The organism is Frondihabitans sp. OV104 (assembly GCF_057787745.1).
Genome location: NZ_CM173541.1, coordinates 336,472 through 563,286, shown reverse-complemented (window position 1 = coordinate 563,286; position 226,815 = coordinate 336,472). Strand labels below are relative to the sequence as shown.

Below are 226,815 nucleotides of genomic sequence, written 5' to 3'. Positions count from 1 at the left end.
CCGGGGATCCGCACGCGCATCATGTCGAGCCCGCAGCGGCGCACGCCGTACGCGGCCGACAGGTCGGGGAAGAGCTGGTCGACGTCGTAGTTGACGGCGACGACGATCTGGTCGGCACCGATCCTGCCCCGGGTGGTGTGCAGTCGACCCGAGCGGATGGTCCGCACCGCGGTGGCGAACGCGAAGGTCACACCGCGCGACTCGAGGTAGGCGACGATCTGGCCGGCCGCCTCGCGCGGGTTCAGCTGCAGGTCGTCGAGCAGGTGCGCTCCCCCGACGGCGGACGCCGCACCGGTGAGCCGGGCCGTGTCGTCGGCGCCGATCATCTCGACCGACGTGGGGCGCCGGGCGGCGAACTCCGACAGCGCGCGCAACTCGTCGTCGGCGCGGGCCGCCACGTACCCGCCGCCGTCGCGCATCCACAGCCCCGCCTCGTCGCGGAGGCGCAGCCACAGCTGGCGACTGCGGTCGGCGTAGACCTGAGCGGCCCCGGACTGCACGCTGATGCACGCGTGGCCGAAGTTCCTGATCGTCGATCCGTTGGGCCTGCTGGTCCGGTCGACGACGTGCACGCTGAGCCCCCGGTCGACCGCCGCCAGGGCGTGGCCGAGCCCGACGATGCCGGCGCCGACGATCGCCACGTCGACGATCCGGTCGAAATCCTTTGCCATGCGCCGAGGCTAGGTCGGCCCGGTTGACTGCTGGTGAACACATCCGCATGGTTGAGTGGGCGCGTGCCCCTTCGACCTCCGTCTTCGTCGCGAACCCCCAGCATCCTGCCCCCGAGAATCCTGGCTCTCGACCGCAGGATCGGGCGGCGCGTCAACGGGGCCGGCACCGGCCCCGCCCTCGACCGCGTGCTCCTCGGCCTCTCCACCGCGGCCAACAACGGCCTCCTCTGGTACGGGGTCGCCGGCGCCCTCGCGCTGACCGGCCCGACCGGGCGCCGCGCGGCCGTGCGCGGCCTGCTCTCGCTCGGCGGGTCGAGCGCCGTCGCCAACCTCGTCGCCAAGCCGCTGTTCGGCGGGCACCGCCCCGTCGCCGCCGACATCCCCGTGGCGCGGCAGCTGAAGGTCTTCCCGCAGTCGGCGTCGTTCCCGTCGGGCCACACGGCGAGCGCCTTCGCGTTCGCCACCGGCGTCGCCCTCGAGAGCCCCGGCAGGGCGGCGCTGATCGCGCCGATCGCGGTCGGCGTGGCGTACTCGCGACTGCACGTCGGCGCGCACTGGGTGTCGGACGTGGTCGGGGGCGCCGTGATCGGGTCGGGTGTGGCGGTGGCGGGGCAGTTCCTGCGCCCGGAGCGCCTTGTCGCGCGGCTGGCCCGACGGGCGAGGCGGGCAGCGGCGGCAGGGCGGCTGGCACACTAGACGCGTGCCTCACTTCCTCGACGACCTCGAAGCGGGTCAGACGTTCGTCACCCCCGGCCGCACGATCACCGAGGCCGACGTAGTCTCGTTCGCGAGCTGGACCAACGACAACAACCAGGTGCACACCGACGCCGAGTTCGCGAAGTCGACGCGATACGGTCGACGCGTCGTGCACGGGCTGCTCGGCACGTCGCTGTGCCTCGGGCTGATCGCGCGCACCGGCGTCTTCGAGGGGTCGGCGGTCGCGCTGCTCGGCATCGACGGCTGGCGCTTCTCGGCGCCGATCTTCATCGGCGACACCGTGACCTGCACCGTCGAGATCCTGTCGACGCGGCTGACCTCGTCGGGCACGACCGGCATCGTCGAGCGGGCGGTCAGCCTGCGGAACCAGCGCGGCGAGGTCGTGCAGTCGGGGCGCATGGACCTGATGGTGCTGACGCGCGACGCCGCGATCGGCTCGAGCGGACCCAGACCCCGGGCGGCACCCCGGGACTAGCGGGCGACGATCGCCTCCGCGTTGTCGGCGATCCAGTCCATGAGAGGCAACAGGCGCTCGGCGGCCTCGCGCCCGAGCGGCGTCAGTTCGTAGTCGACGCGCGGTGGGATGGTCGCCTGGGCCTCGCGGTGCACGAGCCCGTCGGCCTCGAAGGTGCGGAGCGTCGACGCCAGCATCTTCTCGCTGATGCCCTCGATCTCGCGGTGCAGCTCACCCCAGCGATGACCGCCCTGCTCGAGAGCGAGGAGCACGAGCACACCCCAGCGGCTCGTGATGTGGGTGAGTACGGTGCGAGTGGGGCAGTCGGCCGGGTATTTTCCCGAGGTGATGCCGGGGCGGGGCCGGGAAACCGCAAAACTGACGTCCATGGCGGGTAGCTTACAAAAAAGTGCGTACCTGCGTTCGGGAAGTCAGGTGCGACCTTCACCGTTGTCCCCACCATCGGGCCACTCGCCCGCCGCCCTTCGAAAGGACTCCCCCATGTCGTACATCGTCACCGCCTCCTCCGGCCACCTCGGCGGCCTCATCGTCGACGCGCTCCTCGCCCGCGGCGCCGCCCCCGACAGCGTCGTCGCCACCGCGCGCGACACTGCCAAGATCCAGGCATTCGCCGCCCGCGGCATCACCACCGCGACCCTCGACTACTCGAAGCCCGAGACCATCGCCAGCGCCATCGGGGCCGGCGACACCGTGATCCTCGTGTCGAGCGACGCCGTGGGCCAGCGGCTCGAGCAGCACTCCGCCGTCGTCGACGCCGCGAAGGCCGCCGGCGCCGCGCGCATCATCTACACGAGCGCCCCGAAGGCCGACGACACCGCGCTGATCCTGGCGCCCGACCACAAGGCCACCGAGGAGTACATCGCCGCCTCGGGCGTGCCCTTCACGTTCCTGCGCAACGGCTGGTACACCGAGAACTACGCCGGCGAGGTCGCCAAGGGCCGCGACTCGGGCGAGATCACGGCGAGTGTCGGCGAGGGCCGCGTCGCCAGCGCCAGCCGCAAGGACTACGCCGAGGCCGCCGCCGCGGCCGCGCTCGACGAGTCGACGACGGGCAAGACGTACGAGCTCTCGGGCGACTCCGCCTGGAATTGGAACGAGCTCGCCGAGACCATCTCGGGCATCGTCGGCACGCCCGTCGTGTACCGCGCGCTGACGCCCGAGGAGCACGCCGCGCAGCTGGCGTCGTTCGGCCTCGACGAGGGCACGGTCGGCTTCGTCGTCGCGCTCGACGGCAACATCCGCGACGGCCTGCTCGAGGCCACCTCGGGCGACCTCACGGCGCTCATCGGCCGCCCGACGACTCCGCTCGCCGAGGGCCTCGCCGCCGCGCAGTAGCGGCTGACGCAGCAGGCGCCCACGCAGCAGCCGCTGCGCAGCAGCCGCCGACGCACGAAGACGCCCCCTGCCTCGCGGCAGGGGGCGTCTTCGCGGTGAGCCCTAAGCGGTCAGAGACAGCGGCTGAAGCCGGCGAGTGATCTGCCGGAACTCGATCTCGGCGTCGAGCGCGTCCATGCGCCCGTCGTCGACGGCCGTCGATACCCGCACGAGGTCCAGCCGTCGTTCGGCCCGCTCGCGCGCCGTGAAGATCGTGTCGGAGTCGATCGCCTTCGCCGCCTCGAGCCGGGCAAGAATGGCGTCCTTGGTCCAGCGGTGTGTCGTGCTCATGTCTTACCCCTTTCGTCGTGCTTCGCGAGTGGTTCCGCAGCGCCTCAGAAGCCTGAATCGTTACGGTGCCGTTATCTGATGTGGTCAGAGTAAGCGCCCGAGTCGTCGAAAGGTACGCCCCCGAACGGGTCAGACGGTAAACGTCTCATTACGACGAAGAGTGCGGCGTGTTACGCCGCGGTCAGCGGCAGTCTCCGCTGCTTCTCGTTCGCGCGAGATGGCCGTCCGCGTCGCTGGAGCCGCCCCGAGCTGACGACGAGGGCCATCTCGCCGCCCGGCAGGGCACAGAGCGCGCCGCCGGCCGCAAGGCGCGCGGTCGAGCTCAGCGGCTGGTGAGGCCGCTTCCGGCGGTGGCGGGCAGCCGCCAGGCCGGGACGAGCGAGACGAACAGGATCACGGCGATGACGATGAGGGCGAAGTCGTAGGCGATGACGCTTCCCGCGGGGTCCTGCCCTCCGCCCAGCCAGGCGATCCCGGCCGACACCGCGATCGCCCCGAGCGCGATGCCCGACCCGATCGCGATCTGCGAGATGGTCGAGTCGAGCACGTTCGCGTGCGTCATCTGAGCCTTCTCGACGTCGGCGTAGGTGATCGTGTTGTACGCCGTGAAGCCGACGGAGCGCGCCGCACCCGAGACGACGAGCACGATCACCATGACGACGAACGGCGTATCGGCGCGGAAGAAGGCCATGCCGACGAGGCAGGCCACTCCGACGAGGTGCGCGGCCACGAGCAGTCGGCGGAAGCCGAACGTCTTGAGCATCCACGTCGTCGTGGGCTTCACCGCGAGGTTGCCGGCGAAGAGGAAGAGGATCGCCGAGCCGGCCTGCACCGGCGTCCAGCCGAAGGCGCTCTGGAAGAGCAGCGGCAGCACGAACGGGATGGCGCTGATGACGAACCGGTAGACCGCGCCCCCGCCGAGCGCGACCCCGAACGTGTGGATGCGGAGCAGGCGGAGGTCGACGAACGGCTTCGGCGTCGTGAGCAGGTGGCGTATGGCCAGCCCGATCAGGATCGCGCCGGCCGCTCCGAACACGATCGCCTGCAGCACGTCGACCGGGGTGATGGTGAGCAGGGTCGCCGCCCAGACGAGCGCCCCGATGCCGACGGACGACAGCGAGAGGCCGACCCAGTCGGGCGGCGTGGGCTCGATGCCGGTGTCCGCGGCGGCCCCGGTGGGCAGGATCCGGAGCGCGGCGATGAACCCGATGACGCCCAGGGGCACGTTGATCAAAAAGATCCAGTGCCACGACGCGTACGTGGTGAGCAGACCGCCGACGAACGGCGCGAGGATGGGGGCGACCAGTGCAGGCCAGGTCAGCAGCGCCACGGCCCGGATCAGGTCGGCCTTAGCGGTGACGCGCAGCACGGTCATGCGGCCGACCGGCACCATCATGGCGCCGCCGACGCCCTGGACGATGCGCGCGACGACCAGCGCCGGCAGGGCGGGGCTGAGGGCGCAGGCGATCGAGGCGAGGGTGAACAGCGCGATGGCGACCAGCAGGATCCGCCGGCTCCCGAAGCGGTCGGCGAGCCAGCCGCTCACCGGGATCAGCACGGCGACGGTCAGCACGTAGGCGGTGATCGTCACGCCGACGCTCGTCGCATCGACTCCGAGGTCGCGGGCGATGCTCGGGACGGCCGTCGTGACGATGGTCGAGTCGAGGTTCTCCATGAAGAAGCACCCCGCGACGAGCAGCGCCAGGGGTACCTGGCTCACGGATCGCGTCGTCGTCATCTCCTCCAGTATGGCCTTCCCCGCCGCAGGTACCGAACCCCTCGTCCGCGCGGGTGAGATGCGGCGCCCGCAGGCGCGGGCACCCCGGAACGCTCTTCCCGCTCAGCTAGTCTTCGGGTCCGTCACTGCTTTTGATGATTGGGTTCCCGGATGTCCGATTCGCCTCGAACACGCCTCCGCGTCAGGCCGCGCCACGTGATCCGCTGGATCGCGATCGTCGTGGTCCTGCTCCTCGTCGGCACCGTCGCCTACGCCGTGTACAACTACCAGACCTTCGTCGGCGGCGTCACGCACATCGACGCACTGCCCGCCACGACCTCCGTCGCGAAGTCGAGCGGCCAGAACATCCTCCTCGTCGGCGACGACCACCGCCCCGCGAACGCCTCGGCCGAAGAGCTTGCCGAGCTCGGCACGACCGCCGACGGCGGCGGCACCAACACCGACTCGATGCTCGTGCTCCACATCCCGGACGGCGGCGGCCAGGCATCGCTCGTCTCCTTCCCCCGCGACTCGTGGGTGTCGATCCCCGGCTACGGCATGGGCAAGCTCAACGCCGCGTTCGCCTACGGCAGCGCCAAAGGCGGCGCGGCCGGCGGCGCCCAGCTGCTGATCTCGACGATCGAGAACCTCACAGACATGCACATCGACCACTTCGTGCGCATCTCGATGGTCGGCTTCTACGACGTGGCGAAGGCGCTCGGCCCGATCCAGGTCTGCCTCAACAACGCCGTCGACGACCCCTACTCGACGTTCAAGGCGCCGGCCGGCGTCTCCGAGCTCGACGCCAAGCAGACCCTGGCGTTCGTCCGCCAGCGGCACGGCCTCCCGAACGGCGACATCGACCGCGAGGCCCGCCAGCGCTACTTCCTCAGCGCCGAGGCCCACAACTTCCTCTCGGCGTCGACCCTCCTCAACCCCGGCAGGCTGAAGAAGTCGCTGAAGGCGGTCAGCGGCGCGATCCAGACCGACCCCGACCTCAACTGGATCACCCTCGGGCTGCAGCTGAAGAACCTCGCCGGCGGCAACCTGAAGTCGACGACCATTCCGATCACGGGCACGCCGACGATCTACTACAACGGCACCGCGGTCTCGATCGTGCAGGTCGACACCGACAAGATGGCGTCGTTCGTCGCCTCGCTCGACGAGAAGACCACGGCGACGACGAAGGCTGCGGCCGCCCCCACGACGGTCAAGCCCTCCCAGGTCACCGTCCAGGTGCTCAACGGCGGCGGAGTCGCCGGCGCCGCAGCGACCGCCACGTCGTCGCTCACGTCGGCCGGTTTCACCGTCATGACGCCGGGCACCGTCTCGACGCGCAGCGCCACCACGATCCAGTACCCGGCGTCGATGACCGCGGAGGCGAAGACGCTCGCGAAGTACGTCCCCGGCGCCACTCTCGAGGCGGTGACCGGCGTCTCGAACGTCACCCTCGTGCTCGGCACCGACGGAGCGACCGCCAGCTCGAAGGCGTCGTCCGGCTCGTCGTCGGCGGGGTCGGCGGGCTCGGGTTCGGGCGCAGGAACGAGCGGCTCCTCGACGAAGAAGACCGAGGCGGCCGCGGCCACCACCCTCGCCTGCATCAACTGACGCGGCGGCGCCGACGGGGTGCTCGCCGGGGCGAGGGCCCGCGGGAGCGTGCAGGGTGGCGCGACCGGGTCAGGCCCGCATGCCCTTCGAGGTGCGACGCCGTCGATCGCGCGCCGCGCGGAGAGCCCAGACGACCGCGCCGCCCAGCAGCGCGCCCGCCGTGTTCGTCGCGAGGTCGCCAACCGACGCGAGCCGCGCGGGCAGGAACATCGCCTGGCCGCTCTCGACGACGAGCGACAGGGTGAGCCCGATGACCCCCGAGACCCACCAGAGCGGTCGCATGGCGACGGAGGCGACGAGAGCGCCGAACGGCAGGAACATCACCACGTTCGCGACGCTCTGCAGGAGGTCGTAGTCGACGAAGGCCGGGACCCCGTCGGCGTGCCAGCGGCGGAACAGCGCCGAGAGCGCTCCGTCGGCGCCGGCGTCGACGCGCGTCGGCCAGAACGTGACGGCGAGGATCGCGATCAGGACGACGAGCACAGCGACCCACTCGATCATGCGCAGCCGTCTGTCCATCGCTCGACGGTAGCGGATCGGCGCTGTGCTGAGCTCCGCGCCTGCCCTGGACACCACGATTGGGACTCCACACCGCCACCGCCCCGCGGCTGCCTCCCCCGGCCCACGATCGGGACTCCGCACTAGTTCTTTTCTTGGTGCCGAGTCCCGATCGTGGTGCGGCGCTTGGGCCGGGTCGGCGGAGCTCCGATCGTGGTGCGGACCTCCTCCTGGCGGGGGCGGGTCAGTCGCCGACGACCTCGTCGGCGCGGTGGGCGCCGTAGAACTCGGACTGGCGGAGCATGATGTCGGCCATGTCGGTTCCGCCGCCGTAGACCGTGCCGACGAAGTCGAGGCCCTTCTGGATGGCCCAGATCTCGTCGTGCCGGTCGGGCGGGAGGATCGCCGCCGGGCTCCCGACGGCGACCCAGCCGATCGGCACGACGACGCCGGGCTCGATGGTCGTGTTGACTTGGACGACGCCGTGGATCCTCACCTCGGCGCCGGCCCCGATGCGACTGCCCGGGAAGAGCGCCGCACCCGTCGCGATGAACGCCCCTTCGGCGACATCGCTGCCATTGACGTGGGCGTTCGGCCCCACCATCACGGACGACCCGATGCGCGCCGGATACCCCGCGCGGCCGCGGACGACGGCGTTCTCCATCACGACGGTGTTCTCGCCGATGTCGACTCGGCCGTCTTCGGCGCTGAGCACTGCTCCGGGCAGGATGCGCGCGCCGGCTGCCACGTGGACGGCGCCCACGAGGGTGGCTGCGGGCGACACGACAGCGTCGGCATGGACGGTGGGCTCGGCGTCGCGGTGGCGGATCAGCACGGCCTCACCGTAGCAAGAGCCTCTCGGCTACAGCGAAAATGGCCCCTCCCGAAGGGAGAGGCCATTCTCGTCTGGTGGATCTGAGGGGACTCGAACCCCTGACCCCCTGCATGCCATGCAGGTGCGCTACCAGCTGCGCCACAGACCCAGACAGTGCCGCTCGAGGAGGTTTCCCTGCCGAAGCAACCCTGCAAGATTACTACAGATTTCGACGACTCATGACCACCGTCACTCGAGACCGCCGACTGACGATTCAGCCCTCGTGAGCCGAGGACTCCTGCAGCTCGCGCGACACGTCGAGGGCGATGGCAGGGCAGTCGCTCCAGAGGCGCTCGAGCGAGTAGAACTGGCGGTCTTCCTCATGAAAGACGTGCACGACGATGTCGCCGAAATCGAGGAGGATCCAGCGCCCCTCGGAACGGCCCTCACGGCGAAGCGGCTTGACGCCGGCCTCGATCATCTTGTCTTCGATCTCGCCGGCGATGGCGACGACGTTGCGCTCATTGCGCCCGGAGGCGAGCAGGAAGATGTCGGTGAGGGCGAGCGGCTCGGACACGTCGAGGGCGACGAGGTCTTCGGCCTGCTTCGAGTCGGCGGCGCGGGCGGCGAGCTGGACCAGCTCGATGGCACGGGAAGTGGCGGTCACGGATTCCTTTGGGAACGGAGAAATGGGGTGCGCCCGGATGGGGCAGCGAGAGTGGTGCTACAGAACGCCGGTGACGAAACCGGCGACGACCAGACCCACGATAACAACAACTACGACTCCAACACAGATGGTGGCGATCATTGGGAGTCGGCTGGGCTTCGGCTGAGAAGTCAGAACCACGGCCCGCGTCGACGTGTTCGCGCTCACAGCGCGGCTCGCCCGGACCGGCGTGGCGTCGGACTCCGGCTGCTCCCGGTCGCCCTCCTCGAGCATGCGGTCGATGTCGGCGCCGTCGATCCGCTGCGCGGAGTGCGAGCCGGTGGCTGCCAGACTGCGGGGCAGGTCGATCGAGCCGGTGATGATGACCTCACCGGTCGCGTTGAGCGCGCCCGTGACATCGAGCAGGCGGTCGTCGCCGATGACGACGGCGTTGTGCTGGCCGGTCGCACCGCTGAAGTGGCTGCCGACGCTCGAGTGCTCGTCGTCGTCGCGCTCGGCCTGCGTCGACCAGTGGCCGGTCGGCGGCACGTAGCCGCTCGGCTCGGGCACCGATGCCGGGATGCGGGACGCCGCGGGCTGCTGGGAGGGCTCGGGCGTCGACGAGATCGGCACCTCGACAGCCGCAGGGGGCTGCGCTGCCGATGAAGCCGCGGTCACGGCGGGCGCGGGTGCCGCAGCAGAGGGCGCAGGAACTCGCGCGGCCTCCGCCGGGGCCGGCGCGTCGAGCGACGCCGGCGCAGCGCCGCCCGAGAGCTGGAACGGGAACACGGTCGGCGTCGACGTCGGCGGCGGGGTCGCCGCCGCGAGGGTGCTCTCGGCGTCGGGCTCGGCCGTCGCACCACCGCGTCGGCGGATTCCGCCCGTCGTGGCGAAGTCAGCGTCGTCGACGGGCGCGGCGACGGGAGCGTCGACCGTTCGCCCGGCCGAGCGTGGTGTCGGAGTCGGCTGCGCGCCGGGGTGCGTGACCTCGTCGACGCTGGCCGGGGCGGCGGCGGACGGCACCGGGGGCTGGACCGGCACGCTCTGCACGGGCACCGATCGGACCGGCACCGGCTGAACCGGCACGGACTGCTGCCGAGGGGCCTCGGGGGCCGAGGCGCGGGGCGCCTCGCGCGGCGGGACGATGGGGGCCGGCGTTCCGTCCTCGATGTCGGCCGCGTAGCTGAGGGCATCGGAGAGGTTGCGGCCGGGCTGGGAGGCGGCCGACGACGGCTGGGGCGCGCGGAGCGGCACGGGCGCGGCATCGACGGGCTCGGCCGCCTGGCGCTGGGCGCGGAGCTCGCGGCGGGTGAGCCCGCCGGGTCCGACGATCGACCCGGGTGCCGGCGTCATCGCAGACGAGGGGGCAGGCTGCTGTTGCGGAGCCTGCTGGACGGGTGTCGGCGCCGTGACCGGAACGGAGGACGGCTTGGGCGAGCCGGACTCGGCCGAGATGCTCTCGGTGATCGCGGCGCCGGCCTCTCTCGCCCGTTCGAGGTCTCGCACCTGCCGCCTGGTGAGTGGTGGCTGGCCGTTGGTCGAACTCATTCAGTCTCCGATACGGATTCGGTCGCGACCGGGTCAGTGCTCGGTTCAGGTGATGCGGCTCGGTACAGGTGGTGCTTCGAGATGTACTGAACGACTCCGTCGGGGACCAGGTACCAGACAGGGGAACCACGGCCGACGCGGCTGCGACAGTCGGTGGACGAGATCGCCAGTGCGGGAACTTCGAGCAAGCTTACTTCGCTCTCTGGGAGTCCGCTGACGGAGAGGTCATGACCCGGCCGGGAGACGGCCACGAAGTGGGCGAGTTCCCAGAGTTCGGAGACGTCCTTCCAGTCGAGGATCTGCGCGACGGCGTCGGCACCGGTGATGAAGAACAGGTCGTCGTCGGGGTGGACGGCGCGCATGTCGCGGAGGGTGTCGATCGTGAAGGTCGTGCCCTCGCGGTCGATGTCGACGCGGCTGACCGTGAAGCGAGGGTTGGACGCTGTCGCGATGACCGTCATCAGGTAGCGGTGCTCGCCGGCGGTGACCGTGTGCTTCATCCACGGCTGACCGGTGGGGACGAAGACGACCTCGTCGAGATCGAACTCGGTGGCGACCTCGCTGGCCGCGACCAGGTGGCCGTTGTGGATGGGGTCGAACGTGCCGCCCATCACGCCGATGCGACGCTTACCGCCTCCAGGCGTGGCCACTGATCTGCAGGCCCGGCTCAGTGCTTGTCGGCGTGGCCGAACTCGTCGAGCGGGGTGTACTCGTTGCCGGTGCCGGCGTCGGAGTGAGCGTCGGCGGAAGTGCCCGTCGCGGAGTTCTTGTTGGCGATGTTGCGGTAGCTGAAGACGACGACGCCGAGCACGAAGAAGATGGCGCCGAACGTCAGAGCGATCACGGGCGCGGGGGCGAAGACGGGCGCGAGGGCCTCTTCGGCTGCCACGAGGCTGGTGGTGAGGGCCGTGATCATCATTCACTTCTCCAATTCAGTGCGGTGCAACAGGGCAAGTCTAACCGCGGACCTGACCGGCTCCGCGCACGACCCACTTGCTGCTGGTCAGCTCGGGCAGGCCCATCGGCCCGCGGGCGTGCAGCTTCTGCGTCGAGATGCCGACCTCGGCGCCGAAGCCGAACTCGCCGCCGTCGGTGAAGCGGGTCGACGCGTTGACCATCACCACCGCCGAGTCGACCTCGGCGAGGAACCTCTCGGTGTTGCGGAGGTCGTTGGTGATGATCGACTCGGTGTGGTGCGTCGAGTAGCGCGCGATATGGTCCATGGCCGCGTCGAGGCCGTCGACCACGCGGACGGACAGATCGAGCGACATGTACTCGGTCGCCCAGTCGTCGTCGGTCGCGGGCACTGCGTCGGCGAAGAGAGCGCGCGTGCGCTCGTCGCCGTGGATGGTCACGCCGGCGTCGCGCAGGTCGGAGAGCACCTGCGGCAGCAGCCGCTCGGCCGCGGCTTCGTGCACGAGGAGGGTCTCGAGCGCGTTGCAGACGCTCGGGCGCTGCACCTTGGCGTTGTGGACGATGTCGACGGCCCACTGGGCGTCGGCCGACTCGTCCAGGAAGACGTGGACCACTCCGGCGCCGGTCTCGATGACGGGCACCTTCGACTCGGCGACGACGGTCTCGATGAGCTGGGCGCTGCCACGCGGGATGAGGACGTCGACATAGCCGCGGGCGCGCATCAGCTCGGTCGCGCCGGCCCGGCCGAGCTCGTCGATGGTCTGGACCGATTGGCGGGGCAGTCCCGCCGACTCGAGGGCGTCCTGGATGACGTCGACGAGAACGCGGTTGGTCTGCTCGGCGGCGCTGCCGCCGCGGAGGACGACGGCGTTGCCGCTCTTGAGGGCGAGCGACGCGATGTCGATCGTCACGTTGGGGCGCGCCTCGTAGATGGCGCCGACGACTCCGAAGGGCACACGCACCTGGGTGAGCTGCAGGCCGTTCGGGAGGATCTTGCCCCGCAGGGCCTCGCCGACGGGGTCGACGAGGGTGGCGATCAGCTCGGTGGCCTGGGCCAGCGCCTCGAGGCGCTTCTCGTCGAGCCGGAGCCGGTCTTGCAGCCCCTGGCTCATGCCGGTGTCGCGACCGCGAGCGATGTCGAGGTCGTTCGCAGCGATGATGCGGGGCGCCTGCCCACGGACGGCCGCGGCGATGGCGGCGAGCCCTCGGTTCTTCACGTCGGCCGTGGCTGTCGACAGCGTCCGGGCGGCGCCTCGGGCCGCCTCCAGGGTGGCGACCAGCGCGGGGTTCAGCGTCGACGAGGCGTCAGTGACCGGTGCGGAGGCTTCGGAGAGCGACATGAGCAGATCTTACTGCCGGGGGTCTATCCCCGCAGAGCGGACCGGGCGTCGAACCAGGTGCCGATGGCGGCACCGCGCAGGGCCTCCCGCACGAGCGGAGTGGACGTCACGAGCACGGGGATGCCCGCCTCGGTGGCCAGGCGCGCGGCAGCGACCTTGGTGCCCGCTCCCCCGGTTCCGACCCCGGCCGCTCCGGCCGAGCCGAAGGTGACGCCGGCGAGCTCGTCTCCGTGCGCGACGTCGACGATCCTGATGGCGCCGGCCTCGTGGGGCGGCTTCGTGTAGAGAGCGTCGACGTCCGAGAGCAGCACGAGCAGGTCGGCTTCGACGAGCGTCGACACGAGCGCGGCGAGGCGGTCGTTGTCGCCGAAGCGGATCTCATGCGTCGCGACGGTGTCGTTCTCGTTGACGATCGGGAGGATGCGCAGCTTGAGGAGCCGCTCCATGGCGCGCTGGGCGTTCGAGCGGTGGGTCGGGTTGTCGATGTCGCTCGCGGTCAGGAGCACCTGGCCGGCCACGATCGAGAACCGCCGCAGGCTCTCCTGGTAGCGGTAGATCAGGATGTTCTGGCCGACGGCCGCCGCCGCCTGCTGCGTGGCGAGGTCGGTCGGCCGCGAGTCGAGCCGCAGGTAGGGCATTCCGGTCGCGATCGCACCGGACGACACGAGGATCACCTCGGCGCCGCGGCCGTAGGCCTCGGCCAGGGCGTCGACCAGGGGGCCGATCTGGTCGGCGTTCTCACCGCTGATCGACGACGACCCGACCTTCACGACGACGCGACGGGCCCGCGGGATGTCACCACGCGTCCGGATCGGGCCGTGGCCGATCTCCGCGGATGCGGCGGCAGGCCTTGAGGTCTCGGCGTCGGTGCTGCTGGTCACGCTCGACCGTCGTCCTCTCGACCTGAGGTCGCGTCGACCGTGTCGTCGGCGGCGTCCGTGGACCCGTCGGCCGCGTCGACGGACTCGTCGTCGAACCCCTCCTCGCCGTGGCGGATGGCCGGGTCGACCTCGAAGCCGTCGTCGTCGGTCCAGAGCCCCGCGGCGCGCTCGCGCATCAGCTCCGCGCGGGCGTCGGCCTTCGCGTCCATGCGGGCGAAGTACTCCTCGCGGCGCTCGTTGCGGGTCTGGCGCGACGACTGGTGGAGGCGGGGATCGGTCCCGCGGGCTGCGGTCATCAGCTCGGCGGTCGACGTGAGTGTCGGCTCCCAGTCGAAGACGATGCCGCCGGCGCCGCCGATGACGACGGTCGAACCGGCCACGGCGCCGGCCTTGAACAGACGGTCCTCGACGCCGAGCTTGTTGAGGCGGTCGGCCAGGAAGCCCACGGCCTCCTCGTTGTTGAAGTCGGTCTGCATGACCCAGCGCTCGGGCTTGATGCCGCGGATGCGGTAGATGTTGCCGTACGAGCCGCCCTCGACGATGACCTCGAACTTCGACTCGTTGACCGCCCTGGGGCGGATGACGATGCGGGGGCGAGCCAGCTGCTCGGCGGCGCGTGCGGCGCGGTCGGCTTCGACGACCTCGGCCAGCGCGAACGACAGCTCGCGGAGTCCTTCGCGTGACACCGCGGAGATCTCGAAGACCCGATAGCCCTGGCCCTCGAGATCGGCGCGGACGAAGTCGGCCAGCTCGCGGGCCTCGGGCACGTCGATCTTGTTCAGCACGACCATCTGGGCGCGCTCGAGAAGCGGCAGCTGCCCGGCGGGGACCTCGTAGGCGGCCAGCTCGCGCTTTAGGGTCTCGAGGTCGGTGAGCGGGTCGCGGCCGGGCTCGAGCGTGGCGCAGTCGAGCACGTGCAGCAGCGCCGAGCACCGCTCGACATGGCGCAGGAACTCGAGTCCGAGCCCCTTGCCCTCGCTCGCTCCCTCGATCAGGCCGGGGACGTCGGCGATCGTGTAGCGGGTGGCCGCCGACTCGACGACGCCGAGGTTCGGGTGCAGCGTGGTGAAGGGGTAGTCGGCGATCTTCGGCTTCGCGGCGCTCATGGCCGCCACGAGGCTCGACTTGCCGGCCGACGGGTAGCCGACGAGCGCGACGTCGGCGACGACCTTGAGCTCGAGCTGGACGTCGCCGCCCCAGCCGGGCGTCCCGAGGAGCGCGAAGCCGGGGGCCTTGCGCTTGGTCGACGAGAGGGCCGCGTTGCCGAGACCGCCGATGCCGCCCTCGGCCACGACGTAGCGGAGCCCCGCCTCGTTCATGTCGATGAGCTCGTTGCCGTCTTCGTCGGTGACGACGGTTCCGACCGGCACCTCGAGCTCGAGCTCTTCGCCGTTGTTGCCGGCCCGGTGGTCGCCCATGCCGGGGCCGCCGTTGGCGCTCGACCGGTGCGGGTTGCGGTGGAAGCCGAGCAGCGTGGTGACGTCGTTGGTCGAGACGAGGACGATATCGCCGCCGTGCCCGCCGGTGCCGCCGTCGGGGCCGGCCAGCGGCTTGAACTTCTCGCGCTTGACCGACACGCAGCCGTTCCCGCCGTTGCCCGCCTTGAGGTGGAGCGACACGTGGTCGACGAATGTGGCCATGGGGAGGTTTCTCAGTCTGTTGGAGTGATGCGAAAAGCAGAAGGATGGGCGAGCGAACACGCTGCCCATCCGTCTGCGGGTGCTGGCGCGTAGACCCGGCTTGCGACGCCGGTCGACCGGAGCCTGTCGAAGGTCCGGCGCCGCATGGCGCGTCCGCGCGCTAGAGCGCGGTGATGTTGACGACCTTGCGGCCGCCCTTGGCGCCGAACTCGACGCTGCCTGCGGCGAGGGCGAAGAGGGTGTCGTCGCCGCCGCGGCCGACGTTCACGCCGGGGTGGAAGTGGGTGCCGCGCTGGCGGACGAGGATCTCGCCGGCCGAGACGACCTGGCCGCCGAAGCGCTTGACGCCGAGGCGCTGCGCGTTCGAGTCGCGGCCGTTACGGGTGGATGATGCGCCCTTTTTGTGTGCCATGAGTCAGCTCCTCGACTAGTTGGTGGTGATCTTGGTGATCTTGACGCGGGTCAGGTCGGCACGGAAGCCCATGCGACGCTTGTAGCCGGTCTTGTTCCTGTAGTTCTGGATCACGATCTTCGGGCCGCGGAGGTCGTTCAGGACCTCGCCCTCGACGGTGACCGTGCCGAGCTGGTCGCCCGAGAGGATGGTGTCGCCGTCGACGTGCAGGACGGGGACGAACGAGACGGTGTCGGACTCGGCGGCCTTGAGACGGTCGACGGTCAGAATCGTTCCGACCTCGACCTTCTCCTGACGGCCGCCGGCGCGCACGATTGCGAAAGCCATGGGTACTCCAAAGATGGGGGCGATGCCCGAAAGAGCGGGCTGGGGGCGGCGCCGCGAGCGCACACCAAAGATCTAGGCTACCGGCCCCCGTAAGGGCAGTCAAACGACTGAGGGTACGATGCCCGGGTGACCATCCTGATCGACCAGCCGATGTGGCCTGCCCACGGCACCCTGTGGTCGCACATCGTCAGCGACGCCTCGTACGACGAGCTGCACTCCTTCGCGCTCGCTCACGGCATCCCGCGGCGAGCCTTCGACCACGACCACTACGACGTCCCGGCCGACCGCTACGACGAGCTCGTCACCGCCGGCGCGACCGCGGTCGGCGGCAAGGAGCTCGCGGTGCGCCTGCAGGCGAGCGGCCTCCGCGTGCCGCAGTGGCGCAAACGGCAGCTCGGCCGAGCTCGCTAGACGCCTCGCGAGCCGCGAGCATCCGCGCTCTGCGGTCAGCGGTCAGCGGTCAGCGCCCTTCGGGCGGCGCGAACCTCGACAGGTCGGGGGCGGGGTGCGCCGAGGGCGCGGGCGCGTCGACCGGGGCCGCGTCGAGCGAGGGCGCGGCGAAGAGGGGCACCGCGACGGGCGCGGCCGCGGCCGACGCCGAGCCGGGCACGGGCGCAGGAACTCCGACCCCGGCCGCGGGTGCCCCGACGGTCTGCTCGTCGGGCAGTCCGGCGGCGGGCTCGGCCTCGGCCGCGAGTTCCTGCACCCGCTGCCCTTCGAGGCTCTGCGCGTCGAGGCCTCGCTCGTCGAGGGCCTGCTGGTCGCGGGCCTGCTCGTCGAGGCGCCCGCCCCACAGCCACGCGAGGACCGCTCCCCCGGCGAACACGGCGGTGAGCTCGAGGCCCGACGACAGCGGCACGAACACGGAGTCGAGGACGACGGTCGAGGCGGTCCCCTCCGGCAGCGACGTCGCCAGGCCGACGACGGCGAGGACGACCGTGCCGCACCCTCCGGCTGCGACTGCGCGCACGAGCACGAGCGGGAGGCGGGCGGGGCGCGCGAACGGGTAGACGAAGGTCGCCGCGAGGAAGACGGCGATGTAGAACGGGAGGGGATCCAGGACGACTGCACCGAGGAAGAGCCCGATCGGCGACTCCTCGAAGCCGCTGGCGTAGTACGACGGCTGGTAGTGGACGGCGTTGCCGATGAGGTCGACGAAGGCCACGAGGAACCGCACCACGATCAGGACGCCCACGGCGACAGCCGCGGCCACGATGGTCTCTGCCGTGGCACCCCACTGCCGCACCCCCGGGCCGGACGGTGCACGCCGGCGCGCCCACGACCCGCGCGGACCGGTCGGCGCATGCGGAGCCCTGTGCTCGTCGTCGCTGTTGCTCACGCCTGTACTATCCCACCCCTGAACCGCTGAGGGGTCGCTCCCTGTCGTGCCAGGTGGGCCTGGCAGACAACGAGCGACCCCTCAGCGGCCTGGGTGGGGCCAGCTCAGATCAAGCCGTCGCCGTCGCCGTCGGCAGGAGCCGAGACGGTGCCGGAGCTCGAGGCGCGGCGCGAGCGGCTGCGGCCCTGGCCGGGCTGCTTCGGCTCGGGCAGCGCGCCCAGCACGGAGTCCAGGATCTGCTCGGCGTCGTGCGTCGAGATGCGGCGCGGGGCGCGCTCGACCTTGGCCAGCGGGATGTCGAGGATCGCGACCGTGGCGGCCTCGGGCTGGACGACCGTGGCCTGCGAACGACGCGAACCCGTGCTCGTGGGCTCGGGGGCGACGTCGGCCACCGGGGTCTCGGGCTGAGCGGCCTTTGCCTCGGCGACCTTGTCGACCGGGGCGGACGCCGCGACGGGGAGGTCGATGACGGCAGGGGCCTCGACGGCGGCATCGGACTCGGGGGCCTGACCGCCTGCGGAGGCACGACGACCACGACCACGGCGCGAGCGGCCCGAGCCGGCGGAGGGAGCCTCGTCGGCCTCGGCCGCCGGAGCCTCGTTCCCGGGCGCCTCGGCGACGATCGCGTCGATTGCGGCCTCGACGGCGGCTGCCGCCTCGGACACGCTCGTCGGAGCCTCGTCACCGTGCGGGACGGTCGAGGCGGCGATCTTGGCGAGGGCGTTCTTCACGTCGTCGGTGATGGCGTGGATGGTGCCGGTGGCCGGGTGAGCCTCCGAGCCGCCGCGGTTCTGCGGGCCCTTCGAGCCGGACGTGCTGCCGTTCGAGGCCTTGGCCCGACGACGCTCCTGCGAGCGCTGGCGGTTCTGCTGCTGCTGCTCCTGCGCCTGCTGGCGGTCGACGCCGATCTCCTGGAACGACTCCATGAGGCCGAGGCCGAGCTTCTTGCGCGTCATCTGCACGAGGCCGAGCGAGGTGACCTCGGCGACCTGGTGCTTGGTGCGGTCGCGGCTCAGGCACTCGATGAGGCGGCGGAGCACGAGGTCGCGGTTCGACTCGAGCACCATGTCGATGAAGTCGACGACGATGATGCCGCCGATGTCGCGGAGGCGGAGCTGGCGGACCAGCTCCTCGGCCGCCTCGATGTTGTTCTTGGTGACGGTCTCTTCGAGGTTGCCACCCGACCCGACGAACTTGCCGGTGTTGACGTCGACGACGGTCATGGCCTCGGTGCGGTCGATGACGAGGGATCCGCCCGAGGGCAGCCAGACCTTGCGGTCGAGCGCCTTGTCGATCTGCTCGTTGAGCCGGTACTCGTCGAACGAGTCCTTGTCGCCCTCGTACGCCTTGACGCGGTCGAGGAGGTCGGGCGCGACGGCCGTCAGGTAGGTCTCGATGGTCTCGCGCGCCTCGTCGCCGTCGATGACGAGCTCGTGGAAGTCCTCGTTGAAGACGTCGCGGACGATCTTGATCAGCAGGTCGGGCTCGGAGTGCAGGAGGTTCGGGGCGTTGCCGGCCTCGACCTTCTTCGAGATGTCGGCCCACTGGTTCAGGAGGCGCTTGACGTCGAGCGTCAACTGCTCTTCGGTCGCGCCCTCGGCGGCCGTGCGCACGATGACGCCCGTGTTCTCGGGCAGGGCCTCCTTGAGGATCTTCTTGAGGCGGGCGCGCTCGGTGTCGGGCAGCTTGCGGCTGATGCCGTTCATCGAGCCGTTCGGCACGTAGACGAGGAAGCGCCCCGGCAGCGAGATCTGGCTCGTGAGACGGGCGCCCTTGTGGCCCACCGGGTCTTTGGTCACCTGAACGAGCACTCGGTCGCCGGGCTTGAGCGCGAGCTCGATGCGGCGGGGCTGGTTGCCGTGCTCGACGTTGTCCCAGTCGACCTCGCCCGAGTACAGGACGGCGTTGCGGCCGCGCCCGATGTCGACGAAGGCGGCCTCCATGCTCGGCAGGACGTTCTGCACACGGCCGAGGTAGACGTTGCCGATGAGCGAGACGTTCTGCGACTTGGCGACGTAGTGCTCCGCGAGGATGCCGTCCTCGAGCACGCCGATCTGGATGCTGTCGCCCTGCGAGCGGACGACCATCTTGCGGTCGACGCTCTCGCGGCGGGCGAGGAACTCGGCCTCCGTCACGACCGGACGGCGGCGGCCGGCGTCGCGGCCGTCGCGACGGCGCTGCTTCTTGGCCTCGAGGCGGGTGGAGCCCTTGACACGCTGCGGCTCGGTGATGAGCTCGGGCTCAGGGCGCTCGCGCGGCTCCCGGCCGGCCCGCGAGCGGGTGCGGCTGGAGGTGACCTCGTCGGAGCCGTCGCCGGCCCCGCCGGTGCGGCCCCGCGAGCGACGGCGCGGGCCGCCCTGCTCGTAGTCGTCGTCCGGCTCGGGAAGCGCCGGCAGGGGCGAGATCTCGGGGGCGTGGAAGAAGAGGCTCGTCGTGGTGAGCGGCGCTTCGAAGGGCGACGTCGAGGCCGGCGTCGAGACCGCCGGGACGACGGGCGACGAGTCGGCCTCGTCGCGCTCGATGGTCTCGGTGTCGATGAGGTGCTCGGGCGTCTGCGCGCCCTCGGTGTCGGTAGTCACTGCGGTTGCCTCCTGGGGCACGTGTGGAGCCGCGGCCGGGGCCGTGGCGGCCTCCAGGGCAGCGAATGATTCGGAAGCGGGCTGCGCGGGCGGCTGGGCCTGGCGCGACCGGAAGCCGGCGAACAAGCGGCTTCGCTTCTTGGGTGTGTTCTCTTTTTTGTCCACCATCGGTGGTGCAACTCCTCGCCCCGGGTCGCCTTCTCTAGTGCCGAAGGCGCCTTCGGGAATTCGTGTGCGCAGCGTCTGTGCGATGTCGATCGACCCCTGGTCGATGCGAGTCGCTCCCCTGCGAAATCTCGTCTGTCACGCGAGCCGCTCGGCCCGGTGGAAATCTGTGTGTCACTTCAGTACCGACTGCCACCGTTATCGGCGCCACGGTCGGAAACCTTCCCGGCTCTCACCCTGGGACTGTCCCGATTATCGCACGGAAGGCCTCCGGAGGCAGATTCGGCGCATGTCATAATCCCAGGGTGTCGTCACCAAGCCCTGCCCGCGTCCGTGTTCTGGCCCCGATCCTGCTGATCGTGGCCGGGCTGATCGGCTTCTTCGGCTCGTTCAAGCTGGTGGTCGAGAAGTACGAGCTGCTCGAGCACCCGAACCAGGCCCTCGGCTGCGACATCAACCCCTTCGTGTCGTGCTCGACGGTCATCGACTCGACGGTCTCGCACCTCTTCGGGTTCCCGAATCCGATCATCGGCGTCGCCGGCTTCATGATTCCGATCACCCTCGGCGCCGCGATGCTGGCCGGCGCGACGTTCTCGCGCTGGTTCTGGAACGCTGCGAACGTCGGCTTCTTCCTGGCCTGGGCGTTCATCACGTTCCTGTTCACGCAGACCGTGTTCGTCATCGGCGCTCTGTGCCCCTGGTGCATGCTCGTCTGGTCGGCGACCATCCCGCTGTTCTGGATCTTCACGGTCTGGAACCTGGCGAACGGCCGGATCACGAAGAACCAGCGTGTCCGGACCGCGATGCGCGCGTTCCTGCCGTTCTCCTGGGTGATCCCGCTGGTGAACTACGCGGTCATCGCGGTCATCATCATCACGCACTTCCCGACGCTGCTCACGGTGCTCTTCTCCTAGTCGACATCGGCACTGAGGCTTTTGCCAGCGAATCCATCACCCGTCACCGTAGGGTCCTGCCCGAGCTGGCTCCGGGCTACGCTCGTTGCTGGACAGCCGACGAATTCCGCAGATCTGAGGACCAATGACCCCGCCCCCTGAAAACGGACCCACGAAGCGCGACCGCCGCGAAGACGCCCGCGAGAAGGCCCGCGTCGCCCGCGAGGCGGCCGCCCGCAAGCGCCGACGCAACCGCTTCTTCCTCGGAGGCGGCATCGGCCTGGGCGTGGTCGCCCTCGCGGTCATCGTGACGCTCGTCATCATGAACTCGATCACGCCGGCCGGCCCCGGCCCCAAGAACATGGCCTCCGGCGGCATCCTTCTGCAGGGCGACGCCAAGACCAGCGAGATCTCCGCGGTCACGACGAAGGCGGTCGCCGCCGGCGCATCCACCACGGCGACCGACCAGTCGAAGCTCAAAGACACGGTGAACATCACGGTGTACCTCGACTACCAGTGCCCGTACTGCAACCAGTTCGAGACGGCCAACGAGTCGCAGATCAAGACCTGGCTCCAGAAGGGCGCCATCACCTACGAGGTCCACCCGATCTCGATCCTCGACGCCTCCTCGCTCGGCAACAGGTACGCGACCCGCGCGGCCAACGCCGCCATGTGCGTCGCCAACTTCGAACCCGACAAGTTCCTGGACGTCAACACGGCGCTCTACGCGAACCAGCCTGCGGAGCAGACGAAGGGCATGTCCGATACGAAGCTCAAGAGCATCATCAGCAAGGCCGGGGCGACAGCCTCGGGTATCTCGTCGTGCATCACCGATGAGTCGTTCAAGTCGTTCGTCAGTCAGCAGACTACAGACGCCCTGAGCAAGAAGCTGCCGAACTCGTCGATCGCGAAGCTCACCGGCACCCCGACGGTCATCGTCAACGGCGCCCAGTACTCGGGTTCGCTCACCGACGCCTCGACGTTCTCCTCGTTCGTCGCCAGTCAGGCCTCGACGAACTGAGTCGGGTGACTTACGAGAAGGCCCCGCACCTCCGAGGAGGTGCGGGGCCTTCTGCCGAGCGGGTGGCCTACGTGAACCAGAGGCCGAGCTCGCGCGTGGCCGACTCGACCGAGTCGCTGCCGTGCACGAGGTTCTGCTGCACCTTGAGGCCCCAGTCGCGGCCCAGGTCGCCGCGGATGGTGCCGGGCGCGGCCGTCGTCGGGTCGGTGGCACCGGCGAGCGAGCGGAATCCGGCGATGACGCCGTTGCCCTCGATGCGGAGGGCGACGATCGGACCCGACTCCATGAACTCGACGAGCGGCTCGTAGAACGGCTTGCCGACGTGCTCCTCGTAGTGCGCGGCGAGGAGCTCGCGATCGGCTTCGACGAGCTTGATGTCGACGAGGCCGTAGCCCTTCGCCTCGATGCGGCGGAGGATCTCGCCGGTCAGGTTGCGGGCTACTCCGTCGGGCTTGACGAGGACCAGGGTTTCTTCGAGATCGGACACTGTGGCTCCTTTGTGAGGGGTCGGATTTGCGGTGGGTCGGCCGGAGAGGGTCAGGCCTGGTAGGTGCGCGGGTCGATGCCGGGGTGCTCGGCCATCCACTGACGCAGGGCCGCGTTGCGGCGGTCGATCGTGATGCCCTTGTAGAGGCAGAAGATCCAGATGGCGATGAAGATCGCCGCGACGACCCACATCAGCACGACGAGCAGGCCCGTGAGGGCGAGCAGCACCTGCAGCACGCAGCCGAGCACGACGCCGGCGCGGTAGCGCAAGGTGGCCGCGGTCACGATCATGAGCGCGAAGAATCCCAGACCACCGCCGATGGCGACGGACCAGGGCAGGATCCCGGCACCGCCGACGTTCAGCACGACGAAGAACAGCACGCACGCCTCGAGCACCAGCATGATCGAGAGGAGGCTCTCGGTCAGCGAGCGGTCGCGACGAGCACGGGGAGTCCGGCCGCGCGGGCTGCCCTGCGGAGTGGACTGCGGCTCGCTGGTCACGGTGCTCACTTCTCTCGCTCTTCTGCCGTCAGGGCGATGACCTCGCCCACCAGCGTGATGGAGCCGGTCACGACCACGCCGCCCTTCTCCGACTCGTCGGCGAGATCACGGGCGATCGAGAGCGCCGAGACGACGTTGGTCTCGACCGTGACCCGGTCGGGCCCCACGATACCGACTGCGACCTGGGCGAGGTCGTCGGCATCGATGGCGCGATCGGAGTCGGTCTGCGTGATGACGAACTGCTCGACGACGGGCGCGAGCGCGCGGATGATCCCGGCGGCGTCCTTGTCGGCCAGCACGGCGAGCACGGCGACGACCCGGTCGAAGTCGAAGAACTCCCCCAGTGCCTGCGCCAGCGAGTGCGCCCCGTGCGGGTTGTGGGCCGCGTCGACGAGGATCGTCGGCGACGTGGCGAGGATCTGCAGGCGGCCCGGCGAGGTCGCATCGGCGAGGCCCGCGGCGAGGATCTCGGCATCGAGCGGCTGGCTACCGCTGCCGAGGAACGACTCGACGGCGGCGATGGCGACGGCCGCGTTCTGCGCCTGGTGGCGTCCGAACAGCGGAAGCGGAACGTCGTCGTAGCGGCCGGCGATGCCCTGCACCGAGATGACCTGACCGCCGACGGCTACCGCCGATGACAGCACCTCGAATCCGGCACCCTCCGACGCGAAGGTCGACTCGGTGAGCTCGGCGGCGCGCTGCAGCTCGGCGAGGGCCTCGGGCACCTGGGCCGCCGAGACGACGTTCGCCGCGGGCTTGATGATGCCCGACTTGGTCCGGGCGATCTCGAGCACGGTGGAGCCGAGCCGCTTGGTGTGGTCGAGCGCGATCGGCGTGAACACCGCGACCTGGCCGTCGGCGACGTTGGTGCTGTCCCACTCGCCCCCCATGCCGACCTCGAGCACGACGACGTCGACAGGCGAGTCGGCGAACGACGCGAACGCGAGCACGGTGAGCGCCTCGAAGAAGGTGAGGGGCGCTTCGGCCGCGGCCGTGAGCTCGGTGTCGACCATGAGGAGGTAGGGCTGGATGTCGGCCCAGTTAGCCGCGAGGGCGGCGTCGCTGATCGACTCCCCGTCGATGACGATGCGCTCGTTGACCCGCACGAGGTGAGGCGACGTCATGAGGCCGGTGCGGAGACCGTAGGCGCGGAGGATGCTCTCGATCATGCGGCTGGTCGAGGTCTTGCCGTTCGTCCCGGTGATGTGGATCACCGGGTAGCTGCGCTGAGGGTCGCCGAGCAGCTCGACGGCGCGGCGGGTGGCGCCGAGGCGCGGCTGCGGCGCGTTCTCGCCGACGCGGGCCAGGAGCTCCTCGTAGACGAGGCGCGCGGCCGCGGCGTCCTCGGACTCGTCGACGGGCACCTCGTCGGCACGGTCGTCGTGGTCGCGCTCGTCGTCGTCGCCCATGTCGGCGAAGTCGCCGAAGTCGTCGCGCGTGCCGAAGACGTCGGGCAGCGAGCCCGGGTCGACGGTCTCGTCGTCGTCGTGGTCGAAACGGCCGGGGGTGTCACTCATGGCGGGAGACCTTCACAGTCACTGCAGAATCGGAGCCCACCGGGACGGCATCGGAGGCCGTGCCGGAGGAGGAGATGTCGAGCAGGTCGACCTCGAGGCCGAGCGTCAGCGTCTCGCGCATGATCAGCTCGCGGTGGGCCTCGACGGCCGCCTCGGCCTGGGCGTCGACGCCGAGGGTGAGGCGGATGCGATCGCTCACGTCGAGGCCGGCGCTCTTACGGGCGGCCTGGACGGCGCGGATCACGTCGCGCGCGAGGCCCTCGGCCTCGAGCTCGGGGGTGGTCTGCGTGTCGAGCAGCACGAAGCCGCCGTCGCCGACGAAGGCGATCGCCCGCGTCGGGTCGCCGACGGTGAGCTCGAGCGAGAACTCGCCGGGGAGCAGCTCGATGCCTCCCACGACGACGTTCTCGCCGGCGGCGCTCCAATCGCCCTTCTTGGCGGCCGGGATGACCTGCTGCACCTGCTTGCCGATGCGCGGGCCGGCGGCGCGCGCGTTGACGGTGAGCTTGCGGGTCACGCCATAGGCCCCGAGCGACTCCTCGCTCAGGCGGTCGAGCACGACGGCCTTGACGTTGAGCTCGTCGCGCAGGATCGCCGCGTACGGCTCGAGGGCGTCGGGGTCGTGCGTCACGACGGTGATCGCGCTCAGGGGAAGGCGCACGCGGAGGCCGGTCGCCTTGCGGAGGGCGAGGCCCGACGAGGCGATGGCGCGGACGCCGTCCATGGCGGCGGCGAGTGCGCGTTCCTGCGGGAAGAGCTCGGCGTCGGGCCAGTCGGTCAGGTGCACGCTCCGCCCGCCCGTGAGCCCCTGCCAGACCTCCTCGGTCACGAGCGGAGCCAGAGGCGCGGCGACCCGGGTGACCGTCTCGAGCACCGTGTACAGGGTGTCGAAGGCGTCTCGGTCGTCGCCCGACCAGAAGCGGTCGCGCGAGCGGCGGACGTACCAGTTGGTCAGCACGTCGGCGAAGTCGCGCAGCTTGGCCGTGGCGAGCGGGGAGTCGAGCGCCTCGAGGTCGGCGGCGACGTCGACGATCAGGTCGTGCGTCTTGGCGAGCAGGTAGCGGTCGAGCACGTCGGTCGAATCGGTGCGCCAGGTCGGCTCGTGGCCCTTGGAGTACAGCGTGAAGAAGTAGTACGTCGACCACAGGGGCAGCAGGAACTGCCGCACGCCCTCGCGGATCCCCTCTTCGGTGACGACGAGGTTGCCGCCGCGGATGACGCTCGACGACATCAGGAACCAGCGCATCGCGTCGGCTCCGTCGCGGTCGAACACCTCGTTGACGTTGGGGTAGTTGCGGAGGCTCTTCGACATCTTCTGACCGTCCGAGCCGAGCACGATGCCGTGGCTGATGACGTTCGAGAACGCCGGGCGGTCGAACAGGCCCGTCGAGAGCGCGTGCATGACGTAGAACCAGCCGCGGGTCTGGCCGATGTACTCGACGATGAAGTCGGCGGGGTTGTGGCTGTCGAACCACTCCTGGTTCTCGAACGGGTAGTGCACCTGCGCGAACGGCATGGAGCCGGAGTCGAACCAGACGTCGAAGACGTCGTCGATCCGGCGCATGGTCGAGCGCCCGGTCGGGTCGTCGGGGTTCGGGCGGGTGAGGTCGTCGATGAACGGCCGGTGCAGGTCGGGCTCGCCCTCGGCGTTCAGCGGCAGGCGCCCGAAGTCGCGCGCGAGGTCGGCGAGCGAGCCGTAGACGTCGACGCGCGGGTACTCGGGGTCGTCACTGCGCCAGACCGGGATCGGCGAGCCCCAGTAGCGGTTGCGCGACACCGACCAGTCGCGGGCGTTCTCGACCCACTTGCCGAACTGGCCGTGCTTGACGTTCTCGGGAACCCAGGTGATCTGCTCGCCCAGGTCGACCATGCGGTCGCGGTAGTCGGTGACGCGCACGAACCACGACGAGACGGCCTTGTAGATCAGCGGATTGCGGCAGCGCCAGCAGTGCGGGTAGCTGTGTTCGTAGCTGGCCTGGCGCAGCAGGCGCCCCTCGGCCTTCAGCTGCTGCGTGAGCGGCTTGTTGGCGTCGAACACCTGCAGGCCTGCCACGTCGCCGAACATCGGCAGGAATCGGCCCCCGTCGTCGACCGAGATCAGCACGGGGATGCTCGCGGCCGCGCAGACCAGCTGGTCGTCCTCGCCGTAGGCGGGCGCCTGGTGCACGATTCCGGTGCCCTCGCCGGTGGCGACGTACTCGGCGACGAGGATCTGCCACGCGTTCTCGGTGCCCCACTTCTCGGTGTCGGCGTAGAAGTCCCACAGGCGGTCGTAGCGCACGCCCTCGAGCTCCGCACCCGGCAGCGTCCGCGTCACAGCGGCCAGGGCGTCGTCCGCCGAGTCGTAGCCCAGGTCTCTCGCATACGCGGCGACCGTGTCGGTCGCGAGCAGGAACTGGCTGACCCCGTCCTCCGATCCGTCCGACGCGCCGTTCGGCCCCGACGGCAGCACGGCGTACTCGATGGCGGGGCCCACGGCGAGCGCCAGGTTGGTCGGCAGCGTCCACGGGGTCGTCGTCCAGGCGAGCGCCTTCACGCCGGTGAGACCGAGGGCCTCCGCCTTCGCGCCGTCGAGCGGGAAGGTGACGGTGACCGTCTGGTCTTGGCGCATCTTGTAGACGTCGTCGTCCATGCGCAGCTCGTGGTTCGACAGCGGGGTCTCGTCGTGCCAGCAGTACGGCAGCACTCGGAAGCCCTCATAGGCGAGGCCCTTGTCGTAGAGCGTCTTGAAGGCCCAGAGCACGCTCTCCATGAAGGTGACGTCGAGGGTCTTGTAGTCGTTCTCGAAGTCGACCCAGCGCGCCTGGCGGGTGACGTACTCCTGCCACTCCCCCGTGTACTCGAGCACGCTCCTGCGGGCGGCGGCGTTGAACTCGGCGACGCCCATGTCGTCGATCTCGTGCTTCTCGGTGATGCCGAGCTGGCGCATCGCCTCGAGCTCGGCGGGGAGTCCGTGGGTGTCCCAGCCGAAGCGGCGGTGAACCTGCTTGCCGCGCATGGTCTGGAATCGCGGGAAGACGTCTTTGGCGTAGCCGGTCAGCAGGTGGCCGTAGTGCGGCAGGCCGTTGGCGAAGGGCGGGCCGTCGTAGAAGACCCACTCGTCGGCACCCTGGCGCTGGTCGATGGACGCCTGGAAGGTGTCGTCGCCCTTCCAGAACGCGAGGATGCCCTGCTCGATGGCGGGGAAGCTCGGCGATGCCGGGACGGTTCGCGCGGGGACGTTCTTACGGTCGGCCATGGTCAACTCCAGTGCAGATGCGTGGTTCTTGCTTCTCGCACGAGGACGCCCGCCGGAGACTGCCGGAGGTCGCGGTACCACCCCGCTTGCCCTCCCGCGGTGGCGAGGGCCCCTTCTTCTGCGGCTGTGACGGGCCTGCCCCGCTCGGGTCTAATGGAGCACGCCTGGTGCGGCGTACGCGTTCTTCCGAGTGCTCCCCGGTGATGGCCGGATCGATGCTCGCCCGAGTCTACCTGAGACGAGGTGACCCTCGTGGAGGGGCGTGACTTCAGCTCTCGGCGGTCCGCGGCTACCACCTCGGCGCTACGCCGAGAGCGGAACGGGGGCGGCGGATGTCCCCCGAAGCACGGACATATCGCGCGTCATTGTCCCCGAAAAGTACGACAGACAGCCCGTATCAGTCCCCCAAAGCGGGGATTTGTTCACCTTTCACCCCATGTCTAAGGTTGAGCGATCAACGAGGCGCTCACCACGCTTCGCCTTCACTTGTCGCGCTGGATCAGGCGCGTGACCTCGCGGCGCGTTCGGGCGCGCCCAGCTAGGAGACACTTCCGTGAGCTTTGACAAGAAACAGCCCTTCGAGATGAAGCGGCGCACGAAGCGAAGCGCGCTCGCGCTCGGCCTGGCGATCCTCGTCGCGGCCCCGCTGGCGAGCGGCGTGCAGCTGGCGCTCCCCGCCCCGCGCGCCGAGGCGGCCACCGTCGAGAAGGAGTCTCCGGACTTCGCGTCCGAGGTCTACGGCGATGCCTGGGACTACAGCAACTCCGGCGACGTGAACACCAACGCCGGTCGCACCCGCGGCATGAGCGTGTCGGGCGGCAAGCTGCACGTCAAGGTGGTCGGCGGCGACTACTTCTCGCCCGTCAACACCGTGCCCGGCGCCCTCTCGTACGGCCGCGACGGCAACAAGAGCCCCGTCAGCACGAGCCGCTACAACCACATGTCGTTCGAGATGACCCAGCCCGACAACGGCGTCGGCGCCATCTACTGGTTCACCTGCACCTCGATGCTCGCCACCTGCGCGGGCGGGCAGACCTTCAAGCTCTACCCGGGCACGCACGTCTACGACTTCGACCTCACCGCCAAGTCGACCGTCGGAGCCAAGAAGGCCTGGAAGGGCTCGCGCGTCGTCGGCATGCGCGTCGTCCCCTCCGTGACCGGATCCAAGACCAAGGTCATCTCGACGGCGTTCAACTGGATGCGCATCTATGACGACGTCACCACGCACGGCGCCTACCCGCCCGGCACCTACGACGACTTCTCGGTCAAGCCGCGCCCCCAGCCGGTCGTCGACAGCCCCAACACCACGCAGGGCAAGGACATCACTTCGGCCGAGGGCCTGCAGCAGTGGGTCTTCACCGGCGGCCGCGTCGCCGGCGTCGGCGTGAAGAACGCCACGGTCAAGTCGTACAGCTCGAAGGGCATGACCGCGACGAACTCCGGCTCGAAGCGGAACGATCCCGAGGTGCTCCTGGCGTCGCGCGCCTTCCCCGGCAGCAAGTACCGCTACCTGTCCATCGCCATGAAGTACGACGGCGGCTTCTCGCTCTCGTCGAACTCCGGCGGCGGCAAGATGGCCCGCTGGATCTGGGGCGTCAAGGGCACCTCCGTCTCGCAGGAGAGCAACGACATCGTCACCTACTCGGGCGCGAACGCCGGCACGATCAACGTCGACCTCGCCAAGGGCTCCGTGCTCGACGAGAACTCGAAGGCTCCGCGCCAGGGCTGGGCGGGCAAGACGATCACGTCGCTCCGCTTCGACCCCAATGAAGATCCGGGCGCCGCCACCTGGCACCTGCTCGCGCTGCACCTCCGTGCGGCTCCCGCGGCGAAGGCCAAGACGACGATCCAGTTCCACGATGCGGGCTGGGTCGCCGGAACCACCGCCACGATCAAGGTCGGCAAGAACGCCCCCGGCGGAACGGGCTACAAGACCGTCGCCTCGAAGATCTCGGTGGCGAAGGGCGTCAACTCGTTCGCCTGGAAGCTCGGCTCGCTCTCGGCTGGCGCGTACCACGTGCAGGTCACCCTCAACCACCCGGACGGCACCGCTGCGCTCGCCTACTCGAAGGCCGCGATCACGATGTCCAAGTAGGCACAGCGTCGAAGGAGGAGTCATCCTGCACTGTCTGCACCCGGCCGCTCGCGACCGGGTGCAGACTCGTCTGCATGACGACACCTGATGCCTCGCCCGACACGTCCAAGCCGGAGAGCAACACGACCGTCATCATCGCCTTCCTGGCGAACCTGCTGGTCGCGATCGCGAAGACCGTCGCGTCGTTGATCACCGGCTCCGCGTCGATGATCGCGGAGGCCGCGCACTCGTGGGCCGACACCGGCAACGAGATCTTCCTGTTCGTCGCCGACCGACGTGGCACGCGGGCCCGCGACGACGACCACCCCCTGGGCTACGGCAAAGAGACGTACGTCTGGTCGATGTTCGCGGCGTTCGGCCTCTTCACGGTCGGCGCGGTCGTCTCGATCTACCACGGCATCTCGGAGCTCGGGGCGACCGAGGCCGACGGCGACTTCCTGATCAACTACATCGTCCTCGGCGTCGCGGCCGTGCTCGAGGGCACGTCCTTCCTGCAGGCGCTGCGCCAGGCTCGCGGCGTCGCCGCGAAGCGCCGGATCCCGGTGCTGCGGCACGTGATCGGCTCGTCGAACGCCACGCTGCGCGCCGTGTTCTTCGAAGACGCCGCGGCCCTCATCGGCCTCGTGCTCGCGTTCCTCGGGATCCTGCTGCACCAGCTCACCGGCCTCGCCGTGTTCGACGCCATCGGGTCGATCCTGGTCGGCGTGCTGCTGGGTGTGGTCGCCGTCGTGCTGATCGACCGCAACCGCCGGTTCCTGATCGGCGAGAGCCCCTCCGACGAGGTCGAGTCGACCGTGCTGCGCCGCCTCCTCGAACGCGACGACATCAACCGGGTCACCTACCTGCACACCGAGTTCGTCGGGCCGGGCCGTCTCTACCTGGTGGCAGCCGTCGACATGGTGGGCAACGCCGACGAGGAGCACGTGGCCGTCGCCCTGCGCCGCGTCGAGCGCGCGCTCGAAGAGCACGACATCGTCGAGGAGGCCGTCCTCACCCTCTCCACGCCCGACGAGTCGAGCCTGGTGCCGACGCACGACGAGGCCAGGCCGGGGTCGCTCTCGTAGCGGGTCGCAGGCGCAGGAACTGCGCCCTCCGCCGCCGCACCCCGACCATCAGCGCGACCCCGAGAGCCACGAGGCCCGTGCCCGCGGCGAGCGCTGGAGCGACCGGCGTCCCGGTGCCCGTCATCGCCAGCTCGGCGGGGTCGGCCGCCGCCCCGGCGATCGGTCCCGTCGGGGTCGCCCCTGCCGGGGTCGCCGCCGCGGCCCGACCGCCGATGAGGTCGTACGCGACGAGCGGTCCGGCGACCGAGTACCTCGGCGTCTTCGACGCGGACGGCTCCGTGGCGAAGGCCGTCAGGAGGTAAGGGCCCGCCTTCAGCGTCACCCGGGTCGACCACTCGCCGTTGCGATTCACCGTGATCCGGCCGTGGTCGGTCGGAAGGCGTCTCGAGACCGTTCCGGCGCGCGTGGGGATCTCCCCCGCCTCGATCGACGCGAAGAACGTCGGGTAGATCGTCGCGAGGCGCGCGAACGCGGATTCGGGCCGGCCCTGCAGCAGCACGATGTGGTCCCCCGGTGTGCCGGTGCCCGACACGGTGGTCGAGACATAGCCCGGCCGGCCGGCGACGGGGGCGCCGCGGAGCTGGATCCCGTCGTCGCGGACGAGGTCGACCAGGCCGACGGGGCTCTCGGTCTGCACCCGCTTCACCCGCGCGGCAGCGCCGGTCGGATCGGCTGCGGGGTGCGACCGGCGCTTCGCCCGCACGGCGTCGGCGTGGGCCGTCAGCGTCGGCGCCGCGAGAAGGCGTGCCAGCGACCCGTCAGAGCCCGGGTCGCCGAACGTCACATCGTCGAAGGAGGACGGGCGCGTGATGTCGGGTGCCACGACCGTCCCGGCCGGCGGCACGACGGTGATCGTGTGCGCATTCGACAGGTCGGACGCGTGCGTGACCGGCTCGTAGAAGTCGCCGGGCCAGTACTCGACCTGGGCGGCCGAGATGCTGACCGTCCCGTAGAGCACGGCGGCGTCGGCCCGCCAGGTGCCGTCGTCCCCGACGGTGATGTCGTTCAGCTGGCCGCCGAGGGGCTGGCTGTCGAGCTGGCCGTACTCGTCGTAGGAGGGCGCAGTTCCTGCGTCGGCGAACATCAGCAGGATGTCGTCGCCCGGGGTGCCGGTGCCCGAGACCTGGAGGATCGACGAGTAGGCCGAGTAGCCGAACGGCAGCGGCTTCACTGTGAAGCCCGATCCGTCGGCCGGCGCGCCGAGAGCGGGCGCGGCGCTCGGCTCGGCATCGAAGACGAACTCGAGGTACGTCGGCACGAGGTCGGTCGTGCCGACACTCGCGTTCACGACGGCGAGGGTGTCGTAGGGCCCGTCGGCGGGAAAGGTCACCGTCAGCGAGAAGGTCCTCGCTGTCGTGGTCATGCTCGCGTAGGGGGTGTCGCGCCGCGAGAACGCCTCCCCCACACTGACGGCGGCGCCGACCGGGGCGCGCCCCTCGACGACCACTGTGCGCGTGTCGGGGCTCTGCACGAGGCCGTCCTCGTCGGTCAGCGGGGAGGTGACCGTGAGCTCGGGACGGCGAGTGGCGGGTGCGGCTGCGCTCGAGCGCGCCGTCCGTGCCGATGCGGCGGAGGGCGCCGTCCGCGCGGATGCGGCGGCAGGTGCCGTCGGGCCGCTCGATGCCGCGGCCGTCGGGCTTCGCGTCACGGCAGCCGCCGGATCGCCCGACTCGGCGAAGGCCGAGACGGCGCCGAGCGCGCTCGCGCCGAAGACCAGCAGGAGTACGGCGGGCAGCGCGACGGCGGCCCGGAAGCTCGGGTTCTTCACGGGTGTCGGGTGGCTCTCGGCGTGGGTCGCGGGAACAGCCCCGCGCTCCGGCCCACCGCGAGCGAGGAAGACCGCCCCGTGATCTGAGCGGTGTTGCGAACATAACACTTCCTCAACAGCGTCCGATGTCCTGGCCGCGCGACCGTCTGCGTCGACTCAGCCGAGGCCGAGCGCCACGGCGTGGACGGCCGGCGCGACGTGCGACGCCAGCTCGCCGCGTCCGATGCCCGCGCGTGCCCAGGCCACCGTCGCCGCACCCGCCGCCACCAGCAGCGTCGCAGCCATGAGACGGGGTTGGGGGTCGTCCGGCCGCAGGCCGAGCCGCTCGGCGACGAACGTGCCGATGACGGCCTGGTGGGCGACGAACCGCGCGGCCCCCGATGCCACGAGGTCGTCGCCCAGCCGCATCGTCTCGCCCTGCGTGAGCGCCCAGGGCACGCGGGAGTCGTCATGCGCGCGGGCCACGGCGGTGAGCGCCTCGGCGACCTCGCGCGCAGGAACTCCCCGCGGTACGGCACGCAGGCACCCCGGCAGCGCTTCGAGGCTCCGGTCGAGGTCGACCCAGAGCAGGTCGGCCTTCCCCCCGAAGTAGTTGAAGAACGTCGCCCGGCTGACGCCGGCCCGCTGAGCGATCTGGTCGACCGTCGTCTTCGCATACCCGTTCTCGAGGAACAGCTCGGAGGCGGCGTCGGCCAGGATGTCGGCCGACGAGCGACGAGGCCGCCCGGCTCTACTAGACTCGGTCACGCTGTTTATTGTACTCAGTCTAGAAACTACGTTCGGAGCCCTTGTGCGCACCCCGCTTCTCGCAGTCGTCGGCACGGCAGCCGCGGCCGCCCTCGTCCTCGCCGGCTGCACGGCCACCGGCGGCGACGCCACCGGCACCGCCACGCCCGTCAGCGGCGGCACCCTCACCTACGCGACCGGCGACGCCGAGCCGACCTGCCTCGACCCGCACGTCGGCGGCAACTACCCGCAGGCGCTCGTCTCGACGCAGTACCTCGAGGAGCTCGTCTCGAAGAACTCCGACGGCGACGTCATCCCCTGGCTCGCGACGGCCTGGAAGCAGTCCGACGATGGCCTGAGCTGGACCTTCACTCTCAAGAAGGGCGTCTCCTTCACCGACGGCACCGCCTTCGACGCTGCCGCGGTGGTCGCCAACGTCGAGCACGTGAAAGACCCGAAGACGCTGTCGTCGACCGGCTACCTCGCCCTCGGCAAGGTCGACAAGGCCACGGCCGTCGACGCGCAGACCGTCCGCTTCGACCTGTCGAGCCCCGACAGCTCCCTGCTCGACTCGCTGTCTCAGCCCTGGCTCGCCATCGAATCGCCCACCGCCCTCAAGCGGAGCCAGGCGGTCAACTGCGAGTCGCCCGTCGGCACCGGGCCGTTCGAGGTGCAGAAGTGGGTCAAGCAGGAGTCGATCACCCTCGTCCGCAACTCCGACTACACGTCGCCGCCGAAGGACGCCGCGCACACCGGCGCGGCGTACCTCTCGAAGATCGTCTGGCGCTTCCTGCCCGACTCGGCCTCGCGCTACGCGGCCCTCCAGTCGGGCGAGGTCGACGTCATCGACAACGCGCAGCCCGACTCCCTCGTCGCGGCCGCCAAGAGCAGCCAGCTCAAGGCCATCGATGCCCCGCGCCCCGGCGCGAGCGACCGCCTCGAGCTGAACTCGAGCCAGGCGCCGTTCGACGACGAGAACGTCCGCCGCGCCTTCATCACCGGGGTCGCCGTGAACCCCGGCATCAAGTCGCTCTTCTTCGGCACCGCGAAGCGCTCCTACTCGCTGCTGTCGAGCGTCGAGAAAGACTCCTACTCCGACCCTTCGCTGTTCGCCATCGACACGGCGAACGCGAAGAAGCTGCTCGACCAGGCCGGCTGGACCGGTCGCGACAGCGACGGCTACCGCACTAAGGACGGCAAGCGCCTGACCGTCCGCTTCCCTGTCTCGACCAACCAGTCGATCCCCGCCGAGCGCTCGCTGTTCGAGCAGATCCAGCAGGAGGCCAAGGGCCTCGGCTTCGACGTCGAGATCCAGCAGCTCGACCTGTCGAGCTGGTACGGCGCTCTGGCCGCTCACAAGTACGAGATCGTCAGCGCCCCGTACACGAAGGTCGGCCCCGGAGTGCTCGACATCCTCTACAACTCGTCGAGCATCACCCCGGCGCCGAGCGGCTACTTCGCGAACAACGCGCAGGTCGACTCGAAGCAGGTCGACTCGCTGCTCGCCGAGGCCAGCGCCGAGCCGTCCGAGACGAAGCGCCACGACCTGTACGACCAGGTGCAGAAGATCGTTCTCGAGGGCTACTACGTGCTCCCGCTCTACGACCAGCAGAACCACTACCTGTACCGGACGGCCGTGCACGGCCTGCGCGCGATGCCGACGGTCTCGACGCCCAGCCTCTACGACGCCTGGCTGCAGAAGTAGCGGTGCCGGCCGTCCGCTGGGTCGGCTCCCGCGTGGTGGGAGCCGTGGTCGTCCTCTGGGCGGTCGCGACCCTCATCTTCTTCGCGATCCGCCTGGTGCCCGGCGACCCCGCCGAGGCGATCCTCGGCGGGCCCGGCTCGCAGGCCTCCCAGGCGTCGCTCGACCTGGTCCGGCGCGAGTACGGCCTCGACCGGCCCCTCCTCGTGCAGTACCTCGACCAGCTCGGCCGCCTGGCGACGGGCCACCTCGGCGAGTCGTACTCGCTGAAGCAGCCCGTCGCGGCCGTCCTCGCCGCCCAGGTGCCGCCGACGCTCACGCTCGCCGCCCTGTCGCTCGTCGCGGCGTGGCTGCTCGCGATCGGCGTCGCCTGGTGGAGCTCCGGCTCGGGCCGGGTCGCGAACGCGGTGGCGTCGGGGCTCGAGGTCGTGGCGTCGGCGGTGCCGCACTTCCTGCTGGGGAGCGTGCTGATCGTCGTGCTCTCGACCTCGCTCGGGCTCCTGCCGCCGGTGAGCACCGGAACCGCGTCGGGGATCGTCCTGCCGGTGATCACGCTGGCGATCCCGGTGGCGGGGTTCCTCGGCCAGGTCACGCGCGACTCCCTGCTCGACGCGGCCGCGGCGCCGTTCGCCCTCACCGCTCGCGCCCGCGGCGAGTCGCGCTCCGGCGTCTTCTGGCGGCACCTGCTCCGCCACGCTGCCCTCCCCGGCCTCGCGCTGTCGGGCTGGGCCTTCGGCTCGCTGCTGTCGGGAGCGATCGTGGTCGAGTCGCTGTTCGCGAGGCCCGGTCTCGGCCGCACGCTGCTCGACGCGGTGACCCTGCGCGACATCCCGCTGGTGACCGGCGTGGCCCTCGTGTCGGCCCTGGCGTACGTGCTCGTGGTGGCCCTGGGCGACCTTGCCGAGCGACTCGTCGACCCGCGGGGAGGCCGGGCATGACGATGATCGCCGCGCTTCCGCGGGTGAGGTTCGCGCCCCGAGTTCCTGCGCTCGTGGCGTCTGTGCTGCTGCTCGCCGTGCTCGTCGCCGCCGTCTGGCCGGAGCTGATCGCCCCTGTCGACCCGCTGGCGATCCACCCCGCCGACGCGTTCCAGGCGCCGTCGGCCGCGCACCCCTTCGGCACCGACGACTCGGGCCGCGACCTCTTCGCCCGCGTCGTGCACGGCGCCCGCGCCTCGCTGCTGATCGGCGTCGCGGCCACCGCCATCGGAGTCGCCCTCGGCCTCGTCCTCGGCATCGCCGCCGCCGTCGGCTCGCGCATCACCGACATCGCGGTCAGCCGCCTGCTCGAGGTGCTGTTCGCGCTGCCCGGGCTGCTCCTGGCGCTCGTGATCATCGCGTTCGCCGGGCCGGGGCCGATCCCGGCGACCGTGGCCGTGGGGCTGGCGACGGCGCCCGGATACGCCCGGATCTTCCGCAGCCGCATCCGCGCGGTCGCCTCCTCGGAGATGGTCGAGGCCGCCCGCGTGCTCGGGCGCCGGCCGTCGGTGCTGCTCGTGCGGCACGTGCTCCCGAACGCGCTGGCGCCGGTCGTCGTGCTCGCCACGCTCGGCGTCGGGCAGGCGATCGTCTGGGCCTCGTCGCTGTCGTACCTCGGCCTCGGCTCGCCGCCGCCCGCGCCGGAGTGGGGCGCCATGCTCGAGGCCGGGCGCACCTACCTCGCCGTGGCCCCGTGGATGACGGTGTTCCCGGGGCTCGCCATCGTTGCGACCGCGGCTGCGACCACCGTCCTCGGGCGGGCGCTGACGGCGCGGGGGCGTTCCTGATGGCCGGCTCGCGGCGCCTCACCGTCGACGGCCTTCGGGTCGCGTTCGGCGGCGTCGAGGTGGTCCGCGGCGTCTCGTTCACTCTCGACGCCGGCGAGTGCGTGGCCCTCGTCGGCGAGTCCGGCTCGGGCAAGAGCGTGACGGCGCGCGCCCTCCTCGGCCTGGCCGGCGGCACGGTCACCGCCCACGCCCTCACCCTCGACGACACCGACCTCGCGACCCTCGGCGAGCGCGACTGGCGCCGGATCCGCGGCCCCCGCATCGGCCTCGTGCTCCAGGACGCCCTCGTCTCGCTCGACCCGCTCCGCCCGATCGCCCGCGAGATCGACGACCCGCTGCGGCTGCACTCCCGCCTGACCCGCCAGGAGCGCGCCGCCCGCGTCCTGGAAGTGCTCGACGAGGTCGGCATGCCCTCGCCCGAGACACGGTCACGGCAGCGGTCCGGCGAGCTGTCCGGCGGCCTGCGGCAGCGCGCCCTGATCGCGGCGGCGCTCGCGCTGCGGCCCGGCGTCCTGATCGCCGACGAGCCGACGACCGCGCTCGACGCCGAGGTGCAGCGGCAGGTCGTCGACCGGCTGGCACGGCTCCGCGATGAGGGAACATCGGTGCTCGCCATCAGCCACGACCTCGGTGCGGTGCGCCGCCTGGCCGACCGTGTCGTCGTGCTCCGCGACGGAGAAGCCGTCGAGCAGGGCCCGACCGAGCAGATCCTCGACGCGCCGACCCATCCGTATACGCAGGCCCTCGTCGCGGCTCTCCCGCATGGCAAGCCCCGCGGCACGCGGCTGTCGGTCGTCGCAGCGGGGTGCAGGAACTCCGGAACGCCGACCCCTCCAGCGCCGACGGCCGAATGCTCCCCCGTCGTGCTCTGCGCCCGCCGCCTCACTCGACGCTTCGGCGACTTCACCGCCGTCGACGACGTGTCGCTCGAGCTCCGCGCCGGCGAGACGCTCGGCCTGGTGGGCGCGTCCGGGTCGGGCAAGACGACGACGGCCCGCCTGCTGCTGGGCCTCGACGCTCCCGACGCCGGAGAGGTCGCCCTGCTCGGCGCCCCGTGGAACCCCCTGCCCGAGCGGGAGCGCCGCCCTCGCCGGGCCGCCCTCGGCGCCGTCTACCAGGATGCCCTCTCGTCGTTCGACCCCCGCATGACCGTCGGGCGCATCCTCGTCGACGCGCTCACCGCCGGCCGCGCGACCCGGCCGGGCCGGGCCCGCCTCCCGGACGTCGAGCGCATGCTCCGCGAGGTCGGGCTCGACCCCGCCGTCGCCGCCCGGCTGCCCCGCACCCTGTCGGGAGGCCAGCGCCAGCGGGTCGCCATCGCCCGGGCGCTGGCGCCGTCACCCCGCGTCGTCGTGTGCGACGAGCCGGTGTCGTCGCTCGACGTCACGGTGCAGGCGCAGGTGCTCGACCTGCTCGACGAGCTGCAGCGCGAGCGCGGGCTCGCCTACGTCTTCATCTCGCACGACCTCGATGTCGTGCGGCACCAGAGCGACCGCGTCGCCGTGATGTCGGCCGGCCGCGTCGTGGAGCAGGGCCCGACCGAGCAAGTCTTCACCACGCCCGAGCACCCGTACACGCGCGCGCTCCTCGCCGCGGCCACCTAGCTGCCCGCCCGGCGCCTGGGCCGCCCTGCGCCGCCCCGCCGCACCACGATCCCGACATCCGGGACCGAGATCGCGACATGGCACCACGGTTTCCCGTGGTGCCATGTCGCGATCGTGGGCCTAGCGCCCCGCCGGCACGATGTCGATCGGCCCGGACGCCGCGAACTCCACGGCCCAGTCGGCCTGCGCGACCTCGCTCGACTCGTCGGCGTACGCGGCAATGAGCTCCTCGGCCTCCTCCTCGGTGGCGACCGAGGGGCCCGACCCGAGCAGCGGGATGTTGGCCGTCTCCTTGGTGAACCAGACGGCGACGAGCCCGATCACGGCCGCGATCATCAGGTAGAACGCCGGGATGTCGTTCGCCCACGCGAAGCCGCTCTTCGTGGCCCAGGCGACGAGCGACTCGGTGACCAGCGGCGTGGTGCCGCCGAACAGCGAGACCGACACGTTGAACGCGATGGCCAGGGCGCCGTAGCGGATGATCGTCGGGAACAGCGCCGGGAGCGTGGAGGGCATCGTCGACGTGAAGGTGACGAGCACGAGGCCGAGCAGCAGCAGGCCGACGAAGACGAGCACGGTCGACTCGGTCTGCACCAGCTTGAGCGCGGGCCACGAGAGCACCAGGAAGCCGAGGCAGCCGGCGAACAGAACGGGTCGGCGGCCGAAGCGGTCCGACAGGCGCCCGCCGAGCCCGATGACGGCCATCATCAGCACCATCACGACGATCACGAGGATGAGCCCGTTGGTCGCATCGCGGCCGAGCGTCGACGTGAGGTACGTCGGCATGTACGACAGCAGCATGTAGTCGGTGACGTTGAAGACGAGCACGAGGCCGATGCAGACGAGCAGCGCGCGCCAGTTCTCGGCGAACAGGCGCAAGAACGGCGTCTTGGCCGACTCGCGCGACGCGGCCTCCTCCTGCTGCTTCTGGAAGGCCGGCGTCTCCTCGAGCTTCAGGCGCAGGTAGAGGCCGACGAGGCCGAGGGGCCCGGCGACCAGGAACGGGATCCGCCAGCCCCAGCTCAGCAGCACCTCCTCCGACATGGCGAACTGCAGCACCGTCACGAGCGAGGCGCCGAGCACGTAGCCGCCGAGGGTGCCGAACTCGAGCCACGAGCCCATGAACCCGCGGCGCTTGTCGGGCGAGTACTCCGCGATGAACGTCGCGGCCCCGCCGTACTCCCCGCCGGTCGAGAAGCCCTGCACGAGGCGGGCCACGAGCAGCAGGAGGGGTGCCCAGACGCCGATGGTGTTGAAGTCGGGGAGGAAGCCGATGGCGAAAGTTCCTGCGGCCATCATGATCATCGTCACGGCCAGCACCTTCTGACGGCCGATGCGGTCGCCGAGCGGGCCGAAGACCGCGCCGCCGATGGGCCGGACCACGAACGCCGCCGTGAACGTCGCGAAGGTCAGGATCACGCTGAGCGTCGGGCTGAGCGAGGGGTAGAAGACTCGGGCGAGGGTGGTGGTGAGGTAGGCGAACACCCCGAAGTCGAACCATTCCATGCCGTTCCCGAGGGCGGCGGCGGCGACGGCTCGCTTGAGCAGGGGCTCTTCGACGACGGTCACGTCATCATTCGTCAGTCTTCTTCTCATACGCGGTTCACTCCAGTTATCGACACGCGCCACCGGCACGGCGGCACAAAAAACTCCGAAAGCTTACCAGATGTCAGTATTTCGCTGCAGGGACTGCACTCCCGAGGCCCGTCTCGGGGCGCAGGAACTGCCCTGACGTAGACTGGCCCGCAGCACATTCAGGCACCTCACCACCGACACGGTGCCGCCCATATCGAAGGAGTACGCGATGCCCAGACCCATGCCAGAGAAGCCCGCCCTCGAAGGCCTCGAAGGGGTCTGGGGCCCCGCCTGGGAGACCGCGGGAACGTACAAGTTCGACCGGGCGAGCGCGTCGAAGGCCACCGTCTTCTCGATCGACACTCCCCCGCCGACGGCCTCCGGGTCGCTGCACATCGGCCACGTCTTCAGCTACACGCACACCGACGTCAAGGCGCGCTTCGAGCGCATGCGCGGCAAGAGCGTCTTCTACCCCATGGGCTGGGACGACAACGGCCTGCCCACCGAGCGTCGCGTGCAGAACTTCTACGGCGTGCGCTGCGACCCGACGCTCCCCTACGACGCCGACTTCACGCCGCCGTTCGAGGGCGGCGACAACAAGTCGTCGAAGGCCGCCGACCAGATCCCGATCTCGCGCCGCAACTTCATCGAGCTCTGCGAGCGCCTCACTGTCGAAGACGAGAAGCAGTTCGAAGACGTCTGGCGCAAGCTCGGACTGTCGGTCGACTGGACCCAGTCGTACCGCACCATCGGCGACGACTCGCAGGCCGTCGCGCAGAAGGCGTTCCTCCGCAACCTCGCGCGCGGCGAGGCCTACCAGGCGCAGGCCCCCACGCTGTGGGACGTCACCTTCCGCACCGCGGTCGCCCAGGCCGAGCTCGAAGACAAGGACATGCCGGGCGCGTACCACACGCTCGCGTTCCATGGACCGGCCGGCGACGTGCTCATCAAGACCACCCGCCCCGAGCTGCTCCCCGCCTGCGTCGCGCTGGTCGCGCACCCCGACGACGAGCGCTACCAGGGCCTGTTCGGCACGACGGTGAAGACGCCGCTGTTCGACGTCGAGGTTCCGGTGCTCGCTCACCACCTCGCCCAGAAAGACAAGGGCTCCGGCATCGCCATGGTCTGCACGTTCGGCGACACGACCGACGTCGTGTGGTGGCGCGAGCTCGACCTGCCCAACCGCTCGGTGATCGGCTTCGACGGCCGCTTCGTCTCGGAGGCGCCCGACGTCATCGTGTCGGAGGCCGGCAAGGCCGCCTACGGCGAGCTCGCCGGCAAGACCGTGTTCAGCGCGAAGGCCGCCATCGTGGCCCTCCTGCAGGAGTCCGGCGAGATGCAGGGCGAGATCGAGAAGATCACCCACCCGGTCAAGTTCTTCGAGAAGGGCGACAAGCCGCTCGAGATCGTGTCGACCCGCCAGTGGTACATCGTCAACGGCGCCCGCGACGAGGCTCTCCGCGAGACGCTCCTCACCCGCGGCGAGGAGGTCGCGTTCCACCCCGACTTCATGCGGGTTCGCTACGAGAACTGGGTCAAGGGGCTCTCGGGCGACTGGCTCATCTCACGCCAGCGCTTCTTCGGCGTGCCGATCCCGGTCTGGTACCCGCTCGACGGCGACGGCAACCCCGTCTTCGACAGCGCTATCGTGCCGAGCGAGGCCCAGCTGCCCGTCGACCCGTCGAGCGACACCGCCCCCGGCTACGACGAGTCGCAGCGCGGCGTGCCCGGAGGCTTCCAGGGCGAGGTCGACGTGATGGACACCTGGGCGACCTCCTCGCTGACCCCGCAGCTCGCGGGCAAATGGGAGTCCGACCCCGAGCTGTTCGACCTCGTCTACCCGTACTCGCTGCGCCCGCAGGGCCAGGACATCATCCGCACCTGGCTGTTCTCGACCGTGCTGCGCGCGCAGCTCGAGGGCGACACCGTGCCGTGGAAGAACGCCTCGATCTCGGGCTTCATCGTCGACCCCGACCGCAAGAAGATGTCGAAGTCGAAGGGCAACGTGGTGACGCCCGCGGCCATGCTCGACGATCACGGCTCCGACGCGGTCCGCTACTGGGCCGCCTCGTCGCGCCTGGGCACCGACGCGGCGTTCGACCCGCAGAACCCGAAGCAGATCAAGGTCGGCCGCCGCCTCGCGATCAAGGTGCTCAACGCCGCCAAGTTCGTCTACTCGTTCCCGGAGCCCGTCGAGGGCGCCGCTGTCACCGAGGCCCTCGACGTCGACCTGCTGGCGAACTTCGCCGCCGTCATCCAGGCAGCCACCACGGCTCTCGAGAACTACGACCACGCGAAGGCGCTCGAGACGACCGAGAAGTTCTTCTGGACGTTCTGCGACGACTACCTCGAGCTCGTCAAGGAGCGCGCGTACGGCGCCACCTCGACTCCCGAGGCCCAGTCGTCGGCGGTGCTCGCGCTCCGCTCGACCATCGACGGCCTGCTCCGCCTGCTCGCGCCCTACCTCCCCTTCGCCACCGAAGAGGTCTGGTCGTGGACCCACGACACCTCCGTCCACACGGCCGCCTGGCCCACGGCGCAGGAACTCGGGGCGGTCACCTCCCCGTCCGGGCTCCTCGAGCTCGTCGGCGAGGCGCTGATCTCGATCCGCCGCGCGAAGACCGACGCCAAGGCGTCGCAGAAGACGCCGGTGACGTCGGCCGTCGTCGTGGCCCCCGAGGCGTCGCTCGCGCTGCTGCGGACGGCCGCGGCCGACCTCTCGGCCGTCGGACGCATCGAGACGCTGACCTTCGCGGCCGGCGAGGAGCTCGCCGTGAGCGACATCGTGCTGGCTGAGCAGCCGTCGTCGACGGACTCGGCAGTCTGATGCAGTTGGGAACGCGCTGGTCGGTCGGGGGCCAGACCCCCGACCGGCTCCCGGCCGCGGTCGTCGAGGCCGTCGCCCGCGTCGAGGCCGAGCTCGACGAGCAGGCCGTCGATGCGTCGACCTGGCGCTGGACGCTCACCTGGCTCGAGCGCAAGCCGGTCGTCGAGCTCGACGACGGCACCGTCATCCGGTACGACGCCGCGGCCGACACGGCGTCGGTGCACGAGCCGGTCGACGGCGAGGAGCTCGACTAGCCCTCCGCCGCTCCCCATCGGGCTCGCCCCGCCGAAACGGCTCAGCCCCTCCGTCTGCACGGAGGGGCTGAGCCGTTTCGGCGGGTGGCGCAGCCCCAGTAAGCGGTTCCGCGCGTCCGTCCGTCAGCAGGTGGCCAGAGGGATCTCCTCGCGGGTCACCGTCTTGATCGCCTTCGACGGGCCCTGCGAGATGCCGAAGACCACGAACTGCGACAGCTTGTCGGCGGGGATCTCGAACGAGAAGCCGACGGTGGCGTTCGAGAGTCCGTACTTCTTCTTCACGTCAGCCCGCGAGAGGTTCGCCGTGTGGCGGAACGCCTTGGTCACGCCGGTGGTCGAGACGGTGTAGACGTCGACGGTACCCGGACCAGCGGACTTCTGCGGGTCGAACGACCAGCCGGTCAGCCGGATGCGCGGCGTGGTGGTTCCCGGCGTGGGGCACGCTCCGACGGCCGAGTCGAGGTGGGAGATCGCCGACGACGGCACGCCGATGAGGTACTGGCGGTTCAGGACCTTCGTGGCTCCGGTCGAACTCGTGATGCTCGCTGCGACCGTGACGCGGCCGGCCGAGTCGCGCCCCGGCGGCACGGGCACGACTTCGTCGAAGCAGTAGGCCTTCGACGTGGTCCCGAGTGCCGCGGCTACGTCTGCGCGCGGCCTGTCTGCCTTGATTTTCTCGATGACGGTGCCCTGGATGCTGATCGCGACCGTGGTCGTCTTCGCGTCCACGGCTGCCCAGCCCCGGACACGGACCGCGTTCAGTCCCGACAACGTGACCGAGTCGACGTGACCGTCGGTCGGCGTCGCGGCGTTGGCGGCGAGCGGCGCCGCGAGCAGCGCTCCGGCGGCGAGAGTGCCGGCCACGAGTGCGGCGATGATGCGTGTGGTGCGCATGGTGATCCTTCTCTGTGCGGCTCCCCCCTGGAGCCGATGCGTCCATCGTGCTCCGCGCCCGACCCGGAGGGTATAGGCCGCTCGGCTGAACCTGCGCCGCCCCACTGCATCCATCGGCTACTCCTTTCACCCCGCCGATCACGGTCCCGTAACGGTCTGCCGCTCCCGCCGCCGTTCACCCCGCGTTCCGGCACCCGCGCAACGCGGCGGCCTTGGTCGGGTGCCGCTTCGCAGGGGCTACGCGCGGGCGAGGAGCTCGCCGTGGGGCATCGCGAAGAAGCCGTCGGGGGCGTCGCGCCACGCGAGCCAGGCGTCGGAGATCGCCCGCAGCTCGAGGTCGGTGGCGGCGCCCTTCTCGATCGCGTCGGCGTAGAACGCCGACTCGAGCGCCCGCGCGGCCCACGACTCGCCCCACCAGGTGCGCTCCGCGTCAGACGAGTAGCACCAGATCGACGCCGACGACTCGAAGTCGGTCAGGCCGGCCTCGAGCGCCCACCCCTTGAGGTGGCGCCCGGCGTCCGGCTCGCCGCCGTTGCCGCGGTGGACGAGCTGGTAGACCGTCATCCAGTGGTCGAGGCCGGGGTTCTCGGGGGCCCAGATCGTGCCGCGGTAGTCGACGTCGCGCACGGCGATCAGCCCGCCGGGCTTCGCCACGCGGCGCATCTCGACGAGGGCGGCTACCGGGTCGGCGACGTGCTGCAGCACCTGGTGGGCGTGCACGACGTCGAAGGTGTCGTCGGGGAACGGCAGGGAGTACAGGTCGGCGGTCTGGAAGACGGCGTTGGCGAGTTCCTGCGCCGAGGCGAGCTCGGTGGCCGCGGCGACGATCTGGGCCGACGAGTCGATTCCGACGACGCGACCGGCTGACAGGATGCGGGCGAAGTCGACCGTGATGGTGCCGGGGCCGGCTCCGACGTCGAGGAGCGTCATGTCGGGCGCGAGGTGCGGGAGGAGGTACGCGGCGGAATTCTCGGCGGTGCGCCAGGTGTGGCTGCGCAGGACGCTCTCGTGGTGGCCGTGGGTGTACTTCTCGCCGCTGCTCATGCCCTGACGTTAGCGGACCAGCGGGTGTCGACGAGCGTCAGCGGAACGTCGTGTGCCGGATGCCGTCGCGCACGAGCATGTCGGCGAACGGATCGCCGTCGGAGCGGTTCGGCGCTTCGGCGAGACTCGCGACGCGACTCGACCGGCGACGCGACCAGGCCACGAGTGCGAGGCCGGCCTGCAGAAGGAGGCGGTCGAACGGCGAGCCGGGGCGGGTGGAGTGGAGTGCGGCGGTCATCGGTGTTCTCCTTCGACGTGGGGTGCGTCGGCGATCGGGAAGGCGTTGAAGTGGATCTGGACGCGGCGGGCACCCGGACGGGGCTCGCGCGCACGCAGCGGTGCGATGTGCTGCTCGTAGAAGGCCGTGAAGGCCTGGCCGATCTCGCGCAGCTCGTCGCGGGTGGCCGAGAGGTTCATGGTGTCGAGAGTCGAGGCCTCGTACCAGTCCTTGCCGACGTCTTCGGCGCGGTCCTGGAACTGGGCGAGCAGGCCCGCGCGCACGCGCTCCCACTCGCGGCCCACCATCTGGGCCGCTGCTCGGCCGGCGGCGGTGTCATGGTCGAAGACCGACACCGAGACGCTGCCCGGAGAGCGCTCCCACCAGCGCTCGCGACCCGAGCCTCGGCCCTCGACCTCGCGGACGAGGCCGTGCCGGGCGAGCTGACGCAGGTGGTAGCTCGTCGAGCCGCTCGACTCGCCGAGACGTTCGGCCAGGCCGCTGGCGGTGGCCGGGCCGTAGTTCGAGAGCGCCTCGTAGAGCTCGACCCGCAGGGGGTGCGCCATGGCGCGGAGGGCACCGGCGTCGAGTGCTCTGTCGTTCGGCTTGTCGCTCACGTCTCTATCGTACGACCGCAAAGAAATCTTTGCAAGCATTTCTTTGCAAGCATGTCTTTGCATCTGCGGCCTAGGGTGGAGGAATGACGAATCCGTTCTTCGAACCGAGCCCTCTCCCCTACGCTCTCCCGTCGTTCGAGCGGATCTCGGACGACGACTATCTGCCCGCCTTCGAGGCCGGCTTCGCCGAGCAGCTCGCCGAGATCGAGGCCATCGCCTCCGACCCGGCACCGGCGACGTTCGAGAACACGGTCGTTCCGCTGCAGCGGAGCGGCCAGATCCTGTCGCGAGTCGAGCACGTCTTCTTCAACAAGTCCTCCAGCGACTCGAACGACGCCACCAACGCGCTCGAGCTCGAGCTGGCGCCGAGGCTGGCCGCGCACGCCGACACGATCCGCCTCGACCCGCGGCTCTCCGGTCGCGTCGCCGCCGTCTACGAGCAGCTCGGCACGGCCGCGACCGAGCACCTCACGCCGGAGGAGGTCTACCTCGTCGAGCGCCTGCACGACGAGTTCAGCCGGGCCGGCGCCGGCCTCGGCGACGACGCGAAGCGACGCCTGCGCGAGCTCAACGGCGCACTCTCGACGCTGACCACCCGCTTCGAGAAGAACCTTCTCGCCGACACGAACGCGCTCGCCGTCGTGGTCGACGACGTCGCGGAGCTCGACGGACTGGGCGAGGGCGAGATCGCGGGCCTCGCCCAGGCGGCGGCCGAGCGCGGGCTGGACGGGAAGTTCCTGATCTCGCTCGTGCTCTTCACCGGTCACCCGCTTCTGGCCTCGCTCACGAACCGGCCGCTGCGCGAACGGCTCCTTGCGGCTTCGATGGCGCGCGGCACCCACGGCGGCGAGTTCGACAACCGCGCTGTGCTCCTCGAGATCGTGCGGCTGCGGGCCGAGCGCGCGGCGCTGCTCGGCTTCGAATCGCACGCGGCGTATGTGACGGCAGGCCAGACTGCGGGCTCCCCCGAGGCCGTGCACGATCTGCTCACGCGCCTCGCGGCACCCGCGGCCCGCAACGCCCGGGCCGAGTGGGCCGACCTGCAGCGCCTCGCCGACGCCGACCCGGCCTTCCCCGACGGAGCCGACGTCGCCGCCCACGACTGGGCGTACTACACCGAGAAGGTCCGCGCCGAGAAGTACGACTTCGACGCCGCCGAGATGCGCCCCTACTTCGACGCCGAGCGCGTGCTTCGCGACGGCGTGCTCTACGCCGCATCGACCCTGTACGGCCTGACCTTCACCGAACGCACCGATCTGGTCACCTACCATCCCGATGCCCGCGTGTTCGATGTCGCCGGCGACGAGGGCGAGCCGGTCGGGCTCTTCGTGCTCGATCTCTACACGCGCGACTCCAAGCGCGGCGGTGCCTGGATGAACCCGCTCGTCTCGCAGTCAGGTCTCTTCGGCACCCTGCCCGTCGTCGTCAACAACCTCAACGTCTCGAAGCCGCCGGCCGGCAGCCCCACGCTGCTCACGCTCGACGAGGTGACGACGATGTTCCACGAGTTCGGCCACGCCCTGCACGGCCTGATCGCACGCACCGAGTACCCGTACTTCTCGGGCACCAACGTGTACCGCGACTTCGTGGAGTTCCCGAGCCAGGTCAACGAGATGTGGCTGCTCTGGCCCGAGGTGCTCGAGCACTACGCCCTCCACCACGAGACCGGAGAGCCCATGCCTGCCGACCTCGTCGAGAAGCTCACGGCATCCGAGGGCTTCAACCAGGGATTCGAGACCTCCGAGTACCTCGCAGCCTCCCTCCTCGACCAGTCGTGGCACTCCCTGACGTTCGAGGCCGCTTCGGCCGTCGACGACGTCGCCGCGTTCCAGGCGCAGGAACTCGCCACCGCCGGCCTCGACAACCCCGCGGTCCCTCCCCGCTATGCGAGCACCTACTTCGCGCACACCTTCTCGGGGGGCTACGACGCCGGCTACTACTCCTACATCTGGAGCGAGGTGCTCGACGCCGACACCGTGGAGTGGTTCACGGCGAACGGCGGACTCACCCGGGCGAACGGGGCCCGCTTCGCGGAGCGGCTGCTCGGTGTCGGCGGCGCCAAGGACCCCCTCGAGGCCTACCGCGACTTCCGCGGCCGCGATGCCGAGGTCGCGCCGCTCCTGGTGCGCCGCCGCCTGCAGTAGCGCGGCGTCGGGGTACGCCGCCGTCGGGCCGCGTCGCGCGTGGCCCCGCGAGGTGGCCCTCCGCGTCGCCCCCGCCCCGGCGGCGCGAGGCCCGCGGCCACCTCGGCGTGCGAGCGCAAGGTACGCCTGCCCCGCGGCCCCGCGGCCCCGCGGCCTCGCGAGATGGCCCTCAGCGTCGCCCGCGCCGCACCGGCCCGACGACGACGGCCACCTCGGCGCACCGGGGCAGGGAACGCCGTCCCCCGCGTCCCGCGAGATGGCCCCGCACGTCGGCTCCGCCCGCGCGGCGCGACGCCCGCGGCCACCTCGGCACACGAGCGCAAGGCGCGCCCGCCCCGCGGCCCCCGCGAGATGGCCCTCCGCGTCGCCCCGCCCCCGCCACGCGACGCCGAGGGCCACCTCGGCACACCGGGGCAGGGAACGCCGTCCCCTGCGTCCCGCGAGATGGTCTCGCACGTCGGCTCCGCCCGCGCGGCGCGACACCCGCGGCCACCTCGGCGCACGAACGCAAGGGGCGCCACCCGACGACAAAGGCCACCTCGCCGTGCCGACGGGCCGACCGCCACAGCGGAGCCATGCGCGGCGACCGACAACGCCGCAGATCGGGCCGCCGGGCGTCGCGGCTACGCGCTCTTCTCGGCGCGTTCCGTCTGGCGCGGCACGATGGTCGGCGCCGCGTTCTCGAGCACCGACGCCTTGGTCACGACGACCCGGCCGACCGTCTCGTCGGAGGGCACGTCGAACATGATCGGCCCGAGCACTTCTTCCATGATGGCGCGGAGGCCGCGGGCACCCGTCTGGCGCAGAACGGCGAGGTCGGCGATGGCCTCGAGGGCGGCCTGCTCGAACTCCAGCTCGACGCCGTCGATCTCGAACATTCGCTGGTACTGGCGGACGAGGGCGTTCTTCGGCTTGGTCAGGATCTCCATCAGGGCGACCTGGTCGAGCTGCGACACCGTGGTCACGACAGGAAGGCGGCCGATGAACTCGGGGATGAGCCCGAACTTGTGCAGGTCTTCGGGCAGGACCTCGCTGAAGAGGTTGACGTCGTTGCCCTTCTCGTAGAGAGGGGCGCCGAAGCCGATGCCGCGCTTGCCCGCACGAGACGAGATGATCTCTTCGAGCCCCGCGAAGGCACCGGCGACGATGAACAGGACGTTCGTCGTGTCGACCTGAATGAACTCCTGGTGCGGGTGCTTGCGACCACCCTGCGGCGGAACCGATGCGACAGTGCCCTCGAGGATCTTGAGCAGCGCCTGCTGCACGCCCTCGCCCGACACGTCGCGGGTGATCGACGGGTTCTCGGCCTTGCGGGCGATCTTGTCGATCTCGTCGATGTAGATGATGCCGGTCTCGGCCCGCTTGACGTCGTAGTCCGCGGCCTGGATCAGCTTGAGCAGGATGTTCTCGACGTCTTCGCCGACGTAGCCCGCCTCGGTCAGCGCCGTCGCGTCGGCCACGGCGAACGGGACGTTGAGGCGCTTGGCCAGCGTCTGGGCGAGATAGGTCTTGCCGCAGCCGGTCGGCCCGATGAGCAGGATGTTCGACTTGGCGATCTCGATGTCGTCGCCGAGCGAGTCGGCCGACGTCAGGGTGTTCATCGAGCGGATGCGCTTGTAGTGGTTGTAGACGGCCACAGACAGCGAGCGCTTGGCCGGTGCCTGCCCGATGACGTACTCCTCGAGGAAGTCGTAGATCTCGCGGGGCTTCGGCAGGTCGAACTCGCTCGACGGCTCTTCGCCGGCCTCGGCCAGACGCTCTTCGATGATCTCGTTGCAGAGCTCGACGCACTCGTCGCAGATGTAGACGCCGGGGCCGGCGATCAGCTGCTGGACCTGCTTCTGGCTCTTGCCGCAGAACGAGCATTTGAGCAGATCGGCGCTCTCACCAATGCGGGCCATGAGCGGCCTCCCTCAGCCAATAGTCGTGATCAGAGTTGTTGCCGTGCCGCCTGTCGCGGCCGTGTGGTGCAGTCACCCGATGATCCCCTGTGATCTCCGGTTCGACTGCTCAACGAGCCTAACCCGAACCGCCGACAGTGTCGGCATCGAGACGCGCGAATCGCCGGGTGGCGGCGTGACAGTGGTTCGGGGCGGAGGTCGGGAGCGATTGGCTCCGGAGTTCCTGCGCCCCGGCCCCCGCGGAGGTGCGGCGGCGCGGGACGCACGAAGCCCCGAGCACGACGGTGCTCGGGGCTTCGATCAGCGGACTACTTGGCGAGAGCCAGGTTCTTGCGCGAGGTCAGGACCTGGTCGATCAGGCCGTACTCGAGCGCCTCGGACGCACCGAGGATGTTGTCGCGCTCGATGTCGCGGTTGACCTGCTCGGGTGTCTTGTTCGAGTGCTTCGACAGCGTCTCTTCGAGCCAGGTGCGCATGCGAAGCACCTCGGCCGCCTGGATCTCGATGTCGGATGCCTGGCCGCCGCTCGATCCGCCGGTAGCCGGCTGGTGGATGAGCACGCGGGCGTTCGGCAGCGCGAGGCGCTTGCCCGGGGTTCCTGCGGCGAGGAGCACCGCAGCAGCCGAAGCCGCCTGACCGAGGCAGACCGTCTGGATGTCGGGTCGGATGTACTGCATCGTGTCGTAGATGGCCGTCATCGCAGTGAACGAGCCGCCGGGCGAGTTGATGTAGAGGGTGATGTCGCGATCGGGGTCCATCGACTCGAGCACGAGCAGCTGAGCCATGACGTCGTCGGCCGACGCGTCGTCGACCTGCACGCCGAGGAAGACGATGCGGTCTTCGAACAGCTTGGCGTAGGGGTCCTGGCGCTTGTAGCCGTAGGCGGTGCGCTCCTCGAAGGAGGGCAGGACATAGCGTGAGCTCGGGGTCTCGAACCGACCCGCTCCACCCATCATTGGCAGTTCCATTTTCGTTCCTTACTCGTATGGGGAGAGGGGTTATTCCTGGTCGGTTCCGGCGCCGCCGATGACGTCGGAGGCCGACGAGCGGATGTGGTCGACGAAGCCGTACTCGAGGGCCTCTTCGGCGGTGAACCAGCGGTCGCGGTCGCCGTCTTCGTTGACCTGCTCGACCGTCTTGCCGGTCTGGGCCGCGGTGATCTCGGCGAGACGCTGCTTCATCGAGAGGATCAGCTGGGCCTGCGTCTGGATGTCGGACGAGGTGCCGCCGAAGCCGCCGTGCGGCTGATGGAGCAGAACGCGCGCGTTGGGCGTGATGTAGCGCTTGCCCTTGGTGCCCGCGGTGAGCAGCAGCTGGCCCATCGAGGCGGCCATGCCGATGCCGACCGTGACGATGTCGTTCGGCACGAACTCCATGGCGTCGTAGATCGCCATGCCCGCCGTGATCGACCCGCCGGGCGAGTTGATGTAGAGGTAGATGTCTTTCTCGGAGTCCTCGGCGGCAAGCAGGAGAAGCTTCGCGGCAATCTCGTTGGCGTTGTCGTCGCGCACCTCGGAACCGAGCCAGATGATGCGGTCTTTGAGAAGTCGGTCAAAAACACTGTTGGGCAGTGTTACGTCGGCCATGTGGTGCTCCCATTCAGTTGTCGCTTGCATACGAACTTAGGGGGTGCAACGCACGGATTCCGGGCTGTTCGCCCACGGCAGACCATCCATGCGCATGAGGTCGCAGGAACTCGGGTGCGCAGCCGACAGAAAAGGCCGGGCGCGTCTGCACCCGGCCTTCTCGTCACGCAGTGGTTCTGCGCTCGTGCGGACTACGCGTGGTCGTGACCGGCGTGCTCGTCTTCGGTCTCGCCGCCGATGCCGGCCGTGGCCGTGAAAGCGGACAGGTCGACGTCGGCGCCCTTGTCGTCGGTGACCTTGGCCTTCGACAGCACGACCGCGAGGGCCTTCGAGCGGGCGACCTCGCCGACCATGGCGGGGATCTGGCCGTTCTCGTCGAGCACCTTGATGAACTCGCCGGGCTCCATGCCGTACTGGGCCGCACCCTGGATGAGGTACTGCGTCAGCTCGTCTTGCTCGACCTTGACGGCCTCCTTCTCGGCGATCGCGTCGAGGAGGATCTGGTTGCGGAACGCCGACTCGGACGACTCGGTGACCTCGGCGCGGTGCTCGTCGTCTTCGAGGCGGCTCTCCTGCTCGAGGTGACGGTGCACCTCGTCTTCGACCAGCTTCTCGGGGACGGGGATCTCGACGAGCTCGAGGAGCTTCTCGACGACCTGGTCGCGAGCCTCGGCACCCTGGCCGAAGGTCTTCGAGCGGCCGAGCTGCTCCTTGAGGTCGCCCTTGAGCTCGTCGATGGTGTCGAACTGGCTGGCGATCTGAGCGAAGTCGTCGTCGGCCTCGGGGAGCTCGCGCTCCTTGACGGCGGTCAGCGTGACCTCGATGAGGGCGGTCTCGCCCTCGCGGTCGCCGCCGAGCAGCTTCGACTCGAACGTGGTGGTCTCGCCTGCGGTCAACGACTCGAGGGCCTCGTCGATGCCCTCGATCAGATCGCCCGAGCCGAGCTCGTACGAGATGCCCTTGGCGTTGTCGACCTCTTCGCCCTCGATGGTGGCGGTCAGGTCGATCTGGCCGAAGTCGCCCTTTGTGGCGGGACGGTCGACGGTGATCAGCGTGCCGAAGCGCGTACGGAGGTTGTCGAGCTCCTCGTCGACCTCGGCGTCGGTGACGTCGACCGACTTGACGGTGAGCGCGAGGCCCTCGTAGTCGGGAAGGTCGAACTCGGGGCGCACGTCGACCTCGATGGCGAGGAGCAGGTCGCCGGAGAAGTCCTTGACGTCAGGCCATCCGACGACGTCCGCCTCGGGACGGCCGAGCGGACGGATCTCGCTCTCCTCGACTGCGGCGCGGTAGAAGGTGTCCATGCTCTCGTTGACAGCGTGGTTCAGGACCTCTTCACGGCCGACGCGCTGGTCGATGATGGGCGGCGGGACCTTGCCCTTGCGGAAGCCGGGGATCGACACCTGCTCGGCGATGTGGCCGTAGGCGTGGGTGATGCCGGGCTTGAGGTCGTCGGGGCTCACCGCGATGTTGAGCTTGACGCGCGTGGGGCTGAGCTGCTCAACCGTGGTCTTGACCAATGTCGTACTTCTCCTGTGTTGGTGGATCGTGCGGATCTTCTGGCGTGCTGGCCGTCGAATTCTCAGCCCGGCCGTCGTGGTATCAGCCTGGCACTCGTGTTGCTAGCACTGCACGTCGGGGCGACAGGACTCGAACCTGCGATCTTCCGCCCCCAAAACGGACGCGCTAGCCACTACGCTACGCCCCGGTATTTCAGTGTCGTGCGCGGCTCTTGCCGGTGCCCCCGTTGAGGTCGGGGCGAAAAGAGCCTTGTGAAGTCTAGCCCGTCGTGCGCCGGGGAAACTGAGCGGCTCTGACAATGCCCTATGCTTACTAACGCACAGCGGCCTCCGGGCCAGCTTTGCGGGGATGTAGCTTAGTGGTAAAGCCTCAGTCTTCCAAACTGATGATGCGGGTTCGATTCCCGTCATCCCCTCCCTTCAAACGCTGGGATCGCGACCAGTCAGCCACGTCGGCCCAGAGCGAAAACCCCTCCAAAACCCCTCGGCGTTCATTACGATCACAGCATGGTCGGAGGCGAGGGGTCGCTCACGGAGCGCGTCCCTACAGTCGAAGAGTCGATCGTCGCAATGCGGGAGCTGCTGGTCATCTGGCGGGCCAGCAAATCGATCGACGTACCGATAATCGACGACAGCCTCATTCCTGCCGTCACGATCCGGGCGCTGGTCGAACATGCCGTCTCCCTTACAGACTCCGTGATCCTGCTTGCCGAGCATGGCCATTTCTCCCAGGCCGCTGGCTTGAGCCGAAGCACCATGGAGTGTGCAGTCACAGCAGCGTGGATGTCAGTCACGCCGAAGGCCGGGAACGCCGTTGCTCACGAGTGGGCTAGGAACCGTAAAAATCTGTTCGAGGCCTGGGCGATGGATACGGCGCTCGACCTTTCGCCGGACATCGAAGAAGCGCAACAGATGATGCTCGACTGGCGAGAGGATGCGTCTGCCGCCGCTCGTAACTTTCAACGGCTTTGCGGTCAGCTCATCGGTGGGGGTCAGCTTTACGGCGTGTACCGAGCCCTGTCCGGATACGTGCATGCCGGTCCGGGTCTTGCCGACCTGTACGTGACGCAGACTGCGAAGACAGAAACCGCACCTGACGGATGGGCGTTCTTAGAGCGCGCCGCCTACAAGATGACCGATGAGGCAATGGCCATGCACGTCGCCATGCTTAGCCTGGCAATGTCAGCCTGGGACTTGATCGATCCGAAACACCCAGACGATGTCGCTTTGCAAGCAATAGCCGACCGGTTCGGTTACGGGCGAACCATCAAACGCGTGGAGTAGACCTCGCGGGATTCGAACCCGCATCCGGTTGAATTTAAGTCAGCCCGCTCTGCCAGTTGGCGTAGAGGTCTGGTGCAATTCTTACTCGTCGGTGCCCGTCGCAATGAACGCCTCGAACCGGGCAATTTGCTCGTTGTAGTCGCTCGGGTACAGGTGGGCCTGGATGCCGTCCGTAGTGGAGACGTTGGTGTGCCCCATCCACCGGCTGACTTCGTAGGGCTCGAACCCGGCGGCGAACATCATCGACGCATAGGTGTGCCGGAGGTCGTGAAAGCGCACGTGCTCTACAACACCGAGACGGTTGCCACTGGCACCAGGTAGTACGCCCGCACTCCCCCGCAGTCGACGTTCCGGGTCCAACCGGTGCAATTACTCCGACCGTCGCAACGGTCACGGGTTCCAGCACCAAGACGGTCACCAACAACATCACGGTCAACAAGGCGGACAACCCCGACGCGTGGCTGCGAGCCGTCCAGCGGGAACTCGACGGGGATATCTAAGCTCCATCCATAGGCGGCACCGGACACGTTCCCCCAACGTTCCGATACAGCCTTCTCCCTGTCCCGAAACTGTTTGCGCAGATCCCCTCGACTGGAAAAACCCCTCCATCCCTGCCACGCGATCTCTTACGAGCTCAAACGATCTCAGGCGTTTTCAGCCGCATTCCCGACCCTGAGAAGCCTGCAATTGCAGAGGAATCAGCGGCTATCAGCGGCGAAGCTCGTCTGAGAGCGCGCAATGTCGTCTGAGGTAGTTCAGGTCAATAGAGGGTCTTCCAAACTGATGATGCGGGTTCGATTCCCGTCATCCCCTCCCTTCAAACCCGATAGTGATCTGGAAGCTCGATGAGGCCGGATCGCGCTACACGGGTCAGCACAAAGGCGTCGAAAAGAGCGATCTGCTCGTTGGAGTGGCGATGGGCCATCAGGACCCTCCGCGGCCCTCGCGTCAGCCCACCAGTCAACGGCGGGGGCGGCGATCTCGGCCGCTACTCACCAAGCCGGTCCGTTCCCTGCCGTAGATGCGTCGTCGCCGACTCAAGACAGGCGGTGCCTGGCCTTCGCTAGCGCGAGTGCCAGGCACCGCCAGCCTTGCTATCGAAACTGACCGGCCCTATGTCAACTGCCCATCGGGATTCGCGCGCGTGAACCCACGGGGTAGCCGGTGGTCGACTGCCACTGACGCAGCAAACAACAACCCGAACACTGGGAGCGCGACCGAGAAGAGTGGGAAAGGCCCAGCCCGCAGATCTTGGTGCAAGAAGCCGAAGCCCGCTATCTGAACGAGGACGGCGAGCACGAGGACTCCCCCGCCGATCCACACAAGATTCTTGGACATCCCCGTCCGCCGTTCGCCGCCGAAGGCACTAGCGACGTCCTGGGGAGGTCCCAGGACGGCCTCCAAGTCGCCACCAGAATTAGCGCTGCTCAATCGGTCTAGCTCATTACGAATCGTTGCCTCGGGCACACCGCGGAGGCGGAGCTCAAATGCGACCCGGCGAAAATAGACGGTCACAGGAGGAAGCCCTTAAGCAGGTCGTAGATGGTGGAGACGGACATGTCTCCGAGCAGGAATCGGATGGGAGCCGGCACTTTGCGCCACGCCGTGGCGAACGAGGAGTAGCCCTTCTTCGCGGCCCTGGAAAGGGAACCAAACAGGCCAGGTACTTTCTTGATGGCCGCGATCACGACGCTAGCGATGCCGCGGGTCTCGACTGGCACCGACGAGGTGGGCGAGCTCGGGACGCGCGAATCGCCAGTGCCTGGCGCCAGTCCAGTCCTTCCCAGCCGTTCGCTGGACACGGACGCAACCGAGGCCACTGCCGTCGGTGACCCCGCTGCGACGGCTGGGGTCGCCCCTAGCCCGACGATGAGAGTGGCCGAGAGAGTCAAGGCAGAGAGGAGGAATCGAATTCGCATTGAAGACCTTTGTCAGGGAAGCAAGAGATACGGACCTGTCCATTCACCCATTAAGGACTTCAGATTGTCAATCCGAAATATTAATCACCGAGCGGCGCAAAGGAGGCGACGAAGAGAATCTCACCGGTCAGGAGGCTCGACCAGGCGAGCTGCCCGACGGGTGCCGTGCCCGAGATGGCCAGGAAGAAGAGACCCTCGGCTATGAGTGCGAGGCCGAGTACCCGAAGGTAGTCGGGGAGGCCGGTCGGTGCGACGACCGCCAGTACAAGGGAGTCCAGCAGCCGGAGGGCTACGTTCCTGCGGGGCATCTCAGACCTCGACCCTGTCGACAGGCACCGCCGACCGATCGCGCCCGGCTACCACGACCACGACCGCGACCGCGACGACCATGAGCGCCGCGACCACCTGCAGCGAGTGCGGCGCGAATGAGGCGAGCGCCACGACCACGGCGATGACGGGCACGGCGACGTTGACCCGGGGCGACGACTGCCGCCGCAGCACCAGCAGCCAGACGAAGAGCAGATACACCGCACAGGGCACGGCAAGCGTCGCTGCCGCCGCGGCCGGGGTCAGCGCCACGTCCCCGCCCTCGACGTCGATGGCGATCTCGATTCCCGCCGAGAGGGCGCCGGCCGCGGCGAAGATCGCGTAGTGGCCGTAGCCCCAGCCGAGGGCCGTCCGCAGCGAGGTGAGGAGGCCGTGCTGCGGGAAGGCGAAGTAGATCCACCAGAAGCAGACGATGATCACCAGCGACGTGGCCGCCAGCAGCACGAGCTGCCCGACGTGCTCGGTCTCGCGGCCGACCTCGACGACCGCGTTGCTCGAGGCGAGGATCGACTCGCCCAGCACGATCAGCGACAGTAGTGGCGGGGCGGGCGGCGGGCGGCCCGTTCCTGCGCCCAGAAGAAGGCCGGCCCCGCGCCCAGAAGGGGTGTCAGACGGGCCGCCGTTTTCGGGTGAGAATTGTGCAATGCGAATTCGTGCTCGAGTGCTGGCCCTGGGTGTGGCCGTCGTCGCCATCGGCCTGCTCGCGGGCTGCGCGACGACGCCCGAGAGCACTCCGGAGGCCGTCTCGATGGCCAACGCCACACCGCAGCCGACCAGCGGTGCGGAGGGCGGCATCCGCGTCGCGATCGTCGGCGACTCGCTGACCGCGGGCGGCGGGCGCTCGCTCGCCTCGGGCCTCACCGCGAACACGTGGATGACGTACGCGCAGGGCGACGGCATCGACTACGTCGGCGGCTGGGCGGTCGGCGGGCGCACTGTGCAGCAGATGGCCGAGTACGCCGCGCCGATCTCGAAGGTCGACGTGCTCGTGCTCATGGGCGGCACCAACGACGTCCGCAAGAGCATCTCGTTCGGCCAGACGGCGTCCAGCTACGAGAAGGTCGTCGCGACGATGCACCCGAAGCACGTCATCATCGGAGCGATACCGCCGAACGACAGGCACCCGGTCGCGGCCGAGCACTACCAGGAGCAGCTCGAGAAGTACGCGCGCGCGAAGGGCTGGGACCTCGTCGACCCGTGGGGCTTCGCCCGCCACGGCCTGGTCTACGCCACGGGCACGACGGTCGACGGCATCCACCCGACGACGGCCGGCTACAAGAAGGTCGGGCTGGCGTTCCGGGCGGCGATCCTGCGGGTCTCCTCGACGCCCCAGAAGGGCTGAGCGGCTAGCCCGCTGCGCCGGCTGCCCACCGTGCGTCAGCTCTGCAGGAAGGCGAGCACCGCCAGCACCCGCCGGTGGTCGCTCCCCGAGTCGTCGAGCCCGAGCTTCTGGAAGATCGACGTCACGTTCTTCTCGACCGCGCCCGTCCCGATGAACAGCGCCGCCGCGATCGCCGAGTTGGTGCGCCCCTCGGCCATCAGCGCGAGCACCTCCCGCTCGCGTGGGGTCAGCGCCGCCAGGGGGTCGCTGCGGCGCCCGAGGAGAGCGGCCACGACCTCCGGATCGAGCACCGTGGCCCCGTCGGCGATCCGCTCGATGGCGCTGCCGAGCTCGTCGATCGAGGTCACGCGGTCTTTGAGCAGGTAGCCGACGCCGTCCGACCCTGCGGTGAGGAGCTCCCTCGCGTAGGCGACCTCGACGTACTGCGACAGCAGCAGGATCCCCGTCCGAGGCCGCACCCGCCGCAGCTCGATCGCCGCCCGCACCCCCTCGTCGCGGTGCGTGGGCGGCATGCGCACGTCGAGCACCGCGAGGTCGGGGCGCGACCGGTCGAGATCGCGGAGCAGGGAGTCCGCGTCGCCGTACGCCCCGACGACGTCGGTGCCGAGCTCGTCGAGCAGTCGCACGAGCCCCTCTCGCAGCAGCACGGAGTCGTCGGCGACGACGACCCTCCGACGCGGAGGCTCTGTCGACGGGCGCTCGCTGGTCGGCGGGGTGGTGGTGGTCACCCGCCGAGCCTACGAGTCGCCGTCGGTGCGCGCGGCTTCGTCCTCCGTGGTGCGCGGCTTCGCCGACCCGGGCGCAGGAACTCCCCCGCCCCCGGCCGACAGATCCTCCGTGGGGTACGGCAGCGTCGGGTTCGGCGTCGCGGCCGCCGTCTCAGCCCGCGCCTCCGGGCCCCGTGCCGTCGAGCCGTCGGGCGCGGCCAGGGGCAGGTGAACGCTGGCGTGGGTCGGGCCCCCCTCGGGGCTCCGCAGCTCCAGCCGCCCGCCGAGCCCCATCAGCCGCTGCTCGATCCCCGCCAGGCCGTGCCCGGGCCGAGCCGTCGCGCCCCCGCGGCCGTCGTCGGTCACCACCACTCGCAGCTCGTCGCCGGCAATGGTCTTCGGCGCCGACAGGATGAGCTCGGCGCGGCCGGCGCCCGAGTGCTTGCCCACGTTCGTCAGCAGCTCGGCTGCGATGAAGTACGCGTTGCGCTCGGTCTCGACCGGGATCTCGAGGCCTTCGGGAAGCTCGTCCGTGAAGCGCGTCGGCACGGTCGCGCGGTCGACCACGGCGTCGAGAGCCGGGGCGAGTCCGCGGTCGAGCAGCAGGGGCGGAGCGAAGCCGCGGGAGAGGGCGCGGAGCTCCTCGAGAGCCTCCTTCGCCTGCTGCTGGGCCTCGACGATGAGGCGCCTGCTCTTCTCCGGGTCGGTCTCGACGGCGCGCGAGGCAGCGGAGAGGTCCATCTGCATGCGGATCAGGCGCTGCTGCGGGCCATCGTGGATGTCGCGCTCGAGGCGGCGGAGAGCGGTGCCCTCGGCCGACACGGCCGCGCTCCGGGAGACCTCGAGCCCGGCGACCTCGGCCTGCAGCTGCTCGGAGCGGAAGCCGCCGAGCATCCAGCCGGCGATCGCGCCCTGAACGAGCACGGCGCCGCGCGTGATGAACGGCAGGAGGGCAGCGGCAATCACCGCGACGACGACGGCGGCGGTCGACGTCATGGCGGCGTGATCGTTGAAGAAGTACTGCCAGATGCCGCCGGGGATCCCGTAGGTGGCACCGTTGCTGGTCAGGACTGCGAGAGCGATGCTGCCGAACACTCCCCCGAGGGCGGTGCTCGCCACGGCGACGGTCACCGCGACGACGAGGAAGCCGACCCAGGGGAAGACGACCACCGTGAAGGCGAAGTAGAGCCAGTAGTGCGGATCGGCCGCGACCTCGACGAAGCGCACGAAGCGGTTCGCCGAGGTCTTGCGGCGCCAGACGACCGGCCGTGGCGCCGGCTCGCGCGCCCAGCCGAGACGCGTCAGCTCGATGGTGCCGAAGAGCCGCCCGAAGTAGAGGCCCGCGACGAGGAGGACGGCGAAGGCGATGAACGCGGCCAGACCGCCTCCGAAGCTCGTCAGGATGTTGCCGACGATTCCGTAGAGGGCCGCGGCGATGACGACCAGCACGCCGGTGAGGGCGAGGTAGCCGATGTCGCGCGGGAACGCCGCCCACAGCCGCCAGTAGAGCGCCCGCTGCTTGGCGGGAGCCGCGGGAGGCGCGGAGAAGTGCATGGAACTCGTCTCGGTGGTGGTCATGGATCCAGCGTGGCGGAGCGCGAGGGATGGCCCAATGGTGCCACCGGCCGCATTCCGGCGGGGGTTATCCCCCTTCCTGCGCCCCGTGGGAAGCCCAGGCTCACCTCAATTAGCCGAGCCTCAGCTTGCTTGCGGAATTTTCGCAGACGTCTAGCGTTGGGTGCATCGAGGGGCCTCCGAGGCCCCAGCCCGCTTACGAAAGGACTCCACCATGTCCGACGCCATCACCGTCACCCAGTCGTCTGTCGACCCCGACGTCGCCGCCGCCACCGCCCAGTTCCTGACCCCGATCGTCACGAACCTCACCGCCCTCGCCGTCAACGGCAAGCAGGCCCACTGGCACGTCCGCGGCATCAGCTTCATCGCCGTGCACGAGCTCCTCGACACCGTCGTGGGCAACGCGCAGGAGTACGCCGACCTCGCTGCGGAGCGAATCGTCGCCCTCGGCCTCCCCGTCGACGGCCGCCTCGAGACGGTCGCCGCCACCACGACCAACCCGCCGCTCAAGGCCGGTTTCCAGCAGATCGACGCCACCATCGCCGGCATCGTCGCGCAGATCGACTCGGCTCGCGCCTCCGTCCAGATCGCCATCGACGAGCTCGGCGAGATCGACGCCTCGTCGCAGGACGTCGCGATCGAGATCGCTCGCGGCCTCGACAAGGACCGCTGGTTCCTCTCGGCTCACGTCAGCCAGTAGACCGAGCCCGCTCCGCCACGGCGGGGTGCAGCGTCACGAGGCCGTCGCCCTTCGGGGTGGCGGCCTCGTCGCGTTGCGGAGTTCCTGCGCCGCTCGCCTCGAATATCAAGGAGTTCCGGTCGCTCGACGACGGCTCGACGCCGATCCGGGGGCGCTGCGCCGACATTCTCCTTGAAATTATGGAGCGGAGGCAGAGGGCCGGCTGCTCCACCAGCACGTACGTCAGCTTCGCCAGCACGAGCGTGAGCCCGACGACCGCGGCCGTCGCCGACACGTACGCCCACCCGCCGCTGGCACCGAACCCGGGCACCCACGCCGCGAGCCCCCGCACGACCGGCATGTGCCAGAGGTAGACGCTGTACGACACGAGTCCGAGCCGCTGCAGCACGGACGCGTCGAGCAGCCGGCCGAGCAGGCTCGTCGCTCCGGTGCGCGTCGGCGTGACGGCGACGACGAGCACGGCCGCGAACGCGAGGGCGGCGAGCGTGTCGGCCGACTCCCAGCGGCGGTGGCTCAGCGCCAGGGCACCCGCGGCGACCCCGCCGGTCACGGCGCCGAAGCGGGCGACGGTCGCGCTGACGGCACCCCGCCGCACGGCCAGGTACACGAGCGCGGCCGCCATGCCGAACGCGAACAGCTGGCCGTGCATCAGCAGGCTACGGCTGACGACGGACTCCCAGTCGCGACTCCAGCCGTGGAGCTCGCGACCGTGCGTCGCGTGGAAGACGGCTCGGACGAGCGCGCCGGCGGCCCCGACGACGAGCAGCGCGAGCGGCGGCAGCGAGGCGCGCTGCCACCCGTGGAGCCTGCGGCCGACCCGGCTCGCGAGCAGCGCGACCAGCGGCAGCACGGCGTAGAACGTCAGCTCGACGGTCAGGGTCCAGGCGACCTCGAGGCCGGTGCGGATGTGGTGTGGCGAGTAGGCCTGCATCATCGTCAGGTCGGCGGCGAGACCGGGGGCGTCGAGCCGGCCGATGCCACGCGGCCAGACGAACGAGAGGCCGAGCACGCAGTTCGTGACGAGGAGCACGACGAGGTAGGCCGGCCACACCCGGAATGCGCGATTGGCCGCGTACCGCCGCAGCGACGGGAGCGGCCTCCCGTCGACGAGCCGGCCGGCGAAGCCCAGATACAGCAGGAAGCCGGACAGCACGAAGAAGAGCCCGAGCCCCTGATGCAGCGCGAAGACGAGACCCGGCTCACGGTGCCGGACCCCCGGCGACAGCACGTTCGACACGTGGTACGCCACGACGCTCACGGCCGCCAGTCCCCTCAGCCCGTCGAGCCCCGCCAGATGTGCGCGTTCCTGTGATTCCCCCATGACATCAAGGCTGTCGGGGGCGCAGGAACGGGACCACGTCCGTCCGGCCGAACTCCGTCGTCCGCGCGGACGAGATCGGCCCTGCATCGGACGGCCGAGATCGGCCCTGCATCGGACGGCCGAGATCGACCCCGCCCCGGACCGCCGAGATCGGTCGGCCGTCCGGATGACGCGCCGACTACAGGGCGCGGTGCGTGAACCGCCCGCCGAGCAGCGTCGCCGCCACGGGCATCGTGCGGAGGGCCTCGGGATCGCCCGCCAGCGGGTCGGCGTCGACCACGACCAGGTCGGCGAGGCTGCCGGCCACGACGGACTCGCGCCCGTCGGTCGACGACGCGAGTGCCACCGCCGGGGTCAGGCGCTGCTCGGGGTGCCACGGCTCGCGGCCGTCGCGGGCCCGCGTCACCGCGGCCGCCATCGCGACCCAGGGGTCGAGGGGCGCGACCGGGGCGTCCGATCCCAGCCGCAGCGGCACCCCCGCCGCCACGAGCGAGTCGAGCACGAACGCCCGGCCGGTGCGGCCGGCCCAGTACACCTCGGCGATATCGCGGTCGTCCATCGCGTGCTCGGGCTGCACGCTCGCCACGATGCCGAGGGCGGCGAACCGCGCCACGTCGGCGGGACGCAGCAGCTGGGCGTGCTCGATCGACCCGCGGCAGCCGACGGCGGCGAAGGCGTCGAGGGCGACGGTGTTCGCGCGGTCGCCGATGGCGTGCACCGCCAGGTCGAGGCCGTGCTCGTGGGCCCGGCCCATCAGGCCGGTCAGCTCGTCGACGGAGAACGACGGGATCCCCACTCCGCCGCCGACCGGGTACGGGTCGTGACAGTAGGCCGTGCGGGTGTTGAGCGAGCCGTCGGTGATGATCTTGGCCGGGCCCATGGTCACCAGGCCCTCGGTGCCCGGGATGACGTCGCCCGTGCGCAGGCGCCGGGCGATCACGGCGTCGAGGTCTGCGGGGTAGACGCCGGGCCGGACGCGGAGGGCGCGGGTTCCTGCGCCCACTCTCTCGGCCCAGGCGTCGATCGAGAGGGTCATCTCGAGGTCGACCACGCCGACGACCCCGCGGGCGGCTGCCGCCGCCGCCGCTTCGCCGACCCACTCGTCCATGCGCGAGCTGTCGATCGCCGTGATGACGCCCGACGCGTCGAAGGCGGCCTGCTCGCGCAGCAGCCCCGTCGCATGGTCGGGCTGACCGACCAGCGCCAGCCCCGCCCGGTTCAGCCAGACGGCGTGCAGGTCGGCGCTCACCAGCGCGACCGGGAACGCTCCGGCCGCGTCGAGCGTCTCGGCGGTGGGAGCGTCGCTCCAGAGCGCGTCGCGGAAGCCGTAGCCGACCAGCAGGTCGCGGTCGGCCGGGCGGTCCTCGCGGATGCGCGCCTTCACGAGCGCCACGGTCTCGGCGGCGGACGAGGCGGCCGACACGTCGAGGCGCTGGCGGACGAGCGCCCACTGCTCCATGTGCACGTGGTTGTCCCAGAGGCCGGGGGCGACGAAGCGGCCGCCGAGGTCGACGACCTCCCGGTCGCCGGGTGCGATCGCGGGTGCGATGGCCGAGACGAGGCCGTCTTCGATCAAGACGTCTGTCGGCGTTCCGTCGCGGCCCACCATCCGCGCGTTCGCGAGGAGGAGGTCGCTCATTCGCGGGCCCGGCGCATCTCAGCGGCGAGCCCCGGATGCGCGTAGGGGCCGTCGCCCTCGAGTTCGGACACGATGCGGTCGACGACCTCGGGCGCCTTGTTCTGGCTGAGCTTGGCGCGCGCGTCGAACCGGGTCACGCGCAGGCGGATGCCGACGGTGCCCTTGGCGACGCGGCGGGAGCCCTCTTCGTCGAGCTCCAGCGACACCGGCGTCTCGAGGCGCTGCTCGAAGTGGTCGACCAGCTCGCCGAGCACGCGGAAGTTCTCGGCGTCGTCGAGGATCTCGGGGGTGCCGTAGAGGTGGGCCGTGACGTGGTTCCAGGTCGGAACGATCCCGCCCGACGTCATCCCGGCCGACAGAGCCCAGCTGGGCGAGATGTAGCCGTGCGGACCCTGGACGATGACGAGGATCTCGTGCTGCCCCAGCTCGTGCAGCTGCTCGTCAGGACGGCCCACGTGGCTGACCAGGCAAATCGTGTCGTCATCGGTCTCTTCGAGCACCACCGGGTAGTGCGAGGCGACGAGGCCGGTGGCCGTGTTCGAGACGATCGTCGCCCACGGGTTCTCGCGGATGAGGCGCTTTACCTCGTCGGCGTCGTCGATGATGAAGTGAGGGGTGTGGCGCATGCAGCTAAGCCTGGCAGACGGGGCACCAGTAGAGCTTCCGCCCGGCGGCCTCCTCCATCAGGATGTTCGTGCCGCACACCCGGCAGGGCAGCCCCTCGCGGTGGTAGACCCAGTGCCGGTCGTCGCGCTTGGCCATCGCCTGGGCGTACTGCTTCTTGCTCAAGCCGTCCATGGTCATCATCTGGCCGAGCTTGACGCCGCTCTTGAGCAGCTTCGTCCAGTCTTTCCAGAGGGCGCGCACCGTCTCCTCGGGCACGTCGACACCGGGCGTGTGCGGGTTGAGCCGTGCGCGGAACAGCATCTCGGCCCGGTAGACGTTGCCGATGCCGCTGACCACCGACTGGTCCATCAGCAGGAGCCCGATCATCGTCTTGGTCTTGTGCACCCGCTCGAAGAAGCGGTCGGACCCCTTCTTCGGCGAGTCGACCAGCGGGTCGGGGCCGAGCTTGGCGATGATCTCATCGACCTCCTCGGCCGTCCGCACCTCGCACTTCGTCGGCCCCCGGAGGTCGGCCACGACGGTCTCGGCGAGGATCCTCACCCGCACCGCGCCGACGGGCTCGGGCGGGAACGCCTCGAGGTCGATGTCGTCTTCGGGTGTCTCCTGCTCGGAGATCCGCAGCCGCGCCGCACTCAGCGGCTTGCCGACGCGCACCATGCGGGCCTTGCGCGGGGCGCCGATGCTCTTCCAGCTGTCCTCCCCCGCCTCGTCGGTCAGGTCGGTACCGCGCTGATTGGTCTGACCCATCCGCCCCGACGCGCTCTGGATGGTCGGGTCGGTCGAGAAGTCGCCCGCGAAGTCCCACGAGCCGTACAGCCCCAGATGCACCTGCAGGAACTTTCGGCCCTCGAACTCGAGGAACATCTGCTTGCCGACTGCGACGGCATCGACCATGACCCGGCCGTCGAGCACGGCGGCACCCGCCGCGAAGCGCCCCTGGGGGCTCGACACGGCGACGGGCTCGCCGACGAAACTCGCTCGGAACTGGTTGGCGATGCGGTGGACGGAATGACCTTCAGGCACTCTCCGAGGCTACCCGGGGCCGCCGACACGACCGTTCAGGGAGGGCGCCGTTCAGTCGGCGGCTGGGGTCTGGGTCGGCGTGACCCAGTCGACGGGGTGGCCCTTGATGGCGCCCGTGGTCTCGTACTCGGCGAGCTGGGCGATGCGGCGCTCGTGGCGCTCCTCGAACGAGAACGGCGTCTTGATGAACTCGTCGATCACGGCGATCGCCTCGTCTTCGCTGTGCTGGCGCGCGCCGATCGCGACGACGTTCGCGTCGTTGTGCTGGCGGGCCAGCTGGGCGGTGGACATGTTCCACGCGAGTGCCGCCCGGACGCCCTCGACCTTGTTCGCGGCGATCTGCTCTCCGTTGCCGGAGCCGCCGAAGACGACGCCCAGGCTCTCGAGTCCCTCGCTCTGGTCGCTGACGACGGCACGGGCCGCGGCGATGCAGAACGACGGGTAGTCGTCGAGGGGCTCGTACGTCTCGGGGCCGTGGTCGGTGACCTCGTGGCCCTGCTCGGCGAGGTGGGCGATGAGTGTCTGGGCGAATTCGAGGCCGGCGTGATCGGTCGCAACGTGGATGCGCATGACCGTCAGTGTATGGCCGTCGAGCCCCAGCCGAGCGCCTCGCCTAATCGAAGATGGGGCCGACGGTCCGGGAGCGCTTGAGCTCGAAGAAGCCGGGGTACGAGGCCGCGGCGACGACGCCGTCCCAGAGGGTCAGCGCGATCTCGCCCTTGGGGGCGGGAGAGATGACCGGGCCGAAGAACGCGGTTCCGTTGACGGCGATGACCGGCGTGCCGACGTCCTGCCCGACGCGGTCGATGCCGTCCACGTGACTGGCGCGCATGGCTGCGTCGTACTCGTCCGTGTCCGCGAACGCGGCCAGCTCGGCCGGCAGTCCCGCCTCGGCGAGCGCCTCCGCGATGACGGCGTCCTGGTCGTCCTTGCGGCCCTCGACGTGGATGCGCGTGCCGAGCGCGTCGTAGAGCGGCTTGACGACGGCCTGGCCGTGCAGCTCGGTGGCCGCGGTGACGACGCGCGTGTAGCGGATCAGCTTCGCGAGGTTGGCGGGGTCCATTCCCTCGTTGTCCTCATTCAGGATGCCGAGGCTCATCACGTGGAAGGTGACGGCCAGGTCGCGGTGGGCGGCGACCTCGTCCATCCAGCGGCTGGTCATCCACGCCCAGGGGCACGACGGATCGAACCAGAAGTCGACGGGGGTGACGGTGGTGGAAGCTACGGTGTCGGTCATAGGTTGAGCCTAAGACCCCCGCCCCGCGTCGAGAAGAGTGCCTGTGTCCATCAAAGAAGCGACCCCCGACGCCTCACCGCGCGGCGTGGAGGCGAACGGCGTCAACGCCATCGACGAGTCCGAGCGCAAGGGCACGCCGCGGCAGCTGTTCTGGCCGTGGTTCGCGGCCAACATCTCGGTCCTGGGGATCGGCTACGGCGCCTACCTGCTCAACTTCGCCGTGTCCTTCTGGCAGGCGATCGTCGTGGGAGTCCTCGGCATCGCCATCTCGTTCCTGTTCTGCGGCCTGATCGCGCTGGCCGGCAAGCGCGGCAACGCACCGACGATGACCCTGGGTCGGGCGCCCTTCGGCGTCCGCGGCAACCGGGTCCCGTCCGTCATCTCCTGGGTGCTCACGGTCGGCTGGGAGACGGCGCTCACCTCGCTGGCCGTGCTGGCGACGGAGACCATCTTCACCGAGCTCGGCTTCGCGGCGGGTGTCCCGACGAAGATCGTCGCCCTCGTCGTGATCGCGGCCCTGGTCGTGGTCGCCGGCATCCTCGGCTTCGACTTCATCATGCGGCTGCAGAAATGGATCACCCTGGCTACGGCTGTGCTCACCGTCGTCTTCGTGATCCTGACGCTGCAGCGGGTCGACTTCGCGGCGGTGGCCGCTCTCCCGAGCGGGCCGCTGCCCTCGGTCATCGGCGGATTCGTCTTCATGATGACGGGCTTCGGCCTGGGCTGGGTCAATGCGGCGGCCGACTACTCGCGCTACCTCCCGCGGTCGTCCTCCAGCGCCGGCGTCGTCTGGTGGACCACGTTCGGCGCCGCCCTCGCGCCGATCATCCTCTTCGTCTTCGGTCTCTTCCTGGCCGGCAGCTCGACCGACCTCCTCGGCGCCATCAACGACAACCCCATCGGGGCCCTCGTGACAGTCGTGCCGAAGTGGTTCCTGGTCCCCTTCGCCGTCGTCGCAGTCCTCGGGCTCGTCGGCGGGTCTGTCATGAACATCTACTCGTCGGGCTTCTCGTTCCTGAATATGGGAGTGAAGATCCCGCGCTACGCGGCCGCGACTGTAGACGGCGTCGTGATGATCGCGGGCACGATCTACGTGGCCTTCTTCGCGACCTCCTTCATCGGCCCGTTCCAGGGCTTCCTGATCACGCTCGGCGTCCCGATCGCCGCGTGGGCGGGCATCTTCCTCGCCGACATCCAGCTGCGCCGCACCGACTACTCGACGGCCGACCTGTTCGACGCCAAGGGCCGCTACGGCAGCGTGCAGTGGCCGACCATCGCGCTCATCGTCGTCGGCACGATGATCGGCTGGGGCCTCGTCGACAACAGCTTCTACGCCGGCTGGCTCGGCTGGCAGGGCTATCTGCTCGGGCCTGAGAAGGGCGCGTTCCGCACCGACTGGAGCGGCGCCAACCTCGGGGTGCTCGCCGCCCTCGCCTTCGGGTACGTCGGCACGCTCCTCTTCACCCGTCGCACCGTGCGCCGCCAGGAGAACCTCGCGTGAGCGGCGAGGTCGCGCCCTGGCTCGTCGTCGTCGACATGCAGCGGATCTTCGGCCAGCCGGGCAGCGACTGGTTCACGCCCGACTTCGCCTCGGCGAGCACCGGCGCGGCGCGGCTCCGCGAGGCGTTCGGGTCGAGGGTGGCCTTGACCCGCTTCGTCGCGCCGGAGACGCCGGCCGGCGCGTGGGTGCCGTACTACGAGGACTGGCCGTTCGCGCTGGTCCCCGACTCCGATCCGCTCTACGAGCTGATGCCCGACTTCCCGGTGCGCGACGCGACCGTGATCACCCGCTCGACGTTCGGCAAGTGGGACGCCGAGACGGCCGCGGCCCTCGGTGACACGACGGAGATCGTCCTGTGCGGCGTCTCCACCGACTGCTGCGTCCTCTCGACGGCCCTGGCCGCCGCCGACTCCGGCGTGCGCGTGCGCATCGCCGCCGACGCGTGCGCCGGCGCCACCGAGACCGACCACCGGCGTGCTCTCGAGGTGATGGCCCTCTACGCTCCGCTCATCGAGATCACGACCGTCGCCGAGGTGCTCTCGGGGACGCCGATTCCCGCTCACCAGTAGGGTTGTCGAGGGCCACGAGCCCGCAACGCACACAACCGACGATGGATGGAGCACTGCCGTGCCTGGAGAGAATCTCACCCGTATCGAGGCGCAGGAGCGCAAGAGCATTCTGGACGTGTCGTCCTACCTGGTCGACCTCGACCTCACCCGCGGCGACGAGGTCTTCGGCAGCACGACCACGGTCGCGTTCACCGCGACCGAGGGCGCCTCGACCTTCATCGACGCGTTCACACGCACCGTCCACTCGGTGACGCTCAACGGCACCGAGCTCGACCCCGCCGCGGTCAGCGACGGCATCCGCATCCAGCTCGACGGCCTCGCCTCGTCGAACGTGCTCACCGTCGTCGCCGACGCCGAGTACACCAACACCGGCGAGGGCCTGCACCGCTTCGTCGACCCGGTCGACGGCGAGGTGTACCTCTACTCGCAGTTCGAGGTGCCGGACAGCCGGCGCGTCTTCGCGGTCTTCGAGCAGCCCGACCTCAAGGCGACGTTCCAGTTCACGATCACCGCGCCGGCGCGGTGGCAGATGGTGTCCAACTCGATCACGCCCGAGCCGACCGTCGACGGAGAGGTCGCCACGTGGGCCTTCGAGCCCACCGCCGTCATGTCGAGCTACATCACCGCGATCGTCGCCGGCCCGTACGACGTCGTCCGCTCGTCGCTGACCTCGTCGGACGGCCGCGAGATCCCCCTCGGCATCTTCACGCGCAAGTCGCTCTCCGAGTACATGGACGCCGACTACATCTTCGAGAAGACCCGCCAGGGCTTCGCCTACTACGAGGAGAAGTTCGACTACCCGTACCCCTTCGACAAGTACGACCAGCTCTTCGTCCCCGAGTTCAACGCGGGCGCCATGGAGAACGCCGGCGCGGTCACCTTCACCGAGACCTACGTCTTCCGCAGCAAGGTCACCGACGCCATCAAGGAGCGTCGCGTCGTCACGATCCTGCATGAGCTCGCGCACATGTGGTTCGGCGACCTCGTCACGATGAAGTGGTGGAACGACCTCTGGCTCAACGAGTCGTTCGCCGAGTGGGCGTCGACGATCTCGACGGCCGAGGCGACCGAGTGGACCGAGGCGTGGACCACGTTCCAGGCCATGGAGAAGAGCTGGGCCTACCGCCAGGATCAGCTGCCGTCGACCCACCCCGTCGTCGCCACGATCAACGACCTCGAGGACGTCCAGGTCAACTTCGACGGGATCACCTACGCCAAGGGCGGCTCGGTGCTCAAGCAGCTCGTCGCCTGGGTCGGCATCGACGCCTTCTACGCCGGCGTCGCCGCGTACTTCAAGAAGCACCACCACTCGAACACCGAGCTCTCCGACCTCCTGGCCGAGCTCGAGGTCACGAGCGGCCGCGAGCTGACCTCCTGGTCGAAGCTCTGGCTCGAGACCGCCGGCGTCAACACCCTCCGGCCCGAGATCGAGACCGACGCCGACGGCGTCATCACCTCGTTCGCGGTGATTCAGACCGCCGCCGCCGACTATCCGACCATCCGCCCGCACCGCCTCGCGATCGGCCTCTACGACCTGCAGGGCGACGACCTCGTCCGCAGCCACCGTGTCGAGATCGACGTCGACGGCGAGCGCACCGAGGTGCCCGAGCTGGTCGGCCTCCCCAAGGGCGCGCTCGTCCTGACGAACGACGACGACCTCGCCTACGCCAAGGTCCGCCTCGACGAGGGCTCGCTCGCGACCGCCATCGAGCACCTCGCGAAGATCCACAACCCCCTCGCCCGCGCGATCGTCTGGGGTTCGGTGTGGGACGCCACCCGCGATGCCGAGAGCCCGGCATCCGACTACGTGAAGCTCGTGCTCGCCAACATCGCCAGCGAGACCGAGTCGACGACGATCCGCACGACGCTGACCCAGCTGACCCAGGCCGCCCGCAGCTACGTCGCACCGTCGAAGCGCGCTGAGACGATCACGGCGGTGGGCGACGCCCTGTGGGCACTGGCCCAGTCGGCGCAGGCCGGGTCCGACGCCCAGTTCCAGTTCGTGAAGTTCTTCGCGAACATCGCGTCGACCGACGCTCACGGCGACGCCCTGCAGGGCCTCGTCGACGGCACGGTCACACTGCCCGAGCTGACGATCGACACCGACCTGCGCTGGGAGCTCCTCGAGGGCCTCGTGCTCGTCGGCCGCGCCGGCGCCGCCGAGATCGACGCCGCGCTGGCTGCCGACAACACCGCCAACGGCGCTCAGGCCGCTGCACGCGCCCGCGCGACCATCCCCACCACCGAGGGCAAGCTGGCGGCGTTCGCCTCGATCGTCGACTCCGACGACCAGCCGAACGCCATCGTGCGCGCCACCGCGATGGGCTTCCAGCACACGAACGACCCGGAGATCCTCGAGCCGCTCGTAGCCCGCTACTTCGACTCGCTCACCGGCATCTGGGAGAGCCGCAGCTACCACATCGCGGACACGCTGGTGTCAGGCCTCTACCCGGCGGGTCTCGCGAACGAGGCCCTCGAGTCGGCGGCAACGACCTGGCTCGACGCGAACCCCGAGACGCCGGCTCTCCGTCGCATCATCAGCGAGAATCGCGCCGGCACGGAGCGTGCGCTCAAGGTCCAGGCCGCCGACAGCTAGGCGGTCCGGTCGAACGGACGACGGCGGTGCTCCTCGGAGCACCGCCGTCGTCGTTCACCCGCTGCATCGTTCAGCCGCGGCGTCGTTCAGCCCGCACCGAAACGCCGCCTCGTAGCATGGGGCGAATGGTTACCCTTCCTCTCGCAGCCGCGACCGACCTCTCCAAAGACGCCTCGACGTTCTGGGGCATGTGGGGCGTCGCCATCACCGTCGCCGGGATCATCGTGGGCGCGATCATCCTGCGGATCATCATCCACTTCGTGATCCGGCGGGTCGTCGACCAGGTTGTCAACGGTGTCAAGAGAAAGCAGAACATCGACGACACGCAGGCCCTCGACTCGCCCCTCAAGGCAGTCCGCGTGGTGCAGCGCACCCGCACGCTCGGCAGCGTCCTCAACAACATCGCGTCGGTCGTCATCATCCTCATCGCCTTCACGAGCATCCTGAGCGAGATCGGAGTCTCCGTCGTCGGCGTGGTCAGCGCAGCCGGGGTCATAGCGGCCGGCCTGGCCTTCGGCGCCCAGAACGTCGTCAAAGACCTCCTGAGCGGCCTGTTCATGGTCTTCGAAGACCAGCTCGGCGTCGGCGACATCGTCGACGTGCAGCTTGCCAGCGGAGTCGTCGAGGCCGTCGGTATCCGGGTCACGCAGATCCGGGACGTGAACGGAACCCTCTGGTTCGTGCGGAACGGCGAGATCCTGCGCGTCGGCAACATGTCGCAGGGCTGGGCACGCGCCATCATCGACACGGCTGTGCCAAACGACTCCGACATCGATCTCGTCGAGTCGATCATCCTCAAGACCGCCGTCGACCTGAAGGCCCAGCCGCGCTGGAAGACCCGCATGCTCGAGAAGCCCGAGCTCTGGGGCATGCAGTCGATCTCGGACTCGCACGTCATCGTGCGCCTCGCCGTCCGGACGCGCTCGGCAGAGCGCGACAACGTTGCCCGCGAGCTCCGCATCCGGCTCAAGAAGGCCCTGGAGGCCGAGGGGATCAGCCTTCCGTCGCTTTCGAGCGTGATCCTGAGCGGCTTCGACGAGGCCAACAGCATCAAGGGCGCCCGCCCGGTCGAGACGCAGCCGACCCCCACTGTTCCGCGAGCACGCCGAGCACCGCGTCGACCGAGCACCCCGACGGCTCCGCCGTTCGATGGTCCGGGAGACAATCGAGCATGACCGACGAGACCCCCCGCCCCCTCATCCAGCCGATCACCGTCCGCCGCGGACTCGGCGACGACGACGTGCAGGGCAACTTCTGGCAGAAGGTCGGCGGTCGGCCCACGTTCGAGAAGCTGGTCCGTCGCTTCTACGAGGGCGTGCAGTCCGACGAGGTCATCTGGCCGATGTACCCGGCCGACGACCTCGAGGGTGCGATTCAGCGTCTCACCGGCTTCCTGGAGCAGTACTGGGGCGGCCCGACGACCTACAGCGACGAGCGCGGCCACCCGCGGCTGCGCATGCGCCACGCGCCGTTCCCGATCACACCTCTGGCCCGCGAGCGCTGGCTCGTGCACATGCGGGCAGCGGTCGACTCGCTCGAGCTGTCCCCGCTCGACGACGCGACGCTCTGGGGGTACCTCGACCGGGCCGCGCACGCGATGACCAACACGGCCGGCGAATAGAGCTCGTCCCAGCCACGGCCACGAGAGCGGCGTCGGTCAGCCGGCGTAACCCGCCCGCAGCTCGTCGACGAGGCGGGGGTTGCCCGGTCGCCAGCCCAGCACGTCTCGGGCGTGCGCCGCAGAGGCCACCTGGTCGGCCAGCAGGGCGTCCGCGTAGGCCGAGCCGAGCCGAGCCCTCGACTCGTCGGCGGACTCGTCGATGACGGGCCGACCGTGTGCCGCGGCCTCGGCGAGCTCGCGGACCGTCGACTGCTCGTCTGACACGGCGAAGACGTAGTCGTCGTCGGCCGCGGCCTCGAGTGCGAGCACGTAGAGCTCGGCGAGGTCGTCGACGTGCACGAGAGTCCAGCGCTGAGACCCGTCGCCCGGCAGGCGCACCTCCTCGCTGCTCACGAAGTCGGCGGGGATGCCGCCGCCGTGCCCGTAGACGATTCCCGGGGCCACGATCGTCGTGCGGACCGGGGCCCGGCGAACGGCCGCCTCGATGGGGATGCGCCACCCCGAGATGGTCTCGGGACGCATCGGGCTCGACTCGCTGAGGCCGTCGCCCGCGCCGAAGACCCAGACGCCCCCGGTGTGAAGGTACGGCCGGTCGTCCTCCGCGAACTCGCGCGACACGATCTCGACCAGCGACTCGTCGAGGGCGGCACTCGACGAGTCGCCCGTCGCGGCCGTGTGGACGACGCCGGTGCTTTCGCGCACCAGCCGGGTGAGGAGGTCGAGGTCGGTCGCGTCGCCGACGACGGCGGTCGCACCCGCCGCTCGGACGGCCTCGGCCTTCGCCTCGGACCGCACGAGGGCGGTGACGTCGTGATCGCGAGCCCGGAGGGCGCGGAGGACGGCTGAGCCGATGTACCCGGTCGCACCGGTGAGGAGAACTGCCATGGCCCCACGGTAGCGGGGGCCGCCGACACCCGTCAGAGCAGGCCCGACCTCCGCTTGACGAGCACGTGGCCTCGGCTGGTGCTCAGGCGCGTCCACGCTCCGACGGCGAAGACCCGCGCGGGTTCGTCGTCGACGAGGAACCCGAGTGTCAGAGCGGCGAAAGCGGCACCCGCAGGAACGTCGGAACCCTCGACGGGCCTCGACCACACGCCCGACCGCACCCTCTGCACGATCTGCTCGCCTGTTCCCGCCGGAATGACGCCCGCGACCTCCTCGATGCCCGCCTTGGCGACGGCCTCGAGGGCGGCCGACTCGAGCGCGGTCTGCGCGGTCCATCCGCCCCGGGGCGGAGAGATCGCAGCCCACGACGCGGCGATGACCGACGGCGGCAGCGGCACGACGACCGGCGCCGTCGGGTCGACGATCTCGTTCTGCAGACGCACCAGGCGCTCGACGACGCTCCGCAGCGACACGACGGCATCGAACGTCGACTCGGCCGCCAGGGCGTAGGTGCGGAGGCCGAGCACCGTCGGGCTGGTGTCGAGCAGGCCGGCAGGGCTGAGGACGCCGACGTAGGCGGCGAGGACTCCCCCGGTGCCGATGAGGCGCACGGCCCCGTCGTCGACAGCGGAGGCCCGCGCGAGGAAGGTGTGGAGATCGTCGAGCGAGAGGGAGTCGGGAAGTGCGAAGTCGGTACTCATGAGCGATCTAAACTACCGCTGATGACCGACACCGCGCCTGTCGGCGGCACGCCGACCGACCCCCTCGACGACCTCCTGCGAGCCTTCGACCTCACGCCGGGCGACGCTCCCGACACCTTCGACGGGCCCAGCCAGTGGATGCCGAACGGCCGCGTCTTCGGCGGGCAGGTTCTCGCCCAGTCTCTAATCGCCGCCGCGCGGACCGTCGACGGCGCGCGGCCGCCCCACTCGCTGCACGCGTACTTCCTGCGCGCAGGCAAGGTCGAGCACCCCGTGACGATCCGGGTCGACCGCAGCCACGACGGTCGCTCGTTCGCCTCGCGGCGCACCGAGGCCCTGCAGAACGGCGCCGTGATCATGACGACGATGGCGTCGTTCCAGAGTCTCGACGACGGCATCGACCACCAGATCGACCCGCCGGCCGGCCTGCCCGAGCCCGAGTCGCTGCCGACGATGGCCGACTCGCTCGCCGGGATCGCCCACCCGGCCGCTCAGTTCTGGGCCCACGGCCGCCCGTTCGACATCCGGCACGTGCCGTCGCCGATCTTCCTCCGTGTCGACGGAGCCCACGTCGCCCACCAGGCGCTGTGGATGAAGACGGTCGGGCCGCTCGGCGACGACGAGCTCGTGCACCGCGCGGCGCTGGCCTACGCGAGCGACCTCGGGATCCTCGAGCCGATCCTGCGCCGCCACGGAGTGCCGCTCGCCACGCGCGAGATGAAGATAGCCAGCCTCGACCACGCCATGTGGTGGCACCGGTCGGGTCGTGCCGACGAGTGGCTGCTGTACGCGATGGAGTCGCCGACGGCGCAGGGCGGCCGCGGCCTGTCGACCGGGCGCTTCTACGACCGGTCGGGGACACTGCTGGCGAGCGTCGCCCAGGAGGGCATGGTGCGGGTGCCGGAGGGCGTGGGCGACTAGCCGCTCGCGTGCGCCGCCCGCCGCGTGCATGCACCGCCCGACGTGCGCCCGTGCGCGGCCCGACGTGCGCCCGCCGTCGTCACTCAGGTAAGGACGGGGAGGGCGCCAGCGAGGATTGCTCCCTGCCATTGACAGCCCGGCAAGGAGGGCGCGGAGTTCCTGCGCCCGCCACGAGGACGTCTAGTGCGGGAGTCCTTGAGAACGACCGCGAGCGAAAGCTACCGGCGCCGGAACTGGAGCGGCTCGTCGACGAACGGCGACCACGCCGCGCGCTCGGCGTCGTTGATCCGGCGCGGGCGCTGGGTCGTGGCATCGACCAGCACGAGCGTCGAGGCCGCACGGGTGTGCAGGACTCGAGGCTCGACGCCGACCGGCGAGAACACCTCGTAGAAGATCTCGAGGCTCGCGCCGCCCATGTGGCCGATCCAGAGCTGGATGTCGAGCGGCTGGCGCGTGTACGCGATCGGTGCCAGGTACTCGACCTCCTGGCGGGCGATCAGCGACCACGTCTGCGTGCCGGGGCTCGAGTCGAGGATCGCGGTCGCCCCGTGGTCGCCGGACTCTTCGCCCGCCGACCAGAACGCCTGGATGCGCGCCTCCTCGAGGAGGTGCAGCATCTCGGCGTTGTTGACGTGGCCGTAGGCGTCGAGGTCGCCCCACCGCAGGACGGTGGGCACCTGAAGGCGGGCCACGCCTAGTCTCGCGTGAGCTTGCGGTAGGTGACGCGGCTCGGCTTGGCTGCGTCGGCGCCGAGGCGCTCGACCTTGTTCTCCTCGTACGCCTCGAAGTTGCCCTCGAACCAGTACCAGTTGGCCGGCTTCTCGGGGGTGCCCTCGTAGGCGAGGATGTGCGTGGCGATCCGGTCGAGGAACCACCGGTCGTGGGTGATGACCACGGCGCAGCCGGGGAACTCGAGCAGCGCGTTCTCGAGGCTGCCCAGGGTCTCGACGTCGAGGTCGTTGGTGGGCTCGTCGAGCAGCAGCAGGTTGCCGCCCTGCTTGAGCGTGAGCGCCAGGTTGAGGCGGTTGCGCTCACCACCCGAGAGCACGCCGGCCTTCTTCTGCTGGTCGGGGCCCTTGAAGCCGAACTGCGAGACGTAGGCGCGCGACGGGATCTCGGTCTTGCCGACCTGGATGTAGTCGAGGCCCTCCGAGACGACCTCCCAGAGGTTCTTGTTCGGGTCGATGCCGCCGCGGTTCTGGTCGACGTATGAGATGTCGACCGTCTCGCCGACCCTCAGGTCGCCGCCGTCGAGGGGCTCGAGACCGGTGATGGTCTTGAAGAGCGTCGTCTTGCCGACACCGTTCGGGCCGATGACTCCGACGATGCCGTTGCGCGGCAGGGTGAACGAGAGGTTGTCGATCAGCACGCGGCCGTCGAAGCCCTTCTCGAGGCCCATGGCGTCGATGACCTGGTTGCCGAGGCGCGGACCCACGGGGATCACGATCTCTTCGAAGTCGAGCTTCTTGGTGCGCTCGGCCTCGGTCGCCATCTCTTCGTAGCGGGCGAGGCGAGCCTTCGACTTGGCCTGGCGGCCCTTCGAGTTGCTCCGCACCCACTCGAGCTCGGACGACAGGCGCTTGGCGAGCTTGGCGTCTTTCTTGCCCTGGATGTTGAGACGCTCGCCCTTCTTCTCGAGGTAGGTCGAGTAGTTGCCCTCGTACGGGTAGAGGCGTCCGCGGTCGACCTCGGCGATCCACTCGGCGACGTGGTCGAGGAAGTACCGGTCGTGGGTCACGGCGAGGACAGCGCCGTGGTACTGGCTCAGGTGCTGCTCGAGCCACAGCACGCTCTCGGCGTCGAGGTGGTTGGTGGGCTCGTCGAGCAGCAGCAGGTCGGGCTTCTGAAGCAGGAGCTTGCAGAGCGCCACGCGGCGCTTCTCACCACCGGAGAGGTTCGCGATCTGAGCGTCGCCCGGCGGGGTGCGGAGGGCGTCCATCGCCTGCTCCAGCTGCGAGTCGAGGTCCCAGGCGTCGGCGGCGTCGATCTCCTCCTGCAGGCCGCCCATCTCTTCGAGCAGCGCGTCGAAGTCGGCGTCGGGCTCGGCCATGGCCAGCGAGATCTCGTTGAAGCGGTCGATCTTGCCCTTGATCGGGCCGACGCCCTCCTGGACGTTCTCGAGCACCGTCTTCGACTCGTCGAGCTCGGGCTCCTGCATGAGGATGCCGACGGTGAACCCGGGGGTCAGCTTCGCCTCGCCGTTGCTGGGCGTGTCGAGGCCCGCCATGATCTTGAGGATCGTCGACTTGCCGGCGCCGTTCGGGCCGACCACGCCGATCTTCGCGCCGGGGATGAAGGACATCGTCACATCGTCGAGGATCAGCTTGTCGCCGACCGTCTTGCGAGCGCGGACCATCGAGTAAATGTATTCGGCCATGAGCACCAGTCTATTCGGGGTTGCAGTGAGGGTTCGCCGGGGCGGATGCGGACCCGGTCGACGAGCAGGCTCCGGAGTGCTACCAGTCGATCGCGCGGGTCGTGCCGACGAGGCACTTGCCGGTGGAGAGCACGGGAGCCGTGCCGCCCGAGAAGCCCGCGGTGCCGACCTGCCCGAGGAGGCAGACCTTCTTCTTCCAGAGCACCGAGAACTCGATCGAATCGACCGTCCGGCCGATCGAGGTCGTATCGGGCGTCAGCTCCATCGACGCCTTCGAGAAGCCGGCCGTCGTCAGCGTGTCGACGACCGTGCGGCCGTCCGGGTTGTCGTTCTTCGCGAGCAGCTGCTTGATCGTGCGATCGAGCAGCGTGTGGGCCTCCGCCGACGTGAGATCAGCCGAATAGGTCGGCACAGCGCTCGGTGTCGGGGCCGAGATCGCACTCGACGAGCCGGTGGGCGGCGACGTGGTCGTCGGGTCGACTGTCTGCTGGCCCGCGGTGCAGCCGGCCACTCCGAGGGCGACGGCCGCGGCGACAGCCGCAAGGCCAGCCGTGCGAGCGCGCGAGAGTCGAAGAGCCACGTTCCGAGTGTACGGGGGCGGGCCCCGCGCGCCTCAGAACGGCTGCTCGTCGTCACGGGGCGCACCCCAGTCGGAGGCGGAGGCGGGGTCGGCGGGCGGCGCGGACGGGAAGGCCGACGGCGGCTCCGCGCCCGGGCCCGGCGGGGTGGGGGTCGTGGCGGCGGCGGGATCGGCGGCGGAGTCGGGTTCCTGCGCCTGCGGGTGCTCAGAGGGAGACGCCTCGGGGCGCTGCATGCGGCTGAAGGTCGTGGTGCCGAACAGCAGGTCGGGGCCGAGCGACTCGGCATCCACTTCGACGGCCGTGCCGCTCTTGCCGTCTTTCTCCCACTGGCGGATGCGGAGGCGGCCGGCGACGACGACGCGGTCGCCGACGCCGAGCGAGGCCCCGGCGTTGTCGGCGAGCTGCCGGAATGCCGTGACCGTGTACCAGTTGGTCTCGCCGTCGACCCATTCGTTGCGCGACCGGTCGAACCGGCGCTGGCTCGACGCGAGCCGGAAGCGCGCGATGCTGATGCCCGAGGGGGTGCGGAGGCTCTTGAGCTGGGTGGCGATGGTGCCGGTGAGCGAGATCGTGTCTGTCATGGATCAAGCGTCGCCGGACGCGACGACGGCCGACGGGATCCGATCCGATCTGTGGATGAATCGGGCCCGTCGGCCGCCTGTGGAGAAGGATTCGCCGTGGAGTCGATCAGTGCTCGCTGAACTCCGGACGGTCGACACCCGGCCCGAGCGCCGCGTGGACGGCGCTCTTGGCGATGTCCAGCGTCGGGAACGCCCCGTGATACGCGCCTTCGGACGACATCCGGATGGCGAAGCCGTCGTCGGTGCGGTGGATGGACCCGACGACGCCGGCGGGACCGAATGCGACCCACGTGGGGCTGGTGGTGCTGGTGCTGCTGCTGCTGCTGCTGCTGCTGCTGCTCATCATTGAGCTCCTTACTGTGTCGGGCGCGGCCCGATGCCGCGCCTCAGGAGGCGAGTACGTACTTGCCGTACGACTTGCGGATCTTGTTGACCTTCGGCAGCGCGACGGCCAGGCAGTAGCCCTGGCCGGGGTTCTTGGCGAAGAAGTTCTGGTGGTACTCCTCGGCGTCGTACCAGTCGCCGAGCGGCTCGAGGGTCGTGACGATACCGCCGTCCCACGCCTCGGACGCGCGCTCGAGCGCGGCCTCGAAGACGGCCTTCTGGGCGTCGTCGGTGTAGAACATGGCCGAGCGGTACTGGGTGCCGACGTCGGCGCCCTGGCGGTTGAGCTGGCGGGGGTCGTGCAGCGTGAAGAACACGTCGAGAATGACGTCAGCCGGGATCGCCGACTCGTCGAAGGTGACCTGGACCGCCTCGGCGTGGCCGGTCGAACCGGTGCAGACGGCCTCGTAGCTCGGGTTCGCCGCGACGCCGCCGGTGTAGCCCGAGACGACGTCGGAGACGCCCTGCAGCGAGCGGTACACCGCGTCGAGACACCAGAAGCAGCCACCAGCGAGCGTGAAAGTCGTCATGCGTCGAACCTACTCTCCCTCGCCTGCTCTTCGAATGTCGGTGGTCGCACGTATGTTCGAACCGTTCCCACCAGGCGGCCGGCAGACAGCGAGAAGAGGCACCCATGACCACCATCGAATTCACCACGACGACTCCCCAGGGCGCATACGCGACGGCGCCGGCCGTCTCAGCTCCAGCCGGGGCCGACGTGCACAGCCTCTCCGAGGTTCGCAGCGGGCTCAAGCTCGTGCAGCTTCACGACGGCCTCGTACGGGTCACCCGGCCGACAGGCGAGGTGCTCGGCTACGTCGAGAGCTTCCAGCACCCCGACGGCGAGCGGTTCCGCGCCAAACGCTTCCTGCCGCGCCAGCGCCGCTTCATCGAGATCGGCGAGTTCTGGAGCCGCTCCGACGCGACCGACTGCTTCCGCTTCGCCTGATCCCCTCGTCGCTTTCGGGGTACAGGGCCGATCCAGCGCAGGAACTCGGGGCGGTCGCCTAATCGCGACACCGCGGCCTCCGTTCCCCGCCACCGGGGTACGAATGGGCTAGCCTGCGCGGCATGAACTGGTTCAACAGCGCCATCGACTGGATCTCGTCCGCCGACGGAACGCGGGTCATCACCACCACGGTCCTTCCCTTCGTCGCGATCGTCGTCGCCGGCATCGTGGCAGCCTTGATCGGCCGCGGAATGTCGAAGCGCATCCTCGACGTCCGGGAGCGCGAGGCCAAGGCGGCGACCGTGACGTCACTGGTAGCCGCCGCGCGCCGCTCGGTCGACTGGTCGACGCTCGGAACCGATGAGCGCTCGCACGCGACACTGCTCGCCGACGAGGCCGGCATCCGTCTCCGGCTGCTCCCGGTCTCGGGTGCGGGCCTCGCTGCCGCCTGGTCGGAGCACGAGATCGCGTCGATCCGTTCGAACTCGGCCACGTTCAGCTTCCAGTCGCAGCAGACCTTCGCCGACGTGCGAGACCGGCTCGTCGAGTGGCAGGCCAAGCCGAGCCGGGCGAAGCGGCTGTTCCAGGGCGATATCGAGCGATGGAAGGCGGAGGAGCCCGAAGCCGCGCCGATCGCGGCCGCCGGGCCGTCGGCCGAGGCGTCGGGGCTGTCGGCGGAGGCGTCGGGGCTGTCGGCGGAGGCGTCGGCGCGCCGCACGGACCTGCCGTCGTTCGCTGCCCCGGCGGCCGCGCCGAACCTGGCTGCCACGCCGACCGAGGCTGCCGCGCCGAACCCGGCTGCCACGCCGACCCCAGCGCCCACGCCCGGGTCCGCCGACGCGACGAGCGCCGCCCCGGTCTCCGCGGAGACGGCCACCGTGTCGGCTACGACGGCTTCCACCTCCAGTGCCGCATCCGCGAGCCCGGTCGCCGCAGACGAGCCCGCCGACCACACCGACACGGCCGAGGTCGAGCGTCTGCGCGAGCCCGTCTACAGCTCGCCCGTGAGCGCGCACGATGTGCGCCGACGCACCAGCCCGGAGGCGGCGGAGCAGCCGACGTCCTGACGCAGGCTCGGACGACCGGCGACACCGCTTTCGCCGCAGGACACCGGCGAAAGCCGGTGTCGCGAGGCGAAAGCGGCGTGGCCGCGCCTGGAGTCCGGTGCCCTCGGCAGGAATCGAACCTGCGACCAAGAGATTAGAAGGCTCCTGCTCTATCCGCTGAGCTACGAGGGCGTCGGCTTCCACGATACCGTGCGCGCCAGGTGGCCCTCGGAATCGAGCGAGCGCATCACTCCGTGAGCGGGTTCGTCAGGTCGTAGACGGTGTCGGACCCCACGGTCTGCGAGGCGAAGTTCGACCGCACCCACGCCGCGATCGTCGACGAGGCGTCGCTTCCGCCGTTCGACGTGCCGACCGATCCGCCGATGAAGTAGTGGATCCTGCCGGCGGCGACGTCGGCTTTGAAGTCCGCCAGGGTGGGCGACGGATCGCTCCCGTTGAAGCCTCCGATCGGCATCACCGAGTGCAGGGTCGCGAGCTGGAGCTTCGCGGCGTTGTCGGATCCGACGGTGGCTGCGACCCACGTGTACTTGTCTGCGTCGGCCAGGAGGAGTTTCGTCAACGCCGAGGAGACCGTCGAGGTGCCGCCGAAGATGCCGCCGGCGCCGCCGAAGCCCCCGGCGCCCCGACCGGTGAAGCCGCCGGTGGTGGGGCCGGTTCCTGCGCCCGTGCCTCCGGTCGCGCCGGTCGCGGTGCCGCCGGTTCCGCCCGCGCCGCCGAACCCGCGCGGGGCAGTGCCGGTGCCGCCGCCGACAGTACCGCGCTGACCGCCGAAGCCGCCGCCGTTGCCGCCACCGCCAGGACCGCCGCCGCCGAACCCGCCGCGCGACGAGGCCACCGCCGGGCCGGCCGACGGAATCGAGCCGGTGTGCGCCGTCGACGCCGTCTCGAGGGAGTAGGCGAGAGGGCCGAGGAGTCCGCTGACCAGCATGAGCACGAGAGTGCTGGCGGCAAGCGCGCGGCCACGCACCCGCGGTGGCGTCGGAGGCGCGATGCCGCCGGCCGGAGCCTGGCCCACCGGAGCCGGGTACTCCCCCGGTGCGGGCGCAGGCGTCGCGGCAGACGAGGCCCCTCCCGACCCGGAACCTGCCGACACCGCGACTTCGTCACGACGCCGCACGCCCGGTACCAGCAGCAGCACCGCGGCCGCGACGCACCCCGCGACCACCACGAACTTCAGCCACGGCAGCCAGTCCGCGGCGCGGGCGAGCAGCGCGTACGACCAGGCCGCCGTGACGAGCATGGCGACGGCCAGCACGACACGGGGCCACCAGTGCGCGGTCCCGGCCTTCCAGAGGATCGAGCCGCCGATGGCGAGGGTCCCGGCGATCGGTGCGGCTAGAGCGACCGTGTAGTACGGGTGGAAGATCCCACCGGCGAAGCTGAACACCAGGCCGGTGACGACGAGCCACGACGAGAACAGCAGGAGCGTCGCGCGCCGGGCGTCGATGCGCTGACGAGGCCCGAGGGCCACGAAGGCGGCCACCATGACGATGAGCGCGGCGGGCAGCAGCCAGGTGATCTGGCCGCCGATCTCCGACCCGAAGAGGCGCGTGATGCCCGTGGCACCCCACGATCCGGCGCCCGCGGTGCCCGTGCCGCCGGTGACGCTGCCGGTCTCGTCGCCGGTGAGGCGGCCGAAGCCGTTGTAGCCGAAGGTCAGCTCCAGGAACGAGTTGGTCTGCGAGCCGCCGATGTAGGGCCGCGAGTCGGCCGGCCAGAGCGACACGATGGCAACCCACCAGCCGGCGCCGGCCACGACACCGCCCAGGGCCGCGGCCAGGTGGCCGAGACGAGCAAGCCAGCGCCTCGGCGCGCAGAGGTAGTAGACCGCTGCGAGCTCGGGCAGGATCACGAACGCCTGCAGCTGCTTGGTCAGGAACCCGAAGCCGACGATGACGCCTGCCCAGACGACCCAGCGCAGCCGGCCCGACTCGATACCGCGCAGCGTCAGGTAGACGGCGAGCGCCATGAGCAGCAGGAGCATCGCGTCCGGGTTGTTGAAGCGGAACATCATCACCGCTACCGGCGTGAGCATGAGCACGCCGCCCGCGATCAGGGCGGTCGCCGCTGAGAAGTGGCGCCGCACGATGACGTAGACCAGCAGGACGGTGGCGACGCCCATGAGCGCCTCGGGCAGGAGGATGCTCCACGACGACAGCCCGAAGAGCCGCACCGACAGCTCCATGATCCAGAGCGAGGCGGGCGGCTTGTCGACGGTGATCGAGTTCGCAGCGTCCGAGGAGCCGAAGAAGAACGCCTCCCAGTTCGAGGCGCCGGCCTGCACCGCCGCCGAGTAGAACGTGTTGGCGTAGCCCGAGATCGCCAGGTTCCAGATGTAGAGGAAGCCCGACGCCACGAGCAGACCCCAGAGGGCCGGCCGCTCCCAGCGCGGCGCGGTCGTCGGACCGAAGGCGAGCCAGCGGCCCGCGCGACGTGCGCGCGAGCCGGCGGGGGCGGATTCTGCGGTGGCGGACGGACGATGGAGAGTCGCCGTGCTCATGACTGGTTCGCTTTCGTCAGGATCTCGGTGGTGGGGGTGGTGATCGGCGCAGGATCATCGCTGACTCTGCGGGGGCTGATCACCGGCGCGGGCCTCGCCTGCCGCCGGAACACCCACACGCGCAGCAGCACGAACCGCACGACGGTGGCGACGAGGTTCGCGACCGTCAGCACGACGAGCTCCACGTGGGCCGAGGCGTCGTGCGAGACCTGGTGCAGGCCGAACAGCGACCCCGACGTGATCAGCCAGGCGATGCCGAACACGATGAGGCCCTGCGCCTGGTGCTTGACCGCACCGCCGCCGCGAACGCCGAAGGTGAAGCGCCGGTTCGCCGCCGTGTTCGCGATGGTCGTCACGAGCAGGGCCAGGAAGTTGGCGGCCTGCGCCGGGACGACGTGCTGGAAGAGGAGGTAGAGCAGCGCGTACGCCGCCGTCGAGAGCGCGCCCACCACGCTGAAGCGCACCACCTGCCCGAAGAACGTGGGCTGCTGCGTCCGCTCGTACGGGTGCCGGCCGATCTCCTCGTAGATCGCCGCCACAGGGATCGTCCCGCGGGCGATGCCGCTCGCGACCCGCACCATGCCGCGCAGGTCGGCGCTGGCCGTCGCCACGATGTCGACGGACGACTGCGGGTCGTCGACCCAGTCGACGGGCACCTCGTGGATGCGCAGACCCGACCGCTCGGCGAGGATCAGCAGCTCGGTGTCGAAGAACCACCCCGTGTCCTCGACGAGCGGCAGCAGCCTCTGCGCCACGTCGCGGCGGATCGCCTTGAAGCCGCACTGCGCGTCGCTGAACGACACACCCATCGTGCGCCGCAGCAGCAGGTTGTAGGTGCGCGAGATGAACTCGCGCTTGCCGCCGCGGTTGACGCGCGACGAGCGGTCGAGCCGGGTGCCGATCGCGAGGTCGGAGTGCCCCGAGAGCAACGGGGCGACCAGCGGCCTCAACGCCGAGAGGTCGGTCGAGAGATCCTCGTCGACGTACACGAGCACGGTCGCGTCAGACTGCGACCAGACCTGCTTGAGGGCCCGGCCACGGCCCTTCTCGAGCAGGTGGACCGAGGTGACCCCCTCGAGTTCCTGCGCCAGTCGATCGGCGAGCGCGGGCGTCGCGTCGGTCGAGGCGTTGTCGGCGATCGTGATGCGCCAGGTCTCCGCCATCGAGCGCGAGAGGAAGGCGTGCAACGCGGTGACGCTCTGCACGAGAGTCGCCTGCTCGTTGAAGACGGGCACGACGATGTCGAGGTCGAGAGGCTCGGAGAATTCGGGCATGCACCGAGAATGCGGAACGACTCAATGAGGTCGTCGCACGAACCCCAAGAGACGGCTATGAACCGGGAAGATGCCTGGCGACGGCCGTGAGCAGCTGCGGAACGGTGGGCACTCCGGCGGACCGGAAGAGCTCCGCGCCGTCGTCATCGGTCAGCAGGATCGTCGGCGTCGCCTCGATGCCCCGAGCCTCAGCCTCGTCGGGGAAGAACGCGACGTCCTTCTCCGAGGCCTCGAGCGCAGGAACGAGCCCCACCGCCTCCGCAACAGCACCCCGCGCGGCATGGCACGCCCCGCAGAACGCCGACGTGTACAGCTCTAAACGCATGACGGGCCCAACTCCGTGGGCCCGTCAGGCATTCCGTTCAGTGCGTGGTCAGGTGGTCAGTTGGTGCTCTCGCGGCGGTCTTCGGGGTCTTCGACCGGGTCGCTGTCCTTCGCATCGAGCGCGTAGTGCACCTGGAGCTGCTCGCCGACCATCTTCGCCGAGGTCGCGGTGTACACGATCCCCGTCTCGGTGCCGTCGATCAGCACGAAGTCGGTGATCTCGTCGTCGTAGGTGCCGGTGGTCGAGACGCGCTTGTCGGTGCGCCCGTCGCTCGGGCCGCCCTCGAAGAACACGACGTATTCTGCGCCTTCGGCCACGGTGAGCTTGTTGTCAGTCATTCGTCATGTCTACCAGCCGGAGTCCAGCCCAGGTTCAGGATGCAGCAGGAAGGCCACCGGCCCCGCCTGGGAAGGTCGTCTCCACGTCGCTAGACTCGCGACATGGCTTCAAGCGACAGACTGGTCTGGATCGACTGCGAGATGACCGGGCTCGACCTCGGCATCGACGAACTGGTCGAGGTGGCCGTCGTCATCACCGACTTCGACCTCGTACCGGTGCACCCCGGATTCGACATCGTCATCAGACCCGACCAGGCCGCCCTCGACAACATGGGCGAGTTCGTGACGAACATGCACACCTCGTCGGGCCTCATCACCGAGATCCCGAACGGCAAGAGCCTCGCCGAAGCCGAGTACGAGGTGCTCAACTACATCCTCGAGTACGTGCCCGACGCCGGTACCGCGCCCATCGCGGGGAACACCATCGGCACCGACCGGACCTTCCTCGCGAAGTACATGCCGCGAGTGGACGGTCACCTGCACTACCGCAGCGTCGACGTCTCGTCCATTAAGGAGCTGGCCCGCCGCTGGTTCCCCCGCGTGTACTTCAACGCCCCCGCCAAGAACGGCGGACACCGCGCCCTCGCCGACATCCTCGAGTCGATCCGCGAGCTCGAGTACTACCGACTCGCGGGCTTCGTGGCCGAGCCGGGACCCTCCACGGAGGACGTCCAGGGCATCTCGAACGCGGTTGTGGCGAAATGGGCTCCGAGACTGTAATAGACTTTCGGAGTTGCTTCGTTCGAAGAGCTCTCGCCAGCTCGACGGGCGGAGCCGCATGGTGGGTATAGCTCAGCTGGTAGAGCGCCTGGTTGTGGTCTAGGAGGTCGCGGGTTCAAGCCCCGTTACTCACCCGAATGAGAAGGTCCTGTCCCGTAGGGACGGGACCTTTTCGGGTTCCGTGCTGGTTTTGTTTTTCAGGCGCGAGCGCCTGAAAAACGCAACAGGGGGCACACGTCTGACTGCGACGAAGTAGAATATCGGATTTGTGAGTGATATTCTTTTGAGTTGTGACTACAACTGCGCCCCGACGCGTCCGACTTGACATCCAGGGTCTCCGAGCCCTTGCCGTGGTCGGAGTCGTCGCCAACCACCTCACCGAGAAGCCCGTCGGCGGATTCCTCGGTGTGGACGTGTTCTTCGTCCTCTCGGGCTTCCTGATCACCTCGCTGCTGCTTCGCGAACACGAGAAGGCCGGCCGCATCTCGCTCGTCGACTTCTACCGGCGCCGGGTCAAGCGGATCCTGCCCCTGGCCGCTCTCGTCCTCATCGCGACGGTCGCCATCGCGCCTGGGCTGTTCAATGCGGCGCGGGCCGACTCCGTCGGCGTCGATGCCGTCTGGGCCGCGTTCTTCGCAGCCAACTGGCACTTCGCCGCCGTCGGCAGCGACTACTTCGCGGCGGCGGGGCCCGTCTCGCCCCTGCAGCACTACTGGTCGCTGTCCGTCGAGGAGCAGTTCTACGTCGTCTGGCCCGTGGTCATGATCGTCGCCGCCGCCGTGCTCGGCCGCGTGAGTCGTCGGGCACTCGTCACCGGACTGGCCATCGTCATGACCGTGATCGTGGTCGCCTCCTTCTGGTACGCGGTCCAGGCGACCCAGGCCACCCCTGCATCGGCCTACTTCTCGACTCTCACCCGCTCGTGGGAGCTCGGCGTCGGCGCACTGATCGCGGTGCTCCACGAGGTGGTACCCCGGGGATTCGCACGGCGAATACCTCGGCAGCTGGTCGGTGCGGCCTCATGGCTGGGCCTCGCAGGGATCATCGCCTCGTTCTTGCTGGTCACGGAAGACGCCGGTGTGCCCGGCCCCTGGTCCGCGACGGCGGTGGGAGCGACGGCGCTGGTCATCGTGGCTGGCAGCCGAAGCGATGCCCCCGTGCCGATCGTCCTCGCCAACCCCGTCGCCCGCTATCTCGGCGACATCTCGTACTCGCTCTACCTCTGGCACTTCCCCGTGTTCATCTTCGCGGCGACGCTGCTCGGCGCAGGCACGGCAGCGACTGTCATCACCTCGATCGCTGCGGCCCTCGTGCTCGGTGTCGGGTCGCACCACCTGGTCGAGAAGCCGGTGATGACGTCGCCGTGGCTGCAGCCCTCGCGGTCTCGGTCGGCGCAGAAGGCACGGTGGGCGGCATGGCGGGCTAGCACCGGGAAGACAGCCAAGCCAGTCGGCCTGAGCCTCCTCGCCCTGGCGACGTGCGCGCTCATAGGTGTTGCCGCCGTTGCACCCCGCTCGACCGACGAAGCGCCTGTCGTCCCGCTTGCCCAGTCAGAACCGACGGCCGCAGGAACGTCGGAACCGTCGACCACACCGGCCGTCGACGCGATCCAGGCGCAGATCCGCACCGCCCTCGCCGCCACCTCGTGGCCCGTGCTCGACCCCACGATCGACAGCATTCTCGACGGCACCCGCGCGGGCACGAGCCTCGCGCGGTGCGGTGCCGACGACGACACCCGCCTGCCGTTGTCGGAATGCACCTGGGGCTCCGAGGGTGCCGGGACCACTGTCGCGCTCGTCGGCGACTCGGTCGCCATGCGCTACCTCGACACGCTCGTCGACATTGCCGAGAAGCCGTCGACCGACTGGCAGCTCACCGCCTTGGCACGCTTTGGCTGCTCGTTCGTCGACATCTCCCTCGCCGACGAAACTGGCCGGACTGCCGAGTGCGACCGGCACAACCGGACCGTGGCGGCGTCCCTCGCCGAGACGAGGCCTGACGTCGTGATCGTCGCGAACACGTGGGTCGAGCGGGTTCACTCCGACACGGACGCCGCGGTGACGTCGGCCGAATGGGCAGCCGGCACCGCATCCTTCGCCAGCGCTATCGCTGAAGCGGGCTCGAGGGTCGTCGCGCTGACGCCGCCGCCGGCGGGTGCCAACCTCCAGGAGTGCTACACGCCACGCAGCTCTCCGCAGTCGTGCATCACGCGGACTTCCGAGGCCTGGCTGACGGCAGCCGCCGCCACGCGCTCCGCATTCGATGGAGTCCGCGCAGCTGTCGTCGACTCTCGACCGCTGTTCTGTCTTCAGAACGTGTGCCCGGCCTTTATCGGAACGACGCCGGTGAAAGACGACGCCGTTCACATGACGCCCGCCTACGCGCACGTCATCGCCGGCGCCCTGCTCGAACTCCTGCTCGAGGCCGATGTTCCGACCGGGCGTACGGCTTCTCCGTGACAGAGTGACGTCATGCACGACATCAGCGCGGACGAGTTCGAGCGGCTCGTCGTCGACGAGCTCGACCAGCTGCCCGATGACATGGTCGACGGGCTCGAGAACGTCGCGTTCGTGACCGAGGACCGCCCCGAAGACGGCTCGCTCGACCTGCTCGGCCTCTACGACGGGGTCAGCCTGACCGAGCGGGGCCAGTACGGCTTCGGAGAACTGCCCGACCGCATCATCCTGTACCGCGAGCCGCACCTGGCCGCGGTCGACGACATCGAGGAGCTGAAAGACGAGATCCACGTGACCCTCGTTCACGAGATCGGCCACTTCTACGGATTCGACGACGCCAAGCTCCACGAGCTGGGCTGGGCCTGACCCCGGCAAGTCGATCATCCGATGACGACGTAGTTGAAGTCGGCCGAGCCGCGCGCTGGGAGGGCGGAGCTCAGGCAGACGTCGAAGAACGACTTCGACGCTTGAACGTAGACACCGCGCGGACCGCCCGATGACGTCGCCGGTGTCACCATCACTGTCGGACGCCGCTCGAACGGCTCGGCGAAGGTGACCCGCACCTGACCGGCCTTCGCCGGTGACGCCCCTGCAGTCACCGAGATTCGGCCCGCCGTATCGGTTCCGGCCACCGTGGGGGCGGTTGTCGGCTTGCCCAGTCCGGCGAGGGCCGCCGCGGTCGGCGATGCCTCGGGTGTGGCTGGCGTCGACAGATGCCCGCTGATCGTCGTTCGTCCCGCGAACGAGGCGTCGCCGCCCACCGAGAGGCCAGCCGGCCACGCCCATGCGAAGTCCGACCCGTTCGCGCGGTGGTCGAGAAGCGGCACCGAGCCACCCCAGTTCTGGATGCGGCAGGTCGGGTCGACGAGGAACCGAGACCCGTAGGTCGCGTCGAGCTCGACGCCGGCCTTCGTGAAGCGGCCCAGGCGGGTGCCCGCGAGCGAGAAGTCGGCCCCTCTGGCCAGCTTGACGAGGACAGGACTCGGTCCGCTCACCTGGGCGGGATCGACGCCGAGAAGCGCGCCGCCGATCACGCGAATGCCGCCCCACAGCTCGATGCCGCGCGCCGCCCGCTCGTCGTGGACCATCAGCGGCCCGGGGCCGCCGTAGATGACCGGGGCGATCAGCTCGACCTGGCGGACGTTGCCGATGCGGACGAGGCCTGCCGGATCCGCTCCTTTCTGGAGCGCCTCGACGTGGAGGGCGATGAGCCGCACGAATTCGACGAAGTAGTCAGACGACGTGCCGTAGCCCAGGTCGAGCGCGGGCCCGGGGCTGCCCTCGATCGTCAGGTTCACGCACGTAATCGTGTTCGAGTTGGTACCCGTCTTGGGCGACTTGAAGACGACCGCGGCCGCCGAGGCGGAGCCGCTGTTGTTGACGAAGACGTCAGTCCAGAGGTTGTTGTTGACCCGCTCGACCTGGAGTGCGGTGCCCGCGACTCCCGAGAGCTGGAGCCGCTCGAACCGCGATTCGAACCCGTTGTCGACGCGGATCAGCGGGGCGGCCGAGCCGTTCCCCTGGAGGCCGAGGTTCTCGAGAGTGATGCCGTTGCCGTTCACGATCATCATGGGCTGGGTCGAGGCGGCCCGGTGCTTCAGGTTGACGCCGCCCGACGTGCTCGCGCCGTAGCGGCTGACATCGGCGCCCAGCCCCTGGATCTTCACGAGGCTCGGAACGGTCACGGATTCGATGAGGTAGTCGCCGGCTGGGACGACGACGCGCCCTCGCACCACGGCGGCCGCGGCGATAGCGGCGGCGAAGGCTTTCGTGCAGTCGGTCTTGCCGTCGGGCTTGGCTCCGTGCTCGGTCACGTCGACGGAGACCCGGGGCGAGGTCTCCGGATCGGCGGCTGCGACGGCCGGCCCTGCGGACGAGAGGCTGCCGACGACGGCGCCGGCCGCGGCCAGGCCGCCCGCTGCGAGGAAGCCGCGTCGGCTGTCGGACGGGGTGGGTGAGGGCATGAGTTGAACCATATCAGTACTATATGCCTCATGCTTTCATCACCTGTGGACAAATTCTGCGGTATGCCGCCGACCTGCGGCATCCTCTCGTCGAGAGAGTCCACGACGACCCCGACGGGAGGAGCCCGATGACAGCCCCGACCGTCCTTCGCGCCGACATCCAGGGCCTGCGGGCCGTCGCCGTCGGCGCGGTCGTCCTCGATCACACCGTGGCCTGGCCGTCCGGCGGGTTCCTCGGCGTCGACGTGTTCTTCGTCATCTCGGGCTTCCTGATCACAGGCCTGCTGATCCGCGAGGCGGAGCGATCGGGGCGGATCGACTTCGGCGCGTTCTACGTCCGTCGAGTGAAGCGGATCCTGCCGCTGGCCGTCGTCGTCCTCGCGGCGACTGTCGTCGCCGCCCGCCTCACAGCGAATGCGGCGCGCGCCGGCCAGATCGGTGTCGACGCGCTCTGGGCCGCCGCCTTCGGCGCCAACGTGCGCTTCGAGCGAGCCGGCACCGACTACTTCCAGTCGCAGGGACCGGTCTCCCCTCTCCAGCACTTCTGGTCGCTCTCGGTCGAGGAGCAGTTCTACTTCGTCTGGCCGGCCGTCATCGCGGTGGTGCTCGTGGCTACCAGGAGGGCGTCCGACCGCGCTCGTCGCCTCGCGCTGGGCGGGGTCCTCGGGGCAGGCGTGGCCGCTTCGTTCGTCGTGGCGGTGGTCGTGACGGCCGCCAACCCGACGAGCGCGTACTTCTCGACGGCGACTCGCTCCTGGGAGCTCGGGGCGGGCGCGCTCCTCGCCGTGATGGGGCCTGCTCTCGCGGGCCTGCCCGGGGCGGCTCGCACGGTACTGTGCTGGAGCGGCCTGGCCGGAATCGGGGCGAGCCTGTTCCTCCTCGACGACTCCTTCCCCCTGCCGGGACCGTGGGCGCTGGCGCCGGTTCTCGCTACGGCGGCGGTGATTGCGTCCGGAACGGGCTCGACCGGCAGCAGCCAGCCGTGGTGCCCGCTCCTGTCCAATCCGCTCGCTCAGCGACTGGGCACGCTGTCCTACGCGCTCTACCTGTGGCACTTCCCGGTCGTGATCCTCGGAGCCACGCTCCTGCCCGACGCTCCGTGGGCCTCCGCAGTGCTGATCGCGTTCAGCGTGGTTCTCTCCGCGGCCTCGCACGCCCTGATCGAAATGCCCGCGCTCCGATCACCGTGGCCGACGACGGGGCTGTCTCCCGAGCGGCGGCGCAGGCGGTGGTCGGCGTGGCGGGCCGAGGTCGGGCCGGGCGTCCGCCGTGCCGGGCTGGGCGTGCTCGTCGGTGCGACGACGCTCGGCCTCGCAGCTGCGCTGCTGCCTGGCGAGTCCCCGGTGGCGCCCGTCCTCCCGCCCGCGGCGGCGGCGGCCGGGGCGGTGACGCCGAACCCGTCGGCGACGGCTGACGCGGCGGCCGAGGCGACAGCCGGCCCCGCGGTCGCCGCCCTCCAGACGGAGATCCGCGCGGCTCTCGCCGCGAATGCCTGGCCCGCGCTCGACCCCAGCCTCGACTCGGTTCTCGACGGCAGCCGGGAAGGCAGCGACGTGCTGCGCTGCGGCGAGGCCGACGAGCGCGGGATCCCCCAGGAGGAGTGCACGTGGGGCGCGGCCGATGCCGAGACGACTGCGGTGCTCGTGGGCGACTCCACGGCGATGCACTACCTCGACTCCCTCGTCGGCGTCGCGACCTCCGAGAACAGCGGGCTGCGGCTGCAGAACCGGGCCATGTTCGCGTGCCCCTTCGTCGCCGTACCCATCCAGAACGACACGGCCGGAATCCTGGCGAGGTGCGCGCAGCACAATTCCGAGACGGTCGAGTTCCTGCGCCAGTCGAAGCCGGATCTCGTCATCGTGACCAACTCGTACCAGGAGCTGACCGACGACGACACCGGCGCACCCGTCACGGCGGAGCGCTGGTCGGGCGGGCTGGCCGAGCACCTCGGCGCGATCCCGGACGAGTCGAAGATCGCCCTTCTGGCTCCGCCGCCCGACGAAGCCGACATCGTGGCGTGCTACACGCCGCGGAGCACCCCCGCCAACTGCCTGACTCGCACCCAGAAGACGTGGTTCACTCGGTTCGCCTCCGACTCCACCGTGATCGAGAAGCGCACGGGTGTCGTCGTCGACCCCCGGCCGATGCTGTGCGCGTCCGACCTCTGCCCCGCGTTCATCGGCACGGCGCCGGTGAAGGAGGATCGCGTGCACCTGACCACGGCGTTCGCGAAGAAGATCGTGCCGGCGTTCGACGAGTTGCTCCGCGAGGCGGGAGCGCTGCCGGCGAAAAAGGGGAGCTAGCCGATGACCTCGACGTCGGCCAGGCTCCGGGGGTGGTTGCGGCGCAGGTGGTCGTCCTCCTGCGCCGCCCAGATGGTCCACCACTCGGTCCGGGCGTACGCGTCGCCGTCCGATCGCGCCAGCACGCGGGCGAAGCGCTCGTCGTCGGGCAGCTCGACCCAGACCCGAAGGGTCGCCAGGGCCGCGGACGCCGGTGTGATCGCCCCGGCGCCCTCGACGACGATCGGCAGCAGCGGATCGAGCGCGCGCCAGTCGGTCGCCGTGTCGGCGTCCCAGTCCCAGCGACGGTGGCCCGGCCCTTCCGGGGCGAGGATCGTCTCCGATACGGCGCGCGAGGCGGCGTCCAGTCCGCGCCATCCCGGGTACACGTCGTCGAGCTCCACCAGCTGGCAGCCGTCGACGAGCGGAGCGAGAGCCCGGGCGAGTGTCGTCTTGCCCGAGCCCGAGCGGCCGTCGATGAGCACCACCGGCCTCGAGGCCGACTCGAGGGCGCGGCGGGCGAGCTTATCGACGACACCCGGCGCCGTCAGGTCAGCCAACGACGATCTCCCAGGTGCCCGCGCCGACAGCGCAGACGACGGCCACAGCCGCGATCAGGGCTGCTATCGCGACGAGCGTCCACTCCGGCCGGCCGAAGGTCGAGGGCCGGGCCCAGGTCCGCTCGATGTCCGAGCCGAACCCCCGGGCCTCCATCGCTGTGGCGAGCTTGCTGCCGCGTCGCACCGACAGGACGAGCAGGGCGAAGGCCATGCCCGCCCCGCGGCGGATGCGGCCGATGAGACCGCCGACGTCGGCGACGCCGCGCGCGCGGCGAGCCAGCCCGAGCTGGCGCCAGTCGTCCTGGAACAGCCCCACCAGGCGGATGCCGGCGAGCGCCCCGAGCACGAACCGGCTGGGCAGCCGCAGAACCTGCGCGAGGCCGTCGGCGAGATCGGTCGGGTCGGTCGTGGCGAAGAGCACGATGCCGGGGATTCCGATGGCGAGGATGCGCAGTCCGATGGCCAGGCCGAGGGCGACGGAGCCCTGGGTGACGGTGATGAATCCCGACGTCAGGAGCGCCGCGCCGGAATCCCGGCCGTAGAGGCAGGTCGTGATGGAGGCGAGGGGCGCGGCGATCCACAGCGGGGCCGTACGGCGGAGCAGCTGCCCGGGCGTCAGGCCGGCCCATGCGAGCAGCCCGGCTTCGAGCACGAGGGCGACGCCGGCCGACACCCAGTCGATCGACAGCAGCAGCGTGAGGCTGAGCACGACGGCGGCGAGCAGCTTCGCGACCGGGTTGACGCGGCCGATAGCCCGCTGGGTGGCGATGGTCGCGAGCACGGTCATGCCGACGCCCCGATCGACGCCGAGACGCGCGAGACCGCGTGGGCGGAGGCGCCCCCGAGCTCGAGCACCTCGTCAGCGAGCGCGTCGACGAAGTCGGCGTCGTGCGTGACGGCGACGATGCCGCTGCCGGTGTCGAGCAGCTCGGCGCACAGCGCGACGAGCTCGCGCCAGGTCCGGGCATCCTGCCCGAAGGTCGGCTCGTCGAGCACGACGATCCGCGGTCTCGTCGCAAGGACGGTGGCGACCGACAGCCGGCGCTTCTCGCCCCCCGACAGCGTGAACGGGTTGGCCTCGGCCAGGTGGTCGAGCCTCAGGCGGTGGAGGAGCTCGTCGGTGCGGTCGGCGATGTCGCGCGGCGCGAGGCGGAGGGCCCGTGGTCCGGTCGCCAGTTCCTGCCGCAGCGTCGACGCTAAGAACTGGTGCTCGGGATCCTGGAAGACGGTGCCGATGCGCGTCAGCAACTCGCGCGACTTCCAGTCGACGGGGTGGTCGGAAGCCCCGAGGCTGAGGGGTCCGGAGGCGCGGAGCCGGCCGCCGACGGGCGGCAGGAGCCCGGCCGCAGTGAGGGCGAGCGTCGACTTGCCCACGCCGTTCGGGCCGGTGACCGCGAGGGCGCGACCCGATGAGACCGTCGCGGTGATGCCGTCGGCGACGGCGACGCGAGGTCGACGGCCGACCGACAGGCTGTCGATCTCGAGTAGCGGAGACGACGGCGACGGCACTCGTGCCGGGAAGGCGGGAGCGACGCCGGGCACCCAGACGCCCGACTCGGCGAGCTCGGCACCGCGGGCGGCGAGCACAGCATCGGGGGGGCCGTCGGCGACCACTCCCCCGCCGGGTGCGAGCACGACGACCCGGTCGACGACGGGCAGCCAGACCGACACGCGGTGCTCGACGACCACCAGGGTGGCTCCCGTCTGCGCGACGACCCGGGCGACGGCGTCGCGCACCTCCGTGACTCCGGCGGGATCCAGATTGGCCGTCGGCTCATCGAGCAGCAGGAGGCCCGGCTGCATGGCGAGGGCTCCGGCGAGCGCGAGCCGCTGCTTCTGGCCGCCCGAGAGCTCCGACGTCGAGCGATCGAGCGGCAGGTCGAGCCCGACGGCATCGAGGGCCGAGCGCACCCGACGCCAGATCTCGTCGCGCGGCACCCCGAGGTTCTCGGGCCCGAACGCCACGTCGTCGCCGACACGCGCGAGGATCACCTGCGAGTCCGGGTCCTGCAGCACGAGCCCGGCGCGCCCGCGTTGCGAGGCGGCTGACGCGCCGTCGAGAGTCAGCGAGCCCGTCTCGTCGCCCTCGTCGTCACCGCCGAGCACGCCCGCCAGCCCGGCGAGCAGGGTCGACTTGCCCGCGCCCGACGCGCCCAGCAGCAAGACGCGCTCCCCCGGTTCGATCACGAGGTCGAGATCCCGGACCGCAGGAACTCGCCTCCCCGCATGCCGCCACGACCAGCCGCGCGCTTCGACCCTGGAGCCCCCGCCCCCGCCTGCGGAGGCCACCGGTCAGACCAGCTTCTTCGCCGACCGCCCGGACGCGAATCGCGACAGGGCGCCCGACGCGGCGAGGCCGCGGACGGCGAGCCACGACAGGAGGCCGGCGAGCACGACGCCCGAGACGACGGCCGAGACGATGTAGACGACCTTGAACTCGGCGGCGAGCGCGGCGACGCTCGAGAAGTTGGTGTCGAGCAGGCCGGTCACGAGTCCCGCTCCAGCGCCGGCCAGGAGGGCGGTGCCGAGACGCCACGACTTGTACAGGAACAGCGCGAGGACGAGCTCGGCTCCGAGGCCCTCCAGGATGCCCCAGATGAGCGTCGAGAATCCCCACTGGGTGCCGACGAGCATCGAGACCACGGCGGCGACGATCTCGGTGTAGAGCGCCGCGCCGGGCTTCCGGATGACGAGCCCGCCGAGCACGCCGGCGAACAGCCAGCCGCCTGCGAGCAGACCGTCGAGCCCGGGCGAGAAGGCCAGGACGCCGCTGAGCGGAGTCCAGGCGAGGCCCCACGCCCAGAAGATGACGCCGGAGGCGACTCCGAGGACGCTGGCGACGACGATGTCGACGACCCGCCACCGGCGAGCGGGCTTCGTCGTCGTGGCAGTCGAGGCCTCGCGAGTGCGTGCAGAAACAGACATGGTCAGATCTCCTCCCTGCGCCGGCATGATCCGGATCAGGTTCGACGGTCGAAGCGTGGATCGCTTCCTCTCAGCCCGGCTCACCGGACTCCCGTGTGTTGTGGCGCCCACTCTAGCGCGGCTTGCCACGCCGTGGTTCCTGAGATCGAATTTGAATGTAAGGTTCTGTACACACAACCCGAAACCGACGAGGAGAATCGAATGAATCGTCCCGCTACCGTTTTCGTCGCGGTATGTGCCGCCGCCCTCTGCGTAGCCGCCGCGTCCCCCGTCGTTGCCGATCCGAGCCCGCACTCCTCTGCGCCGTCGGCTGTCTCGACGCAGTCGATCGAAGGCGTGATGGTCAGGGGCCTCCCCAGCATGAGATCGCTGGCGCAGCTCGAGAACCATGTAGCCGCGAATTCGACGCAGATCACGGTGGACGCCCGCACCGGCGACCTTCTCGAAGTGGACGCCTCGGCTGCTTCCGGCGGATCGGCACCCGGGAATTTCGGGCAGATCTAGTGATCCGGGAGTGAGGGCGGGGGCTGGTCGGCGTGGGCGCGTCCCCGGCGACGCGCCGAGACCGACGAGCACCCGCCGAAGCGACCGGGCCGGCGCGCGCCAGGCCCGGCCGGCGCGCGCCAGGCCCGGCCGGCGCGCGCCAGGCCCGGCCGACGCGCGCCGAGCCACACGGCAGCCATGGGGCGTCCACCTTGCTGTGTTAGCAATGGAGGATGAAGTCGGGGAGGGTGACGCGCGGTCTCGCCCTGCTCGCTGTCCTCGGCGTGGCGGTCCTGGTGCTCGTGTCGGTCGAGACCGGCTCCGACACTCGGCAGACCGCCGGCCACGCGCCGGGGCTTCCCGCGGGCCTGGCGATCGCGAGTCCGGCCACGCCCGACTTCCCGATGCCCGGCTCAGGCGGCCGCAAGGCGGGCGACGTCACGGCCGCGGGGCCGGAGGGCGAGCCCACCGCGTCGACGACGGCTCCGCCGGCGGCATCGCGCGACCGGCAGAGCGACCGGTCGCAGGTGGCGACGGGCGGCGGATCGAGCAGCATCGCGGCGGGAGACGCAGGCCCGGCCGGCGATGCGCTGACCGTCAACCCGTACAGCTTCCACCTCGGCCTGATCACCGGCACGGTGGTCGAGCCCGACGCCCGCAACTGGGCGGCGCGCTCGGTCGCGGACGGCCCGCTGCTGCTCTTCCTGCCCGCGACCGGCCACATCCCGAACGACTACCGCAGGTTCTTGACGACGGCGGCCGAGGCCGGCTACCACGTGCTCGGGCTCGACTACTTCAATCGCGGCAAGTCGGTCGCCACCACCTGCGGGGTCGACGCCCGGTGCTACACGATGGTGCAGCAGAACCGCTTCAACGGTAGCGCCCCCAACCACTTCAGCAAGATTGGCGCCGCCAACTCGGTGCTCGCGCGCCTCCGCGCGTCCCTCGCGTACCTGCAGAAGGCCGACCCGAACGGCGGCTGGGGCCAGTACAGCGACGACGGCTTCATCAAGTGGAAGAGCATCGTCGTCGCCGGCCACTCCCAGGGTGGCGGCGAGTCGGCGTACATCGCCCACCGTCACGACGTGAAGGGCCAGCTGACGTTCGCGTCTCCGATCATCACCGACGCCGACGCCAAGGCGTCGTGGCTCGACACCCGGAGCGCGACCCCTGCCAGCCGCATGTACGGGTTCGACTCGTGGGGCGACGCGTTCTACGGGCGAATCCTGAATTCCTGGCAGGAACTCGGCCTCGCCGGGCCCGTGGTTCGCTCGAGGGTGCCGGTCCCCGCCGCTTCCGATACCGGCGTGCACCGCCTCGTGACCACGCTCTACCTCGGCGACGGCCGCCTCTCGCACCTGCGGACCATCACCGACTCGACCCCGCTCGACGCCGACGGCACGCCCGTGTTCGAGCCGGTCTGGAAGTGGATGCTCGCGCGGCTGTACGTCGACCCGCAGAGCCCCGCGGCGGTCGAGGAGAAGGCCGAGAAGGCCGGCTCCCTCGCGAAGTGATGCCGCGTCAGGCCGGTTGCAGTTCCAGCTGTCCGTCCGCCCTCAGCCAGTCGAGCCCCTCCTGGATCGCCTGCAGCGACGTGTAGCGGGGTGCGTAGCCGAGCAGCCGCCGCGCCTTCTCGATCGAGACCGAGTGGCTCCGCCCGATGTGCTCGTGGCTCGCGTCGGCGTGCTCGGCCGTCGTCGTCGCGCGGAAGTCGCGGAACGGCAGGAAGGTGAGGTTCGGCTCGACGCCGTACCACCGGGCGATGCCGGTCGCGACGCCGCGGAGGGACATCGCTCGCTCCGAGACGACGTGGAACGACTCCCCGGTCGGCTGCCGCTCAGCCGCGAGCTGGAACGCCTGAGCGACGTCGTCGGCGTGGACGTGGTGGACGGTCTCGAGGCCGAAGTTCGGGATCGCTACCTCGCGGCCAGCGGCGAGGTCGTTCCAGACGCCGAGGTCGAGATTGCCCTGCGCGTTGATCATCGGCCAGCCCGGCCCGGTGATGTGACCCGGGTGCAGGACGGTCGAGCGGAGACCGCCCGGTCTGCGCGCCTCGGCGAGGAGGAGCTTCTCGATCGCGGCCTTGCCGACGCCGTAGGACCCGTAGGGCGTCCGCTCGGCGTCTTCGGTGATCGGGACCTCGAGGCTCGGCCCGTGCACCCAGATCGTTCCGCAGTGCACCAGGAACGCGCCGGTGCCGCGAAGGGCGTCGACCAGCTGCTGGGCCGACTCGGGCGTGAAGCAGACCATGTCGATGACGACGTCGGCACCCAGGTCGCGGATGGCGGTGGAGAAGCCGGGGTCGGCCTCGCGGTCGAGGACGATGCGCTCGACGCGGTTCCACGCCGGGTCCGACCGGTAGGGGGCGCTGACGCCCCGGCTGACGGCCACGACGTCGTGCCCGGCGAGCACCAGCCTCGGCACGAGATAGCCCCCGACGTGCCCCGTTGCTCCGATGACGACGATCTTCATGCCAGCTCCTTCGCGTGCGCCGCGAGCACGTCGCGACGGATGCGACGCGCGGGTGTCGCGGTCCGGAACCCGACCATACGCCCGGACAGGCACAGCCAACGCCCCTAGGCTGTAACGAGTCCTGACGGAGGTTCGATGATCACCTGGCCCGGCAACCCCTATCCCCTGGGTGCGACGTACGACGGCAGCGGTACCAATTTCGCGATCTACTCCGAAGCGGCAGATCTGGTGCAGCTGTGCCTGTTCGACGATCAGGGCGTCGAGACGCGCGTCGACCTCGTCGAGGTGGACGCCTACGTGTGGCACGCCTACCTGCCGAGCGTGCAGCCCGGCCAGGTCTACGGCTACCGCGTCCACGGCCAGTACGACCCCGCCACGGGGCACCGGGCCAACCCGAACAAGCTGCTCCTCGACCCGTACGCCAAGGCCACGGCCGGCGAGATCGACTGGGACGAGGCGCTGTTCGCGTACAACTTCGGCGCGCCCGATTCCCGGAACGACAAGGACAGCGCCCCGCACATGATGATGGGCGTCGTCATCAACCCGTACTTCGACTGGCAGGGCGACCGGCCGCCCAAGTACAGCTACGACGAGTCGGTCATCTACGAGGCGCACGTCAAGGGCCTGACGGAGACGCACCCCGGCATCCCCGAGCACGAGCGCGGCACCTACGCCGGCGTCGCGAACCCGGTGATCATCGAGCACCTGAAGAGCCTCGGCGTCACGGCGATCGAGCTGATGCCGGTGCACCAGTTCGTGCAAGACAACACGCTGCTCGAGAAGGGCCTCCGCAACTACTGGGGCTACAACACGATCGGCTTCTTCGCGCCGCACCAGCAGTACTCGTCCGTGCTCGACCACGGGCAGCAGGTGCAGGAGTTCAAGACGATGGTCCGCGTGCTCCACGACGCGGGCATCGAGGTCATCATCGACGTCGTCTACAACCACACGGCCGAAGGCAACCACCTGGGCCCGACGCTGTCGTTCAAGGGCATCGACAACGCCGCCTACTACCGGCTCGTCGAAGACGACCAGCAGTACTACATGGACTACACGGGCACCGGCAACAGCCTCAACGTCCGTCACCCGCACTCGCTCCAGCTGATCATGGACTCCCTCCGCTACTGGGTCACCGAGATGCACGTCGACGGCTTCCGCTTCGACCTCGCGGCGGCTCTCGCACGCGAGTTCTACGAGGTCGACCGGCTCTCGACCTTCTTCGAGCTCGTGCAGCAGGATCCGATCGTGTCGCAGGTCAAGCTCATCGCCGAGCCGTGGGACGTCGGGCCCGGCGGCTACCAGGTCGGCAACTTCCCGCCGCAGTGGACCGAGTGGAACGGCAAGTACCGCGACACCGTGCGCGACTTCTGGCGGGGTGAGCCGGCGACGCTCGGCGAGTTCGCCTCTCGCATCACAGGATCAGCAGACCTCTACCAGCGCGACGGCCGTCGCCCGATCGCGTCGATCAACTTCGTCACCGCGCACGACGGCTTCACGATGCGCGACCTGGTGTCGTACAACGAGAAGCGCAACGACGCCAACGGCGAGAACGGCAACGACGGCGAGAGCCACAACCGGTCGTGGAACTCCGGCGCGGAGGGCCCCACCAAAGACAAGAAGGTGGAGCAGCTGCGTCGCCAGCGCGTCCGCAACTTCCTCGCCACGCTGATGCTCAGCCAGGGCGTCCCGATGCTCGTCCACGGCGACGAGCTCGGCCGCACCCAGCTCGGCAACAACAACACGTACGCGCAGGACAACGAGCTCAGCTGGATCGACTGGGAGAACGCCGACGACGACCTCATCGCGTTCACCACCAAGCTTGTCCACCTTCGCCGCGACCACCCGACGTTCCGCCGCCAGCGCTACTTCGACGGCCGATCGGTCCGCCGGGGTGAGGGCGATCCGCTGCCCGACATCGTCTGGCTGACGCCCGAGGGCGACGCCATGCAGCCCGAGGAGTGGGACTCCGGTTTCGGCCGCTCGATCGGGATGTTCCTGAACGGCAACGGCATCCACGGGCGCGACTCCCGCGGCGGCCGGATCACCGACGTGAACTTCCTGCTCTACTTCAACGCCCACGACGACACAGTGACGTTCACCGTCCCGACGGACGAGTACGCCGATAAATGGGAGGTCGTCATCGACACCGTTCTGCCCAAGCGACCCGCCACGCCCGTGAAGCCCGGCGACAGCTTGCCTGTCGCCGGCCGCTCGATGGTGGTCCTCCGCGCGATCGAGCAGGTCGCCCGATGACCCGCGAGCACGGGCCGCTCTCCACGTACCGGCTCCAGATCCGCGCGTCGTTCGACCTGACCGCCGCGGCCGACGTGACGCAGTACCTCCGCGACCTCGGCGTCGACTGGGTCTACCTGTCGCCCGTGCTCGAAGCCGAGAAGGGCAGCGACCACGGGTACGACGTCGTCGACCACTCGCGCATCGACCCCGCCCGCGGCGGCGAGGTCGGCCTCCACTCGCTGGCCGACCGCGCGCACCTCTTTGGGCTCGGCGTGCTCATCGACATCGTGCCGAACCACATGGGAGTCGCCTCGCCGGCGACGAACTCGTGGTGGTGGGACCTCTTGAAGCACGGCACCGACTCGCGCTACGCGACCGCCTTCGACGTCGACTGGGCGGCGGGCGGCGGCAAGGTGCTCATACCGGTCCTCGGCGACGGCGGCGACGACCGCCTCGACGACCTCAGGATCGAGGGCGACGAGCTCCGCTACTTCGACAACCGCTACCCGCTGGCGCCCGGCACCTTCTCGGAGGGCGACTCCCCCGTCGACGTCCACGCTCGCCAGAACTACGAGCTCGTGTACTGGAAGCGCGCCGACTCCGACCTGAACTACCGGCGCTTCTTCGCCGTCAACACCCTCGCCGGCATCCGCGTCGAGGAGCCCTGGGTATTCGACGAGTCGCACGCCGAGATCGGCCGCTGGTTCCGCGACGGGATCGCCGACGGCCTCCGGGTCGACCACCCGGACGGCCTCGCCGACCCCGCGGGCTACCTCGACCGTCTGCGCGAGCTGACCGGCGGCGCGCACGTGCTCGTCGAGAAGATCCTCGAGGGTCCGGAGGAGCTGCCTCACGACTGGGCCACGGCCGGCACGACGGGCTACGACGCGCTCGGCGAGTTCGACCGCGTGCTGGTCGACCCCGACGGCGCCGCCGCGCTGGGCGCGCTCGACGCGTCCGTCCGTGACGGCAGCCAGCCCGTCGACTGGCACGACATGATCCTGGGCACGAAGCTCGGGATCGCCGACGGGATCCTCGGGAGCGAGATCAACCGGCTGGCGCGGATGCTCGCGCCCGATGGCGGCGCGCCGGTTCCTGCGACCGTCGAAGCTCTGGCCGAGCTCGCCGCCGCCTTCCCCGTGTACCGCAGCTATCTGCCGCAGGGCGGCGAGCAGCTCGCCGAAGCCGCGGCCATCGCAGAGCGGGCCCGCCCCGACCTCACCGACGCGATCGCCGACGTCGTGGCCCGTCTGGGCGACCCGAGCGACCCCGCCGCCGTGCGCTTCCAGCAGACGAGCGGCATGGTGATGGCCAAGGGCGTCGAAGACACGGCCTTCTACCGCTACAGCCGCCTGGTGTCGTTGAACGAGGTGGGTGCCGAGCCGAACGTCTTCGCGCTCTCGCAGGCCGAGTTCCACCAGCGGCAGCAGAAGCGGCTCGCGACGTACCCGCACGCCATGACGACCCTGTCGACGCACGACACCAAGCGGTCGGCGGATGTCCGTGCCCGCATCAGCGTGCTGTCGGAAGTCGCCGTCGAGTGGGCGGCCGCGCTCGGACGCCTTCGCGAACTGGCGCCGCTCGGCGACGGGCCGTTCGAGAACCTCCTCTGGCAGAGCATCGTCGGGGTCTGGCCCGCGTCGCGCGAACGACTTCACGACTACGCCGAGAAGGCGTCGCGGGAGGCCGGCACCTCGACCGCCTGGACCGACCAGAACGCCGAGTTCGAAGAGAAGATGCATGCCCTCGTCGACTCGTGCTTCGACGACGAGCGCGTCGAGGCCGAGCTGCACCGCGTCGTCGATCTCGTGCGCGATGCCGGCTGGAGCAACTCGCTGAGCCTCCAGCTGCTGCAGCTCACCGGCCCGGGAGCCCCCGACGTCTACCAGGGCTGCGAGCTGTGGGACTACTCGCTCGTCGACCCCGACAACCGCCGCGCCGTCGACTTCGACCTGCGCCGCCTGTACCTCGCGGCGATCAACGAGGGCGAGACGCCGGCTGTCGACGAGAGCGGCGCCGCCAAGCTGCTCGTCACGCACCGCGCGCTCACGCTGCGCCGCGACCGGTCCGAGCTGTTCGAGCGGTACGCGCCGCTGCCCGTGTTCGGCGAGGCGGCCTCCTCGGCCGTCGCCGTCGATCGCGGCGGGGCCATCGCCGTCGCCACGAGGCTCCCGGTCGGGCTCGCCGAATCGGGCGGCTGGCGCGACACCGTGCTGCACCTCTCGGGCGGCGACCGCATCGACGTGCTCACCGGCCGTCGGCACTCGGGCTCGCGCCTGCGGCTCGCCGATGTGCTCTCCACGTACCCGGTGGCGCTGCTGATCCCTGCTCCCGACGACTCATCCACCCCCGACTCCGAGGTATGACCGTGGCTCTCTACGACGTCTGGGCCCCGCTGCCAGCGCGCGTCCGACTCCAGCTCGACGGCGAGGTCCACGACCTCGCCCAGGACGACGAGGGATGGTGGCGCGCCCCGGCCGGCCTCGACCGCGCAGCGGGACGCCGCTACGGGTTCCTGCTCGACGACCAGACCACGCCGATTCCGGATCCGCGCTCCTTGCGCCAGCCCGACGGCGTGCACGGCCTGAGCGAGACCTACGACCCGGCGGCCTTCGCGTGGACCGACGACGAGTGGACCTCGCGACCGCTCGCCGGCGCCGTCATCTACGAGCTCCACATCGGCACCTTCACGCCGACCGGCACTCTCGACTCGGCGATCGACCGCCTCGACCATCTCGTCGACCTCGGCGTCGACTTCGTCGAGCTGCTGCCGGTCAATGCGTTCAACGGCACGCACAACTGGGGCTACGACGGCGTCGACTGGTTCGCCGTCACCGAGAACTACGGCGGCCCCGAGGCCTACCAGCGCTTCGTCGACGCCGCTCACGACCGCGGACTCGGAGTCATCCAGGACGTCGTCTACAACCACCTCGGCCCGAGCGGCAACTACCTGCCGCAGCTCGGTCCGTACCTCACCGACAAGCACGCCTCGACCTGGGGCACCGGCGTCAATCTCGACGACACGGGGTCGCACGAGGTGCGCTCGTTCATCTCGGACAACACGGCCCTGTGGCTCGCCGACTACCACGTCGACGGTCTCCGACTCGATGCCGTTCACGCCCTGGTCGACGACTCGCCGGTGCACCTGCTCGAGGAGATCGGCATCCGCGCCGCCCGCCTCTCCGCCCACGTCGGCCGCCCGAAGTGGCTCATCGCCGAGAGCGACAAGAACGACGCGTCGCTCGTCGCTCCCCGCGAGGCGGCCGGTCGCGGAGGCTCGGCCTTCGGCCTCGACGCGCAGTGGAGCGACGACTTCCACCACTCGGTGCACGTGGCGCTGACCGGCGAGATCTCGGGCTACTACGCCGACTTCGAGCACCTCGGCGCCCTGGCCAAGGTGCTCACGCGCGGGTTCTTCCACGACGGCACCTGGTCGTCGTTCCGCGACGCGTACCACGGCCGGCCGATCGACACCGAGCGCATGCCCGGCTGGCGCCTCGTGGTCGCGAACCAGAACCACGATCAGATCGGCAACCGCGCCATCGGCGACCGCCTGGCCGCGACGCTCGATGACGGCCAGCTGATCATCGCCGCGGCCCTGACGCTGACCGCGCCGTTCACCCCGATGCTCTTCATGGGCGAGGAGTGGGCGGCCTCGACGCCGTGGCAGTTCTTCACGTCGCACCCCGAGCACGATCTCGGCGAGGCCACCGCCAAAGGCCGCATCGCCGAGTTCGCCCGCATGGGCTGGGACGAGTCCGCCGTGCCCGACCCGCAAGAGCAGTCGACGTTCGCCGACTCGAAGCTCGACTGGACCGAGGTCGAGTCGGGCCGCCACGCGGTCGTTCTCGAGGCCTACCGCGCCCTCCTGGCGCTGCGGCGGGCCGAGCCCGAGCTGACCGACCCGTCGCTCGGCGGCGCCACGCTGTCGGTCGACTTCGACGAGGAGGCCCGCTGGCTGGTCATCACGCGCGGCAGCCTCCGTGTGGCGGTGAATTTCGCGCAGGAACTCCGCGAGCTCCCGATCCGCTCCGAGCAGGTGCTCTTCGCCAGCTCGGCCGCCGTCGAGCCCGGCCGGTCGCTCGCGCTGCCGCCGCACTCGGTCGCCGTCGTGCGCTGAGCGACGCGCCGCCCGCGCCGCCCTGCGCCTACGCTCCTCGACCCGTCGAGGCTGCGCCCATGCTCCTCGACCCGTCGAGGTCGCGCCTATGCTCCTCGACCCGTCGAGGCTGCGCCTATGCTCCTCGACCAGTCGAGGCTGCGCCTATGCTCCTCGACCCGTTGAGTACGAATCGACGTACTCCTGCGCCGTCAGCGCCGCGATCGCGGCCATCACCTCGTCGGTGACCGCACGCAGCCGCGTCGCGTCGTAGTCGCCCTCGACCTTCTCGAAGTGGATCGGCTCGCCGAAGACGACCGTGACTCGCGCGCGCCTCGGCAGCTTCGAGCCCTTCACCATCACCTGGTCGCTCCCCTGGATGCCGAACGGCACGATCGGCACGCCCGACGACAGCACCATCCGCGCCACCCCGGTGCGGCCCCGGTGCAGGCTGCCGTCACGGCTCCGGGACCCCTCGGGGTAGATGCCGAGGGCGCCGCCGGAGGCGAGGACCCCGAGGCCGGTCTGGAGCGCGGCCTTGGCGGCCGAGCCGCCCGCCCGGTCGATGGGGAGCTGGCCGATCTGCGTCAGGAACCAGCCGAGCAGTCGCCCGCCGAACCCGGTCTTCGTGAAGTAGTCGCTGGCTGTCAGGTAGGTCATCGGCCGGAGCACGACGGCCGGCACGAACACCGAGTCGATGAAGGCGATGTGGTTGCCGGCGAGGATCACTCCCCCGCGCTTCGGGATGTTCGAGAGGCCGCTCACCCTCACCCGGAAGAACGCGAACATGACGGGCCGGACGACGAAGAAGCGCAGGAAGCGGTACACGCCAGCAACTGTAGAGGGCCGGGCGGCTAGGCCGTCGTCGACACCAGGTCGGCGAACACGATCGTGTTCTGGTCGTAGTGCCCGATCGAGGCGTCGAAGGTACCGCCGCACGTGATGAGGCGCAGCTGCGGCGTCGGCGACGTGCCGTAGACGTCGCTGGTCGGGAACTCCGACTTGAGCGCGGCGCGGCTTCCGGTCACGCTCCACGTCTGGACGGCGCCCGACGAGAGCGTCACCTTCACGGTGTCGCCGGCGGCGAGCTGCGCCAGGTGCAGGAAGACACCGGGCCCGGTCGTCGAGTCGATGTGACCGGCGATGATGGCTGGTCCGACAGCCCCGGGCACGACGCCCTTGGCGTACCAGCCGGCGTCGGTCGCGTTGGTGGGCGGGTCGAGCTCCCCCTGGGCGCCGATCGCGAGGTCTTGCATTCCCGCTGACACGCCGAGCTTCGCGATGGCGATCTTCGTCGGCACCACGCCCGCCGCCGGAGCACTCGAGAGCGAGCTCTCGTCCGGGTCCTGGAGGCGTCCCGCGGCTCCGGGGCCGGGGGTCGGCGTCGAGGTGGCGGTCGCGGTGGGCGCCGCCTCGGTGGTCGCGCCGGTCGAGCAGGCCGCGAGGCCCGCGACGACCAGGGCGGCGGCGGCGAGCGCGGCGCTCGCGCGTGCAGGGAGTCTCATGTCATTCGCCTTTCAAGAGGGGGCACGAGCCCATCGCGTCCGTCTGCAGCGACAGCGCTCCGAGGGCGTCCCACGCGGCGCCGTAGTAGGTCGGCGTCGACTGCGCGAGCCGGTCGGCCGCCGCGAGGTCGGCCTGGGCTCCTGCGCGGTCCGATCCGCTCGCCCGAGCGGCCGCACGGGCCACGTAGCCGAGCGGGCTCTGATCGCTGTTGAGGGCCGTCCCGCCGAGGTCGAGCTGCATGGGCAGGGGGTCCTTGTCGGCGAGCGGTCCCGCCAGGCGGGCAGCGATCGCAGTGTCGGCGGGCTGGCACGACTGAGCGAACCGGATGGCGACGCGGCCGGCGTCGTAGCCGTACTGCACGGTCCCGGACGAGCCCGTGGGGCCGGGCAGCGGAGTGACCGAGCCGTCGGCGGCGACCTGCGACCAGTCGCTGGGGAGGGCGCTCGAATCGAGGATCTTCGTGGTGACCGTGCGAGTTCCTGCGAGCAGCTGAGACCAGCGGTCGTCTCCGGTGGCCTTCGCGAGCGCCTGGAAGCTCGATGGCGCCGCGTACGAGGCGTTGTACGACCAGGGGCCGTCGCCCTGCGCCCAGGGGCCCGGGAGCAGGATGCGCCCGTCGGGCGTCTGCACCGTCAGGTCGTCGATGATGTGACCGGCGAGCGTCTCTCCTGCGGTCGTCCACGAGGGATGGTCGAAGGTGGCGCCCGCCATCACGAGCGCGTGCGCCATGTCGACGTCGGCGTCCGACGCGGGCATCGGGTCGACGACGGCGCCGTCCTTCCACTGCCACGCCATGAGGCCGTCCGATCGCTGGAGGTTCGTCTTCGTCCACGTCCAGATCGACGCGAACGACTTCTCGTCGCCGAGAGCGGCCGCGACGAGCATGCCGTAGGCCTGCCCCTCGCTGACCGTGTCGTCGCCCTGGTCGCGGCGCACGACGCGACCGGCATCGTCTCCGCCCTGCTGCACGTAGTCGGCGAGGAACGCCGTGCCGATCTCGGTGGCACTCCGCGCAGGAACTGCGGAGCCGGAAGCACCCGGCGTCGAGGCCGCCTCCGGCGCCGGCGCACGGCCTCCCGGCAGCACGCCGGTCGCGAAGGCCGCCACCGTCGCCGTCGCCACCAGCGCCGCGGCGATGCCGACGGCCAGCAGGACCTTGCGCGCGGGGGCTACGGCGCGACCGCCTCGAACGGGAGGGCGGTCGGGATCAGCTCGGGGTGCGTGGCCTCGTAGCCGCCGCCGGTCTGGACGCCGCCCTTCGGGGTGGTGGTGGTCGCGGCGCTGTCGACGACGGGCACGATCGTGATGCCGTTCGAGGCGTTGTCGAGCACGAACAGCGTGTTGATGCTGCCCGAGGCGAGCTTCAGCGTCTTCGTGGCCTCGGCCTTCTTGTCACGGCCGTCCAGGTCGAGCTTCCACGTGCCGGCGCCGACGGACGCGTAGCCGGAGGCGCTGCCGAACGCGGCGTCCTCGGCAATTGCCGTGCCCGTGCTGGTGGCGACGCTGACGGTCTTCGACACCGTGGCCGCCTGAACGAGACGCACGCGAGCCTTGTCGGCCGCCGGCTTCGTCAGGTCGTCCTGGAAGACGTTCGTCTGCAGGTCGTCGTTGGTGCCGTACGCGACGACGGTGATCGGCTTGTCGGTCGCGACCGTGATCGAGGCGCTGATGACCGGCTTGGCCGACTTCGGGGCGTCCGACGCGGTCATCGCGACGGTGTAGCGGCCGGTCGGGAGCTGCTTGTAGGGGCTGACCTGGCCGTACTTGACGCCGTCGAGCTCGTAGACGGTCTGGCCTCCGGCGAACGCCGTGAGGCGCACGTCGACGGCCTTGGTGTCGGGCGAGAGGTGCCCGACGCGCACCCAGCCCTTGCCGGCGGCGGGGGCGGCGTCGGCGGACGAGCCGCCGAACAGGGCGGAGCCCAGGGCGAGGGCTGCGGCGACGAACAGGGCGAGGACGATCGCGACGCGCTGGAGGCGGACGAGGCGCTTGGCCTCGTCTCGGGGCACGCTCTGCGGCGAGCGGGAGGAGTGGATCAGGGTTGCCATGGCGGAACCTTTCTCGGGTGTGGTGCGGTGGTGCGGGTGGAATCCCGGTAGCGGCTGAGGGTCAGCCCAGGAGACCGGAGGGTTCGATCGCCGGGAACACGACCGTGGTGCCGCCGCTGGTCTGGGTGACCGTCGACGGGGCGTACTTGGAGCCGACCGAAGTCAGCCAGGTCTTGAGCTCGGCCGGCGTGCCGGCCCCGCTCGAGGTGATGACGAGGCTGCGGAAGTCCAGCCCCTCCTCGCCGGGCAGCGGGACGAGCGTCTTCATGTCGACCGGACCGGTCGCGAGCAGCTCGCTCAGGACGACCAGCGCCCGCGAGTCGAGCTGGCCGGCTTCGAGCTGCTTCTTGACCGCGTCCGAGCCCGTGAAGTTCGGGTTGGCGGCGATCTCCGTGCCGGCTGCGATCTGCGCCGCGTTCTCGGTCTCGGCCGTCTGCTTCGCGGCGGCCTCCCCCTGCGGGTGGATCTGGCGCACGTCGACCTGCTCCGTGCCCTCGCCGAAGGAGGCGACGACGGTGGAGTTCTTCAGGGCGTCCTGGACGTCGGGGCTGTTGGCCGCCGAGGTGCGGACCGAGTTGGTCGTGACGAGGTAGTCGCTGTCGCGCCAGCCGTTGGGCGACTGGGCCTCGACGGCGCCGTCGGTGTCGATCTTGTAGAACCAGATGACGTTGTCCTGGGCGAAGCCGTCCTTCACGAGGTCGACCCACATGGAGTCGTCGACGAGGAGGCGGGAGTCGTGCGGCACGTTGTCGTCGACCCACTGCTCGGCGCTCACCATCGGCTGATCGAGGTCGGAGAGCAGGAAGCCTCGCAGCTGCACGGTCCAGAGCGGCACGAGGGCGGCGATGGCGACCGCGGACGCCACCAGCCAGGCGGTCGCGCCGATGCGCGTGAGCGAGGTCGTGACCGCCCCGGCACGGCGAGCGCGGTACGCCTTCACCGCGGTGTCGCCGACCGCGGCCACGAGGAGCGCGCCGAACGGCAGCAGCATGATGACGTAGGGCACCGGCACGTAGCTGTTCGGGCGGAACATGACCGCCACGGCGAAGAGGACGAGCACGGCGAACGGTCGCGTGCGACGGAGGAACAGGCCGACGATCGCCGACAGCAGCCCCATCACGATGAAGACCTGGTCGAGGATCCACCACTGGTTGACGACCTTGAAGAACAGGCTGCCGGTGTCGAGGATCGAGCCGCTCGAGTCGCGGGTGCCGAGCTGGAAGCTGAGGCCGGAGATCAGGCTGGTGTGGCCGGGCCCCGGGATGAGCTCGCCGCGGACGGCCGCGAACACGACGTACGCCAGGCCGACGAGGGCGAGGACGGCGCCGGAGGTCGCCAGCGTGTAGCGGCGCGTCGAGCGGTCGGAGTTCCTGATCATGACCCAGGCCAGGAACGGCAGGGCGAGGAGGAACGTCTCTTTCGTCAGGACGGCGACACCGAAGGCGAAGGCCGACCCGATGAAGCCCGCGAGCTGGTTCTTGCGACTCAGAGCCAGGAGGAAGGCGAGGAGCAGCCACGGGACGGCCACATTGTCGAGGTACACGGTGCGGTGGAACTGCACGGCGAGGGGCGACAGCGCGAACACGGCGGTGGCGACGCCGGCTGCGGCGCGGCTGAGCTTCAGACGGCGCGAGAGCAGCCAGATCAGGATCGCCGACACGAGCGTGAAGAACAGCATGGCCTCGCGGCCCGCCATGACCGCCTGGTCGTAGCGCGCGAACGCGTTCGTCAGGCCGGTGTAGCCGGCGATCTGGATCCAGCCGAGCGGCGGATGGTCGTACCAGTACGTGTAGTGCGTGAGCTCGCCGAGGTGGCCGATCGCCCACGCCTGGGCGGTGTACGTGCCCTCGTCGTCGATCCGCTGCGGGGAGCCCGCCATGTTGAGGCGCTGCACCACGCCGCCGATCGCCAGGATCGGCAGCAGCACGAGGAGGGAGGCCGCGTGGCGGCGAAGCCAGCCGCCGGCGCGCGACGGCGGCCGGACCTCGACGGGCGGGGTCTCGGGGCGGAGGGTGCGGACCGAAGGGCGTTCCTGCGTCGTCGTCATCGCTCGTCTCCTGACGCCATGGCATAAGCGGGCTGGGGCTCGGCCGTGCGGCCTGCGCCGATGGGCGTGACGGTCGCACCCGTCTCGGTCGGCACGTCGGCGTCGCGGTGGGCGCCGGTGTGCTCGGTCTTCTCCCAGCCGTTCTGGCCGCGGAGCTGGCGGTAGACCGCGCGGACGGCTCCGAGGGCGAGGAACACCTGGTAGGGAATGAGACCCCAGATCAGGCGGAAGTAGTCGAGAGCGCGCACCTTAATGCCGTACGTGCGGCCGAACTCGGCGAGTCCGGTGATCTCGACAGCCAGGAGCACCAGGGTCGGCGCGAGCGGGATGAACGAGATGAGCGCGACGCCGGTGGGCACCTTCACGGTCAGCATCAGGATGATCGACACCGGGATCAGGAGGCCGGTGACCGCCTGGATGAAGGGCATCGTCAGCAGGTAGCGGGCGTAGAAGCGCTGGCGGAAGGTGGGGAGCTTCTTCCACTCGCCCTTCCCGAGCACCTGCATGAAGCCCTGGTTCCACCGGGTGCGCTGCTTGAGGAGCGACGTGAACGAGCCGGGGGTCTCTTCTCGGGTGACGACCTCGGGCGTGTACGCCACGACGACGTTGGCGCCAGCGCTCGAGAGGCGCACGCCGAGCTCGCAGTCTTCCGCAAGGCAGCCGGCATCCCAGCCCTCGGACCAGTCGAGCCACTTCTTGGTCACGAAGACCGTGTTGCCGCCGAGCGGGATGAACTTCGACTTGGCGTGGAAGTGGAGGCGCGAGCGGAACCAGAAGTAGTACTCGAGCACGTTGCGGAGGCTCCACCACGACGACTGGAAGTTCATCAGCTGCACGCCGCCCTGGACGACGTCGGCGCCGGTCTCGGTGAACTTCGAGTCGACCAGGCTGAGCAGGCGCGGGTGCACCTCGTCTTCGGCGTCGAACACGCCGACGATCTCGCCCTTGGCGGTCTGGAGCGCCAGGTTGAGCGCCTTCGGCTTGTTCTTCGGCACCGAGTCGTCGACGATCACGCGGATCAGCTCGGGGTGCCGAGCGGCGGCCTCGCGGGCGACCCGCTCGGTGCCGGGGTCGTCGTGCCCGACGATGGCGATGATCTCGAAGCCCTGGTGGTCCTGCTGCGCGAGGCGGTCGAGGGTCTGGCCCATGACCTCCTCCTCGTGGCGGCCCGGAACGAGCAGCGTGAAGGTGTGCTCGGCCTTCAGCGGGTTCTCGCTGAAGGCGGTGCCCGACAGGTTGTCCTTCGAGCGCCAGGCGTGGAGCATCCACCAGAGAGTCGACACCGCGACCGCGGTCAGCAGGAGCGCCACGATCACCATGGCCGAGTAGCCGACCCACTCGAGAGGGGTCCAGGCCGGCAGATGGAAGCCGACGGCCGAGGGGTCGACGCCGGTGGAGGCGCCGCGGTTGGGGACGAACGAGCCGTCCTGAGGGGCCTGCGGGGTGAGCAGCGGTGCGGGGTCGCCGGCTGCCGCGAGGGTGGTGAGGCGTGTCGGATCAAAGGACACGGGCGTCACTCTCCTTCGGGTGGATTGTGAGTGGTGCTTCGGGTGTGCGGGGCGGGTCTGGGTCCCGGCCCCGGGCCACGTCACCTGTTCGGGGGACGCTCCTTGGGTATGCGACTCGTTCGGGGGCCACGGAGCAGGGGTTTGGTCGGGGTACGGCATTTTCTTGCGATTGCCAGAAACCGGACACGAGCTGTTCACATGCGGCCCGGGTCGACGCGCGCGTAGTTTGGGCCTATGGAATTCAGATACCTCGGCAACTCCGGCCTCAAGATCTCCGAGATCACCTACGGCAACTGGCTCACCCACGGCTCGCAGGTCGAGAACGACGCGGCGACCGCCTGCGTGCGCGCGGCGCTCGACGTCGGCATCTCGACGTTCGACACGGCCGACGCCTACGCGAACACCGCCGCCGAGAAGGTCCTGGGCGACGCTCTCCACGGCCAGCGCCGCGAGTCGCTCGAGATCTTCACGAAGGTCTACTGGCCGACCGGACCTCGCGGCCACAACGACACCGGACTCAGCCGCAAGCACATCCTCGAGTCGATCGACGGGTCGCTGAAGCGCCTCGGAACCGACTACGTCGACCTCTACCAGGCGCACCGCTACGACTCCGAGACGCCTCTCGAAGAGACGATGCAGGCGTTCGCCGACGTGGTCCGCCAGGGCAAGGCCCTCTACATCGGCGTCTCGGAGTGGACCGCGGCCCAGATCCAGGCCGGACACGAGCTCGCGCAGAAGCACGGCATCCAGCTCATCTCGAACCAGCCGCAGTACTCCCTGCTGTGGCGCGTCATCGAGTCGGAGGTCGTGCCGGCGTCGAAGCAGTACGGCCTCTCCCAGATCGTGTGGTCTCCCGTCGCGCAGGGCATCCTCTCGGGCAAGTACAAGCCGGGGCAGGAACTCCCTGCCGGCTCCCGCGCCACCGACGAGAAGGGCGGCGCCTCCGCGATGAAGCGCTTCCTCAACGACGACGTGCTGACCGCCGTGGCGGGGCTCGAGCCGATCGCGGCCGACCTCGGCATGACGATGGCCCAGCTCGCCATCGCCTGGGTGCTGCAGAACGACAACGTCGCGTCGGCCATCATCGGCGCCTCGCGGCCCGAGCAGGTCGTCGACAACGTCAAGGCCGCAGGCGTGAAGCTGCCCGCCGAGGTCCTCGCGAAGATCGACGCCGCGGTCGGATCGATCGCCGAGCGCGACCCCGCCAAGACCGTGTCGCCCGATCAGCGCCCCGCCTGAACCGGGTCGTCTTTTCTCTCTGTTCCGTTTCGCGTCACCGGGAATAGTCCGGCTATAGATACGATTGCATGTATTCGTGGGTCGGTGACATGACACCGACCGACGAGACCTCAGACCACCTCACACGTTTGGAGCCCCCCATGGCCATCACCACCGAAACCATTCCCGGATACGTCGCCGGCACCTGGAACATCGACCCGATGCACTCCGAGCTCACCTTCTCGGTGCGCCACCTCGCGATCTCGAAGGTCAAGGGCAACTTCTCGAAGTTCGACGTCACCCTGACCACCGGCGAGTCGATCGTCGACTCGACCGTCGAGGCCACCATCGACATCGCCTCGATCTCGACCGGCAACGCCGACCGCGACGGCCACCTGCACTCCGACGACTTCTTCTCGACCGAGTCGCACCCCACCGCCACCTTCAAGTCGACCAAGGTCACGGAAGACGGCGACGACCTCCTCATCGACGGCGAGTTCACGATGAAGGGCGTCACCAAGCCCACCACGCTCAAGGCCGAGTTCGGCGGAATCGTCACGGACGGCTACGGCCAGACCAAGGCCGGCTTCTCGGCCAAGGGCAAGATCGACCGCACCGAGTTCGGCATCTCGTTCAACCAGAACCTCGAGAAGGGCGGCGTGCTGCTCGGAAACGACATCTCGTTCGACCTCGAGATCCAGGTCGTTCTCGCCTCGGCGTAAGCAGTCGCACACGAAGGGCCCGCGCCGTCGGCGCGGGCCCTTTCGCGTGCCCGAGCTCGGATCATCCGCCGACAGCGAACAGCACCTGGGAACACACTCCGCACATGCGGAGTTGTCCCTGATCCCGCCCCACCCCCGAGAGGACACCCGTGGACACCGACTGGATCTCCCTCCTCCGCACCGCGCACTCCGAGTTCGCCGCGCGCATCGCAGCCGTCCGCGACTGGGACGCCCCTACCCCCGACACCGACTGGACGACCCGCGACCTCGTGGCGCACGTCGTCGAGGACCAGCAGTGGGTCCCGCTCCTGCTCGCCGGCAAGTCGCACGCCGAGGCGCAGCTCGCGATCGCCCCGCTGGGCGATGACCTCGCCGCCGAGTGGCGCCGGTACGCGCCCGCGGCCCTCGACGCCTGGAAGTCGGTCGACCTGGCCCGAGCCGTCCAGCTCTCGTACGACACCGTCCGCGCCTCGGAGTACCTCGCCGAGCAGGTCGGCGACGTCACGATCCACACCTGGGACCTCTCCCGCGCCACCGGAACCAACGAAGACCTCGACGACGACCTCGTCGACGCCGTGTGGACCGTCTTCGAGCCGCAGGCCGACGCCCTCGCGTCGAGCGGCCTCTACGCGCCGGTCGTTCCCGTCTCAGCCGACGCATCGCTCCGGGTCCGCCTGCTCGCGCTGACGGGCCGCGACGCGAGCTGACCCTCAGTCCTCCATGGTTAGGTGGGCGCATGACCGACAACGAAGCCGGCTCGCCCGACGGCCCCTGGCTCGCCCACTACGCCCACGGCGTGCCCGCCGACATCGAGCCGGTCGTCGGCACCCTCGTCGATCTCATCGACGGGGCGGCCGACCGGTACCGCGGCCACGTGGCGCTGGAGTTCTTCGGGCGCGAGACCACCTACCGCGAGCTGCACGACGACATCCTCCGGGCCGCCGAGGGGCTGCGGCGCCTCGGAGTGCGGCGTGGCGACAGGGTCGCGATCCTGCTTCCCAACAGCCCTCAGCACGTCGTGGCGTTCTACGCGGTGCTGCGGCTCGGGGCCATCGTGGTCGAGCACAACCCGCTCTACACCGACCGCGAGCTGCGGCACCTGTTCGAAGACCACGAGGCCAAGGTCGCCATCGCCTGGGACAAGCTCTCCGACCGCCTCCGCGCCATGCCCAACGACCTCGCTTTCGACCGCGTCGTCGCCGTCGACCTCACGCGCGAGATGTCGGCAGCCACCCGGGCGGCGCTGAGGCTCCCCGTGCGACGCGCAAGGGAATCCCGGGCCGCACTGACCACGGCACGGCCGGTGCGCTCCCGCGGGCCCCTCTCGACGTGGGAGCAGCTCGTCGGCGGCCGGCGTCTCAGCAAGCGGCACGAACGGCCGAAGCTCGACGACGTCGCCCTCCTCCAGTACACGAGCGGCACGACCGGTCTGCCGAAGGGCGCCATCCTCAGCCACCGCAACCTCCGGAGCAACGTCGAGCAGGGGCGCGCCTGGGTGCCTGAGCTGAAAGACGGCGCGGAGACGATCTACGGCGTGCTGCCGTTCTTCCACGCCTACGGGCTGACGCTGTGCCTGACGTTCGCCATGCGCATCGGCGCCCGGCTCGTGCTGTTCCCGAAGTTCGACGTCGATCTCGTGCTGAAGGCGGCGAAGAAGCACCCGCCGACATTCCTGCCCGCCGTGCCGCCGATCTACCAGAGGCTCGCCGACGAGGCGGGCTCGCGGGGGTCGCGTCTCGGCAGGTGCCGCGTCGCCATCTCGGGCGCGATGAACCTCCCCGCGTCGACGATCACGGCGTGGGAGGCGGTCTCGGGCGGCATCCTCGTCGAGGGATTCGGCCTCACCGAGACGTCGCCGGTGGCGCTCGGCAACCCGCTCGGCCCGACACGGCGCCCCGGCACCGTCGGGCTGCCGTTCCCGTCGACCGACATCAAGGTCGTGCGGCGCGACGACATCACCGTCGAGCTGCCGTGCGGCGAGCCGGGCGAGCTGATGATCAAGGGACCGCAGGTGTTCCAGGGCTACTGGCGCCGCCCCGACGAGACCGCCGCCGTGCTGCCCGGCGACGGCTGGTTCCGCACCGGCGACATCGTCACCCTGAGCGACGACGGCTACGTCACCATCGTCGACCGAATCAAGGAGCTCATCGTCACCGGTGGCTTCAACGTCGCGCCCTCCGAGGTCGAGGACGCCGTCCGCAACCTCGACGGGGTGCTCGACGCCGCCGTGGTCGGGCTCCCGAAGGACGCCGGGGGCGAGGACGTCACCGCCGTCGTCGTGCTCGAACCGGGCGCGCGCTTCGACGAGGCGGCCGCCCGGGCGGCACTCCGTGAGCACCTCGCCGGCTACAAGGTGCCGCGGCACCTGTTCGTCGTCGACGAGCTGCCGCGCAACCTCATCGGCAAGGTGCTGCGCCGGCAGGTGCGGGAGGAGCTCATCGCGCGGCGCGCCTGAGCCGTCGGCGCGCCTGCCTGGGAACGACGATGGTCACGAACCGAGTACGGTGCACCAATGACCGACGACAAGAAGACCACCACGACCACGCACACCTCGGACGGCGACGGCACCACCGAGAAGACCACGACGACGACTCACGAGGAGACCACGTCGACCAGCACCTCCGACGACTGACCGGCGCGTCGCGCCCGCGCTGAGAGGCCTCTGGGAGCCACCGGCACCGTACCGCGCCATCCGCGGGCCTCTCGCGTCGCCGTCGCGCTCATCGCGCCGCCGCCGCCGATGCCGCGAGGAGCGCCACAGTGAAGATCGCCCAGTCGTTGAGGATGTGGGCGCCCGTGCTGACGAGGATGTTCTTCGTCCGGATGTAGGCCAGCGTCAGGACGAGTCGAGCGACGCCGATGATGAGGAACGCCTGCGCGAAGTTCCACTGGTACGTCGGCAGGTGCGCCGCGCCGAACCACGCGGCCGTCACGAACCAGGCGATGAGGAGCGCGTGCTTCCGCGAGAGTCCGGCCTTCGTGCAGAACGCCATCACCGCCAGGAACGGCAGGATCGTGAACAGTTCCTCGCCGAAGATCTGCACGGCTGTTCCGAGGTAGAAGGCGAATGCTTCCCCGGCACTGTGGATGCCGTCCGCTGCCGGGTTGGCGTTCGCGCCGAAGAACGCCTTCACGATGATCCCGACCAGGAACGACACGACGAAGTTGAGCACGGCGAACACGACCATGAGGCCGAAGTCGCGGGGGCGGATACGCCGCAAGATGCTTGACCACTGGCGGCGGGTGAAGGCAATGAAAACAGCCAGTTGGACAGCCGGAAAAAGGAATCTCGAGACCAGCGCCTGCACGTTGCTAGTCGCCGGATAGAAGATGAGAACCGCGAATCCTGCGGCGCAACCGAGGATGACGACGATCCACTTCCAGGTCGCCAGCTCGAACGGGACACCGTTGTAGAACGGGAAATCCCGGCCGTCAGGCCTCTCTATCGCTTTTCCGTATCTCTGGTCGTTCTCCGCTGGTGGGGTCGGAGAATCCACTGCTTCGGTCGATGACATCGCGTTGCTCTCTGATCGCAACGAGCCGGCCTTGGCTCAGAAACGACTCTAATCAGGCGCACAGCCACTGCCAAGACCCGGTCGAGGCGAGGTCATGACCGAGCGGCTCGCACGAGACCGACGACCTCGACTCAGGTCTGCGACTGGAGCGCATCCGTCAGCTGCTGGAAGTACCCGACCGCACTGATCGAGCTGAGCACGAGACCGACGACCTCGATGAGGATGAGCACCCACACCGGCCAGAGCCCGCGGCCCGGTGCGACTCGGCGGACGATCACCGACCGGCCGATCACGTAGACGGGCGACGACAGGAAGCTCCAGGCCCAGTGGAACGGCCTCACGACGCCCACTCGGAGCAGCCGCCGATAGTCCGCCACGGCGAGCAGGACGCTCACCCCGTACAGGGCAAGGCTGGCCAGGAGCACGGCGATGTATTGCGGCGTGTAGATCGACGACGGATCGACAGTCGGCGTGCCGGACGGCCCGACCTCGATGATCCGGAACTTCGGCCGGTACGACAGGGTCAGGGGCCACACCACGAGCGGCAGCAGAACGATCACCCAGATCAACGCCCCGTAGATCGGCGCACCCGGCGCGAGCTCGGGTCTCACCGGGTTCGCCATCGCCACGGCCTGCGGCCCGCCGGCGGGAGCAGTCAGAGCCGTCCACACCACTCCGTCCCACCACCGGGTGCCAGGACCCCCTTCAGGATCCGCGTACCACCCGGGGCCCACCTCCGGACGCGATCCATCAGACATGGCACTCCCCCTTCGAGTTCAATAGCTGAGGAAGATTCGGGCTCCCTCGCCGGTGCTCACTGTAGGTCATACCGGCTCGCACCTTCACGGCAGAGCCGATGACTGCACTCCGCATGCCCTCGGCAGGGCCGGATGACCTGGCGCTCCCGGGGCCAGGGCCGCAGGACCGGCCTCACCTCGGGCACACGAGCTCGAACGCCCTCCACATCTGATCGGGCCGGGCGATCAGGCACGGCATCCCCAGGGCCGCGCCGCCGGCGTCGTCGTGAGCGGAGTCGCCGATCATCAGGCAATCTCGCGGGTCGCTGTCGAGCCGATCGGCCGCGAGCTGGAAGATCCGCGGATCGGGCTTCACAGAGCCGACCTCGTACGACAGGACGACCGCGTCGAGCGCGGAGGCGATCCCCCAGCCCTCCAACGCGGGGCGGATGTCGAGCGCGATGTTCGACAGGATCGCCAGACGGATCCCTGCACCGGACGCCCGGACGATGAAGTCCCGTGCCCCGTCGTTCAGCACCCATTGATTCGGCATCGTCTCGTAGAGCGCCTCGGCGAAGTCGAGCGGTATGGCCTGGCCGCGGGTCACCGTCGAGACGAAAGCGTGCCTGTGCGCTGCGGCATCGAGATCCCAGTCCAGGGTCGGGAAGAGCTCTCTCGCATCGCCCCAGACCGTCCGGATCCTCCCCACGGCCGCCGACTTCGACGCGGGGCGGCTCGCCACGCGCGCCCCCGCCTCGGCGATCCAGTTCTCCATCGATCCCACGACCGCCGTCGTGTTGTGGAAATCGAGGAGGACGGCGCGGGGCCGGCCGGTCGATCGCTCGTGCTCGACAGGCGCTCCGCGGCCGAGTCGATCGTCGTCCGCAGGCGAATCGCCGTGTCCACTCATGATCCGACCCTAGGCGGGCCGGCTCCTAAGATCACGCTGTGGTGTCAGATGCACAGGCCTCCTACTCGCGGCGGGCCGTCGAATACGCCGAGCAGCTGGGCACGATGAGGGCGGTCCACCGGGCGGACGCGCACCTGGTGACGTCGTGGGCCGTCGAGCTGAACGGACCCCTCCTCGACGCGGGATGCGGCCCCGGTCACTGGGCCGCGCACCTCTCCGACCAGGGATGCGAGGTCCGCGGCGTCGACCAGGTGCCCGAGTTCATCGACCATGCTCGCAGGAACTCCCCCGACATTCCTTTCGTCGTCGCCACTCTCAATGCTCTCCCGGACGCTCCCGACAGCTACGCGGGAGTGCTCGCCTGGTACTCGCTGATCCACCACGAGCCCCGCAGCATCCGGCGCGCTCTGAGCGAGTTCGCCCGAGTCCTGCAACCCGGTGGCGCGCTCCTGGTGGGCTTCTTCACCGGGCCCGAGGTCGAGGCGTTCGACCACGCGATCACGACGGCCTACCGCTGGCCTCCCGATGCTCTCGGCATCGAGTTGCGCGACGCCGGGTTCGAGGTGATCGAGACGCACACGCGAACCGGGCCCGACCCGGGCCCGCGGCCGCACGGCGCCGTTCTCGCACGCCTCCGAGACTGACGAAGGAGCGACCACCACCGCACAGGGTGCGGGACACTGTCCTGATGACGACCGACGCAGCCACGCACGACGACCGCTACGACCGGAAGGTCGGCCGCCGCGACGTCCGGGACTGGCGCACGAAGACCGGCAGGCGGCTGGCCGAGCGTCACGACCGCCTCGCGTCCCGCGTCGGTGCGAGGCGAGCGCTCGTCGCGACGCTGGCGATCGGCGGCGGCGTCGCAGTCGTCGCGTCGGTCGGCGCGTCCTGGATCTACGACGGCGTCACCAGCCGTAACGGCATCGAGAGCCTCGACGGGCCCGCGTTGAAGCTGGCGAAGAGCCTGCGGTCACCGGCGGCGAACGCCGCCGCAGCGGCGATCGCCCGAGGTTTCGGCCCCGTCGGCATGCCCGTCCTCGCGCTCGGCACAGCCGCCGCGCTGGCCGCGCGACGACGCGAGCTGACACCGGTGATCCTGATGACGGCAGCCGGAGCCGGCTCGCTGGCGATGACGCTCGCGGGCAAGAACATCATCCACCGCAACCGCCCGCACCGCCGCGACGCGATCGCGCCGTACGAGAAGTCGCCGTCGTTCCCGTCGGGCCACACGCTGAACGCCACGACGGTGCTCGGCACCGTCGCCTACCTGTACGCCTTGAACCAGAAGCGCAACGCACCCCAGACGGCCGTCATCGGGGCGGCGGCCGCGACCGCCGTCACCGTGGGGCTCTCTCGAGTCCTGCTCGGCGCGCACTGGTTCACCGACGTCGCCGTCGGCTGGACCACCGGCACCGGCTGGCTGTCGCTGATCGTGACCAGCCACCGCCTCTTCCTGACGAGCACCGACCGCGACAGCTGACGGCCAGGCGCGGCCCGCCCGACGCCGAATCACCGGCCCGACGACGTCTGCCCGGCGAGCGCTCTAAGCCGCCTGCGGTGCCCGCATCTGGAACCACTGCAGCATCTGCCTCAGCGCCGGCTGATTGCCGAAGCCCGGTGTGCTGTCGGCGAGGTCGTCGAAGGTGGCTCGATAGCCGGGGATCTGGTCGGCGAGGTCGTCCGAGGCGGGCTCGTAGCCCATCGACCAGGACGGGAAGAGGCGCTCACCCTCTTCGTCTTCCACCAGGACCGACACGTCGGTGTGGCGGGGGTCGGCCGAGATGACGCGCAGCCGATCGCGGACGACCTCGTCGTCTCCCTCGAGCACCTGGATGAACTGGCCGTCCCGGTAGAGGAGGAAGCCCGTGAGGCCGAGGCGCCGGTTGTTCGACCGGCTGTTCATCAGGAGCGTGGCGAGGGTGTCGTCGTCGAAGGTGTCGACGGCGGTGCTCGTGTACACGAGTGACAGCATGCGTATCTCCCAGGATCGAAGACTCCAGCGTGCCTGATCGCCGTGCCCCGGGACAGCCCCAGCACGGGGGTGTGTCGTTTCGCCCGGCGGTTGATTGAGTTGTCGCAGGGTGATCGCAGACGGTCCCCGGTTACGGAGCGTTCCATGCCGCCGACCTCGAGCCGCGGTCCAGCTCGCGAGCCCGCTCCCCCGGCGCGACCCTGCTCGGCGTGCGGTGCCACGACCCGCAAGGAGCTGAACCGGTTCTACGGCACTGCCCTCTCCGTGCACCGGGTCCTCCTGGTCTGTCCGGCGTGCGGGTGGATCGGATTCGAGCCCACGCCGCCCCGCCTCGCCACCTGAACGACCCTCGCGCGTCAGTCCGTATCGACGATGCCGAGCCGCGCACGCCGAGCCCGCGCGTACTTCGCGGCGACGGGCTCCGGGCCGAGGAGCTCCCCGATGCCCTTCAGCACGACGCCGGTCGCGGCACGGCCGGGCAGCACGCGGTTGGGGCGCACGCCGAGCAGTTCCTGAAAACGTGGCGAGATGGTCGTCACGGCGCCGTCGAAGAGCACCGGGTAGCCGGCCCGCAGCACCGGAAAGAGCGGCGGCCGGCGCAGGAACTTCACCACGTCGTCGGTCCGCCCGCTGCGCTCGAGCACCCCGCGCTCGTCGAACCCGGCCAGCTGCGCCTGCATCTCGTCGACGGAGCGCGGCGGGTTCTCCACCCCCATCAGCTCGCCCGCGACGGCCCACTCGCGCACGTAGGCGTCCGGCCCGCCGGGGATCGGCTCGCCCCAGGCCAGAGCCGCCTGCAGGAAGGAGTCGGCGAAGGCCATGTGCACCCACGACAGGAGGTCCTGGTCGTTGGCGGCGTAGTCGTGCGAGACCCCGTGGCGGTCGTGGTACGAGCCGGTGACGCGCTCGTGGATCTTGAGCACGAAGTTCGAGGCGGCCACGGCGTCGGCGCGGCTGCCGTACGACACCGTGAAGATCCAGCGGATGGTGCCCGCCAGGCGGCCGAGCGGGTCTTCGCGGTAGCGGGAGTGGTCGTGGACCCCGGCGAGCGCACCCGGGTGGAGGGCCTGCACGAGGAGGGCGCGGACACCGGCGGGGATCGTCGACATTCCGCCGTGAACGGACCAGACCGCTGAGCCGGGGCCGAAGAGGCCGGGATCGTCGCCGACGCCGAGATCCTGCACCCATTGCGGGGTACCGGTGCGCTGGCCGTTGAACGTGAACTGCAGGCGGGACCGGATCGGCTCGGTCGCCGCTTTCATGAACGAGGTGGCTGGCACCCACTCAGTGAATGCCAGCCACCTGGGAGAACGCGACCGCTAGTCGCCGTGGGCCTCGACGGAGACGTCGTTCCAGTCGTTCCACGTCGCGAGGCGCGACTCGTAGTCCTTGGTCGCGATGCCGAGGGGTGCCTTGCCGAAGAAGATGCGGAGCGGCGGCTTGTCGGCGTCGACGACCTTCAGGATGGCCGTGCGGGTGGCCTTCGGGTCGCCCGGGTCGGCGGCCGACGGACGCTTCGACGCGGCCTCCCGGACCTCGGCGTAGGCGGCGATCTCGTCGCTGCGCGAGGCGGACGGGCCCGACCAGTCGGTCGAGAAGCCGCCGGGCTCGATCAGGGTGACGTCGATGCCGAAGCCGGCGACCTCCTGCGAGAGCGACTGCGAGAAGCCCTCGAGGGCCCACTTCGAGGCGTGGTAGGCGCCGACCGTCGGGAAGGCGCTGATGCCGCCGATGCTCGAGACCTGGATGACATGGCCCGACCCCTGCTCGCGCATGATCGGAATAGCCGCCTGCGTCACCCAGAAGGCGCCGAAGAGGTTCGTCTCGAGCTGGGCGCGGAGCTCCTCCTCGGTGACCTCCTCGATCATTCCGAAGTGGCCGTAGCCGGCGTTGTTGATGACGACGTCGAGTCGTCCGAAATGCTCGGCCGCCTGCGCGACGGCTGCGAAGTCGGCGTCGCGGTCGGTGACGTCGAGCGTCAGCGGCAGCACGTTCTCGCCGAACTTCTCGACCAGCTCGTCGAGCGTGTCGATCTTGCGCGCCGTCGCTGCGACCCTGTCGCCGCGCTCCAGGGCCGCCTCGGCCCACTCGCGGCCGAAGCCCTTCGATGCTCCGGTGATGAACCAGACCTTGCTCACAATGTGTCCTCTCGGGTGGTGTTCCGAGCAGTCAACTCCCGCACGCTGGGCGCTGCTCCGCTAACTTGCACTCCGAACCTTCTAGAGTGGCCTGGTGAGCATCGACAGCGCGCGTCCCTGGCTTGACAGCTACGCCCCCGGCATTCCGCACGACATCGAACCGCCGACGGGGTCCCTTATCGACCTCGTGCGCGACACGGCCGCGAAGTACCCGTCGGCCACGGCGCTCGAGTACTTCGGCGCCGAGACCAACTACAGCAGCCTGGTCGAGCAGATCCAGCGGGCCGCCGAGGGCCTGCGGAAGCTGGGCGTGAAGAAGGGCGACACGGTCGCTCTGATCCTGCCGAACTGCCCGCAGCACATCGTGGCGTTCTACGCAATCCTGCGCCTCGGCGCCATCGTCGTCGAGCACAACCCGCTCTACACGCCCCGCGAGCTCGAGCACCAGTTCGTCGACCACGGCGCCCAGTTCGCCATCGCGTGGGACAAGGTGGTGGCCACCATTCAGAAGTTCCCGGCCGAGGTGCCGATCCAGGCGATCGTCTCCGTCGACGTGACCAAGGCGATGCCGCTCAAGACCCAGCTGGCCCTGCGCCTTCCGGTGAAGCGCGCGCGCGAGTCGCGCGCCCGCCTCACCACGACGGTCACCGGCACGACGACCTTCGAGAAGCTCATGTCGTCGCCGAGGATCTCGGCCGACCACCCTCGTCCGGCCACAGACGACCTCGCTCTCATCCAGTACACGTCCGGCACGACCGGCAGCCCCAAGGGCGCCATGCTGTCGCACTTCAACCTGCTCGCCAACGCGGCCCAGTGCCAGGCATGGATCCCGCAGGTCAAGGAGGGCGAGAGCGTCGTCTACGCCGTTCTGCCGATGTTCCACGCCTACGGACTCACGCTCTGCCTCACGTTCGCCATGCGCATGGGGGCGCGCCTCGTGCTCTTCCCCGCCTTCGAGCCCGCGCTCGTGCTGGCCGCGATGAAGAAGCACCCGCCGACGTTCCTTCCGGCCGTGCCGCCGATCTACCAGCGGCTGCAGCGCGCCGCCGACGACGCGGGCGCGTCGCTCGAGGGCATCGAGATCGCGATCTCGGGTGCCATGCCCCTCTCGGCCTCCGTGGTCGAGCCGTGGGAGGAGCGTTCCGGGGGGTGGCTGATCGAGGGCTACGGCCTCAGCGAGACGTCGCCGGTGCTGATGGCCAACCCGGTGTCGGACGCCCGCCGCGCAGGCACCGTGGGTCTTCCGCTTCCGAGCACCGAGATCCGCGCCGTCGACCCCGAGAACCCGACGCACGACGTGCCCAAGGGCGAGCGCGGCGAGCTGATCGTCCGTGGGCCGCAGGTATTCAGCGGCTACTACCGCCGCCCCGAGGAGACCGACGAGGTCTTCGTCGACGGCTGGTTCCGCACCGGCGACATCATCACGATCGACGACGACGGATTCGTCGCCATCGTCGACCGGATCAAGGACCTCATCATCACCGGCGGCTTCAACGTCTCGCCCTCCGAGGTCGAAGACACTCTGCGGCAGTTCCCCGGTGTGGCCGACGTCGCCGTCGTCGGTCTCGGCAGCAGCGAGAACGAGCAGGTCACCGCTGCCATCGTCGTCGAGCCCGGCGTCACGCTCGACGAGGCCGGCCTGCGTGAGTTCGCCCGCGAGAACCTCGCCGCCTACAAGGTGCCGCGCCGCATCGTCATCGTGAAAGACCTGCCGAAGTCGCTCATCGGAAAGGTAATCCGCCGCCACGTGAAGGAGCAGCTGCTCAAGAAGTAGCAGCCGCCTCGATGTCGTCGAGGTGGCGCGACACCGCGTCGTAGACTCGGCGCTGGGCGTCGAGAGACGACCGCCAGCCGTCGACGTGCGTGAGCGCGTGGTCGGCACCCTTGATGGTGATCAGGTCGGCCGCAGCGTCGCTGGCTTCGGCCGGCAGCCACATCGCGTCGGCATCGCCGCCGATGGCGAGGCCCGTGGTGTCGAGTTCCTGCATCGCCGCCGTCACGGCTTCGGCCGTCATCACCGGGGTGAGCCAGATGCCGGGGACCTTCTCGCGCACGGCCCACGGCAGCGCGAACGAGCCGAACGACTTCGCGACGACGAGGCGCCGAGCGGTCGCGCCGACGAAGGCCTGCTCGGTCGCCCGCTCGACGAACGAGACGGGGTCGACGTCGTCCGGGACGATCCACGACACGGCCCGCACCTGCCACCCGCGCTCGGCAAGGAGCCGGCCGCACCAGTAGAGAAGAGGCGCCTGGGCGGTGTAGCCGGTGCCGGGCAGGAGCACGGCGACGTCGGGGCTGTCGGGGTTCGCGATGATCGTCGAGTCGGTCATGCGGGTCACGGTAGCCGACGGCCCTGCGCTGCGCCCGAGCAGGATAGGCACACCTAACGCACGCACGACGTGTCTGGCAAGGTACGCTCTACTGCTTGCACTCCCGAGACCCTGGAGCGCCCAGTTCAGCAAGGAGAGACATTGGGATCCCTCATCTACGGTTCCACCTCGATCGAGATCGAGTTCGAGGATCGCACTCTTGAGCACCTCCAGATCGTCATCGCCACGAAGCTCCGCCGTCGCGAATCGTTCTTCTTCTCGTGGCGCGACCCGCAGAAGGTCGGCGACGGCCGCTCCAGCCTCTGGATGGACCCCGGCATCCCGCTCTACTTCAAGTACAACGGCGGCCGGGTGCCGTCGATCAGCCGCAGCTGGCTCGCCGAGCTGACCGCGAGCGCCAACAGCTCGTCGGGCCTCGTGCTCTCGGACGAGCCGTCGCTCGACAACAGCGCCAAGCCGTAACGCGCGGCCCCGCGATCAGGCGCGGGCGGCCGACCTCTTCTTCAGCACGATCGCCAGGGCGCGCCAGCCGATCAGGAAGACGGCGTTGACGATGAGGGCGACGATCACGAAGCTCGTCGCGACGCCCTGGTCGCTGACGTTGCGGAGCAGCATTCCGCCGACGACCGTGGCGATCCAGATGATCGCGCCCGAGTAGACGGTGACGAACGGCCAGCGGAAGCCGATCACGAAGAGCCAGCCGATCACGAGGCCGGTGACGAACGGCCACGCGGTCGTCGCGATGCCGACGAGCGCGTTCGACTCGTCGTGGCTGCGGCGGCCGATGAGCACGAAGGCGAGCACGAGCGCGAGGTCGAACACGAACGACCACCACGGCGCGCGGGGGTAGACCGACTTCGGGATCATCAGCGCGACCGCGGGTTCTCGAGGGCCTGCGCGAGCTCGGCGAGGAGCTCGTCGATCTGCGGTTCGACGAGGCGGTCGACGGCGTCGGAGATCCGGCGGCGGTGCTCGACGAGGGCGAGGCAGACGGAGGTGCCGACCTGACGGGCGTGGTCGTCGGCGAGTTCGAGTTCGGTGCGCAAGGCCTTCTTCGCTTCTTCGGAGTAGGGGGCGGGGGGTTCGGCGGCGGGCGGAGCGACGGGCCGGTCTCTCTCGGCGAGCTCCGCGAGCGTGAAGAGGAAGGGCTGGCCGGGCTCGGGCTCCGGATCGATCTCGAGGCCCTGGAATTCGAGGGCGAGACCCTCGTCGGGCTTGTAGCCGCCGGTCTCGGGCTCGGCCGCCTTGGCGAGCTCGCGCGCGACCATCGGCAGGTTCCTGGCGGTGTAGTCGTCGACCGCCTCGTCGATGATCGCCTGCATGCGACTCAGCAGTGCGTGCTGCACGGCGTGGGGCACGTCGTGGTCGAAGCCGGCGGCCGTCGCGATCGGCGAGCCGAAGCACTGTCGGCAGACGCGGGTGCGCGCCCGGGAGGTGCCGACCTGCCAGCGCGGAAGCCAGCGGAGAAACGCGTCGACTCCGCTGCGGACGCGCCCCTCGATCGAATCGGCCATGCCTCATGGTAGGCCGACGCGCCCGGGAATCCGTGGGGGCGCGCGCCGCGAACGGAGCGTAGCGTGCGGGACACCATCGAAGGAGCCCCCCATGAGCGACATCCACGGCCACGACGCCGAGCGCCCCGAGCCCGACCCCGCCGCCGAGCACGGCGACAGCCCCGACGAGGTCGACACGGTCGACGCCGAAGACACGACGCCCTTCCACAACCCGGCCGAGGCCGAGGTCGACAGCGAGCTGGGCGGGCACCTCCCCCTCCGCTAGCCGACCTAGAATGGGCTGATGGTGGCGAGACGATGGGCGGCGTTCGTCGCGGCCCTCGTGATGATCTCCGTCGTCGCGGCTCCGACGTCAGCCAGCGCCTCCACCGCCACCGGCCCCTACGTCGCCCTGGGCGACTCGTACGCGTCGGGCTACGGCCTCCCTGAGGCCACCGGCGAGCCCGTGTCCGGATGCGGCCAGTCGCGTCTCGACTACCCGCATCTCCTGGCGCGAGAACTGGCCCTCCCCCTCACCGACGTCACGTGCGCCGGCGCCACCACCTCCGACGTGGTCAGCCGGCGGCAGCTCGGCGCGCAGCCCCAGGTCGCCGCCCTCAGCGACTCCACCAGGCTCGTCACCATCACCATCGGCGGCAACGACGCCGACCTGATCGGAACCGTCGCCCGATGCATCGCCGTGTCCGCGAACGGCCCCGTGTTCTCCACCGGCGATGACAGCTGCAAGGCGACGCTCGAGAGAGACGGGGTGAACACGCTGAACCGGTCGATCGACGACACGGTCGTGCCCAAGGTGCGTGCCGCTTTCCGCGACATCGCTCGTGCGGCGCCCAACGCGCGCGTGTTCGTCGTGGGTTACCCGGCGCTGTTCCCGAACGCCGCGAGCGTCCCGGCTGGCGGGTGCTTCCGGTCGGTGGCCGACGGATCGGGCTTCGTCGGCGACGGGTTCCCCTTCACGACGACCGACGTCGCGTTCCTCGGCGGCATGCAGTCGCACCTCGACGGCGCTCTGCGCTCCGCCACGCAGCGCGCCGGGTTCACCTACGTGTCGACTCTCGCCGGCAGCTACGCGCACTCCGCCTGCGCCACCTCCGACTCGTACCTCGAGGGCATCACGCTGTCAGCCGACTCGACGTTCTCGTCGATCACTCTGGCCGACGGAGCCCTGCACCCGAACGAGCGCGGCACCCGGTACCTGGCGACGCAGACGGCCGACGCGATCCGCGCGGCCGCCACGACGCCGCCCGCGTCACCGGCAACGGCCGATGCGGGCGGATTCCCGCTGGTGTGGCTCGTGCTCGCCGGCATCGTCGTCGTGTTCGCGGCGATCGTGCTCCTCGTGGCGCGCAGCATCCGCCGATCGCGGCGCGACCAGAGCTGACGGGACCGAGCCGACGCGGCTGGCCGACGGGGGCTGGCCGACAGGGGGCCTGCCCTGCAGGGGGGCTAGGGCGCCGTCACGAAGTCGATGAGCTCCTCGACGCGGCCGAGGAAGGCAGGCTCGAGGTCGGCGAAGGTGCGCACCTGCCCGAGGATCCTCTGCCACGCGCGGGCGATGTCGGCCTGCTCCTCGTGCGGCCAGCCGAGGGCCTGGCAGATGCCGTGCTTCCACTCGATCGAGCGCGGGATCACCGGCCATTCCGCCAATCCGACGCGGGCGGGCTTCACCGACTGCCACACGTCGACATAGGGGTGCCCGACCACGAGCACGTTGGCATCCGACACGGCCGCGGCGATGCGGCTCTCCTTCGAGCCCTTCACCAGGTGGTCGACGAGCACGCCGACACGACGGCCGGGACCGGGCCGGAACTCCTTCAGCACGTCGGCGAGGTTGTCGACGCCCTCCAGGTATTCGACCGCGACACCCTCGACCCGGAGGTCGTGGCCCCAGACCTTCTCCACCAGCTCGGCGTCGTGTCGCCCCTCGACGAAGATGCGACTGGGGAGCGCTGTACGGGCCTTGGCGTCCTGCACGGCGAACGACCCGGAGGCCGACCTCATGCGCCCCTGCGGGGCCGCCTGCGGGTAGCGCAGGCGCACCGGCTCGCCGTCCATGGCGAACGACGCGGTCAACGGGAAGGCCCGCACCCGATCCTTCCAGTCGACGAGCTCGACCGTCTGCGCCTCGACGCGCACGACGGCACCGGTGAAGCCCGAGACCGTCTCCTCCACCACGAGGTCGCGGACGGCGTCGACGACGCGGGGCTCCGGTCGCTTCGACTTCTTCCAGGCGCCTCCCGCCAGGACGTCGTCGCCGTAGCGGTCGAAGTCGGTCATGCCGTGCGCCTCCGGGCCTGCTCCTGCGCGGCTCGCGACGGAGGTTGGAAGCCGTCGGCGAACGCCCAGACCGCGAACACGAGGAGCGCGATGATGTAGAGGATCGAGATGATCACCGGCAGCCACGGCGACTCCAGCAGGCCGTTCTTCTGCGACACCAGTGCGGCCACGACCTCCGCCGCCAGGAACCAGAAGGTGATGCCGATGGCGCGCGACACGTAGATCGCGAACCGGTGGCGCATCTCGCGGATGCGGTCGCGTCCGCCGCCCTTCCAGTAGACGGCATGGGGAACCAGGATGTGGCGTGCCGGCATGAAGGCGAGCGCGGCCGAGGCCACCACCCAGATGCCGATCACGATCAGGCCGGTGATCACGACCACGATCTCGAGGTCGCTCCGGGAGGCAGCGAGGCCTTTCTTCCCGGCCGACGACCAGATCAGGATCGTGTGCGCGGGCAGCTGCCGGGAGGCGACGAGGAGCGCCACGACGACGGCTGCCATGCCGATCGCCGCGGGCCGCAGGGGCGCGAGCCACCATGCCGCTCCCCGCGCTGTGCCGGAGCTCACGTCGGAAGCCAGATCAGGCCTGCGCTCTCTCGAGGACGAGCTCGCGCACGCGAGCAGCGTCGGCCTGGCCCTTCATGGCCTTCATGACCGCTCCGATGACCGCACCGGCGGCCTGGACCTTGCCGTCGCGGATCTTCTCGAGCACGTCGGGCTGCGACGCCAGGGCCTCGTCGATGGCGGCGATGAGCGCGCCGACGTCCGACACGACCTTGAGGCCGCGCTTCTCGACGACCTCGGCGGGAGTGCCCTCGCCGGCGATGACGCCCTCGAGCACCTGGCGGGCCAGGCGGTCGGTCAGCTCTCCGGAGTCGATCAGGGCGATCAGCTCGGCCACCTGCCACGGCTCCACCAGCGACGATGCGTCCACCTCGGCGGCGTTCGCGAGACGGGCGATCTCGCCCGTCCACCACTTGCGCGCGCTGGCCGGCGTCGAGCCGGCGGCGACCGTCTCGACGATCTCGGTGAGCAGGCCCGCGTTCTTGACGTCTTGGAACTCGAGGTCGGTGAAGCCCCACTCGGCCTTGAGGCGGCGGCGCATGACGGCCGGCGATTCGGGAAGAGCCGCACGGAGTTCCTGGATCAGCTCCAGCGAGGGCTCGACCGGCAGGAGGTCGGGCTCGGGGAAGTACCTGTAGTCGTCGGCGTCGCTCTTCGGGCGGCCGGCGGAGGTGCGGCCGGTGTCTTCGTGCCAGTGGCGGGTCTCCTGCGTGATCGTGCCGCCCCTGGCGAGGATGGCGGCCTGGCGCTGGATCTCGTAGCGGATGGCGCGCTCGACGGCGCGGAACGAGTTGACGTTCTTCGTCTCGGTGCGGGTGCCGAGCTTCTCCTGGCCGCGGGGGCGCAGCGAGATGTTGGCGTCGCAGCGGAGGTTGCCGCGCTCCATGCGCGCCTCCGAGATGCCGAGGCCGCGGACGATGTCGCGGATGGTCTCGACGTACGCGGCACCCAGCTCGGGCGCGAGGGCCTCGGCGCCGATGATCGGGTGCGTGACGATCTCGACGAGCGGGACGCCGGCGCGGTTGTAGTCGACCAGGGAGTACTCGGCGCCCTGGATGCGGCCGGTGGAGCCGCCGACGTGCGTGAGCTTGCCGGCGTCCTCCTCCATGTGGGCGCGCTCGACGGGCACCGTGAACAGCGTGCCGTCGGGCATCTCCACCTCGACCGAGCCCTCAAAGGCGATCGGCTCGTCGGACTGGCTGATCTGGTAGTTCTTCGCCAGGTCGGGGTAGAAGTAGTTCTTCCGGGCGAAGCGCGAGGTGGGCGCGATCGAGCAGCCGAGCGCGAGGCCCAGGCTGATCGCGTACTTCACGGCCTGGCCGTTGACGACCGGGAGCGACCCGGGCAGCCCCAGGTCGACCGGCGTGATGTTGGTGTTGGGCTCGCCGCCGAACTCGTTCGGGGCGTCCGAGAACATCTTCGTCGCGGTCGACAGCTCGACGTGCACCTCGAACCCGACGACGGGCTCGAACATCTCGAGCGCCTTGTCGTAGTCCATCAGTTCTGGGCGGGCGGCCATCAGACCACTCCTTCGGTTGCGGCGGACTGTTCGGAGACGCTGAGGCTCGGCGCCTTCGAGATGAGCGTGTGGCCCCAGGTCGACTCGAAGAGCTGCTCGAGCGCGGCGCCGTAGGTGTACAGGCGGGCGTCCTCCCGGGCTGGCGCCATCAGCTGGATCCCGGTCGGCAGGCCGTCCTCGTCGGCGAGGCCCATCGGCAGCGACAGGCCGGGGATGCCGGCCAGGTTCGCGGGGATCGTCGTGAGGTCGTTCAGATACATCGCCAGCGGGTCGTCGATCTTCTCGCCGATCGGGAACGCCGTGGTGGGCGCGGACGGCGAGATGAGCACGTCGACCTCGTCGAAGAGGCGCGAGAAGTCGCGCTGCACGAGCGTGCGCACCTTCTGCGCCGAGCCGTAGTACGCGTCGTAGTAGCCGGCGCTGAGGGCGTAGGTGCCGAGGATGATGCGGCGCTTCACCTCGGGGCCGAAGCCCTGCTCACGCGTGGCCGCCATGACCTGCTCGACGGTTCCGCCGCCCTCGGGCGTGACGCGGAGCCCGAACCGGACGGAGTCGAACTTGGCGAGGTTCGACGACGCCTCGGCGGGGAGGATCAGGTAGTAGGCGCTGATCGCGTACTCGAAGCTGGGGGCCGAGACCTCGACGATCTCGGCGCCAGCGGCGGTGAGGAGCGCGACGGCGTCGGCGAAGCGGGCCTTCACGCCGGCCTGGAAGCCGTCGCCGTTCAGCTCCCTGACGATGCCGACCTTGACGCCCTGGAGCGAGCCGGGCGCGAGTCCCGCACGGGCGGCGTCGGCGAACGACGGCCACTCGTCGCGGAGCGACGTGGAGTCGCGGGGGTCGTGACCCTTGATCACGTCGTGTAGCAGCGCCGAGTCGAGCACGGTGCGGCTGACGGGGCCGATCTGGTCGAGTGACGACGCCAGGGCGATCGCGCCGTAGCGGCTGACGGAGCCGTAGGTCGGCTTCACGCCGACCGTGCCGGTGACCGCGCCGGGCTGGCGGATCGAGCCGCCGGTGTCGCTGCCGAGGGCGAGGGGCGCCTCGAAGGCCGCGACGGCCGCAGCCGAGCCGCCTCCCGAGCCGCCGGGGATCCGGTCGAGGTTCCACGGGTTGTGGGTCGGGCCGTAGGCCGAGAACTCGGTCGACGAACCCATCGCGAACTCGTCCATGTTGGTCTTGCCGAGCGGCACCAGGCCGGCGGCACGGACCTTCGCGACGGCGGTCGCGTCGTAGGGCGGGATCCAGCCCTCGAGGATCTTCGAGCCCGAGGTCGACGGCATCCCGATGGTGCAGAGGACGTCCTTGACGGCGATCGGCACGCCGGCGAGCTCGCCCAGGGTCTCCCCCGCGGCCCGGCGCTCGTCGATCGACTTCGCGGTGGCGAGGGCCTCGGCGTTGACGTGCAGGAACGCGTGGACGTCGCCGTCGACGCCGGCGATGCGGTCGAGGTGCGCCTTCGTCGCCTCGACGCTCGACACCTCGCGGCTCTGGAGCTTCGACGCGAGGTCGGCGGCTGACAGGTGGATGAGGTCGGTCACTGCTCTTCTCCCAGGATCGCGCTCACCTTGAAGCGGGTTCCGTCGTGCTCGGGTGCGCCCGCCAGCGCCTGCTCCTGCGTGAGGGTCTCGCCGACCACGTCGTCGCGGAAGACGTTCGACAGAGGGATCGGGTGGCTCGTGGCCGGCACGTCGGCGTTCGCGACCTCGGACACCTTGGCGATGCTGTCGACGATGTGGCCGAGCTCGCCCGTCAGCTTGTCGATCTCGTCGGGGGTGAGGGCGATCCGGGCGAGCCCTGCGAGGTGCTCCACCTGCTCGCGCGTGATTTCAGACATGCCCACGAGTCTATTCGGCGCCCGTCTGAGAACCTGCAGGACACAAGGTGGGCGCAGGATCTCGGGGCGCCCGGCTCCTCGGGTCGAAGCGGCGCGACTAGGCGCTGTGGACGGACTCGCGACTGACGTCCTGGGGCCGCACGTACTCCAGCGACGGACCGTTCACGAGCTGCGGCCCGTCGGGCACGGGGTCGCGGCCGTCGGCGAGGTCGCCTCGGCCGATGCCGATGAGCGCGAGGCTGCGCATGGCGTGGCTGCCGGTCGTGAAGTACTCGTTGTGCGTGACGACGGCGGTCAGCTTCTGCGACGTGTACGGGTCGACGGCCGAGCCGAGGTTGAGGAGCTTCGAGCCGAACACCACCGAGCCGGGGTCGGCGCCGAAGACGCCGCTGCCGGCAACGGGGTCGAGCGCCGCGGCTCCGGCGAACACGTGGCCCGCGGTGACGGCGAGGTCGCCGGCGTCGGCCACGACGCTGCCGGGCGATCCGAGGGCCACGAAGTCGTCGACGCGGATCGTGCCCGACGACAGGGCGATGGTGGCCGTCGTGGAGCCGTACGAGTGGCCGATGATCGTCGTGCGGGGCTCGTCCTCGAGGCGGACGGCGTCCAGGCCCTCGACGGCGTTCTCGAGGTGCACCGCGCCGGCCTTGGCGAGGCTCAGCCCGAGCACGTTCGTCATGACCGGGGTGCGGTAGCCCATCCACGAGACGACGGCGGACGACTCGGGGGCGGAGGTCGTGGTGGCAAGCGTGTTCGACCAGAAGGTCTCGGAGCTCTGGACCGCCGCTGCGGCGTTGGTGAACGAGACCATCTGCGTGGAGACGGTGTACATCATGCCCGGCACCATCAGGCTGACGTTCTTCGCGGTGTCGAGATCGCCGATGGCGACGGCGGCACGACCCGGGTAGACGGTGTCGAGCGAGACGAGGCTGCGAGCGGTGTCGTTGCCGTCGTAGCCGGGTACGAGCGACTGCTGCACCTGCTGCAGCATGGCGAGGCGCTGCCCCTGGGTCGGGGCGCCGACGACGGTGCCGCCCGGGTTCTGCTCGAGGTCGTCGATGGTCCGGCTCAGCGTGATGCGGTTGGCGAGGTTGCGCTGCGAGTACGGGACGCCCTCGAGGTTGCCGATGATGCTCGGGACGGCCGAGAGGAGGACGGTGCGCTGGGCCGTGGGGACGGTGCTCCACCAGGCGCGAACGGCGGTGGCTTCGTCGGCGCCGGCGCCGAGTTCCTGCGCCAGGGTCAGATCGGCACCGGAGTCGACGTCGAGCGACTCCCCGAACTCGCCGAGGGTCAGAGACGACGCGCCGGCCAGAGCGGAGAGGCAGGCTGGGGCGTCGAGATCGGCCGGGAGGCTCGCCGGCGCACGGCCGTCACTGTCGGCTCCGCAGGAGCGGAGCGTCGCGAACGACGAGATCGGCAGGCCCTCGACGGCTGCGGAGTGCGTCGAGACGTCTGCCGGGGTCGTGGCGTCAGCCGCGGTGGTGGCGTCAGCGCCGGTCGTGACGTCGACCGAGGAGGCCGCGTCGTCGTGCGACCGGACCGACTCGGAGGACTGCTGGGTCGCGGACACGGACGCCACGTCGACGTGCGGTGGCACGGCGACAGGCCCGGTCACGCCTAGCACGTTGACCGAGGAATACAGGATGGCTGCGGCAAAGAACAGCACGTCGGGGTTCCCCTACTAGCGCACCTGGGTCCCGTACCCCTACAGACGAGATCGATGCGCTAGCACACATCCTAGGAGGCCCGCTGACCGGTTGACCAGTGATGGGCCGAATTCATCAGGAATCGTCCCCCGAAATGGGGGCCGCTTCGTCCCCCTCACTGGGGGCAGTGAGGGCGCTCGGCCCGACAGTGACGAGGAGTGCGAATTCTGCCGCGTCGATGATCCGTACCCCGAGGGCTTCGGCCTTCGTGAGCTTCGATCCGGCCCCCGGTCCGGCCGCGACGTAGTCGGTCTTCTTGCTGACGCTGTTGCCGGCCTTGCCGCCGGCGGCGAGGATGGCCTCCTGCGCGCCCTCGCGGCTGTAGCCCTCGAGCGAGCCGGTGGCCACGACGGTCAGGCCGGCGAGGACTCCCCCGGCCGCTTCGGCGGCACCCGGACCCGGGTGGCCGGGCGTCGCGAACTGCACGCCGGCGGCTGTCCAGCGGTCGATGATCTCGACGTGCCAGTCGACCTCGAACCAGGCGAGGAGGGCATCGGCGATGATGCCGCCGACCCCGTCGACGGCGGCGAGCTCGTCGCGCGACGCGGCGCGGATGGCGTCGAGCGAGCCGAAGTAGTCGGCGAGCGCTCGCGCCGCCACCGGACCGACATGGCGGATGCTGAGTCCGACGAGGAACCGCCAGAGCGGGCTCGTCTTCGCCTTCTCGAGGTTCTCGAGGAGCAGCTCGGCCCGCTTCGACGGCGTCGGCGATCCGTCGTCCTGGAGCTTGGCGATGCGGAACGGCGACATCACCTTCGGCTTGCCGTCGTCTTCGAGCTTCTCCATGCCCGTCTCGGAGTCGCGCACGATCACGCGGATCGGCAGGATGTCGTCGATCGTCAGGTCGAACAGACCGGCCTCGGTGACGACCGGCGGCTCTTTCGGCTCGAGCGGCTGCGTGAGCGCGGCCGCGGCGACCTCGCCGAGGCCCTCGATGTCGAGCGAACCCCGAGAGGCGATGTGCTCGACGCGACCGCGGACCTGCGCCGGGCAGCTCTTGCTGTTCGGGCAGCGGAGGTCGATGTCTCCCTCCTTGGCCGGAGCGAGCTTCGTGCCGCACTCCGGGCAGTTCTCGGGCATGACGAACTCGCGCTCGGTGCCGTCGCGGAGCTCGACGACCGGTCCGAGCACCTCGGGGATCACGTCGCCCGCCTTGCGGAGCACGACGGTGTCGCCGATCAGCACGCCCTTCGCCTTGACGACCTGCTGGTTGTGCAGGGTCGCCTGGCGCACCTCGGAGCCCGCTACCTCCACCTTCTCCATGACGGCGAACGGCGTCGCGCGACCGGTGCGTCCGACGCTGACGACGATGTCGAGGAGTTTCGTGTTGACCTCTTCGGGCGGGTACTTGAAGGCTGTCGCCCAGCGCGGGGCGCGGCTGGTGGCGCCGAGCTCTTCGTGCAGGCCGAGGTCGTCGACCTTGATGACGATGCCGTCGATCTGGTGCTCGACCGAGGCGCGCTGCTCGCCGTAGCGCGTGATGAATCTCTCGACCTGGTCGATCGTGTCGAACACCCGGAAGTGCGTCGAGATCGGCAGGCCCCACGAGCCGAGCAGGCCGTAGATCTCGGACTGGCTCGTCACCTCCGTCGAGGCCTCGAGCTCGCGGACCGGCCAGGCGCCGATGCCGTGCACGAGCATCCGCAGGCCCGTGAGACGCCGGACCATCAGCGCCTTCTTCTCGACGCTCTTGCCCTCCTCCTTCTGGCGGAGGGAGCCGGCTGCGGCGTTGCGCGGGTTGGCGAAGAGCCGCTCGCCGGCGTCCCGCTGCGCGGCGTTCAGCGCGTCGAACTCGGTGACCGGGAAGAAGATCTCGCCCCGCACCTCGACGAGGGGCGGGTGGCCGGTGCCCTTCAGGCGCTCGGGGATCGTGCCCATCGTGAGCACGTTGCCGGTGACGTCCTCCCCTACGACGCCGTCGCCACGCGTCGCCGCGGTGATGAGCACTCCGTTCTCGTACCGGAGGTTGATGGCGAGACCGTCGATCTTGAGCTCGGAGAGGAAGCGCACCGTGCCGGCACCGGCGTCACGCTCGACCTTGCCGGCCCACTCGCGCAGCTCGTCGAAGTCGAAGACGTTGTCGAGGCTCAGCATGCGCTCGGCGTGCTGCACGGGGGCGAACTGCGTCGTCTCGGCACGGCCGCCGACCGTCTGGGTGGGGCTGTCGGGCGACTGCAGCTCGGGGTGCTCGCGTTCGAGCTCGTCGAGGCGCCGCACCAGGGCGTCGTACTCGGAGTCGGCGATCGTCGACGCGTTGCCCTCGTAGTACTGGTCGCGGAGCCCGAGGATCCGGGTGGTCAGCGCCTGCGCCTCGTCGCGTGCCGCCTCGAGAGTGGTGTCGGAGGTGGTCATGCGGAGCTCCTCGGAGAGTTATGCGGGGATGGGAACAGGCACCGCGCTGATGGTGCGGTCGATCGTGCACTGCCCGAGCACTCGAGTGCCCGCGTACACGACCGCGGTCTGACCGGGCGCGACGCCGTTGAGGGGCTCGTGCGGGGTGATGACCAACTCTGTTCTATCGCCATCCACCGACACTCGCGCAACCGCGGGGACCGGATCGGCGTGCGCGCGGATCTGCACGTCGCAGTCGAACACCTCGGTCGGGTCGAGCGGCGCGAGGCCTGCCCACGAGAACTTCTCGCCGGCGATCTCGGCGATGTCGAGAGCCTCCTTGGGCCCGACGACGACCGCGTTGTCTTTCGGACGCACCTCGAGCACGAAGCGGGGCTTGCCGTCGTCTGACGGGAAGCCGATGTTGAGGCCCTTGCGCTGGCCCACGGTGAACGCGTGAGCGCCCTCGTGCGTGCCGACGACGGCACCCGTGCGATCCAGGATCTCGCCCTGCTCGGCGCCGACACGCTCAGCCAGCCAGCCGCGGGTGTCGCCGTCGGGGATGAAGCAGATGTCGTGGCTGTCGGGCTTCTGGGCCACCGTGAAGCCGCGGGCGGCCGCCTCGGCGCGCACCTCCGCCTTCGACGGGGTCGCGCCCAGCGGGAACATCGAGTGGTCGATCTGCTCCTTGGTCAGCACGCCCAGGACGTACGACTGGTCTTTCGCCCAGGCGCTTGCCCGGTGGAGCTCCTTGTTGCCGTCGGCGTCGGCGACGATCGAGGCGTAGTGACCGGTCGCCACCGCGTCGAAGCCGAGGGCGATCGCCTTCTCGAGGAGGGCGGCGAACTTGATCTTCTCGTTGCAGCGCATGCACGGGTTCGGCGTGCGGCCCGCTGAGTACTCGGCGACGAAGTCGTCGACGACGTCGAGCTTGAAGCGCTCCGAGAAGTCCCACACGTAGTACGGGATGCCGATCATGTTGGCGGCGCGCTGGGCGTCCATCGAGTCCTCGATGGTGCAGCAGCCGCGGCTGCCGGTGCGGAGCGTGCCCGGCATCCGGCTGAGCGCCAGGTGCACCCCGACGACGTCGTGGCCGGCATCGACGGCCCGAGCTGCCGCCACGGCGGAGTCGACGCCGCCGCTCATCGCTGCCAGAACCTTCATGTGCTCCAGTGTAAACGCGCGATTCCGCGCTCGAGTCGGGTCTAGGCTCCAAAGCGATGACTCAGCAGACCGCCTCCTTCTCGATGCGGTCCGTCGCACTCTCCGCGTTCCTGCCCGCCGCGCTCTTCGCGATCGGCGAGGGCGCCATCATCCCGATCATCCCGGTCGCCAGCGACAACCTCGGCGCGACCCTGGCCCTGTCGGCGTTCGTGGCCTCGCTGATCCTCGTCGGCGAGCTCATCGGCGACATCCCCAGCGGCTGGCTCGTCTCGCGGGTCGGCGAGCGCCGGGCCATGCTCGGCGCGGCCCTGGTGAGCGTGATCGGGCTGGTCGTCTGCCTGGTGTCGCCGAACTTCGTCGTGCTCGCGATCGGCGTCTTCCTGATCGGCCTCTCGACCGCGGTCTTCGCGCTGGCGCGGCACGCGTTCATGACGTCGTTCGTGCCGCCCGAGATCCGCGCCCGGGCGCTGTCGAGCCTCGGCGGCGTCTTCCGTCTGGGCTACTTCGTCGGGCCCTTCCTGTCGGCGGGCCTGATCCACCTGACCGGCTCGGTGCAGTCGGCGTTCTGGATCCACATCGTCGGGTGCCTCTCGGCCGCCGCCGTGCTGCTGTTCATCAAGGATCCCGCGTCGAAGCTCGCGAGGCCGACGCCCCGCGCCCCGCACGCCGAGACCCCCGGCGAGCAGGAGGTGCGCCGCGAGGCCCAAGGGCTGTTCGCGACGCTGGTGAAGTACCGCGGCGTGCTGGTGAAGCTCGGGAGCGGCGCAGCACTGATCGGGGCCATGCGCGCCGGGCGCCAGGTGATCCTGCCGCTGTGGGCCGTCTCGATCGGGATCGGGTCGAGCGAGACCGCGCTCATCATCGGCATCGCCGGCGCCATCGACTTCGGCCTCTTCTACACGAGCGGCCAGATCATGGACCGCTGGGGCCGCATGTGGAGCGCCATGCCTTGCATGGTGGGCCTCGGCATCTCGTACGTCGTGCTGTCGTTCACCCACGCGCTGCCGACGAACGTCGCCTGGTTCGTCGGGGTCGCGATGTTCATGTCGGTGGCGAACGGCGTCGGCTCGGGCATCCTCATGACGCTCGGTGCCGATCTCGCCGACAAGTCCGACCCCGCGCCGTTCCTCGGTGCCTGGCGGTTCACGGGCGACTTCGGCAGCGCCGCCGCTCCCCTGCTCATCTCGGGCATCACCGCGATCGCGACGATCTCGCTCGCGTCGGGCGTGATGGGCGTCCTCGGCTTCGTTGGGGCCGCGATCCTGCTGCGGTACGTGCCCCGGTACTCGCCCCACCAGCCGCACCTGAAGCGCTAGCCGGCGCCGGTCGCGGCTAGGATTGCCACGCCCGCGGGAGTGGTGGAATTGGCAGACACGCAGGATTTAGGTTCCTGTGCTTTCGAGCGTGAGGGTTCAAGTCCCTTCTCCCGCACCAGGTAGGCAGTTCTCGCACTGAGGTCGCAGTTCCCGTCCGCTTCTCGTCGCGGCTAGCCGCCGACACCCGGGGTGAAGCTCCCATCGGGCAGCCACGTGATGCTGCCGGGCTGGCCGTCGGTCGTCCAGTCGACCGTGAGACCGCTCGCCGGGAAGTACTGCTCCGAGACGCAGGCCGACGACAGCGAGTTGCCGTGGACGACCACCAGGCAATCGTAGTTCGACGTGTCCTTCGCGAGGTAGTAGCGCACGCCGGCCGAGTCATCGGTGATGCCGACGCTGCGGAACGACGTCTTCACGAGCGTCCCCGGGATGTCGATCTTCGGCACGTCGAGGTTCGACTGCGGGGTGTCGTACCAGTCCGAGAAGTCGGCCTTCGGCAGCTGCGTCTGCACCGCCCGCAGGTTCCTCTCGGCGGCTGTGACTCTGGCGGCCTGCGCGTCGGCCGCCGTCCGATGCTGGCCGAGTGACAGCCCGACCCCGAATCCCGCCAGCAGGAACGCGGCAGCCCCGGCGACCAGAACCAGTCTCCGGCGCTTCGGCCTCCTCGCGCCGGGCCCCGCCCCGGGCGGCTGCTCCGTGGGCGCGGCTGCAACCGGATCGGCCTCGGCCGTCTGCCCGGCCTCCGCCGTTGGCGATGCCGCCGCCGCCCGCTCCGCCGCTGCCGCTCGCTCCGCCGCTGCGCGCTCCGCCGCCGCTGCCCGCTCCACCGCCGCCGACCGCTCGGCCTCCACGCCGTCGAACCGGGCCAGCGCCTGTCGGTCCTCGCGCGTCGCCTCCGGCCCGAACGCCCGCTCCACCAGTCGTGTGCGCTCGTCCTGTCGTCCGTCGTCCATCGCGACCCCCTCGTCGTCCCCGATCCTAGGTCGCCCGCGGCCGCGTCTCCGCGCCGACGGGGCCGCGCCGACGTGCCGAGGGGTCCCGAAGAAGGGGACTGCTCCGTCCCGCGCAGGGGGGATGGCCCCCGCAGACTGGGTGGCTACCCCCAGAGAACCGCTCACGTCCGTCGGTTACGCTGGCACCGATCACGAAGCTCGCACTCAGTCGGCTCCGGGTCGCTTCCCTGGAGAAACACCGATGCTCCCGCTCGCAGCAATTCCCTTCCTCGATCCCGAGGCCCTCATCCACGCCTTCGGGCCGTGGGCCGTGCTCGGAATCTGCGCGATCATCTTCGCCGAGACGGGCCTGCTCATCGGCTTCATCTTCCCGGGCGACACTCTGCTCATCCTCGCCGGCGTCATCGCGGCCAAAGACAGCTACGGCCTCGGCATGCCGATCGTGCTGATCGCGTTCTTCATCGCCATCGCGGCGTTCCTCGGCGGTGAGCTCGGCTACCTCATCGGGCACAAGGTGGGCCCGCGCATCTTCGAGCGCAAAGACAGCGGCATCTTCTCGTCTGAGAACGTGAAGAAGACGAACCAGTTCTTCGAGCGGTTCGGCTCGGGCGCGGTCATCTTGGCCCGGTTCGTGCCGGTGATCCGCACGTTCCTGCCCATTGCCGCGGGTGTGGCGCACATGCGCTACAAGAAGTACTCGCTGTTCAACGCCATCGGCGCCGTCGCCTGGGGCTTCGGCATCACGATGATCGGCTACGGCATCGGGCACATCCCGCCGGTGGCCACGTTCGTCGAGAACTACATCGACATCATCCTGCTCGGAGCCGTCGTCCTGACCGTCGTGCCGGTGCTCGTGAAGGTGCTCAGCACGTCGCGCAAGGCGAAGAAGGCCGAGGCTGCGGCGTCCACGCCGGCTAACGGCGAGGCGCGCACCCAGCCGTAGGGGCTTCGGCGGCCGTCCCGCTCGGCCCAGGGCCCGGGGCGCCCGCGCCCGCCCGTGCCGGCCGCGAGGTAGCCGTACCTGTCGCGCCCGCGCGCCCCGCCCGACGCCGCCGGCCATCTCGCGGCCGGGAGTCCCCCGCGCCGCCGAAGCACCCCGAGATGGCCGCACCTGTCGCGCCGCCGCACCCCGCCCGACGGCGCCGGCCATCTCGCGGACGCACGGCGCGGCGGCCCCGAGGCCCGGCGGCCCGGGAGACCCGGCGTTACCCGCGAGGTGGCCGCGCCTGTCGCACCGGCCCGCCGGGCCCGACGGCGAGGGCCATCTCGCCGGTGAGGGGCCGTGTGGCGCGCCCATGGGACGCCGCGTGGCCCGGCGGCCTGAGGCAGACGGCCGGGCGGCCCGGAGGCGGTTGGCCGGGCGGCCGCGAAGTGGGCGGCCGGGGCCACGAGGTGGCCGCGCCTGTCGCACCGACCCGCCGGGCCCGACGGCCAGGGCCATCTCGCGGGTGAGGGGCCGCACGACGCCCAGCATCCGCATTCGGGACGCCGCATGGCCCGTCGGCCCGAATGAGACGGCCGGGCGGCTGCGAAGCGGGCGGCCGGGGGCCGCGAGATGGCCGCGCACGTCGCACCGGCCCGCGCGGCCCGACGGCGAGGGCCATCTCGCGGACGAGGGGCGGTGCGCCGGCGCGCTACGCGCCCAAAGCGGCGCGCAGGCGCGGCGCCAGCGCCCGGAACGCCTGCGACCGGTGGCTCGTGGCGTCCTTCTCGGCGACCGACAGCTCGGCGGCCGAGCCGGGCGCGCCGTCGGGGTGGAAGATCGGGTCGTACCCGAAGCCGCCGGCTCCGGCGGGGGCGTCGAGCACGGTGCCACGCCACTCGGCGAGCTCGACGAGCTCGGCCGACTCGGCCGCGACGGCCGGACCGTCGGGCCCGACGGCTCCGTCGCACGGGGGCACGACGAGAGCGGCGGCGCAGACGAACGCCGCGCCGCGAGCCGAGTCGGGCCCCAGCGCAGCCAGGTTGGCGAGGAGCAGGTTGAGGTTGTCGGTGTCGTCGCGAGTTCCTGCGTAGCGGGCCGAGTGGATGCCGGGGGCGCCGTCGAGGGCGTCGACCGAGATTCCGGAGTCGTCGGCCAGCGACGGGAGCCCCGTGTGCGCTGCGGCCGCACGGGCCTTGATCAGCGCGTTGCCCTCGAACGTGTCGGCGTCTTCGACCGGCTCGGGCCCGTCGTAGGCGACCAGCTCGATCCCCTCGAGGGCGTCACCGAGGATGCGGCGGAGCTCGTCGACCTTGTGGGCGTTGTGGGTGGCGAGGACGACGCGCTGCACGGTCAGAGGCCCAGGGTCTCGCGCTGGATGCGGGAGAGGTCGACGGCGCCGCCGAGGGCGAGGTCGAGCAGCGAGTTCAGCTCGTCGCGGTCGAACGGCGCGCCCTCGGCCGTGCCCTGCACCTCGACGAACTTGCCCGACCCCGTGACGACGACGTTCATGTCGGTCTCGGCGCGGACGTCTTCGACGTAGGCCAGGTCGAGCATCGGCACACCGTCGATGATGCCGACCGAGACGGCCGAGACGCTGTCGCTGAGGGGCGTCGCCTTCTGCGCGATGAACTTGCTAGCGCGGCCCCACTCGATGGCCTCGGCGAGCGCGACGTAGGCGCCGGTGATCGCCGCGGTGCGCGTGCCGCCGTCGGCCTGCAGCACGTCGCAGTCGAGCACGATGGTGTTCTCGCCGAGCGCCTTCATGTCGACGACGGCACGGAGGCTGCGGCCGATGAGGCGCGAGATCTCGTGCGTGCGGCCGCCGATCTTGCCCTTGACGCTCTCGCGGTCGTTGCGCGAGTTCGTGGCGCGGGGCAGCATCGCGTACTCGGCGGTGACCCAGCCCTTGCCCTTGCCGGTCAGCCACCGCGGCACGCCGTTCGTGAATGACGCGGTGCAGAGCACCTTGGTGTCGCCGAAGCTGACGAGCGCGCTGCCCTCGGCCTGGCTCGACCAGCCCTTCTCGATGGTGACCTCGCGGAGCTGGTCGTTCTGTCGTCCGTCGGCGCGTTCGGTCATGGGGTGCTCTCCTTGGTTCTCGTCACCCGGAAGCCCGGGGGAAGGTCGATCGTGCCGGTCTCGAGGTGGCTCACTGTCGCCACCTCGGGGCCGAGGAATCTCTTGGCCAGGCGGATGAAGCCCTGCTGATCGGGGCCGGTCGCCTGGAAGTCGTAGGTGGGCGCACTGGCCGAGCGGCGCTCGAGCTCGTGCGCGACGAGGGTCGAGTAGACGTCGTTCGCCGTCTCTTCGGCACTGGAGACGAGCGTGACGCCGGGGCCCATGACGTACTGGATGGCCGCCGACATCAGCGGGTAGTGGGTGCAGCCGAGCACGAGCGTGTCGACGCGGGCGTCGCGGAGCGGAGCGAGGTACTCCTCGGCGACGGCTCGCAGCTCCGGGCTGGAGGTGTCGCCGGCCTCGACGAACTCGACGAACCGGGGGCAGGCCTGCGTGACGAGGGTGAGGTCGGGGGCGGCGGCGAAGGCGTCTTCGTAGGCGCGCGAGTTGATGGTGCCCTCGGTGCCGATGACGCCGACCCGCTTCGAGCGCGTCTGCTTCATCGCGGCGCGGACGGCGGGCTGGATGACCTCGACGACGGGGATCCCGTGCGCCCCGGTGTAGCGCTCGCGCGCGTCGCGGAGCACGGCCGACGAGGCGGTGTTGCAAGCGATGACGAGGGCCTTGACGCCCTGCGCGACGAGGTCGTCCATGACGGCGAGCGCATACTCGCGGACGGCCGCGATCGGCTTGGGGCCGTAGGGCGAGTGCTCGGTGTCGCCGACGTAGAGGATCGACTCGCGCGGAAGCTGGTCGATGATAGCCCGCGACACCGTCAGGCCGCCGACGCCTGAGTCGAAGACTCCGATTGGTGCGTCCGTCACGATCGTCAAGCCTACCCGGGCCGGGCGGGCCTAGGCTGGCGGCGTGACCAGCGCGCTGTTGACCGACCGGTACGAACTCACCATGCTCGAGGCGGGTCTCCGCGACGGGACGGCCCTCCGGCGGAGCGTGTTCGAGGTGTTCACCCGCCGCCTGCCACCGGGGCGACGGTACGGAGTGGTCGCAGGAACCGGCCGCTTCCTCGAAGAGCTCGGCCGCTTCCGCTTCGGCGAGCCCGAGCTGGAGTGGCTCCGCGCCGGTGCCATCGTCGACTCGGCCACCATCGACTGGCTCGCCGACTACCGCTTCTCGGGCGACATCCACGGGTACCGCGAGGGCGAGGTGTTCTTTCCGAACTCGCCCATCCTCGTCGTCGAGTCCACCTTCGCCGAGGCGGTCCTGCTCGAGACCCTCGCGCTGAGCGTCTTCAACTACGACTCCGCGGTGGCCAGCGCCGCAGCGCGCATGGTGTCGGCCGCCGACGGGCGGCCTCTCGCGGAGATGGGCTCGCGCCGCACCGGCGAGTGGAGTGCCGTCGCCGCCGCGCGGGCCGCGTTCATCGCCGGATTCGGCGCCACGAGCAACCTCGAGGCCGGTCGGCACTGGGGCGTGCCCACGATGGGCACCGCGGCCCACGCGTTCACGCTGCTCTACGACACCGAGGAGGAGGCCTTCCGCTCGCAGGTGGCCGCCCTCGGCCCGTCGACGACGCTCCTCGTCGACACCTACGACATCGCGGCCGCGGTCGAGACGGCCGTGAAGGTCGCCGGCCCGGAGCTGGGCTCGGTGCGAATCGACTCGGGCGATCTGCCCTCGCTCGTGGCCGCCGTGCGCGCGCAGCTCGACTCGCTCGGCGCGACCGGCACGAAGATCACCGTCACCAACGACCTCGACGAGTTCACGATCGCCGCCCTCCGCGCGGCTCCGGTCGACAGCTACGGCGTCGGCACGTCGGTCGTGACGGGCTCGGGCCATCCGGCGGCGTCGATGGTGTTCAAGCTCGTGGCGCACCAAGACGCCGCCGGCAGATGGGTGTCGGTCGGCAAGAAGTCGGCCGAGAAGGCGACAGTCGGCGGGCGCAAGTTCCCAGTGCGATCGCGACGCCGCGGGGTCGCGGCGGAGGAGATCGTGCGGGTCGGCTCGCAGGATGTCGGCCCGTCGGAGCGGCCGCTGCTCGTGCCCCTGGTCACGGCCGGAGTGGTCGACGAGCGCTGGACCGGCCCGGGTGGAGTGCTGCTGGCACGCGAGCACCGCGAGGCCGCGATCGGCGAGCTGCCGGAGGCGGCTTTCAGCCTCGGTCGGGGCGAGGCGATCATCCCCACCCGTTACGAATGAAGGACTACTCCGACTTCATCTTCTCGTAGATGGCCTTGCAGCTCGGGCAGACCGGGAACTTCTCGGGGTCGCGGCCCGGCGTCCACTTCTTGCCGCAGAGCGCCTTGACGGGCTTGCCGCTCAGGGCCGACTCCATGATCTTGTTCTTGGGCACGTAGTGCGAGAAGCGCTCGTGATCGCCCGGCTCGATCGCCTCCTCGTTGAGGAGCTTCTCGAGTTCGCGGTCGAGCACGTCCGTGCCTCCGCCGATGCCGTCGCCCTGGAATCCCGTGTCGCTCATGGCCACCATGGTACGCCGAACCGGGCGGAGCACACCCGGGCGATCGCTGACAGCGCCGTGCCCGCCGAGGCGACCGGCTGCGCAGCCCTTCTCTAGCTGCGCAGCGCGAACGCCAGCAGCTCGGGCGCGCGGCGCGAGTAGACGGCCGAGCCGATCGCGACCCCGGCGACCAGGACGCCGACCCCGGTGAGGGTCCCGGCCCAGAACGCGGCGGCGACCAGGTCGGTGCGCCCCTCGACGGCGGCCATGACGGCGAGGATCCCCGTCGGGGCACTGAGCAGCGCCGCTCCGCCGATCATCAGCGACTGCGACCAGCCCGCAGCCGCGCCGGTGCTCTGCGGCTGCTGGAACGGGTCGTCGCCCGGCCGGACCGCAGCGTAGGGCAGGGCCGCCGACAGGATGCTCGCGAGGCCGAGGCCGGTGAGGAGCAGGGCGATTGCGACGCCGAACTCGGCTCCGAAGACGGCGATGTCGTCGTGCAGGACGACCGCGGCGAACGACCCGACGAGGGCGAGCGGCACGCCGATGACGAGCGCCGGCGCCAGGCGTCCGAGCCGATCGGCGAGGCCCCGCGTGTTGGCCGACACGTGCATCCACAGCGCCGTGTTGTCGTACGCGACGTCGTTGTGCGGCAGGAAGCCCAGGATCAGGCACATCAGCGGCACCGGAGCCAGGGCGAGCATCCGCCAGTCCACCCCCGCGATCCCCAGCGGGATCACCAGCAGCGGCAGGAACGGCAGGATCACCAGCGACCAGCGGTAGCGGGCGTCGCGGACCCAGTAGGTGAGGCTCCGTCCGGCGACGGCGCCGCTCGCGGTGCCGGGGAGCAGGTCGAACCAGCCCAGCCCGACGCGGTCGGCCGCCACCTCCGGAGCCGGAGGGCGACGGAGGCCGCGCTCGACGAGCGTGCGCCACGCCCACCACAGCAGACCCAGGGTCACGAGGGCGACGAGGAGGTCCGCGACCGCACGCCCGGTCTGACCCGAGGCGGCGTGTCCCGGCAGGGCGAGTGCCGCGCCGAAGGGCGTCCAGGCGAGACCGGAGGTGGCGACCCCCGATCCCCGGTAGCCGCCGGGCAGGAGCACGCGCACGAGGTCGACGACGAGCGGGATGATGAGCAGCCCGACCACGACGCCGCCCGCCGCGAGGAAGTCGCGGGCCCGGCGGCCGGTGATCGAGGCGCTGACGGTCCCCGCGACGAGCGCCAGCAGCAGGGCGGTGGCCCCGGCGAGCACGGAGCCGAGGACGGCCAGCCAGGCGATGCCCGACCCCAGCCCGAACGAGCGGACGTAGCCCACCCCGAGGATCAGCAGGCAGAGGGCGGGGACGCCGAGGGCGGAGCCGAGGGCGAGGCCGATGGCCGCACGGTCGACGGGCGCGCCGTAGCCGTACAGGCGCCGCGGGTCGCCCCACGGCGGCCGCGACGACGCGAAGGGCGCTACGACGAAGCCCACGAGCAGCAGCGCGCCTCCCCCGACGACGAGCGCCTGGACCTCGCCCAGCGGGTCGTCCCGGAGGCGGCTGGTCAGCGTCGACACCGCGATGGACGCCAGGACGGCGACGAGCGCGGCCACGACGGCGGTGAACGCGGGTCGGAGGCCGAAGCGGAGGCGGTTCGCAGTTCCGGCGATCCTCAGTCGGAGAAGGCGTGCAACCATTCCATCCCCTCCGTGGCGGCCTGCCCGCCGGCCAGCTCGACGAAGCGCTCCTGCAGCGAGCGGCCCGCGCGGACGTCGTGCACCGTGCCCTGCGCGAGCACGTGCCCGTCGACGATGACCGCGACGCTGTCGCAGATGCGCTCGACGAGGTCCATGCTGTGGCTCGACAGCAACACCGTGCCGCCCCCGCGGACGTACCGCTGCAGGATCTCGGTCACGGTCGCCGCCGACACCGGGTCGACCGACTCGAACGGCTCGTCGAGCACCAGCACACGCGGCGAGTGGATGATGGCCGCCGCCAGCGCGACCTTCTTGGTCATGCCGACGGAGTAGTCGCTGACGAGGCGCCCGAGTGCGTCTTGGAGGCCGAAGGCCTCCGCCAGGTCGGCGGAGCGCTTGCGCGCGGTCGCACCGTCGAGCCCTCGGAGGGTGCCGGCGTAGTACAGGAACTGCGCGCCCGTGAGGCGGTCGAACAGGCGGAGGCGATCCGGCAGCACGCCGAGCGAACGCTTGGCCTGACGGGAGTCCTTGCTGCTCCAGACGTCGCTGCCGAGGATCTCGACCGTGCCGCTGTCGGGCCGGAGCAGCCCCGTCGCGATGGACAGAGTGGTGGTCTTGCCGGCGCCGTTCGGGCCGACGATGCCGTAGAACGTGCCGGCTCGGACCTCGAGGTCGAGGTTTTCGACGGCCACCGTCGAGCCGTAGCGCTTCCCGAGGCCGCGGATGGCGAGGACGACGGGGCCCTCGGGCGCCTTCGGGGGCTCGGGAACGACGACGGGCGCCTTCTTCCGCCCAGTCGCCGGCGGTTTGCGGGGGGCGGGTTTGCGAGTCGCAGTCGCCGCGGACTTCCGAGCCGCCGGCGCGGCCGGCTTGCGGGCCGGCGTGCGCGGCGTCGGCGTGCGCGGCGTCGGCTTGCGCGCCGGCGTACCCCGATTCACCGCCGCCTCGGCCTTCCCCTCGGCCTCGGGCGCGTCGATCACGGTGTCGTCACCGTCGTCGGCTTCTGTCACTTCGTCCCCTTGCCCGAAACGGCCGCCCTGAATGGCCGCTTCGTCGGACAACCGTACCAACCGTCCCCCGTCCCGGACGACGCGACGTACCCCTGTGTCACGAATCCGGGGGTGTCACGAAAAGGACACGACTGGCTGACAATCCGCGATCTGCCAGGGGTTGCGGCGTATGGTGTGCATGCACACTGCCGTGCCACAGACGACCAACCCGGGGCATCTCGACGATGAACAGTCGATGAACCGCCTTCGAACGAGGAGACAACCGTGAGCACTCAGATCGTGATTCTCGCAGCCGGCATGGGCACGCGCCTCGGCCGCTCGCTGCCCAAGTGCCTGACCGAGCTCGCCGACGGCCGCACCATCATGCAGCAGCAGATGGAGAACATCCGCAGCGCGTTCGGCGCCGACGTGAAGATCACCGTCGTCGTCGGCTACAAGTACGAGCACATCGTCGAGGCCTTCCCGACCGCGAGCTTCGTCTACAACGAGCAGTACGACCAGACCAACACGTCGAAGAGCCTGCTGCGCGCCCTGAAGGCGACCGGCTCCTCCAGCGTCGTGTGGATGAACGGCGACGTGGTCTTCGACCCGGCCGCGCTGAAGCGCGCCGCCCCGTACATCGCCTCCGACCAGTCGTTCGTCTCGGTCAACACCTCCAGCGTCTCCGACGAGGAGGTCAAGTACACGACCGACGCCGAGGGATTCATCGACGAGCTCTCCAAGCAGGTCAAGAACGGCCTCGGCGAGGCCGTCGGCATCAACTTCGTGTCGAAGCGCGACAAGGCCGACCTCGTCCGCCAGCTCGGCCGCGTCGACAACCAGGACTACTTCGAGCGCGGCATCGAGCTCGGCATCGAGCAGAACGGCCTCCGGTTCGTCCCGGTCGACATCTCCGACCTCTACGCTGTCGAGGTCGACTTCGCCGAAGATCTCGAGCGCGCCAACCTGTTCGTCTGACTCCGTCCGATGCGGGTTCCGCTCGGATCCCGGCGGGTGCCCGTGATCGAATAGGACTCCCGTGACTGCACCAACCCTTCAGCCGAGCGCCCCCGCGCGCCCCCGACCCCGGGGGTTCGAGCGGTACCGCCAGGTGCTGTGGCTGCTGACGAAGCGCGATCTCAAGGTCCGCTACTCGACCAACGTGCTCGGCTACCTGTGGTCGATCCTCGACCCGCTGCTGATGAGCGGGATCTACTTCTTCGTCTTCACGCAGGTGTTCCACCGCAACGTGGGCGAGAAGCCGTACATCGTGTTCCTGCTGAGCGGCCTGCTCGCCTGGCAGTGGTTCAACGGAACCGTCTCCGATGCCACCAAGGCGTTCACGTCCGATGCGAAGCTGGTGCGCTCCACGAAGATCCCGCGGACCATCTGGATGGGCCGGATAGTGATGTCGAAGGGCATCGAGTTCTTGCTGAGCCTGCCTGTCCTCGTCATCTTCGCCCTGGTCACGGGCGCGCCCGTGCACTGGCAGGTCGTCTACTTCCCGCTGGCCATCGTGCTGCAGGCGGTCCTCGTCACCGGACTCGGACTCATCATCGCGCCGCTCGTCGTGTTCTTCCGCGACCTCGAGCGAGCGGTGAAGCTGATCCTGCGCTTCCTCTTCTACGCATCGCCGATCATCTACAGCACGAAGAGCCTTCCCGAATCGTTTCACCTCGTCGCAGCCTTCAATCCGCTCAGCGGCATCTTCGGGCTCTACCGGTCGGCGTTCTTCCCTGACCAGCTCTCGCTGTGGGAGGTCGTCATCGGCGCTCTGCTCTCGTTCGTCGTCCTCGGCGTCGGCGTCCTGGTGTTCCGCGCGTGCGAGCGCGCCGTGCTGAAGGAGATCTGATGTCGACCACGTCTCCCGTCATCCGCGTGGCCGATGCCGGCATCCGCTTCCGTCGCAACAAGAGGGCGCGCCGGTCGTTCAAAGACCTCTTCGCCGACAGCAGCCGGCGTTCGCGGCCGGGCGAGTTCTGGGCTCTCCGGGGCGTCACGTTCGACGTGCAGCCCGGCGAGTCGATCGGCGTCGTCGGCCGGAACGGCCAGGGCAAGTCGACCCTGCTCAAGCTCGTGGCGGAGGTCATGCTGCCCGACGAGGGCGCGATCGCGGTCGCCGACGGAGTGGCCCCCCTGATCGAGATCACCGGCGGCTTCGTCGGCGATCTCAGCGTCCGCGACAACGTCTACCTGACCGCCGGGCTCCACGGCATGTCCCGCACCGAGATCGACGAGGCCTTCGACGAGATCATCGGCTTCGCCGAGATCGAGTCGTTCATCGACACGCCGTACAAGCACCTGTCGAGCGGAATGAAGGTCAGGATCGCGTTCGCGGTCATCTCCCGCCTCGACGAGCCGATCATCCTGGTCGACGAGGTCCTGGCCGTCGGCGACCGGGCCTTCCGCGAGAAGTGCTACCGCCGCATCGAGGAGCTCCTCACAGCAGGCCGCACGCTGTTCTTCGTCTCGCACAACGAGAAGGACCTCCGTCGCTTCTGCACGCGCGGCCTCTACCTCGACAAGGGAGCCCTCGTCTTCGACGGGCCGATCGACGAGGCGCTGGCGAGGTACAACGCCGATCTCGCTCGCAAGTCTCAGGCGTAGGGTCGCGCAATGCGACGTTCCAAGAAGCCTCCGGTCGACCAGCCCGAGACGACCGACCTCGAGAAGGCCCTGCCGTTGAAGGGCGAGGCCCTGCGCGAGACCGGGCGCGAGCTCACGGCCGACGTCGACAGCCCCGTCTGGCAGCGAAGCCTGAACCGGGTCCTCGCCGTCCAGCACCCCGTGGTCGAGTCGCACGTGCGGGCGCTCCGCCGCCGCCACCCCGACCACTCCCCCGAGCAGATTCTGCACACCCTCGAGCGCGAGTACCTGACGGCAGTCACGACCGGCGGGGCCGCCGTCGGTGCGAGCGCCGTCATCCCCGGCGTCGGCATCGGCGTCTCGCTGGCCCTGTCGGGCGCCGAGACGGCCTACTTCCTGGAGGCCACCGCCCTGTTCGCGCAGTCCGTCACCGAGGTGCACGGAATCGCCGTCACCGAGCCCGAGCGTGCGCGGACGATCGTCATGGCCATGATGCTGGGAGGCCCCGGGAGCGAGCTCGTACGCCAGCTCGCCGGCGAGGCCATGGGCACGGGCCCGGCCCGCTCGGCCTTCTGGGGCGACCTCGTCGCGAAGCGCCTCCCGCAGGCGGCCATGTCGAACCTGTCGGGGATGGTCCGCAAGGAGTTCACGAAGCGCTTCGTCCGTATGCAGAGCGCCACCATCGTGGGCCGGGCGATTCCCTTCGGCATCGGCGCCGTCGTCGGCGGCGTGGGCAACCACACGCTCGGCCGCAAGGTCGTCACCAGCTCGCGGACCGCATTCGGCCCCGCGCCGGCCGCCTTCCCGAGCGAGCTCGAGTCGAAGCCCGAGCACCGATCGCTGCTCCAGCGGCTCCCGTTCCCGATCGGACGCAGGCGCCGCGGCGACGCCGACCAGTAGCGCCGACTGCTCCTCCACAGGTGCCGTTCGACCGGGGTTATCCACCGATCGGACGTTGTCCACAGGGTCCGTGGTCGCGACGTCGGATGCCCCTCCTAGGGTCTCGGTCATGAGCACTCTTCCTTCGGCCTACGCCGTGCCCTTCTGGGTCGACCGCACTGATGAACCCCACGTCTATCGACTCGTCAACCTCGGCGACGAGCCTGTCCGGGGCGTCCGCGTGACGCTGCTCGGGTCGGGCCACCTCGTGCCCGTGGACCCCCGGCCTCTGCCGCCGGGGCGCACGCTGACGTTGACGCTCCTGGCCGTCGACAGCCGCGACTCGATCGCTGTGGTGCGCTGGTTTCGGCCCGACGGCGACGAGTACGTGTGGCGATTCGCGTTCTAGGGGCGCGAGACGCGGGCCACCGGGGGCGTGGAGTCTGCGGCGGGAGCGGCGTGAGCGCGCCGAGTCCTCGTCTGCTGCACGCTCAGGAGCGGCGGCGGCGCTGCTCGCGGACGTAGTCGGCGGCGCTGAACGCCTCGAGAAGGGGCGGCAGGTGGTCGGCGCCGAGCCCGGAGACGAACGCGGCCGGGTCGGCGTCGAGGACTGCGGCGAGCCGCACGATCGTGTGGAGCACCGGGTTGCCGATGCCGCGCTCGATCTTGCCGTAGTTCGAGACGTTCATGCCGGCAAGGTGCGCCACCTCGTCCTGGCTCAGGCCGAGGCGGAGGCGCTCGGTGCGAACACGCTCACCGAACAGTCGCGAGGCTTCAGACGCTGGATCAGGCACACCCCATGAATACGCGACCGGCTCTCGCATGTCCAGACTATATAGAATCAGGCGCTTCATGCCTCATTTATATATGCCTTTTTAAGGGGGTCAGAGGGAGTCGAGATCGTCATCACCGCGTGCGAGGAAATCCTCGCCGGTGCCGATCTCCGAGCCTGCCGCGTCGTCCGCCAGGGGCTGGGCTCGGTCGTACTCGCGCCAGCGGTCGACGAGAACGTCGACGGCGGCCTCGAAGCGCCGGGTGGCCTCACCTGGGGTCGTGTCGCCGAAGTGGTGCTCAGCCCAGAAGTCGAGGCGCGAGCGGGCGTCCTCGTCGCCGAGGACGGCCGCGACGAGCTGCGCGATATCGCCGGCCTGGTCGGCGGCGACCCACTCCGCCGAGCCGAGGTAGCCGCCCTCGTCGACTTCTGCCGCCGGCGAGACCGGCCGCGTGACGAGGAGGGGCTTGCCGGTCGCGAGCCGGTCGTAGACCATCGCCGAGATGTCGGTGATGGCGACGTCGGCCACGGCGAGCTGCCAGCCGAGCTCCGGGCCGTCGTCGTAGACGTGCTGGGCGGCCGGATCACGGCGGTTGGCCTCGTCGATCGCCCGGACGATGCCCTCGTGAGCGGCCTTGTACCCGGCGTCGAGGACGCCGCTGCGCGGATGAGGGCGGTAGACGACGCGATGGCGTCCTGTTGCGAGCAGGGCGGGCACGAGCGCCGCGTGGGTCGCGATCGACCCGTAGGCGGCCGCTGCGCGGTCGCCCTCCCACGTCGGCGCGTAGAGCACGACGATGCGGTCGTCGGCTGTGAACGGCAGGACGCCGGCGAAGTGGTCGGCCTGCGGGCGGCCGATCATGATCGCCCTGCGGTCGAGGTCGTAGTCCCAGAGCTTCGCGCCGAGGCGCTGCAGAGCCGCCTTTCCGGCGACGAACGCATAGTCGTACGACTTGAACTGGTTCGTCGTCATGTACATCTTGTCGCTCTCGCCGTGGTTGACGAAGACGTGCCACATGCGCCCGTACCGCATCATCTGGAAGTTGCGGGAGTTCTGGTTGACGTACAGCGTCATTGCGATCGGGTGGGCTTCGACGAATGCCTCGAGCTCGACGACCTGGCGGGCGTAGACGACCGGCACCGGCGACTCGTCGACGAGGGCCAGCATGGTGGCAGGATTGCGCACGACGATGGCCACCGGCACGGTCTCGGCCAGATGCGCGAGAGGTCCGTACCACTGGCGGATCTGGTACAGGTTCACGGCGCCGTCGGCGAAGTAGACGGCGACGCGGACCGTCCCTGGAGCGGGCGCGACAGCCCGGACGTCGCGGCGGGCCAGATCGCGGCGGTTCCTGCGCGAGACGAGCAGGCGTCGGGCGAGACCGATGCCGAGTCCGAGATCTCGGAGAAGAGGCACTGGGGCTCCGTTCGAATCGGGGGTGTCAGCGGGCGGTGGTGGGGACGGCGGGGTGGGTCGTCACAGGACGGGCGGGCGGCCTGCGCGGGCCATTCGTCGGACGGTCCGCCACCCCATGGAACGCCGTCCACCCGGGGAGGTCGCCCAGCCCTCGCGCCAGCCCGCGAACCACGGGCCCAGGAGATCGGGGCGGCGCGCCCAACGGAGCACCTGCACGCCCGTCCAGGACGCCACGTAGACGGGCACGAGCGGCCACGGCAGGTTGCGCTTGGCGAGCCAGACGCGGTTGCGCGCGTTGAGGCGGTAGTACTGGCTGTGGCGGGCAGGATCGATGGCCGGGTGGTGCGCGGTCAGATCGCCGGCGTACCAGACCCGCTTGCCCTGGGCCCAGACGCGCCAGGCGAGCTCGATTCCCTCGTGCGCGTAGAAGTACGGCTCGCCCCAGCCGCCGCAGGCGTCGAACACGGCTCGCGGCATCAGGGTCGCTCCCTCCCACACCGAGAACACGTCGCTCGAATCGGTGGCGGAGCCCTTCCGCAGTCGCGGGATCCAGCGCCTCGGGTCTCCCGCTCCCGCCGGGTCGGTGACCCGGGGCTGGAGGAGTCCGATATCGCCCGCCCTCTCGACGAGGCGAACGGCGTCGGCGAGGAAGGTCGGCGACGAGAGCGAGGCGTCGTCGTCGAGGAAGAAGATCCAGTCGCCTGACACGGTCTCGGCGCCGCGGTTGCGCCCTGCGGGGATGCCGACGTTGTCGGGAAGGACCAGGGCGCGGACTCCGGCGGGCAGCGGCCCCGTTCCTGCGCCGTTGCCCACGCAGACCACGTCGAGCTCGACGCCCTCCTGCGACTGCACCGACGCGAGGCCCCGGAGGAGGTCGTCGGGTCGGCGACCCTGCGTCAGGCTGACCACGCCGATCGAGGGCCGCCCTGCGACAGGGGTCAGGAGCGCACCCGCTTCGACGACATGATCGCGACGAAGTGGCCGAGCAGGGCGAGCAGCGACAGCGGCACGAGCACCTGGAGGGCGATGCGGTCGACCGTCATCTGGCCGGCGAACAGGCCGACGACCGAGATCGCGAAGATGATGATCGTGAGCTCGACCGAGTGGTACAGGCGGTGGAACGGCACGAAGCGCGCGACCGAACGTGCCCGGGCCAGCAGGCGTCCGCTGGGGACGGTGATGCCGCCGCGCTTGTCTTCGAGCTTGTCGAGCCCGGCGTTCGCACGGGCGACGTGGACCATGTCGTTCAGGGCCTTGTTCAGCACGATGATGAGCGCCAGGGCGAGGCCCAGGGTGGTCCAGCGGTAGTCGGCCGGGACCTGGAACGGGAAGCCCGCCGCGCGGATGCCCAGCATCACGGGGATCAGCGCCTCGGTCGTGTAGTGGCCGACCTTGTCGAGGAAGACGCCCGCCGGCGACGACGTGCTGCGCCAGCGCGCGACCTCGCCGTCGCAGCAGTCGATGAGCATCTGCACCTGGCCGAGCACCAGCGCGAGCGCCGGACCGGCGATGCCGGGGATGAGCAGCGAGAAGGCGGTCGCCCAGCCGGCGAGGATCATGAAGCCGGTGACGCCGTTCGCCGTGATGCTCGTCTTCAGGAAGACCCAGGTGAGGTAGGGCGACACGTCGCGGAGGTAGAGCGACGCGGTCCAGTGCTCGGCGTTCGCCCGGCTGCGGACCTCGGGCGGCTGCGCGACGCGCTTGAGCTCGGCGATCGACGACGGTCTCGATCGTGTGGGTGTCGACATGCTTGCTTATCTTCCGACGTGCGCGGTGATGTTCTTGGTGAGTTTCAGGAACCCGGCGAAGAAGCCCGTTCCCCACCCGAAGTGGATGCACGGCAAGACTACGAGAAACCAGAGCTTGGCCCGGCCGCTCTCGTCTCGGGCGGCGGTGAAGGTCGCCGCCACGACGAAGACGGCGTAGACGGCGGGCGCGACGAAGCCGAGGAGGAGCCAGCCGGCCCACGAACCCGTGGCTGCGCCCACGATCCCGACGAGGCCGGCGATCAGGCCCACGGTCACGGCAGCGACCATGACCGGAGGCACGAGGTACCGCAGGGAGCTCGACGAGGGGAAGCGCCGCACGAGCTCGCCGCGCCAGATGCCGGTCGCGACGAACTGCCGCACGAGGGTGCGCAGGCTCGGGCGAGGGCGGTAGGTGACCGTCAGGTGCGGGGTGAACCACACCGTGCCGCCGGTCGCCCGGAGGCGCCGGTTGAGCTCCCAGTCCTGGCCGCGCTTGATGTTCTCGTCGAACAGGCCGACCTCGATCAGGCGATGGCGCTGGAAGACGCCCAGGTAGGCCGTCTCGGCCGGGCCCTCCTTGCCGCCGACGTGGTGCGGAGTGCCGCCCAGCCCGACGCGGCTGCCGTAGGCGCGGGCGACGGCCTTCTCGAACGGCGTGCGGCCCTCGGCGCGCATGATGCCGCCGACGTTGTCGGCGCCGGAGCGCAGGAGCGTCTCGACTGCGACGCGCGTGTAATCGGTCGGCAGCACCGAGTGGGCGTCGACGCGGATGGTCACCGGGTGCTTCGACGCCCCGATGGCGACGTTGAGACCGGCCGGCGTCGACCCGACGGGGTTCGGGATGCTGCGGATGCGCGGGTCGGAGGCGGCGAGACGCGCGACGACCTCGTTCGTGCCGTCGACGCTCGGGCCGAGCGCGAGGATGACCTCGAAGGGGCCCTCGTGATCCTGCGCCACCAGGCTCGCGACAGCGGACTCGATCTCGCGGACCTCGTTCAGAACGGGCATGACGTACGAGACCCCGACGGTGCGGCTGTCTTCACTGCTCATGGCGTCCTGGGATTCGAAGCGCGACCAGGCGGCGGCGCGGGCATGGACCACGCGACCGGCCGGTCGCCGTCCGCGGAAATCCGGACGAGCCTATCAGGACGCCTCAGGCCTTGAGGGTTCCCAGGTCGACCGTGAGCGACTTCGTGCTGCCGTCGCGGATGTACGTCAGCGACGCCGTCGAGCCGCCCGCCAGCGTGCGCACCTGCGCGGTGAGGTCGGTCGCCCCGGTGATCGGGATGCCGTCGAACTTGGTGACGATGTCGCCCGCGCGCAGGCCGGCGGTCTCGGCGGCGCCGCCCGATGTCAGCGACTTGATGAGGGCGCCGGTGTGAGTGGCCGAGGTGTCGTTGGTCGCGTCGTCGACGCTCGCGCCGAGGAGTCCGTGAGTGGCTGACCCGGTGTCCTTGATGTCGTTGGCCACGCGCTCGACCAGGTTGGCCGGGATCGAGAAGCCGACGCCGATGCTGCCCGAGGCGCTCGACGACGAGCTCGAGCTGCCCGCGCTCGCGATCGCGACGTTGATGCCGATCAGCTTGCCGTCGGTGTCGAGCAGGGCGCCGCCCGAGTTGCCGGGGTTGATGCTGGCGTCGGTCTGGATGACGGGGAGCGAGATGGTCGAGCTGGTCGAGGTCGACGAGCCGCTGCCGTTGTCGAAGCTGAACGGGCCCTGGCCGTTGTTCTCGCTGCCGGACGACGAGTCGTCGCTCGAGTCGGGTGCGGCCGACGATGCGACCGTGATGCTGCGGTTGAGCGTCGACACGATGCCGTCGGTGACGGTGTTCGAGAGGCCGAGAGGAGCCCCGATAGCGACGGTGGTGTCGCCGACGTTGAGCTTCGACGAGTCGGCGAAGGCGATCGGGGTGAGCCCGGTCGCGTCGATCTTGATGACGGCGAGGTCGACGAGGGGGTCGGTGCCGATGAGCTTTCCCGAGTAGAGCTGGCCGCCCGAGGTCGTGACCCGGATGGTGCCCTTGGCGCTGGCGCCGTCGAGCGTGACGACATGCGTGTTCGTCACGATGTAGCCGTCGCTGGTGAGGACCACGCCCGAGCCGGTGCCGGCGGAGGTTCCGGCGGCGACGTCGATCGTCACGACCGACGGGGTGGCCTTCGCCGCCACGGCCGTGATGAGCGAGGCGTCTTTGTAGTGGCCGATCGAGAGCGTGTCGGAGGTGCCGCCGGTGGCGTCGTTCGAGCCGCGAGCGCCGAACAGCGCGTAGCCCCCGGTGGCGACGAGGGCGCCGATCACCGCGGCGACGACGGCGACGGCGACGAAGCCGCCCAGGCCGCGGCGGCGCGGACGGCGGGCGTCGGGCGCCTGCCAGCCGGAGGGCGCGGCCGAGGCCGTCGCGGCGTCGTACGACCAGGCACCCGGGGCGGCCGGGTTCACGTCGGCCTGCGGGGAGTTCGACAGTCCGGCGTACGCGGCCGAGTTCGAGCCGGCGTAGGCGGCATGGTCGAGCGACGGCGGGGCGTGGTGCGCGCCGTCGGGCGCGGCGAAGCCCGTGTACGGCTTCGTGTCGGCGAGGGGCGCCGGGGTCTCGCCGGGAAGCGGCGGGGCGCCGAGGGCCGACGGTGCGGTCGGCTCGGCGGGCCCGGTCGGCGTCTCGCCTGCAATCGGCTCGGTCGGCTGCTCGGCCCCGGGCGCGGCCGTCGGCTGCTCCCCCGTCTGACGAGAGGCCTCGTGAGGTGCCCGCCAGGCGTTCCGACCGTTCTCTGAGCCCCTGCCCGCTTCGCTGCCGGCGGCGTTGTCGGGGGTCTGCGGATCGGTGGGATCGGTCATGGTGCCACATCATAGGCGGGCTGCGTAAGGGTCAGCCGAGAAGGACGTTACGGTGGGCAGATGACCACTCTCGCCCCCTGGGAGCGCGCAGCCCGTGGCGCCATGCTCCTCGATTCGTCCGGCCGCATGGCCCCCACGATCTTCGCCGAGATGTCGGCGCTGGCGCAGGCGACCGGCTCCCTCAACCTGGGGCAGGGGTTCCCCGACGAGGACGGCCCGGCTGAGGTGCTCGAGGCCGCTCGTCAGGCGATCACGGACGGCATCAACCAGTACCCGCCGGGGCGCGGCATGCCCGTCCTCCTCGAAGCGGTGGCGGCGCACCAGAAGCGCTTCTACGGCATCGAGGTCGATCCGGGCAGCGAGGTGCTGGTCACGGCGGGCGCGACCGAGGCCATCGCGGCGACCCTCCTCGCCCTGGTCGACGCCGGCGACGAGGTCGTCACGCTCGAGCCGTTCTACGACTCGTACGGCGCGGTCATCGGCCTGGCCCGCGGCGAGCACCGCACCGTCCCGCTCCGGGGTGACGAGTTCCGGGTCGATCCCGACGAGCTGCGCCGCGCGATCACCGACAAGACGAAGGTGATCCTGCTCAACGACCCGCACAACCCGACCGGCTCCGTGCTCGACGCCGACACGAGGGCGCTCATCGTCGAGCTGGCGAACCGCCACGACGTCACCATCGTCTCGGACGAGGTCTACGAGCACCTCCTGTTCGACGGCGCGAAGCACGTGCCGATCTCCACTCTCCCGGGCGCCGCCGAGCGCACCGTCACGATCTCGAGCGGGGGCAAGTCCTTCTCGACGACGGGCTGGAAGATCGGCTGGCTCAGCGCTCGACCCGAGCTCGTCAGCCAGATCCTCGCGGTCAAGCAGTTCCTCACCTACGTCAACGGCGCCCCGTTCCAGCCCGCGATCGCGGTCGGCCTCGGCCTCCCCGACTCCTACTTCGACCAGCTCGCCGCCACGCTCCAGCACAAGCGAGACCTGCTGCGCACGGGCCTCCAGGCCGCGGGGTTCACGGTGTCGCGCCCCCAGGGCTCCTACTTCGTCGTCGCCGACGCCCGCCCGCTCGGCTACACCGACGCGGTCGACCTCTGCCGCCGCCTGCCCGAGCTCGCCGGAGTCGTCGGGGTGCCGATCTCGGCGTTCTGCCACGCCGACCTGGCCGACGAGTACTCGTCGCTGGTGAGGTTCGCGTTCTGCAAGCGCACGGAGGTGCTCGAGCAGGCTGCTCGGCAGCTCGCCTCGCTCGGCGCGTAGCTCTTCTTCGGCACGCAGGAACTCGGGTTCCTGCGTCTCATCGCGGGGCTACCCCGTGACGACGGGCGCGCCCTCGGCGACCCGGAAGCGTCGCAGCGCGAGAGCGGGGTTCACCCGGCGCACGCCGTCGATCCGCGCGCGAGTCACCTCGCCGAGCGCGATGCCGGCCTCGTCGCCGATCGCGGCGATCTCGACGCCGAACGGATCGACGACCATGCTGTTGCCGACGCCGACCGGGGGCACGTGGTCGGCGGCCGCGATGTACACGGTGTTCTCGATGGCCCGCGCAGTGACGAGCGTGCGCCAGTGGTGCTCCTTGAGCGGGCCGCGGACCCACTCAGCGGGCAGCAGCACCACCTCGACTCCGGCGTCGACGAGCGTGCGCGTCACCTCGGGGAAGCGGATGTCGTAGCAGGTCTGCAGCCCCACGATGAAGCCGCCGACCTCGAACGTCTCGGGCGCTTCGATGTCGCCCGGGACGACCCAGTCGGACTCCGTCGATCCGAACGCGTCGTAGAGGTGCAGCTTGCGGTACGTCGCCACGACCGAGCCGGTGGGAGCGACCGCGACGAGCGTGTTCGAGAACCGGTCGGCGCCGGTCGACTGGACGAGACCGGCGACGACGTGGATGCCGAGACGCGCGGCGATCCGCCCCAGCCCCGTGACGAACGGCCCGTCGAGCGGCTGCGCGAGCTCGACGTAGCGCGGCCCCAGGTCGGGTTCGAAGAACGACGAGTACTCGGGGAAGACCGCGATGGCGGCGCCGCGAGCCGCTGCCCGCTCGGCCAGCCGCTCGATCTCGGCGAGGTTCGCCTCGGGGTCCGCGCCGGGGGCGAACTGCCCGACGGCTACGAGCATGCTGTCGCTGGATCGGGGATCGTCGCTCATGCGGCCACTGTAGCCGTCGGGGCAAGACGGCGAGAGTGCCGTCGCGGTCAGCGGGTGAGGGCGTCCGAGAGCCCCAGGCTCCAGACCGCGACGCCGCCGAGCTTCAGGTGCTTCGCGTACGCCAGGCGCGTTCGGTACGACCTGGCGTCGGACCACCAGATCGTGGTGCCGCTGGACAGCGTGGCGTGCCACTCGGCCTGCGCGGCGCTCCACTTCGCGGTGGCGCGGTCGCGCTTCACGATGGCGCGGGCGCGGGCGTCCGAGAGCTGCTCGCCGTTGCCATGCTCCGGCCAGGTGTAGCCGTAGCCCGCGATGCCGAGCTGGAGCTTCGAGGCCGGCACGGCCTTGCGGAGGGGTGCCAGCGACTCCTTCACCCACGGCAGGCCGCCGACAGCGCCGGCGCCCGACCAGCCGGGTCCGTGCTCGTCGTAGGCCATCAGCACGATGTGGTCGGCGGCGCGCCCGAGGGGCGCCATGTCGTAGCCGAGGGCGGCGTACCCGTCGGTCGACGCCATGATGCAGACCGAGACGCTCGTGCCGGCACCCAGGGCCTTGTTCAACTCGGACACGAACCGCGTCAGACCGGCCGCGTGCGCGTCGGAGAGGCTCTCGAGGTCGACCGTGACGCCGTCCCAGCCGTGGGCCCTGACCTCGGCCGCCAGGTCGCCGACCACTGCGTCGATGTGCGTGCGGGAGCCGAGGAGGGCGTCGCCGATGGCGGGCGAGAAGTCTCCGAGATCGCCGTCGAAGTTGCCCACCAGCAGCTCGGCCTTCTCGGAGCGGGCGTGAGCGGCCTTCACGAGGTCGAGCGCCTCGGTCGACACCGGCGTGATCGAGCCCCCGTCGGAGGTGACGTTCACGCCGTCGATGCCGATCGTCGTCAGCGCCGACCGGCTCGCGTCGAGCTTCGCCGTGCTGGTCGAGCCCGCCTCGGCGTACCCGACGACCTGGGGCGGGGTGGCGGCCTGGGCGCTGGAGCAGCCGGCGGTCAGAACGACGAGGGCGGCGAGCGCGGCCGTCACGAGGCGGGCGGATCGGGTCGGCAGCATCGGATCAGGTTACGACCTCGTCGGGCTCGCGAGCTCCCATCGTTCCTGGAGCATGATCGTTCCATGCGTTCCGTACCGAGCACCGATGCCTACCGCGCCGCCCGAGATCAGCTCCTCCGCGCCCTCGACGAGGGCACGCCCGCGAGCTTCCGCTGGCCCGACGTCGGCCCCGAGTTCAACTGGGCCACCGACTGGTTCGACGTCATCGCCGACGGCAACGACCGAGTCGCGCTCTGGATCGTCGAGGAGGACGGCACCGAGTCGACGACCACGTTCGCCGAGATGGCCCGGCGCTCCGACCGGCTGGCCACGCACCTGAGCCGTCTCGGCGTCGCTCAGGGCGACCACGTGCTGCTGATGCTCGGCAATCAGGCCGAGCTCTGGGAGACCATGCTCGCCGTCATGAAGCTGGGCGCCGTGATCCTGCCCACGTCGACGATGCTCGAGGCGCACGATCTGCAGGATCGCGTCGTCCGCGGGAGCGTCGCCCACGTCATCACCACCGTCGGCGAGGCCCCCAAGTTCGATGCCGTCGACGGCGACTTCGGCCGCATCGTCATCGGCGGCGCAGTCGACGGCTGGAGCGACTATCCCGATTCGCTCGTCGAGCCGGATGAGGCGGGGCCCGCACGCCCGAGCGTCCTGACCCGAGCCGACGATCCGTGCCTGATCTACTTCACCTCGGGCACGACCTCGAAGCCGAAGATGGTCGTCCACACCCACACGTCGTATCCCGTGGGGCATCTCAGCACCATGTACTGGCTGGGGCTCGCGCCGGGCGACGTGCAGCTGGCGATCAGCTCGCCCGGCTGGGGAAAGCACGCGTGGAGCTGCTTCTTCTCGCCCTGGATCGCCGAGTCGACCGTCTTCGTCTACAACTACGGCCGCTTCGACGCCAAGGGCCTCCTCGCGCAGCTCGAGCGCGCGCAGGTGACGACGTTCTGCGCGCCGCCGACGGTCTGGCGCCTCCTGATCCAGGCCGACCTGGGCCCCCGCCCGTCGGCTCTCCGCGAGATCGTGTCGGCCGGCGAGCCCCTCAACCCGGAGGTCATCGCCCGCGTGGGCGACGCGTGGGGTCTGACGATTCGCGACGGCTACGGACAGACCGAGACGACCGCCATCATCGGCAACCCGCCGGGGTCGGCCGTCAAGCCCGGCTCGATGGGACTCCCGCTCCCCGGCGTGACCGTGACCCTCCTGGACCCGCTCACCGGCGAGCCCGGCGACGAGGGCGAGGTCTGCCTCGATCTCGCCGATCGGCCCGTCAACCTCATGGCGGGCTACTTCGGCGATCCTGCGCGCACCTCCGACTCGATGCGCGACGGGTTCTTCCACACCGGCGACGTCGCGTCACGCGACGAGGACGGATTCATCACGTTCATCGGCCGCACCGACGACATCTTCAAGTCGTCCGACTACAAGGTGTCGCCCTTCGAGGTGGAGAGCGTCCTGCTCGAGCACCCCGCGGTGGCCGAGTCGGCGGTCGTGCCCGCACCCGACGACGTCAAGTTGAACGTGGTAAAGGCGTACGTGACTCTGGCGGCGGGCTGGGAACCGAGCGCGGAGACCGCTCTCGCAGTCCTCAGCCACGCCCGGACGGCCCTCCCCGCCTACGAGCGGGTGCGGCGGGTCGAGTTCGGGCCGCTGCCGAAGACGATCTCGGGCAAGATCCGCCGAGTGGAGCTGCGCGACCGCGAAGAGCAGGCGGCGCTAACCGGTGCCGAGCCGTTGGCCGACGAGTGGCGCGACAGCCAGTTTCCCGAACTCGCGGGCGGCCGAGCATCGGCCTCGCGGCCGCGCTGAGGCGACGGCCGGGTCGCCGGTCGCCCTCGGGCCGGCCCGGCCGGAGCCCGTCTAGTCGGAGGACGCCACGACGCTGACCAGCACGGCTTTCGACACGGGGGTGTTGCTGCCCAGAGCGGCGCTGTCGAGAGGCACGAGCACGTTCGCCTCGGGGAAGTAGGCGGCCGCGCACCCGCGGGCGGTCGGGTAGGCGACCGCCCGGTAGCCGCGGAGAGCCCGCTCGACGTCGTCGGGCCAGTCGGTGATGACGTCGACGCGCTGTCCGTCGACGAGGCCGAGGTCGGCGAGGTCGGCGGGGTTGACGAACACGACCTCGCGGCCCTTCTTGATGCCGCGATAGCGGTCGTTGAGGCTGTAGATGGTCGTGTTGTACTGGTCGTGCGACCGCAGGGTCTGGAGCAGCAGCCGCCCCTCGGGCCGCTCGACGTGCTCGAGGTGGTTGACCGTGATCTCTGCCCTGCCGCTCGCGGTCGTGAACGTGCGGGAGTCGCGCGGGCCGTTCGGCAGCACGAAGCCGTCACGGCTGCGGACACGCTCGCTGTACCGCTCGAAGCCGGGCACGACACGGCTGATGTGGTCGCGGATCACGTCGTAGTCGTCTTCGAACGACTGCCAGTCGACCGGCACGCGGTCCGCGAGCGTGGCCCGCGCGAGGCGGGCGACGATGGCGACCTCGGAGAGCAGGTCGGCCGCGACCGGAGGCACCTGGCCGTGGCTGCCGTGCACGGAGCAGACGGTGTCCTCCACGGACACGAACTGCGGGCCCGCCTTCTGGATGTCGATCTCCGTTCGTCCCATGGTGGGCAGGATGAGCGCCTCCGCACCGACGACGGCGTGCGAGCGGTTCAGCTTCGTCGACACCTGGACGGTCATCTCGGTGCCCCGCATGGCCTTCTCGGCCAGCTGCGTGTCGGAGATGGCCGCGACGAGGTTTCCGCCGAGGCCCATCCAGAACTTGATGTCGCCGTCGCGCATCGCCTTGATCCCGTCGAGCGCGTCGACGCCGTGCTTGCGCGGCGGCTCGAAGTGGAACTCGTCGCGGAGGGCGTCGAGGAAGGTGTCCGACATCTGCTCCCAGATGCCCATCGTGCGATCTCCCTGCACGTTGCTGTGCCCGCGGATCGGCGACGCGCCGGCGCCCGGCCTGCCGATGTTGCCCCGGAGCAGCAGGAGGTTCAGGATCTCCTTGATCGTGTCGACGGCCTTCCGGTGCTGGGTGATGCCCATCGCCCAAGTGATGATCACGCGCTCCGAGTGGATGTAGCGGTCGGCGAGCTCGTCGATCTCCGCAAGCGAGAGGCCGGTGGCGAGAAGCACCTCGTCGTCGTCCACCGCGGCGATGTGCTCCGCGAACGCGTCGAATCCTCCGCAGTACTCGTCGATGAAGTCGTGGTCGAGCACGGTCCCGGGCGCTGTCGCCTCGGCGGCGAGCACGCGCTTGGACACGGCCTGCAGGAGGGCCATGTCGCCTCCGAGCCGGATCTGAACGAACTGGTCGGCCATCTCCGTGCCGCGGCCCAGGACGCCGGCCACTCGCTGCGGGTTCTTGTAGCGGCGGAGACCTGCCTCGGGGAGCGGGTTCACCGCGACGATCTTCGCGCCGTTCCGCTTGGCGTCCTCGAGCGCGGTGAGCATCCGCGGGTGGTTCGTTCCCGGGTTCTGGCCCATCACGATGATGAGGTCGGCCTTCTCGAAGTCGTCGTAGGCGATGGTCGACTTGCCGATGCCGACGACCTCGCTCATCGCCGTGCCCGTCGACTCGTGGCACATGTTCGAGCAGTCGGGGAGGTTGTTCGTGCCGAAGGCACGGACGAAGAGCTGGTAGGCGAAGGCGGCCTCGTTCGAGGTGCGACCGGAGGTGTAGAAGGAAGCCTCATCCGGGCTCGCCAGCGAGTTGAGCTTCTCGCCGATGACCTCGAAGGCGTGCTCCCAGCTGACCTCCTCGTAGTGCTCGCTGTCGGCCGGCTTGTAGACCGGCTTCGACAGGCGTCCCTGCATCCCGAGCCAGTACTCCGACTTGTCGAGCAGGTCGTCGATGGAGTGCTCCGCCCAGAAAGACGAAGGCACGAGGACGGGCGTCGCCTCCCAGGTGACCGCCTTGGCCCCGTTCTCGCAGAATTCCGCCACCTTGCGATGCGCAGGATCGGGCCAGGCGCAGCTCATGCAGTCGAAGCCGTCCTTCTGGTTCAAGGACGTCATCAGCTTCACGGTGCGGGCGAGGCCGAGCTGCTTGATCGCCGGCTCCATCGAGTGGAGCACCCCCGGCACTCCGGCGGCCCACTCGCGGGGCTCCCCGACTTCGAGGTGGTCGTCGCTGACGTCGTGGACGGGAGGCTTCTCGGTCATGCGATGCTCTCCATCGGTCGAGTTTCAGCAGTCGCCGTGGCGGCGAGTCGATCGGGGCGGGAGTAGACGACCATGCTCGCACCGCGCAGGAACCCGACGATGGTCACGCCGAGCTCGGTCGCCAGATCGACGGCCAGTGACGAGGGTGCGGAGACAGCCGCCATCATCGGGATGCCCGCCATCGACGCCTTCTGCGTCAGCTCGAACGAGGCTCGTCCCGACACCATGAGCACCATGCCGGTCAGCGGCAGCAGGTTCTCCTTGACGGCCCAGCCGACCACCTTGTCGACAGCGTTGTGCCGGCCGACGTCCTCGCGGAGAACCAGCAGGCGTCCGGTGCGCCCGTCGAAGAGCGCAGCCGCATGGAGGCCTCCGGTCTTCTCGAACACGTCCTGACCGGCCCGGAGGAGGTCCGGGAACGTGGCAAGCAGCTCAGGGTCGACCACGAGCGGGTCGTGGAGCACGCCGTGCTGCGACTTCGTCCGCACCGCGTCTATCGACGCCTTGCCGCACAGCCCGCAGGAGCTGGTGGTGTAGAAGGCCCGTTCGAGGGAGGGATCCGGGGCGGGAACGCCCGGTGCCAGAGTCACGTCGAGCACGTTGTACGTGTTCAGGCCCTCGTCGGTCGCGCCGGCGCAGTAGCGGGCCGCCGAGAACTCGTCTCCGCGCGAGATGACGCCTTCCGAGACCAGGAAACCCGCAGCCAGGTCGAAGTCGTGGCCGGGCGTCCGCATGGTGATGGCCAGCGACTGCCCGCCGACGCGGATCTCGAGTGGCTCCTCGACCGCGAGAGTGTCCGTCGTCGAACGCCTCTCGCCGCCGACGGTCAGGCGTGTCACGTGCTTGCGTGCGGTGATGCGTCCCATGACTCATGGTCTACCCCTCCGGGGCACGGTCTGGGAAGACGGCTCACCAGGGAAGATCCAGTGAGGGCACGGAATCACCCGCGCGGGCCCCGCCTTCGGGGACCAGGAGGATCCCGTCGGCGTCGGCCAGCCCCCGGAGCATCGCCGACGACTGGCGGGGCTGCGGAAGCGCACCTGCGAGCGTCTGCCGGTAGGCCTGCACGAGCACTCCCCCTCGCGGGTGGCTGACGTCGGCGGCGAGGTCCACTGTGCTCGGCACGGCCACCGTACGGCCGAGCAGGCCGTCGATCAGCGGTACGCCGACGACGACGAGGGCGACCATGGCCGCCATCGGGTTGCCGGGGAGGCAGAGGTGCAGGGTCGAGCCTCGGCGCGCGATCATCGTCGGCTGGCCGGGGCGCATCGCGACGCGGTCGACGACGAGCTCGGCGCCGAGGCGTGCGAGGGCCGCTCGGACATGGTCGGTGCTGCTGTGCGCCGTGCCCCCGGTCGTGATGACGAGTGCGAGATCGGGGCGGTCGAGAGCCGCGACGGTGGCATCGAGGTCGTCGGCGACCCGGACGGCCGAGTCCGCAACGGCGCCGAGACGGCGCAGGACATCGGGCAGCTGCACGGTGAAGACGTCCCGGACGGTACCGGGGGCGGGCACGCCCTCGGACACGATCTCGTCGCCGAGCACCGCGATGCCCACCCGAGGCGGGGTCGCGACGGTCACGGTGTCGAGCCCGCAGACGGCGGCGACCGCGACGCGCGGAGGCGTGAGGACGACACCCGCCTCGAACAGCAGATCGCCGGGCGTGGTCTCCTCGCCCGCGACGCGGATGTGGCGCGGAGCCGCGGGAGGGCCGTCGTCGATTAGACGGCCGTCGGCTACCCGCCCGGACTCCGAACGCAGGACGCGTTCCGCGCCGAGGGGAACGGCTGCTCCGGTCGTGATGGGGCGAGCGACGCCGGGCGCCAGCGGTCGGGAGTCGATCACGGGTCCGGCGACGATCGGCTCGCCGAGAATCCAGGGCCCGGCAGCCGAGACGGCCCAGCCGTCCATGGCGGCGGCATCGAAGCCCGGCACGAGCCCGGGCGAGCGCAGAGGGGCGGCGAGGGTGCGGAAGGCCGCGGAGGTTAGAGGAACCGTCTCGGCGGTGGCCCGGAGGGCTGATCCTGCATCGAAGGCCGCGCAGCGAACCTCGCTCCACGTACCGCCCGCCAGCGTCACTCCGGGTCGGCCGTGGCCAGGCGCCGCGCGGTCGCGAACGCGCGGTCGAGGGCCTCCGGTGAGCCGCCGTCCAGACCGGCTGCGAGACCGACGAGGAATGTCGTCAGAGGTGCGGCCGGGCGCGCGACGCCGTGCGCTGCATCCCGGGCCAGGTCGAGCACGGCGGGGATGTCGGCGGCGAAGCCGGGCGGCAGAGGGAGAGCCTCGGTGAGCGTCTTCGCCCACGCCTCGAGCTCGGCAGGTGTCTCGGTCATGGCCTCCACCTAACCAGCCGTCGACTCGGGCGCGCCCGCGACACCCCATCGCCGGGCATCGTCGACCGTGTCGACGTCGGCGCACAATTCGGTCGGCACCGCGACGTCGATCAGTCCGACGCCGTCGAGCATGCGACGAAGGGAGAGGTTCGCGAGGCCGACGGAGCTGGAGAGAGCGGCGAGGCGCTCGTCGAGCGCAGCCCGGCGGTAGAGGGCGAGGAGGGGCTGACGGCGGACATCGTCGTCGACGGCGATCCAGCCGTCGGCCATCCCGCCGTTGGATCCCGCAGACGCGCCGTCCAGGAGCACCCGTACCGCCTCCGGCGCGCGGGGAAGGTCGCACGCCAGCACGAGGACGAACTCCGACGCCGCCTCGGGCACCGCCGCGAGACCCGCGGCGACGGCGGCGACCGGGCCCGACCACGGCGGGTGCTCCCGGGTCGCCACCGAACCGGCCGGCGTCTCGCGGCCGTCGCGCAACCCCACGACGACTCGAGCGGCCGCAGCACCCGCCGCCTCGACCGCCAGATCGAGCAGAGTCGACCCGCCGGTCGTGAATGCCGTCTTGTCGAGACCGCCGACGCGGGACGCCCGGCCTCCGGCGAGGAGGACGGCGTCGAACGCGAGTGGCATGTGACCCATCCTGCTCGCCTGCAGGCTCGCTGTCTGGCTCCATCCGTCTGCCAGCGGACCTGGGAGGAAACCGGCGAACATGTGGGCAGCGGACGTAGCATCAGCGCGACGGCCGTCAGAGGCCGATGGATCAAGGAGGATTCATGTCAGGAAACAGAGCAGTCGCCTACAAGGGCCCGGGCGAGGTCGAGGTCATCGACACCGACTACCCCGAGTTCGAGCTCAAGGACGGACCGGGGGTGAACCCGGCCAACGTGGGCCGCAAGGTGCCGCACGGCGCCATTCTGCGCACGGTCGCCACGAACATCTGCGGCTCGGACCAGCACATGGTCCGAGGTCGCACCACAGCACCTGCGAACCTCGTGCTCGGGCACGAGATCACCGGCGAAGTGGTCGAGGTCGGGCCGGGAGTCGAGTTCATCAAGGTCGGCGACCTCGTCTCGGTGCCGTTCAACATCTCGTGCGGGCGCTGCAAGAACTGCATCGAGCGGAAGACCGGCATCTGCCTGAACGTCAACCCGGACAGACCCGGCAGCGCCTACGGCTACGTCGACATGGGCGGGTGGGTCGGCGGGCAGGCCGAGTACGTGCTCGTGCCGTACGCCGACTGGAACCTGCTGAAGTTCCCCGACAAGGACCAGGCGCTCGAGAAGATCATGGACCTCACGATGCTGTCCGACATCTTCCCGACCGGGTTCCACGGCGCTGTCACCGCGGGTGTCGGCGTGGGCTCCACCGTCTACGTCGCCGGCGCCGGTCCCGTCGGCCTGGCCGCGGCGACCAGCGCGCTGCTCCTGGGCGCCGCAGCCGTCATCGTCGGCGACATGAACGAGGGCAGGCTCGCCCAGGCCAGGAGCTTCGGCTGCGAGACGGTCGACCTGAGCCAGGGCGGCCCGGCCGAGCAGATCGAGCAGATCCTCGGGGTACCCGAGGTCGACTGCGCGGTCGACGCGGTCGGGTTCGAGGCGAAGGGGCATGGACACGACGCCAAGGAGGCGCCGGCGACCGTCCTGAACTCGCTCATGGACATCACGGCCGCCGGCGGTGCGATGGGCATTCCCGGGCTGTACGTGACCGGCGACCCGGGTGCGTCCGACGAGGCGGCAAAGAAGGGCTCCCTCTCGCTGTCACTCGGCACGGGGTGGGCGAAGTCGCTCTCGTTCACGACCGGCCAGTGCCCCGTCATGAAGTACAACCGCGGACTGATGAACGCGATCCTGCACGATCGCGTCCACATCGCCAAGAACGTGAACGCCACGGCGATCACCCTCGAGGACGCCCCCCGCGGCTACAAGGAGTTCGACGCGGGAGCCGCGACGAAGTACGTGCTCAACCCCAACGGGTACCTGGACGGCAAGGCCGCCTGAGTCCTGAGACGGGGCGCGGCGTCGACCCCGCGAGAACGAGAAGGGCCCCCTCACCGAGACGACTCGTGTTGAGAGGGCCTTTCTGCGGGGGGCCGGCGCATGCTGGAAGGCATGCACATCGACGACGAGGCGACTTTCAACCGGGCTGGATCCGTTCGGATCTTGGGGGCTCCCTGGGGCGACAGCTCACGACGAGGACGCCCCTACGCCAAGGACCCGTCGGTCGTCCGCTTCCAGGGCCGCTACCTGATGTACTTCTCGCTGCCGTCGCAGGACGACGACCGCGCTGAGGGCTGGTCGGTGGCCGTGGCTGAGAGCGACGACCTCGTGGCCTGGAACACGATCGCCGTCCTGCCCGCGTTCGGCGACTACGACGCCACCGGTGCTGCGGCCCCCGGAGCGGTCGTCATCGACGGCAGGGTCCACCTGTTCTTCCAGACCTACGGAAACGGCCGAGACGACGCGATCTGCCATGCCGCGAGCGACGACGGAACCGTCTTCACCGCGAACCCGCAGAACCCCGTGTTCTCCCCCACGGGCGCTTGGACCTGCGGGCGCGCCATCGACGCCGACCTGGTAGCAGCCGGCGACCACCTCCTGATGGCCTGGGTCACTCGGGATCCCGAGATGCGAATCCAGATGGTCGGAACCGCGAGAGCACCGCTCGACAGCGCATACGGGCCGGAGGACTGGGAGCAGCTGTCCGTCGACGGGCCCGCTCTCGCCCCCGAGCTGCCCTGGGAGCAGGAGTGCATCGAGGCGCCCGCCCTCCGGTGGGACGGCACCACCTTCACGATGTTCTACGCCGGCGCCTACAACAACCGGCCCCAGCAGATCGGCTGGGCGACGAGCCCCGACGGCCGCACGTGGACCCGCGGTTCTGACGAACCGCTCATCCCCGCCGGCCGAGACGGCGAGTGGAACAGCTCGGAGTCAGGCCACCCCGGGTACCTCCGCGACCACGACGGCCAGGAGTACCTCACGTTCCAAGGCAATCCCGACGACGGACGCACCTGGTATCTGGCCACCACGCGACTCGAGTTCGACGGCCCCGACCCGACCGTCGACATCGTCTGACCACCGCGCTCCGCGCTCCGGATGAGCGCGGCGGCGGGGAAAGACGAAAGGCCCCCTGATCAGGTATTACCTGATCAGGGGGCCTTTCTCTTGTTGCGGGGGCAGGATTTGAACCTACGACCTCTGGGTTATGAGCCCAGCGAGCTACCGAACTGCTCCACCCCGCGGCACAAGAAATGACTCTATCACGCGGATTGGATTCGGTCTAATCGAGGCCTACTGCGACGCCTTCACCGCGGCCTCGATGGCTGTCTGAAGCGCCTTGTCGGCCTCGGCGGCGGCCACCAGGTCGTTGGCCTTGTAGGCCGCAGCACGGTCGTCGAGAGCCGTCTGCGCGTCCGCCAGGGCCGCCTTGAGGGCCGCGCTGGACGTGCCGCCAGAACCGGACCCGGTGCCAGAACCCGAACCGGAGCCTGAGCCGGTGTTCGAGCCGGTGCCCGAGCCGCTCCCCGTCCCTGTGCCCGTGCCGTCGCCAGCCGACGGCACGCCGCTGTCACCGGCCGACGCACCGGCATTGCCGCCGAACAGCTTGTCGAGCGCCTCCTGCAGGGTGTCCTCGAACTCGATCTGACCACCGAACGAGACCAGGACCTTCTGCAGGATCGGGTACGACCCGCTCGAGTTCGACTGAACGTACACCGGCTGCACATAGAGCAGTCCGCCGCCGACCGGGAGTGTGAGCAGGTTGCCCTTCTTGACCGACGTGTCGCCCTGGCGCAGGAGCGCGAGCGCGTTCGCCACGTCGGTGTCGGAGTTGAAGCTCGCCTGCACCTGGTTGGGGCCTGCGACGTTGTCGTCCTTCGGCAGGGTCAGGAGCGTGAGCTTTCCGTAGTCGCTCGAGACGCTGCCCTTGGTGTTGCCGGCATCGGAGTTGGCCGCGAGATAGCCCGTCAAGACGTTCCGCGCGTTCGCCTCGGAGGACTGCTGCGGGATATACGTCGTGTACAGCTGGAACGCGGCGTCTTGATCGGGCAGCTTCATCGTGAGGTAGTACGGCTGCTGCTCGGCCGAGGCGGTGCTCGTCGAGTCGGACGCGTCGCTGGGGATAGCCCACGCGTCGTCGCCCGAGAAGAACGACCCGGCGTCGGTCACGTGGTACGTGGCGAGGATCGAGCGCTGCATCTTGAAGAGGTCTTCGGGGTACCGGACGTGGCTGAGCAGCGTGCCGCTCATGTCGGCCATGGGCGTGACCGTGGTCGGGAAGACCTTCTCCCACGTCTTCAGGATGGGATCGGTCTTGTCCCATGCGTAGAGGGTCACCTTGCCCGAGTACGCGTCGACGGTCGCCTTCACCGAGTTGCGGATGTAGTTGATCTGATCGGACGCGAACGCGCTCTGCGCGGTCGTCGTGCCCTCGACCGTGTTCGTCAGGCTCTGCTGGTCGGAGTACGGGTAGTCGTTCGACGTCGTGTAGCCGTCGACGATCCAGACCACGTGCCCGTTGACGACCGCAGGATACGGGTCGCTGTCGAGAGTGAGGTACGGGGCGACCTTCTGCACGCGCGTCTTGGGGTCGCGGTCGTAGAGGATCTGCGAGTCGTTGTTGACCGCGTTCGACAGCACGACCTGCTCTGACTGGAACTTGATCGCGTAGATGAGGCGCTTGAAGATGCTGTCGAGTTTCGGACCGCCGTCGCCGGTGTAGTTCGTCGTCGGGTTGCCGGTGTCGTCGGACGTACCCGAGGGGTAGTCGAGCTCGATCTGCTTCTTGGAGTTGCCGCCGACGATCGAGTACGCCGGGTTCTGCTCGCCGAAGTAGATGCGGGGCTCGTAGTCGGAGGCGTCTCCGAGCTTGCCCTTCACCGGGATGTCGGACTCGAGGAACACGGGCGTGCCGTCCGAGGCGCGCTCGTTGCCGTAGGCCGCGACGACTCCGTAGCCGTGGGTGTAGACGAAGGTCGAGTTGTAGGCGTTGTTCGCCGAGCCCAGGCCCTGCGTGTTCAGCTCGCGGACTCCGATGACGGTGTCTTGCACCTTGCCGTCGATCGTGTAGCGGTCGACGTCGAGGTCGTCGGGGAACGAGTAGTACTGGCGCAGCTGCTGGAGCTGGGCGAACGTCTCGGTGACGAGGGACGGGTCGATGATCCGGATGTTCTCCGTGGTGACGGCGTCGCTCGCCAGAGCCCCCTCGGTGGCGTCGGACTTCGCCTGGTAGGTCTCCTCCTTCACGTCCGAGACCCCGTACGCGTCTCTCGTCGCGTTGATGTTCCGCTGGATGTACGACGACTCGACCGTCTTGGCCGAGGGGTCGACGGTGAAGCGCTGGACGATCCACGGGTAGATCGCCCCGATGATGAGGCTAATGATGATCAGCAGCGCGGTGCCGATGACGGGCAGGCGCCAGCGGCCGATGACCGCGGTGACGATGAAGAGGATCGCGACGACGGCGGCGGCGTAGGCCAGGATCTGCTTGCCCGGGATGCCGGCGAACACGTCGGTGTAGGTGGCGCCGACGAAGCGCTTGTTGGAGCCGTCGGTCAGCGTCGCGTACTGGTCGAGCCAGAGGCTGACAGCCTGGAGGGCCAGGTACAGACCGGCCGTGACGGCGATCTGGATGCGCGCCACCTTCGAGATGCGGACCTCGCGACCCGAGAAGCGCAGCGCGCCGTACAGGTAGCTCGTCGCGAGCGCGGCGATCGCCGAGAGCAGCACGACGGCCGAGGCGAAGCCGACGATGCCCTGGTAGAAGGGCAGCGAGAAGACGTAGAAGCCGATGTCGAGGTGGAACTGCGGGTCGACCTTGCCGAACGGCGTGCGGTTGATCCACTGCAGGATCATCGACCAGTGACTGGAGGCGGCGATGCCGCCGAAGAGGCCGAGGATGATCGGGATGCCGAGCATGACCGTGCGGCGGAGGGGCTCGATGACCTGCTGGTAGCGGTCGAGCTGCGAGTTCAGCTTCGCGTAGACAGGGCGGAAGCGGAACGCGATGTCGATGCTCACGTAGACCGGCACGGCCATGCCGAGGAAGCCGATGAAGAACAGCGAGACGCCGGTGATCCACTGGGTCATGATGACGCGCGTGTAGCCGAGCTGCTGGTACCACAGGTAGTCGGTGGCCAGCCCCGAGAAGATGAAGAAGAGGATCACCAACGCCGCGAGGATCGCGATGGTGACGAGGACGGGGACCCGGGGCGAGCGGCGCCCGGGTCGCGTCGACGATGAACGCGCAGGCCCGGACGGGGCTGATGCAGAGGAAGTCAAGAGGGTGCTCCTGGCTGGTGGAGAGGATGAGCTGTCATCCTATGTGCCCAACCTCCATGTCAGTCCGGGCGTACGTCAGCCTGTGGACAACCCCTGGATGAGCCGTGTGTCAGGACGCGGGGCAGGTCGGCAGCTTCGACGTGTCGCCCTTCGAGGCGACCGTCTCGAGCACGGTCACCGAGTCGTCGAGCGTCTTGACGGCGTAGACCGACAGACCCGACGGGATGTGGCCGGTCACCTCGTTGCAGTTGCTCTCGGGAGCGAGGAAGACGGTGGCGCCGGCGTCTCGGGCGCCGTACATCTTCTGGCGGATGCCGCCGATCGCCCCGATGGTGCCGCCGGCGGTGATCGTGCCCGTTCCTGCGACCTTCTTGCCGCCATTGAGCTCGCCGGGGGTGACCTTGTCGATGACGCCGAGGGCGAACATCTGGCCGGCGCTGGGGCCGCCCACGTCGGCGAGCTTGAGGGTCACGGAGAAGGGGAAGGTGTAGGCGACGGTGGCGCCGATGCCGAGCAGGTAGCTGCCCTGCACCTCTTCGGGCGCGATCGTCACGGTCTTGACCGGGCCGGGGTCGGTCGAGCCGCCGGTCGTGTAGGTGATCGTCGCCTTCGCGCTCTTGTTCTTCGCGACGAGCGCACGGAGGCTGTCGACGTCGCTGTTCTCGGTCAGGTCGACGCCGTTGATCGAGCGGATCACGTCGCCTTTCTTCAGGACGCCGTCGGCGGGGCTGCCCTTCGAGACGGTGCTGACCGAGATGGAGGTGCCGACGTCGTAGCCCTCGTGGGCGAGGGCGGCCGTGACGGCCGACTTCTGGCTCTGCTCCATGTCGATGGTGTTCTGCTGGTCGACCTGCGTGTTCGAGACGCCCGTCGGGTAGATCGCCTCGACCGGGATGACGGCCTTGCTGGGGTCGAACCAGGCGCCGACGATCTCAGCCCAGTTGGGGCGCTGCGTCTGGTTGCCGACGACGCTCACCGTCAGGAGGTCGAGGGTGCCGCCGGTCGGATAGGTCGGGTGGCCGCTCACCGAGATCAGCGGAGTCTGCTTGCCGTCGAACTCGTTGGTGCCGAGGGTGTTGAAGACCGGGCCCGGCTGCTCGATCAGGTAGGGCGCGGGCAGGACGGACAGCACGACCGCGAGCACGACGGCGCCGCCCAGAAGCGCCGGCCCCAGGACTCCCCGACGACGCCGCGGGGCGCTGGGAGCGGAGGCGGGGGCGGTGAAACGAGCCAAGTCGGATGCTGCCTTTCAGGACACACGGGTTCGAGACGAGCTGTGGCCCGCCTCGGGAGGCTCCGGCGTGTTCGCCGTGGGCGCAGTCTCGGGCCCCGAGAAGCGGTGGAATCCCAGGCTCATCGAGTGGCCAGAGGCTAGCGTAGTTGGCATGTCTGAAGATGCGCAGCCGGGGCCGGACGACGAGTTCCGCGACATGCTGCGGCAGTTCCTGTCCGGCGATTCCGAGATCGACCCCGCCAAGCTGGTCGGGGCGGCGGGCCTGCCCAACGACCCGGCGTTCATGGCCCGGCTGATGAGCCAGCTCCAGGCCGCGGTGAGCCGGTCGGGCGACGGCATCGACTGGTCGCTCGCGACCGAGCAGGCCACGGGCATCGGCTCGCAGTCCGCCGTGGCCACCGCGCCCGGCACCACCTCGGCACTCGAGCAGGCCTTCCACGTCGCGGCCCTCTGGCTCGACGAGGTCGCCTACGTGGCCGAGCTCACCGTGGCCCCCCGACTCATGACGCGAGCCGAGTGGGCCGCGGCGACCATGCCCGTGTGGAGCCAGCTCTCCGAGCCGGTGGCCGACTCGATCGCCGACTCCCTGACGACCGTCCTCCGCGACCAGGCCCCCGAAGAGATGCGCGAGATGCTGACCGGTGCCAGCCAGGTCATGCGGAACGTAGGCGGCGCCCTGTTCGCCATGCAGCTCGGCCAGGTCGTCGGGCAGCTGTCGACCGAGGTGGTCTCGGGCGGCGACGTCGGCATCCCCCTCCTCGACGACCAGCAGGCCGCGCTCCTGCCCCAGAACGTCCTCGCCTTCGGCGAGGGCCTCGACGTGCCCTCCGACCAGGTGCAGCTCTACCTGGCGGTGCGCGAGCTCGCCCACGCTCGGCTCTTCCGCCACGCCCGGTGGCTGCGCCTGCACCTCATCTCGTCGATCCGCGAGTTCGCCCAGGGAATCTCGATCGACACCAGCCGACTCGAAGAGCTGGCCGCCGACTTCGATCCCTCGAACCCCGAGGAGCTGCGCGAGGCCATGGCCTCCGGTGCGCTGATCCCGCCGAAGACCGACGAGCAGATGGCTGCCCTGGCGCGCCTCGAGACGACCCTCGCGCTCATCGAGGGGTGGGTCGACGTCGTCACGGCCAAGGCGACCGAGCGACTGCCGAAGTCCGACGCCATCGCCGAGATGGTTCGCCGCCGGCGCGCGGCCGGCGGCCCCGCCGAGTCGGCGTTCGCCACGCTCGTCGGCCTCGAGCTGCGGCCGCGACGCCTGCGCGAGGCGGCCGCCATGTGGCAGGCCGTGTCCGACGCCGTCGGCGGCGAGGCGCGGGATGCCCTCTGGGCGCACCCCGACATCGTGCCGACGAGCGACGACATCGACTCGCCGACCGGTCTGATCGCACGCCTGACCTCGACGGAGCCGGCACTCGACGACGTCGACCGCGCCATCGAGGACCTCCTCAACGACGTCAGCGACGACCGACCGCGCGAAGGCGACGACGGATCGGCCGAGGAGCCCGAGGCGTAGCCCAAGCGCACGCCGCGGGGCCTGTGGACAGACGGAGCGGCGCGGGCAGGATCCGGGCCACCATTCTCGGATGGACATCCGCTTCGACCCCCGCCTCCCCCTCGTCTGGCGCGACCCGCAGACCCTGCAGATCGGCGTCGACCGCCCCCGCGTGGTCGTCGCCGACCTGACCGCGCGCGACGAGCGGATCGTCGCCGCGATCGCGTCCGGCCACGGGCGAGCCGGCACCGCCGTTCTGGCCCAGCAGATCGGCTGCCTGGAACGCGAGGTGATCGAGCTGCTCGAGCAGCTGGCGCCCGCGTTGGTCACGACGCGCGCGGTGCCGTCGCCGGTCGTCGAGCTCGCCGGCGCCGGCGACGTGGCGGACGATGTCGCGGAAGTGCTGGGCGAGTGCGGCCTGGAGGTACGTCGCCGGTCGGGTGACCTCGGTGAGGGGTGGCCCGTTCCTGCGCTCGGAATCGCCATCGGCGACCACGTGCACGACCCCGTGGTCTCGGGGGCCTGGCTGTGGCGCGATATCCCGCACCTGCAGGTCGTGGTCGGCGACTCCCTGTGCCGCGTCGGCCCGGTCGTCGTGCCGGGCGAGACGGCCTGCGCCCACTGCCTCGACCTCTTCCGCGCCGAGGTGGACGACCGGTGGGGCGTGATCGCCGCTCAGCTCTGGGGTCGACGCGGCACCGCGCCGGGGCCAGTGCTGCGGAGGGAGCTCTCGTCGAAGATCGCGCGGCGCGTTCTCGCCGAGGTGGGCGATGGCGACGGGCCGCCCGACGTGGATCACGCCGATCTCGAGATGGTCGAGCTCGACACGGGCCGTGTCACGCGATCGACGAGCCGACCCCATCCGGCGTGCGGATGCGCAGCTCTTCCAGAAAACGACTCGGCCGGCGCTCCATCGTCGCTCGGCTCTGCCCCTGCCGCGCCCACGACAGGCTCAGCCGCCGGCGCGCTCGCGTGACCCCGACGTACAGCAGGCGTCGCTCCTCGTCGACCGCCTCGAACGTCTGGGCGTAGCTGATCGGCAGCAGCCCCTCGGTGAGGCCGACGATGTAGACGCTCTCCCACTCGAGCCCCTTGGCCGAGTGCAGGGTCGCGAGCGTGACCGCCGCCATCGTCGGCTCGTGCTGGCTGGCCTGGCGGGCGAAGAGCTCGTCGACGAACTGGCGGAGGGTGGTCTGCGGGCCGGCGGCCTCGGCGAGGCCCATGAGGGCGTTGAGCGACTCCCACCGGTCGCGCACGGCACCGCGCTGCTCGGGAGCCTGCTGCAGCCAGCCCAGCGAGCGCAGCACGTCGCTGACCGTCTTGAACAGCGGCTCGTCGACGATGCTGATCGCCGCGCCCTTCAGCATCATCATCGCCTGCTTGACCTCGGGCAGGTCGAAGAAGCGGGCGCTGCCGTGGAGGCGGGTGGTGACGCCCAGGTCGTCGAGGGCGCGCTCGAGAGCGGGTGCCTGCACGTTGACGCGGAACAGCACGGCGATGCTCTCGGGAGCGGCACCGGCGCGGATCTCGGCCGCGATGCTCTCGGCGACGAACCGTGCCTCGGCCGAGTCGGTGACGTGGTCGGTGACTCGCGGCGCCGGCCCGGGCTCGGTGTCGACGGGGTGCAGGTGCAGCGCACCGGGCCTCCCCCGCATCAGCTCGTTGGCGGTCTCGACGATGGGCCGGGCCGAGCGGTAGTTCTGCTCGAGGCGGAGCACGTCGGCGTTGGGATGACGCGAGCCGAACCCGAGGAGGTAGTCGGCCGAGGCGCCGGCGAACGAGTAGATGGTCTGGCTGGCGTCGCCGACGACGCAGAGGTCGTTGCGGTCGCCGAGCCACAGGTCGAGGAGGTCGTGCTGGAGCGGCGAGACGTCCTGGTACTCGTCGACGACGAAGAAGCGGTACTGCTCGCGCACCTGCTGCGCCACCCGAGGTTCGAGCTCGAGCATGCCGGCGGTCGCGAGGAGGACGTCTTCGAAGTCGAGCTGGCGTCGGCTGTCCTTCAGGTCTTCGTAGGCCTTGTGCACCGCCACCGCCTGGTCGACCGACACGTTCTGGGGCAGGCTGCGCGTCGGCAGGGCCGCCTCGTACTCCTCGTAGGTGAGGCGCGAGACCTTGCGCCACTCGATCTCGGCCGCCAGGTCGCGGAGGGTCGCCGTGTCGAGGCGCAGGCGCAGCGTCTCGGCGGCGTGGGCGATGAGCTTGGCCTTGCCGTCGACGAGCCGCGGCATGGTGCCGCCCATCGTGTCGGGCCAGAAGTAGGCGAGCTGCGACAGCGCGGCCGAGTGGAACGTGCGGGTGCTCACGCCCCCGGCGCCGAGCGCGCGGAGACGGCTGCGGAGCTCCCCCGCCGCCCGCTTGGTGAACGTGAGCGCCATGACGCGGTTCGGCGCGTAGACGCCGGTCGCGACCCCGTAGGCGATCCTGTGCGTGATGGCCCGCGTCTTGCCGGTGCCGGCGCCCGCGAGGATGCAGACCGGCCCGAGGAGCGTCTCGGCGGCGCGGCGCTGCTGCTCGTCGAGGCCGGCGATGAGATCGGCGGCCTCCACGTCAGTCGGCGATCTCGGAGCCGTACCAGTCTTCGATGATCGCGCGGGCGATCGACGACCGGCCGGGCAGGATCACCTCGTCACCGGCGGCGATCAGCTCGTCGCGGGTGAACCAGCGCAGGTCGACGATCTCGGCGCCGTCGGGCTCGAGGCTGCCGGGGTTCGCCGCGTCGACGGTGGCGCGGAAGCCCAGCATCAGCGACGCCGGGAACGGCCACGGCTGCGACCCGAGGTAGACGGCGTCGTGCACGCGCACGCCCGACTCCTCGAAGATCTCGCGCTCGACGGCCTGCTCGAGAGACTCCCCGGGCTCGACGAACCCGGCGAGGAGCGAGTAGCGGTTCTTCTCCCACATCGCGTTCGACCCGAGCAGCAGGCGGTCGTCGGCGTCGGTCACGCCGACGATGATCGCCGGGTCGGTGCGCGGGAAGATCTCGTGGCCGTCGTCGGCGTCGACGAGCACCCACCCGCCCTTGGTCGAGACGAGCGGGCGCCCGGTGCGCGGCGAGAAGCGGTGCGAGGCGTGCCAGTTGGCGATCGCGATGGCCTCGGTGGCGAGCCCGGCGTCGCGGTCGCTCAGCTCGGTCGCGAACATGCGCAGGTTGCCCCACTCGTCGGCCGATGCCACCGCCTCGGCCTGCTCGTCGGTGAGGATCGCGGCGAGAATCGGCGTGCCCACGGGTTCCGGTGCATCGTCAGCCGTCGACAGCCCCAGGTAGATGAAGTGCGCGGTCGCAGGAACGTCGGCCGGCGCCAGGAGGGCCAGGGCGTCGTCGCCGCGGAACAGCGCTCGTCCCTTCCACACCGGGAGCACTCGCGTCGCCGAGTCGCCGAGCAGGCGGGCGAAGAGCTCCTCGTCGTCGCGCGCGAGGTAGTCGCGGTCGATCTGGTGCCGAGAGAGCGGGAGCTTCGCCGAGAACGACGCCTGGGAGCCGGAGTCACGTTGCGGAACCGTGGGGCGTGCAGGCATCCGACCACCAATCGTCTGGGATTCGCTGTATTCGCGAGCTGTGCTTGTTTGAGGCTGTGCTTGTTTGAGGCTGTGCTTGTTTGATGATCGTGCGTGGCGGAGGCCCGGAGATCGCGTCCTCCGACCTACCCTTGCGGCATGGCCAGATCCCACCTCACTCTAGCCGCGTTGGCGACCGCAGCCGTCGCCGACCTCGACGTCCGATCGACGGGGCCGCACGGCTCAGTCGGCGCGGGCGACTTCGACTCCGCGCGCCTCGCCGGCGGCGCCGGAGAGCAGTGGATCATCCGCGTTCCGCGCACCCAGCGTGCCGAGGCGGTCCAGTCGGCCGACCTCGTCGCCCTCCGAGCTCTCAGCCCGGGCGTCCGCGGTCGCCTGTCGTTCCAGGTGCCGGCGTACCGGGGCCAGGCGCCGGTCGCTCAGACCCGTGCGATCCTCTACGACTTCGTCGACGGCTCGCCCCTGTCGGTCTCCGACGTCGTCGTCGGATCGGGTCTGCCGTCCGCCGTCGGCGGTGCCGTCGCGGCGATCCACTCCCTGCCCACGAGCTTCGTCACCGACGCCGGACTGACCAGCCACACGCCGTTCGAGGCGATGCGGTCGTCGGCCAGCGTCGTCGACCGCGCCGCCTCCACGGGCCTGCTCCCGGCCGCTCTCCTCGAGCGCTGGGAGACGGCGATCCAGGACTCCCAGCTGTGGCAGTTCCAGCCCACCGTCATCAACGGCTCGCTCGAGTCGTCGTCGGTGCTCGTGTCCGGCGACCGCATCACCGGGATCCTCGGCTGGCAGGAACTCCAGATCGCCGACCCTGCCAAGGACCTCGCCTGGGTGCTCGGCGCCCCGACGACCGACGCCGTGGACGCCGTCTTCGACGCCTACGCCGCAGCCCGCGGCACCAGCGAGCGGCAGCTCCGCAACCGCGCGACGCTCTACCACGAGCTCGACCTCGCGAAGTGGCTGCTCCACGGGACGCACACGAAGAACGCCGACGTCGTCGACGACGCCGTCGAGATGATGTCGCGCCTGGTCGACGCGGTCCAGCACGACGAGGAGCGCCCGCTCGTCGTCGGCACCACCGAGGCGCTCGACGTCGACGGGGTGGCTGACCTGCTCGCGGCGACGGAGCGCCACCGGCCGTAGCGGGTCGGCAGCGCCGCCGTTCGCCGCTGCCGGCGGCCGGCCCGCCGTCGCCGTACCCGCCGCCGCGGAGCCCGCCGCCGCCATGCCCGCCGAATCGGCACAACCCCGCAGAAGGTTCCGCGGGATCCTGCCGATTCGGCGGGTCGCCCGCGCAAATCGGCGGGACTGAACCGAATCGGCGGTGCCGAACCGGCGGGGCCAACCCGAACCGGCGGGGCCAACCCGAACCGGCGGGGCCAACCCGAACCGGCGGGGCCAGCCCGAACCGGCGGGGCCAGCCCGGACCGGCAGGGCTACCCAGCCAGGCCGCCCTCGACCCCGGCCCAGAGCCGCTCCAGCTCCGCCCGGCTGCTGACGTTCTCGGGCCGGACCACCTCGTCGTCGGCCACGAAGTAGAAGACGGCATCGATGATCGCGGGGTCGATCGAGCGGTAGGACGCATACGCCTCGCGGTACAGCGCCAGCTGCAGCTGCTTCAGCCGCAGGTCGTCGGCGTCGCGCGGCGCCTTGCCGGTCTTCCAGTCGACGACCTGGTATCGCCCGTCGCGCACGAACACGGCGTCGATCTTGCAGATGACCGTGCGCGGCCCGAGGGGCAGGTGGATCTCGAGCTCGACGTCGACCGGATCGAGGTCGGCCCACTCGGACGCCTCGAAGGTCGCCTGCAGCTCGGCCAGGCGTCGCGCGTCGTCCGGGTCGACCGGCCCGCTCCGACCGCCGCCCAGAGGCGCCGCCTCGTCGGCGTCGTAGTCGAGCGCGAAGGCGGCCTCCTGGTCGAACGCGGCGGCGTCGAGCGTCTCGCCGGCTCCCGTGGGCTGGTAGCGGTCTTCGACCCAGGCGTGGAAAAGCGTGCCGAGCCGGGTGGCGCGGTAGGGGCGCTCGGGCAGCGGCCGCCGCAGCGACCTCGCCACGGCGGCGGCGTCGTCGACGTAGTCCTTGAAACGCGATGCGGGGATGCGCTGCGGCAGCGCGACCTGGAGGGCGCGGTCGCGAGAGGAGTCGCGCTCGGCGAGCAGGAGGTCGATGTCGGCCGACCGCGCACCGCCGGCCGCGCCCGTCGTGCGGACGAGAGCGGCCGCGTACTCGACGGCGTCGCGCCGGGTCGACAGCGGGTCGACGGGCCAGCTCAGGGTGAGGCTGCTCTCGCTCAGCGGGTTCTCGTCGGAGCGGGGCGCGTCGGGCAGGGCGTCGGGCAGCACGACGCCCGCCTCGACAAGGTCGACGAGGTAGCGGCTGGGTGCCCGCGGCTTCGACTGGGTCGCCCAGAACGAGCCGCTGAGCAGCAGAGCCTCCTTGGCGCGGGTGAAGGCGACATAGGCGAGGCGGCGCTCCTCGTCGTAGTGGCGCGCCCTCAGCTCGGCCTCGAACGCCTGCTTGCCCTGGTCGAACTGCTTCTGGTCGTCGACGCCGCGCCAGGCGAGCGCCGGAAGCTCGGCGGAGTCCCCGCGGAACTCGTAGGGCAGCTGCCCGAAGTTGAGCCAGCCCCTGCCGGCGCGCGAGGCTCCCGGCAGCTCGTCGGCGACGAGCCGCGGAACGCCGACGAGGTCCCACTCGAGCCCCTTGGACCCGTGGATGGTGAGCAGCTGGACGACGCCGTCCTCGCCCTCGTCCGAGCGCGGGCCCATGTCGTCGCGGCGCTCGGCGGCCGAGAGCCACGAGAGGAACCCCTGCAGGCTCGCCGACTCGTCGGTGGCCACGTAGCCCGCGACCTCGTCGTCGAACGCCTGCAGGTAGGCGCCTCCGCGAAGCGATCCGCCGGCCGCGGCCACCTCGACGTCGAGCAGCATCTCCTGTTGCACGAGGGTGACGAGGTCGACGAGGTCCAGCCCGATGCGATTGCGCAGGAACGCGAGGTGCCGCCCCAGCGTGCGGATCCGCTCGACCCCCGCCGGGGTGAACCCGGCGAGCTGACGGTGCGTCGCGGGCGCGGTCGCCACGAAGTCCACAGCATCGACGATCGAGCCCTGCTCGCCGGGTGCGACCGACGACCGCAGCGCCGTGGCCACGTCGTCGTCGAGGAGCTTCTGGGCGTGATCGTGCCGGAACAGCCAGGAAGCCACGTCACGGAGCGCCGCGATGTCGCGCAGGCCGACCCGCCAGCGAGCCCCCACGAGGAGGCGGATCATCTCCGAGCCGGCCGCCGGGTCGCCGAGGACCCGCAGGCAGCTGACCAGGTCGACGACCTCCGGGCGCTGCAGCAGGCCGCCGACCCCGAGGATCCGGTAGCGGACGCCGCGATCGCGCAGGGCGTCGGCGAACACCGCCACGGTCTTCTTCGAGCGGAACAGCAGTGCCGCGGTCTTGAGGTGGCCCTCGGCGGTGCGGGTCTCCAGCTCGCGGGCGAACCAGTCGGCCACGGCGGCCGCCTCGTCGACGAGGGTCTCTTCGTACGCGATGTCGATGCGGCCGTCCGGTGCGCCCGGCCGCGCGGAAAGCGCGCCGACGCCGGCGCCCGCAGCCAGCTCGTGCACCACCGCGTTGGCCGAGTCGAGGATGACCTTCGCGTTCCGCCAGCTGGTCGACAGCGTGTAGTGCGCACCGGCACCGGCGCCGAAGTCGACCGGGAAGCGGCCCAGGTTGGCGGCGCTCGCACCGCGGAACCCGTAGATCGACTGGTGCGGGTCGCCGACGGCCATCACCCCGGTACGGGCGAACAGCCGTGCCAGGAGACGCGTCTGGACGACGCTCGTGTCCTGGTACTCGTCGAGCAGGATGACGCGGAAGCGGGTGCGCAGCTCCTCGACGACGCGCGGCGCCGTCTCGCAGACGGCGAGAGCCAGCGCGACCTGGTCGCTGAACTCGACGAGCCCGCGGCGGGCCTTCTCGCGGGCGAACGCGTCGGCGAGGTCGAGCATGGGCGCCAGCGAGCCGACGTCGGCCACCGCGTCGACGACGCTCTTGTAGGGCGACGCCTTGGTCGCGGGGAGGTCGATCAGCCTCTCGAACTGCCGCGCCATGCGCCGGACGTCGCCGGAGGACGCGACGTTCTCGGCGAGCGCGTGGCTGAGGTCGATGACGGCCTGAGTGATGGCGTCGACCGAGCGGTCGAGGAACGCGAGGCGCTCGTCGCCACTGGTGACCACGAGGGCACGCGCGATCTGCCAGGCGGACGCCTCGCTCAGCACCTGCGACTCGCTCTCCCGGCCGACGAGCAGGGCGTTGTCGCGGAAGATCGTGCTCGCGAACGAGTTGTACGTCGACACCGTCGGCGCGTCGAACGGGTCGGGGTCGGCACCGAGCAGTCCGCGCTCGCTCAAGAGGGCGATCCTCTTCTCGATCCGCTTCTGGAGCTCGCCGGCGGCCTTGCGCGTGAACGTGAGACCGAGGATCTCGGAGACCGAGACGTGGCCGTTGGCCAGGAGCCAGACGACGCGGCCGGCCATGGTCTCGGTCTTGCCGCTCCCGGCACCGGCCACGACGAGCGCGGGCTCGAGCGGCGCCTCGATGACGGCCTGCTGCTCGGGCGTGGGTGCGGGCAGGCCCAGCACCTCGGCGATGTCGAGGGCCGAGAGCGCCGCACGGGGCGCCATTGGATTCGCGCTCACTGGGTCACCTCTCCGACGACGTGGATCCGGCATGAGCCGCCCAGGCGGCCGAGGCAGTGGTCTTCGACGCGGGCGACGAAGGTGCGCCCCGCCATCCCGGCCGCGTCACCCTGCACGCGGATGCGGAACGCCTCCAGCTCCTCGGGACCGTAGGCGGCCTGGGCGGGCTCTCGATACGCCTTGCCCCTGACGCCGGACGACACGATGACGAGCTTCGCGCCGCCGGGCTCGTGCACCTCCGGGGCCGAGTCGACCTGCCCTTCGGCGAGAGCCAGCTGGTAGGCGGCCAGCTGAGCGTGCTCCTCGATCTCCATCGCAGTGAAGGTCTTGCGGCCGGTCTTCAGGTCGACGATGACGACCCTGCCATCGGCCTGCTGCTCGACGCGGTCGATCTTGCCGCGGAGCTCGGCCTGGCCGACGGACAGCGTGAACTCCGTCTCGGCGCCGAGCAGGGTCGCACCGGCCGCTCGGAAGTCGCGCAGGTAGCCCGAGAGACCCTCGGTGAGTACTCGCGCCTTCCGCTTCTCGGCCGCCGACATCCATGGCGACTCGAACTGGAGCTCGCCCCAGCGCGCCTCCACCTGGGCCCAGAGCGAATCGGGGTCGATGTCGGTCGCATGCTCCATGACGTCGTGGATCACGGTGCCGATGCCCATGGCCGACGTGGCCTGCGTGCCGCCGAAGCGATCGAGGAACCAGTGCAGGGGGCAGGTCTCGAACGATTCGATGGCCGACGGCGAGACGCGCACGCGGGCCTCGGGGTCGGCGGCGAGGTCGACGAGCGGGTCGACGGTCGTCGGCTCCAGGAGTCCGTACCAGTCGTCGGGCGACGCCCCGGTCACGCCGGCCTCGGCCAGTCGGGCCAAGCCGCCCGCCGCCTCGGCTCCGCGGACGCCGCCGGGCTCGGCGGTCGTGGCCACGTGCCGGAGGTGGCCCACGAGCCCGCGCAGCGACAGCGGCGGCCGTACCTCGGTGGGCTCGAGGTCGGTGGGCAGCAGGCGCAGGAATATCGACGGCGACTCGTCGTCGTTCGCCGTGCAGGCCAGCACGACCTGGGTGGTCGCCCGCGAGACGGCGAGGGTGAACATGCGCAGCTCGTCGGACAGGACCCCGGCGCGCCGGTCGACGGGACTGAGGTCGGAGACGAGGCCGTCCGCCGCATCGACCAGATCGTCGGGGCCGAGGAGGCCGCCGCGGACGCGGAGGTTGGGCCACACGCCGTCCTGCAGGCGAGCCACCACCACCACGTCGGCCTCCAGGCCGATGGCGCCGTTCGGCGTGCACACCAGCACGGACTCGGCCAGCGCCTGCGGAGACAGGGTGTCTTCGGGCACGTCGGCGTCGAGCATCGCGGCCAGGAACTCCTCCGGCTCGGCTTCCGGCGAGCGCTCGACGAAGCGCTTCGCCGACGTGAAGAGGGCGACGACCCCGTCGAGGTGGCGATCGGCCTCGGCCGCGAGGATGCCGTGACCGGCCGAGCGGGTGCTCCACTCGTCGGCGAGCCCGCTGCGCTCCCACAGACCCCAGAGGATCTCCTCGATGGTCGCGCCTCCCTGGGCGTCGCCCCGGGCGGTGTTCAGGCTCGCGGCGAAGCGGCCGGCGCGCGCGGCGAACCGCGAGTCGATGGTGGCGAAGCGCCCCGGGCCGGCGAGCGCCTCGACGAGGAGGTCGTCGCTGGAGCGCGAGCCGCCGCCGGCGAGCTCCTCGGCACGGAGCGCGAGGCGCAGTCGGCGGAGCGACAGAGAGTCGAAGCCGGCGAGCGGCCCCGAGAGGAGGTCGCCGGCGACGTCGGCCGTCAGCTCGACGCGACCGGTCGCCACGGACGCCGCGAGCAGGAGGTGACGGGCGCCGTACTCGTCGCGGACCGCGCGGCCGGCGACCGGCGTGCGCGTGGGCACCTCGGCCAGCTGCAGCGCCCGGGCCACCGTCGGCACGAGGGCGCCGTTGCGGACCACGACGAGCATCCGCGACCACGGCACGTCGCGGAACAGATGATGCTCGCGCAGCAGGCGAGCCACGGCGGCGGTCTCGTGCGCCGGGCTGTCGGACTCGATCCGCACCAGCGGCTGAACGCCGCCGACGTCGGCCACGGCGGATCCCGCGGCATGCTGGCGGCCGGCTCCGGCGGCGCCGATGCGCTCCGTCGCGGATCCGACGAGCGCCCGCACCGCAGGACCGTGGCGGTGCACGGCGCCGAGGTGCAGCGTCGTCACAGACGGCAGGCCGAGGCGCACGGCCAAACGGCCGAGGACGTCCGGCGATCCCCCGCGGAAGGCCGTCGTCGCCAGATCGGGGTCGCCGAACGCGACGACTGTCACCCCTCGGCGGGAGAGAGCCCGCAGCAGCGACAGCGTCGACTCGGTCGCCTCCTGCCCGTCGTCGACCACCACGGCGCGGAGCGGCTCGACGAGCGGCGACGACTCGCCGCGGTCCAGTGCGGCGACGGCGAAGTCGACGAGCTCGGCCGAGTCGAGTGCGGCGCCCTGCAGGCCGTCGACCACCCGGAGGTACTCGTCGCGGAAGTCGGCGGCGGCCGCCCACTCGGGTCGCTCTGCCGAGACGGCGAGCTGCCGCAGCCGGTCGGACGTGATGCCGTGCTCGGTGGCGCGCATCATCAGCTCGCGCAGCTCGGTGCGGAAGCCGCGCAGCTCGCGGACCGAGGCGCCGAGGTGCTCGGGCCAGACCGGCCCCGCGCCCTCGTCGAGGTGGCCCTTCAGAAGGTCGCGGATCAGGGTGTCCTGCTCGCCGCCGGTCAGGAGCGTCGGCGCCTGGGCCGAGGCGAGGCGGGCGGCGTGGCCGACGATGTCGAAGGCGAGCGAGGCCACGCTGCGGGCGAGCGGGCCGGGCGTCGGCACATCCACCCCGGCGGCCAGCACGTCGCGCAGCGCCGTCGCCGAGGCACGGGTCGGCGCGAGGGCGACGACCGCCTGCGGCCCCCATCCCTCGCGGTGGACCCGATCGAGGACGAGGGCGACGAGGGCCGTGGTCTTGCCTGACCCGGGTGCCCCGATGACGGCGGCCGACTCGCCGTCGCCGAGAGCGACGACAGCGCGCTGGAAGGGGTCGAGGGCGGCAGGTGTCAGCGTCACGGGAACGACGCTAGTCGGAGCCACCGTCGCTCGGGGGAGCCGGCAGGGAGTTCCTGCGCCCGGTAGCCGACGAAAATCTGCCGACAGTGAACGCCCGCGCACGCGCTTCGCGAAGTCGGATATCGTCATGACGTGGACATTCGCATCGGTATCGCCAACAGCCCCCGTGAGATCGCAATCGAGTCGACGGATTCGCCTGCAGACGTCGAGAAGGTCATCGCAGACGCCCTCGACGGCTCGAAGACCTACTTCACCCTGAAGGACAACAAGGGCAAGGTCTACCTGATCCCGACCGCGGGCCTCGCCTACGTCGAGGTCGGCAGCGTCGAGCGCGGCCGCGTCGGCTTCGTCAACTAGGCACGACATGGAACTCCTGTTCGCGGCGCTCGGCGGCGCGATCCTCGGCCTGATCGTCCACTTCGCCCTCCCGGGCCAGGACAGCCGCGGGCTGTTCTGGACGGCCGGCTGGGCGACCTGCGCGGCGATCGTCGTGTGGGAGGCCTTGACCTGGCTCGAGTGGAAGTCCGACAGGGGATGGATCTGGGCCGTCACCCTGGTCGTCGCCGCCCTGACCGGCGCCGCCGTGGCCCGGATCGGCGCTCGTCGCCGAGCCGACCGAGATCGCGAGCTCTTCGACGCGCTGCTGCGCGGCCAGGCCGCGTAGAGCGGCCCGCTCCGCGGCCACGCCGCGCGCGGCGGTTCGCTCCGCGGCCTCGCCGCGTGCGGCGGTTCGCTACGCCGTCAGCCCCAGCGCGTCCATGCGGCGCGTATGGGCGGCGATCAGCTCGGTGAAGACCGGCTCGAGGCGCTCGTCGTCGGCGGACTGGTGCGACGCCGAGATCGCCGCCCGCGCCACGAGGAGGGTGTCGCCGACGAGACGGCGCCCCCAGAGCGCCAGGCGCGACGCCAGCTTCGGGTCGGCGCCGATGGCGAGGGACAGCTCGGCCACGAGTTCTCTCTCGTCGGTCTCGGCACCGAGCTCGAGGGCCGCGACGACACGCTCCCGGTAGTCGCCGGAGAGCCCGGCTGCGAGACGGATGAAGACGTCGTTCAGCAGACCGGCCGCCACGTAGGTGGCGAGCATGGACTCGTGCCAGTCGCCTCCCCCGGTGCGCCGCTGGAAGTCGTCGATGAGCGCCGAGTGCGGCTGCATGACGTCGGCCGCGTCGCCGCCCTGGCGCTCGATCTCGGCCAGCAGGGCCTTGTGGCGCTCGAGGGTGGAGGTCGCGACGACCCCGGTCAGGGCCTTGGCGCGCGTGCTCGGCGTGATGCTCGACGCGCGGCCGAGCGACTCGAAGAGCGCGAGCTGCAGGTAGGCCACGAGACCGAGGTAGACGTCGAGATCCGGAGTGAAGTCGCCCAGCTCGACCCGGCTGACGGGGAGCGGGCGGGGGGTCTGCCGGGGGCGGGAACCAGCGGTCTTCGAACGACCGACTCGGAACCCCTTCCACGACACCACGGCACCACCTTAGAGGGTCGGCCGGGCGAGGACAGTCGGCCCCGGACGAGGACCGGCTAAACTGCAGGCTTACCCCTCTATTTGAAACAGGGCCACACTTGACATTCAGCGACCTCTCGATCGACGAAGACATCGTCGACGCACTGGCGTCCAAGGGGATCATCGAGCCTTTCCCCATCCAGACCCAGACCATTCCCCTCGCCCTCTCCGGCCAGGACATCATCGGCCAGGCGAAGACCGGCACCGGCAAGACCTTCGGCTTCGGCCTCCCGATCATCCAGCGCATCGGCCTCCACCCGACGCCCGGCGTGCAGGTGCTCGTCGTCGTCCCGACCCGCGAGCTCTGCGTCCAGGTCACGGAAGACCTGCAGACCGCCATCGCCAACCGCCCCGACGTGAAGATCGTCTCCATCTACGGCGGCAAGGCCTACGAGGGCCAGGTCGAGCAGATCAAAGACGGCGCCCAGATCGTCGTCGGCACGCCCGGCCGTCTCCTCGACCTCGCGGGCCAGCGCCTCCTCGACCTGAAGAAGGTCACGGAGGTCGTGCTCGACGAGGCCGACAAGATGCTCGACCTCGGCTTCCTCTCGGACATCGAGAAGATCTTCGCTCAGATCCCCCCGACCCGGCACACCATGCTGTTCTCGGCCACGATGCCCGGCCCGATCGTGGCCCTGGCTCGCCGGTTCATGTCGAAGCCGATCCACATCCGCGCGACCGACCCCGACGAGGGCCTGACGCAGGCGAACATCAAGCACGTCGTCTACCGCGCGCACAACCTCGACAAAGACGAGGTCATCGCCCGGATCCTGCAGGCCGAGGGCCGCGGCAAGACCGTCATCTTCACGCGCACCAAGCGCGCGGCGGCCAAGCTGGTCGAAGAGCTGAACGACCGCGGCTTCAACGCCGCCGCCGTGCACGGCGATCTCAACCAGGAGCAGCGCGAGCGCGCCATGGCCGCGTTCAAGGCCGGCAAGAAAGACATCCTGATCGCCACCGACGTCGCGGCTCGCGGCATCGACGTGAACGACGTCACCCACGTGATCAACCACACGGTGCCCGACGACCACGACACCTACCTGCACCGCGCCGGCCGCACCGGCCGCGCGGGCAAGACCGGAATCGCGGTCACCTTCGTCGACTGGGACGACCTGCACAAGTGGGCCCTCATCAACCGCGCGCTCGAGATGAACATGCCGGAGCCCGTCGAGACCTACTCGTCGAGCCCGCACCTGTTCAGCGACCTCGACATCCCGGCCGGCACGCGTGGCCGCCTCAAGCCGACCTCGCGCGAGGCCGCTCCCCGCACGCAGGCACCCGCCTCCTCCGGCCGCTCGTCGTCCGGCCGCTCGGGCCAGCGCTCATCGGGCGAGGGCCAGCGCTCGTCGGGCGACGGCCAGCGCTCCTCCGGTGACGGTGGCTGCCGGGGTCGCACCCGCGGCGGCCAGGGCTCGGAGACGGGCTCGTCGTCCGAGGCTTCCGCGTCGACCACCGCTCCGTCGCAGTCGACCGCCGACGGCGAGTCGCGGCCGCCCCGCAACCGCAGCCGCAACCGTCGCCGCCGGCCCTCCGGCGAGGGCTCGTCACCGGCTCAGGCCTAGTCGCAGTCCTGCCGGCCCCGCATCTCCTCGCCACGAGGGGTGCGGGGCTTTCGCATGCGCCGCGGGCCCTGCTAGCCGACGACGGGCGCGGCGCCGGTCGCCTGCTCGACGATGCGCGCGAGCTGCGACGGCTCGGTGGAGTTCTCGCCGAGCCGGTTCGGCTTGCCGTCGCCGTGGTAGTCGCTCGAGCCGGTCATGATGAGATCGTGCTCGCGAGCAAGCCGGCGCAGGAACTCGCGGCCCGCATCCGTGTTCTCCCGGTGGCCGACCTCGACCCCGCCGAGCCCCGCCTCGATCAGCTCCAGGAGGTCGGTCATCGGCAGGTTCGCATCCCGACCACGGGTCGCCGGGTGGGCGAGGACCGGCACGCCGCCGGCCTCGCGGATCAGACGGACCCCGGTCAGCGGGCTCGGCGCCTCGTGCGGCTCGTAGTACCCGCTGCGCCAGTGGAGGATGCCGGCGAAGGCGGCGCTGCGGTCGCGCGCGTACCCCTTCGCGACGAGTGCGTCGGCGATGTGGGGGCGGCCGAGCGTAGCGCCCACGGTCGCCTGTGCAAGCACGTCGCCCCACTCGAGGTCGTAGTCGGCGCCGATGCGCGCGACCATGCGCTCGGCCCGGTGCAGGCGGTCCTCGCGGAGCCGCTCGGTCTCGCGGACGAGACCCGGGGCAGCCGGATCGAACAGGTAGGCGAGCATGTGGACGCTGTTGTAGCCGACGCGGGTGGACAGCTCCATGCCGCGGATCAGCGTGAGACCGGTTCCTTCGACCGCCTCGGCGGCCTCGGCCCAGCCGCTGGTCGAGTCGTGGTCGGTGAGTGCGACGGTGCCGAGCCCCGCGCGGACCGCCGAGTCGACGAGCTCGCGCGGGGTCTCGGTGCCGTCCGAGACACTGCTGTGAGTGTGCAGGTCGATCTGACCGGAAGACATTCCCCCATCGTAAGCGCCGCGAGTCCCGGGGGCCGCAGCCGTTAGGATCGGTCCACTGTGCTTCGCCGATTCGTGACCCTCGTCCTCCTGCTCGCTGTGGCGGCGGTGCTCGCTGTGGCCGCATTCCCCCAGGCCCTCGGCCTCCAGCAGCACTACTACGTCGCCCAGATCATCGCCTTCCGGGGCGTCATGGGCGTGGTCGCGCTCGTCCTGGCGGTGATCCTGCTCGTCGTCGGGCTCGCCGCGCGCCCGCTCCGCCGCCTCTTCACAGGCGTCACCGTGCTGCTCGTCGCGTTCGCGGCGGTGTCGGCGGGCGTCTTGATCGAGCGCGGCACGGGGTCGACGGAGTTCGCGAAGCGCCAGACCGGCGACCTGCGCGTCCTCGCCTGGAACACGCGCGGTGCGGCACCCGGCGCCGCCGCGATCGCCTCGCTCGCCATCTCGACCAAGGCCGACATCGTCAGCCTCCCCGAGACGCAGAAGAAGACCGCCGCAGCTGTGGCCGCCGCTATGAAGAAGGCGGGGCGCCCGATGAGAGTGCTGGTGCTCGCCTACGACCAGACGTCGTCGGCCGACTCGACGTCGCTCCTCATCTCGACGAAGCTCGGCTCGTACACGACCTCCACCGACAAGACGACGACCGACGTGCTTCCCACCGTGGTCGCCCGACCCGCCGACGGCACGGGCCCCGTCATCGTCGCCGCGCACCCGGTCGCCCCCGTCAAGGCGCACATGGCCGCCTGGAGCAAAGACCTCAAGTACCTCGCGAAGCTCTGCTCCGGCGAGAGCATGATCATGGCGGGCGACTTCAACTCGACGCTCGACCACGAGTCCGGCCTCGGCAAGGACGCGACGTCGGCCCTCGGCAGCTGCCGCGACGCCGCCAAGGCGACGGGAAACGCCGCGGTCGGCACGTGGCCGACGAACGTTCCGGAGCTCCTCGCCACGCCGATCGACCACGTCATGGCGACCCCCGACTGGAAGGTCACCGGCTTCAAGGTGATCGGCGGCCGCGACGATGCCGGCAGCGACCACCGGCCCGTGCTGGCGCAGCTGGTCTCGAAGAACCAGTAGCCGGCAGGATCAGCCACGGCTCGTTCAGTGCGGCGCCTGCATAATGGTGAGCATGGCTGATCAGAAGGCACCTCGCGCCACTTCGAACCGCTCCACCACTCCCGGCTCCGATGCCTTCAAGGAGTACATCTCGTCGCAGTGGGCCGAGCGTCCCGACACCGTCACCGAGCCCCGCGAGCAGTCGCCGTACGCCGCCCAGCGCCGGGCGGCGCTCTCGGCCCTGCACCCGGGAAAGCGCCTCGTGATCCCGGCCGGCCAGGCCAAGGTCCGGTCGAACGACACCGACTACCCTTACCGCGCGCACTCCGCCTTCTCGCACCTCACCGGCTGGGCCTCCGACACCGTGCCCGGCTCGGTGCTCGTGCTCGAGCCCGCCGACTCCGGCCACGAGGCCACCCTCTACCTGCGCGCCAGCGCCGGCCGCGACTCCGACGAGTTCTACGCCAACCCCGAGATCGGCGAGTTCTGGATCGGGCCTCGTCCGTCGCTCGCCGACGTCGCCGTCGACCTCGGCGTCGCCACGCGCGACCTCGCCGACTTCGACGAGGTCGTCACGACCTCGGACGCCGAGACGATGCTCGTCCGCGACGCCGACCCCGACCTGACCCGCCGCATCGACGCGCTTCTGCCCACAGAGCCCGCCGACGAGAGCGTCGACACCGTCGCCGACCGCGCAGCGAGTCTCGACGTCCTGACCCGCGACCTCGGCGAGCTCCGCCTCGTGAAGGACGCGTACGAGGTCGCGCAGATGCGGGCCGCCGTCGCCGCGACGAATGACGGCTTCCGCGACATCATCGCCGACTTCGACGAGGTGCTCGCCCACCCCCGCGGCGAGCGGATCGTGGAGGGCACCTTCAACCGGCGCGCCCGTGCCGACGGCAACACGGTGGGCTACGACACCATCGCCGCGTCGGGCGACCACGCCTGCATCCTGCACTGGACGCGCAACGACGGTCACGTGAGCCCCGGCGACCTGATCCTGATCGATGCCGGCATCGAGCTCGACAGCCTGTACACGGCCGACATCACCCGCACCCTCCCGGTCTCGGGCCGCTTCTCCGAGATCCAGCGCCTCGTCTACGACGCCGTGCTCGAGGCGGCCGACGCCGCCTTCGCCATCGTGAGGCCCGGAATCAGGTTCCGCGAGATCCACGCCACCGCGATGGCCGTCATCGCCGAGAAGACGGCCGAGTGGGGCTTCCTGCCCGTCAGCGCCGCCGAGTCGATCAAGCCCGAGAACCAGTTCCACCGCCGTTACATGGTCCACGGCACCAGCCACCACCTCGGCATCGACGTTCACGACTGCGCCGCCGCCCGCCGCGACCTCTACCTCGACGGCGTCCTGGAGGAGGGCATGGTCTTCACCATCGAGCCGGGCCTCTACTTCCAGCCCGACGACCTGAGCGTGCCCGCCGAGTTCCGAGGCATCGGCGTCCGGATCGAGGACGACATCCTCGTCACCGCCGACGGCGCCGAGAACCTCTCGGTGTCGATCCCCCGCACGGCGTCCGACGTCGAGGCGTGGATCGCCGGGCGCCGATAAGTCGGCTCAACCTGACGATCTGCGCGGGTCGCCCTCCCGCACAGGCTAAATTGGTTCCGTGAGCGCCACGAGAGTCTTCGTCGCCCGGCTCGCCGGGTGCTCCGTTTTCGACCCCGCGGGCGACAGGGTCGGCAAGGTGCGCGACGTCCTCGTGGTGTACCGGGCCGACGAGTCCCCGCGAGTCGTGGGGTTCGTGGTCGAGGTCCCGGGCAAACGCCGCGTCTTCGTCTCGATCGGGCGCGTCACCAGCATCGGCTCCGGCCAGATCATCACGACCGGCACGATCACCCTGCGCCGCTTCGAGCAGCGAGGCGGGGAGGTGCGAGTCATCGCCGAGCTCCTCGGCCGACGCGTCCGCCTGCGCCACGACAACGCCCGCGCCACCATCGAGGACGTCGCGATCGACGAGACCGCCGACGGCGGCTGGGAGATCGGCCAGGTCTTCGTCCGCAAGCCCAAGACCAGCCCGTCGCCGTTCGGCAAGGGTCCGACGATGTTCGCGGCCTGGAGCGATGTCACCGAAGAGACCGCCGACGGCGAGGCGCAGAGCGCCGAGCACGTGATCGCGGCCTACTCCGATCTCCTGCCGGCCGACCTCGCGAACACGCTGCTCGACCTCTCCGAGGAGCGCCGCTTCGAGGTGGCCGAGGAGCTCTCGGACGACCGGCTCGCCGACGTGCTCGAGGAGATGCCCGAAGACGAGCAGGTGTCGATCCTCAACCGGCTCGACGACAGCCGCGCGGCCGACGTGCTCGACCAGATGCAGCCCGACGACGCCGCCGACCTGATCGCTCAGCTCTCCGACGAGCGCGGCGAGGCGCTCCTCGGCCTCATGGAGCCCGACGAGGCCGAAGACGTCCGCATGCTGCTCAGCTACGACTCCGACACCGCCGGCGGTCTGATGACCACCGAGCCGGTGATCGTGTCGGGCGACGCCACCGTGGCCGAGGGGCTCGCGATGATCCGACGGCATGAGATCGCTCCCGCGCTCGGCGCGGCCGTGTGCGTCGTCCTGCCGCCCTACGAGCCGCCCACCGGCCGGTTCCTGGGCATGGTGCACTTCCAGCGGATGCTCCGGTATCCGCCGAACGAGCGTCTGGGCACGCTTCTCGACGCCCAGACCGAACCGGTCCACGTAGGGGCCTCCGCGCTCGAGGTGACGCGCGTCATGGCGCGGTACAACCTCGTCAGCGTCCCCGTCGTCGACGACAACCACCGACTGGTCGGGGTGGTGACAATCGACGACGTCCTCGACCACGTGCTGCCCGACGACTGGCGCAGCCAGGATCCCGAGCAACCGCTGGGCCGAACGCGGCCCCGCCTCAGAAGAGCACCCGTGACCCCAACCGGAAGGAGGACGCCCAATGGCACGCGATAGCCGCAGCGACGTCCGTCTCGACTCCCCCAAGGGCCTCCGCGTCCGCGTGCTTCCAGGCCGTGGCCGCCAGAGTCGCGACAGCTTCGGTCGAGCCACCGAGGCGATCGCCCGCGGCATGGGGACGCCGTACTTCCTGATCGCGCTGACGCTCTTCTGCCTCGTCTGGATCGCCTTCAACACGCTGGCTCCGCTCTCCGTGCGCTTCGACTCCGCCGCCAACGGCTACACGGCGCTCACCCTCGTGCTCTCGCTGCAGGCCTCCTACGCCGCTCCCCTCATCCTGCTGGCGCAGAACCGCCAGGACGACCGCGACCGGGTCCAGGTCGAGCAGGACCGCCAGCGGGCGGAACGCAACCTCGCCGACACCGAGTACCTGGCGCGCGAGGTCGTCGCGCTCCGCCTCGCGATGAAGGACATGGCCTCCAAGGACTTCATCCGCGACGAGCTCCGCTCCCTCCTCGAAGAGCTCGACCGCCGCGACGAGCCCGGAGGCGAGAGCCCGGCCCGTGCCTGACGCGGTCGCCACGCGGATCCGCACGGCGCTCGCCCGCGTCATCGACCCTGAGATCCGCAAGCCCATCACCGAGCTCGACATGGTCGGCGAGGTCGAGGTCACGGCCGACGGCACCGCCACCGTGGGCGTCAAGCTCACCATCGTGGGCTGCCCCGCCGCCGACACCATCGAGCGCGACGTCCGCGCCGCGACGGCATCGGTCGAGGGCGTCAGCGAGGTCGACGTCCGGGTCACCGTCATGACCCGCGACGAGCGGGCCGCGCTGACCGCGAAGCTCAAGGGCGGTCGCGCCGGCCGCGTCATGCCGTTCGGCCCCGACTCGCTGACCCGCGTCTACGCCGTGACCAGCGGCAAGGGCGGCGTCGGCAAGTCGACCGTCACCGCGAACCTCGCCGTCGCCCTCGCCGCACGCGGCCTCGCGGTCGGCATCGTCGACGCCGACGTGTACGGCTTCTCGATCCCCGGCCTGCTCGGCCTCGTCGATGCCTCTGGCGCCAGCGTGAAGCCGACGCAGGTCGACGACATGATCCTGCCCCCGGTCGCGCACGGGGTGAAGGTGATCTCGATCGGGATGTTCGTCGACGACACGTCGACGGCGGTGGCGTGGCGCGGGCCGATGCTGCACCGGACCATCCAGCAGTTCCTGACCGACGTCTACTTCGGCGACCTCGACGTGCTCCTGCTCGATCTGCCCCCGGGAACCGGCGACGTCGCCATCTCGGTCGGGCAGCTGCTCCCCAACGCCGAGGTGCTGGTCGTGACGACCCCGCAGCCGGCCGCCGCCGACGTGGCCGAGCGCTCGGGCCTCGTCGCTCGCCAGACCGGCCAGAAGATCCTCGGCGTCGTCGAGAACATGGCAGGGCTCGTCCAGCCCGATGGCAGCGTTCTCGAGCTGTTCGGCACCGGAGGCGGCGCCGAGACGGCCCGTCGCCTCTCGGCGGGACAGGACGCCCCCGTCGAGCTGCTCGCGAGCGTGCCGCTCAGCGTGGGGCTCCGCACCGGCGGCGACGAGGGCGTGCCCGTCGTCCTCAGAGAGCCCGCCGACCCCGCGGCGCTGGCCATCGACCGGCTGGCGGCGCGTCTGGCCGTGCGCGAGCGGGGCCTGGCCGGGCGCAAGCTCGGGTTGAGCGTCGGCTAGCCGGAGTTCCTGCGCCCCATCGGTCTGCTGACTTGCTCACGCGCCCCGACAGACGCCGGGAGACAGCGAAGGCGACCTCCCGCAGATGCGAGGGTCGCCTGGTGCTGGTGCGCCGACCCGGACGGGCCTGGCGCGCGCCGACCTCTCAGTCGAAGAGGCGCGTGGGCTGACGGTGGTAGCCGTCGCGGGCGGTGCTGACGACGGTGCCGGCGACGGCAGCGACGGCAGCGGCGATGAAGATGCCGAGACCGATGAACATGAGTGCTCCTGGGGGTTGATTCAAACTGTGTAATACGAGTATGAATTCATCAACAGTAAAGAACAATCGATCTTTTCTCGCCCGATAATGTAGTTTTACTTCATGGATGTCAAGCGCCTCGAACTGCTTCGCGAGCTCGCCGAGCGGGGCAGCATCGCCGCCGTCGCGAAGGCCACGCACCGCACGCCGTCGGCCGTCTCGCAGCAGCTCAAGGTGCTCGAGCGCGAGGCCGGCACGCGCCTCACCGAGCGCGTGGGGCGCGGCATCGTGCTGACCGGCTCCGGGCGCGTGCTCGCTCAGACGGCGACCGACGTCGCAGTCGCCCTCGAACGCGCACAGGCGGTGTGGGACGACTTCGTGGTGGCGCCGCAGGGCGAGGTGACCCTGGCCACGTTCCCGACGGCCGGCCAGATGCTGCTCCCGGGCCTGCTGCGCACGGTCTCCGAGACCCCCGGCCTGGTCGTGCGGGCGACCGACCACGACCCCGCGACGGCCGCGTTCCCCGACCTCACCGGAGATCACGACGTCGTCATCGCCCACTCCCCCGACGGCGACCGGAGCTGGAAGAGCCGCGACCTCATGGTCGTCCCGCTGCTCCGGGAGCCTCTCGACGTCGCCCTGCCCGCCGACCACCGCCTCGCCGGCCGACCGGCTCTCACGCCCGCCGACCTCGTCGGCGAGACCTGGGTCGGCGTGCCCGACGGCTACCCCTACGACTGGATCTACCGAGAGATCGAGCGCGTCACCGGCTCCGCACCCCGGGTGTCGCAGCGGTTCAGCGACACCCGGATCACCGAGTCGCTCGTCGGGGCCGGTCTCGGCATCGCCGTGCTCCCCCGCTTCACGTCGTCCGGCGTGCGCGACGACATGGTCCTCACGCCGCTCGAGGGGATCCGCGCCGTCCGCTATCTGTCGGTGCTCATGCGGCCCGACCGGGCGGAGCGGCCGTCGGTCCGGCGCGTCGTCGACGCCCTCCGGGCCGAGGCCACGCGGGTGGCGGCGCTGCACGGAACCATCTGACCACGCGACTGCCCCAGATGAGGGCATCTCGCCGCCGAGAACACCCAGGTCCGGGCATCTCGCCGAGCGGCCAGACGGCCGAGCCACAGCGCAGGAACTGCCCTACGTCGCCTCGTTGTCGTACGGCGGCGTCTCGCCCGCGGCGAGCGGCACCATGGCCGACCGGACGTGCGCCGAGGCCGGAAGCCCGGCGCTCACCGCGGCAGCCGCCGAGGCCGGCGTGCTGATGGCCGTCGTGGGCTCTTCGAGCAGAGCGTCGCGGATGATCCGCCGCGGGTCGTACTGGCGCGGATCGAGCTTCTGCCAGTCGACGTCGTCGAACTCGTCGCCCATCTCCTCGCGCATGCGGGCTCGGGCGGTGTCGGCCATGCCGCGGACGGTCTTGACCAGCTGCGCCAGCTTCGACGCGTAGATCGGAAGGCGCGCCGGACCGAGGAGCAGGACCGCTATCAGCGCGATCACTATCAGTTTGTCGAATCCGGCAGGCACGTGATGAGAGTAACCGCTTTCGCTTCAAAACGCGCCCTAGACTTGGGCGACAAGGAGTGACGAGTGCCACACAAAGAGTCCAGCTGGAAGTTCGCCGAAGAACTGGTCACCGAGGTCGACGCGATCGGCCTAGCGCGGCAGCACTCCCTGGAGGCCGGCGTCGACGCGGTCTCCCCCGGAGTCGGCGCTCAGCTCGCCCTCACGACCGCCCTCGTGTCGGCCAAGAGCATCATCGAGATCGGCACCGGTCTCGGCGTCTCGGGCCTCTGGCTGATGCAGGGCGCGCCCGGCGCGACCCTCACCTCGATCGACATCGAGGTCGACCACCAGCAGACCGCCCGCGAGAGCTACGTGCTCGCCGGCATCCCGGCCAACCGGGTGCGCATGATCACCGGCCGCGCCTCCGAGGTGCTCCCGCGAATGAACGAGAGCGCCTACGACGTGGTGCTGATCGATGCCGACCCCGACGGCGTCATCGAGTACGTCGAGCACGGGCTCCGCCTGGCCCGGACCGGCGGCGTCGTGCTCGTCGCGCACGCCCTGTGGAACGGCCGCGTCGCGAACCCGGCGGCGCGCGAGGCCACCACGACGGGCTTCCGGACCCTCCTCACGGAGGTGTCGACGTCACCCGCCGTGTTCAGCGCCCTGGCGACCGCGGGCGACGGCCTGCTGCAGCTCGTCAAGCGCTGAGCCGGGCGATGGTCGGGCAGTTCCTGCGCCCGATTCTCACGTCGCCTCAACGAGCGACGCCCCGCCGCCCACCCGCGAGGGTGAGAGACGGGGCGTCGGTGGGATGCCTAGGAGGCGGCCTTCACGACGCCGGCGAGGGCGTCGTGCAGTTCTTTGGCCTCGTCGTCGTTGACCGAGACCACAAGTCGCCCACCACCCTCGAGCGGAACCCGCACGATGATGAGCCGACCCTCCTTGACAGCCTCCATTGGTCCGTCGCCGGTTCTCGGCTTCATGGCTGCCATCAGATAGTCCCCTTTCGCGGAATGCTTCGTACCATTATCGATGATTTAGCTGACTATCCCTAAACGAAGGGGGTGATCTCGGCGGAACCGCCCGCTCACGGCGGGGTCCAGTCGTAGCCGTTCACCCACCAGCAGATGTACAGCCACGCGAACTGGCCGACGATGCCGCCGGCCACGATCAGCACCCGGTAGACGCGCGAGCGCGGGATCGCCAGGGCTCCGAGCAGCGGGAAGATCGGCATCAGCACGCGGAAGGTCGACGACTGCGGAAAGAAGACGGCGAGCAGGTAGACCACGTAGGCGACGATCCAGAAGCGCAGGTCGAGCGGCAGCCGGCGCACCCACGGCGACAGCATCAGCAGCACGAACAACGCCACGGCCACCACGAGGAAGACGATGCCCGCGCCGCCCGGCACCCACCAGTTCGCACCCTGCACCCACGGCGTGAACGGCAGCAGGTGCCCGTACCCGACGTAGTCGGCCCGCCACGAGAGCTCGGTAGCCGTGTACGCGTCGAGGCGTCCTGTGGCGAGCGCTGCGACGACCGGCCAGGCGAAGCCCAGCAGGCCCGTCGCCACGGCGACGATGCCCACCTTCAGGCGCTCCGCGGGCGGGAACGGCTCGCGCTCGCGCACCAGCCACCGGTGCCCCCAGTGCAGCGCCAGCGCCAGCGCGAAGGCGACGACGCCCGGCCGGGTGAACGACGCGACGGCCAGCACGGCCAGCATCAGCCAGTACTGCCTCTCGAGAAGCAGCCAGAGGGCCACCGCGATCAGCAGCAGGAAGAGCGACTCGGCATAGGCGACCTGGAGCAGCGGCGACAGCGGAGCGACGCAGAACAGCAGCACGGCGAAGTACGAGGTCGACGCCGGCAGAAACCGGCGCAGGATCCGGAAGAACACCACGCACGTGACCGCCGCCGCCGCGACCGAGACGACGACTGCCGTCGGCGCGAACGCGGCGCCCGTGAGCACCATCAGCCCCTTGATCAGCATCGGGAACACCGGCAGGAAGGCCCAGGCGTTCTGCGCGACCTGGCCGGCGTCGGTCAGCGGAAGAGTCGTCGGATACCCCACCTGCGAGACGATGTAGTACCACTGGCCGTCCCAGATCTTGGCGTAGTCGGCGTAGACGGGGTGCGCCAGGGTCCACGCGTTGTTGGCCTGCACCCGTGCGAACCCCAGCAGCAGCGCCGTGCTGACCAGCCGCGAGGCCGCGAAGATCGCCAGCACACGGACCCACCACGGCAGCGCGCGCAGGAACTCGCCCGCCTTCTCGCGCATCGGCCGCTCGGGCGCCTCGACCTCGTCGGCCACCCCCGGCCGTCCGGTGATCAGGCCGTCAGCCACGCCCGCAGCCCGCGCTCGCACTCGACGATCTGCTCCACTGCGACGCGCTCGTCGTCGGCGTGCGCCTTCATCGGGTCGCCGGGGCCGTAGTTGACGGCCGGGATGCCGAGGCCGGCGAAGCGCGCGACGTCGGTCCAGCCGTACTTCGGCTTGGCCTCGCCGCCGACGGCGGCCAGGAACTCCTGCGCGAGGGGCGCGTCGAGACCGGGCCGGGCACCCTGGGCGAGGTCGACGATCGTGACGTCGTACTCGCCGAAGACCTCGTGGATGTGCGCGACGGCCTCGTCGGCCGAGCGGCTCGGGGCGAAGCGGTAGTTGATGTGGACCATGCACTCGTCGGGGATCACGTTGCCGGCGATGCCGCCGGAGATGCCCACGGCGTTCAGGCCCTCGCGGTAGACGAGGCCGTCGACCTCGACCTGGCGGGGCTCGTACGCGGCCAGCCGGTCGAGGATGGGGGCGGCCCTGTGAATAGCGTTGTCGCCGATCCAGGAGCGGGCGCTGTGCGACCGGAGGCCGAAGGTGCGGATCTCGGCCCGGAGATTGCCGTTGCAGCCGCCTTCGACGCTGGAGTTCGAGGGCTCCATCAGGATGGCGAAGTCGCCGAGCAGCATGTCGGGGAACTCGCGCGTGAGGCGCCCGAGGCCGTTGAGGGCGTCGGAGACCTCTTCGTGGTCGTACCAGACCCAGGTCACGTCGACGGCGGGCTCGGACAGCTCGACGGCCAGCGTGAGCGCGACGGCGCAGCCGGCCTTCATGTCGACCGTGCCGCGGCCCCAGAGGTAGTCGACGCCGTCGATCGTCTCGTAGCGGGTCGGGACGTTGTCGTTGATGGGAACCGTGTCGATGTGCCCGGCGATCACGACGCGCTTCTCGCGACCGAGGTTCGTCTTGGCCACGATCGCGTCGCCGTCCCGGAACAGCTCGAGGTGCGCGACACCCGACAGGACGTCCCAGATGTCGTCGGCGACGCGCCTCTCGTCGCCCGACTCGGAGGGGATGTCGCACAGCTGGCGCGTGAGGTCGGTCGACGAGACGGAGAGGTCGAGAGCTGCCATGGGCACAGCCTATCCGGGGCTCCCCGCATCGAACCTGCGGGGCCCGACATCGAACCTGAAGAGCCTGCCTCCACCGGTACAGTCGTTGCCATGAGTCCTGACGACACCGCCGCCACCCGCGCCTGGGGCTACGGCCTCGCCACCGTCGCCGACAACGGCACCGTGCTCGACACCTGGTTCGCCGAGCCCACCCTGGGCGCTTTCCCCGCCGAGCGCGACCCCGAGCTCGCCCCCGCCTGGGTCGAGGAGCTCGCCGGCCGCGACGAGCGCCGGGCCGTCCGTCTCGAACCGCTCACCGTCCGCATCGACCTCGATGCCGCTCCCACCTCGACCCCGGATGCGTACCTCCGCCTGCACCTGCTGAGCCACCTGCTCGTCAAGCCGAACACCATCAACCTCGACGGCATCTTCGGGCACCTGCCGATCGTCGCCTGGACCAACGCGGGGCCGGTGCACCCCGACGACTTCAGCCGCCTGCGGATGACGCTCCAGCGCGCCGGCATCGTCACCAGCGGCATCGACAAGTTCCCGCGCCTGCTCGACTACGTGACGCCCGAGCGCGTGCGCATCGCCGACGCCTCGCGCGTCCGCCTCGGCGCGCACCTCGCGCCCGGCACCACGGTCATGCACGAGGGCTTCGTCAACTTCAACGCCGGCACGCTCGGCGAGTCCATGGTCGAGGGGCGCGTCTCGCAGGGCGTCGTCGTCGGCCACGGCTCCGACATCGGCGGCGGGGCGTCGATCATGGGCACGCTCTCGGGCGGCGGCACCCAGCGCGTCTCGATCGGCGACCGCGCGCTGCTCGGCGCGAACTCGGGCATCGGCATCTCGATCGGCGACGACACCGTCGTCGAGGCCGGCCTCTACGTGACCGCCGGCACCAAGGTCGTCGTCGTGGGCTCGGCGTCGGACAGCAACGGCAAGGCGCAGACCGTCAAAGCCGTCGAGCTGTCAGGCAGGCCGGGGCTGCTGTTCCGCCGCAACTCGCTCACGGGTGCCGTCGAGGTACTGACCCGCAAGGGCACAGGCGTCGCGCTCAACGAGGCGCTGCACGCCTGACGGCGCCGAACGAGGCCGCGCTAGCGGCCCTCGGGCCAGTCGCGCGCCGGCGAGCCCGTGTACAGCTGCTGCGGGCGGCCGATCTTCGTCGACGCGTCGAGGTTCATCTCGCGCCAGTGCGCGATCCACCCGGGCAGACGCCCGATGGCGAAGAGCACGGTGAACATGCGAGGCGGGAATCCCATCGCCTTGTAGATGATGCCGGTGTAGAAGTCGACGTTCGGGTAGAGGCGGCGCGAGATGAAGTACTCGTCCGACAGGGCCACCTGCTCGAGCTCGAGGGCGATGTCGAGCAGCTCGTCTTTCACGCCCAGGGCGGCGAGCACCTCGTCGGCGCTCTCCTTCACGAGCTTCGCGCGCGGGTCGTAGTTCTTGTAGACCCGGTGGCCGAAGCCCATGAGCTTGACGCCCTCCTCCTTGTTCTTCACGCGCTCGACGAACCGGGCGACGCCCTGGCCGGAGTCGCGGATCTCGGCGAGCATCGTGAGCACCGCCTCGTTCGCGCCGCCGTGGAGCGGGCCGTAGAGGGCGGAGATGCCGGCCGAGATCGAGGAGTAGATGTTGGCCTCGGTCGACCCGACCAGCCGGACGGTCGAGGTGGAGGCGTTCTGCTCGTGGTCCTCGTGCAGGATGAGCAGGCGTTCGAGCGCCTTCGACAGCACGGGGTTCACGACGTACGGCTCGGCCATGGTGCCGAAGTTGAGGCGCAGGAAGTTGTCGACGAACGAGAGGCTGTTGTCGGGGTAGAGGAACGCCTGGCCGAGGCTCTTCTTGTGCGCGTAGGCCGCGATCACCGGGAGCTTGGCGAGCAGGCGGATCATCTGCACCTCGACCTGCTCCGGGTCGTGGACGTTGGTGTCGTCCTCGTAGAACGTCGACAGGGCGCCGACGGCCGACGAGAGCACCGACATCGGGTGCGCCGACGCGGGGAGCGCGTCGAAGAAGCGGCGCAGGTCTTCGTGGAGGAGCGTGTGGCGGCGGATCCGGGCGTCGAACCGGGCGAGCTCGTCGGCCGTCGGGAGCTCGCCGTAGATCAGCAGCCAGGCCGTCTCGAGGAAGGTCGAGTTCGCGGCGACCTGCTCGATGGGGTAGCCGCGGTAGCGCAGGATGCCCTTGTCGCCGTCGATGTAGGTGATGGCGCTCTTGGTGGCCGCCGTGTTGACGAAGCCCGAGTCGAGCGTCGAGAATCCGGTCTGCTTCATGAACGTCGAGATGTCGACGCTCGAAGCCCCGGCGGTCGCGGGGATGATCGGGAACTCGGCTGATCCCCCCGGGAAAGAGAGCGTGGCCTTCTGAGCGTCATTGGCAGTGTCAGTCACCTGTCCAGCCTAATAGGCGCGCAGGCCGGAACGACACGCCTCAGGCGGAGAGGCGCTCGACCGCTGCGTCGATCCGCTCGTCGGTCGTCGTGAGCGCGACCCGTACGTGACGGGCGCCGTCAGTGCCGTAGAAGGTGCCCGGCGCCACGAGGATGCCGCGCTCGGCGAGCCACGCGACGGTCGCCCAGGCGTCTTCGTCGCGCGTGGCCCAGAGGTACAGGCCCGCCTCGCTGTGGTCGATGCGGAAGCCGGCGGCGACGAGCGCGGCCGACAGGCGGTCGCGACGGCCGCGGTAGAGCTGCTTCTGGGCGCGCACGTGCTCCTCGTCGGCGAGGGCGGCGATCATCGCCTGCTGCACCGGTGCCGGCGGCATGAGGCCCGCGTGCTTGCGGACGCCGAGCAGCTGGCCGACGATCTCTCCGCAGCCGGCGATGAAGCCCGCGCGGTAGCCGGCGAGGTTCGACTGCTTCGACAGCGAGTACACCGAGATGACGTTGCGACGGCTGTCGCCGATGACGCGGGGGTCCAGGATGCACGGGGTCGCGTCCGTCTCGAACTCCGGCGTCCAGCCCAGCTCGGCGTAGCACTCATCACCCGCGATGACGGCTCCGAGCTCGCGCGCCCGGGTCACAGCGGCGCGCATCCGGTCGATCGAGAGCACGCGGCCGTCGGGGTTGCCCGGGCTGTTCAGCCAGACGAGCCTCGTCGACTCGGGCCATTCGGCCGGGTCGTCGGAGGCGAGCGCGCTCGCGCCGACGAGGGCGGCGCCGAGCTCGTAGGTCGGGTAGGCGTTGCGCGGGTAGACGACCGTGTCGCCCGGGCCGAGGCCGAGCCAGAGCGCCATGCCTGCGATGAGCTCCTTCGAGCCGATCGTCGGCAGCACGTTCGCGTCGCCGAGCCCGCTGACGCCACGTCGGCGCTCGTACCACTCGATGATCGCGGCCCGGAGAGCCGGCGTGCCCGCGACCTGCGGATACGAGTGGGCGTCGGTCGCCTCGCGGAGGGCGTCGCGCACGAGAGCGGGCGTGGGGTCGACGGGCGAGCCCACGGACAGGTCGACGATGCCGTCGGCGTGCGCCCGGGCCGTCGCAGTGGCGTCGGCCAGGGAGTCCCAGGGGAAGTCGGGGAGAGTGAGGGGCACGAGCTTCAGCGGCACGGCGTTCACAGGCACGAGGCGGAGATCAGTGCTCGGCGGACTGCGGGGGCAGCGCGGCGATCACGGGGTGGTCGTGCGCGATCACGCCGACCTTGGCCGCACCGCCGGGCGAGCCCACCTCGTCGAAGAACTCGACGTTGGCCTTGTAGTAGTCGGACCACTTGTCGGGGAGGTCGTCTTCGTAGTAGATCGCCTCGACCGGGCAGACCGGCTCGCACGCACCGCAGTCGACGCACTCGTCAGGGTGGATGTACAGCGAGCGTTCACCCTCGTAGATGCAGTCGACCGGGCATTCGTCGATGCAGGCGCGGTCTTTGACATCGACACAGGGGAGGGCGATCACATACGTCACGGGCTTGTCTGTTCCTTCGCGTCGGGCTGCGCCTGAGGGCGCTGCGGCGATCCGGCAATCCTATCGCCCTGGCGGGCGGGGAACCTGGGCCACGCCAGCACGACGAGGGCGATGAGGGTCGGTCCGAACAGCCAGGTGTAGCCGAGCGCGTTGCCCGGGATCAGCACGGTTCCGCTCGACTGCGGCAGCGACAGCAGCCCGATGATGCCGACGATGCCGACCGCGGCCAGCACGCCGGCGAGACGCGACGAGAACTGCAGGCGGAAGCCGACGAGCAGGGCGGCCACCATGGCGAGCGCGATGATGACGCCGTAGGGGAAGGCTCCCTGCGCCTCCTGGTGGGCCACCGTGCCGATGGCGCCGAACAGCGCGCCGACGACGAGCGAGGCGGCGAGCGTCACTCCCTTGCCGAGCGGTCCGAGCTCGTCCGGGCCGCCGAGGCCGGGGAATGCCGGCGGCTCGTCGGCCTGGTCGGGCACGTGGCGGAAGGTCTCGACCACCGTCACCGGTTCGATCGCCCCGTGCGGGAACTCGAGCGCCGGGCCGCCGGGCGTCGACACCAGGGTCACCTGCGAGCGGTACTCCCCCAGCGCCGCGACCTTGCGGTCGAGCACCGGAGTGCCGTCGACGACCAGGTCGCCGCCCGCCGCGACCAGCTCGGCCCCGGGGTGCGCGGTACCGCCGGTGATCGCGTAGAACGGGACACCGGCGAGCCGGGCGGCCCGCAGGACAGCGCGGTGCGTGCGCACGTGGTCGGGGTGGCCGTAGCCGCCGTCGGCGTCATAGCTCACGATCGCAGTCGGGTGCACGTCGGCGATGACGGCCGCCAGGTCGGAGACGATCTCGCCGAAGGGCGCCCAGCAGAACGCGGCCGGGTGCACGTCGATGACGGGGATCGGCATGCCGTCGGCCCCCCACTCCATGCCCGAGTCGCGGTATGCGCGCACCGGGAGGCCCGGCGTGCGGGCGGCCTCGGCGCCGAGGAAGCGGTGGTCGGAGACGCCGAGCTCCCGCATGGCGGCGGCGAGCTCGCCCTGGCGGTGCACTGCGAGTGCGGCTGGATCGGCACGGAGGGCGGCGAGTTCCTGCGCCGGGATCGGGATGTCGAGCACCTCGCCCAGCTCGCCCCGAGTGCACGTGACGACGGTCACGCGCGCGCCGTCGTCGACCAGGGTCGCCAGCAGCGCTCCGGTCGCGATCGTCTCGTCGTCGGGGTGGGCGTGCACGACGAGCACGCGCTCGATGTCGTTCGACATCGAGACAACGGGGTTCTGGGGGGTGGGATCGGTGAGGCTCATCACTGGACAGGATAGGCGAGCGCCCGTTATCGTCATCTCTGGTTAGGCAAGGCTTACCTTGATTAGGCTCCCCTACCCGGCTCGGGCCACTGTCCCCGCCGAACCGGCTCCGGCCGCCGAAATGCCAAAGGCTCACCCGTGCTCGCCAACTACCTCATCGGCCTCCGTGAAGGCCTCGAGGCCTCCATCGTCGTGGGCATCCTCATCGCCTACCTGGTCAAGGTCTCGCGCCGAGACGTCCTGCCCCGCATCTGGGTCGGCGTCGGGCTCGCCACCGTGCTCTCGCTCGGCCTCGGCGCCCTGCTGACCTTCGGCAAGTATGGCCTGTCGTTCCAGGCGCAGGAGATCATCGGCGGCGGGCTCTCGATCGTCGCCGTGGGCTTCGTCACCACGATGACGTTCTGGATGGCCAAGACCGCCAACCACATGAAGCACGACCTCCAGTCGAGCCTCGCCAAGGCCCTGGCCGGCGGCGCGTGGGCGATCGTCGGCCTGGCCTTCCTGTCGGTCGGCCGCGAGGGCATCGAGACCGCGCTGTTCGTCTGGGCCACCGTCTCGACAGCGGGCGGCACCGCCCTCCCCGCGATCGGCGCGCTGCTCGGCATCGTCAGCGCCGTCGTCATCGAGATCGGCATCTACCGCGGCTTCGTGCACCTGAACCTCGCGCGCTTCTTCACCATCACCGGCTTCTTCCTGGTGATCGTCGCCGCCGGCGTCCTGCTCTACGGCATCGGCGACCTCCAGGAGGCCGGCGTGATCCCCGGTGTCGGGCACTACGCCTTCGACGTCTCGGCGGCGATCCCCCCGACCAGCTGGTACGGCACCCTCCTGCAGGGCCTCGTCAACTTCACGCCGCGGCCGACCTGGCTGCAGTCCGCCGTCTGGGTCGGGTACCTCGCGGTCGTCCTGCCCCTCTTCTTCCGTGCCACCCGCCGCCGCTCACCGGCGGATCCCATCGCGCAGCGCTCGACCCCCGAGCCCGTCCTCACCACAGGAGCCCCCGAATGACCCTCCGTCCCCTCGGTATCGCCGCCGGAGTCGCCATCGCCGCCCTCGCCCTCACCGGCTGCGTCGAGAACAACCCGGGCGGCGGCTCGTCCTCCGCCGCCGGCACGATCGCCGTCACCGGCAAGGACACCACCTGCGAGCTCTCGTCCACCACGGCCCCCAGCGGCACCGTGACGTTCACGATGGCCAACAAGGGCTCCGACAACAGCGAGTTCGAGGTCCTGGCCTCCGACGGCCTCCGCATCGTCTCCGAGAAGGAGAACATCGGCCCCGGAACGTCGGGCACCCTGACCACGCAGCTCGCCGCGGGCGACTACTACACCGCCTGCATCCCCGGCCTGGTCGGCGAGGGCGTCCGCGCGAAGTTCACCGTCACCGACTCCGGCAAGACGGTCAAGGCCACCGGCACCGAGAAGCAGCAGATCGACGCGGCCGACGCGGCGTACGTCGGCTACGTCAAGGACCAGACCGGCCAGCTCGTCACGGGCACGCAGGAGTTCCTCGACGCCTACCTCTCGGGCGACGACACGAAGGCCAAGGAGCTCTACCCGACCGTCCGCGCCCACTACGAGCGCATCGAGCCCGTCGCCGAGTCGTTCGGCGACCTCGACCCCGAGCTCGACAACCGCGCGGCCGACCTGGAGAAGGGCGAGACCTGGACGGGCTGGCACCGCATCGAGAAGGACCTGTGGGCTCCCTCCGCGGCCGTCCCCGGCTCGTCGACGTCCTACCCGGCACTGACCGCCGCCGAGAAGAAGACGATGGGCGCGCAGCTGACGAAGAACACGAAGCAGCTGTACGACGAGGTCAATGCGTCTGACTTCACCGTCGGGCTCGACACCATCGGCAACGGCGCTGTCGGCCTGCTCGACGAGGTCGCCACCTCGAAGATCACCGGCGAGGAGGAGACCTGGTCGCACACCGACCTGTACGACTTCCAGGCCAACCTCGAGGGCGCCCAGGTCGCCTACGAGGGCGTGCGCTCCATCCTCCTCACGAAAGACAAGGCGCTCGCCACCGAGCTCGACGCCGAGTTCACCTCGCTCGACGAGCTTCTCGCGAAGTACGGCTCGCTGGACAAGGGCTACCCGTCTTACACGACGCTCACGACCGCCGACAAGAAGGCTCTCTCTGACGGCGTCAACGCCCTGAGCGAGCCCCTCAGCCAGCTCACGGCAGCGCTCCTGGGATGATCCACCTGTGACGGAAGACCAGCACGCGGCCCCGCCCGAGTCGATCGACGACTCGGGCGTGGCCCGTTCCCGCGGGCTGTCCCGCCGAGGCCTGCTCGGCCTCGCGGGCGTCGGCCTCGGAGCCGGAGTCGTCGGCGCCGGTGCCGCTCTCGGCATCGAGACCGCCGTGACGAGCGGCGCGACCGGCACCTCGGGCGCCGCCGAGACGTACCCGTTCTATGCGACCCACCAGTCGGGGATCATCACGGCAGCGCAGGATCGCCTCCACTTCGCCGCCTTCGACGTCACGTCGGGGATGACGCGCGCCGAGCTCGTCGACCTCCTCAAAGACTGGTCGTACGCCGCCGGTCGGATGACCCAGGGCGAGCAGGTCTCGAAGTCGGGTGCCGTCGGCGGCTCGCTCTACGCTCCCCCGGACGACACCGGCGAGGCGCTCGGCCTTCCCGCCGCCGGCCTCACCATCACCATCGGCTTCGGACCGTCGCTCTTCGACGACCGCTTCGGCCTGGCGTCGAAGAAGCCCGCGCGCCTGATCGACCTGCCGGAGTTCGCGGGCGACAACATCCGGGCGGATGCCTCGAACGGCGACCTCTGCATCCAGGCCTGCAGCGACGACCCGCAGGTGGCCGTGCACGCCATCCGCAACCTGTCGCGCATCGCCTTCGGCCGCGCGTCGCTCCGCTGGTCGCAGCTCGGCTTCGGCCGTACCTCGTCAACCACGCGCGGCCAGACGACGCCGCGCAACCTGTTCGGCTTCAAGGATGGCACCGCCAACCTCAAGGCGGAGGACACCTCGCTCGTGAAGCAGGACGTCTGGGCGTCCGCCGCCGACGGGGCCGACTGGATGGCGAACGGCACCTACCTCGTGTCGCGCAAGATCCGCATGCAGATCGAGACCTGGGATCACCAGTCGCTCAAGGAGCAGCAGACGGTCATCGGCCGCGACAAGGGCGAGGGGGCACCGCTTTCGGGAGGCACCGAGTTCACCGCGTTCGACTTCTCGAAGAAGCAGCACGGCGCGCCGCTGGTGGCCGCCGACGCCCATGCCTCGCTCGCGCACCCGAAGCACAACGGCGGTGCGCAGATCCTGCGCCGGGGCTACAACTTCGTCGATGGCAACGACGATCTGGGGCGCCTGAACGCCGGACTGTTCTTCATCTGCTTCCAGAGAGACCCCGAGAACCAGTTCGTGCGCATCCAGAGCGCCCTGGCGGCGAACGACGCCATGAACGAGTACGTGCAGCACGTGTCGAGCGGCATCTTCGCGGTGCCGCCCGGCGCTTCGGCCGGAGGCTACGTCGGCGAGACGCTCTTCGCGTAGCGTCCCGTCGACGGCTCGCTCGTCGTCTAGACCAGCTGCTTCTCCTGCGGGAAGTGGCAGGCGGCCGTGTGGTCCTGGCCGTCACGGCCGTGCGGCAGCGCCAGCGGCACCTCGGTCGCGCAGCGCTCCTTCTCGGCGGCGCCCAGCATCGCGAACACCGGGCACCGGCCGCGGAACCGGCAGCCGACCTGCTTCTCGGTGGGGTTCGGCGGGTCGCCCGGCAGCAGGATGTGCTCGCGGGCGCGCTCCCGCGCCGGGTCGGGCACCGGTACCGCCGACAGGAGCGCCTGCGTGTACGGGTGCAGCGGGTGCTCGAAGACCTCGTCGACGGCGCCGGTCTCGACCGTGCGGCCGAGGTACATCACCGACACCCGATCGGCGACGTGCCGGATCACGCTGAGGTCGTGCGAGACGAACAAGTACGAGAGACCGAGCTTCGCCTTGAGCTCGCGGAGGAGGTTCAGCACGCCGGCCTGGATCGACACGTCGAGCGCCGAGACCGGCTCGTCGAGCACGACGAGGCGGGGCGACGCGGCGAGGGCCCGCGCGATCGAGATGCGCTGACGCTGACCGCCCGAGAACTCGTGCGGGAACCGGCTGGCCGCTGACGAGTCGAGGCCCACCATCTTCATGAGCGCAGGAACTCGGCGTGCGACATCACCCGCCGGCGTCCCCGCCGCGAGCAGCGGCTCCGCGATGATGTCGCTGACCGGCTGCCGAGGATCGAGGCTGGCCATCGGGTCCTGGAACACCATGCTGACCGTCGACCGCAGCCGGCGGACGGTTGCCCCGTCGAGCTGCCCCGCCCCCAGGTCGGTGCCGAGCACCTGGATGGAGCCCTGCTCGGGGCGGCGGAGGTCCATGATCTCGTGCAGCGTCGTGCTCTTGCCCGAACCCGACTCGCCGACGAGGCCGAGCGTCTCGCCCTCCCTGATGTCGAGGTCGACCCCGTCGACCGCCCAGACCTGGCCGACCGTGCGCTTGAACACGGCGCCGCGGCGGAGCGGGAACGTCTTGACCAGGCCGTCGACGTGAAGCACCGTCTCGCGCTCGTCGCGCGGCACGCCGTCGAGCGCACCCGCCTCGAGCTCGGGGAGGTCGAACACCTCGTCGGGGTCGGCGCCGGTGCGCGCGAGCTCGTCGGAGTGGTGGCACGCGGCCAGGTGGCCGCCGAGCACGCCCTCGGCCTGGGCCAGCGGCGGCTCGGACGACCGGCACTCGTCGGTGACGAGCGGGCAGCGCGCCGCGAACGGGCAGCCGGTCGGCAGGTTCAGCAGCGACGGCGGTGTTCCGGGGATCGGCACGAGCGGCTGGTCGGAGCGCTGATCCAGACGCGGGAGCGCCCCGATGAGCCCCACGGTGTAAGGCATCCGAGGCTTCGTGAACAGGTCTTCGGCGGTGGCCGTCTCGACGATCCGACCGGCGTACATGACGGCGATGCGGTCGGCGAACCCGGCGATGACGCCGAGGTCGTGGCTCACGAAGACGAGAGCCGCGCCCGCCTCCTGCTGCGCCTTGCGCAGCACCGCGATGACCTGCGCCTGGATGGTCACGTCGAGAGCCGTCGTGGGCTCGTCGGCCAGGATCACGTCGGGGTCGTTGGCGATGGCCATCGCGATCATCGCACGCTGCCGCATGCCGCCCGAGAACTCGTGCGGGAACGAGTCCACGCGTCGGGGCGCATCGGGGATTCCGACGATCTCGAGCAGCTCGATGGCGCGGGCGCGGGCCTCCTCCTTCGAGGAGCCCCGGTGGATCCGCACCGTCTCCGCGATCTGCTGGCCGACCGTGTAGACCGGCGTGAACGCCGACAGCGGGTCCTGGAACACCATCGAGATTCGCTTGCCGCGGATCGCCGACATCGAGCGGTCGTCGGCGCCGACGAGCTCGGTGCCGTCGAGGCGGATCGAGCCGCCGATGCGGGCCGTCGGCGGCAGCAGGCCGAGGATGGCGGTGCTCGTCACCGACTTGCCGGAGCCGGACTCGCCGACGATGCCGAGGACCTCGCCCCGGCGGAGCGTGAAGTCGATGCCGCGCACGGCTTCGACGACGCCGTCGGGCGTCGGGAATCCGACCGTCAGGCCGCTGACCTCGAGGAGGGGGACATCGCCGCCGGCGGCGCGGCTGGTGCTGGAATCGGTGAGGGTCATCGGTCTCGTCCCGCCTTGCGGATCTTCTCGGGGGTGGGAGTGTCGGTCGCGGTCATCGCGGTCACGCGGCCGGCGGGCTTCGAGTCGACGCCGGTGCGACGACGTCGACGGCCCTTGCGGCCCGCGGTGGAGGTCGGGTCGAGGGCGTCCCGGAGGCCGTCGCCGAGCAGGTTGCTGGCGAGGGCAAAGACGACCAGGGCGCCGGCCGAGAAGTAGAACAGCCACGGCTTGGTCAGGGCGGCGTCCTGGTTGTTGGCGATCAGCGTTCCGAGCGACACGTCGGGCGACTGCACGCCGAAGCCGAAGTACGACAGGCCGGCCTCGGTCAGCACCGCCGAGCCGATCGCGATCGACGCGTCGACCACGAGGAACGACGCCACGTTCGGGAGGATGTGTCGCAGGATGATGCGGAAGTGCCCGATGCCCATGTAGCGAGCGGCACGCACGAACTCGCGCTCCTTCACGCTCAGCGTCATCGAGCGCACCACGCGCGCCGTGATCATCCAGCCGAAGACGGCGAGCAGGACGATCAGGGCGACCCAGCCGAACTGCCGGAAGCGGGGCGACAGGATCGCGACGATCAGGAACGACGGCAGCACCAGCATGAGATCGACGACGAACATGATGATCCGGTCGGTCCAGCCGCCGAAGTAGCCGGCCATCGAGCCGAGCAGGCCGGCGATCACCGTCGAGAACAGGGCCACGAAGAGACCAATCAGGAGCGACTTCTGCATGCCTCGAGCGGTCTGCGCGAAGACGTCCTGGCCGATCGTGTTGGTGCCGAACCAGTGCGTGCCGCTCGGCGGCTTCGAGAGGTTCAGGTAGTCGATGTGCGAGAAGCTCCACGGCGTCACGAGCGGGCCGATGAACGCGAAGACGAACAGCAGGATCAGCACGACGAGGCCCACGCCTGCCCCGCGGTTCGCGAAGAGGCGGCGGATGGTGAGCACGGCGCGGTTGGGCGACGCGGCGACCTCCTCCTCGGGCGTCTCGGGCAGCGTCTCGTCGTTCGACCCCTGCAGGAGGTCGGGACTGAATCGAGTCATGGTGTGTGCCTCAGCTCTGGGTGCGCACGCGCGGGTCGAGGATGGCGTTCAGGACGTCCGACAGGAAGCCGGCGAGCAGCACCACGAAGGCGCTGAACAGCGTGTAGGCCACGACCGAGTTGACGTCGTTCGCGTTGACGGAGTCGATGAACCAGGCGCCGAGGCCGTTCCAGCCGAAGATCTTCTCGGTGAACGTCGCGCCGGTGAGGACGCCGAGGAAGCCGTAGGCGAAGAGCGTCGTCATCGGGATCAGAGCGGTCCGGAGGCCGTGCTTGAGGATCGCCGGCCGTTGGCGGAGGCCCTTCGCCCGCGCCGTGCGGATGTAGTCGGCCTGCAGCACGTCGAGCATGGTCGCCCGCTGGTACCGGCTGTAGATCGCGATCGAGCCGAGGGCGATCGAGATGGTCGGCAGCAGCAGGTGCACGAAGCGGTCCGCCGCGATGGCGGCGAGCCCGCCCTGGAGGTTCGGCGTCGCCTCGCCGGTGAAGCTGATGAGCTGGAAGCCGAGGCTCGAGTTGAGCTGGGTCGCTCCGATCTTGAGGAACACCGCCGTCAAGAAGACCGGTGTCGAGATCAGGATGAACGACAGCACCGCCGTCACGCGGTCGGAGAGCTTGTACTGCCGCACCGCGTTCCAGACGCCGACCAGCACACCGAGCAGGATGCCGACGATCGAGCCCGCGAGCAGCAACCGGAGGCTGACGCCCAGACGCGGCCAGAACTCCTGGTTGACCGAGGTGTCCTGGATGGTCTGGCCCAGGTCGCCGTGCGCGAGGTCGCCGACCCAGTGCCCGTAGCGGACGAGGATCGGCGTCTTGTCGTTCACTCCGATGTGATCGAGCTTGGCGTCGACGACCGACACGGGCGGTGCCGGGTTTCGCTGGGAGTACTGGGCCCGGGGGTCGAACGTGGCCGAAGCCAGGAAGTACGTCAGCGATGTGGCGATGAACGCGAGAATCACGTAATAGACCAGACGCCGCGAGAGGTAGCGGATCATGGTGACTCACACTAGACGCACCCCCGAGCCGATCGCGCACGGCAAGTTTCCGACACGTTAAAAGATCGTGCTGTGAGTGCAGAAATTCTCAGGATCGGTAGGGTCATAGTCATTGCCGATTCACAACGCGGTTTCGCCGCCGGGGGCAGACACTCGGAATGACGGCGAAAACCAACCGCTGATCAGCAATTAGATCACTCTTGGAGCGCCATGAAACTGAAGAAATCTGCCGTTTTCGCCGCCGGGGCCGTCGCGGTCGCCCTGGTTCTGACCGGGTGCAGCGGGGGTGGCGGCGATACGAAGAGCACCTCGGACGGCAAGCAGACCCTGTCGTCCTCGGGTGACCAGAACATCCAGCCCGCATCGGCACTGAAAGACGGCGGAACCCTCCGCGTGCCGCTCTCGTCGTTCCCGGCGAACTGGAACTACGGCGAGGTCGACGGCACCCTGCAGGACGCCTTCGACGTCATGAAGACCATGATGCTGTCGCCGTACACGATCAACGCCAAGGGAGAGCCGACCCTCGACACCGACCTCGTCTCGAGCGTCGACGTCAAGGACGACCCGCTGACGATCACGTACAACATCAACGACAAGGCGCAGTGGAGCGACGGCACGCCGATCACCTGGAAGGACTTCGAGGCCAACTGGAAGGCCCTGAACGGCAAGGACTCCAAGTACCAGATCGCCGACCCCACCGGCTACAACCAGATGAAGTCGGTCACGCAGGGCACCAGCGCCAAGCAGGCTATCGTCACGTACTCCACTCCCTTCGCGGACTGGAAGTCGATGTTCAACTACCTCTACCCCGCCAGCGTCATCAGCACAGCTGACGGCTTCAACACGGGCTACCTGAACAAGATCCCCGTCACCAGCGGGCCGTTCAAGCTCAGCAAGATCGACAAGACCGCCCAGACGGTCACCGTCGTGCGCGACGACAGCTGGTGGGGTGACAAGCCGAAGCTCGACTCGGTCACGTTCCGTGCCCTCGACAGCGACGCCGACATCGACGCCTACCTGAACAACGAGATCGACGTCGTCTCGGCCGCCACCTCCGACCGCTACGACCGCGTGAAGAAGGCCAAGAACAGCGTGCTCCGCGCCGCTCCCAGTGCCAACTTCTTCCACATCGACATGTCGTCGTCGGGCATCCTGAAAGACAAGCAGCTCCGACTCGCCGTGCAGAGCACCATCAACCGCGAGGCGATCGCCGGCGTCATCTACGGCACGCTGCCCTACAAGGTGTCTCTGCTGAACAACCACATCTTCCTGTCGACCGACGCGGGCTACAAAGACGAGGCGGGCGACTACGGCAAGTCCGACCCCGACTCGGCGAAGAAGATCCTCGACGCCGACGGGTGGAAGACCGGCTCCGGGTCCGTCCGCGAGAAGGGCGGCAAGCAGCTGACCATGGCCGTCACCATCCCCGCCGGCGTTCCGACGTCGTCGCAGATCGCGCAGATCGTGCAGAGCGAGCTCGCGGACGTGGGCATCAAGCTGACGATCAACACGGTTCCCGTCGACACGTTCTTCTCCGACTACATCACGCCCGGCAAGTACGACCTGACGATGTTCTCGTGGGGCGGCACCGGCTACCACGCCGCCGGCGTCAGCATCTACACCTCCGCCAAGCAGGGACAGAACTATGGCCGCGTCAGCGACTCGGCCGTCGACAAGCTGCTCGCCTCGGCCATCACCGAGCCCGACACGACGAAGTCGAACCAGGACTACAACGACGCCGACAAGCTGATCTGGGAAGAGGGCCACTCGCTCCCCATCACGCAGCAGCCTCGCGTGATCGCGTCCAGCCCGAAGCTCGCCAACTACGGCGCCCGCCCCGGTGCGACCGACCTCGACTGGACCAAGATCGGCTTCGAGAAGTAGCCGACCGGCCAGCACGACCCGGAACGCCCCCGCTCTCTTCCTGAGGCGGGGGCGTTTCGCGTGCGGGTGCCGCGCCAGAGACGCCGCGTACGACGAACGCCCCGCCGTTCCTGCGTCAGAAGATCTGCGCAGGAACTGCGGGGCGTCGCGTTGCGCCGGCGGGGTGCGCCTAGGCGTTCTGCTTCTTGAGGCGGGCGGTCGAACGCTGGCGCGCGGACGCGTCGAGCTCGACCTTGCGGATGCGGATCGCGTCGGGGGTGACCTCGACGCACTCGTCGTCACCGGCGAACTCGAGCGCCTCTTCGAGCGAGAGCACCTTGGAGGGCGTCATCGACTCGAAGTTGTCGGCGGTCGACTGACGCATGTTGGTCAGCTTCTTCTCTTTGGTGATGTTGACGTCCATGTCGTCGGCGCGCGAGTTCTCGCCCACGACCATGCCCTCGTAGACCTCTTCAGTCGGCTGCACGAAGAACGACATGCGCTCCTGCAGGTTGATGATCGCGAAGGGGGTGACGACTCCCGAGCGGTCAGCGATGATCGAGCCGTTCGTGCGGGTCTGGATCTCGCCGGCCCAGGCGTCGTAGCCGTGGCTGATGCCGTTGGCGATGCCGGTGCCGCGCGTGTCGGTGAGGAACTGCGTGCGGAAGCCGATGAGGCCGCGCGCCGGGATGATGAACTCCATGCGGACCCAGCCCGAGCCGTGGTTCGCCATGTTCTCCATGCGGCCCTTGCGTGACGCCATGAGCTGCGTGATCGCGCCCAGGTACTCGTCGGGGACGTCGATGGTCATGTGCTCGAACGGCTCCTGCAGCTTGCCGTCGACGCGACGCGTCACGACCTGCGGCTTGCCGACGGTGAGCTCGAAGCCCTCGCGGCGCATCTGCTCGACGAGGATGGCCAGCGCGAGCTCGCCGCGACCCTGGACCTCCCACGCGTCGGGGCGTCCGATGTCGACGACCTTGAGCGAGACGTTGCCCACGAGCTCGCGGTCGAGGCGGTCCTTGACCATGCGGGCGGTGAGCTTGTGGCCCTTGACCTTGCCGATGATGGGCGAGGTGTTCGTGCCGATGGTCATCGAGATGGCCGGGTCGTCGACCGTGATGGTCGGCAGCGGGCGCACGTCGTCGGGGTCGGAGAGGGTCTCGCCGATCGTGATGGTGTCGAACCCGGCGACGGCGACGATGTCACCGGGACCCGCGCTCTCGGCGGGGTAGCGCGAGAGAGCCTTGGTGATGAGGAGCTCGGTGATGCGGGCGTTCTGCACGGTGCCGTCGGACTTCACCCAGGCCACGGTCTGGCCCTTCTTCAGCGTGCCGTGGAAGACGCGCAGGAGGGCGAGGCGGCCGAGGAACGGCGACGCGTCGAGGTTGGTGACGTGCGCCTGAAGGGGGTGCTCGTCGTCGTAGGTCGGAGCCGGGACGTGCTGGAGGATCGCCTCGAAGAGCGGCTCGAGGTCGTCGTTGTCGGGCAGCGAGCCGTTCTCGGGCTTGTTCGTCGACGCGGCACCGGCGCGGCCGGAGGCGTAGACGACGGGAACGTCGAGGATCGCGTCGAGGTCGAGGTCTTCGACCTCTTCCGCCAGGTCGGAGGCGAGACCGAGCAGGAGATCCTGCGACTCGGCGACGACGTCGTCGATGCGCGCGTCGGGGCGGTCGGTCTTGTTGACCAGGAGGATCACGGGAAGCTTCGCGGCCAGGGCCTTGCGGAGCACGAAGCGCGTCTGGGGCAGCGGGCCCTCGGACGCGTCGACCAGCAGTACGACGCCGTCGACCATGGAGAGGCCGCGCTCGACCTCGCCGCCGAAGTCGGCGTGGCCCGGTGTGTCGATCACGTTGATCGTGATGGCACCGTCGGTCGCGTGCTTGCCGTTGTAGAGCACCGAGGTGTTCTTGGCGAGGATCGTGATGCCCTTCTCGCGCTCGAGCTCGTTGCCGTCCATCATTCGGTCTTCGGTGTCGAAGTGCGCGTCGAACGAGTTCGTCTGCTTGAGCATCGCGTCGACGAGAGTGGTCTTGCCGTGGTCGACGTGGGCAACGATTGCCACGTTGCGCAGGTCACTGCGGATGGCAGTCGCCATAGTTGTACGTCCTTTGGAAGAGGGATTTGGGAGAAAGTCGAGAGGGGCGATCATGGCCCCGACCTCAAGAGTCTACCTGCCAACGGGTGAACAGCAGATTTCGTCCTCCGAGGGCTTAACGGGCGGCACCCCGCGAACCGGGGTTCGCGGGGTGCCGGACGAGGCTGCGCCTACTTGCCGAACGCGAAGTTCGCGCCCGGGATCGCCTCGAGGAGATCGCGGGTGTACTCCTTCGACGGATTGCTGAAGACCTCGTCGGTCGACGCGCTCTCGACGATCCGGCCCTTCTGCATCACTGCGACCTTGTCGGCCACCAGGCGCACGACCGCGAGGTCGTGCGTGATGAAGAGGTAGGTCAGGCCGAGCTCCGACTGGAGGTCGGTGAGCAGGTTCAGGATCTGGCCCTGCACCAGCACGTCGAGGGCGGACACGGCCTCGTCGAGCACGATCACGTCGGGCTTGAGCGCCAGGGCGCGCGCGACCGCGATCCGCTGGCGCTGACCGCCGGAGAGCTCGTTCGGGTAGCGGTTGATCATCGAGATCGGAAGCGACACCTGCTCGAGGAGCTCGCGGACGCGAGCCTGACGGCTCGCGCTGTCGCCGACGCCGTGCGTGATGAGCGGCTCCGCGATCGTGTTGCCGACGCTGTAGACGGGGTCGAGGGATCCGTACGGGTCCTGGAAGACCGGCTGGACGCGGCGGCGGAAGTTGAACAGGTCCTTGCCGGCCAGAGCGCCGACGGAGCTGCCGCCGACCGTGACCGTGCCGGATGTGATCGACTCCAGCTGCAGCACCAGCTTCGCGACGGTCGACTTGCCCGAGCCGGACTCCCCCACCAGCGCCATCGTCGTGCCGCGCGGGATCTCGAAGGACACGTCGTCGACGGCCTTCAGCTCGGTCGACTTGAAGCCGCCCTGACGGATCTTGTAGACCTTGGTCAGGTTCTCGACCTTGATGAAGTCGGGCGCCTCGTGCTTGGCGATCTGCTCGCGCTCGTGCGCGGCCTGGAGACGGCGCGCGTCGTCCGAGCCCGCTTCGGCGACGGCGTCGCCGTGGACGGCCGACGGAGCGATCTGCGACTGGATGCGGCGGCTCGCGAGGCTCGGAGCCGCAGCCACCAGGCGCTGCGTGTACGGGTGCTGCGGGTTCGCGAGGATCTCCTGCGACGGGCCGGACTCGACGACGCGGCCCTTGTACATGACGACGAGCTTCTCGGCACGCTCGGCGGCGAGGCCGAGGTCGTGCGTGATGAAGAGCACCGAGGTGCCGTAGTCGCGGGTCAGGGTCCCGAGGTGGTCCAGGATCCGGCGCTGCACCGTCACGTCGAGAGCCGAGGTGGGCTCGTCGGCGATCAGGAGCTTCGGCCGGGCCGAGAGGCCGATGCCGATGAGGACGCGCTGGCGCATACCGCCCGAGAACTGGTGGGGGAACTGCTTCAGGCGGGTTCCTGCGTCAGGGAGACCGGCTTCTTCGAGGACCTGGATGGCGCGCTTGCGGACGTCCTTGCCGGAGGCCACGCGGTTGGCGCGGATGGCTTCTTCGACCTGGAAGCCGATCGACCAGACCGGGTTGAGGTTCGACATCGGGTCTTGCGGCACGTAGCCGATCAGACGACCGCGGATGTCCGAGATCTCGGGCTTCGGCAGCTTCACGAGGTCGCGGCCCTCGAAGAAGATCTCGCCGGCCGTGACCTTGCCGGTCCCGGGAAGCAGGTCGATGATGCTCGTCGCGGTCGTCGACTTGCCCGAGCCGGACTCGCCGACGATCGCGAGGGTCTCGCCCTGACCGAGGGTCAGGTCGACGCCGCGGACGGCCTCGACGTAGCCCGACTGGGTCTTGAACCCGATGTTCAGGCCTTTGATCTCGAGCAGCGGAGCGCCCTTCACCACGCCGTTCGCAGCCTGGGTCTGAGTGTCGGTCGTGGTGGTCATCGGCGGGCCCTCGCCTTCGGGTCGAGGGCGTCGCGCACGACGTCGCCCATCATCAGGAACGAGAGAACGGTGATGCTCAGCGCGGCGGCCGGCCAGAACAGCGGCAGCGGTGCCGTGCGGAGCGTCGTGCGAGCGTTGTCGATGTCGCCACCCCACGAGACGGTCGTGCCCGGCAGGCCGATGCCGAGGAACGACAGGGTCGACTCGGCGACGATGAACGTGCCGAGCGAGACGGTGGCGACGACGATGACCGGCGCGATGGCGTTCGGCACCACATGCCGCAGGAGGATCCGGAACCGGGAGACGCCCAGAGCGGTCGAGGCCATGACGTAGTCCGTCGCTGTCGCGCTGATGACCGAGCCGCGCATGATGCGCGCGATCTGCGGCCAGGCGAACAGGGCGAGGATCAGCGCGACGGTGAGCGGATTGCGATCGGTGATCGTCGACATGACGACGATCGCACCGAGGACGGTGGGGATCGAGAAGAAGATGTCGCCGATGCGCGAGACGACCGCGTCGAGCCAGCCTCCGTAGTAGCCGGCGAGCGAGCCGATGACCACGCCGACGACGGTCACGAGGACCGTTGCGAGGATGCCGACGAGGAGCGAGGCACGGGTGCCGTAGATCACTCGGGAGAAGACGTCGTAGCCCTGGAACGTGAAGCCCAGCGGGTGACCGGACCGGGCCCCGGCGTTGCTGTTGGACAGGCTGTTCGCCTGCGGGCTCACGTGCGTGAAGAGTCCGGGGAACAGAGCGATCACGATCACGAGGACGATGAGGACCCCCGAGATCCAGAACAGCGGGCGGGTGCGCATGGAGTCCCAGGCGTCGCGCGCGCTGGAGCGGGGCTTCTCGGACTCGTCGACCGCGTCGACGGCCTTGAGCGGCGTCTCCTCGAGGTCGGCGACGTAGTGGTCGGGCGACAGCTGGCCCGGAGTCGTGCTACTTGGCATAACGGATCCTGGGGTCGAGGAGAGCGTAGAGGAGGTCGACGAGCAGGTTCGCCAGCATGAAGATGATGACCATCACGGCGACGAACGAGACGACTGTCGGCCCCTGCTGGAGCTGGATCGCCTTGTAGACGGTTCCTCCGACGCCCTGGATGTTGAAGATTCCCTCGGTGACGATGGCGCCGACCATGAGCGATCCGATGTCGACGCCCAGGTAGGTGACGACGGGGACCAGGGAGTTGCGCAGGATGTGGACCGAGATCACGCGACGGCGCGGAAGGCCCTTCGCTGTGGCGGTTCGCACGAAGTCGGCGCTCATGTTCTCGGAGACCGAGGCCCGAGTGAGGCGGACGATGTAGGCGAACGAGACCGTGGCCAGCACGATCGCCGGCAGGACGAGGTCGCCCCAGGGCGCTTCGGGACTCACCGTGACCGCGAAGAGGCCCCACTTGATGCCGAGGAAGAACTGGAGCAGGAAGCCGACGACGAAGGTCGGGACCGAGATCAGCAGCAGGCTGACGACGAGCGCCGAGTTGTCGAAGATCTTGCCTTTGCGCAGACCCGAGATCAGACCGACCAGGATGCCGGCGACGGCCTCGAAGAGGAGGGCCAGCATCGAGAGTCGGAAGGTGATGGGGAAGGCCTGCTTGAGCTGGTCGATGACCGGGATGCCCGAGAAGGTGGTGCCGAGGTTGCCCTGGAAGAGGTGCCCGATGTAGATCAGGTACTGGACGATGAACGGCTTGTCCAGGTTGAACTGAGCACGGATCTCGGCGATGACCTGAGGGCTGGGCTGCTTGTCGCCGTACAGTGCTGCGACCGGATCGCCTGGCAGGGCGAAGACCATGAAGTAGATGAGGAACGTCGCCCCGAAGAAGACGGGGATCAGTTGGAGGAGGCGCTTGCCGATGTACCAGAGCATCAGTCGTCCTCCCCGGTCTGCGAAAGCAAGAGGTCTATCTGCGAAGTCATTCGTGTCGCAATCATGGGGAATGGAGGGAACTCACCAAAAGGTCCGGGGTGAGAAACCCACCCCGGACCCTTCAGTTGTTTGTAGTGAGGTTACGCGAACTGGCTAGTTCTTGGTGACCGCGTAGTACAGCGGCGTGGAGTCCCAGCCGAACTTGACGTTGGACACCTTGGTGCTCCAGACGCCGACCTCGTTCGAGTACCACAGCGGGATGGCGGGGAGGTCCTGGAAGAGGACGGTCTGCGCCTGCTGGTAGATCTTGTTGGCGTCCGCGACCGTGGCCTGCGAGCTGCCCTTCTTGACGAGGGCGTCGAACTCGGAGCTCGAGTACTTGCCGTCGTTCGACGATGCACCCGTGACGTACAGCGGGGCGAGGAAGTCGTTCAGCGACGGGTAGTCGGCCTGCCAGCCAGAGCGGAAGGCACCGCTGGTCTTGCCACCCGCGACGTCATCGCGGAATCCGCCGAACGTCGGGTACGACTGGCCAGCGGCCTTGATGCCGAGCACGTTGGTGATGCCGTTGGTGACTGCGTCGACCCAGCCCTTGTGGCCGCCGTCGGCGTTGTACGCGATGGTGAAGGTGCCGGTGAACGGCGAGATCGCGTCAGCTTCCTTCCACAGCTCCACAGCCTTCGACTTGTTGTAGTTCAGGACGTCGTTGCCCTCGACGTCAGCCGAGTAGCCGTCGATCACCGGGGTGGTGAAGTCCTTGGCGGGCGTGCGGGTGCCCTGGAAGATCACCTTGGTGATCTGCGAGCGGTCGATTGCGAGGGAGATCGCCTCGCGACGCAGCTTGCCTTCTTTGTCTTCCTTGAAGTGAGCGAGGTTGCTCGGAATCGTGAAGGACTGGAAGATCGCGGCAGGCGAGTTGGAGAAGTGGTCCGGGAAGTCGGACTGGTACGTGGCGAAGTTGGCGTCCGGCACGGTGTCGTCGATGTCGAGGTTGCCGGCCTGCGCGTCAGCGTAGGCGGAGTCGAGACCGGTGTAGAAGGAGAAGTTCAGTCCGCCGTTGACGGGCTTGCGCGAGCCGGCGTAGTCCTTGTTGGTCACGAGGTCGATGCCCACGTTGTGCTTCCACGCGGTGGCCGACTTGAGCTTGTAGGGGCCGTTGCCGATCGGGTCCTGACCGAAGGCCTTGGTGTCCTTGTAGAAGGAGGAAGG

204 protein-coding genes, 8 tRNA genes, 1 pseudogene and 1 riboswitch (2 of these 214 cut by a window edge) are annotated in these 226,815 nt (G+C 70.1%); of the genes and pseudogenes, 79 read left to right on the top strand and 134 right to left on the bottom strand.

Annotated elements, in window-relative coordinates; translation table 11 throughout:
- Positions 1-671, bottom strand: partial view of a TIGR03364 family FAD-dependent oxidoreductase gene (locus AC3CBB_RS02730; protein ID WP_123506036.1) — the 5' portion only. The gene continues 466 nt to the left of window position 1, outside the view; 671 of the gene's 1,137 nt are visible here — the first part of the coding sequence; it begins with the start codon at positions 669-671; its stop codon lies off the left edge, out of view.
- A gap of 63 nt (positions 672-734) precedes the next feature.
- Here AC3CBB_RS02730 and AC3CBB_RS02725 point away from each other — a divergent pair, with 63 nt between their 5' ends.
- Both AC3CBB_RS02725 and AC3CBB_RS02720 read left to right on the top strand, forming a co-directional pair.
- Positions 735-1,367: a phosphatase PAP2 family protein gene (locus AC3CBB_RS02725; protein ID WP_488625891.1), complete on the top strand. Its 633-nt coding sequence runs from the start codon at positions 735-737 to the stop codon at positions 1,365-1,367.
- Between the two features lie 4 nt (positions 1,368-1,371).
- Positions 1,372-1,863, top strand: a complete 492-nt coding sequence (locus tag AC3CBB_RS02720) for a MaoC/PaaZ C-terminal domain-containing protein (protein WP_488625890.1) — start codon at positions 1,372-1,374, stop codon at positions 1,861-1,863.
- Here AC3CBB_RS02720 and AC3CBB_RS02715 read toward each other — a convergent pair.
- On the bottom strand, positions 1,860-2,231 hold the full coding sequence (locus AC3CBB_RS02715; protein ID WP_488625889.1) for a winged helix-turn-helix transcriptional regulator: 372 nt from the start codon (positions 2,229-2,231) through the stop codon (positions 1,860-1,862). The genes AC3CBB_RS02720 and AC3CBB_RS02715 overlap by 4 nt on opposite strands.
- 112 nt (positions 2,232-2,343) lie before the next feature.
- Between AC3CBB_RS02715 and AC3CBB_RS02710 the strand changes: the two genes are divergently transcribed.
- Positions 2,344-3,198 (top strand): NAD(P)H-binding protein, encoded by an 855-nt coding sequence (locus AC3CBB_RS02710; RefSeq protein WP_488625888.1) that lies wholly within the window; start codon positions 2,344-2,346, stop codon positions 3,196-3,198.
- Between the two features lie 102 nt (positions 3,199-3,300).
- On the opposite strand, the gene AC3CBB_RS02705 is transcribed toward AC3CBB_RS02710, so the two are convergent.
- Both AC3CBB_RS02705 and AC3CBB_RS02700 read right to left on the bottom strand, forming a co-directional pair.
- Positions 3,301-3,528 carry a hypothetical protein gene (locus AC3CBB_RS02705; RefSeq protein ID WP_148061183.1) on the bottom strand — a complete coding sequence of 76 codons (228 nt, stop codon included), beginning with the start codon at positions 3,526-3,528 and terminating at the stop codon, positions 3,301-3,303.
- A 322-nt stretch (positions 3,529-3,850) separates the two neighbouring features.
- Positions 3,851-5,248, bottom strand: a complete 1,398-nt coding sequence (locus tag AC3CBB_RS02700) for an MFS transporter (protein WP_488625887.1) — start codon at positions 5,246-5,248, stop codon at positions 3,851-3,853.
- Positions 5,249-5,416: 168 nt separating this feature from the next.
- On the opposite strand from AC3CBB_RS02700, the gene AC3CBB_RS02695 reads away from it, so the two are divergent.
- Positions 5,417-6,853 carry an LCP family protein gene (locus AC3CBB_RS02695; protein WP_488625886.1) on the top strand — a complete coding sequence of 479 codons (1,437 nt, stop codon included), beginning with the start codon at positions 5,417-5,419 and terminating at the stop codon, positions 6,851-6,853.
- A 69-nt stretch (positions 6,854-6,922) separates the two neighbouring features.
- Here AC3CBB_RS02695 and AC3CBB_RS02690 read toward each other — a convergent pair whose 3' ends face one another.
- The 12 genes from AC3CBB_RS02690 to rplU all read right to left on the bottom strand — a co-directional run bounded on the left by AC3CBB_RS02690 (position 6,923) and on the right by rplU (position 15,874).
- Positions 6,923-7,372: a VanZ family protein gene (locus AC3CBB_RS02690; RefSeq protein WP_488625885.1), complete on the bottom strand. Its 450-nt coding sequence runs from the start codon at positions 7,370-7,372 to the stop codon at positions 6,923-6,925.
- A gap of 223 nt (positions 7,373-7,595) precedes the next feature.
- The gene (locus AC3CBB_RS02685) at positions 7,596-8,186 is read right to left on the bottom strand and encodes a gamma carbonic anhydrase family protein (RefSeq protein ID WP_488625884.1); all 591 of its coding nucleotides are present in this window, start codon (positions 8,184-8,186) and stop codon (positions 7,596-7,598) included.
- A 72-nt stretch (positions 8,187-8,258) separates the two neighbouring features.
- Positions 8,259-8,334 (bottom strand) — tRNA-Ala (locus tag AC3CBB_RS02680).
- 105 nt (positions 8,335-8,439) lie between these two features.
- On the bottom strand, positions 8,440-8,832 hold the full coding sequence (rsfS, locus tag AC3CBB_RS02675; RefSeq protein ID WP_488625883.1) for a ribosome silencing factor: 393 nt from the start codon (positions 8,830-8,832) through the stop codon (positions 8,440-8,442).
- 57 nt (positions 8,833-8,889) lie between these two features.
- Positions 8,890-10,359 carry a hypothetical protein gene (locus AC3CBB_RS02670; protein ID WP_488625882.1) on the bottom strand — a complete coding sequence of 490 codons (1,470 nt, stop codon included), beginning with the start codon at positions 10,357-10,359 and terminating at the stop codon, positions 8,890-8,892.
- Positions 10,356-11,009: a nicotinate-nucleotide adenylyltransferase gene (gene nadD, locus AC3CBB_RS02665; RefSeq protein WP_255410946.1), complete on the bottom strand. Its 654-nt coding sequence runs from the start codon at positions 11,007-11,009 to the stop codon at positions 10,356-10,358. Before nadD ends, AC3CBB_RS02670 begins: the two co-directional genes overlap by 4 nt.
- A 17-nt stretch (positions 11,010-11,026) precedes the next feature.
- Positions 11,027-11,278 (bottom strand): hypothetical protein, encoded by a 252-nt coding sequence (locus AC3CBB_RS02660; RefSeq protein WP_123506049.1) that lies wholly within the window; start codon positions 11,276-11,278, stop codon positions 11,027-11,029.
- A gap of 37 nt (positions 11,279-11,315) precedes the next feature.
- Positions 11,316-12,614 carry a glutamate-5-semialdehyde dehydrogenase gene (locus AC3CBB_RS02655; RefSeq protein ID WP_488625881.1) on the bottom strand — a complete coding sequence of 433 codons (1,299 nt, stop codon included), beginning with the start codon at positions 12,612-12,614 and terminating at the stop codon, positions 11,316-11,318.
- Between the two features lie 23 nt (positions 12,615-12,637).
- Positions 12,638-13,426: a glutamate 5-kinase gene (gene proB, locus AC3CBB_RS02650; RefSeq protein ID WP_488626699.1), complete on the bottom strand. Its 789-nt coding sequence runs from the start codon at positions 13,424-13,426 to the stop codon at positions 12,638-12,640.
- A 65-nt stretch (positions 13,427-13,491) separates the two neighbouring features.
- Entirely contained in the window at positions 13,492-15,135 is a 1,644-nt protein-coding gene (gene obgE, locus AC3CBB_RS02645) for a GTPase ObgE (protein WP_488625880.1), read from the bottom strand.
- Positions 15,136-15,295: 160 nt separating this feature from the next.
- Positions 15,296-15,547, bottom strand: coding sequence for a 50S ribosomal protein L27 (gene rpmA / locus AC3CBB_RS02640; RefSeq protein WP_123506052.1), 252 nt, complete (start codon positions 15,545-15,547; stop codon positions 15,296-15,298).
- 15 nt (positions 15,548-15,562) lie between these two features.
- Positions 15,563-15,874: a 50S ribosomal protein L21 gene (gene rplU, locus AC3CBB_RS02635; protein ID WP_488625879.1), complete on the bottom strand. Its 312-nt coding sequence runs from the start codon at positions 15,872-15,874 to the stop codon at positions 15,563-15,565.
- A gap of 126 nt (positions 15,875-16,000) precedes the next feature.
- Here rplU and AC3CBB_RS02630 point away from each other — a divergent pair, with 126 nt between their 5' ends.
- Positions 16,001-16,285: a DUF4031 domain-containing protein gene (locus AC3CBB_RS02630; RefSeq protein WP_123506053.1), complete on the top strand. Its 285-nt coding sequence runs from the start codon at positions 16,001-16,003 to the stop codon at positions 16,283-16,285.
- A gap of 49 nt (positions 16,286-16,334) precedes the next feature.
- Here AC3CBB_RS02630 and AC3CBB_RS02625 read toward each other — a convergent pair whose 3' ends face one another.
- Together AC3CBB_RS02625 and AC3CBB_RS02620 are read right to left on the bottom strand one after the other, a co-directional pair.
- Entirely contained in the window at positions 16,335-17,213 is an 879-nt protein-coding gene (locus AC3CBB_RS02625; protein ID WP_488625878.1) for a hypothetical protein, read from the bottom strand.
- Between the two features lie 104 nt (positions 17,214-17,317).
- On the bottom strand, positions 17,318-19,960 hold the full coding sequence (locus AC3CBB_RS02620) for an Rne/Rng family ribonuclease (RefSeq protein ID WP_488625877.1): 2,643 nt from the start codon (positions 19,958-19,960) through the stop codon (positions 17,318-17,320).
- A gap of 302 nt (positions 19,961-20,262) precedes the next feature.
- On the opposite strand from AC3CBB_RS02620, the gene AC3CBB_RS02615 reads away from it, so the two are divergent.
- The gene (locus AC3CBB_RS02615; RefSeq protein WP_488625876.1) at positions 20,263-20,871 is read left to right on the top strand and encodes a vitamin K epoxide reductase family protein; all 609 of its coding nucleotides are present in this window, start codon (positions 20,263-20,265) and stop codon (positions 20,869-20,871) included.
- Between the two features lie 124 nt (positions 20,872-20,995).
- Positions 20,996-21,871, top strand: coding sequence for a DsbA family protein (locus AC3CBB_RS02610; protein WP_488625875.1), 876 nt, complete (start codon positions 20,996-20,998; stop codon positions 21,869-21,871).
- Positions 21,872-21,938: 67 nt separating this feature from the next.
- On the opposite strand, the gene ndk is transcribed toward AC3CBB_RS02610, so the two are convergent.
- The 4 genes from ndk to ileS are packed head-to-tail and all read right to left on the bottom strand — an operon-like array spanning position 21,939 to position 27,613.
- Positions 21,939-22,358, bottom strand: a complete 420-nt coding sequence (gene ndk / locus AC3CBB_RS02605) for a nucleoside-diphosphate kinase (RefSeq protein ID WP_123506057.1) — start codon at positions 22,356-22,358, stop codon at positions 21,939-21,941.
- Positions 22,359-22,408: 50 nt separating this feature from the next.
- Positions 22,409-22,867, bottom strand: coding sequence for a DUF4233 domain-containing protein (locus AC3CBB_RS02600; protein ID WP_488625874.1), 459 nt, complete (start codon positions 22,865-22,867; stop codon positions 22,409-22,411).
- Complete coding sequence (locus AC3CBB_RS02595) at positions 22,864-24,375, bottom strand: bifunctional folylpolyglutamate synthase/dihydrofolate synthase (protein ID WP_488625873.1); 1,512 nt, start codon at positions 24,373-24,375, stop codon at positions 22,864-22,866. Before AC3CBB_RS02595 ends, AC3CBB_RS02600 begins: the two co-directional genes overlap by 4 nt.
- A complete protein-coding gene (gene ileS, locus AC3CBB_RS02590; protein ID WP_488625872.1) occupies positions 24,368-27,613 on the bottom strand; it encodes an isoleucine--tRNA ligase in 3,246 nt (1,081 codons plus the stop codon). Before ileS ends, AC3CBB_RS02595 begins: the two co-directional genes overlap by 8 nt.
- A 553-nt stretch (positions 27,614-28,166) precedes the next feature.
- Here ileS and AC3CBB_RS02585 point away from each other — a divergent pair.
- The gene (locus AC3CBB_RS02585; protein ID WP_488625871.1) at positions 28,167-29,708 is read left to right on the top strand and encodes a hypothetical protein; all 1,542 of its coding nucleotides are present in this window, start codon (positions 28,167-28,169) and stop codon (positions 29,706-29,708) included.
- A 74-nt stretch (positions 29,709-29,782) separates the two neighbouring features.
- On the top strand, positions 29,783-30,772 hold the full coding sequence (locus AC3CBB_RS02580; protein ID WP_123506062.1) for a cation diffusion facilitator family transporter: 990 nt from the start codon (positions 29,783-29,785) through the stop codon (positions 30,770-30,772).
- Here AC3CBB_RS02580 and AC3CBB_RS02575 read toward each other — a convergent pair.
- Both AC3CBB_RS02575 and AC3CBB_RS02570 read right to left on the bottom strand, forming a co-directional pair.
- Positions 30,699-32,540, bottom strand: a complete 1,842-nt coding sequence (locus AC3CBB_RS02575) for a hypothetical protein (RefSeq protein ID WP_488625870.1) — start codon at positions 32,538-32,540, stop codon at positions 30,699-30,701. The two genes, AC3CBB_RS02580 and AC3CBB_RS02575, sit on opposite strands and share 74 nt — an antisense overlap.
- Positions 32,541-32,696: 156 nt before the next feature.
- A complete protein-coding gene (locus tag AC3CBB_RS02570; protein WP_488625869.1) occupies positions 32,697-33,287 on the bottom strand; it encodes a TetR/AcrR family transcriptional regulator in 591 nt (196 codons plus the stop codon).
- A gap of 43 nt (positions 33,288-33,330) precedes the next feature.
- On the opposite strand from AC3CBB_RS02570, the gene AC3CBB_RS02565 reads away from it, so the two are divergent.
- From AC3CBB_RS02565 to AC3CBB_RS02550, 4 genes are read left to right on the top strand one after another with little or no spacing between them, the layout of a single operon-like run.
- Positions 33,331-34,971: an ABC transporter substrate-binding protein gene (locus tag AC3CBB_RS02565; protein WP_488625868.1), complete on the top strand. Its 1,641-nt coding sequence runs from the start codon at positions 33,331-33,333 to the stop codon at positions 34,969-34,971.
- 2 nt (positions 34,972-34,973) lie between these two features.
- Entirely contained in the window at positions 34,974-35,906 is a 933-nt protein-coding gene (locus tag AC3CBB_RS02560) for an ABC transporter permease (RefSeq protein WP_123506065.1), read from the top strand.
- Positions 35,903-36,733 (top strand): ABC transporter permease, encoded by an 831-nt coding sequence (locus AC3CBB_RS02555; protein WP_488625867.1) that lies wholly within the window; start codon positions 35,903-35,905, stop codon positions 36,731-36,733. The genes AC3CBB_RS02560 and AC3CBB_RS02555 overlap by 4 nt, the downstream gene beginning before the upstream one ends.
- Positions 36,733-38,337 (top strand): dipeptide ABC transporter ATP-binding protein, encoded by a 1,605-nt coding sequence (locus tag AC3CBB_RS02550; protein WP_488625866.1) that lies wholly within the window; start codon positions 36,733-36,735, stop codon positions 38,335-38,337. The genes AC3CBB_RS02555 and AC3CBB_RS02550 overlap by 1 nt, the downstream gene beginning before the upstream one ends.
- A gap of 120 nt (positions 38,338-38,457) precedes the next feature.
- Here AC3CBB_RS02550 and proP read toward each other — a convergent pair whose 3' ends face one another.
- Positions 38,458-39,933: a glycine betaine/L-proline transporter ProP gene (gene proP, locus AC3CBB_RS02545; protein WP_123506068.1), complete on the bottom strand. Its 1,476-nt coding sequence runs from the start codon at positions 39,931-39,933 to the stop codon at positions 38,458-38,460.
- Positions 39,934-40,141: 208 nt separating this feature from the next.
- On the opposite strand from proP, the gene valS reads away from it, so the two are divergent.
- Positions 40,142-42,739, top strand: coding sequence for a valine--tRNA ligase (valS, locus tag AC3CBB_RS02540; protein ID WP_488625865.1), 2,598 nt, complete (start codon positions 40,142-40,144; stop codon positions 42,737-42,739).
- A complete protein-coding gene (locus tag AC3CBB_RS02535; RefSeq protein WP_488625864.1) occupies positions 42,739-42,993 on the top strand; it encodes a hypothetical protein in 255 nt (84 codons plus the stop codon). Before valS ends, AC3CBB_RS02535 begins: the two co-directional genes overlap by 1 nt.
- Positions 42,994-43,116: 123 nt before the next feature.
- Here the strand turns inward: AC3CBB_RS02535 and AC3CBB_RS02530 are convergent, their stop codons facing one another.
- The 4 genes from AC3CBB_RS02530 to AC3CBB_RS02515 all read right to left on the bottom strand — a co-directional run bounded on the left by AC3CBB_RS02530 (position 43,117) and on the right by AC3CBB_RS02515 (position 45,765).
- A complete protein-coding gene (locus AC3CBB_RS02530) occupies positions 43,117-43,887 on the bottom strand; it encodes a hypothetical protein (protein WP_488625863.1) in 771 nt (256 codons plus the stop codon).
- A gap of 237 nt (positions 43,888-44,124) precedes the next feature.
- Positions 44,125-44,931, bottom strand: coding sequence for a methyltransferase domain-containing protein (locus AC3CBB_RS02525; protein WP_488625862.1), 807 nt, complete (start codon positions 44,929-44,931; stop codon positions 44,125-44,127).
- A 37-nt stretch (positions 44,932-44,968) separates the two neighbouring features.
- Positions 44,969-45,169 carry a hypothetical protein gene (locus AC3CBB_RS02520; protein WP_123506073.1) on the bottom strand — a complete coding sequence of 67 codons (201 nt, stop codon included), beginning with the start codon at positions 45,167-45,169 and terminating at the stop codon, positions 44,969-44,971.
- Complete coding sequence (locus AC3CBB_RS02515; RefSeq protein WP_488625861.1) at positions 45,166-45,765, bottom strand: ArsR/SmtB family transcription factor; 600 nt, start codon at positions 45,763-45,765, stop codon at positions 45,166-45,168. Before AC3CBB_RS02515 ends, AC3CBB_RS02520 begins: the two co-directional genes overlap by 4 nt.
- Before the next feature lie 83 nt (positions 45,766-45,848).
- Between AC3CBB_RS02515 and AC3CBB_RS02510 the strand changes: the two genes are divergently transcribed.
- Positions 45,849-47,909 carry a M3 family metallopeptidase gene (locus AC3CBB_RS02510; RefSeq protein ID WP_488625860.1) on the top strand — a complete coding sequence of 687 codons (2,061 nt, stop codon included), beginning with the start codon at positions 45,849-45,851 and terminating at the stop codon, positions 47,907-47,909.
- A gap of 623 nt (positions 47,910-48,532) precedes the next feature.
- Here AC3CBB_RS02510 and clpX read toward each other — a convergent pair.
- From clpX to AC3CBB_RS02485, 5 genes are all read right to left on the bottom strand, one after another.
- Complete coding sequence (gene clpX / locus AC3CBB_RS02505; protein WP_123506075.1) at positions 48,533-49,810, bottom strand: ATP-dependent Clp protease ATP-binding subunit ClpX; 1,278 nt, start codon at positions 49,808-49,810, stop codon at positions 48,533-48,535.
- A 308-nt stretch (positions 49,811-50,118) separates the two neighbouring features.
- Positions 50,119-50,778 (bottom strand): ATP-dependent Clp protease proteolytic subunit, encoded by a 660-nt coding sequence (locus AC3CBB_RS02500; RefSeq protein WP_304999887.1) that lies wholly within the window; start codon positions 50,776-50,778, stop codon positions 50,119-50,121.
- Positions 50,779-50,808: 30 nt separating this feature from the next.
- Positions 50,809-51,396, bottom strand: a complete 588-nt coding sequence (locus AC3CBB_RS02495; RefSeq protein WP_123506077.1) for an ATP-dependent Clp protease proteolytic subunit — start codon at positions 51,394-51,396, stop codon at positions 50,809-50,811.
- 191 nt (positions 51,397-51,587) lie between these two features.
- Positions 51,588-52,916: a trigger factor gene (gene tig, locus AC3CBB_RS02490; RefSeq protein ID WP_123506078.1), complete on the bottom strand. Its 1,329-nt coding sequence runs from the start codon at positions 52,914-52,916 to the stop codon at positions 51,588-51,590.
- A 115-nt stretch (positions 52,917-53,031) separates the two neighbouring features.
- A tRNA-Pro gene (locus AC3CBB_RS02485) sits at positions 53,032-53,104 on the bottom strand.
- Between the two features lie 157 nt (positions 53,105-53,261).
- On the opposite strand from AC3CBB_RS02485, the gene AC3CBB_RS02480 reads away from it, so the two are divergent.
- A tRNA-Gly gene (locus tag AC3CBB_RS02480) sits at positions 53,262-53,332 on the top strand.
- Positions 53,333-53,423: 91 nt separating this feature from the next.
- Positions 53,424-54,200, top strand: coding sequence for a DUF5677 domain-containing protein (locus AC3CBB_RS02475; protein ID WP_488625859.1), 777 nt, complete (start codon positions 53,424-53,426; stop codon positions 54,198-54,200).
- Here the strand turns inward: AC3CBB_RS02475 and AC3CBB_RS02470 are convergent.
- The 5 genes from AC3CBB_RS02470 to AC3CBB_RS02450 all read right to left on the bottom strand — a co-directional run bounded on the left by AC3CBB_RS02470 (position 54,198) and on the right by AC3CBB_RS02450 (position 57,139).
- Positions 54,198-54,271, bottom strand: a tRNA-Leu gene (locus tag AC3CBB_RS02470). The genes AC3CBB_RS02475 and AC3CBB_RS02470 overlap by 3 nt on opposite strands.
- 10 nt (positions 54,272-54,281) lie before the next feature.
- Entirely contained in the window at positions 54,282-54,560 is a 279-nt protein-coding gene (locus AC3CBB_RS02465) for a tyrosine-type recombinase/integrase (protein ID WP_488625858.1), read from the bottom strand.
- Positions 54,561-55,711: 1,151 nt separating this feature from the next.
- Entirely contained in the window at positions 55,712-55,888 is a 177-nt protein-coding gene (locus AC3CBB_RS02460; protein ID WP_488625857.1) for a hypothetical protein, read from the bottom strand.
- A gap of 311 nt (positions 55,889-56,199) precedes the next feature.
- Positions 56,200-56,427 carry a hypothetical protein gene (locus AC3CBB_RS02455; RefSeq protein ID WP_488625856.1) on the bottom strand — a complete coding sequence of 76 codons (228 nt, stop codon included), beginning with the start codon at positions 56,425-56,427 and terminating at the stop codon, positions 56,200-56,202.
- Between the two features lies 1 nt (position 56,428).
- A complete protein-coding gene (locus AC3CBB_RS02450) occupies positions 56,429-57,139 on the bottom strand; it encodes a low temperature requirement protein A (RefSeq protein WP_488625855.1) in 711 nt (236 codons plus the stop codon).
- Between AC3CBB_RS02450 and AC3CBB_RS02445 the strand changes: the two genes are divergently transcribed.
- Positions 57,090-57,788 (top strand): SGNH/GDSL hydrolase family protein, encoded by a 699-nt coding sequence (locus tag AC3CBB_RS02445; RefSeq protein ID WP_488625854.1) that lies wholly within the window; start codon positions 57,090-57,092, stop codon positions 57,786-57,788. The two genes, AC3CBB_RS02450 and AC3CBB_RS02445, sit on opposite strands and share 50 nt — an antisense overlap.
- 35 nt (positions 57,789-57,823) lie before the next feature.
- Here AC3CBB_RS02445 and AC3CBB_RS02440 read toward each other — a convergent pair whose 3' ends face one another.
- A complete protein-coding gene (locus AC3CBB_RS02440) occupies positions 57,824-58,516 on the bottom strand; it encodes a response regulator transcription factor (protein ID WP_488625853.1) in 693 nt (230 codons plus the stop codon).
- Positions 58,517-58,525: 9 nt separating this feature from the next.
- Positions 58,526-60,073: a sensor histidine kinase gene (locus tag AC3CBB_RS02435; protein ID WP_488625852.1), complete on the bottom strand. Its 1,548-nt coding sequence runs from the start codon at positions 60,071-60,073 to the stop codon at positions 58,526-58,528.
- Positions 60,074-60,284: 211 nt separating this feature from the next.
- On the opposite strand from AC3CBB_RS02435, the gene AC3CBB_RS02430 reads away from it, so the two are divergent.
- On the top strand, positions 60,285-60,770 hold the full coding sequence (locus AC3CBB_RS02430) for a Dps family protein (protein WP_123506087.1): 486 nt from the start codon (positions 60,285-60,287) through the stop codon (positions 60,768-60,770).
- Here the strand turns inward: AC3CBB_RS02430 and AC3CBB_RS02425 are convergent.
- From AC3CBB_RS02425 to AC3CBB_RS02400, 6 genes are all read right to left on the bottom strand, one after another.
- Positions 60,760-62,091, bottom strand: coding sequence for an acyltransferase family protein (locus AC3CBB_RS02425; protein ID WP_488625851.1), 1,332 nt, complete (start codon positions 62,089-62,091; stop codon positions 60,760-60,762). The genes AC3CBB_RS02430 and AC3CBB_RS02425 overlap by 11 nt on opposite strands.
- Before the next feature lie 178 nt (positions 62,092-62,269).
- The gene (locus AC3CBB_RS02420; protein WP_488625850.1) at positions 62,270-63,730 is read right to left on the bottom strand and encodes an amidohydrolase; all 1,461 of its coding nucleotides are present in this window, start codon (positions 63,728-63,730) and stop codon (positions 62,270-62,272) included.
- Positions 63,727-64,356, bottom strand: a complete 630-nt coding sequence (locus AC3CBB_RS02415; protein WP_488625849.1) for an FMN-binding negative transcriptional regulator — start codon at positions 64,354-64,356, stop codon at positions 63,727-63,729. The genes AC3CBB_RS02420 and AC3CBB_RS02415 overlap by 4 nt, the downstream gene beginning before the upstream one ends.
- Before the next feature lie 4 nt (positions 64,357-64,360).
- The gene (locus tag AC3CBB_RS02410) at positions 64,361-65,380 is read right to left on the bottom strand and encodes an Fpg/Nei family DNA glycosylase (RefSeq protein ID WP_123506091.1); all 1,020 of its coding nucleotides are present in this window, start codon (positions 65,378-65,380) and stop codon (positions 64,361-64,363) included.
- 51 nt (positions 65,381-65,431) lie between these two features.
- Positions 65,432-65,950 carry a ribose-5-phosphate isomerase gene (locus AC3CBB_RS02405; protein WP_488625848.1) on the bottom strand — a complete coding sequence of 173 codons (519 nt, stop codon included), beginning with the start codon at positions 65,948-65,950 and terminating at the stop codon, positions 65,432-65,434.
- A gap of 43 nt (positions 65,951-65,993) precedes the next feature.
- Positions 65,994-66,617: a mycothiol-dependent nitroreductase Rv2466c family protein gene (locus AC3CBB_RS02400; protein WP_488625847.1), complete on the bottom strand. Its 624-nt coding sequence runs from the start codon at positions 66,615-66,617 to the stop codon at positions 65,994-65,996.
- Between the two features lie 43 nt (positions 66,618-66,660).
- Between AC3CBB_RS02400 and AC3CBB_RS02395 the strand changes: the two genes are divergently transcribed.
- The 5 genes from AC3CBB_RS02395 (at position 66,661) to AC3CBB_RS02375 (ending at position 72,904) form a co-directional block, all read left to right on the top strand.
- A complete protein-coding gene (locus AC3CBB_RS02395) occupies positions 66,661-68,118 on the top strand; it encodes a purine-cytosine permease family protein (protein WP_488625846.1) in 1,458 nt (485 codons plus the stop codon).
- Positions 68,115-68,687, top strand: coding sequence for a cysteine hydrolase family protein (locus AC3CBB_RS02390; RefSeq protein WP_488625845.1), 573 nt, complete (start codon positions 68,115-68,117; stop codon positions 68,685-68,687). The genes AC3CBB_RS02395 and AC3CBB_RS02390 overlap by 4 nt, the downstream gene beginning before the upstream one ends.
- A 58-nt stretch (positions 68,688-68,745) precedes the next feature.
- Entirely contained in the window at positions 68,746-71,283 is a 2,538-nt protein-coding gene (gene pepN / locus AC3CBB_RS02385; RefSeq protein WP_488625844.1) for an aminopeptidase N, read from the top strand.
- Positions 71,284-71,408: 125 nt separating this feature from the next.
- Positions 71,409-72,458 carry a mechanosensitive ion channel family protein gene (locus tag AC3CBB_RS02380; protein WP_488625843.1) on the top strand — a complete coding sequence of 350 codons (1,050 nt, stop codon included), beginning with the start codon at positions 71,409-71,411 and terminating at the stop codon, positions 72,456-72,458.
- Positions 72,455-72,904, top strand: coding sequence for a globin (locus AC3CBB_RS02375; RefSeq protein WP_488625842.1), 450 nt, complete (start codon positions 72,455-72,457; stop codon positions 72,902-72,904). Before AC3CBB_RS02380 ends, AC3CBB_RS02375 begins: the two co-directional genes overlap by 4 nt.
- Positions 72,905-72,940: 36 nt before the next feature.
- On the opposite strand, the gene AC3CBB_RS02370 is transcribed toward AC3CBB_RS02375, so the two are convergent.
- Both AC3CBB_RS02370 and AC3CBB_RS02365 read right to left on the bottom strand, forming a co-directional pair.
- Complete coding sequence (locus AC3CBB_RS02370; protein ID WP_488625841.1) at positions 72,941-73,789, bottom strand: NAD-dependent epimerase/dehydratase family protein; 849 nt, start codon at positions 73,787-73,789, stop codon at positions 72,941-72,943.
- A gap of 32 nt (positions 73,790-73,821) precedes the next feature.
- Positions 73,822-74,490, bottom strand: coding sequence for a DUF8185 domain-containing protein (locus AC3CBB_RS02365; protein WP_488625840.1), 669 nt, complete (start codon positions 74,488-74,490; stop codon positions 73,822-73,824).
- Between the two features lie 21 nt (positions 74,491-74,511).
- On the opposite strand from AC3CBB_RS02365, the gene AC3CBB_RS02360 reads away from it, so the two are divergent.
- Positions 74,512-75,411, top strand: a complete 900-nt coding sequence (locus AC3CBB_RS02360) for an acyl-CoA thioesterase (RefSeq protein WP_488625839.1) — start codon at positions 74,512-74,514, stop codon at positions 75,409-75,411.
- Between the two features lie 218 nt (positions 75,412-75,629).
- Here the strand turns inward: AC3CBB_RS02360 and AC3CBB_RS02355 are convergent, their stop codons facing one another.
- The 6 genes from AC3CBB_RS02355 to msrA form a co-directional block, all read right to left on the bottom strand.
- Positions 75,630-76,103, bottom strand: coding sequence for an acyl-CoA thioesterase (locus AC3CBB_RS02355; protein ID WP_123506099.1), 474 nt, complete (start codon positions 76,101-76,103; stop codon positions 75,630-75,632).
- A gap of 2 nt (positions 76,104-76,105) precedes the next feature.
- Positions 76,106-77,788 (bottom strand): energy-dependent translational throttle protein EttA, encoded by a 1,683-nt coding sequence (gene ettA / locus AC3CBB_RS02350; RefSeq protein ID WP_488625838.1) that lies wholly within the window; start codon positions 77,786-77,788, stop codon positions 76,106-76,108.
- A gap of 79 nt (positions 77,789-77,867) precedes the next feature.
- Positions 77,868-78,368 (bottom strand): DUF6993 domain-containing protein, encoded by a 501-nt coding sequence (locus AC3CBB_RS02345; RefSeq protein ID WP_123506100.1) that lies wholly within the window; start codon positions 78,366-78,368, stop codon positions 77,868-77,870.
- 33 nt (positions 78,369-78,401) lie between these two features.
- Positions 78,402-78,950, bottom strand: coding sequence for a single-stranded DNA-binding protein (locus AC3CBB_RS02340; RefSeq protein WP_123506101.1), 549 nt, complete (start codon positions 78,948-78,950; stop codon positions 78,402-78,404).
- A gap of 106 nt (positions 78,951-79,056) precedes the next feature.
- Positions 79,057-79,293: a methyltransferase gene (locus AC3CBB_RS02335; RefSeq protein WP_488625837.1), complete on the bottom strand. Its 237-nt coding sequence runs from the start codon at positions 79,291-79,293 to the stop codon at positions 79,057-79,059.
- A gap of 43 nt (positions 79,294-79,336) precedes the next feature.
- On the bottom strand, positions 79,337-79,864 hold the full coding sequence (gene msrA / locus AC3CBB_RS02330; protein WP_488625836.1) for a peptide-methionine (S)-S-oxide reductase MsrA: 528 nt from the start codon (positions 79,862-79,864) through the stop codon (positions 79,337-79,339).
- Positions 79,865-79,968: 104 nt separating this feature from the next.
- Between msrA and AC3CBB_RS02325 the strand changes: the two genes are divergently transcribed.
- Complete coding sequence (locus tag AC3CBB_RS02325; protein ID WP_233579976.1) at positions 79,969-80,283, top strand: hypothetical protein; 315 nt, start codon at positions 79,969-79,971, stop codon at positions 80,281-80,283.
- Between the two features lie 122 nt (positions 80,284-80,405).
- Positions 80,406-81,350, top strand: a complete 945-nt coding sequence (locus AC3CBB_RS02320) for a hypothetical protein (protein ID WP_488625835.1) — start codon at positions 80,406-80,408, stop codon at positions 81,348-81,350.
- A gap of 98 nt (positions 81,351-81,448) precedes the next feature.
- Here AC3CBB_RS02320 and AC3CBB_RS02315 read toward each other — a convergent pair.
- The 5 genes from AC3CBB_RS02315 to AC3CBB_RS02295 form a co-directional block, all read right to left on the bottom strand.
- Positions 81,449-81,521 (bottom strand) — tRNA-Arg (locus AC3CBB_RS02315).
- A 55-nt stretch (positions 81,522-81,576) separates the two neighbouring features.
- Entirely contained in the window at positions 81,577-83,850 is a 2,274-nt protein-coding gene (locus AC3CBB_RS02310) for an ArnT family glycosyltransferase (protein ID WP_488625834.1), read from the bottom strand.
- Positions 83,847-85,124: a bifunctional glycosyltransferase family 2/GtrA family protein gene (locus AC3CBB_RS02305; RefSeq protein ID WP_488625833.1), complete on the bottom strand. Its 1,278-nt coding sequence runs from the start codon at positions 85,122-85,124 to the stop codon at positions 83,847-83,849. Before AC3CBB_RS02305 ends, AC3CBB_RS02310 begins: the two co-directional genes overlap by 4 nt.
- A gap of 55 nt (positions 85,125-85,179) precedes the next feature.
- The gene (locus tag AC3CBB_RS02300; protein ID WP_488625832.1) at positions 85,180-85,449 is read right to left on the bottom strand and encodes a thioredoxin domain-containing protein; all 270 of its coding nucleotides are present in this window, start codon (positions 85,447-85,449) and stop codon (positions 85,180-85,182) included.
- Between the two features lie 56 nt (positions 85,450-85,505).
- A complete protein-coding gene (locus AC3CBB_RS02295) occupies positions 85,506-85,787 on the bottom strand; it encodes an oligoribonuclease (RefSeq protein ID WP_123506108.1) in 282 nt (93 codons plus the stop codon).
- A gap of 102 nt (positions 85,788-85,889) precedes the next feature.
- Here AC3CBB_RS02295 and orn point away from each other — a divergent pair, with 102 nt between their 5' ends.
- The 4 genes from orn to AC3CBB_RS02275 all read left to right on the top strand — a co-directional run bounded on the left by orn (position 85,890) and on the right by AC3CBB_RS02275 (position 89,329).
- Positions 85,890-86,507, top strand: a complete 618-nt coding sequence (gene orn / locus AC3CBB_RS02290) for an oligoribonuclease (RefSeq protein ID WP_488625831.1) — start codon at positions 85,890-85,892, stop codon at positions 86,505-86,507.
- 61 nt (positions 86,508-86,568) lie between these two features.
- Positions 86,569-86,641: transfer RNA gene (locus AC3CBB_RS02285), tRNA-His, on the top strand.
- Between the two features lie 156 nt (positions 86,642-86,797).
- Positions 86,798-88,966, top strand: coding sequence for an acyltransferase family protein (locus tag AC3CBB_RS02280; RefSeq protein ID WP_488625830.1), 2,169 nt, complete (start codon positions 86,798-86,800; stop codon positions 88,964-88,966).
- A gap of 12 nt (positions 88,967-88,978) precedes the next feature.
- Positions 88,979-89,329 carry a metallopeptidase family protein gene (locus AC3CBB_RS02275; RefSeq protein ID WP_488625829.1) on the top strand — a complete coding sequence of 117 codons (351 nt, stop codon included), beginning with the start codon at positions 88,979-88,981 and terminating at the stop codon, positions 89,327-89,329.
- Positions 89,330-89,343: 14 nt separating this feature from the next.
- Here the strand turns inward: AC3CBB_RS02275 and AC3CBB_RS02270 are convergent, their stop codons facing one another.
- Positions 89,344-90,927: a glycosyl hydrolase family 28-related protein gene (locus AC3CBB_RS02270; RefSeq protein ID WP_488625828.1), complete on the bottom strand. Its 1,584-nt coding sequence runs from the start codon at positions 90,925-90,927 to the stop codon at positions 89,344-89,346.
- A 128-nt stretch (positions 90,928-91,055) separates the two neighbouring features.
- Here AC3CBB_RS02270 and AC3CBB_RS02265 point away from each other — a divergent pair, with 128 nt between their 5' ends.
- Complete coding sequence (locus AC3CBB_RS02265; protein ID WP_488625827.1) at positions 91,056-93,230, top strand: acyltransferase family protein; 2,175 nt, start codon at positions 91,056-91,058, stop codon at positions 93,228-93,230.
- Here the strand turns inward: AC3CBB_RS02265 and AC3CBB_RS02260 are convergent.
- From AC3CBB_RS02260 to AC3CBB_RS02245, 4 genes are all read right to left on the bottom strand, one after another.
- Positions 93,227-93,769 (bottom strand): nucleoside/nucleotide kinase family protein, encoded by a 543-nt coding sequence (locus AC3CBB_RS02260; protein ID WP_488625826.1) that lies wholly within the window; start codon positions 93,767-93,769, stop codon positions 93,227-93,229. The genes AC3CBB_RS02265 and AC3CBB_RS02260 overlap by 4 nt on opposite strands.
- Positions 93,762-94,556, bottom strand: coding sequence for an energy-coupling factor transporter transmembrane component T family protein (locus AC3CBB_RS02255; protein WP_488625825.1), 795 nt, complete (start codon positions 94,554-94,556; stop codon positions 93,762-93,764). Before AC3CBB_RS02255 ends, AC3CBB_RS02260 begins: the two co-directional genes overlap by 8 nt.
- A complete protein-coding gene (locus AC3CBB_RS02250; protein WP_488625824.1) occupies positions 94,553-96,058 on the bottom strand; it encodes an ABC transporter ATP-binding protein in 1,506 nt (501 codons plus the stop codon). Before AC3CBB_RS02250 ends, AC3CBB_RS02255 begins: the two co-directional genes overlap by 4 nt.
- A gap of 3 nt (positions 96,059-96,061) precedes the next feature.
- Entirely contained in the window at positions 96,062-96,694 is a 633-nt protein-coding gene (locus AC3CBB_RS02245) for an ECF transporter S component (protein ID WP_488625823.1), read from the bottom strand.
- Positions 96,689-96,799, bottom strand: a riboswitch (TPP riboswitch). It overlaps the preceding gene by 6 nt.
- Before the next feature lie 27 nt (positions 96,800-96,826).
- Between AC3CBB_RS02245 and AC3CBB_RS02240 the strand changes: the two genes are divergently transcribed.
- Both AC3CBB_RS02240 and AC3CBB_RS02235 read left to right on the top strand, forming a co-directional pair.
- Positions 96,827-97,198, top strand: a complete 372-nt coding sequence (locus AC3CBB_RS02240) for a hypothetical protein (protein WP_488625822.1) — start codon at positions 96,827-96,829, stop codon at positions 97,196-97,198.
- Positions 97,199-97,410: 212 nt separating this feature from the next.
- Positions 97,411-98,691 carry a BPSS1187 family protein gene (locus AC3CBB_RS02235; protein WP_488625821.1) on the top strand — a complete coding sequence of 427 codons (1,281 nt, stop codon included), beginning with the start codon at positions 97,411-97,413 and terminating at the stop codon, positions 98,689-98,691.
- A gap of 7 nt (positions 98,692-98,698) precedes the next feature.
- Here AC3CBB_RS02235 and AC3CBB_RS02230 read toward each other — a convergent pair whose 3' ends face one another.
- Complete coding sequence (locus AC3CBB_RS02230; protein WP_488625820.1) at positions 98,699-99,649, bottom strand: NAD-dependent epimerase/dehydratase family protein; 951 nt, start codon at positions 99,647-99,649, stop codon at positions 98,699-98,701.
- A gap of 135 nt (positions 99,650-99,784) precedes the next feature.
- Here AC3CBB_RS02230 and glgX point away from each other — a divergent pair, with 135 nt between their 5' ends.
- The 3 genes from glgX to treZ are packed head-to-tail and all read left to right on the top strand — an operon-like array spanning position 99,785 to position 106,004.
- Positions 99,785-101,902, top strand: a complete 2,118-nt coding sequence (gene glgX / locus AC3CBB_RS02225) for a glycogen debranching protein GlgX (protein WP_123506118.1) — start codon at positions 99,785-99,787, stop codon at positions 101,900-101,902.
- Positions 101,899-104,250 carry a malto-oligosyltrehalose synthase gene (treY, locus tag AC3CBB_RS02220; RefSeq protein ID WP_488625819.1) on the top strand — a complete coding sequence of 784 codons (2,352 nt, stop codon included), beginning with the start codon at positions 101,899-101,901 and terminating at the stop codon, positions 104,248-104,250. Before glgX ends, treY begins: the two co-directional genes overlap by 4 nt.
- Complete coding sequence (gene treZ, locus AC3CBB_RS02215; RefSeq protein WP_123506120.1) at positions 104,247-106,004, top strand: malto-oligosyltrehalose trehalohydrolase; 1,758 nt, start codon at positions 104,247-104,249, stop codon at positions 106,002-106,004. The genes treY and treZ overlap by 4 nt, the downstream gene beginning before the upstream one ends.
- 144 nt (positions 106,005-106,148) lie before the next feature.
- On the opposite strand, the gene AC3CBB_RS02210 is transcribed toward treZ, so the two are convergent.
- From AC3CBB_RS02210 to AC3CBB_RS02185, 6 genes are all read right to left on the bottom strand, one after another.
- The gene (locus AC3CBB_RS02210; protein WP_488625818.1) at positions 106,149-106,811 is read right to left on the bottom strand and encodes a lysophospholipid acyltransferase family protein; all 663 of its coding nucleotides are present in this window, start codon (positions 106,809-106,811) and stop codon (positions 106,149-106,151) included.
- Between the two features lie 26 nt (positions 106,812-106,837).
- Positions 106,838-107,488, bottom strand: coding sequence for a sortase domain-containing protein (locus tag AC3CBB_RS02205; protein ID WP_488625817.1), 651 nt, complete (start codon positions 107,486-107,488; stop codon positions 106,838-106,840).
- 1 nt (position 107,489) lies between these two features.
- Complete coding sequence (locus tag AC3CBB_RS02200; RefSeq protein ID WP_488625816.1) at positions 107,490-108,611, bottom strand: family 8 glycosyl hydrolase; 1,122 nt, start codon at positions 108,609-108,611, stop codon at positions 107,490-107,492.
- A gap of 47 nt (positions 108,612-108,658) precedes the next feature.
- Positions 108,659-109,537 (bottom strand): DUF4397 domain-containing protein, encoded by an 879-nt coding sequence (locus AC3CBB_RS02195; protein WP_488625815.1) that lies wholly within the window; start codon positions 109,535-109,537, stop codon positions 108,659-108,661.
- A 61-nt stretch (positions 109,538-109,598) separates the two neighbouring features.
- Entirely contained in the window at positions 109,599-111,584 is a 1,986-nt protein-coding gene (locus AC3CBB_RS02190) for an ArnT family glycosyltransferase (RefSeq protein WP_488625814.1), read from the bottom strand.
- A complete protein-coding gene (locus AC3CBB_RS02185; protein WP_488625813.1) occupies positions 111,581-113,092 on the bottom strand; it encodes a glycosyltransferase family 2 protein in 1,512 nt (503 codons plus the stop codon). The genes AC3CBB_RS02190 and AC3CBB_RS02185 overlap by 4 nt, the downstream gene beginning before the upstream one ends.
- Before the next feature lie 234 nt (positions 113,093-113,326).
- Between AC3CBB_RS02185 and AC3CBB_RS02180 the strand changes: the two genes are divergently transcribed.
- The 4 genes from AC3CBB_RS02180 to AC3CBB_RS02165 all read left to right on the top strand — a co-directional run bounded on the left by AC3CBB_RS02180 (position 113,327) and on the right by AC3CBB_RS02165 (position 117,487).
- Positions 113,327-114,331 (top strand): aldo/keto reductase family protein, encoded by a 1,005-nt coding sequence (locus tag AC3CBB_RS02180; protein WP_123506125.1) that lies wholly within the window; start codon positions 113,327-113,329, stop codon positions 114,329-114,331.
- Between the two features lie 140 nt (positions 114,332-114,471).
- The gene (locus AC3CBB_RS02175) at positions 114,472-115,032 is read left to right on the top strand and encodes a YceI family protein (protein ID WP_123506126.1); all 561 of its coding nucleotides are present in this window, start codon (positions 114,472-114,474) and stop codon (positions 115,030-115,032) included.
- A gap of 149 nt (positions 115,033-115,181) precedes the next feature.
- Positions 115,182-115,739, top strand: coding sequence for a TIGR03086 family metal-binding protein (locus AC3CBB_RS02170; RefSeq protein WP_488625812.1), 558 nt, complete (start codon positions 115,182-115,184; stop codon positions 115,737-115,739).
- Between the two features lie 29 nt (positions 115,740-115,768).
- Positions 115,769-117,487, top strand: a complete 1,719-nt coding sequence (locus tag AC3CBB_RS02165) for a long-chain-fatty-acid--CoA ligase (RefSeq protein WP_488625811.1) — start codon at positions 115,769-115,771, stop codon at positions 117,485-117,487.
- A gap of 265 nt (positions 117,488-117,752) precedes the next feature.
- On the opposite strand, the gene AC3CBB_RS02160 is transcribed toward AC3CBB_RS02165, so the two are convergent.
- The 3 genes from AC3CBB_RS02160 to AC3CBB_RS02150 all read right to left on the bottom strand — a co-directional run bounded on the left by AC3CBB_RS02160 (position 117,753) and on the right by AC3CBB_RS02150 (position 120,194).
- Positions 117,753-118,547 carry a CPBP family intramembrane glutamic endopeptidase gene (locus tag AC3CBB_RS02160; protein WP_123506129.1) on the bottom strand — a complete coding sequence of 265 codons (795 nt, stop codon included), beginning with the start codon at positions 118,545-118,547 and terminating at the stop codon, positions 117,753-117,755.
- Between the two features lie 131 nt (positions 118,548-118,678).
- Positions 118,679-119,305: a DUF2510 domain-containing protein gene (locus tag AC3CBB_RS02155; RefSeq protein ID WP_488625810.1), complete on the bottom strand. Its 627-nt coding sequence runs from the start codon at positions 119,303-119,305 to the stop codon at positions 118,679-118,681.
- Positions 119,306-119,477: 172 nt separating this feature from the next.
- Complete coding sequence (locus AC3CBB_RS02150; protein WP_488625809.1) at positions 119,478-120,194, bottom strand: HAD family hydrolase; 717 nt, start codon at positions 120,192-120,194, stop codon at positions 119,478-119,480.
- Between the two features lie 38 nt (positions 120,195-120,232).
- Between AC3CBB_RS02150 and AC3CBB_RS02145 the strand changes: the two genes are divergently transcribed.
- Positions 120,233-120,838, top strand: coding sequence for a class I SAM-dependent methyltransferase (locus tag AC3CBB_RS02145; RefSeq protein ID WP_488625808.1), 606 nt, complete (start codon positions 120,233-120,235; stop codon positions 120,836-120,838).
- Between the two features lie 44 nt (positions 120,839-120,882).
- Positions 120,883-121,677, top strand: coding sequence for a phosphatase PAP2 family protein (locus AC3CBB_RS02140; RefSeq protein ID WP_488625807.1), 795 nt, complete (start codon positions 120,883-120,885; stop codon positions 121,675-121,677).
- Between the two features lie 63 nt (positions 121,678-121,740).
- Here AC3CBB_RS02140 and AC3CBB_RS02135 read toward each other — a convergent pair whose 3' ends face one another.
- The 3 genes from AC3CBB_RS02135 to AC3CBB_RS02125 form a co-directional block, all read right to left on the bottom strand.
- The gene (locus AC3CBB_RS02135) at positions 121,741-122,169 is read right to left on the bottom strand and encodes a BLUF domain-containing protein (protein ID WP_488625806.1); all 429 of its coding nucleotides are present in this window, start codon (positions 122,167-122,169) and stop codon (positions 121,741-121,743) included.
- 356 nt (positions 122,170-122,525) lie between these two features.
- Positions 122,526-123,449, bottom strand: a complete 924-nt coding sequence (locus AC3CBB_RS02130; RefSeq protein WP_488625805.1) for an oxygenase MpaB family protein — start codon at positions 123,447-123,449, stop codon at positions 122,526-122,528.
- 39 nt (positions 123,450-123,488) lie between these two features.
- Positions 123,489-124,307 (bottom strand): SDR family oxidoreductase, encoded by an 819-nt coding sequence (locus AC3CBB_RS02125; protein WP_199738258.1) that lies wholly within the window; start codon positions 124,305-124,307, stop codon positions 123,489-123,491.
- Between the two features lie 91 nt (positions 124,308-124,398).
- Here AC3CBB_RS02125 and AC3CBB_RS02120 point away from each other — a divergent pair, with 91 nt between their 5' ends.
- On the top strand, positions 124,399-126,081 hold the full coding sequence (locus AC3CBB_RS02120) for a long-chain-fatty-acid--CoA ligase (protein WP_488626698.1): 1,683 nt from the start codon (positions 124,399-124,401) through the stop codon (positions 126,079-126,081).
- Here the strand turns inward: AC3CBB_RS02120 and AC3CBB_RS02115 are convergent.
- Positions 126,071-126,637, bottom strand: coding sequence for a hypothetical protein (locus tag AC3CBB_RS02115; RefSeq protein ID WP_488625804.1), 567 nt, complete (start codon positions 126,635-126,637; stop codon positions 126,071-126,073). The two genes, AC3CBB_RS02120 and AC3CBB_RS02115, sit on opposite strands and share 11 nt — an antisense overlap.
- A 141-nt stretch (positions 126,638-126,778) precedes the next feature.
- Here AC3CBB_RS02115 and AC3CBB_RS02110 point away from each other — a divergent pair, with 141 nt between their 5' ends.
- Positions 126,779-127,099, top strand: coding sequence for a DUF7882 family protein (locus tag AC3CBB_RS02110; protein WP_123506138.1), 321 nt, complete (start codon positions 126,779-126,781; stop codon positions 127,097-127,099).
- A gap of 15 nt (positions 127,100-127,114) precedes the next feature.
- Here the strand turns inward: AC3CBB_RS02110 and AC3CBB_RS02105 are convergent, their stop codons facing one another.
- Both AC3CBB_RS02105 and AC3CBB_RS02100 read right to left on the bottom strand, forming a co-directional pair.
- Positions 127,115-127,504, bottom strand: a complete 390-nt coding sequence (locus AC3CBB_RS02105; protein WP_488625803.1) for a DUF3054 domain-containing protein — start codon at positions 127,502-127,504, stop codon at positions 127,115-127,117.
- Entirely contained in the window at positions 127,504-128,151 is a 648-nt protein-coding gene (locus AC3CBB_RS02100) for a spermidine/putrescine ABC transporter substrate-binding protein (protein ID WP_123506140.1), read from the bottom strand. Before AC3CBB_RS02100 ends, AC3CBB_RS02105 begins: the two co-directional genes overlap by 1 nt.
- Before the next feature lie 91 nt (positions 128,152-128,242).
- Here AC3CBB_RS02100 and AC3CBB_RS02095 point away from each other — a divergent pair, with 91 nt between their 5' ends.
- Together AC3CBB_RS02095 and AC3CBB_RS02090 are read left to right on the top strand one after the other, a co-directional pair.
- On the top strand, positions 128,243-128,416 hold the full coding sequence (locus AC3CBB_RS02095; protein WP_488625802.1) for a hypothetical protein: 174 nt from the start codon (positions 128,243-128,245) through the stop codon (positions 128,414-128,416).
- Between the two features lie 18 nt (positions 128,417-128,434).
- Entirely contained in the window at positions 128,435-129,532 is a 1,098-nt protein-coding gene (locus tag AC3CBB_RS02090) for an SGNH/GDSL hydrolase family protein (RefSeq protein WP_488625801.1), read from the top strand.
- Between the two features lie 65 nt (positions 129,533-129,597).
- Here the strand turns inward: AC3CBB_RS02090 and AC3CBB_RS02085 are convergent, their stop codons facing one another.
- The 8 genes from AC3CBB_RS02085 to mnmA all read right to left on the bottom strand — a co-directional run bounded on the left by AC3CBB_RS02085 (position 129,598) and on the right by mnmA (position 139,551).
- Positions 129,598-130,428 (bottom strand): DUF3097 domain-containing protein, encoded by an 831-nt coding sequence (locus tag AC3CBB_RS02085; protein ID WP_488625800.1) that lies wholly within the window; start codon positions 130,426-130,428, stop codon positions 129,598-129,600.
- Positions 130,425-130,994: a hypothetical protein gene (locus AC3CBB_RS02080; protein ID WP_488625799.1), complete on the bottom strand. Its 570-nt coding sequence runs from the start codon at positions 130,992-130,994 to the stop codon at positions 130,425-130,427. The genes AC3CBB_RS02085 and AC3CBB_RS02080 overlap by 4 nt, the downstream gene beginning before the upstream one ends.
- 13 nt (positions 130,995-131,007) lie before the next feature.
- Positions 131,008-132,510 (bottom strand): Asp-tRNA(Asn)/Glu-tRNA(Gln) amidotransferase subunit GatB, encoded by a 1,503-nt coding sequence (gene gatB / locus AC3CBB_RS02075; protein ID WP_488625798.1) that lies wholly within the window; start codon positions 132,508-132,510, stop codon positions 131,008-131,010.
- A complete protein-coding gene (gatA, locus tag AC3CBB_RS02070; RefSeq protein ID WP_488625797.1) occupies positions 132,510-134,051 on the bottom strand; it encodes an Asp-tRNA(Asn)/Glu-tRNA(Gln) amidotransferase subunit GatA in 1,542 nt (513 codons plus the stop codon). The genes gatB and gatA overlap by 1 nt, the downstream gene beginning before the upstream one ends.
- Entirely contained in the window at positions 134,048-134,347 is a 300-nt protein-coding gene (gene gatC, locus AC3CBB_RS02065; RefSeq protein WP_123506146.1) for an Asp-tRNA(Asn)/Glu-tRNA(Gln) amidotransferase subunit GatC, read from the bottom strand. The genes gatA and gatC overlap by 4 nt, the downstream gene beginning before the upstream one ends.
- Before the next feature lie 97 nt (positions 134,348-134,444).
- Positions 134,445-135,965, bottom strand: a complete 1,521-nt coding sequence (locus tag AC3CBB_RS02060; protein ID WP_488625796.1) for an alpha/beta hydrolase — start codon at positions 135,963-135,965, stop codon at positions 134,445-134,447.
- Between the two features lie 166 nt (positions 135,966-136,131).
- A complete protein-coding gene (gene ligA / locus AC3CBB_RS02055; protein ID WP_488625795.1) occupies positions 136,132-138,408 on the bottom strand; it encodes an NAD-dependent DNA ligase LigA in 2,277 nt (758 codons plus the stop codon).
- Between the two features lie 18 nt (positions 138,409-138,426).
- The gene (mnmA, locus tag AC3CBB_RS02050; RefSeq protein ID WP_488625794.1) at positions 138,427-139,551 is read right to left on the bottom strand and encodes a tRNA 2-thiouridine(34) synthase MnmA; all 1,125 of its coding nucleotides are present in this window, start codon (positions 139,549-139,551) and stop codon (positions 138,427-138,429) included.
- Positions 139,552-139,607: 56 nt separating this feature from the next.
- On the opposite strand from mnmA, the gene AC3CBB_RS02045 reads away from it, so the two are divergent.
- The gene (locus AC3CBB_RS02045) at positions 139,608-140,867 is read left to right on the top strand and encodes an MFS transporter (protein WP_488625793.1); all 1,260 of its coding nucleotides are present in this window, start codon (positions 139,608-139,610) and stop codon (positions 140,865-140,867) included.
- 33 nt (positions 140,868-140,900) lie between these two features.
- Positions 140,901-140,985: transfer RNA gene (locus tag AC3CBB_RS02040), tRNA-Leu, on the top strand.
- Between the two features lie 52 nt (positions 140,986-141,037).
- Here the strand turns inward: AC3CBB_RS02040 and AC3CBB_RS02035 are convergent.
- A complete protein-coding gene (locus tag AC3CBB_RS02035) occupies positions 141,038-141,820 on the bottom strand; it encodes a hypothetical protein (protein ID WP_488625792.1) in 783 nt (260 codons plus the stop codon).
- A gap of 241 nt (positions 141,821-142,061) precedes the next feature.
- On the opposite strand from AC3CBB_RS02035, the gene AC3CBB_RS02030 reads away from it, so the two are divergent.
- Positions 142,062-142,763: a DedA family protein gene (locus AC3CBB_RS02030; protein WP_488625791.1), complete on the top strand. Its 702-nt coding sequence runs from the start codon at positions 142,062-142,064 to the stop codon at positions 142,761-142,763.
- Between the two features lie 691 nt (positions 142,764-143,454).
- On the opposite strand, the gene AC3CBB_RS02025 is transcribed toward AC3CBB_RS02030, so the two are convergent.
- Genes AC3CBB_RS02025 through murI form a run of 3 tightly spaced genes read right to left on the bottom strand, consistent with a single transcriptional unit; the run spans position 143,455 to position 145,687 of the window.
- Complete coding sequence (locus AC3CBB_RS02025; protein WP_488625790.1) at positions 143,455-144,093, bottom strand: non-canonical purine NTP pyrophosphatase; 639 nt, start codon at positions 144,091-144,093, stop codon at positions 143,455-143,457.
- Positions 144,094-144,095: 2 nt separating this feature from the next.
- Positions 144,096-144,824, bottom strand: coding sequence for a ribonuclease PH (rph, locus tag AC3CBB_RS02020; protein WP_488625789.1), 729 nt, complete (start codon positions 144,822-144,824; stop codon positions 144,096-144,098).
- Positions 144,821-145,687, bottom strand: a complete 867-nt coding sequence (gene murI / locus AC3CBB_RS02015; RefSeq protein ID WP_488625788.1) for a glutamate racemase — start codon at positions 145,685-145,687, stop codon at positions 144,821-144,823. Before murI ends, rph begins: the two co-directional genes overlap by 4 nt.
- Before the next feature lie 82 nt (positions 145,688-145,769).
- Between murI and AC3CBB_RS02010 the strand changes: the two genes are divergently transcribed.
- Positions 145,770-147,020: a nicotinate phosphoribosyltransferase gene (locus AC3CBB_RS02010; protein WP_488626697.1), complete on the top strand. Its 1,251-nt coding sequence runs from the start codon at positions 145,770-145,772 to the stop codon at positions 147,018-147,020.
- Positions 147,021-147,024: 4 nt separating this feature from the next.
- Here the strand turns inward: AC3CBB_RS02010 and AC3CBB_RS02005 are convergent, their stop codons facing one another.
- The 3 genes from AC3CBB_RS02005 to AC3CBB_RS01995 all read right to left on the bottom strand — a co-directional run bounded on the left by AC3CBB_RS02005 (position 147,025) and on the right by AC3CBB_RS01995 (position 149,968).
- Positions 147,025-147,300: a DUF3039 domain-containing protein gene (locus AC3CBB_RS02005; RefSeq protein WP_123506521.1), complete on the bottom strand. Its 276-nt coding sequence runs from the start codon at positions 147,298-147,300 to the stop codon at positions 147,025-147,027.
- A gap of 92 nt (positions 147,301-147,392) precedes the next feature.
- Entirely contained in the window at positions 147,393-148,958 is a 1,566-nt protein-coding gene (locus AC3CBB_RS02000) for a hypothetical protein (protein ID WP_488625787.1), read from the bottom strand.
- The gene (locus AC3CBB_RS01995; RefSeq protein WP_488625786.1) at positions 148,934-149,968 is read right to left on the bottom strand and encodes an ABC transporter ATP-binding protein; all 1,035 of its coding nucleotides are present in this window, start codon (positions 149,966-149,968) and stop codon (positions 148,934-148,936) included. Before AC3CBB_RS01995 ends, AC3CBB_RS02000 begins: the two co-directional genes overlap by 25 nt.
- A gap of 264 nt (positions 149,969-150,232) precedes the next feature.
- On the opposite strand from AC3CBB_RS01995, the gene AC3CBB_RS01990 reads away from it, so the two are divergent.
- The 5 genes from AC3CBB_RS01990 to AC3CBB_RS01970 all read left to right on the top strand — a co-directional run bounded on the left by AC3CBB_RS01990 (position 150,233) and on the right by AC3CBB_RS01970 (position 153,821).
- Positions 150,233-150,925: a phosphocholine cytidylyltransferase family protein gene (locus AC3CBB_RS01990; RefSeq protein ID WP_123506158.1), complete on the top strand. Its 693-nt coding sequence runs from the start codon at positions 150,233-150,235 to the stop codon at positions 150,923-150,925.
- A 61-nt stretch (positions 150,926-150,986) separates the two neighbouring features.
- Positions 150,987-151,799: an ABC transporter permease gene (locus tag AC3CBB_RS01985; protein WP_488625785.1), complete on the top strand. Its 813-nt coding sequence runs from the start codon at positions 150,987-150,989 to the stop codon at positions 151,797-151,799.
- The gene (locus AC3CBB_RS01980) at positions 151,799-152,554 is read left to right on the top strand and encodes an ABC transporter ATP-binding protein (RefSeq protein ID WP_123506160.1); all 756 of its coding nucleotides are present in this window, start codon (positions 151,799-151,801) and stop codon (positions 152,552-152,554) included. The genes AC3CBB_RS01985 and AC3CBB_RS01980 overlap by 1 nt, the downstream gene beginning before the upstream one ends.
- A 9-nt stretch (positions 152,555-152,563) precedes the next feature.
- Entirely contained in the window at positions 152,564-153,433 is an 870-nt protein-coding gene (locus AC3CBB_RS01975; RefSeq protein WP_488625784.1) for a hypothetical protein, read from the top strand.
- Between the two features lie 109 nt (positions 153,434-153,542).
- Positions 153,543-153,821, top strand: a complete 279-nt coding sequence (locus tag AC3CBB_RS01970) for a hypothetical protein (protein ID WP_123506161.1) — start codon at positions 153,543-153,545, stop codon at positions 153,819-153,821.
- A gap of 82 nt (positions 153,822-153,903) precedes the next feature.
- Here AC3CBB_RS01970 and AC3CBB_RS01965 read toward each other — a convergent pair whose 3' ends face one another.
- From AC3CBB_RS01965 to AC3CBB_RS01940, 6 genes are all read right to left on the bottom strand, one after another.
- Positions 153,904-154,206 (bottom strand): helix-turn-helix domain-containing protein, encoded by a 303-nt coding sequence (locus AC3CBB_RS01965; RefSeq protein ID WP_158614209.1) that lies wholly within the window; start codon positions 154,204-154,206, stop codon positions 153,904-153,906.
- A 90-nt stretch (positions 154,207-154,296) separates the two neighbouring features.
- On the bottom strand, positions 154,297-155,601 hold the full coding sequence (locus tag AC3CBB_RS01960; RefSeq protein ID WP_488625783.1) for a CDP-glycerol glycerophosphotransferase family protein: 1,305 nt from the start codon (positions 155,599-155,601) through the stop codon (positions 154,297-154,299).
- 60 nt (positions 155,602-155,661) lie between these two features.
- Positions 155,662-156,510: a glycosyltransferase family 2 protein gene (locus tag AC3CBB_RS01955; RefSeq protein ID WP_488625782.1), complete on the bottom strand. Its 849-nt coding sequence runs from the start codon at positions 156,508-156,510 to the stop codon at positions 155,662-155,664.
- Positions 156,511-156,539: 29 nt separating this feature from the next.
- Positions 156,540-157,349 carry a CDP-alcohol phosphatidyltransferase family protein gene (locus AC3CBB_RS01950; protein ID WP_488625781.1) on the bottom strand — a complete coding sequence of 270 codons (810 nt, stop codon included), beginning with the start codon at positions 157,347-157,349 and terminating at the stop codon, positions 156,540-156,542.
- A 6-nt stretch (positions 157,350-157,355) separates the two neighbouring features.
- Positions 157,356-158,399 (bottom strand): glycosyltransferase family 2 protein, encoded by a 1,044-nt coding sequence (locus AC3CBB_RS01945; RefSeq protein ID WP_488625780.1) that lies wholly within the window; start codon positions 158,397-158,399, stop codon positions 157,356-157,358.
- Positions 158,400-158,502: 103 nt separating this feature from the next.
- Positions 158,503-160,179 (bottom strand): S1C family serine protease, encoded by a 1,677-nt coding sequence (locus AC3CBB_RS01940; RefSeq protein ID WP_488625779.1) that lies wholly within the window; start codon positions 160,177-160,179, stop codon positions 158,503-158,505.
- Between the two features lie 60 nt (positions 160,180-160,239).
- Here AC3CBB_RS01940 and AC3CBB_RS01935 point away from each other — a divergent pair, with 60 nt between their 5' ends.
- Positions 160,240-161,439, top strand: a complete 1,200-nt coding sequence (locus AC3CBB_RS01935; protein WP_488625778.1) for a pyridoxal phosphate-dependent aminotransferase — start codon at positions 160,240-160,242, stop codon at positions 161,437-161,439.
- Positions 161,440-161,487: 48 nt separating this feature from the next.
- Here AC3CBB_RS01935 and AC3CBB_RS01930 read toward each other — a convergent pair whose 3' ends face one another.
- A complete protein-coding gene (locus AC3CBB_RS01930) occupies positions 161,488-162,327 on the bottom strand; it encodes a carbon-nitrogen hydrolase family protein (protein WP_488625777.1) in 840 nt (279 codons plus the stop codon).
- Positions 162,328-162,374: 47 nt separating this feature from the next.
- A complete protein-coding gene (locus AC3CBB_RS01925) occupies positions 162,375-163,376 on the bottom strand; it encodes a glycosyl hydrolase family 18 protein (protein ID WP_488625776.1) in 1,002 nt (333 codons plus the stop codon).
- A 63-nt stretch (positions 163,377-163,439) separates the two neighbouring features.
- Between AC3CBB_RS01925 and AC3CBB_RS01920 the strand changes: the two genes are divergently transcribed.
- Positions 163,440-165,179, top strand: coding sequence for an AMP-binding protein (locus tag AC3CBB_RS01920; protein WP_488625775.1), 1,740 nt, complete (start codon positions 163,440-163,442; stop codon positions 165,177-165,179).
- Positions 165,180-165,230: 51 nt separating this feature from the next.
- Here the strand turns inward: AC3CBB_RS01920 and AC3CBB_RS01915 are convergent, their stop codons facing one another.
- From AC3CBB_RS01915 to mobA, 5 genes are read right to left on the bottom strand one after another with little or no spacing between them, the layout of a single operon-like run.
- On the bottom strand, positions 165,231-167,525 hold the full coding sequence (locus tag AC3CBB_RS01915; protein WP_488625774.1) for an FdhF/YdeP family oxidoreductase: 2,295 nt from the start codon (positions 167,523-167,525) through the stop codon (positions 165,231-165,233).
- Positions 167,522-168,391: a formate dehydrogenase accessory sulfurtransferase FdhD gene (gene fdhD, locus AC3CBB_RS01910; RefSeq protein ID WP_488625773.1), complete on the bottom strand. Its 870-nt coding sequence runs from the start codon at positions 168,389-168,391 to the stop codon at positions 167,522-167,524. Before fdhD ends, AC3CBB_RS01915 begins: the two co-directional genes overlap by 4 nt.
- Before the next feature lie 43 nt (positions 168,392-168,434).
- The gene (locus tag AC3CBB_RS01905) at positions 168,435-169,604 is read right to left on the bottom strand and encodes a molybdopterin molybdotransferase MoeA (RefSeq protein WP_488625772.1); all 1,170 of its coding nucleotides are present in this window, start codon (positions 169,602-169,604) and stop codon (positions 168,435-168,437) included.
- The gene (locus AC3CBB_RS01900; protein WP_158614211.1) at positions 169,601-169,858 is read right to left on the bottom strand and encodes a DUF6457 domain-containing protein; all 258 of its coding nucleotides are present in this window, start codon (positions 169,856-169,858) and stop codon (positions 169,601-169,603) included. Before AC3CBB_RS01900 ends, AC3CBB_RS01905 begins: the two co-directional genes overlap by 4 nt.
- A gap of 9 nt (positions 169,859-169,867) precedes the next feature.
- A complete protein-coding gene (gene mobA, locus AC3CBB_RS01895; protein ID WP_488625771.1) occupies positions 169,868-170,491 on the bottom strand; it encodes a molybdenum cofactor guanylyltransferase in 624 nt (207 codons plus the stop codon).
- 143 nt (positions 170,492-170,634) lie between these two features.
- Between mobA and fdhA the strand changes: the two genes are divergently transcribed.
- Both fdhA and AC3CBB_RS01885 read left to right on the top strand, forming a co-directional pair.
- The gene (gene fdhA / locus AC3CBB_RS01890; protein WP_123506174.1) at positions 170,635-171,858 is read left to right on the top strand and encodes a formaldehyde dehydrogenase, glutathione-independent; all 1,224 of its coding nucleotides are present in this window, start codon (positions 170,635-170,637) and stop codon (positions 171,856-171,858) included.
- A gap of 111 nt (positions 171,859-171,969) precedes the next feature.
- A complete protein-coding gene (locus AC3CBB_RS01885; protein ID WP_488625770.1) occupies positions 171,970-172,935 on the top strand; it encodes a family 43 glycosylhydrolase in 966 nt (321 codons plus the stop codon).
- A 93-nt stretch (positions 172,936-173,028) separates the two neighbouring features.
- Here AC3CBB_RS01885 and AC3CBB_RS01880 read toward each other — a convergent pair.
- From AC3CBB_RS01880 to AC3CBB_RS01870, 3 genes are all read right to left on the bottom strand, one after another.
- A tRNA-Met gene (locus AC3CBB_RS01880) sits at positions 173,029-173,102 on the bottom strand.
- Positions 173,103-173,151: 49 nt separating this feature from the next.
- Positions 173,152-176,139 carry a UPF0182 family membrane protein gene (locus AC3CBB_RS01875; protein WP_488625769.1) on the bottom strand — a complete coding sequence of 996 codons (2,988 nt, stop codon included), beginning with the start codon at positions 176,137-176,139 and terminating at the stop codon, positions 173,152-173,154.
- A gap of 109 nt (positions 176,140-176,248) precedes the next feature.
- Positions 176,249-177,373: a YlbL family protein gene (locus AC3CBB_RS01870; protein WP_488625768.1), complete on the bottom strand. Its 1,125-nt coding sequence runs from the start codon at positions 177,371-177,373 to the stop codon at positions 176,249-176,251.
- 151 nt (positions 177,374-177,524) lie between these two features.
- Between AC3CBB_RS01870 and AC3CBB_RS01865 the strand changes: the two genes are divergently transcribed.
- The gene (locus AC3CBB_RS01865) at positions 177,525-178,889 is read left to right on the top strand and encodes a zinc-dependent metalloprotease (RefSeq protein WP_488625767.1); all 1,365 of its coding nucleotides are present in this window, start codon (positions 177,525-177,527) and stop codon (positions 178,887-178,889) included.
- A gap of 70 nt (positions 178,890-178,959) precedes the next feature.
- Positions 178,960-179,748, top strand: a pseudogene (locus AC3CBB_RS01860) (TOMM precursor leader peptide-binding protein); the annotation flags it as partial.
- On the opposite strand, the gene AC3CBB_RS01855 reads toward AC3CBB_RS01860, so the two are convergent.
- Positions 179,705-181,417 (bottom strand): ATP-dependent helicase, encoded by a 1,713-nt coding sequence (locus tag AC3CBB_RS01855; protein WP_488625766.1) that lies wholly within the window; start codon positions 181,415-181,417, stop codon positions 179,705-179,707. The pseudogene AC3CBB_RS01860 and the gene AC3CBB_RS01855 overlap by 44 nt on opposite strands.
- Position 181,418: 1 nt before the next feature.
- Complete coding sequence (nudC, locus tag AC3CBB_RS01850; protein ID WP_123506179.1) at positions 181,419-182,387, bottom strand: NAD(+) diphosphatase; 969 nt, start codon at positions 182,385-182,387, stop codon at positions 181,419-181,421.
- 168 nt (positions 182,388-182,555) lie between these two features.
- Between nudC and AC3CBB_RS01845 the strand changes: the two genes are divergently transcribed.
- Positions 182,556-183,527: a phosphotransferase gene (locus AC3CBB_RS01845; RefSeq protein ID WP_488625765.1), complete on the top strand. Its 972-nt coding sequence runs from the start codon at positions 182,556-182,558 to the stop codon at positions 183,525-183,527.
- Positions 183,528-183,820: 293 nt separating this feature from the next.
- On the opposite strand, the gene AC3CBB_RS01840 is transcribed toward AC3CBB_RS01845, so the two are convergent.
- Both AC3CBB_RS01840 and AC3CBB_RS01835 read right to left on the bottom strand, forming a co-directional pair.
- Positions 183,821-187,072 (bottom strand): ATP-dependent helicase, encoded by a 3,252-nt coding sequence (locus tag AC3CBB_RS01840; protein WP_488625764.1) that lies wholly within the window; start codon positions 187,070-187,072, stop codon positions 183,821-183,823.
- On the bottom strand, positions 187,069-190,161 hold the full coding sequence (locus AC3CBB_RS01835; protein ID WP_488625763.1) for a PD-(D/E)XK nuclease family protein: 3,093 nt from the start codon (positions 190,159-190,161) through the stop codon (positions 187,069-187,071). The genes AC3CBB_RS01840 and AC3CBB_RS01835 overlap by 4 nt, the downstream gene beginning before the upstream one ends.
- A gap of 132 nt (positions 190,162-190,293) precedes the next feature.
- Between AC3CBB_RS01835 and AC3CBB_RS01830 the strand changes: the two genes are divergently transcribed.
- Together AC3CBB_RS01830 and AC3CBB_RS01825 are read left to right on the top strand one after the other, a co-directional pair.
- The gene (locus tag AC3CBB_RS01830) at positions 190,294-190,518 is read left to right on the top strand and encodes a DUF3107 domain-containing protein (protein ID WP_123506183.1); all 225 of its coding nucleotides are present in this window, start codon (positions 190,294-190,296) and stop codon (positions 190,516-190,518) included.
- A 7-nt stretch (positions 190,519-190,525) separates the two neighbouring features.
- Positions 190,526-190,825, top strand: coding sequence for a hypothetical protein (locus AC3CBB_RS01825; RefSeq protein ID WP_488625762.1), 300 nt, complete (start codon positions 190,526-190,528; stop codon positions 190,823-190,825).
- Positions 190,826-190,894: 69 nt separating this feature from the next.
- On the opposite strand, the gene AC3CBB_RS01820 is transcribed toward AC3CBB_RS01825, so the two are convergent.
- Positions 190,895-191,620 carry a ferritin-like fold-containing protein gene (locus AC3CBB_RS01820; RefSeq protein WP_488625761.1) on the bottom strand — a complete coding sequence of 242 codons (726 nt, stop codon included), beginning with the start codon at positions 191,618-191,620 and terminating at the stop codon, positions 190,895-190,897.
- 98 nt (positions 191,621-191,718) lie between these two features.
- Between AC3CBB_RS01820 and AC3CBB_RS01815 the strand changes: the two genes are divergently transcribed.
- Positions 191,719-193,221, top strand: a complete 1,503-nt coding sequence (locus AC3CBB_RS01815; protein ID WP_488625760.1) for a DEAD/DEAH box helicase — start codon at positions 191,719-191,721, stop codon at positions 193,219-193,221.
- 71 nt (positions 193,222-193,292) lie between these two features.
- Here the strand turns inward: AC3CBB_RS01815 and AC3CBB_RS01810 are convergent, their stop codons facing one another.
- Complete coding sequence (locus AC3CBB_RS01810; RefSeq protein WP_488625759.1) at positions 193,293-194,147, bottom strand: PHP domain-containing protein; 855 nt, start codon at positions 194,145-194,147, stop codon at positions 193,293-193,295.
- Positions 194,148-194,204: 57 nt separating this feature from the next.
- Here AC3CBB_RS01810 and AC3CBB_RS01805 point away from each other — a divergent pair, with 57 nt between their 5' ends.
- The 6 genes from AC3CBB_RS01805 to AC3CBB_RS01780 all read left to right on the top strand — a co-directional run bounded on the left by AC3CBB_RS01805 (position 194,205) and on the right by AC3CBB_RS01780 (position 201,073).
- Positions 194,205-195,221 (top strand): endonuclease/exonuclease/phosphatase family protein, encoded by a 1,017-nt coding sequence (locus AC3CBB_RS01805; RefSeq protein WP_233579989.1) that lies wholly within the window; start codon positions 194,205-194,207, stop codon positions 195,219-195,221.
- Between the two features lie 52 nt (positions 195,222-195,273).
- The gene (locus tag AC3CBB_RS01800) at positions 195,274-196,764 is read left to right on the top strand and encodes an aminopeptidase P family protein (protein WP_488625758.1); all 1,491 of its coding nucleotides are present in this window, start codon (positions 195,274-195,276) and stop codon (positions 196,762-196,764) included.
- 58 nt (positions 196,765-196,822) lie between these two features.
- Positions 196,823-198,142: a magnesium transporter MgtE N-terminal domain-containing protein gene (locus AC3CBB_RS01795; protein WP_123506187.1), complete on the top strand. Its 1,320-nt coding sequence runs from the start codon at positions 196,823-196,825 to the stop codon at positions 198,140-198,142.
- Positions 198,129-198,656, top strand: coding sequence for a DUF1003 domain-containing protein (locus tag AC3CBB_RS01790; protein WP_488625757.1), 528 nt, complete (start codon positions 198,129-198,131; stop codon positions 198,654-198,656). Before AC3CBB_RS01795 ends, AC3CBB_RS01790 begins: the two co-directional genes overlap by 14 nt.
- Entirely contained in the window at positions 198,649-199,794 is a 1,146-nt protein-coding gene (locus AC3CBB_RS01785; RefSeq protein ID WP_488625756.1) for an Mrp/NBP35 family ATP-binding protein, read from the top strand. Before AC3CBB_RS01790 ends, AC3CBB_RS01785 begins: the two co-directional genes overlap by 8 nt.
- Before the next feature lie 361 nt (positions 199,795-200,155).
- The gene (locus AC3CBB_RS01780) at positions 200,156-201,073 is read left to right on the top strand and encodes a LysR family transcriptional regulator (RefSeq protein ID WP_123506190.1); all 918 of its coding nucleotides are present in this window, start codon (positions 200,156-200,158) and stop codon (positions 201,071-201,073) included.
- A 102-nt stretch (positions 201,074-201,175) separates the two neighbouring features.
- Here the strand turns inward: AC3CBB_RS01780 and AC3CBB_RS01775 are convergent, their stop codons facing one another.
- Positions 201,176-201,562, bottom strand: coding sequence for a twin-arginine translocase TatA/TatE family subunit (locus tag AC3CBB_RS01775; protein ID WP_123506191.1), 387 nt, complete (start codon positions 201,560-201,562; stop codon positions 201,176-201,178).
- 63 nt (positions 201,563-201,625) lie between these two features.
- Between AC3CBB_RS01775 and AC3CBB_RS01770 the strand changes: the two genes are divergently transcribed.
- Positions 201,626-202,252: an O-methyltransferase gene (locus AC3CBB_RS01770; protein ID WP_123506192.1), complete on the top strand. Its 627-nt coding sequence runs from the start codon at positions 201,626-201,628 to the stop codon at positions 202,250-202,252.
- A gap of 107 nt (positions 202,253-202,359) precedes the next feature.
- On the opposite strand, the gene AC3CBB_RS01765 is transcribed toward AC3CBB_RS01770, so the two are convergent.
- The 3 genes from AC3CBB_RS01765 to dapE all read right to left on the bottom strand — a co-directional run bounded on the left by AC3CBB_RS01765 (position 202,360) and on the right by dapE (position 204,943).
- Positions 202,360-202,536, bottom strand: coding sequence for a DUF3117 domain-containing protein (locus AC3CBB_RS01765; protein WP_084816223.1), 177 nt, complete (start codon positions 202,534-202,536; stop codon positions 202,360-202,362).
- A gap of 95 nt (positions 202,537-202,631) precedes the next feature.
- Positions 202,632-203,885 carry a hypothetical protein gene (locus tag AC3CBB_RS01760; protein WP_488625755.1) on the bottom strand — a complete coding sequence of 418 codons (1,254 nt, stop codon included), beginning with the start codon at positions 203,883-203,885 and terminating at the stop codon, positions 202,632-202,634.
- Complete coding sequence (dapE, locus tag AC3CBB_RS01755; RefSeq protein ID WP_488625754.1) at positions 203,870-204,943, bottom strand: succinyl-diaminopimelate desuccinylase; 1,074 nt, start codon at positions 204,941-204,943, stop codon at positions 203,870-203,872. The genes AC3CBB_RS01760 and dapE overlap by 16 nt, the downstream gene beginning before the upstream one ends.
- A gap of 90 nt (positions 204,944-205,033) precedes the next feature.
- Here dapE and dapD point away from each other — a divergent pair, with 90 nt between their 5' ends.
- A complete protein-coding gene (gene dapD / locus AC3CBB_RS01750) occupies positions 205,034-206,002 on the top strand; it encodes a 2,3,4,5-tetrahydropyridine-2,6-dicarboxylate N-succinyltransferase (RefSeq protein WP_123506194.1) in 969 nt (322 codons plus the stop codon).
- 20 nt (positions 206,003-206,022) lie between these two features.
- On the opposite strand, the gene AC3CBB_RS01745 is transcribed toward dapD, so the two are convergent.
- The 4 genes from AC3CBB_RS01745 to AC3CBB_RS01730 are packed head-to-tail and all read right to left on the bottom strand — an operon-like array spanning position 206,023 to position 210,127.
- On the bottom strand, positions 206,023-207,321 hold the full coding sequence (locus AC3CBB_RS01745; protein ID WP_123506195.1) for a citrate synthase: 1,299 nt from the start codon (positions 207,319-207,321) through the stop codon (positions 206,023-206,025).
- A 40-nt stretch (positions 207,322-207,361) separates the two neighbouring features.
- Complete coding sequence (gene dapC, locus AC3CBB_RS01740; RefSeq protein ID WP_488625753.1) at positions 207,362-208,492, bottom strand: succinyldiaminopimelate transaminase; 1,131 nt, start codon at positions 208,490-208,492, stop codon at positions 207,362-207,364.
- Positions 208,493-208,502: 10 nt separating this feature from the next.
- The gene (fdxA, locus tag AC3CBB_RS01735; RefSeq protein ID WP_123506196.1) at positions 208,503-208,829 is read right to left on the bottom strand and encodes a ferredoxin; all 327 of its coding nucleotides are present in this window, start codon (positions 208,827-208,829) and stop codon (positions 208,503-208,505) included.
- Positions 208,826-210,127: a PIG-L family deacetylase gene (locus AC3CBB_RS01730; protein WP_488625752.1), complete on the bottom strand. Its 1,302-nt coding sequence runs from the start codon at positions 210,125-210,127 to the stop codon at positions 208,826-208,828. The genes fdxA and AC3CBB_RS01730 overlap by 4 nt, the downstream gene beginning before the upstream one ends.
- A 138-nt stretch (positions 210,128-210,265) precedes the next feature.
- Between AC3CBB_RS01730 and efeU the strand changes: the two genes are divergently transcribed.
- Genes efeU through efeB form a run of 3 tightly spaced genes read left to right on the top strand, consistent with a single transcriptional unit; the run spans position 210,266 to position 213,649 of the window.
- Positions 210,266-211,135, top strand: a complete 870-nt coding sequence (gene efeU / locus AC3CBB_RS01725) for an iron uptake transporter permease EfeU (RefSeq protein WP_488625751.1) — start codon at positions 210,266-210,268, stop codon at positions 211,133-211,135.
- On the top strand, positions 211,132-212,328 hold the full coding sequence (gene efeO / locus AC3CBB_RS01720) for an iron uptake system protein EfeO (protein ID WP_123506199.1): 1,197 nt from the start codon (positions 211,132-211,134) through the stop codon (positions 212,326-212,328). Before efeU ends, efeO begins: the two co-directional genes overlap by 4 nt.
- A 7-nt stretch (positions 212,329-212,335) precedes the next feature.
- Entirely contained in the window at positions 212,336-213,649 is a 1,314-nt protein-coding gene (gene efeB, locus AC3CBB_RS01715; protein ID WP_123506200.1) for an iron uptake transporter deferrochelatase/peroxidase subunit, read from the top strand.
- A 26-nt stretch (positions 213,650-213,675) separates the two neighbouring features.
- On the opposite strand, the gene AC3CBB_RS01710 is transcribed toward efeB, so the two are convergent.
- Genes AC3CBB_RS01710 through AC3CBB_RS01700 form a run of 3 tightly spaced genes read right to left on the bottom strand, consistent with a single transcriptional unit; the run spans position 213,676 to position 217,842 of the window.
- On the bottom strand, positions 213,676-215,799 hold the full coding sequence (locus tag AC3CBB_RS01710) for a dipeptide ABC transporter ATP-binding protein (RefSeq protein ID WP_488625750.1): 2,124 nt from the start codon (positions 215,797-215,799) through the stop codon (positions 213,676-213,678).
- The gene (locus AC3CBB_RS01705; protein WP_123506202.1) at positions 215,796-216,845 is read right to left on the bottom strand and encodes an ABC transporter permease; all 1,050 of its coding nucleotides are present in this window, start codon (positions 216,843-216,845) and stop codon (positions 215,796-215,798) included. Before AC3CBB_RS01705 ends, AC3CBB_RS01710 begins: the two co-directional genes overlap by 4 nt.
- Before the next feature lie 10 nt (positions 216,846-216,855).
- Positions 216,856-217,842, bottom strand: coding sequence for an ABC transporter permease (locus AC3CBB_RS01700; protein ID WP_488625749.1), 987 nt, complete (start codon positions 217,840-217,842; stop codon positions 216,856-216,858).
- Positions 217,843-218,052: 210 nt separating this feature from the next.
- Between AC3CBB_RS01700 and AC3CBB_RS01695 the strand changes: the two genes are divergently transcribed.
- Positions 218,053-219,726: an ABC transporter family substrate-binding protein gene (locus tag AC3CBB_RS01695; protein WP_123506204.1), complete on the top strand. Its 1,674-nt coding sequence runs from the start codon at positions 218,053-218,055 to the stop codon at positions 219,724-219,726.
- Between the two features lie 169 nt (positions 219,727-219,895).
- Here the strand turns inward: AC3CBB_RS01695 and typA are convergent, their stop codons facing one another.
- The 5 genes from typA to AC3CBB_RS01670 all read right to left on the bottom strand — a co-directional run.
- Positions 219,896-221,803, bottom strand: a complete 1,908-nt coding sequence (gene typA / locus AC3CBB_RS01690) for a translational GTPase TypA (protein ID WP_123506205.1) — start codon at positions 221,801-221,803, stop codon at positions 219,896-219,898.
- A gap of 170 nt (positions 221,804-221,973) precedes the next feature.
- Positions 221,974-223,734: a dipeptide ABC transporter ATP-binding protein gene (locus AC3CBB_RS01685; RefSeq protein ID WP_488625748.1), complete on the bottom strand. Its 1,761-nt coding sequence runs from the start codon at positions 223,732-223,734 to the stop codon at positions 221,974-221,976.
- Positions 223,731-224,687 (bottom strand): ABC transporter permease, encoded by a 957-nt coding sequence (locus tag AC3CBB_RS01680; protein WP_488625747.1) that lies wholly within the window; start codon positions 224,685-224,687, stop codon positions 223,731-223,733. The genes AC3CBB_RS01685 and AC3CBB_RS01680 overlap by 4 nt, the downstream gene beginning before the upstream one ends.
- A complete protein-coding gene (locus tag AC3CBB_RS01675; RefSeq protein WP_123506208.1) occupies positions 224,677-225,606 on the bottom strand; it encodes an ABC transporter permease in 930 nt (309 codons plus the stop codon). Before AC3CBB_RS01675 ends, AC3CBB_RS01680 begins: the two co-directional genes overlap by 11 nt.
- A 153-nt stretch (positions 225,607-225,759) precedes the next feature.
- Positions 225,760-226,815: the 3' portion of a peptide ABC transporter substrate-binding protein gene (locus tag AC3CBB_RS01670; RefSeq protein WP_370454090.1), read on the bottom strand. The gene runs 582 nt beyond the window's last position; the window shows 1,056 of its 1,638 coding nt (coding positions 583-1,638); the start codon falls outside the window, past its right edge; its stop codon occupies positions 225,760-225,762.

Excerpts from the sequence above, each read along its gene's own strand:
- AC3CBB_RS02555 (WP_488625867.1), top strand. The coding sequence starts at position 35,903 with ATGACGATGATCGCCGCGCTTCCGCGGGTGAGGTTCGCGCCCCGAGTT.
- AC3CBB_RS02205 (WP_488625817.1), bottom strand. The coding sequence starts at position 107,488 with ATGAGACTCCCTGCACGCGCGAGCGCCGCGCTCGCCGCCGCCGCCCTG.
- AC3CBB_RS01940 (WP_488625779.1), bottom strand. The coding sequence starts at position 160,179 with ATGACCGATCCCACCGATCCGCAGACCCCCGACAACGCCGCCGGCAGC.
- AC3CBB_RS02610 (WP_488625875.1), top strand. The coding sequence starts at position 20,996 with ATGACCCCGCCCCCTGAAAACGGACCCACGAAGCGCGACCGCCGCGAA.
- AC3CBB_RS02435 (WP_488625852.1), bottom strand. The coding sequence starts at position 60,073 with ATGACCACCACCGAGACGAGTTCCATGCACTTCTCCGCGCCTCCCGCG.
- AC3CBB_RS02300 (WP_488625832.1), bottom strand. The coding sequence starts at position 85,449 with ATGCGTTTAGAGCTGTACACGTCGGCGTTCTGCGGGGCGTGCCATGCC.
- AC3CBB_RS01710 (WP_488625750.1), bottom strand. The coding sequence starts at position 215,799 with ATGACCCTCACCGATTCCAGCACCAGCCGCGCCGCCGGCGGCGATGTC.
- AC3CBB_RS01765 (WP_084816223.1), bottom strand. The coding sequence starts at position 202,536 with ATGGCAGCCATGAAGCCGAGAACCGGCGACGGACCAATGGAGGCTGTC.
- AC3CBB_RS02115 (WP_488625804.1), bottom strand. The coding sequence starts at position 126,637 with ATGACCGACTCGACGATCATCGCGAACCCCGACAGCCCCGACGTCGCC.
- AC3CBB_RS01975 (WP_488625784.1), top strand. The coding sequence starts at position 152,564 with ATGCGACGTTCCAAGAAGCCTCCGGTCGACCAGCCCGAGACGACCGAC.
- dapE (WP_488625754.1), bottom strand. The coding sequence starts at position 204,943 with ATGGCAGCTCTCGACCTCTCCGTCTCGTCGACCGACCTCACGCGCCAG.
- AC3CBB_RS01945 (WP_488625780.1), bottom strand. The coding sequence starts at position 158,399 with ATGAGCAGTGAAGACAGCCGCACCGTCGGGGTCTCGTACGTCATGCCC.
- AC3CBB_RS02235 (WP_488625821.1), top strand. The coding sequence starts at position 97,411 with ATGAAGTCGGGGAGGGTGACGCGCGGTCTCGCCCTGCTCGCTGTCCTC.
- AC3CBB_RS01980 (WP_123506160.1), top strand. The coding sequence starts at position 151,799 with ATGTCGACCACGTCTCCCGTCATCCGCGTGGCCGATGCCGGCATCCGC.
- AC3CBB_RS01950 (WP_488625781.1), bottom strand. The coding sequence starts at position 157,349 with ATGTCGACACCCACACGATCGAGACCGTCGTCGATCGCCGAGCTCAAG.
- AC3CBB_RS02525 (WP_488625862.1), bottom strand. The coding sequence starts at position 44,931 with ATGAGCAGCGGCGAGAAGTACACCCACGGCCACCACGAGAGCGTCCTG.
- AC3CBB_RS02150 (WP_488625809.1), bottom strand. The coding sequence starts at position 120,194 with ATGAGTGGACACGGCGATTCGCCTGCGGACGACGATCGACTCGGCCGC.
- treY (WP_488625819.1), top strand. The coding sequence starts at position 101,899 with ATGACCCGCGAGCACGGGCCGCTCTCCACGTACCGGCTCCAGATCCGC.
- AC3CBB_RS01705 (WP_123506202.1), bottom strand. The coding sequence starts at position 216,845 with ATGACTCGATTCAGTCCCGACCTCCTGCAGGGGTCGAACGACGAGACG.
- AC3CBB_RS01925 (WP_488625776.1), bottom strand. The coding sequence starts at position 163,376 with ATGCTGCCGACCCGATCCGCCCGCCTCGTGACGGCCGCGCTCGCCGCC.
- AC3CBB_RS02530 (WP_488625863.1), bottom strand. The coding sequence starts at position 43,887 with ATGCGCACCACACGCATCATCGCCGCACTCGTGGCCGGCACTCTCGCC.
- AC3CBB_RS02175 (WP_123506126.1), top strand. The coding sequence starts at position 114,472 with ATGGCCATCACCACCGAAACCATTCCCGGATACGTCGCCGGCACCTGG.
- fdhD (WP_488625773.1), bottom strand. The coding sequence starts at position 168,391 with ATGGGACGCATCACCGCACGCAAGCACGTGACACGCCTGACCGTCGGC.
- AC3CBB_RS01885 (WP_488625770.1), top strand. The coding sequence starts at position 171,970 with ATGCACATCGACGACGAGGCGACTTTCAACCGGGCTGGATCCGTTCGG.
- AC3CBB_RS02030 (WP_488625791.1), top strand. The coding sequence starts at position 142,062 with ATGCTCCCGCTCGCAGCAATTCCCTTCCTCGATCCCGAGGCCCTCATC.
- fdhA (WP_123506174.1), top strand. The coding sequence starts at position 170,635 with ATGTCAGGAAACAGAGCAGTCGCCTACAAGGGCCCGGGCGAGGTCGAG.
- AC3CBB_RS02660 (WP_123506049.1), bottom strand. The coding sequence starts at position 11,278 with ATGATGATCACGGCCCTCACCACCAGCCTCGTGGCAGCCGAAGAGGCC.
- nudC (WP_123506179.1), bottom strand. The coding sequence starts at position 182,387 with ATGCCTGCACGCCCCACGGTTCCGCAACGTGACTCCGGCTCCCAGGCG.
- AC3CBB_RS02535 (WP_488625864.1), top strand. The coding sequence starts at position 42,739 with ATGCAGTTGGGAACGCGCTGGTCGGTCGGGGGCCAGACCCCCGACCGG.
- AC3CBB_RS02165 (WP_488625811.1), top strand. The coding sequence starts at position 115,769 with ATGACCGACAACGAAGCCGGCTCGCCCGACGGCCCCTGGCTCGCCCAC.
- AC3CBB_RS02085 (WP_488625800.1), bottom strand. The coding sequence starts at position 130,428 with ATGACCGACTTCGACCGCTACGGCGACGACGTCCTGGCGGGAGGCGCC.
- AC3CBB_RS01730 (WP_488625752.1), bottom strand. The coding sequence starts at position 210,127 with ATGAGCCTCACCGATCCCACCCCCCAGAACCCCGTTGTCTCGATGTCG.
- gatB (WP_488625798.1), bottom strand. The coding sequence starts at position 132,510 with ATGGCCGCCCGCCCAGAACTGATGGACTACGACAAGGCGCTCGAGATG.
- orn (WP_488625831.1), top strand. The coding sequence starts at position 85,890 with ATGGCTTCAAGCGACAGACTGGTCTGGATCGACTGCGAGATGACCGGG.
- AC3CBB_RS01930 (WP_488625777.1), bottom strand. The coding sequence starts at position 162,327 with ATGAGCGACGATCCCCGATCCAGCGACAGCATGCTCGTAGCCGTCGGG.
- AC3CBB_RS02705 (WP_148061183.1), bottom strand. The coding sequence starts at position 3,528 with ATGAGCACGACACACCGCTGGACCAAGGACGCCATTCTTGCCCGGCTC.
- AC3CBB_RS02105 (WP_488625803.1), bottom strand. The coding sequence starts at position 127,504 with ATGATCCCGAAGTCGGTCTACCCCCGCGCGCCGTGGTGGTCGTTCGTG.
- typA (WP_123506205.1), bottom strand. The coding sequence starts at position 221,803 with ATGGCGACTGCCATCCGCAGTGACCTGCGCAACGTGGCAATCGTTGCC.
- AC3CBB_RS01935 (WP_488625778.1), top strand. The coding sequence starts at position 160,240 with ATGACCACTCTCGCCCCCTGGGAGCGCGCAGCCCGTGGCGCCATGCTC.
- AC3CBB_RS01865 (WP_488625767.1), top strand. The coding sequence starts at position 177,525 with ATGTCTGAAGATGCGCAGCCGGGGCCGGACGACGAGTTCCGCGACATG.
- AC3CBB_RS02595 (WP_488625873.1), bottom strand. The coding sequence starts at position 24,375 with ATGAGTGACACCCCCGGCCGTTTCGACCACGACGACGACGAGACCGTC.
- mnmA (WP_488625794.1), bottom strand. The coding sequence starts at position 139,551 with ATGAAGGTTCTGGCAGCGATGAGCGGCGGCGTCGACTCCGCCGTGGCG.
- AC3CBB_RS02360 (WP_488625839.1), top strand. The coding sequence starts at position 74,512 with ATGACCGACACCGCGCCTGTCGGCGGCACGCCGACCGACCCCCTCGAC.
- ettA (WP_488625838.1), bottom strand. The coding sequence starts at position 77,788 with ATGGCCGAATACATTTACTCGATGGTCCGCGCTCGCAAGACGGTCGGC.
- AC3CBB_RS02495 (WP_123506077.1), bottom strand. The coding sequence starts at position 51,396 with ATGGCCGACGTAACACTGCCCAACAGTGTTTTTGACCGACTTCTCAAA.
- obgE (WP_488625880.1), bottom strand. The coding sequence starts at position 15,135 with ATGGCCACATTCGTCGACCACGTGTCGCTCCACCTCAAGGCGGGCAAC.
- AC3CBB_RS02005 (WP_123506521.1), bottom strand. The coding sequence starts at position 147,300 with ATGAGCGACACGGGATTCCAGGGCGACGGCATCGGCGGAGGCACGGAC.
- AC3CBB_RS02035 (WP_488625792.1), bottom strand. The coding sequence starts at position 141,820 with ATGGACGACGGACGACAGGACGAGCGCACACGACTGGTGGAGCGGGCG.
- AC3CBB_RS02430 (WP_123506087.1), top strand. The coding sequence starts at position 60,285 with ATGTCCGACGCCATCACCGTCACCCAGTCGTCTGTCGACCCCGACGTC.
- clpX (WP_123506075.1), bottom strand. The coding sequence starts at position 49,810 with ATGGCCCGCATTGGTGAGAGCGCCGATCTGCTCAAATGCTCGTTCTGC.
- ileS (WP_488625872.1), bottom strand. The coding sequence starts at position 27,613 with ATGGCCGACCGTAAGAACGTCCCCGCGCGAACCGTCCCGGCATCGCCG.
- AC3CBB_RS02255 (WP_488625825.1), bottom strand. The coding sequence starts at position 94,556 with ATGACCGTGCTCGCGACCATCGCCACCCAGCGGGCTATCGGCCGCGTC.
- AC3CBB_RS02655 (WP_488625881.1), bottom strand. The coding sequence starts at position 12,614 with ATGTCGCTCTCCGAAGCCTCCGCACCGGTCACTGACGCCTCGTCGACG.
- AC3CBB_RS02275 (WP_488625829.1), top strand. The coding sequence starts at position 88,979 with ATGCACGACATCAGCGCGGACGAGTTCGAGCGGCTCGTCGTCGACGAG.
- AC3CBB_RS02520 (WP_123506073.1), bottom strand. The coding sequence starts at position 45,169 with ATGACCGCCGCACTCCACTCCACCCGCCCCGGCTCGCCGTTCGACCGC.
- AC3CBB_RS02475 (WP_488625859.1), top strand. The coding sequence starts at position 53,424 with ATGGTCGGAGGCGAGGGGTCGCTCACGGAGCGCGTCCCTACAGTCGAA.
- AC3CBB_RS02420 (WP_488625850.1), bottom strand. The coding sequence starts at position 63,730 with ATGAGCGACCTCCTCCTCGCGAACGCGCGGATGGTGGGCCGCGACGGA.
- AC3CBB_RS02580 (WP_123506062.1), top strand. The coding sequence starts at position 29,783 with ATGACGACACCTGATGCCTCGCCCGACACGTCCAAGCCGGAGAGCAAC.
- AC3CBB_RS02445 (WP_488625854.1), top strand. The coding sequence starts at position 57,090 with ATGCGAATTCGTGCTCGAGTGCTGGCCCTGGGTGTGGCCGTCGTCGCC.
- AC3CBB_RS01920 (WP_488625775.1), top strand. The coding sequence starts at position 163,440 with ATGCGTTCCGTACCGAGCACCGATGCCTACCGCGCCGCCCGAGATCAG.
- AC3CBB_RS02325 (WP_233579976.1), top strand. The coding sequence starts at position 79,969 with ATGACCACCATCGAATTCACCACGACGACTCCCCAGGGCGCATACGCG.
- AC3CBB_RS02265 (WP_488625827.1), top strand. The coding sequence starts at position 91,056 with ATGACAGCCCCGACCGTCCTTCGCGCCGACATCCAGGGCCTGCGGGCC.
- AC3CBB_RS02375 (WP_488625842.1), top strand. The coding sequence starts at position 72,455 with ATGACCGACGAGACCCCCCGCCCCCTCATCCAGCCGATCACCGTCCGC.
- glgX (WP_123506118.1), top strand. The coding sequence starts at position 99,785 with ATGATCACCTGGCCCGGCAACCCCTATCCCCTGGGTGCGACGTACGAC.
- AC3CBB_RS02510 (WP_488625860.1), top strand. The coding sequence starts at position 45,849 with ATGACGAATCCGTTCTTCGAACCGAGCCCTCTCCCCTACGCTCTCCCG.
- AC3CBB_RS02695 (WP_488625886.1), top strand. The coding sequence starts at position 5,417 with ATGTCCGATTCGCCTCGAACACGCCTCCGCGTCAGGCCGCGCCACGTG.
- AC3CBB_RS02090 (WP_488625801.1), top strand. The coding sequence starts at position 128,435 with ATGGTGGCGAGACGATGGGCGGCGTTCGTCGCGGCCCTCGTGATGATC.
- mobA (WP_488625771.1), bottom strand. The coding sequence starts at position 170,491 with ATGCCACTCGCGTTCGACGCCGTCCTCCTCGCCGGAGGCCGGGCGTCC.
- AC3CBB_RS02710 (WP_488625888.1), top strand. The coding sequence starts at position 2,344 with ATGTCGTACATCGTCACCGCCTCCTCCGGCCACCTCGGCGGCCTCATC.
- AC3CBB_RS01900 (WP_158614211.1), bottom strand. The coding sequence starts at position 169,858 with ATGACCGAGACACCTGCCGAGCTCGAGGCGTGGGCGAAGACGCTCACC.
- AC3CBB_RS02245 (WP_488625823.1), bottom strand. The coding sequence starts at position 96,694 with ATGTCTGTTTCTGCACGCACTCGCGAGGCCTCGACTGCCACGACGACG.
- AC3CBB_RS02715 (WP_488625889.1), bottom strand. The coding sequence starts at position 2,231 with ATGGACGTCAGTTTTGCGGTTTCCCGGCCCCGCCCCGGCATCACCTCG.
- AC3CBB_RS01810 (WP_488625759.1), bottom strand. The coding sequence starts at position 194,147 with ATGTCTTCCGGTCAGATCGACCTGCACACTCACAGCAGTGTCTCGGAC.
- msrA (WP_488625836.1), bottom strand. The coding sequence starts at position 79,864 with ATGACGACTTTCACGCTCGCTGGTGGCTGCTTCTGGTGTCTCGACGCG.
- AC3CBB_RS01915 (WP_488625774.1), bottom strand. The coding sequence starts at position 167,525 with ATGACCGAGAAGCCTCCCGTCCACGACGTCAGCGACGACCACCTCGAA.
- AC3CBB_RS02425 (WP_488625851.1), bottom strand. The coding sequence starts at position 62,091 with ATGGGGGAATCACAGGAACGCGCACATCTGGCGGGGCTCGACGGGCTG.
- AC3CBB_RS02100 (WP_123506140.1), bottom strand. The coding sequence starts at position 128,151 with ATGGCCGATTCGATCGAGGGGCGCGTCCGCAGCGGAGTCGACGCGTTT.
- AC3CBB_RS02340 (WP_123506101.1), bottom strand. The coding sequence starts at position 78,950 with ATGACAGACACGATCTCGCTCACCGGCACCATCGCCACCCAGCTCAAG.
- dapD (WP_123506194.1), top strand. The coding sequence starts at position 205,034 with ATGAGTCCTGACGACACCGCCGCCACCCGCGCCTGGGGCTACGGCCTC.
- AC3CBB_RS02500 (WP_304999887.1), bottom strand. The coding sequence starts at position 50,778 with ATGGAACTGCCAATGATGGGTGGAGCGGGTCGGTTCGAGACCCCGAGC.
- AC3CBB_RS02380 (WP_488625843.1), top strand. The coding sequence starts at position 71,409 with ATGGTTACCCTTCCTCTCGCAGCCGCGACCGACCTCTCCAAAGACGCC.
- AC3CBB_RS01970 (WP_123506161.1), top strand. The coding sequence starts at position 153,543 with ATGAGCACTCTTCCTTCGGCCTACGCCGTGCCCTTCTGGGTCGACCGC.
- treZ (WP_123506120.1), top strand. The coding sequence starts at position 104,247 with ATGACCGTGGCTCTCTACGACGTCTGGGCCCCGCTGCCAGCGCGCGTC.
- AC3CBB_RS02365 (WP_488625840.1), bottom strand. The coding sequence starts at position 74,490 with ATGAGTACCGACTTCGCACTTCCCGACTCCCTCTCGCTCGACGATCTC.
- AC3CBB_RS02230 (WP_488625820.1), bottom strand. The coding sequence starts at position 99,649 with ATGAAGATCGTCGTCATCGGAGCAACGGGGCACGTCGGGGGCTATCTC.
- AC3CBB_RS02155 (WP_488625810.1), bottom strand. The coding sequence starts at position 119,305 with ATGTCTGATGGATCGCGTCCGGAGGTGGGCCCCGGGTGGTACGCGGAT.
- AC3CBB_RS01800 (WP_488625758.1), top strand. The coding sequence starts at position 195,274 with ATGGCTGATCAGAAGGCACCTCGCGCCACTTCGAACCGCTCCACCACT.
- AC3CBB_RS02195 (WP_488625815.1), bottom strand. The coding sequence starts at position 109,537 with ATGGCAACCCTGATCCACTCCTCCCGCTCGCCGCAGAGCGTGCCCCGA.
- AC3CBB_RS02295 (WP_123506108.1), bottom strand. The coding sequence starts at position 85,787 with ATGACTGACAACAAGCTCACCGTGGCCGAAGGCGCAGAATACGTCGTG.
- AC3CBB_RS01695 (WP_123506204.1), top strand. The coding sequence starts at position 218,053 with ATGAAACTGAAGAAATCTGCCGTTTTCGCCGCCGGGGCCGTCGCGGTC.
- AC3CBB_RS01685 (WP_488625748.1), bottom strand. The coding sequence starts at position 223,734 with ATGACCACCACGACCGACACTCAGACCCAGGCTGCGAACGGCGTGGTG.
- AC3CBB_RS02310 (WP_488625834.1), bottom strand. The coding sequence starts at position 83,850 with ATGAGCACGGCGACTCTCCATCGTCCGTCCGCCACCGCAGAATCCGCC.
- AC3CBB_RS02045 (WP_488625793.1), top strand. The coding sequence starts at position 139,608 with ATGACTCAGCAGACCGCCTCCTTCTCGATGCGGTCCGTCGCACTCTCC.
- AC3CBB_RS02180 (WP_123506125.1), top strand. The coding sequence starts at position 113,327 with ATGGAATTCAGATACCTCGGCAACTCCGGCCTCAAGATCTCCGAGATC.
- AC3CBB_RS02690 (WP_488625885.1), bottom strand. The coding sequence starts at position 7,372 with ATGGACAGACGGCTGCGCATGATCGAGTGGGTCGCTGTGCTCGTCGTC.
- AC3CBB_RS02405 (WP_488625848.1), bottom strand. The coding sequence starts at position 65,950 with ATGCGCATCCACGTTGCGACCGATCACGCCGGCCTCGAATTCGCCCAG.
- AC3CBB_RS02415 (WP_488625849.1), bottom strand. The coding sequence starts at position 64,356 with ATGCGCCACACCCCTCACTTCATCATCGACGACGCCGACGAGGTAAAG.
- efeO (WP_123506199.1), top strand. The coding sequence starts at position 211,132 with ATGACCCTCCGTCCCCTCGGTATCGCCGCCGGAGTCGCCATCGCCGCC.
- AC3CBB_RS02190 (WP_488625814.1), bottom strand. The coding sequence starts at position 111,584 with ATGACGACGACGCAGGAACGCCCTTCGGTCCGCACCCTCCGCCCCGAG.
- rplU (WP_488625879.1), bottom strand. The coding sequence starts at position 15,874 with ATGGCTTTCGCAATCGTGCGCGCCGGCGGCCGTCAGGAGAAGGTCGAG.
- AC3CBB_RS02320 (WP_488625835.1), top strand. The coding sequence starts at position 80,406 with ATGAACTGGTTCAACAGCGCCATCGACTGGATCTCGTCCGCCGACGGA.
- AC3CBB_RS02140 (WP_488625807.1), top strand. The coding sequence starts at position 120,883 with ATGACGACCGACGCAGCCACGCACGACGACCGCTACGACCGGAAGGTC.
- AC3CBB_RS01825 (WP_488625762.1), top strand. The coding sequence starts at position 190,526 with ATGGAACTCCTGTTCGCGGCGCTCGGCGGCGCGATCCTCGGCCTGATC.
- AC3CBB_RS01780 (WP_123506190.1), top strand. The coding sequence starts at position 200,156 with ATGGATGTCAAGCGCCTCGAACTGCTTCGCGAGCTCGCCGAGCGGGGC.
- AC3CBB_RS02270 (WP_488625828.1), bottom strand. The coding sequence starts at position 90,927 with ATGCCCTCACCCACCCCGTCCGACAGCCGACGCGGCTTCCTCGCAGCG.
- AC3CBB_RS02335 (WP_488625837.1), bottom strand. The coding sequence starts at position 79,293 with ATGAGCAGCAGCAGCAGCAGCAGCAGCAGCAGCACCAGCACCACCAGC.
- AC3CBB_RS01680 (WP_488625747.1), bottom strand. The coding sequence starts at position 224,687 with ATGCCAAGTAGCACGACTCCGGGCCAGCTGTCGCCCGACCACTACGTC.
- rph (WP_488625789.1), bottom strand. The coding sequence starts at position 144,824 with ATGACCGAACGCGCCGACGGACGACAGAACGACCAGCTCCGCGAGGTC.
- AC3CBB_RS02450 (WP_488625855.1), bottom strand. The coding sequence starts at position 57,139 with ATGGCGACGACGGCCACACCCAGGGCCAGCACTCGAGCACGAATTCGC.
- proP (WP_123506068.1), bottom strand. The coding sequence starts at position 39,933 with ATGAGAAGAAGACTGACGAATGATGACGTGACCGTCGTCGAAGAGCCC.
- AC3CBB_RS02305 (WP_488625833.1), bottom strand. The coding sequence starts at position 85,124 with ATGCCCGAATTCTCCGAGCCTCTCGACCTCGACATCGTCGTGCCCGTC.
- AC3CBB_RS02000 (WP_488625787.1), bottom strand. The coding sequence starts at position 148,958 with ATGGTTGCACGCCTTCTCCGACTGAGGATCGCCGGAACTGCGAACCGC.
- AC3CBB_RS02135 (WP_488625806.1), bottom strand. The coding sequence starts at position 122,169 with ATGCTGTCACTCGTGTACACGAGCACCGCCGTCGACACCTTCGACGAC.
- AC3CBB_RS01790 (WP_488625757.1), top strand. The coding sequence starts at position 198,129 with ATGGCACGCGATAGCCGCAGCGACGTCCGTCTCGACTCCCCCAAGGGC.
- AC3CBB_RS02400 (WP_488625847.1), bottom strand. The coding sequence starts at position 66,617 with ATGACCGACACCGTAGCTTCCACCACCGTCACCCCCGTCGACTTCTGG.
- valS (WP_488625865.1), top strand. The coding sequence starts at position 40,142 with ATGCCCAGACCCATGCCAGAGAAGCCCGCCCTCGAAGGCCTCGAAGGG.
- AC3CBB_RS01675 (WP_123506208.1), bottom strand. The coding sequence starts at position 225,606 with ATGCTCTGGTACATCGGCAAGCGCCTCCTCCAACTGATCCCCGTCTTC.
- AC3CBB_RS02160 (WP_123506129.1), bottom strand. The coding sequence starts at position 118,547 with ATGTCATCGACCGAAGCAGTGGATTCTCCGACCCCACCAGCGGAGAAC.
- AC3CBB_RS02670 (WP_488625882.1), bottom strand. The coding sequence starts at position 10,359 with ATGAGTTCGACCAACGGCCAGCCACCACTCACCAGGCGGCAGGTGCGA.
- AC3CBB_RS02010 (WP_488626697.1), top strand. The coding sequence starts at position 145,770 with ATGCTCGAGGCGGGTCTCCGCGACGGGACGGCCCTCCGGCGGAGCGTG.
- AC3CBB_RS02550 (WP_488625866.1), top strand. The coding sequence starts at position 36,733 with ATGGCCGGCTCGCGGCGCCTCACCGTCGACGGCCTTCGGGTCGCGTTC.
- AC3CBB_RS02095 (WP_488625802.1), top strand. The coding sequence starts at position 128,243 with ATGAGCGACATCCACGGCCACGACGCCGAGCGCCCCGAGCCCGACCCC.
- AC3CBB_RS02455 (WP_488625856.1), bottom strand. The coding sequence starts at position 56,427 with ATGCCCCGCAGGAACGTAGCCCTCCGGCTGCTGGACTCCCTTGTACTG.
- ligA (WP_488625795.1), bottom strand. The coding sequence starts at position 138,408 with ATGACCACCTCCGACACCACTCTCGAGGCGGCACGCGACGAGGCGCAG.
- AC3CBB_RS02370 (WP_488625841.1), bottom strand. The coding sequence starts at position 73,789 with ATGGCAGTTCTCCTCACCGGTGCGACCGGGTACATCGGCTCAGCCGTC.
- AC3CBB_RS02620 (WP_488625877.1), bottom strand. The coding sequence starts at position 19,960 with ATGGTGGACAAAAAAGAGAACACACCCAAGAAGCGAAGCCGCTTGTTC.
- gatC (WP_123506146.1), bottom strand. The coding sequence starts at position 134,347 with ATGTCTGAAATCACGCGCGAGCAGGTGGAGCACCTCGCAGGGCTCGCC.
- rpmA (WP_123506052.1), bottom strand. The coding sequence starts at position 15,547 with ATGGCACACAAAAAGGGCGCATCATCCACCCGTAACGGCCGCGACTCG.
- AC3CBB_RS01700 (WP_488625749.1), bottom strand. The coding sequence starts at position 217,842 with ATGATCCGCTACCTCTCGCGGCGTCTGGTCTATTACGTGATTCTCGCG.